Annotated in this window: 226 protein-coding genes, 1 tRNA gene and 2 pseudogenes (1 of these 229 running past the window's edge); 79 read left to right on the forward strand and 150 right to left on the reverse strand. The window is 62.7% G+C overall.

Annotated elements, in window-relative coordinates:
* The 4 genes from O4H62_RS01110 to O4H62_RS01125 form a co-directional block, all read right to left on the reverse strand.
* A protein-coding gene (locus tag O4H62_RS01110) for an SRPBCC family protein (RefSeq protein WP_269385307.1) crosses the window boundary here: on the reverse strand, positions 1 to 432 show its 5' portion. It extends 33 nt beyond the left edge of the window; only the first 432 of its 465 coding nucleotides appear in the window; its start codon is at positions 430 to 432; the stop codon falls past the left edge of the window.
* A 2-nt stretch (positions 433 to 434) separates the two neighbouring features.
* On the reverse strand, positions 435 to 749 hold the full coding sequence (locus O4H62_RS01115) for an ArsR/SmtB family transcription factor (RefSeq protein WP_269385309.1): 315 nt from the start codon (positions 747 to 749) through the stop codon (positions 435 to 437).
* Positions 750 to 914: 165 nt separating this feature from the next.
* Positions 915 to 2,003 (reverse strand): CaiB/BaiF CoA transferase family protein, encoded by a 1,089-nt coding sequence (locus tag O4H62_RS01120; protein ID WP_269385310.1) that lies wholly within the window; start codon positions 2,001 to 2,003, stop codon positions 915 to 917.
* A 268-nt stretch (positions 2,004 to 2,271) separates the two neighbouring features.
* Positions 2,272 to 3,207, reverse strand: a complete 936-nt coding sequence (locus O4H62_RS01125) for a hypothetical protein (protein ID WP_269385311.1) — start codon at positions 3,205 to 3,207, stop codon at positions 2,272 to 2,274.
* A 241-nt stretch (positions 3,208 to 3,448) separates the two neighbouring features.
* Here O4H62_RS01125 and O4H62_RS01130 point away from each other — a divergent pair, with 241 nt between their 5' ends.
* Positions 3,449 to 4,933 (forward strand): carboxypeptidase M32, encoded by a 1,485-nt coding sequence (locus O4H62_RS01130; protein WP_269385312.1) that lies wholly within the window; start codon positions 3,449 to 3,451, stop codon positions 4,931 to 4,933.
* A 31-nt stretch (positions 4,934 to 4,964) separates the two neighbouring features.
* Here the strand turns inward: O4H62_RS01130 and O4H62_RS01135 are convergent, their stop codons facing one another.
* Positions 4,965 to 5,873 carry a DMT family transporter gene (locus tag O4H62_RS01135; protein WP_269385313.1) on the reverse strand — a complete coding sequence of 303 codons (909 nt, stop codon included), beginning with the start codon at positions 5,871 to 5,873 and terminating at the stop codon, positions 4,965 to 4,967.
* Positions 5,874 to 6,040: 167 nt separating this feature from the next.
* The gene (locus O4H62_RS01140; RefSeq protein WP_269385314.1) at positions 6,041 to 6,481 is read right to left on the reverse strand and encodes a MarR family winged helix-turn-helix transcriptional regulator; all 441 of its coding nucleotides are present in this window, start codon (positions 6,479 to 6,481) and stop codon (positions 6,041 to 6,043) included.
* Between the two features lie 224 nt (positions 6,482 to 6,705).
* On the opposite strand from O4H62_RS01140, the gene O4H62_RS01145 reads away from it, so the two are divergent.
* The 4 genes from O4H62_RS01145 to tmpT all read left to right on the forward strand — a co-directional run bounded on the left by O4H62_RS01145 (position 6,706) and on the right by tmpT (position 8,946).
* Positions 6,706 to 7,143 carry a YqaA family protein gene (locus tag O4H62_RS01145; RefSeq protein ID WP_269385315.1) on the forward strand — a complete coding sequence of 146 codons (438 nt, stop codon included), beginning with the start codon at positions 6,706 to 6,708 and terminating at the stop codon, positions 7,141 to 7,143.
* Positions 7,144 to 7,216: 73 nt separating this feature from the next.
* A complete protein-coding gene (locus O4H62_RS01150) occupies positions 7,217 to 7,585 on the forward strand; it encodes a CidA/LrgA family protein (RefSeq protein WP_269385316.1) in 369 nt (122 codons plus the stop codon).
* Positions 7,578 to 8,294, forward strand: coding sequence for an LrgB family protein (locus O4H62_RS01155; RefSeq protein ID WP_269385317.1), 717 nt, complete (start codon positions 7,578 to 7,580; stop codon positions 8,292 to 8,294). Before O4H62_RS01150 ends, O4H62_RS01155 begins: the two co-directional genes overlap by 8 nt.
* Before the next feature lie 10 nt (positions 8,295 to 8,304).
* Entirely contained in the window at positions 8,305 to 8,946 is a 642-nt protein-coding gene (gene tmpT / locus O4H62_RS01160; RefSeq protein ID WP_269385318.1) for a thiopurine S-methyltransferase, read from the forward strand.
* 47 nt (positions 8,947 to 8,993) lie between these two features.
* Here tmpT and O4H62_RS01165 read toward each other — a convergent pair whose 3' ends face one another.
* Positions 8,994 to 9,407 carry a hypothetical protein gene (locus tag O4H62_RS01165; protein WP_269385319.1) on the reverse strand — a complete coding sequence of 138 codons (414 nt, stop codon included), beginning with the start codon at positions 9,405 to 9,407 and terminating at the stop codon, positions 8,994 to 8,996.
* Between the two features lie 141 nt (positions 9,408 to 9,548).
* Between O4H62_RS01165 and O4H62_RS01170 the strand changes: the two genes are divergently transcribed.
* Positions 9,549 to 9,803, forward strand: a complete 255-nt coding sequence (locus tag O4H62_RS01170) for a hypothetical protein (RefSeq protein WP_269385320.1) — start codon at positions 9,549 to 9,551, stop codon at positions 9,801 to 9,803.
* A 15-nt stretch (positions 9,804 to 9,818) separates the two neighbouring features.
* Here O4H62_RS01170 and O4H62_RS01175 read toward each other — a convergent pair whose 3' ends face one another.
* The 7 genes from O4H62_RS01175 to O4H62_RS01205 form a co-directional block, all read right to left on the reverse strand.
* On the reverse strand, positions 9,819 to 10,052 hold the full coding sequence (locus O4H62_RS01175) for a formate dehydrogenase subunit delta (protein ID WP_269385321.1): 234 nt from the start codon (positions 10,050 to 10,052) through the stop codon (positions 9,819 to 9,821).
* The gene (gene fdhD / locus O4H62_RS01180; RefSeq protein WP_269385322.1) at positions 10,042 to 10,872 is read right to left on the reverse strand and encodes a formate dehydrogenase accessory sulfurtransferase FdhD; all 831 of its coding nucleotides are present in this window, start codon (positions 10,870 to 10,872) and stop codon (positions 10,042 to 10,044) included. The genes O4H62_RS01175 and fdhD overlap by 11 nt, the downstream gene beginning before the upstream one ends.
* A gap of 30 nt (positions 10,873 to 10,902) precedes the next feature.
* A complete protein-coding gene (fdhF, locus tag O4H62_RS01185; RefSeq protein ID WP_269385323.1) occupies positions 10,903 to 13,788 on the reverse strand; it encodes a formate dehydrogenase subunit alpha in 2,886 nt (961 codons plus the stop codon).
* Between the two features lie 6 nt (positions 13,789 to 13,794).
* Positions 13,795 to 15,351, reverse strand: a complete 1,557-nt coding sequence (locus O4H62_RS01190; protein ID WP_269385324.1) for a formate dehydrogenase beta subunit — start codon at positions 15,349 to 15,351, stop codon at positions 13,795 to 13,797.
* Positions 15,348 to 15,827, reverse strand: a complete 480-nt coding sequence (locus O4H62_RS01195; RefSeq protein WP_269385325.1) for a formate dehydrogenase subunit gamma — start codon at positions 15,825 to 15,827, stop codon at positions 15,348 to 15,350. The genes O4H62_RS01190 and O4H62_RS01195 overlap by 4 nt, the downstream gene beginning before the upstream one ends.
* 96 nt (positions 15,828 to 15,923) lie before the next feature.
* Entirely contained in the window at positions 15,924 to 16,817 is an 894-nt protein-coding gene (locus O4H62_RS01200) for a LysR family transcriptional regulator (protein WP_269385326.1), read from the reverse strand.
* Positions 16,818 to 16,932: 115 nt separating this feature from the next.
* Positions 16,933 to 17,301: a winged helix-turn-helix transcriptional regulator gene (locus tag O4H62_RS01205; RefSeq protein ID WP_269385327.1), complete on the reverse strand. Its 369-nt coding sequence runs from the start codon at positions 17,299 to 17,301 to the stop codon at positions 16,933 to 16,935.
* 143 nt (positions 17,302 to 17,444) lie between these two features.
* On the opposite strand from O4H62_RS01205, the gene O4H62_RS01210 reads away from it, so the two are divergent.
* A complete protein-coding gene (locus O4H62_RS01210) occupies positions 17,445 to 18,152 on the forward strand; it encodes an MBL fold metallo-hydrolase (protein ID WP_269385328.1) in 708 nt (235 codons plus the stop codon).
* Positions 18,153 to 18,161: 9 nt separating this feature from the next.
* Here O4H62_RS01210 and O4H62_RS01215 read toward each other — a convergent pair whose 3' ends face one another.
* The 5 genes from O4H62_RS01215 to cysG are packed head-to-tail and all read right to left on the reverse strand — an operon-like array spanning position 18,162 to position 22,490.
* Complete coding sequence (locus O4H62_RS01215; protein ID WP_269385329.1) at positions 18,162 to 18,497, reverse strand: 2Fe-2S iron-sulfur cluster-binding protein; 336 nt, start codon at positions 18,495 to 18,497, stop codon at positions 18,162 to 18,164.
* A 17-nt stretch (positions 18,498 to 18,514) separates the two neighbouring features.
* Positions 18,515 to 19,009 carry a DUF934 domain-containing protein gene (locus O4H62_RS01220; RefSeq protein WP_269385330.1) on the reverse strand — a complete coding sequence of 165 codons (495 nt, stop codon included), beginning with the start codon at positions 19,007 to 19,009 and terminating at the stop codon, positions 18,515 to 18,517.
* A 20-nt stretch (positions 19,010 to 19,029) separates the two neighbouring features.
* The gene (locus O4H62_RS01225) at positions 19,030 to 20,700 is read right to left on the reverse strand and encodes a nitrite/sulfite reductase (protein ID WP_269385331.1); all 1,671 of its coding nucleotides are present in this window, start codon (positions 20,698 to 20,700) and stop codon (positions 19,030 to 19,032) included.
* Positions 20,701 to 20,710: 10 nt separating this feature from the next.
* Positions 20,711 to 21,019, reverse strand: a complete 309-nt coding sequence (locus O4H62_RS01230) for a DUF2849 domain-containing protein (RefSeq protein WP_269386259.1) — start codon at positions 21,017 to 21,019, stop codon at positions 20,711 to 20,713.
* A gap of 25 nt (positions 21,020 to 21,044) precedes the next feature.
* Positions 21,045 to 22,490 (reverse strand): siroheme synthase CysG, encoded by a 1,446-nt coding sequence (cysG, locus tag O4H62_RS01235; protein ID WP_269385332.1) that lies wholly within the window; start codon positions 22,488 to 22,490, stop codon positions 21,045 to 21,047.
* Positions 22,491 to 22,669: 179 nt separating this feature from the next.
* On the opposite strand from cysG, the gene O4H62_RS01240 reads away from it, so the two are divergent.
* The 3 genes from O4H62_RS01240 to mazG all read left to right on the forward strand — a co-directional run bounded on the left by O4H62_RS01240 (position 22,670) and on the right by mazG (position 24,750).
* A complete protein-coding gene (locus O4H62_RS01240; RefSeq protein WP_269385333.1) occupies positions 22,670 to 23,272 on the forward strand; it encodes a nucleoside deaminase in 603 nt (200 codons plus the stop codon).
* Positions 23,273 to 23,368: 96 nt separating this feature from the next.
* Positions 23,369 to 23,779 (forward strand): GFA family protein, encoded by a 411-nt coding sequence (locus O4H62_RS01245; protein ID WP_269385334.1) that lies wholly within the window; start codon positions 23,369 to 23,371, stop codon positions 23,777 to 23,779.
* A gap of 149 nt (positions 23,780 to 23,928) precedes the next feature.
* Complete coding sequence (gene mazG, locus O4H62_RS01250) at positions 23,929 to 24,750, forward strand: nucleoside triphosphate pyrophosphohydrolase (protein ID WP_269385335.1); 822 nt, start codon at positions 23,929 to 23,931, stop codon at positions 24,748 to 24,750.
* A 34-nt stretch (positions 24,751 to 24,784) separates the two neighbouring features.
* Here mazG and hflX read toward each other — a convergent pair whose 3' ends face one another.
* From hflX to dusB, 9 genes are all read right to left on the reverse strand, one after another.
* Complete coding sequence (hflX, locus tag O4H62_RS01255) at positions 24,785 to 26,203, reverse strand: GTPase HflX (RefSeq protein ID WP_269385336.1); 1,419 nt, start codon at positions 26,201 to 26,203, stop codon at positions 24,785 to 24,787.
* The gene (gene hfq, locus O4H62_RS01260; protein WP_269385337.1) at positions 26,178 to 26,426 is read right to left on the reverse strand and encodes an RNA chaperone Hfq; all 249 of its coding nucleotides are present in this window, start codon (positions 26,424 to 26,426) and stop codon (positions 26,178 to 26,180) included. Before hfq ends, hflX begins: the two co-directional genes overlap by 26 nt.
* A gap of 382 nt (positions 26,427 to 26,808) precedes the next feature.
* The gene (locus O4H62_RS01265; protein WP_269385338.1) at positions 26,809 to 28,278 is read right to left on the reverse strand and encodes a potassium transporter TrkG; all 1,470 of its coding nucleotides are present in this window, start codon (positions 28,276 to 28,278) and stop codon (positions 26,809 to 26,811) included.
* A gap of 4 nt (positions 28,279 to 28,282) precedes the next feature.
* On the reverse strand, positions 28,283 to 29,659 hold the full coding sequence (gene trkA / locus O4H62_RS01270; protein WP_269385339.1) for a Trk system potassium transporter TrkA: 1,377 nt from the start codon (positions 29,657 to 29,659) through the stop codon (positions 28,283 to 28,285).
* A gap of 55 nt (positions 29,660 to 29,714) precedes the next feature.
* Positions 29,715 to 31,079, reverse strand: coding sequence for a sigma-54-dependent transcriptional regulator (locus O4H62_RS01275; protein WP_269385340.1), 1,365 nt, complete (start codon positions 31,077 to 31,079; stop codon positions 29,715 to 29,717).
* The gene (locus tag O4H62_RS01280; RefSeq protein ID WP_269386260.1) at positions 31,069 to 33,324 is read right to left on the reverse strand and encodes a sensor histidine kinase NtrY-like; all 2,256 of its coding nucleotides are present in this window, start codon (positions 33,322 to 33,324) and stop codon (positions 31,069 to 31,071) included. Before O4H62_RS01280 ends, O4H62_RS01275 begins: the two co-directional genes overlap by 11 nt.
* A gap of 225 nt (positions 33,325 to 33,549) precedes the next feature.
* The gene (gene ntrC / locus O4H62_RS01285) at positions 33,550 to 35,001 is read right to left on the reverse strand and encodes a nitrogen regulation protein NR(I) (protein WP_269385341.1); all 1,452 of its coding nucleotides are present in this window, start codon (positions 34,999 to 35,001) and stop codon (positions 33,550 to 33,552) included.
* Positions 35,002 to 35,005: 4 nt separating this feature from the next.
* Positions 35,006 to 36,115: a two-component system sensor histidine kinase NtrB gene (locus O4H62_RS01290; RefSeq protein WP_269386261.1), complete on the reverse strand. Its 1,110-nt coding sequence runs from the start codon at positions 36,113 to 36,115 to the stop codon at positions 35,006 to 35,008.
* Between the two features lie 50 nt (positions 36,116 to 36,165).
* A complete protein-coding gene (gene dusB, locus O4H62_RS01295; protein ID WP_269385342.1) occupies positions 36,166 to 37,179 on the reverse strand; it encodes a tRNA dihydrouridine synthase DusB in 1,014 nt (337 codons plus the stop codon).
* A 206-nt stretch (positions 37,180 to 37,385) separates the two neighbouring features.
* Here dusB and ispF point away from each other — a divergent pair.
* Both ispF and O4H62_RS01305 read left to right on the forward strand, forming a co-directional pair.
* Positions 37,386 to 37,880: pseudogene (gene ispF / locus O4H62_RS01300) on the forward strand (2-C-methyl-D-erythritol 2,4-cyclodiphosphate synthase); the annotation flags it as partial.
* 38 nt (positions 37,881 to 37,918) lie between these two features.
* Positions 37,919 to 38,446 (forward strand): CinA family protein, encoded by a 528-nt coding sequence (locus O4H62_RS01305; RefSeq protein ID WP_269386262.1) that lies wholly within the window; start codon positions 37,919 to 37,921, stop codon positions 38,444 to 38,446.
* On the opposite strand, the gene O4H62_RS01310 is transcribed toward O4H62_RS01305, so the two are convergent.
* The 14 genes from O4H62_RS01310 to eno all read right to left on the reverse strand — a co-directional run bounded on the left by O4H62_RS01310 (position 38,422) and on the right by eno (position 49,877).
* The gene (locus tag O4H62_RS01310) at positions 38,422 to 38,883 is read right to left on the reverse strand and encodes a type II toxin-antitoxin system RatA family toxin (protein WP_269385343.1); all 462 of its coding nucleotides are present in this window, start codon (positions 38,881 to 38,883) and stop codon (positions 38,422 to 38,424) included. The two genes, O4H62_RS01305 and O4H62_RS01310, sit on opposite strands and share 25 nt — an antisense overlap.
* Before the next feature lie 9 nt (positions 38,884 to 38,892).
* Positions 38,893 to 39,261 (reverse strand): hypothetical protein, encoded by a 369-nt coding sequence (locus O4H62_RS01315; RefSeq protein ID WP_269385344.1) that lies wholly within the window; start codon positions 39,259 to 39,261, stop codon positions 38,893 to 38,895.
* A gap of 269 nt (positions 39,262 to 39,530) precedes the next feature.
* A complete protein-coding gene (lipA, locus tag O4H62_RS01320) occupies positions 39,531 to 40,502 on the reverse strand; it encodes a lipoyl synthase (RefSeq protein WP_269385345.1) in 972 nt (323 codons plus the stop codon).
* Between the two features lie 28 nt (positions 40,503 to 40,530).
* Complete coding sequence (locus tag O4H62_RS01325) at positions 40,531 to 40,806, reverse strand: GlsB/YeaQ/YmgE family stress response membrane protein (RefSeq protein WP_269386263.1); 276 nt, start codon at positions 40,804 to 40,806, stop codon at positions 40,531 to 40,533.
* A 2-nt stretch (positions 40,807 to 40,808) separates the two neighbouring features.
* Entirely contained in the window at positions 40,809 to 41,024 is a 216-nt protein-coding gene (locus O4H62_RS01330; RefSeq protein WP_269385346.1) for a hypothetical protein, read from the reverse strand.
* A gap of 32 nt (positions 41,025 to 41,056) precedes the next feature.
* On the reverse strand, positions 41,057 to 42,502 hold the full coding sequence (gene lpdA / locus O4H62_RS01335; protein WP_269385347.1) for a dihydrolipoyl dehydrogenase: 1,446 nt from the start codon (positions 42,500 to 42,502) through the stop codon (positions 41,057 to 41,059).
* 75 nt (positions 42,503 to 42,577) lie between these two features.
* On the reverse strand, positions 42,578 to 42,814 hold the full coding sequence (locus tag O4H62_RS01340) for a YdcH family protein (protein ID WP_269385348.1): 237 nt from the start codon (positions 42,812 to 42,814) through the stop codon (positions 42,578 to 42,580).
* An 87-nt stretch (positions 42,815 to 42,901) separates the two neighbouring features.
* A complete protein-coding gene (locus O4H62_RS01345) occupies positions 42,902 to 43,540 on the reverse strand; it encodes an SGNH/GDSL hydrolase family protein (RefSeq protein ID WP_269385349.1) in 639 nt (212 codons plus the stop codon).
* A 7-nt stretch (positions 43,541 to 43,547) separates the two neighbouring features.
* On the reverse strand, positions 43,548 to 44,102 hold the full coding sequence (locus O4H62_RS01350; protein ID WP_269385350.1) for an HdeD family acid-resistance protein: 555 nt from the start codon (positions 44,100 to 44,102) through the stop codon (positions 43,548 to 43,550).
* A gap of 45 nt (positions 44,103 to 44,147) precedes the next feature.
* Positions 44,148 to 45,512 (reverse strand): pyruvate dehydrogenase complex dihydrolipoamide acetyltransferase, encoded by a 1,365-nt coding sequence (locus O4H62_RS01355; RefSeq protein ID WP_269385351.1) that lies wholly within the window; start codon positions 45,510 to 45,512, stop codon positions 44,148 to 44,150.
* Between the two features lie 15 nt (positions 45,513 to 45,527).
* A complete protein-coding gene (locus tag O4H62_RS01360) occupies positions 45,528 to 46,928 on the reverse strand; it encodes a pyruvate dehydrogenase complex E1 component subunit beta (RefSeq protein ID WP_269385352.1) in 1,401 nt (466 codons plus the stop codon).
* A 14-nt stretch (positions 46,929 to 46,942) separates the two neighbouring features.
* On the reverse strand, positions 46,943 to 47,980 hold the full coding sequence (gene pdhA / locus O4H62_RS01365) for a pyruvate dehydrogenase (acetyl-transferring) E1 component subunit alpha (RefSeq protein ID WP_269385353.1): 1,038 nt from the start codon (positions 47,978 to 47,980) through the stop codon (positions 46,943 to 46,945).
* 147 nt (positions 47,981 to 48,127) lie between these two features.
* On the reverse strand, positions 48,128 to 48,436 hold the full coding sequence (locus O4H62_RS01370) for an FtsB family cell division protein (protein WP_269385354.1): 309 nt from the start codon (positions 48,434 to 48,436) through the stop codon (positions 48,128 to 48,130).
* 166 nt (positions 48,437 to 48,602) lie between these two features.
* On the reverse strand, positions 48,603 to 49,877 hold the full coding sequence (eno, locus tag O4H62_RS01375; protein WP_269385355.1) for a phosphopyruvate hydratase: 1,275 nt from the start codon (positions 49,875 to 49,877) through the stop codon (positions 48,603 to 48,605).
* Between the two features lie 996 nt (positions 49,878 to 50,873).
* Here eno and O4H62_RS01380 point away from each other — a divergent pair.
* Positions 50,874 to 52,856, forward strand: a complete 1,983-nt coding sequence (locus O4H62_RS01380) for a methyl-accepting chemotaxis protein (RefSeq protein WP_269385356.1) — start codon at positions 50,874 to 50,876, stop codon at positions 52,854 to 52,856.
* Positions 52,857 to 52,947: 91 nt separating this feature from the next.
* On the opposite strand, the gene kdsA is transcribed toward O4H62_RS01380, so the two are convergent.
* Together kdsA and O4H62_RS01390 are read right to left on the reverse strand one after the other, a co-directional pair.
* Positions 52,948 to 53,784 carry a 3-deoxy-8-phosphooctulonate synthase gene (kdsA, locus tag O4H62_RS01385; RefSeq protein ID WP_269385357.1) on the reverse strand — a complete coding sequence of 279 codons (837 nt, stop codon included), beginning with the start codon at positions 53,782 to 53,784 and terminating at the stop codon, positions 52,948 to 52,950.
* On the reverse strand, positions 53,781 to 54,674 hold the full coding sequence (locus O4H62_RS01390) for a VOC family protein (RefSeq protein ID WP_269385358.1): 894 nt from the start codon (positions 54,672 to 54,674) through the stop codon (positions 53,781 to 53,783). The genes kdsA and O4H62_RS01390 overlap by 4 nt, the downstream gene beginning before the upstream one ends.
* Positions 54,675 to 54,885: 211 nt before the next feature.
* Here O4H62_RS01390 and O4H62_RS01395 point away from each other — a divergent pair, with 211 nt between their 5' ends.
* Entirely contained in the window at positions 54,886 to 55,716 is an 831-nt protein-coding gene (locus O4H62_RS01395; protein ID WP_269385359.1) for a D-alanyl-D-alanine carboxypeptidase family protein, read from the forward strand.
* 91 nt (positions 55,717 to 55,807) lie between these two features.
* Here the strand turns inward: O4H62_RS01395 and O4H62_RS01400 are convergent, their stop codons facing one another.
* Positions 55,808 to 56,230 (reverse strand): hypothetical protein, encoded by a 423-nt coding sequence (locus tag O4H62_RS01400; RefSeq protein ID WP_269385360.1) that lies wholly within the window; start codon positions 56,228 to 56,230, stop codon positions 55,808 to 55,810.
* Between the two features lie 987 nt (positions 56,231 to 57,217).
* Complete coding sequence (locus tag O4H62_RS01405; RefSeq protein ID WP_269385361.1) at positions 57,218 to 58,660, reverse strand: mechanosensitive ion channel domain-containing protein; 1,443 nt, start codon at positions 58,658 to 58,660, stop codon at positions 57,218 to 57,220.
* 374 nt (positions 58,661 to 59,034) lie between these two features.
* Between O4H62_RS01405 and O4H62_RS01410 the strand changes: the two genes are divergently transcribed.
* Entirely contained in the window at positions 59,035 to 59,694 is a 660-nt protein-coding gene (locus O4H62_RS01410; protein WP_269385362.1) for a hypothetical protein, read from the forward strand.
* 161 nt (positions 59,695 to 59,855) lie between these two features.
* A complete protein-coding gene (locus O4H62_RS01415; protein ID WP_269385363.1) occupies positions 59,856 to 60,233 on the forward strand; it encodes a hypothetical protein in 378 nt (125 codons plus the stop codon).
* Between the two features lie 104 nt (positions 60,234 to 60,337).
* Here O4H62_RS01415 and O4H62_RS01420 read toward each other — a convergent pair whose 3' ends face one another.
* From O4H62_RS01420 to O4H62_RS01440, 5 genes are all read right to left on the reverse strand, one after another.
* Positions 60,338 to 61,975: a CTP synthase gene (locus tag O4H62_RS01420; protein WP_269385364.1), complete on the reverse strand. Its 1,638-nt coding sequence runs from the start codon at positions 61,973 to 61,975 to the stop codon at positions 60,338 to 60,340.
* Between the two features lie 154 nt (positions 61,976 to 62,129).
* Positions 62,130 to 62,519, reverse strand: a complete 390-nt coding sequence (gene secG, locus O4H62_RS01425) for a preprotein translocase subunit SecG (RefSeq protein WP_269385365.1) — start codon at positions 62,517 to 62,519, stop codon at positions 62,130 to 62,132.
* A 130-nt stretch (positions 62,520 to 62,649) separates the two neighbouring features.
* A complete protein-coding gene (tpiA, locus tag O4H62_RS01430; RefSeq protein WP_269385366.1) occupies positions 62,650 to 63,420 on the reverse strand; it encodes a triose-phosphate isomerase in 771 nt (256 codons plus the stop codon).
* Positions 63,421 to 63,522: 102 nt separating this feature from the next.
* The gene (locus O4H62_RS01435; protein ID WP_269385367.1) at positions 63,523 to 63,984 is read right to left on the reverse strand and encodes a hypothetical protein; all 462 of its coding nucleotides are present in this window, start codon (positions 63,982 to 63,984) and stop codon (positions 63,523 to 63,525) included.
* Positions 63,985 to 64,147: 163 nt separating this feature from the next.
* Entirely contained in the window at positions 64,148 to 65,203 is a 1,056-nt protein-coding gene (locus O4H62_RS01440) for a GGDEF domain-containing protein (protein WP_269385368.1), read from the reverse strand.
* Between the two features lie 344 nt (positions 65,204 to 65,547).
* Between O4H62_RS01440 and O4H62_RS01445 the strand changes: the two genes are divergently transcribed.
* From O4H62_RS01445 to O4H62_RS01465, 5 genes are read left to right on the forward strand one after another with little or no spacing between them, the layout of a single operon-like run.
* Positions 65,548 to 67,437, forward strand: coding sequence for a peptidylprolyl isomerase (locus O4H62_RS01445; protein WP_269385369.1), 1,890 nt, complete (start codon positions 65,548 to 65,550; stop codon positions 67,435 to 67,437).
* Positions 67,438 to 67,464: 27 nt separating this feature from the next.
* Positions 67,465 to 68,499: an anthranilate phosphoribosyltransferase gene (gene trpD / locus O4H62_RS01450; protein ID WP_269385370.1), complete on the forward strand. Its 1,035-nt coding sequence runs from the start codon at positions 67,465 to 67,467 to the stop codon at positions 68,497 to 68,499.
* Between the two features lie 4 nt (positions 68,500 to 68,503).
* Positions 68,504 to 69,319 (forward strand): indole-3-glycerol phosphate synthase TrpC, encoded by an 816-nt coding sequence (gene trpC, locus O4H62_RS01455; RefSeq protein ID WP_269385371.1) that lies wholly within the window; start codon positions 68,504 to 68,506, stop codon positions 69,317 to 69,319.
* Positions 69,320 to 69,814, forward strand: a complete 495-nt coding sequence (gene moaC / locus O4H62_RS01460; RefSeq protein ID WP_269385372.1) for a cyclic pyranopterin monophosphate synthase MoaC — start codon at positions 69,320 to 69,322, stop codon at positions 69,812 to 69,814.
* A gap of 13 nt (positions 69,815 to 69,827) precedes the next feature.
* Entirely contained in the window at positions 69,828 to 71,039 is a 1,212-nt protein-coding gene (locus O4H62_RS01465) for a molybdopterin molybdotransferase MoeA (protein WP_269385373.1), read from the forward strand.
* A 30-nt stretch (positions 71,040 to 71,069) separates the two neighbouring features.
* On the opposite strand, the gene O4H62_RS01470 is transcribed toward O4H62_RS01465, so the two are convergent.
* The 17 genes from O4H62_RS01470 to O4H62_RS01550 all read right to left on the reverse strand — a co-directional run bounded on the left by O4H62_RS01470 (position 71,070) and on the right by O4H62_RS01550 (position 90,293).
* Complete coding sequence (locus tag O4H62_RS01470; RefSeq protein ID WP_269385374.1) at positions 71,070 to 72,254, reverse strand: NADH:flavin oxidoreductase/NADH oxidase; 1,185 nt, start codon at positions 72,252 to 72,254, stop codon at positions 71,070 to 71,072.
* Positions 72,255 to 72,376: 122 nt separating this feature from the next.
* On the reverse strand, positions 72,377 to 74,017 hold the full coding sequence (locus tag O4H62_RS01475) for a flavin-containing monooxygenase (protein WP_269385375.1): 1,641 nt from the start codon (positions 74,015 to 74,017) through the stop codon (positions 72,377 to 72,379).
* Positions 74,018 to 74,126: 109 nt separating this feature from the next.
* Positions 74,127 to 75,059: a branched-chain amino acid ABC transporter permease gene (locus O4H62_RS01480; protein ID WP_269385376.1), complete on the reverse strand. Its 933-nt coding sequence runs from the start codon at positions 75,057 to 75,059 to the stop codon at positions 74,127 to 74,129.
* Complete coding sequence (locus O4H62_RS01485; RefSeq protein ID WP_269385377.1) at positions 75,059 to 75,940, reverse strand: branched-chain amino acid ABC transporter permease; 882 nt, start codon at positions 75,938 to 75,940, stop codon at positions 75,059 to 75,061. The genes O4H62_RS01480 and O4H62_RS01485 overlap by 1 nt, the downstream gene beginning before the upstream one ends.
* Before the next feature lie 6 nt (positions 75,941 to 75,946).
* Entirely contained in the window at positions 75,947 to 76,666 is a 720-nt protein-coding gene (locus O4H62_RS01490) for an ABC transporter ATP-binding protein (protein WP_269385378.1), read from the reverse strand.
* The gene (locus O4H62_RS01495; RefSeq protein WP_269385379.1) at positions 76,656 to 77,456 is read right to left on the reverse strand and encodes an ABC transporter ATP-binding protein; all 801 of its coding nucleotides are present in this window, start codon (positions 77,454 to 77,456) and stop codon (positions 76,656 to 76,658) included. The genes O4H62_RS01490 and O4H62_RS01495 overlap by 11 nt, the downstream gene beginning before the upstream one ends.
* A gap of 27 nt (positions 77,457 to 77,483) precedes the next feature.
* On the reverse strand, positions 77,484 to 78,647 hold the full coding sequence (locus tag O4H62_RS01500; RefSeq protein ID WP_269385380.1) for an acyl-CoA dehydrogenase family protein: 1,164 nt from the start codon (positions 78,645 to 78,647) through the stop codon (positions 77,484 to 77,486).
* Positions 78,647 to 79,426: an enoyl-CoA hydratase/isomerase family protein gene (locus O4H62_RS01505; protein WP_269385381.1), complete on the reverse strand. Its 780-nt coding sequence runs from the start codon at positions 79,424 to 79,426 to the stop codon at positions 78,647 to 78,649. Before O4H62_RS01505 ends, O4H62_RS01500 begins: the two co-directional genes overlap by 1 nt.
* Before the next feature lie 11 nt (positions 79,427 to 79,437).
* Positions 79,438 to 80,562 (reverse strand): acyl-CoA dehydrogenase family protein, encoded by a 1,125-nt coding sequence (locus tag O4H62_RS01510; protein WP_269385382.1) that lies wholly within the window; start codon positions 80,560 to 80,562, stop codon positions 79,438 to 79,440.
* 42 nt (positions 80,563 to 80,604) lie between these two features.
* Positions 80,605 to 82,233 carry a long-chain fatty acid--CoA ligase gene (locus tag O4H62_RS01515; RefSeq protein WP_269385383.1) on the reverse strand — a complete coding sequence of 543 codons (1,629 nt, stop codon included), beginning with the start codon at positions 82,231 to 82,233 and terminating at the stop codon, positions 80,605 to 80,607.
* A 164-nt stretch (positions 82,234 to 82,397) separates the two neighbouring features.
* Positions 82,398 to 83,978 (reverse strand): SDR family oxidoreductase, encoded by a 1,581-nt coding sequence (locus O4H62_RS01520; RefSeq protein WP_269385384.1) that lies wholly within the window; start codon positions 83,976 to 83,978, stop codon positions 82,398 to 82,400.
* Positions 83,979 to 84,010: 32 nt separating this feature from the next.
* Positions 84,011 to 84,517 carry a flavin reductase family protein gene (locus tag O4H62_RS01525; RefSeq protein ID WP_269385385.1) on the reverse strand — a complete coding sequence of 169 codons (507 nt, stop codon included), beginning with the start codon at positions 84,515 to 84,517 and terminating at the stop codon, positions 84,011 to 84,013.
* A gap of 104 nt (positions 84,518 to 84,621) precedes the next feature.
* Positions 84,622 to 85,164, reverse strand: coding sequence for a nuclear transport factor 2 family protein (locus O4H62_RS01530; RefSeq protein ID WP_331284440.1), 543 nt, complete (start codon positions 85,162 to 85,164; stop codon positions 84,622 to 84,624).
* Positions 85,151 to 87,265 (reverse strand): acetate--CoA ligase family protein, encoded by a 2,115-nt coding sequence (locus tag O4H62_RS01535; RefSeq protein ID WP_269385386.1) that lies wholly within the window; start codon positions 87,263 to 87,265, stop codon positions 85,151 to 85,153. Before O4H62_RS01535 ends, O4H62_RS01530 begins: the two co-directional genes overlap by 14 nt.
* The gene (locus O4H62_RS01540; protein ID WP_269385387.1) at positions 87,262 to 88,170 is read right to left on the reverse strand and encodes an SMP-30/gluconolactonase/LRE family protein; all 909 of its coding nucleotides are present in this window, start codon (positions 88,168 to 88,170) and stop codon (positions 87,262 to 87,264) included. The genes O4H62_RS01535 and O4H62_RS01540 overlap by 4 nt, the downstream gene beginning before the upstream one ends.
* Positions 88,171 to 88,243: 73 nt before the next feature.
* Complete coding sequence (locus tag O4H62_RS01545) at positions 88,244 to 89,470, reverse strand: ABC transporter substrate-binding protein (RefSeq protein ID WP_269385388.1); 1,227 nt, start codon at positions 89,468 to 89,470, stop codon at positions 88,244 to 88,246.
* A 64-nt stretch (positions 89,471 to 89,534) separates the two neighbouring features.
* Entirely contained in the window at positions 89,535 to 90,293 is a 759-nt protein-coding gene (locus O4H62_RS01550) for an SDR family NAD(P)-dependent oxidoreductase (protein ID WP_269385389.1), read from the reverse strand.
* A gap of 203 nt (positions 90,294 to 90,496) precedes the next feature.
* Here O4H62_RS01550 and O4H62_RS01555 point away from each other — a divergent pair, with 203 nt between their 5' ends.
* Entirely contained in the window at positions 90,497 to 91,276 is a 780-nt protein-coding gene (locus O4H62_RS01555) for an IclR family transcriptional regulator (protein WP_269385390.1), read from the forward strand.
* A 19-nt stretch (positions 91,277 to 91,295) separates the two neighbouring features.
* Here the strand turns inward: O4H62_RS01555 and O4H62_RS01560 are convergent, their stop codons facing one another.
* Positions 91,296 to 91,478 carry a hypothetical protein gene (locus tag O4H62_RS01560; protein ID WP_269385391.1) on the reverse strand — a complete coding sequence of 61 codons (183 nt, stop codon included), beginning with the start codon at positions 91,476 to 91,478 and terminating at the stop codon, positions 91,296 to 91,298.
* 135 nt (positions 91,479 to 91,613) lie between these two features.
* Here O4H62_RS01560 and O4H62_RS01565 point away from each other — a divergent pair, with 135 nt between their 5' ends.
* The 8 genes from O4H62_RS01565 to lexA all read left to right on the forward strand — a co-directional run bounded on the left by O4H62_RS01565 (position 91,614) and on the right by lexA (position 113,574).
* Complete coding sequence (locus O4H62_RS01565) at positions 91,614 to 93,269, forward strand: hypothetical protein (RefSeq protein WP_269385392.1); 1,656 nt, start codon at positions 91,614 to 91,616, stop codon at positions 93,267 to 93,269.
* A complete protein-coding gene (locus tag O4H62_RS01570; protein ID WP_269385393.1) occupies positions 93,270 to 94,370 on the forward strand; it encodes a phosphatase PAP2 family protein in 1,101 nt (366 codons plus the stop codon). It abuts the gene before it with no gap.
* Positions 94,371 to 94,382: 12 nt separating this feature from the next.
* Complete coding sequence (locus tag O4H62_RS01575) at positions 94,383 to 96,695, forward strand: hypothetical protein (protein WP_269385394.1); 2,313 nt, start codon at positions 94,383 to 94,385, stop codon at positions 96,693 to 96,695.
* Between the two features lie 219 nt (positions 96,696 to 96,914).
* The gene (locus O4H62_RS01580) at positions 96,915 to 98,084 is read left to right on the forward strand and encodes a hypothetical protein (RefSeq protein WP_269385395.1); all 1,170 of its coding nucleotides are present in this window, start codon (positions 96,915 to 96,917) and stop codon (positions 98,082 to 98,084) included.
* Positions 98,081 to 105,391: a hypothetical protein gene (locus O4H62_RS01585; RefSeq protein WP_269385396.1), complete on the forward strand. Its 7,311-nt coding sequence runs from the start codon at positions 98,081 to 98,083 to the stop codon at positions 105,389 to 105,391. The genes O4H62_RS01580 and O4H62_RS01585 overlap by 4 nt, the downstream gene beginning before the upstream one ends.
* Before the next feature lie 9 nt (positions 105,392 to 105,400).
* Positions 105,401 to 111,811, forward strand: a complete 6,411-nt coding sequence (locus O4H62_RS01590; protein WP_269385397.1) for a hypothetical protein — start codon at positions 105,401 to 105,403, stop codon at positions 111,809 to 111,811.
* A 40-nt stretch (positions 111,812 to 111,851) separates the two neighbouring features.
* The gene (locus O4H62_RS01595; protein WP_269385398.1) at positions 111,852 to 112,427 is read left to right on the forward strand and encodes an amidase domain-containing protein; all 576 of its coding nucleotides are present in this window, start codon (positions 111,852 to 111,854) and stop codon (positions 112,425 to 112,427) included.
* A gap of 430 nt (positions 112,428 to 112,857) precedes the next feature.
* Entirely contained in the window at positions 112,858 to 113,574 is a 717-nt protein-coding gene (gene lexA, locus O4H62_RS01600) for a transcriptional repressor LexA (protein WP_269385399.1), read from the forward strand.
* Positions 113,575 to 113,691: 117 nt separating this feature from the next.
* Here the strand turns inward: lexA and O4H62_RS01605 are convergent, their stop codons facing one another.
* Both O4H62_RS01605 and O4H62_RS01610 read right to left on the reverse strand, forming a co-directional pair.
* The gene (locus O4H62_RS01605; protein WP_269385400.1) at positions 113,692 to 116,043 is read right to left on the reverse strand and encodes a ComEC/Rec2 family competence protein; all 2,352 of its coding nucleotides are present in this window, start codon (positions 116,041 to 116,043) and stop codon (positions 113,692 to 113,694) included.
* On the reverse strand, positions 116,019 to 116,144 hold the full coding sequence (locus O4H62_RS01610) for a hypothetical protein (RefSeq protein WP_269385401.1): 126 nt from the start codon (positions 116,142 to 116,144) through the stop codon (positions 116,019 to 116,021). The genes O4H62_RS01605 and O4H62_RS01610 overlap by 25 nt, the downstream gene beginning before the upstream one ends.
* A 317-nt stretch (positions 116,145 to 116,461) precedes the next feature.
* Between O4H62_RS01610 and gltA the strand changes: the two genes are divergently transcribed.
* Positions 116,462 to 117,751, forward strand: coding sequence for a citrate synthase (gene gltA / locus O4H62_RS01615; RefSeq protein WP_269385402.1), 1,290 nt, complete (start codon positions 116,462 to 116,464; stop codon positions 117,749 to 117,751).
* Between the two features lie 154 nt (positions 117,752 to 117,905).
* Here the strand turns inward: gltA and lpxB are convergent, their stop codons facing one another.
* The 19 genes from lpxB to O4H62_RS01710 all read right to left on the reverse strand — a co-directional run bounded on the left by lpxB (position 117,906) and on the right by O4H62_RS01710 (position 138,213).
* Positions 117,906 to 119,066, reverse strand: a complete 1,161-nt coding sequence (gene lpxB, locus O4H62_RS01620) for a lipid-A-disaccharide synthase (RefSeq protein WP_269385403.1) — start codon at positions 119,064 to 119,066, stop codon at positions 117,906 to 117,908.
* Complete coding sequence (locus O4H62_RS01625) at positions 119,054 to 119,947, reverse strand: LpxI family protein (RefSeq protein ID WP_269385404.1); 894 nt, start codon at positions 119,945 to 119,947, stop codon at positions 119,054 to 119,056. The genes lpxB and O4H62_RS01625 overlap by 13 nt, the downstream gene beginning before the upstream one ends.
* 5 nt (positions 119,948 to 119,952) lie before the next feature.
* Entirely contained in the window at positions 119,953 to 120,783 is an 831-nt protein-coding gene (gene lpxA, locus O4H62_RS01630) for an acyl-ACP--UDP-N-acetylglucosamine O-acyltransferase (RefSeq protein ID WP_269385405.1), read from the reverse strand.
* The gene (gene fabZ, locus O4H62_RS01635) at positions 120,783 to 121,253 is read right to left on the reverse strand and encodes a 3-hydroxyacyl-ACP dehydratase FabZ (RefSeq protein ID WP_269385406.1); all 471 of its coding nucleotides are present in this window, start codon (positions 121,251 to 121,253) and stop codon (positions 120,783 to 120,785) included. Before fabZ ends, lpxA begins: the two co-directional genes overlap by 1 nt.
* Positions 121,250 to 122,314 (reverse strand): UDP-3-O-(3-hydroxymyristoyl)glucosamine N-acyltransferase, encoded by a 1,065-nt coding sequence (gene lpxD / locus O4H62_RS01640; RefSeq protein WP_269385407.1) that lies wholly within the window; start codon positions 122,312 to 122,314, stop codon positions 121,250 to 121,252. The genes fabZ and lpxD overlap by 4 nt, the downstream gene beginning before the upstream one ends.
* 50 nt (positions 122,315 to 122,364) lie before the next feature.
* Complete coding sequence (gene bamA, locus O4H62_RS01645; protein ID WP_269385408.1) at positions 122,365 to 124,716, reverse strand: outer membrane protein assembly factor BamA; 2,352 nt, start codon at positions 124,714 to 124,716, stop codon at positions 122,365 to 122,367.
* A gap of 204 nt (positions 124,717 to 124,920) precedes the next feature.
* Positions 124,921 to 126,054, reverse strand: coding sequence for an RIP metalloprotease RseP (gene rseP, locus O4H62_RS01650; protein ID WP_269385409.1), 1,134 nt, complete (start codon positions 126,052 to 126,054; stop codon positions 124,921 to 124,923).
* Positions 126,055 to 126,147: 93 nt separating this feature from the next.
* The gene (locus O4H62_RS01655) at positions 126,148 to 126,984 is read right to left on the reverse strand and encodes a phosphatidate cytidylyltransferase (protein ID WP_269385410.1); all 837 of its coding nucleotides are present in this window, start codon (positions 126,982 to 126,984) and stop codon (positions 126,148 to 126,150) included.
* On the reverse strand, positions 126,984 to 127,727 hold the full coding sequence (locus tag O4H62_RS01660) for an isoprenyl transferase (protein ID WP_269385411.1): 744 nt from the start codon (positions 127,725 to 127,727) through the stop codon (positions 126,984 to 126,986). Before O4H62_RS01660 ends, O4H62_RS01655 begins: the two co-directional genes overlap by 1 nt.
* 38 nt (positions 127,728 to 127,765) lie before the next feature.
* Positions 127,766 to 128,326 (reverse strand): ribosome recycling factor, encoded by a 561-nt coding sequence (gene frr / locus O4H62_RS01665; protein WP_269385412.1) that lies wholly within the window; start codon positions 128,324 to 128,326, stop codon positions 127,766 to 127,768.
* 65 nt (positions 128,327 to 128,391) lie between these two features.
* A complete protein-coding gene (gene pyrH, locus O4H62_RS01670) occupies positions 128,392 to 129,114 on the reverse strand; it encodes a UMP kinase (RefSeq protein ID WP_269385413.1) in 723 nt (240 codons plus the stop codon).
* Positions 129,115 to 129,220: 106 nt separating this feature from the next.
* The gene (gene tsf / locus O4H62_RS01675; protein ID WP_269385414.1) at positions 129,221 to 130,144 is read right to left on the reverse strand and encodes a translation elongation factor Ts; all 924 of its coding nucleotides are present in this window, start codon (positions 130,142 to 130,144) and stop codon (positions 129,221 to 129,223) included.
* A gap of 150 nt (positions 130,145 to 130,294) precedes the next feature.
* Positions 130,295 to 131,077, reverse strand: coding sequence for a 30S ribosomal protein S2 (gene rpsB / locus O4H62_RS01680; protein ID WP_269385415.1), 783 nt, complete (start codon positions 131,075 to 131,077; stop codon positions 130,295 to 130,297).
* A 274-nt stretch (positions 131,078 to 131,351) separates the two neighbouring features.
* The gene (locus tag O4H62_RS01685; protein ID WP_269385416.1) at positions 131,352 to 131,570 is read right to left on the reverse strand and encodes a hypothetical protein; all 219 of its coding nucleotides are present in this window, start codon (positions 131,568 to 131,570) and stop codon (positions 131,352 to 131,354) included.
* Positions 131,571 to 131,573: 3 nt separating this feature from the next.
* Positions 131,574 to 133,439, reverse strand: a complete 1,866-nt coding sequence (gene feoB, locus O4H62_RS01690; RefSeq protein WP_269385417.1) for a ferrous iron transport protein B — start codon at positions 133,437 to 133,439, stop codon at positions 131,574 to 131,576.
* Positions 133,440 to 133,444: 5 nt separating this feature from the next.
* On the reverse strand, positions 133,445 to 133,702 hold the full coding sequence (locus O4H62_RS01695) for a FeoA family protein (protein WP_269386265.1): 258 nt from the start codon (positions 133,700 to 133,702) through the stop codon (positions 133,445 to 133,447).
* A gap of 281 nt (positions 133,703 to 133,983) precedes the next feature.
* Positions 133,984 to 135,288, reverse strand: coding sequence for an Hsp70 family protein (locus tag O4H62_RS01700; protein ID WP_269385418.1), 1,305 nt, complete (start codon positions 135,286 to 135,288; stop codon positions 133,984 to 133,986).
* A 121-nt stretch (positions 135,289 to 135,409) separates the two neighbouring features.
* Entirely contained in the window at positions 135,410 to 137,113 is a 1,704-nt protein-coding gene (locus O4H62_RS01705; protein ID WP_269385419.1) for a hypothetical protein, read from the reverse strand.
* A 278-nt stretch (positions 137,114 to 137,391) separates the two neighbouring features.
* Positions 137,392 to 138,213, reverse strand: a complete 822-nt coding sequence (locus O4H62_RS01710) for a cell envelope integrity EipB family protein (RefSeq protein WP_269385420.1) — start codon at positions 138,211 to 138,213, stop codon at positions 137,392 to 137,394.
* A 125-nt stretch (positions 138,214 to 138,338) separates the two neighbouring features.
* On the opposite strand from O4H62_RS01710, the gene O4H62_RS01715 reads away from it, so the two are divergent.
* The 5 genes from O4H62_RS01715 (at position 138,339) to O4H62_RS01735 (ending at position 142,006) form a co-directional block, all read left to right on the forward strand.
* The gene (locus O4H62_RS01715; protein WP_269385421.1) at positions 138,339 to 138,806 is read left to right on the forward strand and encodes a RidA family protein; all 468 of its coding nucleotides are present in this window, start codon (positions 138,339 to 138,341) and stop codon (positions 138,804 to 138,806) included.
* A gap of 7 nt (positions 138,807 to 138,813) precedes the next feature.
* A complete protein-coding gene (locus tag O4H62_RS01720; protein WP_269385422.1) occupies positions 138,814 to 139,551 on the forward strand; it encodes a glycerophosphodiester phosphodiesterase in 738 nt (245 codons plus the stop codon).
* Between the two features lie 78 nt (positions 139,552 to 139,629).
* The gene (locus O4H62_RS01725) at positions 139,630 to 140,892 is read left to right on the forward strand and encodes a GNAT family N-acetyltransferase (protein WP_269385423.1); all 1,263 of its coding nucleotides are present in this window, start codon (positions 139,630 to 139,632) and stop codon (positions 140,890 to 140,892) included.
* Between the two features lie 72 nt (positions 140,893 to 140,964).
* Positions 140,965 to 141,393 carry an HIT family protein gene (locus O4H62_RS01730; protein ID WP_269385424.1) on the forward strand — a complete coding sequence of 143 codons (429 nt, stop codon included), beginning with the start codon at positions 140,965 to 140,967 and terminating at the stop codon, positions 141,391 to 141,393.
* Positions 141,394 to 141,514: 121 nt separating this feature from the next.
* Entirely contained in the window at positions 141,515 to 142,006 is a 492-nt protein-coding gene (locus O4H62_RS01735) for a hypothetical protein (RefSeq protein ID WP_269385425.1), read from the forward strand.
* A gap of 35 nt (positions 142,007 to 142,041) precedes the next feature.
* Here the strand turns inward: O4H62_RS01735 and O4H62_RS01740 are convergent, their stop codons facing one another.
* From O4H62_RS01740 to O4H62_RS01760, 5 genes are all read right to left on the reverse strand, one after another.
* Positions 142,042 to 142,392: an AzlD domain-containing protein gene (locus O4H62_RS01740; RefSeq protein ID WP_430538382.1), complete on the reverse strand. Its 351-nt coding sequence runs from the start codon at positions 142,390 to 142,392 to the stop codon at positions 142,042 to 142,044.
* A complete protein-coding gene (locus tag O4H62_RS01745) occupies positions 142,392 to 143,120 on the reverse strand; it encodes an AzlC family ABC transporter permease (RefSeq protein ID WP_269385427.1) in 729 nt (242 codons plus the stop codon). Before O4H62_RS01745 ends, O4H62_RS01740 begins: the two co-directional genes overlap by 1 nt.
* A 139-nt stretch (positions 143,121 to 143,259) precedes the next feature.
* On the reverse strand, positions 143,260 to 145,803 hold the full coding sequence (gene clpA, locus O4H62_RS01750; RefSeq protein WP_269385428.1) for an ATP-dependent Clp protease ATP-binding subunit ClpA: 2,544 nt from the start codon (positions 145,801 to 145,803) through the stop codon (positions 143,260 to 143,262).
* Positions 145,804 to 145,813: 10 nt separating this feature from the next.
* Positions 145,814 to 146,161: an ATP-dependent Clp protease adapter ClpS gene (gene clpS / locus O4H62_RS01755; RefSeq protein WP_269386266.1), complete on the reverse strand. Its 348-nt coding sequence runs from the start codon at positions 146,159 to 146,161 to the stop codon at positions 145,814 to 145,816.
* A 232-nt stretch (positions 146,162 to 146,393) separates the two neighbouring features.
* Positions 146,394 to 146,723, reverse strand: a complete 330-nt coding sequence (locus O4H62_RS01760; RefSeq protein ID WP_269385429.1) for a phasin family protein — start codon at positions 146,721 to 146,723, stop codon at positions 146,394 to 146,396.
* Positions 146,724 to 147,070: 347 nt separating this feature from the next.
* Between O4H62_RS01760 and O4H62_RS01765 the strand changes: the two genes are divergently transcribed.
* Entirely contained in the window at positions 147,071 to 148,411 is a 1,341-nt protein-coding gene (locus O4H62_RS01765) for a D-alanyl-D-alanine carboxypeptidase (RefSeq protein ID WP_269386267.1), read from the forward strand.
* An 81-nt stretch (positions 148,412 to 148,492) separates the two neighbouring features.
* Here O4H62_RS01765 and O4H62_RS01770 read toward each other — a convergent pair whose 3' ends face one another.
* On the reverse strand, positions 148,493 to 148,609 hold the full coding sequence (locus O4H62_RS01770) for a hypothetical protein (RefSeq protein WP_244577966.1): 117 nt from the start codon (positions 148,607 to 148,609) through the stop codon (positions 148,493 to 148,495).
* Here O4H62_RS01770 and O4H62_RS01775 point away from each other — a divergent pair.
* Positions 148,565 to 148,768: a hypothetical protein gene (locus tag O4H62_RS01775; protein ID WP_269386268.1), complete on the forward strand. Its 204-nt coding sequence runs from the start codon at positions 148,565 to 148,567 to the stop codon at positions 148,766 to 148,768. The genes O4H62_RS01770 and O4H62_RS01775 overlap by 45 nt on opposite strands.
* Before the next feature lie 416 nt (positions 148,769 to 149,184).
* On the opposite strand, the gene O4H62_RS01780 is transcribed toward O4H62_RS01775, so the two are convergent.
* From O4H62_RS01780 to O4H62_RS01790, 3 genes are all read right to left on the reverse strand, one after another.
* Positions 149,185 to 149,979 (reverse strand): VWA domain-containing protein, encoded by a 795-nt coding sequence (locus O4H62_RS01780; protein WP_269385430.1) that lies wholly within the window; start codon positions 149,977 to 149,979, stop codon positions 149,185 to 149,187.
* Between the two features lie 91 nt (positions 149,980 to 150,070).
* Positions 150,071 to 150,508, reverse strand: coding sequence for a DUF1489 family protein (locus O4H62_RS01785; protein ID WP_269385431.1), 438 nt, complete (start codon positions 150,506 to 150,508; stop codon positions 150,071 to 150,073).
* A 122-nt stretch (positions 150,509 to 150,630) separates the two neighbouring features.
* Positions 150,631 to 152,031: an L-serine ammonia-lyase gene (locus tag O4H62_RS01790; RefSeq protein WP_269385432.1), complete on the reverse strand. Its 1,401-nt coding sequence runs from the start codon at positions 152,029 to 152,031 to the stop codon at positions 150,631 to 150,633.
* Between the two features lie 660 nt (positions 152,032 to 152,691).
* Here O4H62_RS01790 and O4H62_RS01795 point away from each other — a divergent pair.
* The 6 genes from O4H62_RS01795 to O4H62_RS01820 all read left to right on the forward strand — a co-directional run bounded on the left by O4H62_RS01795 (position 152,692) and on the right by O4H62_RS01820 (position 157,948).
* Positions 152,692 to 154,341 (forward strand): TIR domain-containing protein, encoded by a 1,650-nt coding sequence (locus O4H62_RS01795; RefSeq protein ID WP_269385433.1) that lies wholly within the window; start codon positions 152,692 to 152,694, stop codon positions 154,339 to 154,341.
* Positions 154,342 to 154,413: 72 nt separating this feature from the next.
* A complete protein-coding gene (locus O4H62_RS01800) occupies positions 154,414 to 155,109 on the forward strand; it encodes a DUF599 domain-containing protein (protein ID WP_269385434.1) in 696 nt (231 codons plus the stop codon).
* Positions 155,106 to 155,405: a DUF3253 domain-containing protein gene (locus O4H62_RS01805; RefSeq protein WP_269385435.1), complete on the forward strand. Its 300-nt coding sequence runs from the start codon at positions 155,106 to 155,108 to the stop codon at positions 155,403 to 155,405. The genes O4H62_RS01800 and O4H62_RS01805 overlap by 4 nt, the downstream gene beginning before the upstream one ends.
* Positions 155,406 to 155,413: 8 nt before the next feature.
* Positions 155,414 to 156,319: a DMT family transporter gene (locus O4H62_RS01810; protein WP_269385436.1), complete on the forward strand. Its 906-nt coding sequence runs from the start codon at positions 155,414 to 155,416 to the stop codon at positions 156,317 to 156,319.
* A gap of 88 nt (positions 156,320 to 156,407) precedes the next feature.
* Complete coding sequence (locus O4H62_RS01815; RefSeq protein ID WP_430538357.1) at positions 156,408 to 157,418, forward strand: DUF1624 domain-containing protein; 1,011 nt, start codon at positions 156,408 to 156,410, stop codon at positions 157,416 to 157,418.
* 65 nt (positions 157,419 to 157,483) lie between these two features.
* Positions 157,484 to 157,948 (forward strand): methyltransferase family protein, encoded by a 465-nt coding sequence (locus tag O4H62_RS01820; RefSeq protein WP_269385438.1) that lies wholly within the window; start codon positions 157,484 to 157,486, stop codon positions 157,946 to 157,948.
* 37 nt (positions 157,949 to 157,985) lie between these two features.
* On the opposite strand, the gene O4H62_RS01825 is transcribed toward O4H62_RS01820, so the two are convergent.
* Both O4H62_RS01825 and mgtE read right to left on the reverse strand, forming a co-directional pair.
* A complete protein-coding gene (locus O4H62_RS01825; protein ID WP_269385439.1) occupies positions 157,986 to 158,372 on the reverse strand; it encodes a MerR family transcriptional regulator in 387 nt (128 codons plus the stop codon).
* Between the two features lie 86 nt (positions 158,373 to 158,458).
* Positions 158,459 to 159,832 (reverse strand): magnesium transporter, encoded by a 1,374-nt coding sequence (gene mgtE, locus O4H62_RS01830; protein WP_269386269.1) that lies wholly within the window; start codon positions 159,830 to 159,832, stop codon positions 158,459 to 158,461.
* 566 nt (positions 159,833 to 160,398) lie between these two features.
* On the opposite strand from mgtE, the gene O4H62_RS01835 reads away from it, so the two are divergent.
* A complete protein-coding gene (locus O4H62_RS01835; protein WP_269385440.1) occupies positions 160,399 to 160,686 on the forward strand; it encodes a hypothetical protein in 288 nt (95 codons plus the stop codon).
* 63 nt (positions 160,687 to 160,749) lie between these two features.
* Here the strand turns inward: O4H62_RS01835 and O4H62_RS01840 are convergent, their stop codons facing one another.
* Entirely contained in the window at positions 160,750 to 162,027 is a 1,278-nt protein-coding gene (locus O4H62_RS01840; RefSeq protein ID WP_269385441.1) for a glycerate kinase type-2 family protein, read from the reverse strand.
* Between the two features lie 506 nt (positions 162,028 to 162,533).
* On the opposite strand from O4H62_RS01840, the gene O4H62_RS01845 reads away from it, so the two are divergent.
* The gene (locus tag O4H62_RS01845) at positions 162,534 to 163,589 is read left to right on the forward strand and encodes a sugar phosphate isomerase/epimerase family protein (protein WP_269385442.1); all 1,056 of its coding nucleotides are present in this window, start codon (positions 162,534 to 162,536) and stop codon (positions 163,587 to 163,589) included.
* 14 nt (positions 163,590 to 163,603) lie between these two features.
* A complete protein-coding gene (locus tag O4H62_RS01850; RefSeq protein WP_269385443.1) occupies positions 163,604 to 164,791 on the forward strand; it encodes a Gfo/Idh/MocA family protein in 1,188 nt (395 codons plus the stop codon).
* 22 nt (positions 164,792 to 164,813) lie between these two features.
* On the opposite strand, the gene O4H62_RS01855 is transcribed toward O4H62_RS01850, so the two are convergent.
* On the reverse strand, positions 164,814 to 165,695 hold the full coding sequence (locus tag O4H62_RS01855) for a helix-turn-helix transcriptional regulator (RefSeq protein WP_269385444.1): 882 nt from the start codon (positions 165,693 to 165,695) through the stop codon (positions 164,814 to 164,816).
* Positions 165,696 to 165,890: 195 nt separating this feature from the next.
* Here O4H62_RS01855 and O4H62_RS01860 point away from each other — a divergent pair, with 195 nt between their 5' ends.
* The 6 genes and pseudogenes from O4H62_RS01860 to O4H62_RS01885 all read left to right on the forward strand — a co-directional run bounded on the left by O4H62_RS01860 (position 165,891) and on the right by O4H62_RS01885 (position 171,854).
* The gene (locus O4H62_RS01860; protein ID WP_269385445.1) at positions 165,891 to 167,105 is read left to right on the forward strand and encodes an amino acid ABC transporter substrate-binding protein; all 1,215 of its coding nucleotides are present in this window, start codon (positions 165,891 to 165,893) and stop codon (positions 167,103 to 167,105) included.
* Between the two features lie 76 nt (positions 167,106 to 167,181).
* The gene (locus tag O4H62_RS01865) at positions 167,182 to 168,048 is read left to right on the forward strand and encodes a branched-chain amino acid ABC transporter permease (RefSeq protein ID WP_269385446.1); all 867 of its coding nucleotides are present in this window, start codon (positions 167,182 to 167,184) and stop codon (positions 168,046 to 168,048) included.
* Positions 168,045 to 168,959: a branched-chain amino acid ABC transporter permease gene (locus O4H62_RS01870; protein ID WP_269385447.1), complete on the forward strand. Its 915-nt coding sequence runs from the start codon at positions 168,045 to 168,047 to the stop codon at positions 168,957 to 168,959. Before O4H62_RS01865 ends, O4H62_RS01870 begins: the two co-directional genes overlap by 4 nt.
* Complete coding sequence (locus O4H62_RS01875) at positions 168,956 to 169,684, forward strand: ABC transporter ATP-binding protein (protein ID WP_269385448.1); 729 nt, start codon at positions 168,956 to 168,958, stop codon at positions 169,682 to 169,684. Before O4H62_RS01870 ends, O4H62_RS01875 begins: the two co-directional genes overlap by 4 nt.
* Positions 169,677 to 170,150 (forward strand): annotated as a pseudogene (locus tag O4H62_RS01880) (ABC transporter ATP-binding protein); the annotation flags it as partial. The gene O4H62_RS01875 and the pseudogene O4H62_RS01880, both read left to right, overlap by 8 nt.
* Positions 170,151 to 170,405: 255 nt before the next feature.
* Positions 170,406 to 171,854, forward strand: coding sequence for an aldehyde dehydrogenase (locus O4H62_RS01885; protein WP_269386270.1), 1,449 nt, complete (start codon positions 170,406 to 170,408; stop codon positions 171,852 to 171,854).
* Positions 171,855 to 171,912: 58 nt separating this feature from the next.
* On the opposite strand, the gene O4H62_RS01890 is transcribed toward O4H62_RS01885, so the two are convergent.
* Complete coding sequence (locus tag O4H62_RS01890; RefSeq protein ID WP_269385449.1) at positions 171,913 to 172,512, reverse strand: sigma-70 family RNA polymerase sigma factor; 600 nt, start codon at positions 172,510 to 172,512, stop codon at positions 171,913 to 171,915.
* Complete coding sequence (locus O4H62_RS01895) at positions 172,499 to 172,696, reverse strand: NepR family anti-sigma factor (protein ID WP_269385450.1); 198 nt, start codon at positions 172,694 to 172,696, stop codon at positions 172,499 to 172,501. The genes O4H62_RS01890 and O4H62_RS01895 overlap by 14 nt, the downstream gene beginning before the upstream one ends.
* A 141-nt stretch (positions 172,697 to 172,837) precedes the next feature.
* Between O4H62_RS01895 and O4H62_RS01900 the strand changes: the two genes are divergently transcribed.
* The 4 genes from O4H62_RS01900 to O4H62_RS01915 all read left to right on the forward strand — a co-directional run bounded on the left by O4H62_RS01900 (position 172,838) and on the right by O4H62_RS01915 (position 175,560).
* Entirely contained in the window at positions 172,838 to 173,650 is an 813-nt protein-coding gene (locus O4H62_RS01900) for a response regulator (protein WP_269385451.1), read from the forward strand.
* A 45-nt stretch (positions 173,651 to 173,695) separates the two neighbouring features.
* A complete protein-coding gene (locus tag O4H62_RS01905) occupies positions 173,696 to 173,860 on the forward strand; it encodes a DUF1328 domain-containing protein (RefSeq protein WP_269385452.1) in 165 nt (54 codons plus the stop codon).
* Positions 173,861 to 173,962: 102 nt separating this feature from the next.
* Complete coding sequence (locus tag O4H62_RS01910) at positions 173,963 to 174,979, forward strand: sensor histidine kinase (protein ID WP_269385453.1); 1,017 nt, start codon at positions 173,963 to 173,965, stop codon at positions 174,977 to 174,979.
* 230 nt (positions 174,980 to 175,209) lie between these two features.
* Entirely contained in the window at positions 175,210 to 175,560 is a 351-nt protein-coding gene (locus tag O4H62_RS01915; RefSeq protein WP_269385454.1) for a hypothetical protein, read from the forward strand.
* A gap of 17 nt (positions 175,561 to 175,577) precedes the next feature.
* On the opposite strand, the gene O4H62_RS01920 is transcribed toward O4H62_RS01915, so the two are convergent.
* On the reverse strand, positions 175,578 to 176,828 hold the full coding sequence (locus tag O4H62_RS01920; protein ID WP_269385455.1) for a DUF2254 domain-containing protein: 1,251 nt from the start codon (positions 176,826 to 176,828) through the stop codon (positions 175,578 to 175,580).
* A 302-nt stretch (positions 176,829 to 177,130) separates the two neighbouring features.
* Here O4H62_RS01920 and O4H62_RS01925 point away from each other — a divergent pair, with 302 nt between their 5' ends.
* The 9 genes from O4H62_RS01925 to O4H62_RS01965 all read left to right on the forward strand — a co-directional run bounded on the left by O4H62_RS01925 (position 177,131) and on the right by O4H62_RS01965 (position 184,047).
* Complete coding sequence (locus O4H62_RS01925) at positions 177,131 to 177,328, forward strand: CsbD family protein (RefSeq protein ID WP_269385456.1); 198 nt, start codon at positions 177,131 to 177,133, stop codon at positions 177,326 to 177,328.
* A gap of 63 nt (positions 177,329 to 177,391) precedes the next feature.
* Positions 177,392 to 178,192, forward strand: coding sequence for a Crp/Fnr family transcriptional regulator (locus O4H62_RS01930; protein WP_269385457.1), 801 nt, complete (start codon positions 177,392 to 177,394; stop codon positions 178,190 to 178,192).
* A gap of 189 nt (positions 178,193 to 178,381) precedes the next feature.
* On the forward strand, positions 178,382 to 180,031 hold the full coding sequence (locus O4H62_RS01935) for a CHASE domain-containing protein (protein ID WP_269385458.1): 1,650 nt from the start codon (positions 178,382 to 178,384) through the stop codon (positions 180,029 to 180,031).
* A 150-nt stretch (positions 180,032 to 180,181) separates the two neighbouring features.
* Complete coding sequence (locus tag O4H62_RS01940; protein ID WP_269385459.1) at positions 180,182 to 181,297, forward strand: AI-2E family transporter; 1,116 nt, start codon at positions 180,182 to 180,184, stop codon at positions 181,295 to 181,297.
* Positions 181,298 to 181,419: 122 nt separating this feature from the next.
* Complete coding sequence (locus O4H62_RS01945) at positions 181,420 to 182,364, forward strand: PRC-barrel domain-containing protein (protein WP_269385460.1); 945 nt, start codon at positions 181,420 to 181,422, stop codon at positions 182,362 to 182,364.
* A 127-nt stretch (positions 182,365 to 182,491) separates the two neighbouring features.
* Positions 182,492 to 182,821: a DUF883 family protein gene (locus tag O4H62_RS01950; protein ID WP_269385461.1), complete on the forward strand. Its 330-nt coding sequence runs from the start codon at positions 182,492 to 182,494 to the stop codon at positions 182,819 to 182,821.
* 4 nt (positions 182,822 to 182,825) lie between these two features.
* Positions 182,826 to 183,239, forward strand: a complete 414-nt coding sequence (locus tag O4H62_RS01955; protein WP_269385462.1) for a hypothetical protein — start codon at positions 182,826 to 182,828, stop codon at positions 183,237 to 183,239.
* Between the two features lie 44 nt (positions 183,240 to 183,283).
* The gene (locus O4H62_RS01960) at positions 183,284 to 183,490 is read left to right on the forward strand and encodes a hypothetical protein (RefSeq protein ID WP_269385463.1); all 207 of its coding nucleotides are present in this window, start codon (positions 183,284 to 183,286) and stop codon (positions 183,488 to 183,490) included.
* Between the two features lie 41 nt (positions 183,491 to 183,531).
* Positions 183,532 to 184,047, forward strand: a complete 516-nt coding sequence (locus O4H62_RS01965) for a Dps family protein (RefSeq protein WP_269385464.1) — start codon at positions 183,532 to 183,534, stop codon at positions 184,045 to 184,047.
* Between the two features lie 574 nt (positions 184,048 to 184,621).
* On the opposite strand, the gene O4H62_RS01970 is transcribed toward O4H62_RS01965, so the two are convergent.
* Both O4H62_RS01970 and O4H62_RS01975 read right to left on the reverse strand, forming a co-directional pair.
* A complete protein-coding gene (locus tag O4H62_RS01970; RefSeq protein ID WP_269385465.1) occupies positions 184,622 to 186,451 on the reverse strand; it encodes a SidA/IucD/PvdA family monooxygenase in 1,830 nt (609 codons plus the stop codon).
* Positions 186,452 to 186,824: 373 nt separating this feature from the next.
* The gene (locus tag O4H62_RS01975; protein WP_269385466.1) at positions 186,825 to 187,535 is read right to left on the reverse strand and encodes an ArsR/SmtB family transcription factor; all 711 of its coding nucleotides are present in this window, start codon (positions 187,533 to 187,535) and stop codon (positions 186,825 to 186,827) included.
* Positions 187,536 to 187,703: 168 nt separating this feature from the next.
* On the opposite strand from O4H62_RS01975, the gene O4H62_RS01980 reads away from it, so the two are divergent.
* From O4H62_RS01980 to O4H62_RS02000, 5 genes are all read left to right on the forward strand, one after another.
* Complete coding sequence (locus O4H62_RS01980; RefSeq protein ID WP_269385467.1) at positions 187,704 to 188,099, forward strand: RidA family protein; 396 nt, start codon at positions 187,704 to 187,706, stop codon at positions 188,097 to 188,099.
* 75 nt (positions 188,100 to 188,174) lie between these two features.
* Positions 188,175 to 188,960: a LysE family translocator gene (locus tag O4H62_RS01985; RefSeq protein WP_269385468.1), complete on the forward strand. Its 786-nt coding sequence runs from the start codon at positions 188,175 to 188,177 to the stop codon at positions 188,958 to 188,960.
* Positions 188,917 to 189,339, forward strand: coding sequence for a cupin domain-containing protein (locus O4H62_RS01990; RefSeq protein WP_269385469.1), 423 nt, complete (start codon positions 188,917 to 188,919; stop codon positions 189,337 to 189,339). The genes O4H62_RS01985 and O4H62_RS01990 overlap by 44 nt, the downstream gene beginning before the upstream one ends.
* Positions 189,340 to 189,382: 43 nt before the next feature.
* Positions 189,383 to 189,733: a hypothetical protein gene (locus O4H62_RS01995; protein ID WP_269385470.1), complete on the forward strand. Its 351-nt coding sequence runs from the start codon at positions 189,383 to 189,385 to the stop codon at positions 189,731 to 189,733.
* Between the two features lie 53 nt (positions 189,734 to 189,786).
* Positions 189,787 to 190,047: a hypothetical protein gene (locus O4H62_RS02000; RefSeq protein WP_269385471.1), complete on the forward strand. Its 261-nt coding sequence runs from the start codon at positions 189,787 to 189,789 to the stop codon at positions 190,045 to 190,047.
* Between the two features lie 389 nt (positions 190,048 to 190,436).
* Here the strand turns inward: O4H62_RS02000 and O4H62_RS02005 are convergent.
* Positions 190,437 to 190,521, reverse strand: a tRNA-Leu gene (locus O4H62_RS02005).
* A gap of 447 nt (positions 190,522 to 190,968) precedes the next feature.
* On the opposite strand from O4H62_RS02005, the gene lipB reads away from it, so the two are divergent.
* From lipB to fghA, 4 genes are all read left to right on the forward strand, one after another.
* Complete coding sequence (gene lipB, locus O4H62_RS02010) at positions 190,969 to 191,712, forward strand: lipoyl(octanoyl) transferase LipB (protein WP_269385472.1); 744 nt, start codon at positions 190,969 to 190,971, stop codon at positions 191,710 to 191,712.
* 306 nt (positions 191,713 to 192,018) lie between these two features.
* Positions 192,019 to 192,402: a helix-turn-helix domain-containing protein gene (locus tag O4H62_RS02015; RefSeq protein ID WP_269385473.1), complete on the forward strand. Its 384-nt coding sequence runs from the start codon at positions 192,019 to 192,021 to the stop codon at positions 192,400 to 192,402.
* A gap of 83 nt (positions 192,403 to 192,485) precedes the next feature.
* A complete protein-coding gene (locus O4H62_RS02020; RefSeq protein ID WP_269385474.1) occupies positions 192,486 to 193,595 on the forward strand; it encodes an S-(hydroxymethyl)glutathione dehydrogenase/class III alcohol dehydrogenase in 1,110 nt (369 codons plus the stop codon).
* A gap of 151 nt (positions 193,596 to 193,746) precedes the next feature.
* A complete protein-coding gene (fghA, locus tag O4H62_RS02025; protein WP_269386271.1) occupies positions 193,747 to 194,580 on the forward strand; it encodes an S-formylglutathione hydrolase in 834 nt (277 codons plus the stop codon).
* Positions 194,581 to 194,654: 74 nt separating this feature from the next.
* Here fghA and O4H62_RS02030 read toward each other — a convergent pair whose 3' ends face one another.
* The 7 genes from O4H62_RS02030 to O4H62_RS02060 all read right to left on the reverse strand — a co-directional run bounded on the left by O4H62_RS02030 (position 194,655) and on the right by O4H62_RS02060 (position 199,724).
* The gene (locus O4H62_RS02030) at positions 194,655 to 195,422 is read right to left on the reverse strand and encodes a hypothetical protein (protein WP_269385475.1); all 768 of its coding nucleotides are present in this window, start codon (positions 195,420 to 195,422) and stop codon (positions 194,655 to 194,657) included.
* A 241-nt stretch (positions 195,423 to 195,663) separates the two neighbouring features.
* Positions 195,664 to 196,107 (reverse strand): DUF1330 domain-containing protein, encoded by a 444-nt coding sequence (locus O4H62_RS02035; protein WP_269385476.1) that lies wholly within the window; start codon positions 196,105 to 196,107, stop codon positions 195,664 to 195,666.
* 136 nt (positions 196,108 to 196,243) lie between these two features.
* Positions 196,244 to 197,038, reverse strand: a complete 795-nt coding sequence (locus tag O4H62_RS02040; protein WP_269385477.1) for an ATP12 family chaperone protein — start codon at positions 197,036 to 197,038, stop codon at positions 196,244 to 196,246.
* Between the two features lie 15 nt (positions 197,039 to 197,053).
* Complete coding sequence (locus O4H62_RS02045; protein ID WP_269385478.1) at positions 197,054 to 197,701, reverse strand: HAD-IA family hydrolase; 648 nt, start codon at positions 197,699 to 197,701, stop codon at positions 197,054 to 197,056.
* A complete protein-coding gene (locus O4H62_RS02050; protein ID WP_269385479.1) occupies positions 197,698 to 198,687 on the reverse strand; it encodes an RluA family pseudouridine synthase in 990 nt (329 codons plus the stop codon). The genes O4H62_RS02045 and O4H62_RS02050 overlap by 4 nt, the downstream gene beginning before the upstream one ends.
* A 25-nt stretch (positions 198,688 to 198,712) precedes the next feature.
* Complete coding sequence (gene crcB, locus O4H62_RS02055; protein WP_269385480.1) at positions 198,713 to 199,087, reverse strand: fluoride efflux transporter CrcB; 375 nt, start codon at positions 199,085 to 199,087, stop codon at positions 198,713 to 198,715.
* Positions 199,088 to 199,175: 88 nt separating this feature from the next.
* Positions 199,176 to 199,724, reverse strand: a complete 549-nt coding sequence (locus O4H62_RS02060; protein ID WP_269385481.1) for a flavodoxin domain-containing protein — start codon at positions 199,722 to 199,724, stop codon at positions 199,176 to 199,178.
* A 57-nt stretch (positions 199,725 to 199,781) separates the two neighbouring features.
* Between O4H62_RS02060 and O4H62_RS02065 the strand changes: the two genes are divergently transcribed.
* Together O4H62_RS02065 and O4H62_RS02070 are read left to right on the forward strand one after the other, a co-directional pair.
* The gene (locus O4H62_RS02065) at positions 199,782 to 200,171 is read left to right on the forward strand and encodes a type II toxin-antitoxin system HicA family toxin (RefSeq protein ID WP_269385482.1); all 390 of its coding nucleotides are present in this window, start codon (positions 199,782 to 199,784) and stop codon (positions 200,169 to 200,171) included.
* Positions 200,168 to 200,533: a type II toxin-antitoxin system HicB family antitoxin gene (locus O4H62_RS02070; protein ID WP_269385483.1), complete on the forward strand. Its 366-nt coding sequence runs from the start codon at positions 200,168 to 200,170 to the stop codon at positions 200,531 to 200,533. Before O4H62_RS02065 ends, O4H62_RS02070 begins: the two co-directional genes overlap by 4 nt.
* Positions 200,534 to 200,581: 48 nt before the next feature.
* Here the strand turns inward: O4H62_RS02070 and O4H62_RS02075 are convergent, their stop codons facing one another.
* From O4H62_RS02075 to O4H62_RS02085, 3 genes are read right to left on the reverse strand one after another with little or no spacing between them, the layout of a single operon-like run.
* Positions 200,582 to 201,616 (reverse strand): 2-dehydropantoate 2-reductase, encoded by a 1,035-nt coding sequence (locus O4H62_RS02075; protein ID WP_269385484.1) that lies wholly within the window; start codon positions 201,614 to 201,616, stop codon positions 200,582 to 200,584.
* Positions 201,617 to 201,622: 6 nt separating this feature from the next.
* Entirely contained in the window at positions 201,623 to 202,936 is a 1,314-nt protein-coding gene (locus O4H62_RS02080; protein ID WP_269385485.1) for a replication-associated recombination protein A, read from the reverse strand.
* Positions 202,937 to 202,940: 4 nt separating this feature from the next.
* Positions 202,941 to 204,476: a DegQ family serine endoprotease gene (locus O4H62_RS02085; protein ID WP_269385486.1), complete on the reverse strand. Its 1,536-nt coding sequence runs from the start codon at positions 204,474 to 204,476 to the stop codon at positions 202,941 to 202,943.
* Between the two features lie 288 nt (positions 204,477 to 204,764).
* On the opposite strand from O4H62_RS02085, the gene msrP reads away from it, so the two are divergent.
* Positions 204,765 to 205,712 carry a protein-methionine-sulfoxide reductase catalytic subunit MsrP gene (gene msrP / locus O4H62_RS02090; protein ID WP_269386272.1) on the forward strand — a complete coding sequence of 316 codons (948 nt, stop codon included), beginning with the start codon at positions 204,765 to 204,767 and terminating at the stop codon, positions 205,710 to 205,712.
* Positions 205,712 to 206,374: a protein-methionine-sulfoxide reductase heme-binding subunit MsrQ gene (gene msrQ / locus O4H62_RS02095; protein WP_269386273.1), complete on the forward strand. Its 663-nt coding sequence runs from the start codon at positions 205,712 to 205,714 to the stop codon at positions 206,372 to 206,374. Before msrP ends, msrQ begins: the two co-directional genes overlap by 1 nt.
* Positions 206,375 to 206,479: 105 nt before the next feature.
* Here the strand turns inward: msrQ and rplQ are convergent, their stop codons facing one another.
* The 31 genes from rplQ to rpsL form a co-directional block, all read right to left on the reverse strand.
* Positions 206,480 to 206,908, reverse strand: coding sequence for a 50S ribosomal protein L17 (gene rplQ, locus O4H62_RS02100; RefSeq protein ID WP_269385487.1), 429 nt, complete (start codon positions 206,906 to 206,908; stop codon positions 206,480 to 206,482).
* 45 nt (positions 206,909 to 206,953) lie between these two features.
* On the reverse strand, positions 206,954 to 207,964 hold the full coding sequence (locus tag O4H62_RS02105; RefSeq protein ID WP_269385488.1) for a DNA-directed RNA polymerase subunit alpha: 1,011 nt from the start codon (positions 207,962 to 207,964) through the stop codon (positions 206,954 to 206,956).
* Between the two features lie 104 nt (positions 207,965 to 208,068).
* A complete protein-coding gene (gene rpsK / locus O4H62_RS02110; RefSeq protein WP_269385489.1) occupies positions 208,069 to 208,458 on the reverse strand; it encodes a 30S ribosomal protein S11 in 390 nt (129 codons plus the stop codon).
* 141 nt (positions 208,459 to 208,599) lie between these two features.
* Positions 208,600 to 208,968 (reverse strand): 30S ribosomal protein S13, encoded by a 369-nt coding sequence (rpsM, locus tag O4H62_RS02115; protein ID WP_269385490.1) that lies wholly within the window; start codon positions 208,966 to 208,968, stop codon positions 208,600 to 208,602.
* Positions 208,969 to 209,315: 347 nt separating this feature from the next.
* Positions 209,316 to 209,900, reverse strand: a complete 585-nt coding sequence (locus O4H62_RS02120) for an adenylate kinase (RefSeq protein WP_269385491.1) — start codon at positions 209,898 to 209,900, stop codon at positions 209,316 to 209,318.
* Positions 209,897 to 211,237: a preprotein translocase subunit SecY gene (gene secY, locus O4H62_RS02125; protein ID WP_269385492.1), complete on the reverse strand. Its 1,341-nt coding sequence runs from the start codon at positions 211,235 to 211,237 to the stop codon at positions 209,897 to 209,899. The genes O4H62_RS02120 and secY overlap by 4 nt, the downstream gene beginning before the upstream one ends.
* A 199-nt stretch (positions 211,238 to 211,436) precedes the next feature.
* Positions 211,437 to 211,919, reverse strand: coding sequence for a 50S ribosomal protein L15 (gene rplO / locus O4H62_RS02130; protein WP_269385493.1), 483 nt, complete (start codon positions 211,917 to 211,919; stop codon positions 211,437 to 211,439).
* A 16-nt stretch (positions 211,920 to 211,935) separates the two neighbouring features.
* Positions 211,936 to 212,136: a 50S ribosomal protein L30 gene (gene rpmD / locus O4H62_RS02135; protein ID WP_269385494.1), complete on the reverse strand. Its 201-nt coding sequence runs from the start codon at positions 212,134 to 212,136 to the stop codon at positions 211,936 to 211,938.
* A gap of 38 nt (positions 212,137 to 212,174) precedes the next feature.
* Positions 212,175 to 212,735 carry a 30S ribosomal protein S5 gene (gene rpsE / locus O4H62_RS02140; protein WP_152009041.1) on the reverse strand — a complete coding sequence of 187 codons (561 nt, stop codon included), beginning with the start codon at positions 212,733 to 212,735 and terminating at the stop codon, positions 212,175 to 212,177.
* A gap of 45 nt (positions 212,736 to 212,780) precedes the next feature.
* Entirely contained in the window at positions 212,781 to 213,143 is a 363-nt protein-coding gene (gene rplR, locus O4H62_RS02145) for a 50S ribosomal protein L18 (protein ID WP_269385495.1), read from the reverse strand.
* A 12-nt stretch (positions 213,144 to 213,155) separates the two neighbouring features.
* Positions 213,156 to 213,689, reverse strand: coding sequence for a 50S ribosomal protein L6 (rplF, locus tag O4H62_RS02150; RefSeq protein WP_269385496.1), 534 nt, complete (start codon positions 213,687 to 213,689; stop codon positions 213,156 to 213,158).
* 38 nt (positions 213,690 to 213,727) lie between these two features.
* Positions 213,728 to 214,126: a 30S ribosomal protein S8 gene (gene rpsH / locus O4H62_RS02155; RefSeq protein WP_152009044.1), complete on the reverse strand. Its 399-nt coding sequence runs from the start codon at positions 214,124 to 214,126 to the stop codon at positions 213,728 to 213,730.
* Between the two features lie 12 nt (positions 214,127 to 214,138).
* The gene (gene rpsN / locus O4H62_RS02160) at positions 214,139 to 214,444 is read right to left on the reverse strand and encodes a 30S ribosomal protein S14 (protein WP_269385497.1); all 306 of its coding nucleotides are present in this window, start codon (positions 214,442 to 214,444) and stop codon (positions 214,139 to 214,141) included.
* A 33-nt stretch (positions 214,445 to 214,477) separates the two neighbouring features.
* Positions 214,478 to 215,032, reverse strand: a complete 555-nt coding sequence (gene rplE, locus O4H62_RS02165; protein ID WP_269385498.1) for a 50S ribosomal protein L5 — start codon at positions 215,030 to 215,032, stop codon at positions 214,478 to 214,480.
* Positions 215,025 to 215,336 carry a 50S ribosomal protein L24 gene (rplX, locus tag O4H62_RS02170; RefSeq protein WP_269385499.1) on the reverse strand — a complete coding sequence of 104 codons (312 nt, stop codon included), beginning with the start codon at positions 215,334 to 215,336 and terminating at the stop codon, positions 215,025 to 215,027. The genes rplE and rplX overlap by 8 nt, the downstream gene beginning before the upstream one ends.
* A gap of 11 nt (positions 215,337 to 215,347) precedes the next feature.
* Entirely contained in the window at positions 215,348 to 215,716 is a 369-nt protein-coding gene (gene rplN, locus O4H62_RS02175; protein ID WP_035528307.1) for a 50S ribosomal protein L14, read from the reverse strand.
* Positions 215,717 to 215,952: 236 nt separating this feature from the next.
* Positions 215,953 to 216,192: a 30S ribosomal protein S17 gene (gene rpsQ, locus O4H62_RS02180; RefSeq protein WP_097109096.1), complete on the reverse strand. Its 240-nt coding sequence runs from the start codon at positions 216,190 to 216,192 to the stop codon at positions 215,953 to 215,955.
* 12 nt (positions 216,193 to 216,204) lie between these two features.
* On the reverse strand, positions 216,205 to 216,405 hold the full coding sequence (gene rpmC, locus O4H62_RS02185; RefSeq protein WP_152009049.1) for a 50S ribosomal protein L29: 201 nt from the start codon (positions 216,403 to 216,405) through the stop codon (positions 216,205 to 216,207).
* 11 nt (positions 216,406 to 216,416) lie between these two features.
* Positions 216,417 to 216,830 (reverse strand): 50S ribosomal protein L16, encoded by a 414-nt coding sequence (rplP, locus tag O4H62_RS02190; RefSeq protein ID WP_097109094.1) that lies wholly within the window; start codon positions 216,828 to 216,830, stop codon positions 216,417 to 216,419.
* A gap of 35 nt (positions 216,831 to 216,865) precedes the next feature.
* On the reverse strand, positions 216,866 to 217,570 hold the full coding sequence (rpsC, locus tag O4H62_RS02195; RefSeq protein WP_097109093.1) for a 30S ribosomal protein S3: 705 nt from the start codon (positions 217,568 to 217,570) through the stop codon (positions 216,866 to 216,868).
* Positions 217,570 to 217,959: a 50S ribosomal protein L22 gene (gene rplV, locus O4H62_RS02200; protein ID WP_269385500.1), complete on the reverse strand. Its 390-nt coding sequence runs from the start codon at positions 217,957 to 217,959 to the stop codon at positions 217,570 to 217,572. The genes rpsC and rplV overlap by 1 nt, the downstream gene beginning before the upstream one ends.
* A gap of 2 nt (positions 217,960 to 217,961) precedes the next feature.
* A complete protein-coding gene (gene rpsS / locus O4H62_RS02205; protein WP_035528290.1) occupies positions 217,962 to 218,240 on the reverse strand; it encodes a 30S ribosomal protein S19 in 279 nt (92 codons plus the stop codon).
* Between the two features lie 15 nt (positions 218,241 to 218,255).
* Positions 218,256 to 219,092: a 50S ribosomal protein L2 gene (gene rplB, locus O4H62_RS02210; protein ID WP_269385501.1), complete on the reverse strand. Its 837-nt coding sequence runs from the start codon at positions 219,090 to 219,092 to the stop codon at positions 218,256 to 218,258.
* A gap of 39 nt (positions 219,093 to 219,131) precedes the next feature.
* Positions 219,132 to 219,425, reverse strand: coding sequence for a 50S ribosomal protein L23 (locus O4H62_RS02215; RefSeq protein ID WP_035528284.1), 294 nt, complete (start codon positions 219,423 to 219,425; stop codon positions 219,132 to 219,134).
* Positions 219,422 to 220,042, reverse strand: coding sequence for a 50S ribosomal protein L4 (rplD, locus tag O4H62_RS02220; protein ID WP_269385502.1), 621 nt, complete (start codon positions 220,040 to 220,042; stop codon positions 219,422 to 219,424). Before rplD ends, O4H62_RS02215 begins: the two co-directional genes overlap by 4 nt.
* Positions 220,042 to 220,746: a 50S ribosomal protein L3 gene (gene rplC, locus O4H62_RS02225; protein WP_269385503.1), complete on the reverse strand. Its 705-nt coding sequence runs from the start codon at positions 220,744 to 220,746 to the stop codon at positions 220,042 to 220,044. The genes rplD and rplC overlap by 1 nt, the downstream gene beginning before the upstream one ends.
* Positions 220,747 to 220,824: 78 nt before the next feature.
* Entirely contained in the window at positions 220,825 to 221,133 is a 309-nt protein-coding gene (gene rpsJ / locus O4H62_RS02230) for a 30S ribosomal protein S10 (protein ID WP_003547547.1), read from the reverse strand.
* 71 nt (positions 221,134 to 221,204) lie between these two features.
* Positions 221,205 to 222,380, reverse strand: coding sequence for an elongation factor Tu (tuf, locus tag O4H62_RS02235; protein ID WP_269385504.1), 1,176 nt, complete (start codon positions 222,378 to 222,380; stop codon positions 221,205 to 221,207).
* Positions 222,381 to 222,480: 100 nt separating this feature from the next.
* Positions 222,481 to 224,571, reverse strand: a complete 2,091-nt coding sequence (fusA, locus tag O4H62_RS02240; protein WP_269385505.1) for an elongation factor G — start codon at positions 224,569 to 224,571, stop codon at positions 222,481 to 222,483.
* 30 nt (positions 224,572 to 224,601) lie between these two features.
* On the reverse strand, positions 224,602 to 225,072 hold the full coding sequence (gene rpsG, locus O4H62_RS02245; protein ID WP_269385506.1) for a 30S ribosomal protein S7: 471 nt from the start codon (positions 225,070 to 225,072) through the stop codon (positions 224,602 to 224,604).
* Positions 225,073 to 225,140: 68 nt separating this feature from the next.
* Positions 225,141 to 225,512 (reverse strand): 30S ribosomal protein S12, encoded by a 372-nt coding sequence (rpsL, locus tag O4H62_RS02250; RefSeq protein ID WP_007197105.1) that lies wholly within the window; start codon positions 225,510 to 225,512, stop codon positions 225,141 to 225,143.
* Positions 225,513 to 225,933: the final 421 nt, after the last annotated feature.

Genomic DNA, 225,933 nt, shown 5'->3' on the forward strand with positions numbered 1-225,933 from the left:
GCCGCTGCCCGTTTCAAGGTAGGATTTCAGGCTCGACAGTACTGCCGGCCAGCCCTTGGTGACGCCGGTGGCCATTCCGCTGCCGGCTTCGAGTTCCTCGTGGGTGACAGTCAGCCGAACCATGTTGTCGTATTCGACGATCTCGAAGGTGACGCGGCTGTAGCTGTCCGGATCGGAAGCCTGCGAGGCATTGGCCCAGGTGATGACAAGACGGGTGGGCGGGGTGCTTTCGACCACCTTGCCGACAAGTTCGACCGTTCGCTCGTCATTGGCGCGGACATGTTCCCAACTTGAACCGGGTTTCCAGTCGGAGACATTCTCATGTCCCCAGTAACGCCTGGAGATATCGGGCCTGGTAATGGCTTCGAACACCTTTTCCGGGGTCGAAAGTATGTAGGTGGCGTAGATAAAACTGATCTTCTCTTTGGACATCGTCATTCTCCTTCGAGTTCCTTCTTGAGATCGTGCAGTAGGCTGAGCCGCTGACGTTCGAACTTTCTCACCCACCGTTCGTAGACCTCGTGAAGCGGCACCGGGTTGATGAAGTGCAGCTTCTCGCGACCACGCCTGACCGTCGTCACCAGGTTGGCGGCTTCCAGCAGGCCGATGTGCTGCGTGGCCGATTGGCGTGTCATGTCCAGATGGTCGCAAAGCTCGCCCAAGGTCTGCCCGTTCTTCTCGCACAGAAGATCGAGCAAGGTTCTGCGGGTCGGGTCGCCCAGCGCCTTGAAGACCTTGTCAGCGTCCATCGGTTTACCTGTCATTGCCTGCCAATATGCAGGCATTTACCTGCATGTCAAGCAAGCACTCGCTTGAACGGCGCGGAGGCCCGGACGGACCGCGGCTGTTCCGGCGCGGGGGATCGCCCGACCACGTTCGATTGGGTTTGACGATCAGCCAGAGATGAGGGAGCTTTAAGTCGTTTTCAGCCAGTCCAGAATCGATTGCGAGTGCTGCCCGCGCACCGGGATGTCGTGCGGTCGCGATGGCGGTTCGGTCGAAAACCGCGGTGCGGCGGCGGCCTGCAACACACTGTCGATGGTCTGCCAGACACCGCGCGCCGCCATATGCGGTTCGGACATGGATTCCTGGGGATCAAGGGCAGGGGCCACGCAGGCATCCGACCCCATAAACACCTTGTCCCAGTGCGCCCGCGGATGCCTGGCGAAGATACCGGCCATCAGCGCCGTCTGCCTGGGCCATTGAGCGGCATCAAATTGCGGCTTGAAATCAGCATCTTCCGCAAGACCGAGACGGGCGAGAAATTCGGCATAGAACTTGGGTTCCAGGCATTGCACCGAGATATAGCCGCCATCAGCGCAGGCGTAGCAGCGGCTCCAGTGCGGCCCATCCAGAAGGCTCCGGCCGCGCGCCATCGACAGGCCGCCGGTCTGCGCGAGCGCCATCAAGAGGTTCATCATGTGTGCGGACCCGTCGACGATTGCTGCGTCGACCACCGTGCCGCCGCGACCGGCACGTGCCGCCATGACGCCAGCCAGGATACCGGTGACCAGATAGAGCGCGCCGCCGCCGATATCGCCGACCAGAGTCGGCGGCGTGAACGGCGGTTCACCGTGGTTGCTGGCATACCAGGCAGCGCCGGACAACGAGACGTAATTGAGATCGTGGCCGGCCGTCTGCGCCCGCGGCCCGGTCTGGCCCCAGCCGGTCATGCGGCCATAGACGAGATCCGGATTGACCTTGGAGAGATCGTCTGGCCCGAGCCCGAGCCGTTCCATCACGCCGGGCCGAAAGCCCTCGATCAGCGCCTCGGACCGGCCGACAAGCGATTTCAAGACAGCTATGTCATCGGCCGACTTGAGATCGAGTTCGATCGAGCGCTTGCCACGGTCGATCAGCGATCGTTCCGGCATGCCGGGCGCCGGTCGGCCGTTCTTGCGGTGAACCACGATGACATCAGCGCCAAGATCCGCCAGCATCATCGCCGCGAACGGCGCCGGTCCCAGGCCTTCGATTTCAATGATCCGCAAACCTTCAAGCATGCCGTCCTCGCAAACTCCGCGCCGCAATCCCTGTGGCCTCCAACCCGAAACGACTAGATCAGATTCTGCGAGCGGTTGCACTTTCAAGACGCGTTCATGGTTCGGATTCGTTGATCCCGAGTTTCAAGGAAACTGCAACAAACGCCGGCAGAGGTTTGATTCTCCTGATCTAACCAAGCCCGGCCATTCCATGGGCTCCACGGCCAATAGTTCCATAATCCATCTTATGCGATCTTTGTATGCGGGCAATCCGGGCGATGTGCGCGGGTCAGAAAAACAGCGTCCTCGACGCGGTCTGTTCATTGGGCACCTGATCGACAAAGGCCTGCCATGCCTTCTGGTAGGCCGGCAGATAATTCAGCTCATGGCCTTCGCCGAGTTGCTCGAGCTCCAGATAAGCCTGGATCAGCATGTCGACGAAATCGAAACCCGAAGACAGGTCCTCGGGCTTGGCGCCCGTCTGCTGGGCGGCGTTCTCGTAAAGATACTGGGCGGCGGCACGCTGCTCCATCCAGTCGGATGACGTGGTCTTTTCTTCCTGGCTGACCCGGTCAAGCCAGAGCGCACCCGCCTTCCCCACTGCCATGAGGTCCGACGGATCGATGTCCTCCATGTCGGCATAGGTTCCGGCAAGCCGCGTAGGACCGTGATACATGCCCATGGCTAGCGACTGCTGCTGGGTCAAGATCGACTTCGCAATTTCCTTTTCTGCGCTCGAAAAGAAACCGGACTCATCTGTCCGGATGGCGCTCAGCGCGCGCCGGTCAAGATCGCCGAACGCCGAATACCAATCGACAGCCTCGTTGGATTTCGGACGGAACGGCCGGCCGCTTTCAGCCATTGATGCGATTCTTGTATCCACGGCCTTGCGGGCTGCCTCGACGATTTCGGACTTGGTTTTTCCGGCAGAGAACGGCTCTGCCGATGGGTCGGTGACTGCGATGGCGAGATTGGTGGAGGAATAGCCGGGGCGCACGGGCATGTAGATCTCGTAGCCATTGGCTGCCGCCACGATGAATGTGGCCGCGGTCGGCGTTATCTTGCCGTAAGGATCATAGGTTCCGGTAGCCTCGAGACCGCCGACCGGACCCAGATCCTGATAGGATTGTATGGCATAAGCATGAATGGTCGGCGCGGAATCCTTGACGGATCCCGTTCGGCTGACTGTTCGAATATTCGAATGGCTGACGCCTTCGATATTCATGCTTGTCTCCTAACAAATGATTCTGACAATCGCCGCACAGCCTTGCTCGAACCTGTCGACTCCACGGAATTATACATTTTGTATCCAACAGATAGATGGCAGGAACGGAGTTTTACCGCTGCCATGGCGTCGGCCGAATTGGCCGCGGCCCGGGCCGGGTGATGCGGCCTTGCGCTTTGCCCTTGCGGGTTTGGGGAGCTTGGCCTATCCCATGCGGGTTCGCCAAAACCGGAGTGATCTCATGTCCTACGCCAAGCTCGATGCCCATTGCCGCGCTCTGGGCGCGCTGGAGCATGCGCTCGCCATTCTCGGCACCGACGAAGCGACCAACATGGCGCCGGGCGGTGGCGAGAGCCGCGCCGAAGCCATGGCAACGCTGTCGGGCATGTATCATCGCCAGGCGACCGACGCCCAGGTGCGCGACTGGATCGAGGCTGCGAAATCCGAAGCTCTTGAACCGGAACAGAAAATCGCACTCAATGAACTCGAGCGCAGCTACATCAACATGACCTGCCTGCCCTCGGACTTCGTCGAGCGGAAAATGCGCACCGGCATGCGGTCGGAGCAATTGTGGCGCGCTGCCCGGCCAAACGGCGACTGGCAGGCGTTCCAGCCGGCGCTTGAAGGCGTGGTGTCGATGATGCGCGAGGAAGCCGCGATGCGCGCCGAGGTACTGGGGCTCGCGCCCTATGACGCGCTGATGGAGCAGTTCGATCCGGGCAACCGCACCGCCCAGATCACGCCGGTCTTCACTGAGCTGAAAACCTTTCTGGTCGATTTCCTGCCCGCAGCCCTCGCCGCACAGGAAGAGCGGCTGGCGAAACGGCCGCTCAAGGCGCTCTCCGGCGACTACCCGGTGGAGCGGCAGAAGGCGCTCGGCATCGAGATGATGAAGGCCGTCGGCTTCGACATGAACCATGGCAGTCTGTCGGTCTCCGACCATCCGTTCTGCGGCGGCGTGCCGAGCGACGTGCGGATGACGACGCGCTACCGCACCGACGAATTCCTGCCGGCGCTGATGGGAATCCTGCACGAGACCGGGCACGGGCTTTACGAGCAGAACCTGCCCAAGGACTGGGCTCACTGGCCGTCAGGCAAGGCGCGCGGCATGTCGATCCACGAAAGCCAGAGCCTGTTCGTCGAAAAGCAAATCGGCCGCAACCCCGCCTTCTGGCGCTTCGCCCTGCCGCTCGTCGACACCCATCTTCAGGAGAACTGGACGATGGAAGACCTGCTGCCGCATGTGCACCTGATCAAGCGCGGCAAGATCCGGGTCGATGCCGACGAGGTCACCTACCCGCTGCATGTGATCCTGCGCTACGAGCTCGAACAGGACCTGCTTGCCGGCCGGCTTGAGGTCAAGGACCTCCCGGAAGCCTGGGACGCCGGGATGCAGGACTCGCTCGGCATCTCGACGCTCAACGATCCGAAGAACGGGCCGATGCAGGACGTGCACTGGCCGTCAGGCTCGTTCGGCTATTTCCCGTCCTACACGCTCGGCGCGCTGATGGCGGCGCAGCAATGGGCGGCAATCCTCAGGATCAATCCCGATGTCGACAGCCAAATCGCGACGGGCGATTTCAGCCAGGTCAATGAATGGCGGCGCGACAATATCTGGTCAAAGGCATCGACGGCCTCAACGCCCGACATCCTGCGACAGGCAACCGGCGAGGCGCTCAACCCGGCCTATTTCATCGCGCATCTGGAAGCCCGTTACGGGGTGTAAAGCTGAAGGGCCGATACCGAAGCCCTCCCCTTCATGGGGTGGCTTCGATTGAGGCGGCGGCCCGTGCAAGTGCGGCTTCCTGGCGACGGCGGCTGCGTTCGCGCATGATCGTGTAAAGCCCGGTGGCGATGATGATCGCGGCGCCGGCCAGCGTGTAGACGTCGGGGAATTCCGAGAACACCAGGATGCCGACGATGGTCGAGAACACCAGCCGCACATAGCGGAACGGCGTCACAACCGAAATCTCGCCGATGCGGGTGGCTTCGGTCAGCGCCCAGTAGGCGAGAACCCCGACGGACAATGCGCCGCCCAGATACATGGTCTCGGTGGCGCCCGGCATCACCGCCTCGCCGGTGACCGCCATCAGCACGGCGCCCGACACGCCGACCGCGAAGAAGCCCCAGGCCGACAATTGCAACGAGGAAATGGTCTTCGGCACCTTGCGGCTGGCGAGATCGCGGATGCCGAGGCCAAGCACACCGGCGACGGCCCACAGCACTTCGGGCTCGAAGCCTTCAAGGCCCGGGCGAATGACCAGCAGCACGCCGCCAAAACCAACCAGAATGGCGGTCCAGCGGCGCCATCCGACCTTTTCGCCGAGCACCAGCGCCGCCCCCATGGTCACCAGCAGCGGCGTTGCCTGCAGGATCGTGGTGGCGGTCGCCAGCGGGATCAGGCTCAGCGCCATCACAAAGCACAGGCCGCCCAGCATCTCGCAAAGGTTTCGCAGCGCCACGGCGGGATGAAAGAAGCCTTTTGAAATCACGCTGGTGCCGTTCAGACGGGCATAGGTCGCGAAGATCAGGGCGCCGACAAGGCCGAGCACCAGCAGGATTTCACCCACGGGAAGCTGGCCGGCCGCGAGCTTGATGAACATGTCCTCGGCGGCAAACCCCGCCATCCCCAACACCATCAGCATGATGCCGCGCATATTGTCCATGTCGGCTGATCCCGGATGGCTTGAGTGAAAGATCGTGCGGCGAAGCGCCTGTTGGCCTGCCTATCCGGTTTATCGCGGACGGGAAACCCCTTGTTCTTGCAGTCCACCCATGCGCACGGTTTTCAGCCGGCTGCGACCGTCCGCGTCTCAGGCGCAAGCCCACCAGGTCAGCTGGACCGGATAGTCCGCAAATTCGCGATGACGCGCGCCAGCATGCTGAAGAACAGTTCTCGCTCTGCGACGGGAAGCCCTTCTGCAACCAGTTCATTGGCTTTTGCGGCAGCGTTCGTCGCCGGCGCCTGCAGCCGGTGCGCAGCCTGCGTCAGCCAGATCTGTTGCGAGCGCCCGTCATCGGGATTGGGTTTTCTCTCGATCAGGCCGTCGCGCTCCATGCGGACAAGCGTGTTGGCCATGGTCGCCTGCTCGACGCCGACCCGTTCGGCCAGCAGGCGTTGGGTCAATCCATCCTCGAGCCACAGTTCGCTCAAGGCGAGATACTGCGCACGCGACAGCCCCAGCGGATGCAGCGCGCCCTGAAGGGCCGCCGCATAAAGCCGGGCAATCTCGCTGGCCAGAATGCCCGCCGACCGATTCCTGTCGAATTCCATGGCCCCTGCTAGCACAATATAGCATGCTATGCAATATTACATAGCATGCTATATTAGTTACACATTGCGCCCCGCCTGCGCAAACCACTGAAATCATTTCCCATTCTCCAGTTTCGCCGAAATCAGCCCCGATCCCGAAGAGCCGGCACTGGCCGGGAGGCCGCGGTTTCTATAGGCAGGATCTGGATGACAGTTGGACCCGCTTGCCAAAGGCCCGCTTCCGCATGACCGATCTCGCCGCCTATGGCAGCCTTTTTCTTGCCGCCCTGCTGGCCGCGACGCTTGTTCCGGCGCAGTCGGAAAGCGTGCTCACCGGGCTGATGCTGGCCGGCGGCCAGCCGGTGGCGGCGCTGGTGGCGGTCGCCAGCCTTGGCAACATCCTCGGTTCGGTGATCAACTGGCTGATCGGTCGCGGCGTCGAGCGGTTTCGCGACCGCAGGTGGTTTCCGGCCAGCGCCCGCCAGCTTGAGCGTGCCCAGGCGCAGTATCAACGCTTCGGCTACTGGTCTCTGCTTCTCGCCTGGGTACCAATCATCGGCGATCCGCTGACGCTGGTGGCGGGCATCATGCGCGAGCCGCTGTGGCGGTTCCTCCTCCTGGTCTCGATCGGCAAGATCGGCCGCTACGCCGTGCTGGCGGCCGGGGTTGGCGCGCTCGCATAAAACGGTTGGGGCGCGGCCTGGGAATCTGGCAGTATCCGTGTTCGAGCCCCCCTCGCCCCACAGGTGTCCGCCCATGTTGTCAGCCCTGACGCTCATCCTGACCTGCCAGTTGATCGGCGAACTCGTCACCCGTTTCTTCGGCCTGCCGCTTCCCGGTCCCGTGGCCGGTATGGCGCTGTTGTTTGCGTTGCTGGTCCTCCGAGGCTCGGTGCCCGAGACGGTTGGCGCCGTGGGTGACGCGCTGCTCAAAAACCTCTCGCTGCTGTTCGTGCCCGCCGGCGTCGGGGTGATGGCGCATCTGGGGCTCATCGGGCAGGATCTGCTGCCGATCACCGTGGCGCTGATCGGTTCGACCGTGGCAACAATCGCGGTCACCGCGCTGCTGATGAGCCGGCTGGCGCGCGGCAGCCTGAGCGCGGAGGCTGTGAAAGCCGATGAGTGATTTTGCCGAAGTCTGGGTCTATCTCAGTGCCAGCCCGCTTTTGTTCCTGACGCTGACGCTGGCCGCCTTTCAGGCCGGTAGCTGGATCTACCAGCGCTCCGGGTACAAGCCGTTTCTCAATCCGGTGATGACGGCGGTGATCCTGCTGGTCGCCATTCTGACACTGACTGAGACCCCCTACCCGGCCTATTTCGAAGGCGCGCAGTTCGTGCACTTCCTGCTCGGACCGGCAACGGTGGCGCTGGCGATCCCGCTCTACAGGCAATTCGAGAGGGTGCGGCGCTCTGCCCTGGCGCTGGTCGTAAGCCTCATCTCGGGCTCGCTGACGGCGATCGGCACAGCCGTTGGCCTCGGCTGGCTGCTCGGCGCCAGCCGCGAGACGTTGCTGTCGCTGGCACCGAAATCGGTGACAGCGCCCGTCGCCATGGGGATTACCGAGCAACTGGGCGGCTTGCCGTCACTGACCGCGGTGCTGGTGATCCTGACCGGCATCCTCGGCGCGGTGATCGGGCCGATGGTGCTCAATCTGTTGCGGATCAGGGACTGGCGCGCCCGCGGGCTGGCGCTCGGCACGGCCAGCCACGGGATCGGCACGGCGCGAGCGCTGCAAGTCAACGAACTGGCCGGCGCCTTCTCGGGCCTCGCCATGGGGCTCAACGCGCTTGCGACGGCGATCCTGCTGCCGGTATTGTGGCGGCTGTTTTTCTGAGAGGACACACATGGAACACAGCTTCTGGCATGACCGCTGGGAAAGCGGCCGCATCGGCTTTCACCAGGAGGAGCCGAACAATCTGCTGGTGGCGCATTTTCACGCGCTCGGACTGACGGAGCGGTCACGGATCTTCCTTCCGTTGTGCGGAAAGACGCGCGACATCGCCTGGCTGCTGTCACAGGGCTACCGGGTGGCCGGCGCGGAACTCAGCGAGACGGCGATCATGCAGTTGTTTGAAGAGCTTGAGGTGGAGCCGGCAATCTCGGATCTCGGGGAACTCAAGCGCTACAGCGCCCCTGACATCGACATCTTCGTCGGCGACGTCTTTGCGCTTACCAGAGCCATGCTCGGCCCCGTCGATGGCGTCTACGACCGGGCAGCCTTCGTTGCACTGCCTGAACATATGCGAGCGGCATACGCGCCTCACATTGGTGAAATCACCGGCAGGTCGCCACAGTTGCTCATTACGTTCGAATACGACACTTCAATGCTCGTTGGGCCACCCTTTTCCATTCAAAGCGACGAGCTGGAACAGCGGTACGGCGCCAGCTACGAGCTTTCGACAGTGGCGATGGATGGCGTGGCGGGAGGATTCAAGGGCCTCGAAGCACTCGAACGGGTCTGGTTGCTCAAGCCGTTAACACCGTGAATATCGCTTATAAAATCAATCCGTTGGGCCGGTTTGCGCTCCGCTAATCACCACAGCCTGGCCCTTGGCTCTGGCCAGAACCGCCACAAGGCCAGCGTCATGATGGTGCAGGCGATGGCCACCACGAGCCAGCCGGTCAGGCCTTCGGAGCTTCGGGCGCTGTCCGGATTGAGCGGCGCGAGGTATTTCTGTGCGATGACAGCCGCGAACGCGCTTATCAAGCCCGCCACCAGCATCGGCATGAAGGCAACCAGCCCGCCCAGTCCCACCGTGCCTGGGGTGGTGTCCCAGAGTCTGGTCAGCCCCTCCGTCATCAGGGCGGACATGACCGGAAGCAGCAAGACCAGCATCGCCGCGCTGTTGAACGTGAACGCCAGGCCAGCAAATTTCAGGAGCACGATCGGGACCACGCCGACAGCGTAGCCGATCGCCACAATCACCAACTGAAAGAACAACTCCATGTGACCACCCGCCTGCTTGTTTGGTCGTGAGCCCATTGCTGATAGGAACAAATATCACGGGCGCTGGACGCACGGTCGAACGAAATCGCAGCGGTATCCATTTTCGGGACAAGAATCTTGATTTGCAGGCACTTATACCCATTGGAACAGGCGCTTCTGTCCGCCGGGATCAAGGAAACATACCGCGGCCAGCCATGGTCCAGGAATTGCCGCGAATGGGTCTATTTCGACGCGGACCTCGACACCGCCGCGCTTTTGCGACGGTTTCAGCTTCCGGACTGCGTCGAGGTCTCGGAGAACACGGATCCGAGATCCGGTATCGAGCATGGGCTCTTCTGCACCCTGTGCAACGATGCTGTGATGGGCAACCCCGGCAGCAAGACAGCTTTCAGGTGACAGGCGGCGAAGGGTTCAGCCCGCCGCCGGCGCCTTCTCCGGCCGCCGGATCTCGCCGAGTGCTGCCACCACCATCGGCTTGAAACCCTCGGTGCTCTCGTCGGTGATCTCGAACAACTTAGCACGCATGCGCGGATCCCAGAACTTGTTGATGTGATCGGCAACGCCCTCGATCTGCTCGCTCTCCGGCTGCGAGGCGAAGAAGGTGGCGATCTGGTTGGCCTGGTAGCGCAGTTTGTCAGGCGACATCGCTTTCAACTCCTTGTCTGATCCGGTCTGGCCGGGTGAAGATTTCAAAATCCGCGCCACGGGCAATGCCGACAAGCGTCAGGCCCGAGGCTTCGGCTGTCCTGACCGCAAGCGCGGTCGGAGCGGAGACCGCGATCAGCAGTCCGGTGCCGGCGATCACCGCCTTCTGCACCATGTCGACCGAAACGCGGCTGCTGATCACGAGCGCGCCGTCGGACACGCTTGCGCCGGACCGCGCGATGGCGCCGATCAGCTTGTCGAGCGCGTTGTGGCGGCCGACATCCTCGCGCACGCAAACCATGCCCTTGCCGGGATGATAGAAGCCTGCCGCGTGCACGGCGCCGGTTTCGGCGCGAAGCTTCTGGTGCATCGACAGCGACCGGACGGCCTCGCGGATATCGTCGCCGCGAAAGGCGACTTCCACCGCCTTGCGGTCCGGCAGGGATCTCAGCGCTTCCTCGATGGATTCAATGCCGCAGAGGCCGCAGCCGACGGGGCCGGCCATCTTGCGGCGGCGGGCGGAAAACGCTGCCTGCAGCCCTTCGGCAAGCTGCATCTGGATGTCAAAGCCCTGATCCGCCTCGACGATGTCCATCGACACGATATCCCCGGGCGCGCGGATGATGGCTTCCGACAGCGCAAAGCCGATGCCGAAATCCTCAAGATCATCCGGCGTCGCCATCATCACCGCCTGCGTGGTGCCGCCAAAGGAGAGCGCCACGGGCACCTCCTCGGGCAAGGCCCGGGATCCCGGAGTGACAACTCCTGCCCTGACCGCGATGCGGGTGGCGATGCTGGTGCTGGAGCCGGGCTTGACCATGGCGATTCCTCCGACGGCGCTGGGGCCAGCCTACTCGGCTGGCTCAAGCGCCTCCTCGGTGACGATCCGGCGGGACTGCAAGGCTTGCGCCTCGTAATCCTGCTGCCATGGCGTCGGCCCGTTGGAGGGCGACACCTGCACCGCGGTCACCTTGTATTCCGGGCAATTGGTGGCCCAGTCGGTGAAATCGGTGGTGATCACGTTGGCCTGGGTGCCCGGATGGTGGAACGTGGTGTAGACCACGCCCGGCGCCACCCGCTCGGTGATGGTGGCGCGCAGGGCGGTTTCGCCCGAGCGGCTCGACAGCTTGACCAGATCGCCCTCGCGGATGCCGCGCTGTTCGGCGTCGTGCGGATGGATCTCCAGACGGTCCTCGGCATGCCAGGCGACATTGTCGGTGCGCCGGGTCTGGGCGCCGACATTGTACTGGCTGAGGATCCGGCCCGTGGTCAGCAGCAGCGGGAAGCGCGGGCCGGACCGCTCGTCGGTGGCCACATATTCGGTGCGGATGAACTTGCCCTTGCCGCGGACGAAGCCGTCGAGATGCATGACCGGCGTACCGTCGGGCTTGGCCTCGTTGCAGGGCCACTGCACCGAGCCCCGCTCTTCCAGCAGCTGGTAGTTCACGTTCTGGAAGCTTGGCGTGGTGGCGGCAATTTCATCCATGATTTCAGAGGGATGATTGTAGTGCCAGCCGAGACCCATGGCCTGCGCCAGTTTCAAGGTCACTTCCCAGTCGGCAAGCCCGTTCTTCGGCGTCATCACCTTGCGCACACGGTTGATGCGGCGCTCGGCATTGGTGAAGGTGCCGTCCTTCTCGAGGAAGGTCGACCCGGGCAGGAAGACATGGGCGTAGTTGGCGGTCTCGTTCAGGAACAGGTCGTGGACGACAACGCATTCCATCGCCTCCAGCCCCGCCTTGACGTGCTTGGTGTCGGGATCGGACTGCAGGATGTCCTCGCCCTGGATGTAGATACCGCGGAAGGTGCCGTCGACGGCCGCATCGAGCATGTTGGGGATCCGCAAGCCCGGTTCGGGGTTGAGCTCCACGCCCCACAGCTTCTCGAACACGTCACGCACCTCGGTACCGGAAATATGCCGGTAGCCGGGCAGTTCGTGCGGGAACGAGCCCATGTCGCAGGCGCCCTGGACGTTGTTCTGGCCTCTGAGCGGGTTCACGCCGACGCCGGGACGGCCGATATTGCCGGTGGCCATGGCCAGGTTGGCGATCGCCATCACCGTGGTCGAGCCCTGGCTGTGCTCGGTGACGCCGAGGCCGTAATAGATCGCGCCGTTGCCGCCACGGGCGTAAAGCCGGGCCGCGCCACGCAGTTCTTCCGCCGGCACGCCGGTGTAGACTTCGGTGGCTTCGGGCGAATGGGCTGGCTCGGCGACGAACGAAGCCCAGTCCTCGAATTCCGACCAGTCGCAGCGCTCGCGGATGAAGGCCTCGTCGAACAGGCCTTCGGTGACGATCACATGGGCAAGTGCTGTCAGCACGGCGACATTGGTGCCGGGCTTCAAAGGCAGGTGATGGCTTGCCTCGATGTGGGCCGAGCGCACCAGGTCGATGCGGCGCGGATCGATGACGATCAGCTTGGCGCCCTGCCTAAGCCGCTTCTTCAGCCGTGAGGCAAAGACCGGATGGCCGTCGGTGGGGTTGGCGCCAATCAGGATGACGACGTCGGTGTGCTCGACGGAATCGAAATCCTGGGTGCCGGCCGAGGTGCCGAAGGCCTTGCCCAGACCGTAGCCGGTCGGCGAATGGCAGACGCGGGCGCAGGTGTCGACATTGTTGTTGCCGAAGCCGGCACGCACCAGCTTCTGCACCAGGAAGGTTTCCTCATTGGTGCAGCGTGACGAGGTGATGCCGCCAATGGCGCCCTTGCCATACTGGAACTGCAGCCGGCGGAATTCCTTGGCGACATGGGCGAAGGCCTCTTCCCAGGTGACTTCGCGCCACGGATCGGTGATCTTCTCGCGCACCATCGGGTTCAAGATGCGGTCCTGGTGGGTGGCGTAGCCCCAGGCGAAGCGGCCCTTGACGCAGGAATGGCCACGATTGGCCTTGCCGTCCTTCCACGGCACCATGCGCACGACTTCCTCGCCGCGCATTTCCGCCTTGAAGGAGCAGCCGACGCCGCAATAGGCGCAGGTGGTGACCACCGAATGCTCCGGCTGGCCGATCTCGATCACGGATTTTTCCTGCAGCGTCGCCGTCGGGCAGGCCTGCACGCAGGCGCCGCAGGAGACGCATTCCGAACTCATGAAGCTCTCGTGCATGCCGGGCGAGACGCGGCTTTCAAAGCCCCTTCCCTCGATCGTCAGCGCGAATGTGCCCTGCACCTCCTCGCAGGCCCGCACGCAGCGCGAGCAGACAATGCACTTGGCCGGATCATAGGTGAAATAGGGGTTGGACTCGTCCTTCGCCATGTAGCGCGGATTGGCTTCGCCGTTCTGCCGCGCCTTGACGTGGTTTTCGCCGTCATAGCCGTAACGCACGTCGCGCAGGCCCACGGCGCCAGCCATGTCCTGCAGTTCGCAATCGCCATTGGCAGCACAGGTCAGGCAGTCGAGCGGATGGTCGGAGATGTAAAGCTCCATCACGCCGCGGCGGATGTCCTTCAGCCGCCCGGTCTGGGTGTGAACCACCATGCCCTCTGCCACCGGCGTGGTGCAGGAAGCCGGGGTGCCGTTGCGGCCCTCGATCTCGACCAGGCAGAGCCGGCAGGAACCGAAGGCGTCGACCATGTCGGTGGCGCAGAGTTTTGGCACCTGGATCCCCGCCTCCATTGAGGCGCGCATCACCGAGGTGCCTTCGGGCACTTCGATCGTGTTGCCGTCGATGACGAGCCGGACAGTCTTTTCAGCCTTCGAGGCCGGGGTGCCGTAGTCAATTTCCTGGATCAGCGTCATTGTCATTCACTCCGCAGCCTGGGACATCGGTGCCGGACGGAAATCCTCCGGAAAATGCGTGAGCGCGCTCATCACCGGGTACGGCGTGAAGCCGCCGAGCGCGCAGAGCGAGCCGAATTTCATTGTGTTGCACAGATCTGTCATCAATGTGACCTGGTTCTCCGGCTCGACGCCGGCGCGGATCTTGTCGGCAACCTCGACGCCGCGCGTCGATCCGATCCGGCACGGCGTGCACTTGCCGCAGCTTTCCACCGCGCAGAACTCGAAGGCGAAACGGGCCTGCTTGAGCATGTCGGCGGTGTCGTCGAACACGACGATGCCCGCGTGCCCGATCAGCCCGTCCTTTGCGGCGAACGCCTCGTAATCGAACGGCGTGTCGAACAGTTCGCGCGGGAAATAGGCGCCGAGCGGTCCGCCCACCTGCACCGCCTTGACCGGGCGGCCGGTGGCGGTACCGCCGGCAATCTCGTCCACCAGTTCACCCAGCGTCATGCCGAAGGCGGCCTCAAACAGGCCACCATGCTTCACATTGCCGGCGATCTGCACCGGAATGGTGCCGCGCGACCGGCCCATGCCGAAATCGCGATAGAAATCAGCGCCCTTGTCCATGATCACCGGCACCGAAGCCAGCGAAATGACGTTGTTGATCACCGTCGGGCGACCAAGAAAGCCCTTGTGCGCGGGCAACGGCGGCTTGGCGCGGACGACGCCGCGGCGGCCTTCGAGGCTTTCGAGCAGCGCAGTTTCCTCGCCGCAGACATAGGCGCCCGCACCGACGCGGATTTCCATGTCGAAGGCATGATCCGAGCCGAGCACGGAGTTGCCGAGAATTCCGGCCGCCCTTGCAATCTCCACCGCGCGGTTCATCACACGGATCGCATGCGGATATTCCGAGCGCAGGTAGACATAGCCTTTGGTGGCCCGCGTGGCGATGCCTGCGATCACCATGCCCTCGATCAGCACGAAGGGGTCGCCCTCCATGATCATGCGGTCGGCAAATGTGCCGGAGTCGCCCTCGTCGGCGTTGCAGACGATGTATTTCTGTTCGCCTTCGGCCTCCAGCACCGTCTTCCACTTTATGCCGGTCGGAAAACCGGCGCCGCCGCGGCCGCGCAGGCCGGACTCCGTCACCTGGGCAACGATCGCCTCGGGCACCATGGCCACCGCATTGCTCAAACCGGTCAATCCGCCATGATCCCGGTAATCCTCGAGCGACAGCGGATCGGTGATGCCGCAGCGCGCGAATGTAAGCCGTGTCTGACGCTTGAGAAACGGCAGCTCCTGCGGTGCGCCGAGAAACAACGGGTGATCGCCGCCCTCGAGCAGGCCCGCTTCAATGAGGCTGTCGACATCGGAAGCCTTGACCGGGCCGTAGGCCACCCTGCCCTTGCCGGTCTCGACCTCGACCATCGGCTCGAGCCAGTAGAGGCCGCGTGAGCCGTTGCGGACGATCTCGGCGTCGAGGTCGCGCGCCTTGAGCGCTTCCGCCATCCGCATCGCCAGCCTGTCGGCACCCAGCGCCACGGCGCCGGAATCGCCGGGAATGTAGATCTTCACGCTCATGCCTGCACCGCCTTCGCCAGATGATCGACCATTTCGGCATCCAGCCGTCCGATCACTTCGCCATCGACCATCGCCGCCGGCGCGCAGGCGCACAGCCCGAGGCAATAGACAGGTTCAATCGTCACCTTCCCGTTCGCGCCGGTCTCATGCCAGTCAAGGCCCAGCAGTCCGAGAAGCCGTTCGGCCAGCTCGTCGCCGCCCATCGACTGGCAGGCTTCCGCCCGGCAGAGCTTGATGACATGGCGGCCGGCCGGCGCCTCGCGGTAGTCGTGATAGAAGCTGACAACGCCGTGAACCTCGGCCCGGGACAGGTTAAGGCCGCTGGCAATCACCGGCAGCGACGCCTGCGGCACGTAGCCGAACTCGCGCTGTATATCATGCAGAATGGGAAGCAACGGTCCCTCGAGCGGCTTCAGCCGTCCGACAATGGCCTCCGTTCGCAAGGCAATTTCGGTGTCTGCACTGCGTGATTCCATCCCAAAACCCTCCGACGGCATGACAGTGGCAGCAATAGGCCAATAACAAGTGCTTGAATCAAGGGAGCATATCCGTTGTGCGATAGAAAACTTCTATCAAACGGACAGGGTTTTCGCGAACACCCTGGCTTCATGCAGCAACGCGGAGACGATCGGCGTATGCGGTTCACGCGGCGCGGCGATCATGCCGACGATGTGGTGCGCGTCGGGCTCGACGATCGGGATTGACCGGATATCGCCGCCAAACCCCAGTGTTTCAGCCAGATTGACCGGCATGATCGAGGCCCATTTGCCGGTGCGAATGTGGGAGAACAGCACAATCATCGAGTTCGATTCCAGCGTCGGCTTGGCGGTCGCGCCGGCCTCGGCCAGGTGCTGGTTGATGATCCGCCGGTTCTGCATGTCGGGCGTCAGCAGGCAGAGTGGTAGCGTGGCGACCTCGGCCCAGGTCACCGACTCGCGGTCGGCATATTTCTGGTCTTCGGAAGTGATCAGCTGATAGCGCTCAGCATAGAGCGGTACGGTAGCGACGCGGCCCGTCGGTTCGTTCTCGAGGTAGCTGATGCCGACATCGATCTCGAAATTCTCGAGCTGGGAGAGAACCTGGTAACTGGTGCACGAAGTCACCGACAGCGTGACGGCGGGATGTTTCTGGGTGAAGGCCAGCGTCAGGTCGGTGACCATGTAGGTGGCCGTCGGGATGACGGCGATGCGGGCATGTCCGGACAGGCCCTTGCGGGCGGCCTTCATCTCCTCGCGCATGGTGCGGGTATCGCCGACGATGCGCCGGGCCCATTCGAGCACGCGCTGGCCCTCCGGAGTGAGCCCCTGGAACCGCGAGCCGCGCTGAACCAGGATGACGCCAAGCTGCTCTTCAAGCTGCTTGAGCGAGGCCGACAGCGTCGGCTGCGTCACACCGCAAACCTCTGCGGCGCGGCCGAAATGGCGCTCCCTGGCCAGCACGATGAAGAATTCGAGTTTGTCGATCATGACCCGCAAACTCGCATGAGGCCCCGAACGGCGCAAGAAGCGCAAACGACGGGACGATGCCCGGTTTGCGCCTCCGGGAGTGGCTCTGTCGCCCTGCCCGATCAGATCCGGACAATCAGGCTTCGCTCCATCGCCTTGTCTGCCCGGTCGTGCCGCCGTCCACCGCCCAGTCGTAAAGGCGGCCAAGAATGTCTCCAAGATCTCGGCCGCGCGGCGAAAGTCCGTATCGCACCCGGCCGAGCGCGTCGCCTTCCTCCGTCCTGAGCACGATGTGCCCCTCGATCAGCGCCTTGAGTTCATCGGTCAGCACCTTGCGGCTGACATGCGGCAGGGCCCGGCAGAGTTCGAGAAAATGCATGTCGCCACGAACGAGACAATGAAGGATCATGGTTGTGTGCTTGCCACCCAAGAGACGCAAGGTATCGGAGAGCGGACAATCATCCCCGCCAATGCCGCGCCAGGGTCTCGTTTCAGCCAGCTTCATGACCTTCCCCTTTTTATGCCCAAGACACAGGGCTATTCGCCCGCATGCGCGCCAACGGGTAACAAAATTGTGCCCAATTGCAAACCAATGGCGAGCCGGATTGAACAGAGCGGAGAGTTTCAAACCCGCACAAAAGGTCCGTCATGCAAACCACGATCAAGACCATTCCGATCCTGCCCTTTGGCATGCTCAACGCATTTCTGGTGACAGGGGCCGGTGGCCCGATTCTCGTCGACAGCGGTCTGCCGGGGTCGGCCCCTGCGATCGGCCCGGTTGTCAAGGCGGCAGGGCTTGAGTGGAACGACATCAAGCTGATCGTTCTCACCCACGGCCATATCGATCATGCTGGCGCAGCTGCGCAGCTCCGCGCGCTCACCGGTGCGCCGGTTCTCTATCATGCCGCGGAAACGGGTTACTGCATGGGAGAGAAGCCGGTCCTGCGACCGACACGGCTTTTCGGACGCCTGTTTCGCATGACCGGGGCGATCGAACGCCCCTTCCCGCCGGTGTCGGCCGACATCCCGATGGATGGCAATATTTTTGATCTCAAAACACTCGGGCTTGAAGGAACAGTCCTGCACACGCCGGGGCACACACCCGGTTCGGTTTCTCTGCTGCTGCCCTCGGGTGACGTGCTTGCCGGAGATCTTGCGGCCTCCGGCATCCTGCTCGGCGGCATAGCCTTGCGCGGCAGACCCGAGCGGCCGCCATTCGAGGAAGATCCGCGCCTTGCGGCGCGATCGCTCGAAGAACTTCTCTCAAAGGGCACGACGCGCTTCCATCTCGGCCATGGCGGGCCGCTCGGAGCGCAGGCCATCGCGCGCCATGCCAACCGTCTCAAGCAACTTTAAGACCGGATATCAGGCTGCCGCCCGGTCGCTGTCCTCGGTGCCGGGCGCCAGCGTCACCTCGAGCCCGTCGAGTTCGGGGGTCATCAGCAGCTGGCAGGAGAGCCGCGAATTGTCGCGCACGTCGAAGGCCTGGTCGAGCATGTCCTCTTCCTCGGCCTCGATCGGATGCAGCTGATCCGTCCAGTCGGGCGCGACATGTACGTGGCAGGTGGCGCAGGCGCAGGCGCCGCCGCATTCGGCCTTGATGTTCAAACCCCAGTCGCGAATGATTTCCATCACCCGGAAGCCTTCAAGCGCTTCAAGCGTGTGGCGGGTCCCGCTCTGGTCGGTAACGTGGATCTGCATGCTGAAGTCTCCCCGGATCAGCCGTTCAGGATGGCGGTGCGACGCCAGCTGTAGCCGGTCGTGGTGTCGGTCCTGTCGACGGAAGGCTGGTAATGCAGGTCGATGCCCGGCAGTCGCCTTTCGACCAGCCGCTCGATGGTCGGGGCATGGTGGACCTCGAAGCTGTCGAAACCGGTCCGGAGCATCAGCGGCACCTGGTCGAGCAGCACCGTGCCGACCGCGCGCAACTCGCCCTTGTAGCCGAGCCGCTCTCTCAGCAGCATGGCCTGGGAAAAGCCGCGCCCGTCGCTGAAGGCCGGGAAGGTCAGCGCGACGATTGCCACCCGCTCGAGGATCGGCGCCAGCGCGCGGACATCGTCCGCAGGCTGCAGCACCACGCCGAACGGCGCATTGTCCTGCGCGTGGTCCAGCGCTTCGGCAAGCGGCAGAAGCTTGGGGGAATCTGCCCCTTCCCCGCCTGAGATCCAGGGATCGTTCTCGACGATCCCGTTCTGTGTCCAAATCACACTCATGTCTGTTCTCCGCGCCTCTGTCAGGCGGCTTCGGCTTCGCTGCTGTAGAGCGCGGCCTTGAATGGATCGGCGCCGATGCGGCGGTAGCACTCGATGAAGCTCTCATCAGTGTCGGTGCGATTGGCGAGATAGGTGTCGACGATGGTTTCGATCGCATCGGTGATCTCGCCGGGCTCGAAACCGCGGCCGGTGATCTGGCCGATCGAGGCGTACTCGTCACCCGAGCCGCCGAGCGAGATCTGGTAGAGCTCCGCGCCCTTCTTCTCGACGCCCAGGATTCCGATGTGGCCGACGTGGTGATGGCCGCAGGCATTGATGCAGCCCGAGATCTTGATCTTCAGCTCGCCGATCTCGGCCTGCCGTTTCGGATCGCCGAAGCGGTTGGAAATCTCCTGCGCCACGGGGATCGAGCGGGCATTGGCCAGCGCGCAGTAATCCAGCCCCGGGCAGGCGATGATGTCGGTGATCAGGCCGGCATTGGCCGTCGCCAGGCCATCAGTCAGCAATGCCCGGTAGAGCGGCTCGAGATCGGAGAGCGCCACATGCGGCAACACCAGGTTCTGCTCGTGGGTGACGCGGATCTCGTCATGGGCGAACTCTTGGGCCAGCCGCGCCACCGCATCCATCTGGTCGGCCGAGGCATCGCCGGGAATGCCGCCGATCGGTTTCAGCGAGATCGTCACCATGGCATAATCGGGGTGCCGGTGCGGCGCGACATTGCGGCCGACCCATTCGGCGAAACCGGGATCGGATTTCTTCCAGGCGGCCAGTTCGCCCCAACCCTCGGCGCGGGGGGTGAGCGCGGGCGGCGCGAAATAGGTATTGATGGCCGCGATGTCGGCGTCAGGCAGCTTCAGCTCGCCATCCTTGAGATGGGCCCATTCGGCCTCGATCTCGGCGCTCAGCTGCTCGACGCCGGTTTCATGCACCAGGATCTTGATCCGCGCCTTGTACTTGTTGTCGCGGCGGCCGTGCAGATTGTAGACCCGCATGATCGCGGTCGTATAGCTCAGCAGATCGGCTTCGGGCAGGAAGTCCCGGATCTTCTTGGCGAGGATGGGCGTGCGCCCCTGCCCGCCGCCGATCCAGACGGCAAAGCCGAGCCGGCCCTCTTCGTCCTTTTTCAGCTGCAGGCCGATATCGTGCACCTGGATGGCCGCGCGGTCGCGCTCCGAGCCGGTCACCGCGATCTTGAACTTGCGCGGCAGGAACGAGAATTCCGGATGCACCGAGGACCATTGCCTGAGGATCTCGGCATAGGGCCTGGGATCGGCAACTTCGTCGGCGGCTGCACCGGCGAAATGGTCGGCAGTCACGTTGCGGATGCAGTTTCCGGACGTCTGGATCGCGTGCATCTCGACCTCGGCCAGCTCCTTCAGGATCGCCGGGATATCGGACAGCGCGGGCCAGTTGTACTGGATGTTCTGGCGCGTGGTGAAATGGCCATAGCCGCGGTCATAGGTCCGGGCGATGTGGGCGAGCTTGCGCATCTGCCGCCCGTTGAGCGTGCCATACGGAATGGCGACGCGCAGCATGTAGGCGTGCAGCTGCAGATAGACCCCGTTCATCAGCCGCAAGGGCTTGAACGCATCCTCGGAGATCTCACCGGAAAGCCGGCGGGCCACCTGGTCGCTGAACTGGTTGACGCGCGCTTCCACGAAAGCGTGGTCGAATTCATCGTAACGGTACATGGCTGGGTCCTTAGGCGGCTTGCGAGACCCGCGCGGCGGCGGCCGGCGCGTAGTCGATTGTCGGTCCATCGGCGCGGATGCGCTCGCGCAGCCGGTAGGGCCGCGGACCGCCTTCGGTCTCTTCGATCTCGATCACGTTGACATCGACGACGCGGTTGTCGGCGAGCGCCTGGTGACCGGCCGCTTCGATGGCCGCGACGGCGTCCTCATGACGCGCCAGGAAGGCATCCCTGAGCGATGTCGTCCATTCGCCGTTTGCTCCGAGCCAGACGGAGATGCCGTCTGTCAGGCGGTTTGCGGTGAGAACCTTGGTCTTCATCTGGGTGGTTTTCATCGGGGCCTCCTCAGGCGGCTTGGGTTCGAATAGCGGGCGCAGCGCTCGGCTGGCCGGCGGCAATGGGGGTGGACTGCTCGAAGCTGGCGCCGGCGACGGCGTCGCCAATGACGACCATGACCGGTCCGGCAAGCTCGCTGCGATGTTCGAGCGCCGGCAGGTCGGCGAGCGTGCTGTGAAACAGCCGCCTGTCGCCGCGCGAGGCATTCTCGACGATGGCGACCGTCATGTCGGCGGGCAGGCCTGCCTCGATCAGCCGAGAGGCGACGCTCGCAGCCACGGTGCGGCCCATATAGACGCAGAGCGTGGCGCCGGAGACGGCAAGCCGCGCCCAGTCGGGCAGTGCCGCGCCGGTCAGGTCATGGCCGGTGGTGAAGACCAGCGACGAGGCGACGCCGCGCAGGGTCAGCGGCAGCTCGAAATCGGCGGCGGCAGCAAGGGCGGATGTGATGCCCGGGACGATCTCGAACGAGACGCCGGCATCGCGAAGCGCGGCCATTTCCTCGCCGGCGCGGCCGAATACCAGCGGATCTCCGGACTTCAGCCGCACCACGCGCTTGCCTTCGCGGCCGAGCCTGACCAGCAGCTCGTTGATTTCATTCTGGCTCTTGGAATGGCAGCCCTTGCGCTTGCCGACCGATATCCGCTCGGCGTCGCGGCGGCCGAGCGCCACCACGGTTTCGGGTACCAGCGCGTCGTAGACGATCGCGTCGGCTTCCATCATGGCGCGCTGGGCGCGCAACGTCAGCAGATCCTCGGCGCCGGGACCTGCGCCCACCAGCCAGACATGACCGGGCACAGGCTCGCGGCCGCGCAGCATGCGCGTGGCGGCGCGGCGGGCCAGCGACAGATCGCCATTGTCGACATGGGTTGCGACGTCTGCCTCGAAGAAGCGGCGCCAGAACCTGCGGCGCGCCACACCGCGTGGCAATAGCCGGTCGACCGCCACGCGGTAGTCCTGGGCAAGCCGGGCCAGCACACCGAGCGAGGGCGACAGCATCTGGTCGATGCGGGCACGGATCATCTGCGCCAGCACCGGGCCAGCGCCTTCTGTGCCGATGGCGATTGCCACCGGTGCGCGGTTGACCAGCGCAGGGGTGAGGAAATCGCAGAATTCCGGCTGGTCGACCGCGTTGGCGGGGATTTTTCGCGAACGCGCATCGGCCACGATCATCCGGTCCATCGCAGCATCGCCCGTGGCGGCAAACACCAGTGTCGCATCGTCGATCTGGTGGGGTGCATAAGCTGCGATCACCGGTTCGATACCGAGGCGGGTCAGGCTGTCCTTGAGTTCGGCTTCCGGCGCATCGGCATAGACAGCGATCGCCGCCGACGTGTTGGCCACAAGGCGCGCCTTGGCTGCCGCCTCCGCGCCATTGCCGAAGATCGCCACCGTCTTGCCGTCCACCCGCATAAAGGCGGGGAATGTGGTCAGTTGCGCCGGTTGGGTCGTCATTTCCATCAAACTCCTGAGTTGACGCCATTTTCAGGAATTCATGGAAGCAATTGAAGGAACAAAGATTTGCCGTTTGGCGCGAACTGATATTCTTTTACCCCGGAAATCCGGTTATTGAGAAAGCGTAACCGCGACGCTTCAAAGCTCATGCGGTCGAATGAGACAAACTGGAACCCCAAATGGAGATCAAGGAAAACGCGGACCTGGTGCGCAGGCTGCTCGACGTGATGGAACACGACATTCTGCCGCTGACCGAAACGGGCGTGGCGAAGGGCAACAAGGTTTTTGGCGGCGCGCTCCTGCGCAAGCCGGACCTGTCGCTGGTGATGGCTCAGACCAACAACGAGACCGAGAACCCGCTGTGGCACGGCGAGGTTCACCTTCTCAAGTGCTTCTACGAACAGCCTGTATCGAAATCCGAATCCACGAAGGACATGATCTTCCTGTCGACGCATGAGCCGTGCACCATGTGCATGTCGGCGATCGCCTGGGCGGGGTTTGACAATTTCTTCTATTTCTTCAGCCACCAGGATTCGCGCGACAGCTTTTCCATTCCGCATGATCTGAAGATGCTCAAGGAAGTCTTCGGCCTCGAGCCCGGCGGCTACAACCACGACAACGCGTTCTGGCGCGGCCGCGGCATCTTCGACATCATCGCCACACTGCCCGACGACGAGGCGCAGCCGCTCCTCGACCAGGCGAACCGCATCCGCGACCGCTATGCGGCGCTATCCGAGGCCTACCAGGCATCGAAGGACGACAACGCCATACCGCTGAACTGATCCTTTCACACTCGGCGTCAGGAACCGGACCGGCCATTGGGGGCCGGTCTTTCATCATTGCCAAGCCAAGCCATTTTCAACCCGGGACCAACCACCATGACAGGACACATTTCCGGCTCGTGCCTTTGCGGCGCCGTCCGCTTTCGGATTGCGGGCAAGCTCGAGAGCTTTTTCCTCTGCCATTGCCAGCGGTGCCGAAAGGACACCGGATCCGCGCATGCGGCAAACCTGTTTTCGACGACCGCATCACTGGAATGGCTGTCCGGGCATGACCTGGTCAGGACCTTCGAGCTCCCGGGCACCCGGCACCGGAAGAGTTTTTGCACGGAATGCGGCTCCGCCCTTCCCGGTGTCGATACCGATAGTGGGCTGCTGGTCGTTCCCGCCGGAAGCCTTGACGATCCGATTGCCTTTCGCCCCAACGCGCATATCTGCGGCGACAGCCGGGCCGAGTGGGACCATGATCTTGAAGACATCCCGGTGCTTGCCGGACTGCCGGGCTCCTGACCCCACGGATTGAAACAGGTGACCATGGAACCGCCAGGCTGCGCCATGCCCGCATGGAGCGACACAGGCACCCTGACTGAACTGTGGACAACATCGGCGCTTGCGGCGGAACTCTCGCGGGCGTGATCCCGCTCGGCTAAGCTTCGGCCATGAAACCATCACGCGACATTTCCGGCCTTATCGAGATCATGGCGGCGCTGAGGCAGCCCGAAACCGGGTGTCCCTGGGACATCAAGCAGGATTTCAACTCGATCAAGCCCTACACGATCGAGGAGGCCTACGAGGTTGCCGACGCGATCGAGCGCGAGGATTACGAGGATCTCTGCGACGAGCTTGGCGATCTGCTCTTGCAGGTGGTCTTCCATGCCCGCATGGCCGAAGAGCAGGAGCTTTTCTCTTTCGGGGACGTGGTCGAGGCGATCACCCGGAAAATGATCCGGCGTCACCCGCATGTGTTCGAGCGCTCGGACGCTGACACGCCGGACAAGGTCAAGGCGCAATGGGCCGAGATCAAGGCCGCAGAAAAGGCCGAACGGCAGGCACGCCGGACTGCCAGGGGATTGCCCGAGACCGAGACCCCGGGACAACTGACAGGAGTGCCGCGCGCCCTGCCCGCGCTGATGGAAGCGCTGAAACTGCAGGAGGCGGCTTCACGCGTCGGTTTCGACTGGGGTGCGGCCGGGCCGGTGCTCGACAAGATCGAGGAGGAAATCGCCGAACTTCGCGCCGAGATCGCCAGCGGGCGCAGCGAAAAGGCGGCGGACGAACTCGGCGACGTGATCTTTGCGGTGGCCAATCTTGCCCGGCACCTGAAGAGCGATCCGGAACACGCGCTCAGGACCACCAACACCAAGTTCCGGACCCGCTTTGCCTATGTCGAGGCGGAACTCGCCAAACAGGGCAAGACACCCGGCGAGGCGACGCTTAACGAGATGGAAGCGCTGTGGCAGGCGGCGAAGTTACAAATGTGACCAGGGTCCGCGCGGCATTGTCCCGGTACGGGTTCTAGAAATCGTCGGCAGGCTTCGGCCCCAGACCCAATTGCCGGTCGAGGTCATTGCTGTCGGAGGCGGTGAACTCGGCGGTGATCTCGACCGAGCCGTCCTCGTGGTCCTGGCGTTCCTTGACCCTGCCGTGCTGGTAGATCCAGGACATGACCGGTAGCTGACTCGCTGAGAGCCGCACCGTCCGCATGGTCAACTCGCCCGATATCCGCGCCTCGATCTCCGACAGAAGCGCGTCGACGCCCTCGCCGTTCAGGGCCGAGACGACGATCGCCGCGCCTGACTGGGCACGCGCCCGCAGAGCTTCGGCGGCGTCAGGCTCCAGCAGGTCGACCTTGTTCCAGACTTCCAGCATCCGCTTTGGCCCGCTTTCACCCACGCCGAGGCTTTTCAGGATCGCTTCGACATCATCCGCCTGCGACGCGCGGTCGGGATCGGACATGTCGCGCACATGCAGGATCAGGTCGGCCTCGACCACCTCCTCGAGCGTCGCCCGGAAGGCGGCCACCAGGTGGGTCGGCAGATTGGAAATGAAACCCACGGTGTCGGACAGGATGACGGTTGCGCCATGCGGCAGCTTCATCCGCCTGAGCGTCGGGTCAAGCGTGGCGAACAGCATGTCCTCGGCCAGCACCTCGGCGCCGGTCAGCCGGTTGAACAGCGTCGACTTGCCGGCGTTGGTGTAGCCGACGAGCGCCACGATCGGATGCGGCACCTTCTTGCGCTTGGCGCGGTGCAATTGGCGGGTGCGGCGAACCTGCTCGAGTTCGCGTTCGAGCTTGATGATGCGCTCCTGCAGCAGACGCCGGTCGGCCTCGATCTGGGTTTCGCCCGGACCGCCCATGAAGCCACCACCGCCGCGCTGGCGTTCAAGGTGGGTCCAGCTTCGAACCAGGCGGCCCTTCTGATAATTGAGATGGGCGAGTTCGACCTGCAGCACACCTTCCCTGGTGGAAGCGCGGCGACCGAAGATTTCGAGGATCAGGCCGGTGCGGTCGATCACCTTGACCTTCCACTCGGTCTCCATGTTGCGCTGCTGAACCGGGGTCAGCGGATGATCGACAATGACCAGCTGCGAGCCGGTCTCCTCGATCAGCGCCAGGATCTCGAGCATCTTGCCCTTGCCGAACAGGGTCGAGGGCCTCGGATCGGAGATGGGCACGATCAGCGCCTCGGCAACCTCGAGGTCGATGGCGCCGGCAAGGCCGATCGCCTCTTCCTTACGATTGCTGTCAGGGCGCTTGACCACGTTGCCGCCGTCGGGGCCGCTGCCGGGTGCAGCATTGCGCGTACGCAAGGCCGGAACGAGCACGATTGCGCGGGTGACGCCGGACTTGGAGTCCGCGTCGGAAAAATTGCCGGAACTATCTACGGTTTCGATTTTAGTTGTCCTGTCAGGCGCCGTTTGCGCCGTCCTCATTTTCAAACATCTGCACAGGCTGGCTTGGCATGATGGTCGAAATCGCATGCTTGTAGACAAGCTGCGAGTGACCGTCGCGTCTCAACAGGACACAGAAATTGTCAAAAGACGTGACCACACCGGTCAGCTTCACCCCGTTGATCAGGAAGATCGTCAAGGAAATTTTCTGCTTCCGAACCGTGTTGAGAAAAAGATCCTGCAGGTTTTGTGAACGCTCCGCCATTGCGCCTTTTCATCCGTCTTTTTCTTGCCCGCGAACCGCAGGTCATTACCGCACTAGTCCGGACTTGCTGAATATCGCTCTTTTCACACAAGAAAAAAGCCGCACCGAAGCCATGAAGGCTTACGTTACGTCAAGTCCCGAACATTCCCACTCCCTCTGACAGGCAGATATGGTCGTCTTGCCGCTGACAGAAACTCGCTCGTCCGAACGTCAAGCAGAAGACCATTGTTGCGGGGTTTTGTAAACACTTGTTTTTGCGGGCGCAGTTCACCACGGAATTTACGATGTCACGCGATGATGGAGTTTTTTTGGCAACTCGCGCATTTAGGCGACTGCCGCAGCCTCCTGCGGTTCGACCACGCGCGTGAGTGGCGAACGGATTCTAGCGGCTCATCCAGTACCGGACATTCAGCACGGCAAAGACGATCATCACTTCCAGCCGTCCCAGCGTCATGATCACGATCGCGGTGATCTTGGCGCTGTCGGGCATCGCCGGGAACTGCGGCCAGACCTGGTTTGCGGGCGCGGTGACATAGGAGGGCGGAATCAGTGCCTCATACACCGGTCCGGCGTTGGAGAAGAACGCGATGGCCATGGTCAGGCCGCCTTCGAATTCAGTTGCCTCGAAAGTCAGCGCCATTGCCGCAAACGCGACAATCAGCAGCGACAGCGAAAAGTAGGTCCAGATCGCCCTCATGCTGGTCTCATCGATGATCTGCCGGCCGAAATGCAGGTTCGTCACGCTGCTCGGATAGATCAGCTGATTGAGTTCGCGGGCGGAATGAACCGCCATCGCGGCGATCCGGTAGATCTTGAAGCCGCCGGTTGTCGAATAGACGCCTCCCCCGACAAGTACGATCATCAACACGATGATATCGGGCCACAGGGCAATCACGCCGGGACGGCTCTCGATACCGCTGGTGGCGACCAGCGATGTCGAGGCAAGCAGGCTCTCGATGAAGATCGGAACCAGCGGCGCCCCACCCGAGATGGCAGACAGGCGGGCCGCATACAGCAGCGCGACCACGATGATGACGACGGCGATCACCACCACCTCGGGATTGCCTGTGAAGAACTGTTTCGGCGCGCGCAGCAGCCGCCGACGCCAGAAGACGCTGATCGTGCCCAGCGCCAGGCCGAAGGTCAGCACCAGCTGCGCCAGCGGGCCGGCATGGTTTTCGAGCGCCCCCTCAAAGGGCAGAAACCCGCCCGTGGCAATCACGACCATCGACAACATTGCCGAATAGGGGCCGCTGACGCCGGCCAGCATCAGGCCGACAAAGATGATGAAGGTGATGAGGACATACTGCCCAAGCACGATACGGAAATCAGCCAGATCGATGGTCATGTTGGCGGCATTGCCGGTGATGATCCGCCGGTCTCCGGCCGGAAGTCCGCCAAATCCGCCCGGAGCCAGCACGTGGATGATCGACAGCAGCGTCAGGAAGCCGCCATACCACTCGATCGAGGCGCGCCAGAACAGGATCGCCTGCGGCGCGGTCTCGCGCGACAGCAGCGTGGCCCCGGAGGTGGTCAGCGCGGAAACCGCCTCGAACCAGGCATCAATCCAGCTCAGCCCGGCGAGCGTCTTGAATGAGACCGCGGCAATCACCGGGACCAGCACCCACATGGCGACCAGCGCCACATAGCCCGAAGCCCGGCCCAGCGGCCGCTTGAAGCCGGAAATCGAGCCCAGCACCATCAATGCGGCGAAAACGCCGAGCGCGCCGACCAGCAGCATCGACAGCGCCAGATCGCGCATGCCGTCGGCGATGGCGAACAGCACGGCCGGAACGATGAGCGCAAAAAGTCCCGCAACCGCGACTGCCAGAACGTGCAGGACACCAAGCATGGGCTCAGAAGAACTCGAGGCTTACGCGGAACATCTGCTCGACATGGCGCACCGATTCGACGGCTGCAAACATCACCACCCGGTCCTTGGCCTTGATCTTGACCGACCCGTCGGGACGCAGCACCTGCTTGTCACGGTAGATGGCGCCGATGCGCACACCGTCGGGCAGGTCCAGGCTGCGCAGCGGCTTGCCGACAAGCGGCGAGGTTTCGAGCGCCTCGGCCTCGATCACCTCGGCGGCGCCCTTCTGCACCGAGTAGACGGCGCGGATTCGGCCGCGGCGGACATGCTGCAGGATCTTGGAGATGGTGACGGCGCGCGGATTGATGTGGGCGTCGATCCCCAGCGTCTTGGTGAAGGTCTGGTAGGACGGGTTGTTGATCAGCGCCAGGTTGGCCTTGCAGCCAAGCCGCTTGGCCATCACCGACGACAGGATGTTGACCTGGTCGTCGTTGGTCAGCGCCACCATCAGGTCGGCGTTCTGGATGTCGGCTTCCACCAGGATGTTCTGATCGAGCGACGATCCGTTGAGAACCACGGTGCGCGACAGCGAATCGGCGATCGAGACGGCGCGGCCGCGGTCGGCCTCGATGATCTTGACCTTGGTCTTGGGCTGCCGTTCCTCGATGGCGGCTGCGACGTAGTAGCCGATATTGCCGCCGCCGGCGATGACGATGCGCCCGGCCTCCTGCTCCTCGTGGCCGAACAGGCCAAGCGTGCGACGGACATGGTCCTTGTCACACACGACATAGGCCAAATCGCCGGTCTCGAGCTGGTCGGAGGAATGCGGCACGAACAGCTTCTCGTTGCGCCAGACGCCAACAACGGTGGCGAGAAGGTCCGGGAACAGCTCGCTCAACTGCACCAGCGGCGTGTTGACCACCGGGCAATCCTCGAGACATTCGATGGCAACCATGGCCACCTTGTCATCGGCAAAGCGGACCGCATCGGTGGCGCCCGGCAGGGCGATGCGGCGCAACACCATCTGGCCGACCTCGACTTCCGGCGAGATGATCACGTCGATGGGCATGTGGTCGCGGGAAAACAGATCGGCCCAGTGCGATTTCAGATAGGATTGTGCCCGGATACGGGCGATCTTGGTGGGCACGTTGAACAGCGAGTGCGCCACCTGGCAGGCCACCATGTTGATCTCGTCATAAAGCGTGACGGCGATGATCATGTCCGCCTGGTCGGCGCCGGCCTGGGCAAGCACGTCGGGATGGGCGCCGTGGCCGACATAGCTTCTGACATCCAGCGTGTCGCGAATGGCCTGGACCAGCGTCGCCGAAGTGTCGATCACCGAGACATCATTGTCCTCGGCCGCCAGCCGTTCGGCGATGCCGTAACCGACCCGTCCAGCACCGCAAATGATCACTTTCATTGCCGACCCCTATTAGCGTCATTGACATGATGCGGTGTGAGCCGCTTCGCGCCGCTTATACGCCAAGCGATTTCAATTTGCGATGCAGGGCGGACCGTTCCATCCCCACAAATTCGGCGGTCCGGGAAATGTTGCCACCGAACCGGTTGATCTGGGCAATCAGATAGTCCCGCTCGAACAGCTCGCGCGCCTCGCGCAAGGGAAGCGTCATGATGTGGTTGGAGCCCGCGGCCGAGGTCTTGGGCAGCATGTCGGAGACGTCATCAGGCAGCATGTCGGCGCTGATGACGGTGTCGGGGCCATCGGAGCGGGCCAGAATCATCAGCCGTTCCATATAGTTGCGCAACTGGCGGATGTTGCCGGGCCAGGTATGGGCCTGGATCACAGCCAGCGCATCATCACCAATGCGGCGGTTTCTGATGCCCGCCTGTTCGGAAATCTGACGCATGAAGGTGTCGACCAGGAAGGGAATGTCTTCGCGCCGTTCGCTGAGCGAGGGCACCCGCACGGGCACCACGGCGAGACGGTGATAGAGATCCTCCCGGAAATCGCCTGCGGCAATAAGCTCCTCGAGGTTGCGGGCGGTCGAGGACAGGATGCGCACATCCACCTTGACCCTCTTGGTGCCGCCGACCCGCTCGAACTGCTGGTCGACCAGCACCCGCAGGATCTTGCTCTGGGTACCGCGCGGCATGTCGGCCACTTCGTCGAGATAGAGAATGCCGCCATGGGCTTCCTCCAGCGCTCCGACCTTGCGCTCGTGGCTTGCCGCACTTTCGGTGCCAAACAGCGCCACTTCCATGCGCTCGGGCGTGATCGCTGCGGCATTGAGAACCACGAACGGACCGCCTGCCCGTGAGGACTTCCGGTGGATCAGCCGCGCCACCAGTTCCTTGCCGGACCCGGAGGGTCCGAGGATCATCACCCGGCTGTTGGTGGGGGCGATCTTGTCGATCGACTGCTTGAGCTGGGAGACGGCGACCGATGTCCCGATCAGCTCCACCGGATCGCCGGACCGCTTCTTGAGCTCGGTGACTTCGCGCTTGAGATTGGATGTCTCAAGCGCCCGTTCGGCAGCCAGCAGCAGGCGGTCGGCCTTGAACGGCTTCTCAATGAAATCATAGGCGCCGCGCTGGATTGCCGATACCGCGGTTTCGATATTGCCGTGACCGGAAATCATCACCACCGGCAGATCGGGATAGCGCGCCTTGATCTCGTCAAGCAGCGCCAGGCCGTCCAGCCGGCTGCCCTGCAGCCAGATATCGAGGAAAATCAGACGCGGAACACGGTCGGAAATCGCAGCCAGCGCGGAATCGCTGTCTGCCGCCGTTCGTGTTTCATGCCCCTCGTCATCGAGAATGCCGGATACGATATCGCGTATGTCGGCTTCGTCATCTACGACCAGAATGTCAGACGCCATCTGCCGGTTCCCTTTCGTTTTCTTCTTCTTCGCTGCTGGTCTGGGCTTCCACCGGAAGGCGGACCGTAATCATCGCCCCCCTGCCCTCGTCGACGTCGGCGGGTGCGTCCCGCAACTGGATCGTGCCGCCGTGATCGTCGATGATTTTCTTGACGATGGCGAGGCCGAGGCCCGTGCCCTTCTCGCGCATGGTCATGTAGGGCTCGAGCAGCCTGTGGCGGTTCTCCCCGGGCAGGCCGCGGCCATTGTCGATGATGTCGACGATATATTCCCGCTCGTCGGGGGAGCGATGCGCCCGCAGGACGATGAGCTTGCCGGAACGTTCCTGGTCGGGGGGGACGGCATCGATCGCCTCGGTGGCGTTCTTGATCAGGTTGCCAAAGGCCTGCCCGAGCATCCGCGGGTCGAACTCTCCTTCCAGCGGAACCTCCGGCAACTCGTTCCTGAACTCGATATCGGAACGGCCGACCTCGCGCAGGAACGCCGCATCCTTGATGATGTCGCGCAAATCGGTGCGTATCTTGGACGGTTTTGGCATGCGGGCAAAGGACGAAAACTCGTCGACCATGCGGCCGATATCCTCGACCTGGCGGACGATGGTATTGGTGCACTGGTCGAAGACGGCGCGGTCGTCTTCGGGGATCTGCTTGCCGTAGCGGCGGCGGATGCGCTCGGCGGAGAGCTGGATCGGCGTCAGCGGGTTCTTGATTTCATGGGCGATGCGCCGGGCCACATCGGCCCAGGCGGTGGAGCGCTGGGCAATCAACAGATCGGTGATGTCATCGAGCGTGACAACGAAGGACTCGAGCCCATCATGGCTTTCCTCCCGGGTCACCTTGACATTGAGCGTGCGCTCCTTGCCACTGCGGTAAAGCGTGACCTGGGCCATCGCCGAGGCACGCGGCCGCATCGAGGCTTCCGCCATCACGGTCTCGAACTCCGGCGCCAGCCGGGTAAAATGATGGCCGATGACTTCGGCTTCGCCGCCGCCCAGAATCTCGCAGGCCGAGCGGTTGGCGATGGTGACCTCGCCATTGTGATCGACGCCGACGACGCCGGCGGATACCCCCGACAGCACGGCTTCGGTGAAGCGCCGCCGGTCGTCGATCTGGTCCTTTGCCGACAGGATCTCGTCACGTTGGGTGCGGATCTGAACGATCATGTTGTTGAAGGTCTGCGCCAGCGAACCGACATCGCCATCTGAGGCGTGCACCGGCACCACCACGTCGAGATTGCCGCTGGCGACATCGTCGGACGCGCCGATCAACACCCGAATCGGGCGAACCAGCCGGTCGGCAACCGCAATAGCTGTCCAGATCGCCGACAACAGCACGATCAGGGCAAAGCCGAGATAGAGAATGCCGAAGGCCAGCTGCAGCGACGCGCGGCCCTGCTCCAGCGTCTGGTATTCCTGGGTCGCCTCCTCCATCAGCCGCATCGAGCGCATGACTTCGGGATCGACCACGCGAACAGTGTAGAGCAGCGTGCCGCTGATCTGCTGCAGCGGAATCAGCGCGCCCACCAGATTGGTGACGCCGGGCGGAATCAGCGTCGGCTGGCCCTTGACCGCGTCGCTGAGCGCCTGTTCCGGCACCGCCGGCAATGGCCGCTCGGTCTCGATGTCGGCCTGGACGATGACGCTGCCGTCCTCGCGGATCAGAAACGCGCCCAGCAGTCCGCGGCCGGTCGCCTGGCGGGTCATGAATTGGGTAAAGCCGACCCGGTCAAGCGAATAGAGCGAACGGACGTTGTCCAGATCATTGGCCATCGATACCGTCTGCCCCTGCAGAAACCGCGCATTTTCAAGAACATAGGCCTGCGCAACCGACAAAGACGAATTGACGATCGACTTGGTCCGGATCGAGAACCAGCGATCCAGCCCGACATCGAGCGTGACCGAGGCGACGATGGCCACCAAAATGGCCGGCAGGATGGCCACGATCGAGAACAGCCCGACGATGCGAATATGGAGTTTTGCCGCCGCCTTGCCGCGCCGCCGGGCCTTGAGCAGCGTGCGGATTTCGAGAAACACCAGCATCACCAGTCCGATGACGAAGATCAGATTGATCACCACCGCTCCCAGCACGACCTGATCGACCGGCTCGATGGGCGTCAGCCCGAGAAGGATCGCAAACGAGACCAGAGCGCTGAGGAATGCCGAGACGACCAGCGCAATGCCGGGCAGCGTGAACAGGTTGCGACGACCGGCTGAGTGACCGTGGACCGCCATATCCCCGGGCTCCATGGGGTCGAGCTCAGGCGCGCCGAATTTCCGGCTTTCTTCTGTCAGGCCGGCATGGGCCGGTCCGGACGCCGTGTCGATTGCCATTTCCTGTCTGCCACTCCAGTTGCGTTCGGACCGTACCGTTGCGAACAAGCAACAGAATGTGGCGAAAATGCAACTTCCGGATAGGCCCTGTCAAGCAGTGCCGGTGCCGGCCGGCTTTGTCTGGCCGGGGTCAGACCTGGGTCAAACCGGGCGCGGCGAGCGATAGACGGTCACGCCCAGTTCCCGGATCTTCTTGCGCAGGGTGTTTCGGTTGAGGCCGAGCAGATCGGCAGCCTTGATCTGGTTGCCGCGGGTGGCGGTCAGCGCCGCGAGAATCAGCGGATACTCGACCTCCTCCAGCACACGCTGGTAAAGGCCGGAGGGCGGAAGATCCTCGCCGAAGCCGGCGAAGTAGCGGCGCATGTTCTCTTCCACCGACTGGGCGATGGTGACCGGCCCCATCGAGGTCGAGCCTTGCGGCGACGGTGGCTCGGGCGATTCGATCCTGAGTTCGTTGTCGATGATCTCGCGGGTGATGACATCCTGCGGATAGAGCGCCATCACCCGGCGGACGACGTTTTCCAGCTCGCGCACGTTGCCCGGCCACGGGTAGGCCTTGAGCAGATCCAGTGCCTCGCCGTCGAACCGCTTGGCATCGAGCCCCTCGCCCACCGCCTGGCGGACGAAGTGACGGACCAGGTCCGGCACGTCCTCGGCACGATCGCGGAGCGCAGGCAGACGCAGCGGCACGACGTTGAGCCGGTAAAAAAGATCCTCGCGGAAAAGACCCTGATTGATGAGGATCTTGAGGTCCTTGTTGGTGGCGGCAACAATCCGCACATCGGTCTTGATCGGGGTGCGGCCGCCGACGGTGGTGTACTCGCCCTGCTGCAGCACGCGCAGCAGCCGGGTCTGGGCATCCATCGGCATGTCGCCGATCTCATCGAGGAACAGCGTTCCGCCCTCCGCCTGCTCGAAACGGCCGGTGGACTTGTTCTGGGCGCCGGTAAAGGCGCCCTTCTCGTGTCCGAACAGTTCTGATTCGATCAGGTCGCGCGGAATCGCGGCCATGTTGATGGCGACGAAGGGGCCATTGCGGCGCTTGCCGTAGTCGTGCAGCGCGCGCGCCACCAGTTCCTTGCCGGTGCCCGATTCACCGGTGATCATCAGCGTCAGGTCGGTCTGCATCAGCCGGGCCAGAACCCGGTAGATTTCCTGCATGGCGGCGGAGCGGCCGACCAGCGGCATGCCCTCGGTGGTTTCCTCGGGCTGGGCTGAAAGCTTGCGCGGTTCCGATAGCGCCCGGCCGATGGTGCCGATCATCTCGGTCAGGTCGAACGGTTTGGGAAGGTAATCATAGGCGCCGCCTTCTGACGCCTTGATCGCCGTCATGAAGGTGTTCTGCGCGCTCATCACCAGCACGGGCAGGTCCGGCCGGGCGCGGCGAATCCGCGGCAGCATGTCGAAGGCGTTCTCGTCGGGCATGATCACATCGGTGATGACGAGATCGCCATCACCGGCAGAGACCCAGCGCCAGAGCGTCGCGGCATTGGAGGTAATGCGCACATCGTAGCCGGCCCGGGTCAAGGCCTGGTTAAGGACCGTACGGATCGCCGCGTCATCATCGGCAACAAGAATAGTGGCTTTGCCCATCGGTTCAGTCCTTTTGTCCAGGAGCCCTGCCCTTGGGGGAGGCAATCGGCTTTATTGGCCGGCCGTCGGGCGAAACCGGCATCAGAATGCGGAAGGTAGTCTTGCGGCTCTGGCTGTCACACTCGACGATACCGCCATGGCCGCCGACTATTTTTGCGACCAGCGCCAGACCGAGGCCGGATCCGTTGGTCTTGGTGGTGATGAACGGATCGAACAGGTGCGAGACAAGATCGGCGGGCACGCCGGGGCCGTTGTCCTGCACGCAGAATTCGAGCGGCAGCGACACCTTTTCTCGGGTTCCGGCGACCGACAGCCGGATGCCGGGGCGGTAGGCCGTGGTCAGCACGATCTCGCCATCCGGATCGTCACCGATGGATTCGGCGGCGTTCTTGACCAGGTTGAGGAAGACCTGGACCAGCTGATCGCGATTGGCATAGACCGACGGCAGCGAGGGGTCGTAGAGCTCGACAAACCTGATCTTGCGGGCAAAGCCCGCCTTTGCGACGGCCTTGACGTGGTCGAGCACGGAATGGATGTTGACCGGCACCCGATCGACCGGACGCTCGTCAGAGAATATCTCCATGCGATCGACCAGCGAGACGATACGATCGGTTTCGTCGCGGATCAGCCGGGCAAGCGCGCGGTCCTCGTCGCCGACCGACATTTCGAGAAGCTGTGCCGCGCCGCGAATGCCCGACAGCGGGTTCTTGATTTCATGCGCCAGCATCGACGCCAGTCCGGTGACCGAGCGCGCAGCGGCACGATGGGTGAGCTGGCGGTCGATCTTGTCGGCCATCGAGCGTTCCTGGAAGACCACCACGACATTGCCGGGAAGCCCCGCCACCGGGGCGACGTAGAGATCGACGAGCTTGTCGCTGCCAAGCCGCGGCGAACTGAGATCGACCCGGTATTCGTTGACGGCGGCGCGGCGTTCGCGCACCTGCTCGATGAGTTCGAGCAGCGGGCTGCCGAAGGGAATGAAGGCATCGAGCTTGTGCCGGCCGAGATGGGCGGCACTGGCGGCAAAGAAGGATTCGGCTTCCCAGTTGGCAAAACAGACCACGCCGTCGGCGTCGACCATGATGACCGGGTGCTGGATGGCGTTGAGCACCATGCTGGCGGTGTCGGCATCGACGGCCGCGACCTGATCGGCAAGCTTCTCACTCACGCGGCACTCTCCATAATCGAGGGCGAAACGGCTGATTCGAGCGCATCGGTAAACAGCGCCAGGACCTCATCGGCGTTTGTCGAGGTCATCAGTCTCGCCTTCTGTGGCCCCGGCGTCTGCGGGGCGAGCGTTTCAAGGTACCAGCCGACATGCTTGCGGGCGTGGCGGATGCCGACATCGTCGCCGTAATGGGCGATCATCATCCGGTAGTGTTCCAGCGCCACGGCATTGCAGGCCGCCCGGTCAGCGGGAATGTCCGGGGAGCCGGCCAGTTCGCCGCAAATCCAGGGCTGACCTTGCGCCGCGCGGCCGATCATCACCGCATCCGCACCGGAGCGCCGCAGGCACTCGGCGATATCGGCGCGGGAAGTGACGTCGCCATTGGCGATCAGGGGGACCGTGATGGCATCGCGAACGCGGGCGATGGCATCCCAGTCGGCCGATCCCTTGTAGAACTGCATGCGGGTGCGGCCGTGAATGGTGATCATCTGCACGCCCGCGGCTTCGGCGCGGGCGGCAATATCCGGCGCGTTGAGCGTGTCGTGGTCCCAGCCCAGCCGCATCTTTAGCGTCACCGGGACCGAGACCGCCTTGACGGTTGCCTCGATGAGAGAAAGCGCATGGTCGGGATCGCGCATCAGCGCGGAACCGGAATAGCCGCCGGTCACCTTCTTGGCGGGGCAGCCCATGTTGATGTCGATCATGGCGGCGCCGGCATCCTCGGCGATGCGCGCCGCCTCACCCATCCAGCGGGCTTCGCGGCCGGCGAGCTGCACTACGTGCGGATCGATGCCGTCGCCGCGCAGGCGCGCATGCGATTCGGGATGGTCGATCACCAGTTCGCGGCTTGCCACCATCTCGGTGAAGACCAGCCCTGCCCCGTGCCGCCAGGCCAATTGCCGGAACGGCAGGTCGGAGATACCCGACAGCGGCGCCAGAAACACCCGGTTTCGCGCGGTCACCGGGCCAATCCGAAGCGGCTCATCCAATGGTGGGTCGAATTTATGCATGCGATTAGGGCAACTCTCCTTGTTGCCGCTTTTTTAGACAAATATGCCGGAGTTGCCAAGGCGAATTCACTCGCCAGTCGAGAAAAATGCAAAAGATCTTTTTTCCGGTTAACGCAAGCCCTAAACACGTCGTGAGCAAGCATGCCAACCCGCAAGCCCCGCCTCCGGAGGAGACACCCATGGCCGACCAGACATCCGCACTTGATCGATTGCCCGATGTGCGCACCGGCAACGGCTATGACGTGCACCGGCTGGTACCGGGCAGTTTCGTAACCCTGTGCGGCGTGGAAATCCCGCATGATCAGCGTCTTGACGGACATTCCGATGCGGATGTCGGCCTGCATGCGCTGACCGACGCGCTGCTGGCGACCTGCGCCGCCGGCGACATCGGCGACCATTTCCCGCCATCCGAACCGCAGTGGCGCGGCGCGGCGTCGGAGATCTTCCTTGCCCACGCGGCAGGCATCGTGCGCAAGGCCGGCGGCGTGATCATGAATGCCGATGTCTCGCTGATCGCGGAAGCGCCGAAGATCGGACCGCACCGGCTCGAAATGCGCCAGTCGCTTGCCCGTATTCTCGGCATCTCCGTCGACCGCTGCTCGGTGAAGGCGACGACCAACGAGATGATCGGGTTCATCGGCCGCCGCGAGGGCATCGCGGCGATCGCCACGGCGACCGTGGTGTTCGGAGAGCCGAAATGAGCGGCGAACCACAAAGCGAGGCGGCGATGCTTGAGGCGATGCACGCGGAGTGCCGGCGGCTAGCGCAGCAGATCGTCGATACGTTTCCGGCCCTGGGCGCGATGGTGGCGACGGCCGAATCCTGCACCGGCGGGCTGATCGCCGGCGCGATCACCGATATTGCCGGGTCTTCGACGGTGTTCGACCGGGGGTTCGTCACCTACTCGAACCAGGCCAAGCAGGACATGCTGGGCGTCCGGGAAACCACGCTTGCATCCTTCGGCGCGGTCTCGGCCCAGGTGGCGACGGAAATGGTGCTCGGCGCGCGGCGGCGCTCACGCGCGGACTTCGCTGTTTCGGTCACCGGTGTCGCCGGTCCCGGCGGCGGCTCGCCGCACAAGCCTGTCGGCCTGGTGTGGATGGGTCTGTCCGGCCCGGGCGACCTGACCAGCGCAGTCGAATTGCGCTGGGATCCTGCCTGGAGCCGCGACATGATCCGCGCGGCCACGGTGCGGGCCGCTCTTGAAGCGCTTATCGGCAGAGCGGCACTTGGTTCAGGCTCTCAGGAAACGCCGGGCTCGCCGTAGATTTCCCGGGCCCGCTTTTCAAACGCCTCGGCGAACATGCGGAAGGCGCGGTCGAACATCGACCCCATCAGCGCGCCGAGCACCCTGCTCTTGAATTCGTAATCAATGAAGAAGCGAACCTCGCAGCCGCCATTCCCGTGCGGCTCGAAGCGCCATTCATTGTTGAGATACTTGAACGGGCCGTCGAGATATTTGACATCGATGGCAAGCTCATCCGGCTTCAGCAGCACCTGGCTGGTGAAGGTCTCGCGGATCGCCTTGTAGCCCACGGTCATGTCAGCGATCAGCAGGGACTTGTCGTCGCCCTCCTTGCGCGAGCGGACACTGAGCGCCTCGCACAGCGGCAGGAATTCCGGGTAACATTCGACATCGGCGACCAGATCGAACATCTGGCGAGGGGAATGGGGAACCTTGCGAGTGGTCTGGTAAGTTGGCATGGAATGGAGCTAATCAACCGAAACGGTCATGGCAAGTAGTCGGGCGTTGTCTGACCGGGATTTCAACACGCAAACCGGAACATTCTGCCCAAATGCCGCAAGATTTCGTTCGATCTCCGGGCTTTCCGTCTTCTCGAAATTCCAGATGTAAGCAACGAAGTCGCGGCCCAGCCTTTCAGGGCAGCCATCTGCCATGTCAGGACGGGACCGGCCGCGAAATCGCAACCAGCGCGAGACCACGCCATAGAGCGACATCAGGCGCGGCGGACGCAGCCAGAGCACCAGATGGGTGCGCGGAAGGCGCAACGGCAGGGTGCCCGGACTTGTGCCATCAAGGATCCAGCGGTCCCGGGCCACGATATCCTGCAATTTTGCCATCGCATCCATCCGGGGCCGCAACTGCCACCCCGGCAACCAGAAAACTTCCCGGTCCATGGAAACATGAGGCAGGCTGAGACGCCCGGCCAGCTTTCGTGCAAGCGTGCTCTTGCCGCTTCCGGCACAGCCGATGACAAGCACCCGATCTGCCGTTTGCAAGCGTTCAGCCGCCTCGTCAACCGTGATTGAAATCGTCACGCCGCGTACCCGTACTAAGGCTCCCGCCAACGGGTCCGATGGCGGGAATGAAAACAACCGGCTCTGAATGTCTATTCGGCCGCGGACAGTGCTCTGGCGTCCCGGTTCGCCTTCAACCGCGCGAAATCATCGCCGGCGTGGTGCGAGGAGCGGGTCAGCGGGCTCGAGGAGACCATCAGGAAGCCCTTGGTGTAGGCGATTTTTTCGTAGCTCTTGAACTCGTCGGGCGTGACGTAGCTCATGACCTCGTGGTGCTTGCGGGTCGGCTGCAGGTACTGGCCGATGGTCATGAAGTCGACATCGGCTGAGCGCAGATCGTCCATCAGCTGCAGCACCTCGTTGCGCTCCTCGCCAAGGCCCACCATGATGCCCGACTTGGTGAACATCGTCGGATCGAGTTCCTTGACCCGCTGCAGCAGACGGAGCGAATGGAAATAACGCGCGCCGGGGCGGACGGTGAGATAATTGCCCGGCACGGTTTCGAGATTATGGTTGAAGACGTCCGGTTTGGCGGCCACGACGCGCTCAAGTGCGCCGGGCTTGCGCAGGAAATCCGGCGTCAGGATCTCGATGGTGGTTTCGGGTGACGCGGCGCGGATGGCCCAGATCACCTTTTCGAAATGCTCGGCGCCGCCGTCGTCGAGATCGTCGCGGTCGACCGAGGTGATGACCACGTGCTGCAAGCCCATCTGTCTGACGGCATTGGCGACGTTGTCGGGCTCGTTCGGATCGAGCGGGTTGGGCTTGCCGGTAATCACGTTGCAGAAGGCGCAGGCGCGGGTGCAGATCTCGCCCATGATCATGAAGGTGGCGTGCTTCTTGTCCCAGCATTCGCCGATATTCGGGCAGCCGGCCTCCTCGCAGACGGTGACGAGGTTGTTGTCCTTCACGATCGAGCGGGTTTCCTGGTAGCCCTTCGAGGTCGGCGCCTTGACGCGGATCCATTCGGGCTTGCGCTTGACCTCGGTGTCGGGCCGGTTCTGCTTTTCCGGATGCCGCACGCGCTTTGCGACCGGGGTTGTGGCGTCGAGAATGGTGACCATGATGCGGTCCTTTGCAAGCGTTGGTGGTTCAGCCGCGCTTCGTGCGTCCGAAGACCCAGAGGATCAGGAGCGCGCCGATGATGGCGACTACCAGATTTCCGGCAAATCCGTAGTAATTGATGTTGAGCACACCGGCGAGCGCGCTGCCGACGAACGAGCCACCGATGCCGACGAGCATGTTGGTGAACAGCCCGTGGTCGCGGTTCATGGCGCGTTCGGCGACATAGCCGGCAATCAGGCCGACCAGCAGCAGACCGAAGAACCCGAGCCCCGGCATGGCCAGAAACCCCATCTGATGTTCCATCATCATCGTCTGTCTCCTTTTGCCGCGGCGTGCAGCGCCCGCATGATCAACCAGAATGTAAGACCGAGCAGCAGCCCCATCAATGCCAGGACGACGGATACCGCCGCGATTCCCGCCAGTCCTTCAAGGTGGAGCGTCCCGAACTCGACCGCGCCGCGGCCGCGAAGGGCGGCAAGACCCGCCAGAGCACCCAGACCTGCTCCGCCAACGGCTGGCATCACAACGATCCGAGGCAACCGGCGAAAGCCGGTCACGCGTTCAATGCCCGCCCATAGGCGTCGAGTACGCTTTCCTTCAGCGTCTCCGAGATCGTCGGATGCGGGAAGATGGTGTGCATCAGCTCTTCCTCGGTGGTCTCCAAGTTCATCGCCACCACAAAGCCCTGGATCAGCTCGGTGACTTCGGCGCCGACAAGATGCGCGCCCAAAAGCTCGCCGGTCTTCTTGTCGAAGATGGTCTTGACCATGCCCTGGTCCTCGCCCAGCGCAATCGCCTTGCCGTTGGCGACGAAGGGGAAACGGCCGACGCGGATGTCGCGGCCCTGTTCCTTGGCCTTCGCCTCGGTCAGGCCGACTGAAGCCACCTGCGGATTGCAATAGGTGCAGCCGGGGATCTTGAGCTTGTCCATCGGGTGAACGTTCGGCAGGCCGGCGATCTTCTCGACGCAGATGACGGCTTCGTGCTCGGCCTTGTGGGCCAGCATCGGCGGACCGGCGACATCGCCGATGGCGTAGATGCCGGGCACGTTGGTCTTGCCGTAGCCGTCGATGACGATGCAGCCGCGATCGGTCTTCACACCAAGCGTTTCCAGACCGATGTTCTCGATGTTGCCCTGCACGCCAACGGCCGAAATCATCCGGTCGGCGGTGATCTTCTCGACCTTGCCGTCTTTGAGCTCGACATGCGCGGTGATCGAATCAGCGCCCTTCTCGACCTTGGTGACCTTGGCCTCGAGCAGGATCTTCATGCCCTGCTTGTCGAACTGCTTCTTGGCGAAGGCGGAGATTTCCGCGTCCTCGACCGGCATCACGGTCTTCATCACCTCGACCACGGTCACGTCGACACCCATGGTGCGGTAGAAGGAGGCGAACTCGATGCCGATGGCGCCGGAGCCCATGACCAGCAGCGATTTCGGCATCTTCTCGGGCTTCATCGCCTCGAAATAGGTCCAGATCAGCTTGCCGTCGGGCTCGATGCCCGGAAGCGCGCGGGGACGGGCGCCGGTGGCGACGATGATGTGCTTGGCGGTGTAGGTGCCCTCGCCCAGCGTGTTCTTCGGGATCGGGCCCTGCGGCTCGACGATCTTCTTGGTGGTCTTGGCAACGACGATCTCGCCCGGCTTGGTGAGTTTCGCCTCGCCCCAGATGACGTCGACCTTGTTCTTCTTCATCAGGAAGCCGACGCCGCCATTCATCCGCTCGGCAATGCCGCGCGAGCGCTTGACGATGGCTTCGATATCGGGCGTTACGCTGCCTTCGAGCTTGAGGCCGTAATTCTTGGCGTGTTCGGACAGATGCAGCACCTCCGCCGAGCGCAGCAGCGCCTTGGTCGGGATGCAGCCCCAGTTCGAGCAGATGCCGGCCAGGTGCTCGCGTTCGACCACGGCGGTCTTCAGGCCGAGCTGGGCGGCGCGGATGGCCGCTATATAGCCGCCGGGGCCGGAACCGATGATGATCACGTCGTAAGTGTTTGACACGCCTCGTCTCCTCTTAGTCAGGGCGGACGGATCAACGCCCGCCCTGCCAGCTGTCCGGGGCGCGTCGGGGCTTCGTCAGCCCGCCAGCATCCCGTAGATTTCGTCCTTGAGCTTCAGGCGCTCCTTGCGCATCGATTCCATGTTGAAATCGTCCGTCGGCTCAATGTTCGTTTCGGCGCGGTGAATGGCCCGGTTGATGTCGTGATACGCATCGAAGAGTTTGGCGAAATGGGCGTCGCCCTGTTTCAACTCATGCATTTTCGCGACGTGTTCGGGAAATTCCTCCGCCAGTTCGTGGGGCGTATTCGACATCAATCATCTCCTCGTTGGTTGGGTGATGACTGCACTCTATCCGCCCGAAGCCATTGTTCTCCTTGACCTTGGTCAATTGCTCCAAATTCAGTGTCCCAGCAGCAGCCGCGCCACCGGCGACAGTCCGCGGCCGATGGCGCGGGTGTTCCTGGCGTCGAGATGCACCCCGTCGATTGCCGAGCATTCGGCCACGGAACCTGCATCGAAGAAACCCGCTCCCATCTCGTCCGCCAGATCGGCATAGAACGAGGCGAGCATTGCCGACTGCTCTACACCGCCCTCGAACATCGCTCCGAAATCCGGGTCGGCGGTTTCCACCAGCGGCGGCGGCGCCACGACGAGTGTCTGCGGCACATCCTGCTCAACCGGCCAGGCGTGCAGCCGGATCAGCTGCAAGAGCCTCCGGATCCCCTTGGACGCCGCATGCGCCGTGCCCGCGACCGCCGGCTTCATGTCGTTGGAGCCGAGCATTATGATCACAAGATCGAGCGGCGCATGGGCGTGCAGCGCTGTCGGCAGCGTGCGCGTGGCGTTGCGGTCGCAATCGCCGGTGTAATCGTCAAACGCCGTGGTGCGGCCATTCAGCCCGTCGGCGACGACGTGGACGCCCTCACCCAGGCTTGCCGCCAGTGCCGATGGCCAGCGGTCTTCGAGCGCGTGCCGCGACCGGGTTTCCGGGTCGTAGCCCCAGGTCAGACTGTCGCCGTAGCAGAGGACGGTTTTCATATGCCGCTCACCGCATTTCACCCAGCTTGCGCAGGCCCAGAGCCACGAACAGGAACAGCACACCGTTCGACACCAGTTCGATGCCGAGCAGCAGGCCGAGGATGGTGGTCGCAGTTGCCGGCAGTCCGGCAAGGATCATAACCCCGAGCACCACCGAAACCAAGCCGGAGGCCAGCACCCAGATCCAGCCGTCGAGCGGCCTGAGCGCGAGCGCAAACATGGTCTTGGCGACACCGGTCGCCAGGAACAGCACCGCGACCAGGAGCGTCAGCGGAATGGCGCCGGCCAACGGGTCGGCGACCAGCACGATGCCGACCAGCAGTGAAAGCACGCCGATGCCGAGCGACCAGAGGAAGCCGGTCCAGTCGCGGACGCGAAACGCGTGGAAGACCTGGATGATGCCCTGGATCAGGAACACCCAGCCTGCCAGCGTCACGGCAAAGATGGTGGCGCCGAACGGATTGGTGAGCGCGAGGAAACCGCCCACGATGCAGATGGCGGCGAGGACCGCCATCCAGGTCCAGGTCTTGCCGAAGTTCTCGTTCACACCATTGTCAGCCATTTGCCGCGTCCCTTAGCGTTGATCGTCACTTCTCCCGGAGCAGTCTCAGACCAGCATTCCCATCGGGTTCTCGATGTAGCCCTTGAAGGCTGCGAGCAATTCCGCCCCCAGCGCACCGTCGACGGCACGGTGGTCGGTCGACAAGGTGACGCTCATCACCGTGGCGATCGCAAGCGCTCCGTCCTTGACGACGGCACGCTGTTCGCCCGCTCCGACGGCGAGGATGGTCGCATGCGGCGGGTTGATGACGGCGGCAAAATCCTTGACGCCCATCATGCCCATGTTGGAGACCGACGAGGTTCCGCCCTGGTATTCCTCGGGCTTGAGCTTGCGGTCCTTGGCGCGCTTGCCGAGGTCCTTCATCTCGTTGGAAATCGCCGACAGCGTCTTGAGCTCGGCCGAGCGGATGATCGGGGTGATCAGGCCGCCGGGAATGGAGACGGCGACGCCGACATCGGAATGCTTGTGCATCACCATGTTCTCGTCGGTCCAGGACACGTTGGCATCGGGCACGTCGCGCAATGCGAGCGCCAGCGCCTTGATCACCATGTCGTTGACCGAGAGCTTGTAGGCGGGCTTGTCGTCCTTGAGCGGCGCCGCCTTGTTGAGCTCGGAGCGCAGCTTGAGCAGCGCATCGAGTTCGCAATCCACCGTGACGTAGAAATGCGGGATCGTCTGCTTGGATTCCTGCAGGCGGCGGGCGATGGTCTTGCGCATGCCGTCGTGCTTGACCAGCTCATAGGAGCCTTCGGCGAAGTTCTTCAGGACCGCGTCATCGGACATGCCCTTTGGTGCTGCGGCAGGAGCAGCGGACGCAGCAGCCTGCGGCGCGGCTTCGGCGGCCGGCGCCTTGCCGGTGCCCGAGGCGATCGCGGCTTCGACGTCCTTCTTGACGACACGGCCATGGGGGCCGGAGCCGGAAATCGCCGAGACGTCGACGCCGGCTTCCTTGGCGATGCGTCGGGCCAGCGGCGAGGAGAAGGTGCGCTCGCCCGAAGCCGCGACCGGCGCCGGAGGGGCTGCGGGTGCTGCCGGATTCTGATCACGTATCGGCTTGTTGTCCGGTGTCGGCGCCGCGTCAGCCTTGGCGGCTTCGGCCTTCGGGGCTTCTGCGGCAGCAGGCGCCGGAGCGTCTCCACCGCCCTTGGCCGCATCGTCAACGCTTTCGCCGTCGGCGGCAAGGATGGCGATCAGGGCATTGACCTTGACGCCTTCGGTGCCGGCGGGAACCACGATCCTGGCGACGGTGCCTTCATCGACGGCTTCGACTTCCATCGTCGCCTTGTCGGTCTCGATCTCGGCGATCACGTCGCCGGGGCCAACCTTGTCACCTTCCTTGACCAGCCATTTGGCGAGGTTGCCCTCCTCCATGGTCGGCGACAGGGCGGGCATTGTGATGTTGATAGGCATCTGACAGTCCTCCCGTTAAGCGGTGTAGGTGACGGCTTTGACCGCATCGACGATCTCCGCGACGTTCGGCAGCGCCAGTTTCTCGAGGTTTGCTGCGTAGGGCATCGGAACATCCTTGCCCGCGATCGTGATGATCGGCGCGTCGAGATAATCGAACGCCTGTTGCTGCACGCGCGTGGCGATCTCGGTGCCGACGGAGGACTGCGGATAGCCTTCCTCGACGGTGACCAGGCGGCCGGTCTTCTTGACGCTTTCGATCACGGTCGGCAGATCCATCGGGCGGATGGTGCGCAGATCGATCAACTCGACATCGATACCCATGCCGGAGAGTTCCTCGACCGCCTTGACGGCGTAGCTCATGCCGATACCGAAGGAGACGATGGTGACGTCCTTGCCCTGCTTGTGGATCCGGGCCTTGCCGATCGGCAGCACGAAATCATCCATCTTCGGCACATCGAAGGAGTGGCCGTAAAGGATCTCGTTTTCGAGAAAGATCACCGGGTTCGGGTCGCGTATCGCGGCCTTGAGCAGGCCCTTGGCGTCGGCCGCCGTATAGGGCATCACCACCTTGAGGCCGGGTATGTGGCTGTACCAGGCGGCATAGCACTGCGAGTGCTGGGCGCCGACGCGGGCAGCCGCGCCATTGGCGCCGCGGAAGACGATCGGCGCGCCCATCTGGCCGCCCGACATGTAAAGCGTCTTGGCGGCGGAGTTGATGATCTGATCGATCGCCTGCATGGCGAAGTTGAAGGTCATGAACTCGACGATGGGGCGAAGGCCGGCCATCGACGCACCAACGCCGATGCCCGTAAACCCGTGCTCGGTGATCGGGGTGTCGACGACGCGGCGCGGGCCGAATTCCTGCAGCAGGCCCTGGCTGATCTTGTAGGCGCCCTGGTATTCGGCAACCTCCTCGCCCATGAGGAAGACGTCCTCGTTGGCGCGCATTTCCTCGGCCATGGCGTCGCGCAGCGCTTCGCGCACGGTGGTCGGCACCATTTCGGTGCCCGCCGGGATCGCCGGGTCGGCGGCCGCGGTGTTTTCAACCGGAGCCTTGGGAGCGGCCGGCACCGAGGCCGGGGCTTCGGATTTGGCTTCTTCCTTCGGGGCGGTCGCAGCCGGCTCGGGCGCCGGCTCGGCCTTCTTCGTCGAGCCGATGTCGGAGGCGCTTTCGCCCTCTTCCAAGAGCACGGCGATGACGGCGTTGACCTTGACGTTCTCAGTGCCGGCAGGGACGACGATCTTGCCGATCTTGCCCTCGTCGACAGCTTCGACTTCCATCGTCGCCTTGTCGGTTTCGATTTCGGCGATCACGTCGCCGGCGGCGACGGAGTCACCCTCGTTCTTGAGCCATTTCGACAGCGTGCCCTCTTCCATGGTCGGGGACAGCGCAGGCATCAGGATATCAATCGGCATGGTGGTCCCTCCCCTTACAGCAGAATGTCGGTGTAGAGCTCGGATGCATCCGGCTCCGGATTGTTCTGGGCGAAGTCGGCCGAGTCCGCCACGATATCCCGCACCTTCTTGTCGATGGCCTTGAGATCGTCCTCCGTGGCGTGCTTGAGCTCGAGCATGCGCGCCTTGACCTGTTCGATCGGGTCGTGCTCGGAGCGCATCTTCTGGACTTCGTCCTTGGAGCGGTATTTCGCAGGATCGGACATCGAGTGGCCGCGGTAGCGGTAGGTCAGCATCTCGAGGATGATCGGGCCCTTGCCGGAGCGGCAATAGGCGACAGCCTCGACGGCGGCGGCGTGAACCGCGCGCACGTCCATGCCGTCGACCTGGTGGCCCGGGATGCCGAAGGAGTTGCCGCGCAGCGAGAAGTTCGACTGGGCCGACGAGCGCGCCGTCGACGTGCCCATGGCGTAACGGTTGTTCTCGACGATATAGATGACCGGCAGCTTCCAGAGTGCGGCCATGTTGAAGCTCTCGTAGACCTGGCCCTGATTGGCGGCACCGTCGCCGAAATAGGCGACCGAGACGCTGTCATTGCCGCGGTACTTGTTGGCAAAGGCGAGACCCGTACCGAGCGAAACCTGGGCGCCGACGATGCCGTGCCCGCCGTAGAAATCCTTCTCCTTGGAGAACATGTGCATCGAGCCGCCCTTGCCGCGGGAGTAGCCTCCCTGGCGGCCTGTCAGCTCGGCCATGACGCCGCGCGCTTCCATACCCTTGGCCAGCATGTGGCCGTGATCGCGATAGCCGGTGATGACCTGGTCGCCATCCTTCAAAGCCATCTGCATGCCGACAACGACGGCTTCCTGGCCGATATAGAGGTGACAGAAGCCGCCGATGAAGCCCATGCCGTAAAGCTGGCCGGCCTTTTCCTCAAAGCGGCGGATGAGAAGCATCTCGCGATAGGCCTCGAGTTCGGTCGCCTTGTCGAATTCGGTGATTCCGCCGCTCAGCCCGCTCTTTTCAGCGGGTTTCTTGCGGGATGCGGCTGTGGTGCTTTTGCGTGGCGCCATGTCATCCTCCCAGTGGTCATGTTGAGTTGACCATAGGGAAATTGCGGTCCATCAGCAAGCGCATAAACGCATAGCTGATATTCCTGTCACGGCATTGTTTTTATTGACATTTCTTAATGTTAACCGGAGTCCAGTTAACTGTCTAAATCAGTTGAAATAGACGACCTCGTCCTCGCGGGCGACATTCAACAGCGCCCGCGCCCGCTCGTCCAGCATGTCGGCCTCAACCGCACCGTCGCTCAACAGCATGACCTTGCGTTCGAGATGTTGCCTGCGTTCGGTCAAGGTTGCAAGGCGTTCGGACAATTCGACACGGCGGATCTCAAGCGCCTCGGCCGAATTGAGACCATAGGCACCTGACCAGGAATGAAACCCAAAATAGGTAAAACAGGCAGCCGAGAGTACCGGAACGACCCAACGGCCCCAGACTCGCTGCTTTCTAAACTGTGTCCGCATTCGAAAAACGCCTTACCCCTGCGAGTGGGCGAGAATGACAGCCCAAGCTTAATTTAGCGTTAGCCGGTCGCGCGAATTGCTGCACTGCATGCAAAAGCCCGCATTTTCATGCGGGCTTCCGACGTGTCCTGGCGCCCGCCTGTGCGGGCATCATGGCGGCAATACGTTATCCGCGCAGCACCGAGGCGCCGGCATAGGCGGCTTCGACGCCCAGCTCTTCCTCGATGCGGATGAGCTGGTTGTACTTGGCGAGCCGGTCGGAGCGCGACAGCGAGCCGGTCTTGATCTGTCCGCAATTGGTGGCGACCGCCAGATCGGCAATGGTCGAGTCCTCGGTCTCGCCCGAACGGTGGCTCATTACCGCGGTGTAGCGCGCCTTGTGGGCGGTCTCGACCGCGTCCAGCGTCTCCGACAGCGTGCCGATCTGGTTGACCTTGACCAGGATCGAATTGGCCACCCCCATCTTGATGCCGTCGCGCAGCCGCGCCGAGTTGGTGACGAACAGGTCGTCACCGACCAGCTGGCACTTGTCGCCGATCTTGTCGGTCAGCGCCTTCCAGCCGTCCCAGTCATCCTCGCCCATGCCGTCCTCGATCGAGATGATCGGGTACTTTGCCTGCAGTTCGGCGAGATAGTCGGCCATGGCCTCAGGCTCGAGCGAGCGCCCCTCGCCTTCCAGCTCGTACTTGCCGTTCTTGAAGAACTCGGTGGCGGCACAATCGAGCGCAAGATGAATGTCCTCGCCCGGACGGTAGCCGGCCTTTTCGATCGACTTCATGATGAAATCGAGCGCATCGGGCGCGCTCTTGAGATCGGGCGCAAAACCGCCTTCATCGCCGACATTGGTGTTGTGGCCGCCGGCGGCGAGTTCCTTCTTGAGGGTGTGGAAGACTTCCGAGCCCATGCGCACTGCGTCGCGCAGCGTGTCGGCGCCGACCGGCATGATCATGAATTCCTGAAAGTCGATCGGGTTGTCGGCGTGCGCCCCGCCATTGATGATGTTCATCATCGGAACGGGAAGCAGGCGCGCATTGGCGCCGCCGACATAGCGGTAGAGCGGCAGGCCGCTCGATTGCGCGGCGGCGCGGGCGGCAGCGAGCGAGACGCCGAGAATGGCATTGGCGCCGAGCTTGCTCTTGTTCGCAGTGCCGTCGAGCGAGATCATCGCCTTGTCGAGCGCGATCTGGCCCTCGGCATCCATGCCGCAGATAGCGTCGCGCAGCGCGCCATTGACGGCGGCAACGGCCTTTTCGACGCCCTTGCCGAGGTAACGGCCGCCGCCATCGCGCAGCTCAACGGCTTCGTGCGCCCCGGTGGACGCGCCGGACGGCACCATCGCGCGCCCCATGGAGCCGTCCTCGAGATGCACATCCACTTCCACGGTGGGATTTCCGCGGCTGTCGAGAACTTCCCGTCCGACAATATCGATAATGGCGGTCATGGTGATTTTCCTTCTTGAGAGGCTGGGCCTGGGATTCAAGTGCCGCCGGGCGGCGTTGCGCCGTCTTACCGCACTGCGCTGAAAAATCAATTGCGGGCGCAGCCTGGAAGCTGACGATGGCATCGGAATACGCACTGTCGCAACGCAGCGCCGGTCGACCGAGGCAGTCTATCTCGAGGACCTCGCCGGGCGCCTCAAGACCAACGCCGCAGCGCGAGCCGCACCATTTGTGAAGGGACCGGTTGCCGTCCATTTCCACTGGCCAACGAGGCACAGCAGCTGGCGCTGACGGCAGGGCTGAACCACGTCCCAATTCACATCTCGATGATACGACGGAAGCCGCCGCCGGGGACAAGCCGGTGGCCTGTGTGCATGGCGCTTCGACCAGGCTGGCCGAAGCCGCCGCATTTGATTGAAAGCATTTCATGCATAAAGCATACTTCATTAACTAAGGAAAGTTTATCAATTGGCATCCGCAACGGAAGACGTGCTATTTCAAGCGTGTAATGCCCTGGAGCGAGGCCCCCAATCCGCCAGCTTCCCGCAGACCAATGATCGCGTTGTGAATTTTTCACGAACACCGACCAGGCCAAATTTCGCAGCCCTTTGAAAAGCTTCCGTTAATTTATCAGTAACCGCTCATACTCTAGGGTGGCGATGTCGACAGGGCTTAAGGGCATCATGCCCGCCGCATGATACGGCGGGCTGATGGAATGATTCCGCACCCATAACCCCAATCCGGAATCCGGTTTTCAAGGAAACTGCATGCCATCCGCCCGCATACCCATCACAGCACAGGCCGACTGCCAGGCCGGCGCGATTACCCGCCGCCTGCAGCGCGCCCCCAACATTGCGCGGTCGCGCATCAACGCCGGCCGGCGTGACCATCGATCAGCAAGAGCGGACCGACAGGTCCACCGGGCGGCATTGGTTGCCGCGCAGCAAATCCACCTGTTTTACATTCTGCAGTCATAACGAGCATATCGGAGCCCTGAAGTGCGTATTACCGACCTAAAACTCGGCCGTGCCTTGCCTTTCGCAATAGCGGCGCTGATCGCGACCAATCTCGCGGCCATCGGTTATGCCGATTACATGATCATCGATCTCGCCAAGAGCAGCCACGAACTGGCCAGCGACACCAAGACAAGCGACAAGCTGATCACCGAACTGGCGGTGCTGACCAAGGGCATCGAACTCGACATCGTGTCGACCCAAGAAGCGCTGACCGATGTTTCGGCCACGCGGGGCATGGACGGTCTGGATGACGGGTTCGCCCTGGCCGAAGAGGCCGCGCAAGAGCTGAGCACAAAGGCACAGCGGGTTGTCGAGATCGGAGACAGCCTCAACAATCCGGCCTTGCGCACGGCCATTAAGTCGCTGAAAGAGCAGTATGCGGTCTTCCTTGCTGCCGGCATCGAGATGGCCCAGGCCTATGTCGCCGGCGGTCCGGCGGAGGGCAACAAGCTGATGGGATCGTTCGACCAGGTGGCGGACAATCTGCAGAAGGAAATCGAAAAGTCTTCGACCGCCGTCGAAGCGGCACAGGCCCAGATCGAAGCCGAAACCGCCAGCCGGATTGAAACCATGAATGCCGATGCCGACAAGTCGGTGGTTGCCGGAACTGTTTTCGCTGCGTTGGCACTGGCTCTGGGACTTGCCCTGATGGTCTATGTGTCGCGCAAGGTCATCCGTCCGCTCACCGACATGAAGGACTACATGGGCAAGCTGGCGGCCGGCGACTATTCCGATGAGGTGCCGCATGCCGAGCGCAAGGACGAGATCGGCGAGATGGCGCAATCGGTGGCCTATTTCCGCGAAGCCGCGATGGAACGGAAGTCGGCGCGAGCCCGCTCCGAAGCCGAGCAGGCCGAGATCAAGCGGCTCGAGCATGAAGCAGCCGAACGCCAGGCGGCCGAAGATACCGAGCGCGTCCGGGTCATCGAAGCGCTGACCACAGGGCTCGAGAACCTGTCTTCGGGCAACCTCGCCTATCGTATCGATGCGAATTTCGCGCCGGCCTACGAGAAGCTGCGCACGGAGTTCAACGCCGCGGTCGGATCGCTCAGCGAAACAATCGACGATATTTCTTCGACCACCGAAGCCGTGCGGCTCGCCTCCTCCGAAATCGGGGCTGCTTCGGACGACCTGTCCAAGCGCACCGAGCAGCAGGCGGCTTCGCTGGAAGAAACCGCGGCGGCGCTTGATGAAATCACCTCGACGGTGAAGAGCTCGTCGCAGCGCGCCGAGGAAGCCAGCCAGATGGTCGGTGCCGCCAAGACCGGTGCGGAGAAATCCGGAGCCGTGGTCAAGAACGCGATTTCGGCCATGGAGCGCATCGAGGAGTCGTCGAAGCAGATCAGCCAGATCATCTCAGTGATCGACGACATCGCCTTCCAGACCAACCTGCTGGCGCTCAATGCCGGGGTGGAAGCGGCGCGCGCAGGCGAAGCAGGCAAGGGATTCGCAGTGGTCGCCCAGGAAGTGCGCGAACTGGCCGGACGCTCGGCCAATGCGGCGAAAGAGATCAAGACGCTGATCGACACCTCCTCGACCCAGGTCGGCACCGGCGTGACGCTGGTCAACCAGACCGGCACGGCGCTCGGCGAGATCGAAAGCCAGGTCGGCAAGATCAACGAGCTGATCCAGTCGATCGTCACCGGCGCGCGCGAGCAGTCGACGGCACTGGCCGAGATCAACGCGGCGATCAACCAGATGGACCAGACCACGCAGCAGAACGCGGCGATGGTGGAAGAAACCAATGCGGCAACCCAGGGCCTGTCCAGCGAAGCGGTCAAGCTCGAGGGGCTGATGAGGCGTTTCACCACCGGCGGCCAGCCACGCCGGGCACCCGCCGTGGCCACGCCAGCTTCCAGACCGGCGCAGTATCCGGCAAGGGCGCTCGGCGCCAAGATCGCCTCGGCCTTCGGACGCGGCGGCGCGGCAACCGCCCGGAAGGAAGAGAGCTGGAGCGAGTTCTGAAACCATCGCCGATGATGACACGCAAAAGGCCGCCGGGGACAAACCCGGCGGCCTTTTTGTGTTCAGCCTTGCGTCAAAGCGTGATGGCCGATCAGCGCTTGGCGACCGCGTCAAACGCCATCAGGGTTTCGAGCAGCCTCGGCAGCTCCTTGAGCGGGATCATGTTGGGGCCGTCGGAGGAGGTGGAATTGTCCGGATCCTCATGCGTCTCGATGAACACACCGGCAATGCCGACGGCGACGGCCGCACGGGCCAGCGTCTCGACGAAACGGCGCTCGCCACCCGAGGTGGTCCCCTGCCCGCCGGGCTGCTGCACCGAATGGGTGGCGTCAAAGATCACCGGTGCGCCCATGTCGGCCATGATCGGCAGGGCGCGCATGTCGCTGACCAGCGTGTTGTAGCCGAAGGAGGCGCCGCGTTCGGTGAGCAGCACGTTGGCATTGCCCGAGCCGGTGATCTTGCCGAGCACGTTCTTCATGTCCCAGGGGGCGAGGAACTGGCCCTTCTTGACATTGATGACCTTGCCGGTCCTGGCGGCGGCGACCAGCAGGTCGGTCTGACGGCACAGGAAAGCCGGGATCTGCAGCACATCGACATGCGGGGCGACGATGGCGCATTGCTCCTCGCTGTGGATATCGGTGAGCACCGGAAGCCCCAGTTTCTCGCGCAACTCGTCAAAAACCGGCATCGCCGCATCGAGGCCGGCGCCGCGGGTGCTCGACAGCGAGGTGCGATTGGCCTTGTCGTAGCTCGATTTGTAGACGAGCCCGATGCCGAGCCCTTCGCACAGCTCCTTCAGCGCGCCCGCCATCTGGAAGGCATGATCGCGGGATTCGAACTGGCAGGGACCGGCGATCAGGGTCAGCGGCCTGGCATTGTCGAAGATTGCGTTGCCGACCGCGACGGTCGCATTGGGCTTATGGATCATCGGATTTCCTCGAAGCAGTAGCAGACGCCCTGGCCCGGAGCCGGGTCGACGATCAGCCGGCCGGCCACCTGGCGGGCGGTGACGTTGTTTTTCAGGAACAGCGCCGCGAGCGCCTGCAGATCCCTGACCCGGTAGACCACGGCGCGGCCGAGAAGACCGCGTTCGCGCGACGGATCGACGATGCCCAGATGGGTTTCGAGCCCGGCCTTGTTGAAGACGGTGACCGTGGCGCCGTCGAGCTCGACCGACATGCCGAAGGAGTTGGCGTCAACCTCGCGGTTGCAGGCAAGCTCCTGGATGAAATACTGGAAATCAGTCGGGTTGGGTTCAGACAGGATGATTTCGGCAATACCTTCCACACCGTTTGGATGCGCCGTCAGCGCGGACCGGTCGGCGGAGGGGACATTGATGCGCTCGACGGCGAAGCCGAAGAAATCCGGCGAGCGCAGATCGCCCGCGAATGACAGCTCGAAGCTTGCGGTCTGCTGCGAACCGTCGGGAAAGGTCATTGGCCGGGAAAAGGTGAGCATCTGGCCGCCGGACATGCCGAGCTCGACAAAACGGGCGTGATCGGCCTTGGCGTCCTTCGAGCCGACAACCATCGCACTGAAGCCATTTTCACCGCTGCGGAAGCGGTAGGCCTGGTCGCGGGCGACGAAGACATTGCCTTTGCGTGCAGCTTCCTCACACTCCTCGCGCGAGGCTATCGCCAGCGGCTCGAGATAGGTGCCGTCGGCGAAGAACACGCAGGCATTCTCTGTGCCGAAGGGATGGCGCGCATCGGCGGCGACGGTGAAGCCGAGGGCGGAATGGCGGGCCCGCGCGGTGTCGAGATCCTCGACCGGAAGCACGAGATGATCGAGGGGACGTGGGGTGCGCGGTGATGGCATCGGTGAGTTTACTCCGTTCGGCCCTCCCTTATCAGCAAGCCCGGACGGGGCGCAACCGCGCCCGGGCGCGGCGGGCCCCGCGACAAGTGGTTGCACCGGGAAAACGGTCTCACCCTTGCAGGAATCGCGCCCAGACGGTAATTGGTTAACGGGCTGAAAACGGGAGCTGGTTTTGACCGGGCTGATTACGGGCGCATGGCGCCGATGCCGCTTGTCTTTGAGTTTGATCGTGGTGATGGCCGTGGTTTCGGCCTGCGCCTCGACGGGCGGTTCCATCGAGGACAGCGTCGCGCCGATTGCGCCGACGACCGAGAAATACGCGGCCATCGTGGTCGACGCCAAGAGCGGCAAGATGCTCTACGGTGCCAATTCCAACGAGTTGCGCTATCCCGCCTCGCTGACCAAAATGATGACGCTGTACCTCCTGTTCGAGGCCATGGACCAGGGCCGCGTGGGCCGTACTGACCTCATTCCGATCTCGCACAACGCAGCTGCACGTCCGCCCTCCAAGCTCGGGCTGAAGGCGGGACAGTCGATCCCGGTCGACACCGCGATCCGGGTGCTGGTGGTCAAATCAGCCAATGATGTGGCAACCGCGGTGGCAGAATTCCTCGGCGGCGGCTCGGAAGCCCGCTTCGCCGAGATGATGACTACGAAAGCCCGCTCGCTCGGCATGAGCCGCACGACCTTCAGGAACGCTTCGGGCCTGCCCGATCCGAACCAGGTGACGACGGCAACCGACATGGCGCGGCTGTCGATCGCGCTGAGGCGCCAGTTCCCGCATTACTACGGCTATTTCGGCCAGACAGAGGTGACCGTCGCCGGCCGCACCATCAAGGGCCACAACAAGGCGATGGAGATGATCCCCGGTGCCGACGGGCTGAAGACCGGATACACCCGCGCGTCGGGCTTCAACCTCGCAACTTCCGTCAATCGCGGCGGCAAGTCGGTGGTCGGCGTGGTGATGGGCGAGAACACCGCCGAAATCCGCAATGCGCGGATGGCGCAGCTGATGTCGGCCTATGTGAAGAAAGCCCAGTAGCCCGTTCCTGCCTGGTTGGCACAGCGTCAAAATCGTCATGAATTCATATGAACGGTACCGTTCATAGTTCACGGGGCAGCAACGGGATGCGTCACGGCCCTACGCAGGAAATCCCGATCGGCGGCTCGTCCTCTATCTGCACGAAGCCGATCTGCACGGGCGCGGTGTCGTGATCGGCGCGCAGCAGCCGGATCGCCGCCACCCGCCGTGTCGCCTGATCGTCAACGAGATCGATACGAAAGACTTCGCCATCGTCATAAGCCTGGGCGATGGCGACCGGCTCGCCGGGCATGCCAGGTACCGTGGTGAAGTCGCGGCCGCCGACGGACAGCGAGACGGAATACACGTTCGGCACCGGGCCTGCGCCAAGAACAATGTCGATGCTCGAATCAAACTTCATGTCGGAGCAGGAAATCGAAACGGTGGCCCGGGCGGGGCCGGCAACCATCGATGCAAGAGCCAATGCGAGCGCAGCAGTGGCAACGGGTCTTACGGGATGGGCGCGAACAGGCATCGTCTGATCCTCCAGGGGCGTGCGTTTCCGGTCCGGCGCGGCTACACATCGCGGAACACGATGCGGTCAGGGCGGGAACGTCACACGACAAGAGTGTCTCAGATTTACGGTTTCGCGGCAAGGGCGCATGAGGCAGCGCGCCCGCGCGGCAGACCGCCGGGATATGAGGGCAGGTAAAGTCTCCGGAGGGCCGCGCGCAGGCTGTGCCGTTCAGAAGATGGAATAGGTTGGGTGGCGCAAACCGCGCGCGGGCCCGAGTCTCGCCGGATGGTGTCCGCATCCGACAGGCGGTGACGTACCGCTTCCCGCCACCCGGACATGGGCGGTTGAAATCGGCTTGCGGCATTCTCCGACACGGGCTTGGCCTTGCGTTGACGATCCGGGAGCGCCAGGGCGAAGCTTGAACGCCACGCCCTTCCCCGTATCCGCAAGACGGCCCGCCACAGGCCCGTTTCCACCCCCACCCTGGCTGCCGGCCGGCGCTGGCCGGCACAAGGGGTGAGGATTTCTCCGGTGGCTGGTCAGGCGCCCGCCCGGGAGGGACGAGAAACCTGCCAGCTGAGCAATGCCGGTGCTCCGCCTCCTCCATCGTCCTGCCGCACGTTACGGCAAGCGCCCGGAGGCCTTCCTCCCGCCTGGACCGACACGTTGGCGATCCATCCGGCGGCGAGAGTGCGAAAAGTGTGGCACGAGGTTCCAGGGGTGTGGAAGAAATCGCAGGCCGGGCCGGACAAGGCATTGAAAGCATTGGACGCGCGGCATCCGGCCGTGCACGGACCCGCCCGGATCATGCAAAGCATGGTTCGGCGCCGTCGCCAGCACTGGACGCAGCCGCGCGCTTCTGCCAAAAGCGGCCCGGGACGCGACTGCCGTTATCTATAGAACGGGGTCGGGCTGTAGATTGACGTCACGCAGCTGCCGCGAGGACACGCCGGCCGTCCTGTAAATCCCCATATTGCCGCCAGACTGCCGGACCGTCGTCGCGCCTCAGGCAGGCGGGCGGGCTCCGAGTTCGTCTTCGCCGTTGCTCGAGAGCAGGTCCTTGCCCGGCTCCTGCTGGCGTTCGTCATCGACCTTTTTCAGCACGGCCTCGTCGACGGCGGTGTCGGTGACCTGGTCGGCGGCAGGCGTTTCGGTTGCCTCGGGTTCCGCCGCCGGAACGGGTTTGACCGTTGCAGACGGTTTTTGGCCGGTAGCGGGTCTGGTTCCGGACTTCTGCTTCGGCTGCTCGGCGGCGGGAACCGGGACGCCGTTATCGAAGCGCAGACGGTAGATTGGCTCGGGCAGCGCGAAGCCGGCGGTCTCCAGCGCAGTCTTGACGGTGCGGATCGCCTCGGAGCGGGCCTTGACGAAATCGGTCTCCGCCTGGTTGATCCAGCCGGAAACGCCGATGAGGACATTGGAATCGCCAACCTGCTCGATCCAGGCGCCAGGCTCCGGATTTTTCAGAACAAAATCAAGACCATCAAGGGTCTGGTGGCAGATTCCCAGCGCCTCGTGCAGCTGGCTGTCGGCGTCGATGCCCAGTTCGAAGGAGAAACGGCGCTCGGGGTTGCGGGTGTAGTTGACGATGGTGGCCTTGAACACCGTGGAATTGGGGATGCGGATGTGGTTGCCGTCCACGTCCATCAGGATGGTGGCGCGCGAGGTGAGCCGGATAACAAAGCCCTGCATCCCCTCGAGCGCGATGAAATCGCGAGGCTGGAACGGCTGGCGGACCGACAGCAGGATCGAGGCGATGTAGTTTTCAACCGTGTCCTTGACGGCAAAACCGATGGCCAGACCGATGATACCGACGGCGCCCAGAATGGTGCCTAGCACGGCCGTGGCGCCGAGAATGTCGAGCGCCACCACGGCGCCGAGCATCAGGAACCCCAGCCAGACGGTCTGGCGCACGAGATCGGCAATGAAGGCGTTGGGGGTGAGCCAGTTCCAGGGCTGGTTGCGCGTGGTGATGAACCAACCGAGCAGTCCGATGAGCACCCAGACAAGGCCGGCGACAAGCACCAGCGGCAGATAATCGAGGCTTTGCTGCAGCCGGGTCTCGAAGCGGCCGATGACCGGCTTGAGCCGTTCGGTTACCGCGGTCTGCTCGGTCAACCGGTTCTCGATGGCGACAACGCCCGACACACGGCTGACCAGATCCTCGGCCTTCCGGGCGAGAACCGCCTCCTCGACCTGGCCGTTGAGCGTGACCACCCCGGAACTGACCGACACGAAGATCCGGTTCAGTCCCTCGATCTCCCGGAAGATGGTCTGGATGCGGCTGCGGATCTCGGCATCGGAGATGACCCCCTCGCCGATCTCGATGGTCGGACCGGCAGGTGCGACCGTTTCCTGGGCGCGCGCCGCCGCAGCCGACAGGGCGACAATGGCAACAAGCAGCACAAGCCGCACGAGACGGCGCAGGGTTGAACTTATATGCGGCATGAAATCATTCCTGGCCGTTCGGCCGTTGAAATCTTGGTGCGCGACGCCCGAGCATGGCTGGATCTTGTGGCGATCAAACTAACCCGATCCCGCTGAAGCGGCAAATGTTTAGCAACCGGGACAAATCGTACTATCGCGCCATGCATCATCCGGCATAGGATAGCGCAGTTGCGCAGCAAGCCCTGTGAACACGTGCCAGTGGTTATCCGCGGACCATCTGCACTCCCGCTCGCAAAGCCGGTTTTCGATAGTACTGCGCCATGGCCATGAGTACGGTCGGGATTGCAGACCCATGGGGGCGCGGTTCGCGCAAGACCGGGACATCCGATGACAGGATACGGCCTTATGCCCAAGCGTGCCCATTGAGTGCCGGCGTGAACCGCCGATGGATCAGGATCATCCTGCTGGTGGTGTTCTATGCCGGCCTGATCGCCGGCGGGCGCTGGGTCGGGATGGCAATCGAGGATCGCCTGCAGGTCTCGAACCTTGCGGATGGCAGCATGGCCTATCTCGGCGGGGTCGCGGCCATTCTGCTGGCCTACATTGTGCTGACGGCCATTCCATTCGTGCCGGGCACGGAGATCGGCGTGGCACTGTTGATGGTGTTTGGCGCGAAGGTCGCGTTGATCGTCTATCTGTCGACGATTGCGGCGCTGACGCTGTCGTTTTCGCTGGGGCGGCTGGTTCCGGAGCGGAGGCTGGCGGGATGGCTCAGGCGTCACGGCATTGACCGGGTGGCGGTGCTGATCGAGGCCTTCGCCCGGCTCGGGCCCCGCGGCCGCGACCGCTACCTGACGCAACATGCGCCGCGCTGGCTCAAGCCCTGGCTGGTCAATCACCGGATGCTCACGCTGATCGCGCTGGTCAACCTGCCCGGCAACACGTTGCTCGGCGGCGGCGGCGGCATTGCGCTGGTCACGGGCCTGAGCAAGCTGATGTCGTTTCCGCAGTTCCTTCTCGGCGTGGCGCTGGCGGTCGCTCCGGTACCGGCTGCGGTGATCGCGAGCAGCTGGTTTGGCGGCGGGCTGGCATGACCGAGCGAAAGCCGTAGCCATCCCGCAGGAGCCGTACCTGCAATCGGGACAACCTCCGGTTCCTGTCAAATTGCGCCAAATTGTCGCACATTGCGGCGCCGGTTCTTTCACTGCCATTGCAGGCAGCGCCTCAACCGGGCGCAACCAACGGGGGAATACCAATGCGTGGAATCGGATTTTATTTCTTTGTCATAGGCGTGCTCTGCGTCACCATCGGCATGTTCTGGGGCATCCAGATGTCGATATCGGAGGATCACGGCCTGGCGGGCGCGCACGCCCACCTCAACCTGGTCGGCTGGGTTACCATGGGGCTGTTCGGGCTCTATTACACCGTCACGCCGTCGGCGGCAGCCTCGGGTCTGGCGAAGATCCACCTGCTGATTGCGACGGCCGGCGTCATCGTCATGGTTCCGGGCATCGTCATCGCGCTGAAGCAGGGCGGCCACGGCATGGCGGCGGCAGGATCGATCCTGACGGCAGCCTCGATGCTGGTGTTTCTCTTCACCGTGTTCAGACACGGCATCGGCAAGTCCGCCTGATACGAAACGCGCCAGGCTCGATCGAACCTGGCGCGCTTCAACATACCAGAGATAGTGCACTTTCCCGAACGAATGCGGCAGCCGAAGCGACAGTCTCCAAATGGCTAGACCAGCCGTGACTGTTCCAGCGCGGCCTCGATGAAGCTTGCGAACAGCGGGTGCGGTTCGAGCGGGCGCGACTTGAGTTCCGGATGGTACTGTACGCCGATGAACCAGGGATGGACATCCCGGGGGTATTCGATGGTTTCGGGCAGCAGGCCATCGGGCGACACGCCTGAAAACACAAGGCCCGCGGCCTCGAGCTGTTCCTTGTAGGCGATGTTGACCTCGTAGCGGTGACGGTGGCGCTCGGAGACCTCGTTGGAGCCGTAGATGCCGGCTATCAGCGAGCCCGACTTCAAAGGATGCGGATAGGCGCCGAGGCGCATGGTGCCACCAAGATCGCCATTGGCCGCGCGCTTTTCAAGCTGGTTGCCCTTGAGCCACTCGGTCATGATGCCGACGACGTGGGTGCCGGACTTGCGGTCGAATTCCGATGACATCGCATCCTCGATACCGGCCAGATTGCGCGCCGCGTCGAGAACCGCCATCTGCATACCGTAGCAGATGCCGAAATAGGGAACCTTGCGCTCGCGGGCGAAGCGAGCGGCGGAAATCTTGCCTTCCGCGCCGCGTTCGCCGAAGCCGCCGGGCACCAGGATGCCGTGGACCTTCTCGAGCCAGGGCGACGGGTCTTCCTTCTCGAAGATCTCGCTCTCGATCCACTCGAGCTTGACCTTTACCCGGTTGGCGATGCCGCCGTGATAGAGCGCCTCGATCAGCGACTTGTAGGCGTCTTTCAGGCCGGTGTACTTGCCGACGATGGCGATGGTGACTTCGCCCTCGGGATTGTGGATGCGCTCGGAGACCGCTTCCCAGGCCTGCATGCGCGGCGCCGGCGCCGGATCAATGCCGAAGGCTGCCAGAACTTCGGTGTCGAGGCCTTCCTTGTGGTAGGCGATCGGCACATCGTAGATCGACGGCACGTCGAGCGCCTGGATGACGGCGGAGGGCCGCACATTGCAGAACTGCGAGAGCTTGCGGCGTTCCTCGGCCGGAATCTCGCGATCGGCGCGCACCAGCAGGATGTCGGGCGCAATGCCCATGGCCTGCAGTTCCTTGACCGAGTGCTGGGTCGGCTTGGTCTTGAGTTCGCCGGCCGCGGCGATCCACGGCATCAGCGTGAGATGCACATAGACCGCATTGCCGCGCGGCAGGTCGTTGCCGAGCTGGCGGATCGCCTCGATGAACGGCATCGCTTCGATGTCGCCGACGGTGCCGCCGATCTCGCACAGCACGAAATCGTAATCATCGTTGCCCTCGAGCACGAAGTTCTTGATTTCATTGGTGACGTGCGGAATGACCTGGACAGTGGCGCCGAGGTAGTCGCCGCGGCGTTCCTTGTCGATGATGTCCTTGTAGATGCGGCCGGTGGTGATGTTGTCGGTCCTGGTGGCCGAGCGCCCGGTGAAACGCTCGTAGTGACCGAGATCGAGATCGGTCTCGGCGCCATCGTCGGTGACGAACACCTCGCCGTGCTGGGTCGGGCTCATCGTGCCCGGATCAACGTTGAGATAGGGGTCGAGCTTGCGCAGCCGCACCCGATACCCACGGGCCTGCAGCAACGCACCAAGAGCGGCCGAGGCAATGCCTTTTCCAAGCGAGGAGACCACGCCGCCGGTTATGAAAACATATCGCGCCATGGGATTGAACCGATACCTTTAGAGAACTGATTCCGCCACCCCTAAAATCGGATGGCGCATATTAGTGGTGCATAACAGGGCCAAGGCCCGAAAAACCACATGAAAAAACCGGCGGAGGCCTGTCGCCAACCGCCGGTCAATGAATTTCCAGGCCTTACTGACCGGACGGAACGTCCGTGCCGGAATCCGCTGGCGCCGCCGGAATTTCGCCGGCTGCATCGGGTGCGGTTGCGGGTGTTGGCGTGCCGCCGAGCTGGTCGAGAACGCCCGAGCCGGTGCCCTGAGTCTGGCTCGGGATCCGATCGAGAATGTCGGTCGGGCTCTCGCTGTAGCGGGCGAGAATGCCGAGCGCCAGAGAGGTGACGAAGAAGGCCGCGGCAAGAATGCCGGTGGTGCGCGTCAGCGCGTTGGCCGCACCGCGCGCCGACATGAAGCCGGAACCGCCACCAATGCCAAGGCCCCCGCCTTCGGAGCGCTGGATCAGCACGATGCCGACAAGCGCCAGCACGATCATGAGATGAATGACAATCAAAACGGTTTGCATCGGGTTCTTTCCTGCCCCTGAAGGGCGCAATCTCAGTCCGGTTTGGCGGCTCTTTACACGAGGGCAGCCAGCTTTCCAAGTCCCGTCTGGACGGAACCACCGCCGTCAGGCGGTCAAAATCGGTCTCCGCTCAGCCCAGAAGGCTGCGGCAGGCCTTACAGATGGCGAGGAAGTCGGCCGCTTTCAAGCTGGCACCGCCGATCAGGGCGCCGTCAACATGCGGCACGGCCAGCAGCTCGGCGGCATTGTCGGGCTTGACCGAACCGCCATAGAGAAGGCGCATGCGGGCCCCCTCCCCGGCAAAGCGGGCTTCCATCTCGGCGCGGATGAAGGCATGCGCCTCGGTGACGTCGGCGACGGTCGGCGTCAGGCCGGTGCCGATGGCCCAGACCGGCTCATAGGCAATCACGGTGTCGGCGGCAGTGGCGGCATCGGGGACGGAGCCTGCAAGCTGGCTGCCGAGCACATCGAGCGTCTTGCCGGACTTGCGCTCGGCTTCGGTCTCGCCGATGCAGATGACGCGGACGAGACCCGCGGCCTTCGCGGCCTCGGCCTTGGCGCGCACCGTCTCGTCGGTCTCGCCATGCAGCGTGCGGCGTTCGGAATGCCCGACAAGCACGTGGGTCGCCAGGCAATCGGCGATCATCTCGGCCGAGATGTCGCCGGTATAGGCGCCGCTCTGCTTGTCGTGGCAATCCTGCGCGCCGATCGAAAGCGGGGTCTGCTCTGCGACCGCCGTGGCGACATAGAGAAGCGTCGCGGGCGGGCAGATCAGAGCGTCGATCTGGTCGGCGAGATCCGGACCCAGCCCCTCGGAAATCGCCTTGAGCTCGGCAAGGTTTTCGCGCGTGCCGTTCATCTTCCAGTTGCCGGCCACAAGCGGGCGAATGTCAGGTGTCATCAGAATTCTCCGGTCCGATTGTCATGGAGCGGACTTAGCAGACCGGGTCTGATTTGCAAACGGCAGGGTGGTCGGGATGACGGCCGGCAAGACGTCCGGCGGCTACCGGCGGGCAATCGGAAGAATCCGGTTGTACCGGCTTGTTTCCTTCGGCCGCAAGCGCCGGTTTTCGCCCGGCTCGAGACTGGCGATCAACTTGACAAGGCTTTCCGGCAGCGGGCGGCGGAACTGGACGCCGATGATGAAAGAGCCGACGCGGCGGATGCGAGCAGCGCAATGGGTTTCCGTCCAGGGAATATAGATGTGACAGGCCTCGTCGATGACGTCGAACAGGGAATCATCGGGCTTGCGGCCTTCCCGGTTGGCCCAGGGCATCTTGTCATTGGAAAACAGGCAGCCAGTGACCGACAGATTCACGATGACCCCCGTCAGCGCGATGAAGTGCTTGTTGTCCTTGAACACCAGTTCGACGATGCCGGGGCAATGGGCGCCATACCGGACATCGGAACTACGGTAATACACTTCTTCAAACTGGTCAGCCATGTTCCTGGCGCTTGTAGCCATGCCGCTCTATCCCTGCTCTCACCAAGGCGTTTTTTCCCACATTAATCGGCTTTTCCTAAAGGAAAGGTAACTTCGCCGGACGGGCATCGCTTCAATGCGGGAGCTGATATCCGGGCCACGACGGAAGCCCCGACGACCCCTCGCCGCAGCCTCCGGCTGCCGATCAGCGATTGAAACGCAGCATCTTCTTCATCTTGATTGTCCGGTCAAAGGCCCGGATCCGGTTGCGGCCACTGTTCTTCGCCGCGTAGAGAGCCATGTCCGCGTTGCCGTAGAGGTCCTCCGGCCCCGCGGCATCGGAGGCCATGCACAGCCCGAAGGTGATGGTGATGCGGCCGCAATCGAGACCGCCGGAGTGGTCCTTGAGCGAGGTCTTCTCGACGACCAGCCTGATCCGGTCGGCGATCCCGGCGGCGATATCGACGGTGGTGCCACCGAGGACGATCGCAAACTCCTCGCCGCCGGTGCGGGCCACGAAGGCCTCGTCACTGAGCACGCTTTTCATCACGCCGGCAACCACGCTCAGGACACGGTCGCCGACCTGATGGCCATAGGTGTCGTTGAACTTCTTGAAATGATCGATGTCGGCGACCAGCAGCGCGTGATGCGGAATGGCGGACGGGTCCTTGTAGATGCCGGACAGCCGCTCATCGAAGGCGCGCCGGTTGAACAGACCGGTAATGGCGTCGATGGTGGCCAGACGCTTGTATTCTTCGAGTTCGGACCTGACCTGGGCCATTTCGCTGGCGCGCTCGACCATCTGCCGGACAAAAGCCTCGGCTTTCTCCAGAGTGTCGCCGGTCGCTGAGGACAGCACGTCGACAAGCGAATCCACGCCAGCCGCGCCGGACGCGGTTCTTGCGGAAATCCGTGAAGAGGTGTTGTCGAGCAGATCCGAATATTGCCGACGCGCGGCCTGGTCCTGCCGGTACAACCGGATCAGGCCCTTGATTTCCCCTGAGACGCGCTCACGGGTCTCTTCGACGACCGTAATGCCATGGTGATGGGGCAGAAACTTCTTTCCGATTTCATCAAGCTGCGACTGGGTCGGGCGATGGTCGAGCGCCCCGAATTCCCGTATGAAGTCGGCGTCGGTGGTGTTGAGGAACTCGTACACAAGCGCATAGTTGCGTGGCAACGAGGAGATGCCATGCTCCCTCATCTTGGTGATCACCGTCGATGCGGGATCGATGCCTTCGACATTCTGCGATTGAATCACGATGCGTTTTGCCAGTTGAACCAAATATTTCGGATCCACATCTAGCAGTCCATGTGTTGAGATTTCTCTAAGCATATACCTTCCGATGCGCCGGCACTGCGAACAGGTTGCCGCAACTCGCGTCTACATGGCGGCTGAAGGGATGTCCGGCGTTCGACCGGTCAGCATCAGGCACATGGCAGGTGAGCAGCCGACAGGCCTTCACCGGCACGCCTGCGGCTCGCAAATCGTCCGGCGCGCACTTCATTTCGCCTCTGGTTTGGTCTAAAGGGTCGGTTGGAAGGTCTCGGGTGCGATCACCAGGCATGTCCGGGACCGATATTGTTGATGCCGCAGGAGCTTTGATGCTTGATACTTTGCGTAAGGGCGCCCAGAGCTGGGTCGCCAAATTCCTCCTCATCATGCTGGTTGCGTCGTTCGGCGTGTGGGGCATTTCAGGCTCAATCCTGACCGCCGGGAGCAATGCGGTGATCACGGTCGGCGACACGGTGGTGAGCCCGAACGAGTTCCGCCTCGCCTATGACCGGCAGATGGCGGTGGTGGGACGGCAGATCGGACAGCGGCTGACCACCGAGCAGGCCCGCGCCTTCGGCATCGAAAACCAGGTCTATTCGCAGCTGATCGCGGGCGCTCTGCTCGACGAGCAGGCGCGCACGATGAATCTCGGCCTGTCGGACGACCGGCTTGCGGCGCTGATTGCCGAAGACCCGGCGTTTCACGATTTCAACGGCCGTTTCGACCGCAACAATTTCCGCCGGGTGCTGAGCTCGGCGGGCATGAGCGAGGAAGACTATCTCAGGAGCCGCGGCCAGGTTGCGGTCAGAACCCAGATCGTCGAGGCGGTTTCGGACGGTTTTGCCGCACCCGAGGCACTGATCAAGGCGCTGGCCCAATATGACGCGGAAACGCGCGACGTGGATTACCTGCTGCTGACCCCATCCAGCATCGATGCAGTGGAAGCCCCCGGGGATGCCGAGCTTTCGGCCTGGTTCGAGGAGAACAAGGCCCGTTACGCCGCACCCGAATACCGCAAGATCACCTATGTGAAGCTGCAGAACCAGGACATCGCCGATCCGGCGGCGATTGCCGCGGAAACGGCGCGCGCCGACTACGAGGCCCGCAAGGACCGCTACACGACGCCCGAGACGCGGGTGATCGACCAACTGGTGTTCGCCGACCGCGCAGCCGCCGACGCAGCCGCTGCCGAGCTTGCCGGCGGCAAGAGCTTTGACGATCTGATTGTAGAACAGGGCCGCACGGCGAACGATGTGCGGATCGGCAGCTTTGCCAAAGGCAGCGTGCCCGACCAGTCGCTGGCCGATGCCGCGTTTTCAGTCACGCAAGCCGGCGGCACCACGCCGGTGGTCGACGGCCAGTTCGGCCCTGTGATCCTGCGGGTCGCGGAAATCAAGCCCGAATCGTCCCAGAGCTTCGAGGAAGTCGAAGCGGAGATCCGCGAACAGCTGGCGCTGGCGGAAGCCGCCCAGGTGCTGCTTGACGTGCACGACGCCTATGAGGACGCGCGCGCCAGCGGCATGACGCTCGAGGAAGCGGCGGCGCAGCAGAAGCTGACGCCGGTGACGATCGATGCCATCGATCGCAGCGGCCGGACGCCCGAAGAAACGGTCGTCCGCGACATTCCGGAATCGCAGGCGCTGCTGCGCGATGCCTTCGAGGCCGAGATCGGCGTCGAGACGCCGCCGATCAATATCGGCGCGGAAGGCTTTGTCTGGTTCGAGGTCAATGACGTGATCCCTGCCCGCGACCGCACGCTCGACGAGGTGCGGGAGAAGGTTGTGGCTGACTGGACGGCAATGAAGACCGCCGAAGCGCTCGGCGCCAAGGCAACGGAGCTGAAGGAACGCCTGGCCAAGGGCGCAGAGCTTTCGGCGATTGCCGAGGAGCTGTCGGTGGCGATTGAAACCAAGTACGCGCTCGGCCGCAATGGCGCCGATGCGGTGTTCGGCGAGGCTGCCGTGGCTTCCGCCTTCTCTGGTCCGAAGGGCCTGGTCGAGGTGGCCAGCGACGCGTCGGGCGATAACCGGATCCTGATGAAGGTGAACTCGGTCAACGACGCCTCGTCCGTGACGGCGGACTCGGTGTCGATCGAGCAGCGCCGGCAGGTGTCGCAGCAGATCGCCGACGACATCCTCGACCAGATGGTGGCGCGGCTGCAATCCGATTACGGCGTGTCGGTCAACCGTCAGCTGGCAGAACGCGCACTGGCGTTCTGAGGATCAAGACAACGGGGGCCGACCAACATGGCTGATCTGAAATCCTTCATCGCCAAGGTGGCGGACGGTCAACCACTCGACCGGATCGAAGCCCGTTCGGCATTTGGCGTGATGATGTCGGGCGACGCCACGCCGTCGCAGATCGGCGGTTTCCTGATGGCGCTCAGGGTCCGCGGCGAAAGCGTCGACGAGATCTACGGCGCGGTCAGCGTGATGCGCGAGAAGATGCTGCCGGTCAAGGCGCCCACCGACGCGGTCGACATCGTCGGCACCGGCGGCGATGCCTCGGGTACCTACAATGTCTCCACCGCCGCGGCGTTCATCACCGCGGGCGCCGGGGTCAAGGTGGCCAAGCACGGCAACCGGGCGCTGTCATCGAAATCGGGCACGGCGGATGCGCTGTCGGCGCTGGGGATCTCGCTTGAGCTCGACCCGAAAGGCATCTCGGCCTGTATCGAACAGGCCGGCGTCGGCTTCATGTTCGCGCCGGCGCATCATTCGGCGATGCGCCATGTCGGACCAAGCCGGGTGGAACTCGGCACAAGGACGATCTTCAACCTGCTCGGCCCGCTTTCCAATCCGGCCGGCGTCAAGAAGCAGTTGCTCGGAGTGTTCTCGGCGCACTGGCTCGATCCGCTGGCGCAGGTGCTGCGCGATCTCGGCTCGGAGACCGTCTGGGTGGTGCACGGTGAAGGCCTTGACGAGATGACCACAACCGGCGTGACCCAAGTTCATGCGCTGGAAAACGGCCGGATCCGCGCGTTCGAGGTCACCCCGGAAGAGGTTGGCCTGACCCGGGTTCCGCTCAGCGAGCTCAAGGGCGGTGACGGCGTGCAGAACGCGGCTGCACTGAAGCGGGTGCTGGAAGGCGAGAAGAACGCCTATCGCGACATCGCGGTGCTGAACGCCGCCGGTGCGCTGGTGATCGCCGGGAAGGCCGAAGGCCTGCGCGACGGCATCGCCATCGCCGCACAATCGATTGACAGCGGCGCCGCGCTCGACGCGCTCGGCAGGCTGGTGAGCGTGTCGCAGGCGCATGCGCCGGCGCCAAAGGCAGGGTGAGACGATGAGTGATATTCTCAACCGGATCGAGGCCTACAAGCGTGACGAGATCGCAGCCGCCAAGGCCGCCATCCCTTTCGACGAGATCAAGGCGCGTGCCCGCGACGCGGGTGCCCCACGCGATTTCATCGGGGCGATCGAGGCCAAGCACCGCGCCGGCGGCTACGGGCTGATCGCCGAGATCAAGAAGGCCAGCCCGTCGAAGGGGCTGATCCGCGCGGATTTCGACCCGCCGTCGCTGGCGAAGGCCTACGAGGCCGGAGGGGCGGCCTGTCTCTCCGTGCTGACCGATGCGCCGTCGTTTCAAGGCGCGCCGGAGTTTCTCACGGCAGCCCGGGGCGCCTGCGCCCTGCCCGCGCTGCGCAAGGACTTCATGTTCGATGTCTACCAAGTGCACGAGGCGCGCGCCTGGGGCGCCGACGCGATCCTGATCATCATGGCTTCGCTCGACGACGATGACGCCAGGCGGCTCGAGGACGCGGCGCATGCGCTCGGCATGGCGGCGCTGATCGAAGTGCATGACGAGGCGGAGACGGAACGGGCCCTGAAGCTCGACAGCCGGCTGATCGGCGTCAACAACCGCAACCTGCGCACCTTCGAGGTGTCGCTGACCAATTCCGAGCGGCTGGCGCCGCTGGTGCCGGAGGACCGGATCCTGGTCGGCGAGAGCGGCATCGGCTCGCATGCGGATTGCCAGCGGCTTCAAAAGTGCGGCATTTCCACCTTCCTGGTCGGCGAAAGCCTGATGCGCCAGGCCGACGTGACGGCGGCAACCCGCGCGCTGCTCACCGGCGCGCCCGCAAACGCGGCGGCCGAATGAATGGCTGACGAGACCTCCCCGCGCCTGACCCATCTCGCCGAGGACGGCTCGGCCGCCATGGTCGATGTCGGCGACAAAGCCGACACAGTGCGGATCGCCGAGGCTGTCGGTCAGGTAAGGATGAAACCCGAGACGCTTGAGCTGATTCTCGCCGGCAACATGAAGAAGGGCGACGTGATCGGCGCGGCGCGGATCGCCGGGATCATGGCCGCCAAGCAGACCGCCAATCTCATTCCGCTGTGCCATCCGCTGGCGCTGACCAAGGTCAGCGTCGATATCGAACCCGACGAGACGCTGCCCGGGCTCCGGGTGCGTGCGCTTGCCAAGCTCACCGGCAAGACCGGGGTCGAGATGGAGGCGCTGACCGCCGTCTCGGTGACCTGCCTGACCATCTACGACATGGCCAAGGCGGTGGACCGCGGCATGGAGATCGGCGGCATCAGGGTGCTGGCGAAGTCGGGCGGCAAGTCCGGCGACTGGAAACTCGACACCTGAAGGGAAAGACCCCATGGCACTGATGCCGGTTGACGAGGCCTTGGCACGGATTCTGGACGGAGCGGCAGCTTCCGCAGAAACCGAGATGCTGGGACTGGCCGAGAGCGGCGGACGGGTGCTCGCCCGCGACCTGCTGGCCTTGCGCACACAGCCCCCCTTCGCGGCTTCGGCCATGGACGGCTACGCGGTCAGGGCGGCGGAAGCGGTGACCGGCGCGCGTCTCACACTGCAAGGCGAATCCGCTGCTGGCCATGGGTTTGACGGCGCCCTCGCCGCCCATTCGACCATCCGCATCTTCACCGGCGCGCCGGTGCCCGAGGGCGCGGACACGGTGCTGATCCAGGAAAACACCGAGCGGCTCGAGGACGGGCTGGTGCTGGTCACGCAAGCCCCCGAAGCCGGCCGCAACATCAGGCCCGCCGGCGTCGATTTCAGCGAAGGCAGGACCGGGCTCGCAAGAGGCCGTGTGCTCGATGCCGGTGCCATCACGCTCGCCGCGGCGATGAACCATGCCGAACTGCCGGTGATCCGCAAGCCGCGGGTCGCGATCCTCGCCACCGGCGACGAGTTGCGCCTGCCGGGCCAGACACTCGGCCCGGGCCAGATCATCGCCTCGAACACATTCGGCATTGCCGCCCTGGCGCGCAGTGCAGGCGCCGACGTCATCGACCTCGGGATCGCCGCCGACCGGATCGAAGCGCTCGACGAGGCGCTGGATACGGCGCTGGCGCACGAGGTCGACGTGCTGGTGACGATTGGCGGCGCCTCGGTCGGCGACCATGACCTGGTGCAGAAGGCGCTGACCGGCCGCGGAATGGCGCTCGATTTCTGGAAGATCGCGATGCGGCCGGGCAAGCCGCTGATGTCGGGCAATCTGGGCAGATTGCGGGTGCTGGGGCTGCCCGGGAACCCGGCCTCGAGCCTGGTCTGCGCGTATCTGTTCCTGGAGCCGCTGATTGCGCGGCTCGCCGGGAGGCCCGACCCGGACCGCAAGAGAACCGCTCTGCTCGGCAGGGACCTGCCCGAGAACGACATGCGTCAGGACTATCTGCGCAGCGATCTTGAGACCGATGACGAAGGCCGGCTGGTCGCGATCCCGTCGGCGCAGCAGGATTCCTCGCTGATGACGGTTTTCGCCGATGCCCGCTGCCTGATCATCCGGCCGCCCTTCGCGCCGCCGGCCAAGGCCGGAGCGACCTGCGAGGTGCTGGTGCTGCGCGACTGACCATCCGGCTCAGGCCCGGGCAAACCAGGGCTAGGTCGAAGGCCGGTCCCAGCCGGCGCCGGAAGCCGGGCGGTCGACCTGACGTGTTGCCTTGACGGGCGCGGCATCGGGATGGACCAGCGGGAAGCCCAGCCAGTTGTTGGGCCGGGCGCGCAGATATTGCGGGGCGTAGTCGACGTCGACGCCAAGCCTTGCTGCGGCATGCAGGCCCCAGCGCGGATTGTCGAGCATCGCCCGGCCGATGGCCACCAGATCGGCCTTGTTCTCGCGGATGACCTCGTCGGCGAGCTCCGGCGTGGCGATCAGGCCGACGGCCATCGTGACCAGGCTGGTGCGCCGCTTGATCAGGGTTGCGAAGTTCACCTGGTGACCCGGCGTCGCCGGTGGGATCTTCGAGCCGGGCGCCAGATTGCCCGCCGACATGACCACGTAGTCGACCCCAGCCGCCTCGAGCTGCTGCGCAAATGTCAGCGCATCGGCGATGCACTGGCCTTGCGGATGCCAGTCGGTGGAATTGACCCGGACGCCGAGCGCCTTGTGTTTCGGCCAGACCGCCCGTGCCGCGCGCACCACCTCAAGCGGAAACCGCATGCGGTTTTCCGTCGAGCCGCCATAGGCGTCGGTGCGATGGTTGGTGACCGGCGACAGGAACTGGTGCAGCAGATAGCCGTGGGCGGCGTGGATCTCGAGCACATCGAAGCCGGCCCGGTCGGCGCGGAGGGCTGCGTCGGCAAAGGATTGTGTCACCCGGGCGATGTCATCGGCATCCATTTCCTTTGGCGTGTGCCAGGTCTCGTCATAGCCGAAGCTCGAGGGGCCGTAGGTCTGCCAGGCGCCCTCCTCCGGCGGCAGCGATTCGCCCTTGTTGCGATCGCGGATCGAACGGCAGGAACCACGGCGGCCGGCATGGCTGAGCTGGATGCCGATTGCGGCGTCCGATAATTTCTTAGCCTCCGCGACCAGCGACGTGAGCGCCGCCTCGTGCGCATCGGTATAAAGCCCCAGACAGCCGTGGGTGATGCGTCCCGCCGCCTCGGTGGCGGTGGCTTCCATGATGACGAGGCCTGCGCCCGACAGCATCAGCCCGCCGACGTGGATCAGATGCCAGGGCTGCGCCAGCCCCTCGACGGCGCTGTACTGGCACATCGGCGACACGACGATGCGGTTTTCGAGCGAAACGCCGCCCATCCGCAGTGGCTGAAACAGTGCGCTCACAGCGACCCTCCATCAATCCCGATCCGGTTATCTCGATCCGGCAATCCCTATCCTGGCGGCGCAACCGGGCACGCCGAAGCAAGCCGGCCGGCACCTGTCGAGGGCCGGCCGGCTCGTTGTTGTCAGGCTTCGGCATTCTGCCGCGCCGGCTCGAAGGCGAGCTCGGGGTAGCCGCCGGTCTTTGCCGCCGCGCAGGCTTCGGCATATTTGTTGAAGCCGCCGATGAACATGGTGAGCCCCTGTGACTTGCCCTCGACATTGGCGCCGACCCACCAGGTCTTGGCCTTGCGCACCAGCGACATGGCGGCGAGATTGACGACAACGTCCATCCAGCGTGTTTCGCCGGCCTCCGTGGCTTCGACGACGGCCTGGCCGGTCTTTTCCATGTGGGTGATCAGATCGGCAATCCAGTCGACATCGTGCTCGCTGATGGTGATGATGTTGGCAAGTGCTGCCGGTCCATTGGGGCCACAGGTCAGGAACATGTTGGGGAAACCCTCGACCATCAGGCCGAGATAGGACTGGGCGCCGCCCTGCCACTTGTCGTTGATCGAGCGGCCGTCACGGCCTTCGACCCGGAACGCCATCAGTGCGCCGGTGAGCGCGTCATAGCCGGTGGCGAAGATGATCATGTCGAGCTCGACCTCGCCGGCCTCGGTGCGGATGCCGTTCTCGGTGATCTCGACGATCGGGTCCTTGAGGCAGTCCTTGAGGTGCACATTGGGCAGGTTGTAGGTCTCGTAGTACTCGGTATCGAGACAGGGCCGGCGCGCGAAGACCGGGTAGCCGCGCGGCTTGAGCGCTTCGGCGGTTGCCGGATCATCGACGACCTCGTCGATCTTGCCGCGGACGAACTCGGCGACCTGGTCGTTGGCCGCCTGGTTGACCAGAAGATCGGAGAAGGAGCCGAGGAAGGTGTGGCCGCCATTGATCCAGGCCTGCTCCATGGTCAGAAGCCGCTGCTCGGGCGGCAGGCTGAAATAGGGCCTGGAGGTGACGGGCCGCGTGCCGCCGGTCGGGTTGAGCCGCATCGCCGCGCGCATGCCGGGATAGTTGGCCTTCATCTCGGCCTGGTATTCGTCCGAGATCGCGTGGTTGCGCATCGGCAGGCTCCAGCTCGGGGTGCGCTGGTAGACATAGAGTTCGCCCGCCTGGCGCCCGACTTCCTGGACGATCTGGATGCCGGAGGAGCCGGTGCCGATCACGCCCACCCGCTTGCCGGTGAAATCGACCTTCTCGTGCGGCCATTTCTGCGCCCTGAAGATCTGGCCCTTGAACGTGCCGATGCCGTCGATCTCCGGATCCTTGGGAACCGACAAGGGGCCCGTCGCCATGATGCAATACGGAGCCTCGACGATCTCGCCGCTGTTGAGCGTGGCGCGCCACAGCTTCGCCTTGTCATCCCACACCGCGCTCTCGACCCTTGTGTCGAACAGGTAATTGTCGCGCAGCTTGAGCTTGTCGGCGACGAAATTGGCATAGGCGAGGATTTCCGGCTGGGCGGCGAACTGTTCCGACCAGCTCCATTCCTGCTGGATCTCGTCGGAGAAGCCGTAGCTGTAGTCGACGCTCATCAGGTCGCAGCGCGCGCCGGGATAGCGGTTCCAGTACCAGACGCCGCCGACATCGCCGCCGGCCTCGATGCCGAGGACTTTCTTGCCCATTTCGCGGAAGCGGTAGACCGCGTACATGCCGCCGAAGCCGGCGCCGACAACGATGATGTCCACACGTCTGGTGGCCGGGTTTCCTGTCTGGGAGTTCATGTCGATACCTCTGGGATCAAGTTTGAAATGCTGGTCATGAAAAGGAGTGCGGCGGCGGGCGGCACCCGCGCCGCGCCAGTGCGAGAGCCTGAGCGCGGGCCGAAGCACATCACTTGCGGCCTCCGGCCTTGAAGCGGCGGACGAACGCACCGAGTTCGCCGACCACGCCGCGCCGGAAGAACAGGATGACGGCAAGCAGGATCACGCCTTGCGAAATCAGCGCCCATTCGCCGAACTGCGCCAGGTGGTCGTTGAGGCCGATGACGATGCCGGCGCCGACCATCGGACCCGTCAGCGTGCCGAGACCGCCGAGCAAGGTCATGAAGATGACCTCGCCCGAGATGTGCCAGGAGACGTCAGTCAGGGTGGCGAACTGGAACACGGTGGCCTTGAGGCCGCCCGCCAATCCCGCCATACCTGCGGAAAGCGTCATCGCAACAAGCTTGTAGCGGTCGGGCTTGAAGCCGAGCGACTCCACCCTCGGCTCGTTGTCGCGGATCGCCTTGAGCACCTCGCCGAATGGGGAATGGACGACACGGTAGAAGAACGCGATCGACAGGACCGTCACCGCAAGGACAAAGTAGTAGAATGCGAAATTGTCCGACAGGTCGATGACGCCGAAGATCTCGGTGCGCGGAATGCGCTGCATCCCGTCCTCGCCACCGGTGAATTCGGACTGCAAGAGCAGGAAGTAGATGAACTGCGCCATGGCGAACGTGATCATGGCGAACTGGATGCCCGAGCGGCGGACCGCCACCAGACCTACCAGAAATCCCATCACTGCCCCGACAAGCGTACCGCCGATCAGGGCGATCTCCAGCGAAACACCGGTGGTCTTGAGGATATGCCCGGTGATGTAGGCGGCGGTACCGAAGAACATCGCCTGGCCGAAGCTGAGCAGTCCGGCATAGCCCAGGAGCAGATTGAAGGATGAGGCGAAGATGACGAAGACAAGGATCGTCATCAGCGTCACCGAGTAGACGAAGAACGGGGCGATCAGCGCCAGGACGAGGATCGCGGCGAGGCCAAGATAGCGGCTCATCACGCGCCCTCCTTCTTCGAAAACAGCCCCTGCGGGCGCAGGATCAACGCCAGGATCATGATGACGAAGATCACCAGGTTGGCGCCTTCGGGGTAGAACACCTTGGTCAGCCCCTCGAGCACGCCGAGCAGGTAGCCGGTCAGGATGGCGCCCATGATCGAGCCCATGCCGCCAATCACCACGACCGCGAAGATGACGATCATCAGGCTCGACCCCATCGACGGCGACACCTGGTAGATCGGTGCTGCCAGCACCCCGCTGAGACCCGCCAGACCAACGCCGAAGGCATAGGTCAGCGTGATCATCCTGGGCACGTTGATGCCGAAGGATTCGACGATTTCGGGATTTTCGTTGGCGGCCCTGAGGTAAGAGCCGAGCTTGGTGTGCTCGATCAGGTACCAGGTGCCGAGACACATGGCGAAGGAGAACAGCACCACCCAGAGCCGGTACCAGGGCAGGAACATGAAGCCCAGATTGACGCCGCCGGGGATCGGCGATGAATAGGGAAGCCCGGAGGATCCGTATTGCTGGCGGATCAGGCCTTCCACGATCAGCGTCACCGCATAGGTGGCGAGCAGGCCGTAGAGATGGTCGAGATGGTGGATCGGCTTGAGCACCAGCCGCTCCATGACGATGCCGAAAGCGGCCACGATCACCGGTGCGATAAACAGCGCGCCCCAGTAGTTGATGCCGAGCGTGTAGAGCAGCAGCCAGGCGATGAAGGCGCCGAGCATGTACTGCGCGCCGTGGGCGAAGTTGACCACGTGCATCAGCCCGAAGATGATCGCCAGCCCCATGGAGAGCATGGCGTAGAACGAGCCGTTGATCAGACCGATCAGCAGCTGGCCCATGAGGAGTTGGATTGAAATGCCGTCGAACATCGCCGCTTACACTCCCAGATAGGTTTTGACGCGGGCCATGTTGGCCTGGAGCTGATCGGCCGCCAGAACATCGACGACCTGGCCATGCTCGACGACGACGTGCCGGTCGGCGACCATCTGCGCGAATTTCAGGTTCTGCTCGACCAGGAGGATGGTGTAGCCGCGTTCTTTCAGCCGCAGGATCTGCTGGCCGATTTCCTTGACCACCACCGGGGCCAGGCCCTCGCTCGGCTCATCGAGCAGCAGGAAGCGGCTGCCGGTGCGCAGGATCCGGGCAATCGCCAGCATCTGCTGCTCGCCGCCCGAGAGCATGGTGCCCATGCTGTTCTGGCGCGCCCTGAGATTGGGGAACTGCTCGAGAAGCTCGTCGTCGGTAGAGCCGCCGGCGATCAGGACCGGCGGCAGGCCGAGATTTTCACGCACCGTCAGCGAGGCAAAGATGGCGCGTTCCTCGGGGCAATAGGCGATGCCCTGGCGGGCGATCTCGTAGGTCTGCCTGCCAATCAGCTCCGCGCCCTTGAAACGGATCGAGCCCTTGCGCTTGCGCACGATGCCCATGATCGAGCGCAGGGTTGTGGATTTTCCCGCGCCGTTGCGGCCGATCAGCGTGACCAGCTCGCCTTCGGGCACCTCGAAACTCATACCGTGAAGGGCCTGGGATTCGGCGTACCAGGCGTTCAGGTTCTCGACCTGAAGCAGCGGGGCCTTTGCGGTCTCAGAGCTCATCGACGCCTCCCATGTAGGCACTGATCACGTCCGGGTTGCTCGACACTTCGGCATAGGTGCCTTCTGTCAGGACTTCGCCCTGCTTGAGCACGGTGATGCGCTCGCTCAAGGTGGAGACCACGGAGAGATTGTGCTCGATGATGAGAATCGTGCGGTCCTTGCCGACCCGGGCGATCAGTTCGGTGATCGGCTCGATATCCTCGTGCCCCATGCCGGCCGTCGGCTCGTCGAGCAGCATCACCGAGGGATCGAGCGCCAGCGTGGTGGCAATCTCGAGCGCGCGCTTCTTGCCATAGGAAAGATCGGAGGCGGCAAGGCCGGCGCTGTCGGCGAGGCCGACTTCGCCGAGCAGCGCCATGGCACGCTCGTTGAGCTCCGAGACCGCGCGCAGCGAGCGCCAGAAATGGAAGGATTTGCCGTATTTCGACTGCAGCGCCACGCGGACGTTTTCCAGGCAGGTCAGATGCGGGAAGGTGGCGGAGATCTGGAACGACCGAACCAGCCCGAGCTGAGCCACTTCGGATGTCGGAAGCCGCGAGATGTCATGACCCTCGAGCAGGATCTGTCCGGAGGTCGGCTGCAGGGCCTTGGTCAGCATGTTGAAGCAGGTGGTCTTGCCCGCACCGTTGGGCCCGATCAGCGCGTGCACCGATCCGCGTCTGATCTTCAGGTCAACATCCTTGACCGCGAAGAAGCCGCCGAAGGACTTGCTGATGCCCCGCGCTTCAAGGGCATAATCGCCGGCAGCCGGATTTTCGGCCGCGGGATTGCGCTTTTCAGACTGTTGCATGACCCGTCTCTCCTCCCTCGCCGCGCATCAGGATGGCAATCCGAGCACGGCCTTGGCCAGAATCGTCCGCTGGATCTCGTTCGAGCCGCCGAAGATCGCCAGCGCGCGGGAATCGAGATACAGGTTCATTGCATCGACATGACCGTTTCCTGCCGGCAGATCATCGAGAAAGCGGGCCTCCTCGCCCGCAATGTCGAGGGTCTCCTCGGTGATCTTCTGGTAGAGCTCGGAACAGAAGATCTTCAGCACCGACACGTCGGCTCCCAGCGTTCCGTTGTCGCGCAGCTGCCTGGCGAAGCGCTCAAACGCAGAGCCGAGATCGTAAAGATCGAGCCTGAGCCGGGCATAGCGGTCCACGAAGGCGGGATCGGCAAAAGCACCGCGGGCCTCGGCCAGCTGCTCCAGCCGCGACAGCGCCACCTCGGGCCGCGACGGTGCGCCGAGGAAGATCCGCTCGTGGCCGAGCACCGCCTTGGCGAGGTTCCAGCCCTTGTCGACTTCGCCGACGAGGTTTTCCGCCGGAATGCGGACGTTTTCGAAGAACACCTCGCAGAAATCGGCTTCCTGGCGCAGGTTCTCGATCGGACGAACGGTGACGCCCGGCGAGGTCAGGTCGACCAGAAGCACGGTAATGCCCTTCTGCTTGACCTTCTCGTCGCGCGAGGTGCGGGTCAGAAGCAGGATCCAGTTGGCGCAATGGGCGAGCGTGGTCCAGATCTTCTGGCCGTTGACGATGAAACTGTCACCGTCGCGCACCGCTGCGGTGCGCAGGCTGGCAAGGTCGGAGCCGGCACCGGGTTCGGAATAGCCCTGGCACCAGACATCCTCGCCCGAGAGGATGCGCGGCAGGTAATGCGCCTTCTGCGCCTCGGTGCCGAATTCGATCAGCAACGGGCCGACCAGACCGATACCGTGGTCGGGAATGCGCGGGCAGCCGAGCCGGGCCCATTCCTCGACATAGATGATGTGCTTGGCGGCATTGAGCCCCATGCCGCCATACTCCTGCGGCCAGACCGGCGAGAGCCAGCCCTTCTCGGCGAGCGCGTGGTACCACTCCGCCACCTCGTCGAAGACCGGCCGCTGCTTGCGCATGTTGCGCAGATGCATGGGGCAGTTGTCGTCCACCCAGGTGCGGAAGATCTGCCGGAACTCGGCGTCCGAAAGGCTGTTCCAGTCCTGCTGCTTTGCCATCACAACTCGTCCTTGAACACCGGCGCGCGCTTTTCGACGAAGGCGCGCATGGCTTCCTTGCTGTCTTCATGCCGGGTCATTTCCACCGTCAGGTTCTGCTCGAACCGGTAGCCGTCCTTCAGCCCCATGGTCTCCACCGTGTTGATGGCGCGCTTGGCCAGCCGGATCGCGGCCGGGCTCTTCGAGGCGATGTTGCGGGCGATTTCCATCGCCGTGTCCATCAGTTCCTCGGGCTCGACGCAGGCCTCGATCAGACCGCGGCGGTAGAGCTCTTCGGCGGGCACGCGCCAGCCGGTGAGGACCATCCGGCGGGTCAACCCCTGCGGGAAGACGCGCATGGTGTGGCGGACGCCGCCCATCAGGCCGATGTCGATTTCCGGCAGGCCGAAGGAAGCGTTTTTCGAGGCGACGATCATGTCGCTGCAGATCGCAAGCCCCATCCCGGCGCCGAGTGCCACGCCGTTGACCGCGGCAATCACCGGAATGTTCATCTCGATGATGACGAAGCCGACTTCGCGGGCGCGGCGCAGGTGCCGGTTGGTGTCGCCGGGGGCGCCCTGGCCGACCTTGGCGCGCGACTTGATGTCGGCGCCCGCGCAGAAGCACTTGCCTGCGCCGGTGAGAACGACCACCCTCACGCCGGGGGTCTCGTTGAGCTCGTCGAAGACCGAGATCAGTTCCTCGACGAATTCCCGGCTCTGGGCGTTGACCGGCGGCGCATCCATCGTCACGACTGCGATGTGGTCCTTGATGACGGTCTTGATAAGATTGTTTTCCATGTCCGGTTCCTTCAGGCTGCGCGCTCGAGCGCAACGAATTGCAGCCTGAGCTGCGCAGGGTTTCCTAGGGTGGCGTTCAGATTGACGGCGCGCTTCATGTAGAGCCCGATGTCGCATTCATCGGTGAAGCCCATGGCACCGTGCAGATGGATGGCCTTGCGGGTGATGTCGATGGCGGCGTCGCCGGCGCGGGCCTTGGCGGCGAGCACTGCGAGCGCCGCCGGCTTTCCCGGCTCATCGGCCAGGCGTTCGAGCGCGTTGACGATCGCCGCGCAGGAGAATTCGGCCGCGCTCCACATGTCGACCAGCCTGTGCTGGATGGCCTGGAAGCTGGCGATGGGTTTTCCGAACTGAACTCGCTCCTTGGTGTAGTCCACCGTTGCCTCGAGCGCCTTGGAGCCGGCCCCGGCAAGCTCGGCGGCCAGCGTCAGCCGCGCCGCCTGGATGGCTTCGTCCAGCAGGCCGCTGCCGAGAAGGTTGCGCGCCAGGATCTGATCGGCGGCGACATGACAGCCGTCAAACCTGAGTTCAGCCAACGTCGCGCCATCGACGGTCGGGCGTTCCATCACGGTGATGCCTTCGGATCCGGCCGCAACGCTGACAAGCATCCGGTCATCGCCCGACCGGGCGAGGACCAGGAGAACATCCGCCGACACAGCGGCGACCACAAGCCCGGCCGTCCCCGAAAGCGTCACGCCGGTCTCGTTCTCGGTCGCGCTGACCGCGGCGTATCCGCCGTCGGTGGTCTGCCATACCGGCGAGACGACAAGCGAGCCCGAAATCAGGCCTTCGGCCAGCCTTGAACGTTCCTCACCCGGCTCGGCCCCGGCCAGCAGCGCGCCGGAAAACACCGACAGCTGCGCCAGAGGCTCGGTGATCAGCGCCCGGCCCAGAGCTTCGCTGAGGATCGCCTGTTCGCTCAGACCGAGGCCTGCGCCGCCCAGATCTTCTGGCAGCATCAGGCCGAGCCAGCCGGCCTCGGCCATGGCCGACCAGATGTCGCGATCGATATCCTTGCCCGCGCCCCGCCGGGCTCTCAGCGCCCTGGCGCCGTCGAACCGTTGGGCGAAGGCCGCGACGCTGTCGCGCAGCATGGCAAAGGTGCCGTCCGGGTCTTCGAGAATGATTTCGGGCATGGTGCCTCCGTGGGAATGCGACAGTGTCTCGGGCGCCAGCGGTCAGGCCGGCAGGACGTAGTCGGCGAATTGCTGGCGCAGTTTCATCTTCATGAGCTTGCCGGTCGCGGTGTGCGGCAGGTCGTCGACGAAGGCGACATCGTCGGGCAGCCACCATTTGACCACGCGCTCGGCGAGAAACTCGAGGATCTCGGGACCGGTGACCTCCGAGCCGTTCTTGCGCACGACGATCAGCAACGGCCGCTCCTGCCAGCGCGGATGCGGGCGCGAGATGACCGCGGCCTCCTCGATTTCGGGATGCGCCATCGCGGCATTCTCGAGATCGATCGAGCTGATCCATTCGCCGCCCGACTTGATCACGTCCTTGGACCGGTCGGTGATCTGCACGTAGCCGTCGGTATCGAGCCGCGCGACGTCGCCGGTCGAGAACCAGCCGTCGGGGTCGAGCACATCGCCGCCCTCGCCGCGGAAATAGCCGGCGGTGACCCAGGGTCCGCGCACCTGCAGATCGCCGGACTGGCCGCTGCCGGCCGGGATTTCGGAACCGTCCTCGCCGACGACGCGCAATTCGACGCCGCACATGGCGCGGCCCTGCAGCACCTGGATATCAACCTGCTTGTCAACCGGCAGGTCGCGGTGCTTGGGCAACAGGTTGCCGACGGTGGCGACCGGGCTGGTCTCGCTCATGCCCCAGGCCTGGATGACGAAGACGCCGATGCCATGGAACTTCTCGATGATGGTGCGGGGCGCCGCAGCGCCGCCGATGACAACCCGCTTGAGCGACAGGCGCGACGGATCGGCGGCCGGATCGGTTTCGAGATGCTTGAAAAAGCCCATCCAGACCGTCGGTACGCCGAGGCTGAAGGTGCATTTCTCCTCGACGGCAAGCTCGTAGAGGTTCTTGCCATCCAGATGCGGTCCCGGCAGCACCAGCTTGGCGCCGCACAGGGCGGAGGCATAGGGCACGCCCCAGGCGTTGACGTGAAACAGCGGCACGGCGAGAAGCGTGCTGTCGGCGCTGCTCAGTTGCAAGCCGTCCACCTGGCAGACCAGCAGCGAATGAAGATAGGTCGAGCGGTGGCTGTAGAGCACGCCCTTCGGGTTGCCGGTGGTGCCGGAGGTGTAGCACAGCGAGGAGGCGGCGTTTTCATCAAACACCGGCCAGTCGTACTCGCCGTCCTGCTGCACGATCAGGTCTTCATAGGCCTCCGCCCGGGCGGGCATGCCGGCCATGTGGTCCGCATCGGTCATGGCGATGAAGCGCCTGACATGCGGCAGGGCCGGCGTCAGGTCTTCGACCAGACCGGCGAAGGTGATGTCGAAAAACAGCACGCCGCTTTCGGCATGGTTGAGGATATACTCGATCTGCTCGGGAAACAGCCGCGGATTGACCGTGTGCAACACCGCGCCAATGCCCGAGACAGCGAAATAGAGCTCGAGATGACGATGGGTGTTCCAGGCGAGCGTGGCGACCCGGTCGCCGGGCTTGACGCCCATGGCGAGCAGTGTCTGGGCCATCTGCTTGGCGCGATGCGACAAAGTCCGGTAGTTGCTGCGAACAATCGTCTGCTCGCAGGTCTTCGAAACGATTTCCGTATCCGGATGGTAGCGCCGCGCATGTTCAAGCAAGCTTGAAATCATCAGCGGGTGCGCCTGCATAAGGCCCTGCATACCGGTCTCCTCCCAATTCACCGCGGACAAGGCCTCCCAGCCGTCCACATTCAGATTATCGGCACTCAGCACGCGATGAGAAGGAAAACCTTCATCTGAAGGAGAGTTTCACAAATGTGAAGTTCCTTGCAGAACATGGATAGCGCGCCGGATGATCGCCGGCCCTATTGGCCGCCGTCGGACGCCTGCCCGGCATTGCCGAAAGAGGTCCAGCCTCCATCGACATAGAGGATGCCGCCATTGATGTAGGAGGCCGCCGGAGACGCCAGGAACAGCGCGGCCTCGGCGATGTCCTCGGGGTGTCCCATATCGCCGAGCGGTATCCGCTTGCGGATAGCAGCGCTGTCGACCTTACCCGATTGTTCGAGGGCTGCGACGCCCGGGGTGCGGATGTAGCCCGGCGCCAGAGTGGCACTGCGGATGCCCTTCTGGCCGAGTTCGGCGGCGAAACAGCGCGTCAGGATGTCGATGGCCGCTTTCGAGGCGCCATAGGCATGGCGCGGCGCAAACGGCAGGAAGCTGTTGATCGAACCCAGGTTGAGGATCATCCCCGCCCTGCCCTGCATCAGCGCCAGCGCTGCCTTGGCGCACATAAAGGCGCCTGCGAGGTTGACGTCGAGCACGCGGCCGAGATCGCTCGAATCCTGCTCCATCGCCGGCTTGAACACATCGGCGATGGCGGCATTGTTAATCATCACGTCGACATGGCCGAAACGGGCCGCAATTTGCGCGAAGGCATCGGCGACGGATTGCTCCGAGCTGATGTCGGCCTCGATTGCAAGATGCCCGTCGCCCAGCACCTCGATCACTTTGCCCAGCGCCTCGCCGTCTCGGTCGATCAGCGCGACATGGTCGCCATTGGCGGCGAAACGCTCCGCGATCGCCCGTCCGATGCCGTTGGCCGCGCCGGTGACGACGATCACCCTGGGCGCATTGCCGGGTTCGGGCCTTGCGAGTTCGTCCGCCGGGGTTCCGTCGACCGCCGGATGGGCGGTTCCGGGCTGGTTGAACGACATCCAGCCGCCATCGGCCACCACCACGGATCCGGTCACATAGCGCGCGGCGTCGGAGGCGAGGAAGCCCGCGACGGAAGCGATTTCGTCGGAGCGGCCGAGCCGTCCGATGGGGATGCGCTGGCGCACCAGCGAGAGATTGGCCTTTCCTTCCCGCTCGAGTGCTGCGACCATCGGGGTGCGGATGTAGCCCGGCGCGATCGCCGTCACCCGCACCTTGCGCGCCGCCCATTCGCAGGCCAGCGACTTGGTCATCGAGATCAGCGCCGCTTTTGAGGCGGCATAGGCATTGCGGCCGGGATTGCCCAGAACGCCGGCGAGCGAGGCCGTGTTGACGATGGCGCCGCCGGTCGCGGGCATGCGCCGGGCCGCCTCGCGCGCCATCACGAACGGGCCATAAAGATTGGTGCTGATCGCCTTGCGGAACCCGGCCATGTCGGTCTCCAGCGTCGGCTGCATGGTCGGCCCCACGGCGGCGTTGTTCAGGAGCACGTCGACATGGTCGACAACGCCGTCGATCTCTTTGAACAGGGCCATGATGTTGGCTTCGTCGGACAGATCGCATTCGAAGGCGTGATGCTGGTCGCCGAATTCCCTCACCGCCTCGGCGAGGCCGCTTTGCGCCACATCGACGCCGATCAGCAGATCGCCGCGCCCGGCGAACTCGGCCAGCATGGCGCGGCCGACGCCGCCTGCAGCTCCTGTGATGATGACGACGCGGGGATTGCTCATGTGCCTGTCCTCTACCTGTTCAGTCCTTGGGTTCAGTCCTTGGATGCCAAGCGGCGGAAATAGCCGTCGCCATAGAGAAGTCCCTCGCCCTCGTTGGAAATCATCGAGACCACGCGGCCGAGAAACAGGCTGTGGCCGCCGCAGGAAAAAACATCGACAAGGCGGCAATCAAAGGCGCTGACAGCGCCGTCGAGCAACGGCGCGCCGGTGACCGCGGCAAGCCATTTGCCTTCATCAAAGAGCATCTCGCCCGCGGCCCCGGCGTCCGAAAAGCGGCGCGCCATGCGCGCCTGTGTATCGGCGAGGAAACTGACCCCGAAGGCTTCACAGCGGGTGATGATCTGCGCCACCGCCGAATCCTGCTTGATGCTGACCAGCAGCGTCGGCGGCTCCATCGTCGCCGAACAGACGGTCACTGCGGTCACGCCGTCGCGCTCTCCGCCACACGCCGCCGTCACCAGCCCGACCGGCTGGACGATGGCCCGCATGCCGGCAAGGTAGGCCTCTGTCGAAACGGTTTCAGCTATGTTTGTCAGCATGTTATCCAAACCACGTCCCCGGAAATCTATCAATCAATTGTGCCATGTGGCCGTCACGCTCAATTGCGGTGGCCAAGTATCGAAAAGCACCTGGCGAACGCCGGTCAGCCGGCCTTGCCTTTGCCCATGCGGTAGACCGGATCGTGCGGGTAGTTGCCGCCGATCGGCGTTCTCGGCCCGAAGCGCTCCGCCTCGCTGTCCGCCGGCACGGCCTGCGGCTCGACCCAGTCGAAGACCACCGTGCGCTCCAGCACGCGCCACTCGTCCTGCCGCTTCTCGAACACGTCGCAATAGCGGCCGGCGAGCGCGAACTGACACACCACGCCATCGCCGCCGGTGCCGCGCTGCAGGGCCGAGAAATAGCTTTCCACATGAGCCGTCGTCGCCGACTTGAACTCGATGAGGATGTTGGAGATGGCGTGAATGTTACGCGGGCCCTTCGACCAGACCGCCCTCGCCCACTCGACAAAGCCCTCGACCGGGCCGTTGTAGCTGCCGTGATTGTCGATCGCGTCGGGCCAGTAGGCGGACCGGAGCGTCGCCTCGTCGGCGCGATCGATGCCGCGGCAGTAGAGATAAAGACAATCGCGGATGGCTTCACGATCCATCAGCTCGACAATTCTGGCTTCCATGTCAGTGGCGGTCATCGGTGGCCTCCCCCTTGAGAACAATCAGCGCATCAAGCGGCACAACGCCCTTTCCGCGCGGCAGCACCCGGACCGGATTGAGATCGATGCTCTCGATCCGGTCGGCATGCGCCGCGGCGAAGCGGGACAGGTTCGAGAGCATCCGCGCAAGCGCCTCGATATCGGATGGCCGGGCGCCGCGAACTCCTTCGAGCATGGCATGCCCACGGATCTCGCGGATCATCCGCATCGCTTCGGCCTCGTCGAACGGTGCGGCGCGAAAGGTCACGTCCTTGAGCACCTCGACGAAAATGCCGCCGAGACCGAACATCACCACCGGGCCGAGCACCGGATCCTGCATGACGCCGATGATCGTCTCGACGCCCTCGGGCGCCATCGGCGCCACCAGGATGCCGTCGAGCCGTGCCTCCGGCGCGTGTTCGGCGGCCCGGTGCAGGATCTCCGCCGCGGCTTTCCGCGCCGCATCGGCATCGCGCAGATTGACCGCGACACCGCCGACCTCGGTCTTGTGGGCCATGTCCGGCGAGCAGATCTTCAGCACCACCGGAAAACCGATCCGGCTCGCCGCCTCGCCGACATCCTCACCCAGCGGCACGAGGCGCTCTTCCGGGAAGTCGAGCCCTGCGCGGGCCAGGATGGCCTTGGCGTCCGCCTCGCTCAGCGGGCCCTGCGGCAGGTCGAGCCGCGCGCCCGGCGCGACCCGGGCCGCATCCCGGTTGAGGTCGAAGCTCTCTTTGAGCCAGACCAGCGCGCCGAGCGCCCCGGCGAGCGCCGAGCCATCCTCGTAGACCAGGAAGCCGTCATTCTCGTATTCGCGCACGACAGCGTCCGGCGCCGACATTGTCAACCCGCGGATCTTGCCTTCCTGCCCGTCCATCGCGGCCATCAGGGCCTTGCGCAGCGGGTCGGCGAAGTTCTTCGACGACGGCCCGGTACCGAGGATGGCGGTGAAGATGTCGTAGCCGCCCTCGGTGATCATGGCGCGCACATAGCTTGTGAGCATGTCCATGTCGCTGACCACCTGGGCGGTCGCGTCCACCGGGTTGCGCGGAGACGAATAGGGCAGCATCTGCCTGAGCTTCTCCTGCGCCGCCTCGGGCATGGGGGCCACATCGAGACCGGCCGCTTCCGCGTCGTCCGCCAACTGGATGCCAAAGCCGCCCGACATGGTGAAGATGCCGGTGCGGTTGGAGGGAGGATAGATGCCTGACGCGCAGGCATACGCGACATCCAGTTGCTGGGCGGTGGTGCTGGCCCGGTAGACGCCATATTGGCGCAGCACCGCGTCGAAAACCGCATCCGAACCGGCAAGCGATGCAGTGTGCGATGCAGCAGCTTCCGCGCCGACGTCGGAGCGGCCGGTTTTCATGAAGACGATGGCTTTCTCCGCCTTGCGCGCCCGTTCGAGCGCACCGATGAAAGCGTCGCGGTCGCGCACGCCCTCGGCATAGGCCATGATCACATTTGTCTCTGGTTGCCGGACCATCCAGTCGAGCGTCTCGGCAACATCGATGTCGCATTCATTGCCAGTGGTCACCCACTGGCTGATGCCGAGCCCGCGCTTGCGGGCAAGGTGTGCAATGTGCGCGCCGTAAGCGCCGCTCTGCGAAACGATGCCGACCGGGCCGGGCGCAATCAACTGGTTGTCGAGCACCACGGAAAACGTGCCGAAATAGCCGACCGACGGGTTGAAGACGCCGAGGCAGTTCGGTCCGAGCAGGCGCATGCCGCTGCTCTTGGCGATTGCGACCATGTCGCCCTGCAGCCGGGCGCCGTCCTCGCCGGTTTCGGCAAAGCCCGCGGAAAAGACGATCGCCGATTTCACCCCGGCTTCCGCACACTCCTCGACCGCCTGCCGGGTCAGATGCGACGGCACGGCGAGGATCGCGGTGTCGGGAACCGCGGGAAGTGCGGCGATGCTTGCAAATGCCGGCAGTCCCTGCACCGTTTCGCGCTTTGGATTGACCGGCAGCACGGCGCCCTTGAAGCCGGACTCCCTGAGATAGCGCAGCGGCCGGCCGCCGATCCTGGTCGGGTCGTCGGACGCGCCGACAATGGCGACGCTGCGCGGTGCCAGCAGGCTTGAGAATACGTCGCTCATTGGGCCAGGTCCTGCGGTTGTCCGAAACGCGGCTCCGGCAGGCCTTTGACGCCGAGCCCCTCCAGCGCGTAGAGCGCTCCGCCGTGCGGATGGCGGGAAATAGCGCGCCCCGATCCGGAATCCTTGATCGAGGTGAGGTAAAGCGTCGTCATGTCGGGTCCGCCGAAACTCATGCAGGTCGGCATGTCGGTCGGCGCCTCGATCAGGCAGTCGAGCTTGCCTTCGGGCGTGAAGCGGCCGATCTTGCCGGCCTGGACCAGCGCCACCCAGATGCAGCCTTCGCTGTCGACCGTGGCGCCATCGGGGCCGGACTCGAACTCGGCGGTGTCGACATGTATGCGGGGACGGTCGAGCGCGCCCTCCTCCTTGTCATAGGCATAGGCCCGGACTTTGCGATCGAGGCTGTCGGAAAAATACATCGTCGCGCCGTCGGGGCTGAAACAGAGCGAATTGGCGATGCGGATGCCGTTGGCGAGAACGTCGGCCTTGCCGGTGCCATCGACACGGATGAGTTCGCCGCTGGCTTCGGCGTAGACGCCCATCGAGCCGCAGAGGAAGCGGCCCTGGCGGTCGACCTTGCCGTCGTTGAAGCGGATACGGTCGTTCGGCCGGGGCAGCTTGAAGAGCGGTGTGCACTCGCCGCTGGCGATATCGACCAGGTAGATACCGTCGGCCAGACCGGCCACCAGCTTGCCGTCAAGCGCGAGGCCGATGGAGCCGATCATCGAGGGGACCTCGATCTGCCGGAAGGTGCCGGCCAGCGTGTCATGCATCCGGATCAGGCGCGAGACGCCGTCCACCCAGTAGAGCGTCGCGTTCTGCGGGTCCCAGACCGGGCTTTCGCCGAGCATGTCCGGGGTCGGAGAGATGCGCCGAGCGGTTACGTTTCTGGCTACCTTGGTCATGTCGGGCCCTGCAATGCATAGGGTTAGAGGCGCGGCCGGAAAACCAGTCCCGGCCGCGCAGGATCAAGTCCGCCTACTTCTTGAGAAGCGCACAGCTGCTGTCGGCTTCGGACCGCCATGCGTCCTCTGCCGCGATTTCACCGATGATCTCGTAGTAGTCCCAGTCGCCCTTCGATTCCGATGGCGCCTTCACCTTGGATGCCAGCATCGGCTTCATGACAACGCCGTCGGCGCGGATCCTGGCATCCTTGACGATGCCGTCACTGACCGGCAGCTCGCGCATCGATGCCATTACCGAGACGCCATCATCGGCACCGGCTGCAGCCACGCTCTTGAGGTAATGGGTCACAGCGGAATAGGTGACCAGCTGCGCCTCGTTCGGCTTGCGTCCGTTGAAGGCGTCGCTGAAACGCTGCGCCAGGGCGCGGCTCTCGTCATCGCGATCCCAGTAGGCGGCGCTCGAAAACACCATGCCCTGGGTCGCGTCCAGGCCGATGGCGTGGATGTTGTTGATCAGCACGCCGAGCGGAGCGAGGTTCTGGCCGGCGGCAACGATGCCGAACTCGTTGGCCTGCTTGATCAGGTTGCCGAGATCGGCGCCCGCATTGGCGATGCCGATGGCCTTGGCGCCGCTGGCCTGGGCCTGCAGCAGCTGCGACGAGAAGTCGTTGGTGCCGAGCGGATGCAGCGTCGAGCCGACAACCTTGCCGCCGGCTGCTTCGATGAAGCGGGTGGCGTCTTCCTGCCAGGTCTTGCCGAAGGTGTAGTCGACGGTGATGAAGTACCAGCTGTCCATGCCCCGCGCCATCTGCGCGGCAACCGCACCCTTGGCGAGGGTATAGGTGTCGAAGGCCCAGTTGGTGGTCATCGGCGAGCAGGATTCGTTGGTTACCGCAGTGGATGCGCTGCCCGAAACGATATAGGGCTTCTGCTTGTCACGCATGATGTCGTTGACGGCGTGGGCGATCGACGACGCGGAGCAGCCGACGATCGTGTCGACACCTTCCTCGTCCACCCATTTGAGAGCCTGGGCGACACCGATGTCGGGCTTGTTCTGGTCGTCGGCGACGACAACCTCGATCGGGGTTCCGTTGACGGAGCCGCCGAAATCCTCGACGGCCATCTTGACCATCAGGACCTGACCGGGGCCGCAGTTGTCGGCATAGGGGCCGGACTGGTCGGCCATCACGCCGATGCGGACGACATTGTCCGAGATGTCGGCGCTCGCCGGCGATGCAACAAGGGCCGTGGTCAGCATCAGCATGCCGGCAAGGCCAGTGGATTTCCTCAATGTAGTCATGGTTTCCTCCCGTTGAATTTCTGTCCAGATTGCTCAAGCGACGCGTGCGCCGGCTCCCTGCCGGCTACGAGAACGCGTAGGTTATTCCGCCGTCGACAAACAACATGTCGCCCGTGACGTAGGATGACTCTTCGGATGCCAGATAGACGGCGGCGCGCGCGATATCCTCAGGTTCACCCAAACGGCCCAGCGGCACGCGCTGGCGACGACGCTCCCAGGCCTCCTCCGTCACCACCCGCATGGCGCCGTCCGTGCGGGTGGAACCCGGGGCAATCGCGTTGACCCGGATATTGTCGGCGCCGTATTCGGCCGCCGCGCTGCGCGTGGCCGCGGCAACCGCCGCCTTGATGGCGCTGTACATGATGCCGTGCTTCATCGCGAGCACCGCAGAGGGGGACGCGATGTTGACGATCGCTCCGCCGCCCGCGCCGCGCATCTGCTCGAGCACCGCCTGGTAGCCCCAGATGACGCCCTTGAAGCCGACATCGATCATCCTGCCGATGGTCTCTTCGGACTGCTCCTCCAGAGGACCGTAACGGTTCCACATGGCATTGTTGACCAGCACCGTCACCGGCCCGAAAGCCTCCCCCGCAGCCTCGGCGGCGGCAAAGACCTCGTCGCGCTTGGCGGCATTGGCCTTGATCGCGATGGCCTGGCCACCGGCCGCCCTGAGCGCTTCGGCAACCTGCTCGGCCGTATCCTGGCGGATGTCAACGACCCCGACGGAAGCACCCTCGCTGGCATAGGCTTCGCAAATCGCACGGCCGATACCCTGACCGCCGCCGACGACGAGCGCCACGCGTCCCTCAAGCCTGCCGCTCATTGCGAGATGTTCCAATACAGCATCCGATTTCCTCCAGCCGAGCCGGTGTCCTGCGCGAAAGGCAACCTCGGTCGCCTCCTCCTGCCGCGCTTCATCCCGGCGTCTTGTCTGGAAAAGAAACTGGCATGTTTCCGCCAAATCCAGTAGAAATATTCTTATGTGGGGCAGAATTTCACAAATGTGAATTTGAGAGGAAAACTGGCATGGCAAATCCCCAGGTCAAATCAGCAACGCGCGCCATCGAGATCCTGGAATATTTCAAGCTGGCGCAGCAGCCGCGCTCAATGTCGCAGATGGCGAGCGATCTCGGTTACCCGCAATCGAGCACCACCGTGATGCTCAAGACACTGGTCAATCTCGGTTATCTGAATTTCGACCGGAGCACGCGCGACTATTTCCCGACCCCGAAGCTGACGGCGCTCGGAGACTGGATCCCGCGCGTCATGTTCGGCTCCGGGCAGATGATCGATGCGCTGAACGATTTGCACGCGGCAACCGGCGAAGGCGTGTTCCTGGGCACCAAGAACGACATCTACCTGCAATACACCCGCACCAAGGAATCCATTCACGCGCTGCGCTTTCACATCGATGAAGGCTTCATGCGGCCGATCACGCTTTCGGCGGCGGGATGGGTCCTGCTCTCCACGCTGCCGGAAGACAAGATCGACAACATCGTCCGCCGCGCCAACATCGCCACGCAGAACCCGAGCGAGCGCACCGACACCAAGACCATCCTGGCGCGGATCAAGGAGATCCGGGAAAACGGCTATGCCTATGCGGAGAACACGCCGCTCGAAGGCGGTGCCACGCTGGCGCTGCGGCTTCCGGCCGAGCTACAGGGGCAGCCGGTGGCGCTGGCGCTGGGCGGCGTCGCGGACCGGTTCAGGAAAAACTTCGCAGAGTACAAGCGGGCTCTGTTTGCGGCCGCCGAAGCGGTCAAACAGGACAATGATTTCGACCTGCCGGTCCGCATCAGCCTCTGACCAGCGGGCTTTGCCAGGCTCAATGCGTGCCGATATCCTCCACGCCGACGCGATCGGCGAGCTCGACCAACCAACCGATGATTGCGCGCTCGTCCACCCCGAGCGCTTCGGCGTCCCGCAATGCCGCGGCCCGGCTTCTGAAATCCCGCCAATGCAGGATGAAATCCATGAGATCCCGGGTTTCGAAGATATTCCTGTCCATCAACACGACTGCCACACTGTTGTCATTGCGGAAAATCTAGCAACTTTCGGCGGCTGGGCACCGTGAATAAAACGTGAAGCCGCTGGTTTTCCAGCCCTGCCAGAGTTATCCTCGGTTGCAATCGGGGATGGGCTGATGGCTGCTAAACTGTTGGAGATCAACCTCTTTGGAGCCTGTGTCGTTCGCGGCGCGGGCGATGCGGACTTCGAGATAACCGGGGCGAAACACAAGGCGCTGTTCGTGCTGCTGGCGACAGCGCCCTTCGGCCGGCGGACCCGCTCCTACCTGCAGGACACGCTCTGGGCGACCTCGTGCTACGACAACGGGCGCCAGAGCCTGCGCCGCGCCCTGTCGGATCTCCGCCACATCATGGGCGACATGTTCGACCTGCTTCTGACCGTCACCAATTCCGAGCTCACGCTCGACCTCTCCAGGGTGCACTTCATCGGGCGGCCAGGCGGCGGGCAATATCTTGAAGGCCTCGACATTCGCGAGGACGGCTTCAATCGATGGCTTGGCACCATGCGGGCCAATCCCGAACAGCTCTACGGCCTGTTCAGCATGAGATCGCAGCCGCCGGCGCCGGCGCCGGTGCCGTGCGTCTCGATCTTGCCGTTCCAGCTTGTTGCCGGCGATGCGCACCATGTGGTGCTCGGCGACTGGCTGGCCGAAGAGATCTCGCGGACGCTGTCGCGCTCAAGCCTTCTCGCCGTCGTCTCGCATCTGTCGGCGCGGGAGCTCGCGTCGCGGCGGATCGAGCTGTCGAAGGTGCGCGACCTGCTGGGCGTGGACTATTTCATGGCCGGCAGCCTGCGGGTCGAGGGACAGCGCGCCATCCTGGATGCCGACTTTCTCGACGCCGTGTCGGGACGCATTCTGTGGACGCGGCGTTTTTCCGCCCTGATCAGCGAGTTCATGTCCGAATACAGCGAGGCCGTGGACGGGATAACCCGCACCATCGGCCGGGCGGTCGCCTCCGACGTGATCTGCCACATCCGCGGCCGCGCGGCCCGCGAGCTTGCCGACCACCAGCTGCTCGTGGCCGGTGTCGGGCTGATGCATGAGCTGAACCTGCCCAGCTTCGCCCGGTCACGTGAAATGCTGGAGGAAGCCGCTCGCCGGATGCCGCGGGCAGCTGAAGTGCATGCCTGGCTGAGCGAATGGTATGTCATGTGCGTTTTCAACGGCTGGAGCACCGATGTGCCCGGCGACACCGCCCGCGCCGCCGACGCATCCGCCCGGGCGCTGGACATAGACCCGGAAAGCGCCTTCTGCCTCACCATCGACGGGGTGGTTCACAACACGCTCCTGACGCAGATCGATGCGGCGGAAGAGCGCTTCGAAGCGGCGCTGGCGCGCAATCCGAACGAGGCACTGTCATGGTTGCTCAGCAGCGTCGTCTACACATTTCGCGACGAGGGAAGCGAAGCTGTGTCACGGGTCGAGAAGGCGCTGCGGCTGTCTCCGCTGGATCCGATGCTGTATTTCTTTGAATCGCTGGCGGGATCGGCATACCTGGCAGCAGGCGACTACGACAAGGCGCTCGATTTCTCGACCCGGTCGCTCGAGCGCAACGATCGGCACGTTTCCACCCTGCGCGCCCGGATCTGCGCGCTCCACAAGCTCGGCAGGTGCGAGGAAGCCCGGGAAATGGCGGGCGTGCTGATGGCGCGGCTGCCGAACTTCACCGTATCTTCCTACTTGAAGTCCCATCCCTCTGCCGACTTCCAGTTCGGCCAGAGCATTGCCGGAGCGCTGACCGCATCCGGCGTTCCATACGGAGGAAAGTGAATGCCTGTACTCGGTCTCCAGCATGCTGCCCACGCGGCGCATGCAGCCCACGCGGCGCATGCAGCGCACGCCGCCCACGCTGCCCATGCGGCACATGCGGCGCATGCGGCCCATGCTGCCGGGATTACAGCGTCGGCGCTCACTCATTCGGAGGCGTTGCAGACCGCCAGCCAGGCAATTGTCCATCTCGCCAACGGCATCAAGGCAAAGCCCCCCCGCGACCTCGATGCCAACTCCCCGGCCAACATGGACCGCTGGTCGGGCGATGTCCGGGCAAGGCTCTACATGGCCGAGTTCCTGCAGCCCTTCGCGGCGGACTGGATCGAGGCGGAGACAGCAGTCGCGCTCAGCTGGCAAGGATCGACTTTCCTGACCCTGCCCCGTCCGCCGATCGAGAGCTTTGCCAGGCAAACCCAGCTGGTAGTCAACTACATGGATCAGCGCGCGGAGCGCGGCGGCGAAATCATGGCCCAGCTCGATGACTTCAGCAGCTTCTTTGCCCTGCACCTCGCCCTGACGGCGGCACGCAATCCCTACACGATCGAATTGATCGGAACGGTCCAGGCGCTCGCCGGGCAGGCGACGATGATGCCAAAGCACATGCTCGCCTGCCGGCGCCCTGACGAGCTGGATGCGCGCATCAACCCGCTGATCCCGACACCCGGTCACGGGAGCTACCCGAGCGCCCATGCCACCCAGGCGTTTGCCATTGCGACGGTGCTCGAGGCCTTGTTGCGCGGTACCGGCGACTTCTACCCGGATCTCGACGCCCGGATCCGGCTCGTGAAGGCGCAGGCACACCGTATCGCCGCCAACCGGACCGTGGCCGGAGTGCACTACCCGATCGATAGCTGGGCAGGCTTCATGATCGGCAGCCAGATCGGCCGGATCATCATCGGCATGGCTGCCGGCGCAACGACGCTCAAACCCTGGCGTTTCCAGGCCGACGACACGAAGGATTTCCAGTTCGCCGATGTCGAGCAGTTCGAGGAAGACAGTGTCAGCCTGCCTGGCCCCGAAGCCGTGAACGTGACCGAAAAACCCGCTTTCGAGTGGCTCTGGAAAAAGGCAAGGGCCGAGTTTCCCAACTTGAACGCCTGACGGGAGTTGACGATGAACGGCAAGCCGGGACGCCCCGAAGACGCGGACAACTTCGTCGGACCGTATGAAAGCTGGATGCTCCGGCATGGCAAGGATTTCGACCTGCCGGCCCTGCTGCTCGACAAGGAGCCGGCCATTTCGGCCGTCGCCGAGTGGCCGGGCGGCTTCGACGCGGAAGCGCATGGCATGGTCGCAAGGGTCGGCGCCATCGACTATCCGACCGCCATGCCGCTGCTGTGGTCCGGCGGCGGTTCCGGGGAAAACTTCAAGCCGGGCTTCGTGCCGTTTCTTTTCCTTCCGACCGATGAAAAGAGAACCCCGCAAACGCTGCGGAAACAGACCATGGGAAGCCGGCCGACATCACTCGAAACACTCGAGCGCTCGCTGACGGGGAGACGGAAACCCGATGACGGCGGGCCTTATTTCCGTGTCACGTTTCCGCTGTTCCGCGACACGGTCGATGCCACTCTTCAGCCCGGGCGGAGACCGCCGAGAGCTGGCCGCAAGAAAACGTCCAAGGCCCCGCCATCGGTCATCATGGCGGTCATCGACGACGGGATTCCCTTCGCGCACGCCAATTTCCGCGCAGCCGACGGATCCGGGACCCGCGTCGACTACTGCTGGTCCCAGGCCGCGCCTTCCCGCAATGACGGCACGATCCTTTTCGGGCGGGAGTTCACCAAGAAGGCCATAGACAAACTGGTCAAGGACCACGCCGGTGACGAGGATGCGGTCTATCGCGAGACGGGCGTCCTGTCGCAGCCCGGCCGACCGCCGATGAGCCTGTCGCGCATGCATGCGCATGGCGGCCATGTTCTCGACACGGCAGCCGGCCGATGGGACTCCGACACAGATACGAAAGTCCGCATCATCGCGGTGGAACTGCCCTCCTCGGCGGTCTGGGACACATCCGGCTTCGGAACCGACATGTTCGTGCTGAGCGCGATGCATTACATCTTCGACAGGGCGGACCGGATCGCGGCGGAACACGGCGTCGACTCGCTCCCCCTCGTGATCAACTTGAGCTTCGGTGTGACCGGCGGCCCGCATGACGGCAACTTGGCCATCGAAGCGGCGATCCAGGAACTGATCGCCGCGCGCCGCAAGACCGACGCCCCGACGGCACTCGTCATGCCATCCGGCAACGTCTTTCTCGACGGCACCCATGCGGTGCTGACGGAGCGGCATTTCGCAAGCGACAATTCAGCGACACTGACCTGGCTGCTTCCCCCTGCCGACAGGACATCCAGCTTCATGGAGATGTGGCTGCCCGCGGGTGTTGATCCTTCGGGACTTTCCGTCTCGATCTGCGATCCGGACGGCAGGACGATCCTCGTCCGGAATGTGCTGCTGTCCAATGCAGCCAATCGCAACGCACGTCCCGGATACGCAGAAACCGAACCCTTGTCGGAGAACTGCAGGGATTTTGGCCAGTTCAGCATCGACAAATACCGCAATGACCGCTGGCGGATCATGATCGCGCTGGCACCGACCGAATACAACGGCGACCGGACAGCCCGCCAGCCGGCCAAGGCGGGCGAATGGACCGTCCGACTTGCCAAGCGACCCGGCTCCCGGCTGCCGTCCTTTACCGACGCGCATGAGGGCGACGGAAAGGTTGCGGGCGGAATCCAGTGCTTCATTCAACGCGACATCCAGTATGGCAGCGGCAATACGGGCGCCCTGCAGAGCCATTTCGTCGATCCACTCAACATTCCCTACAACAAATGGGGCGCTCCGATGGTCACCGATTCCGTTTCGGACGGTGGAATGGCGGTTGTCCGCCGCTTCGGAAGCCTGAACGGAATGGCGACCGGCAACGCCACGCTGGTTGTGGGCGGCTTCGATGAGCTGACGGGCATGGCTTCGCTCTACAGCTGCGCCGGCGCCCTGCGCTACGACACGGATGGTCGCCCGATACAGGTCGGCAAGCAGGTTACCGTGTCCGCCGTGACCGATCGCTCGCCTGCCCTGCCGGGCGTTGTCGCAGCCGGCACCCGGAGCGGCATCATGTTCCCGATGAACGGAACCTCGGTCGCGGCACCGCTGGTTTCCCGGCAATTGTGCAGGGCATTTGTGAACGGCGCCCACAAGGATGCGTCATTCGAAACCGTGCTGGCTGACCCCGACGATACCTATGCTTCGCTGTTGCTGACGATCAAGGCAGGCGTGAAGAAGACCAAGGAGTGGGGGTTTGCGGGCCCCGATTCCGACGAGAGACTGGGCAAGCTTCTCGTCCGCCTGCCCCGCCGGAACGACCGCGACGACCAGGAGACCATCCTTCAGGCCTACGATCGCAGCGAAGGTCTGATGGCGGTAATCTAGACGGGCGGGACTGCTGCCTCCGAGCGAAGTCGATGGCTTCACAACCGGCACGGAGCCTCGGTTGCCGGCGCTCATCGGCGATTTTGCCTGAACCTTTTGTAAAAACGCAGCAATCCGAGATATCCGCGCGATTTCTCTTTCACGCTTTTTTCACTCACGCGGCAAGGTCGATCGGCAGCACACTCACCTCAAGATGAATTGCATCGCCAGGAGGTGATCATGCAGGGCAGACTTGGGTGGATACCGGCAATCATCGTATCGGTGAGCATCCTGTGCTTCTCCTACGGCCTCTATACGGTCTACATGGCCGGATCGATCCTCGGCGAAACCAGTCGTTCCTTCAGTTCCAACGTCGGCGGGTCTCCGGACTTCCAGGCACGTATCGCGAAAAGCTGTGCAGCCGATCCCCGCGGCGCCGTGTGCCCGCATCTGGAGAACCCGGGGAAGCTGGCGTCGTGCTGGGCGAAGGACGCCGCTGACGCGCCCGGCGAAGCGGCCTGCGCACAGGCCTGGAGCCTGTCGCTGAGCGCCACGGTCGAGGAACGCACCAGGCAGATGCAAGGCCTGCCGGGATGGATCGACGCCCGGGCCGTCAGGTTTGCGAGCGCCTCGGCGCAGGCCCTTCAGGCACCCTATCTGCTGCTGCTTGCCAGCCTCGCCGCTCTCTTCGCGGCCATCGGCTACGGGGTGACCGGCAGCATCTGGGGCATCGCCGTCAACCAGAACCGCCGGCTGTCGCTTTCGCAATCGCAAGCGGTTCTCTGGAGCACGCTGATCATTTCCGGGTACGCGGTCATGGCGCTCTTCAATGTCGGCGCCATGGCATGGAGCAGCTCCGCGCTGGATTCCGGCAAGGAGATCTTTCCCGACATCGACTGGTCGGTCTTCGCGCTGATGGGTCTTGCAGCAGCGGTGCCGATGACCACCTCGGTGATAACCGATGCCCGCCCGCTGGATGCGACCTATGCTCCGAAAGGCATGATCGGCGGGGCGCAAGTCGGCCTGGCCGCACCGGAGCGCAACGAGGCGGCGCAGAAGGCATCGCTCTTCGACCTGTTCCTGGGCGAAGACATCAAGACCAAGGACCGGATCGATCTGACCCGGGTACAGAACCTCCTGTTCTCGGTGCTGCTGTTGATGGCCTATTCCAGCGCGCTTGTCTCGTCGCTTCATCTGCTCGGGCCGGGGGTGCTGCTCGACAGCGCTTCGGGCGGCTTGCGGGTGTTCGAGGCGATGCCTTCACCGGGCGCAAACTTCCTGACGCTCGCGGGCCTTGCCAATGCGGCCTACCTGATCGGCAAGTTCACACCCGGAAAGGCCAACCCGGCCCAGCCGGCCGGTGCGGACGACGCCGCTGGCGCCGACCAGAACATCGGAGCAGGCATATGAGCACCACCCTTCTCTCGTTTCGCATGTTCGGCCGGTTTCACTGGCCGCCGCTCAATCGCGCCATCGGTGAGCCGGCCGGCGACCTGCGCGATGGCTGCGTTGAAATCCACTATCACCAGGCGGCGGAGGGCGAGCCATATTACGCGCTGATGCGATGGCTCGCCGCTCCGGAAAACCACGCTCAACGAACCGACTGGATCAAGCAGACCAGACCGGTCGGTGATCTCGAGGCGATCCGGTCGCTGCCCTACACCGATGACGAGGACCTTGCCGAGATCGTCGAGGGTGGTGATTTCAGCCTGTGGCTGAACAAGCCCCCGGCAGCGCCAGCTCCGAATCCTCATACCAGACCGAGGCTGTCCTTCTTCGGCGGCACGGTCTTCGATCAGTTCGACGACCTGCCCGACTACACCGCAGGCCCCTACCCCAAGCCCACGCTGCGCTGGCCACTGGTGCCGGAAGTCGCCTTCGGCGGCCGCCATTCGGGGATCATTTTCGGGCAGAGACAGAGCGAGACCAGCTTCAACCACAATTTCCGGATTTCGCTCAACCTGCCAAGTCCGTTGGCGCCGGACGGCACGCTGAACGAGGCGGGGGCCGTCCGCTTCTCCGGGGTTTTCAAGCCCGAGGCCGGCGCACGAAACGATTGCGGCGCACTTTCCATCCTCGCCGTGGACGGCGACGACAGTACGCACTCGCTTCCCTCCCAATACAACAGGTTCGGCCGCTTCAACCTTTCGGATGGCGCTTCCGACATGGCCAAGGGCTATGTCAGCACCGGCGCGACGCGCTTCTGGGGTAAAGCCAGGCCGGATCTGGCGACCCTTCTGGAAGCCTGCGGCGCGGTCGTCACAGAGAAGAAATCGACCAGGGAGATCACCGGCGGAGACGAGACTACAAGAAGTCTTCGCTTCGGCGATGACAATGGCGACCTGATCACGATCCGCCGCATTGCCTTCAAGGCCAACGGTTTGCGCCTCAACCTGCCGCGCGAAGGCGTGAGCGACTTTACCTTCCCGGCAGACACGACCCTGAAGGCCGATATCGAACTGGCGTCTGCGGTCTCGGACGAGGCTATCGCCGGGGACATACGAGCGCCAGGCGCGTTTTCCCTGAGAGTACACTGGCTCTGGAAGGAAACCATCTCCGATGCCGCGGGCGCGGGCATGCCACGCACATTCAAGGAAGCATCCTCCGACGACACCTGGTTCGAAAGAGCCCTGCACAATGCGATCGTCTCCATGCACCAGACGCGGCTGGCACTGCAGACGGTCCGTGACGAACAGCCGGCGAGCTTTCTTCCCGAACTGTCGGTCGAAAAAGGCGGCAAGGTTCTTCTGACCCTGGTGCGCAGCGCCAAGGTGCAGAGAAATCCCGAAAGCGGCACAGTGCTGTGGGGCGAAGGCAATGCGTCCACCCGCAACCCGGCCGATGGCACGCAACGGCTTCGTCTTTCGCTGGCGCCGCCGCTGCTGCCCGGAGACAACGCTTCCAGGCCGGTGTTCCGGGCCTATTTCCCGGGGTTTCAGGCACCCTGGCTGCCGGACCCGAAAAACCCCTACGACCACCATCATCTTGAGTTCGGCTTCGACGAGCAGGTTTATGCCGAACCGACAGGCCGCTCCTTTGCCTTCTTCAGGATCTCCGAGCGGGAGGACGCGAGCAAGCACCGGCCAAGATTCTCCGGACGGCTGGGCAGCCTGACCTTGGACCGGGCCGCCGACAGGCCGCTGCTGCGCGAAAACATCGTCAAGCGGAGCGAACCGGAAAATCAGAAGACGGCAACGCTGGCGCCGAACAACTGGCTTCGGCTGCATCCCCGGCAAGCGCTGACAGACAGCAGTGTCCTGACGTCGAACGGGTCGAAGGCGAGCCGGTATGAACTCGATGGACCGATGGCGGTCGCGCTCAAGCTTCAGATCGCCATTGACGCCGTGCGTCCGGTCGCGACGACCGTGCGCTATGGCGACCGGAGCGACCGCATGCCGCCGCTGCTGATCCCGCTTGCCGCGCCGGACAGTTCAAGCGACGGCGACTTCATCCTCGACGTGCAGGAGACGGTGAGCGACGATGCCGATCGGCGGCTCGCTGCGGAGCTCCTCTTCGCGACGGAAACCGGCGGTTCGCAGGATTTCGTGCTGCTCGGGCGGGAGCCGTGGACGGTCAAGCAGTTTTCGATGCGGCGGCTGGGTTCGGAAGCCAATGCCGGCAGCGGCACCATTGCCGACTATGACAGCGACACCCAGCAATGGGCATTCAAGGCGCCGGAGGAACCCTATTCCTACGTACTTCCGCCGATGGTGACCGGCGACAGCGCCGACAAGCCGCGGCGGCTGGAGATCCATGACCGTGGGCCCGATGACCGGCATCCCGGGCCATTTGCTGCTGATGGCAACGGATTGAAACGCTTCGCCGTCGAATCCCGGTTCGGACCGTCGACACGGCTCTGGGTCGACCCGGACGACCTCGACAACAAGCTCATTCCGGCGCCGTGGGCGGACCACGACCTGTTCCGGTCACGGCAGGTCGGCGGCGCCGGAGTGGCCCTCAAGGGGTTTCGCGGGGAGTTTCTCTACGGCATGCCGGTCGGTATTGACGCCACCGGAAATGTCAGCCGGGTGCGCGTGTCGGAGATCGATGCGGTCGTCGGGGAAATGCCCTACCCCGACCTGGATGACACGGTCTTCCAGGGGCCGCTCGACAGGCGCTGGGCCGGACTGTCCGAAGCCTATCGGCAAAGGCCTGAAAGGCTGGAGTTCTGGCAGGCCGACAGCGAGAACCTGCTGGCGTTTGCCTATGCCCGTTTCACCAACGGCGTGGACTTCGCGTTGCGTCACACCGCCCTGCACAGGCATCCGACCAGCGACGAGATCGAACCCACGCAGAATGCCGCTGCGCCGCGGCTTCGCTATCATCCCAGAGGCTTGAGCGGCGGCGCGCTCTGGCCCATCGAATCCGCCAACCTGGCGCGCTACATCGGCGACAATCCGGAATCGGATGGCGGCGCCATCGAGCGGATCGCCCTGTCGCCGATGGGCGGAGATGCCGACCAGGCGGCGAAGTTCCTCAAACGGCAGGTCTCGATCATCTCGGAAACCCGCGCCGGCTTCGTCCAGCGCCAGAAGGTCGAGGTGATTGGCCGCATCGGGGTGTTCTGGCACCGCGCCAAGCACGTGGTCGTCTATGAACGCACGGTCAGCCCGTCCGAACAGTTTCCCGCCGAGGGTGCAACGCGGTCGCGCCGGCCGATCCTGCGCAAGGTCAGCGAATATGTCGAGATTCTGGAGCCGGAACGGGTCTATCCGGACTTTCCCGATGTCGCCGCGCGCAGCGTCGGGCCACTGCAGGCGGTGCGGTTCAATTCACGCATCATCCATGTCGACAGCGCCTGGAGCGAGGACCTGGGCAATTATGGCTGGCGCATCCCGTTGTGGAACCATCACAGCGCGCGACAGAACCCGCGCATCTACCCTCAACCGGATGTCTCTTTCGTCACGCGGGCGGAGGGCACCGCCGAAACCGCCACGACCGCGCAGGAATGCCGCAACCCGGACAACATCTTCTTTGTCGCCGATTTCGAGACCGGGGGCGACCGGACGGACCTGTGGCCGCCGCGCCCGGGCGTCGATTTCTCGCTGCTGCCCGATCCCGGCCTGAAAATCTTCGAGCAGCGCAGCAAAGCGGGAGACGACGAGAAACGCGTCCGCAACGTGACCCGCATCCCGACCGGGTTTGGCCGGTTCACCTGGCGGCTCGCGACCTCGGGCCAGCGCACGCAGATCAACGCCAACCGGGCCAGCAAGCCGATCTTCGTCGACCTGGAAAGCATCACCTTCATGCGGTCGGTGCCAGCCACCAACACCCACGCCAAGCATGCCGCGAAACTGGATAAGGCCTCCCAAGCCTTGGGGGCGCTCGGACACGGAGAAACAGAGCGCCCCCGCCTTCCCTACTGGCACAAGAATGCCGACGCACCCGCAGGTTTCGAAGTCGTGGGTGTAGAACTGACGAAATTGAACGAGGCGGTTGAGAACAAAGAGAGGCTTGAGGAAGCCGACAAGCCGTTGGAAGAGCTCGTAGCGGCGGACAAGGTCATTGTCGAAGCGAAAAAGGCTCTCGAAAAAGCGCTCTCCGATTTTCAAAATTCACCTCCCGCCGACGTCGCAAGCGTTGCCAGAAGGATCAATGCCCTCATCGGGTCCGAGGCCTCCCTGCTTCCCGATCTCGCCGGGCTTCCAAGCGGGAAGTTTTGCAAGAAACTGGAGACCGACATTTCGGGTACCTTGCGGCGCAAGAAGCTGATGTTGCTCGACGGAATCAGGGGCATTCAGGCCGAGACCGAAGCGTGGATCATCGCGACACCGGGACTGACAAGAGAAACTGTCGGAAAGGACGTCGAGACGGCCGTCATCAAGGCGCTCGAACCGTTGCTGTCGGAAGCGAGCGCCGACATCGGCAGGCTCGGCAGCGGGGTGCAGTCCGCGCGTCTCATCGTCGCCGACCTGCACGGCGACATCCAGACAAGCCTTGAAAGGACCTTGCGCAGGATCGACGAACTCAACAAGAGCTATGACAGGGCAAAGCCCTGGTCGGCCAATCGCCTCGACGGCTTCGCACGCAAGCTCGACGACCTCACGAGCGGTATCGGCGACGACATCAACGCCGCCCTCACCGAGGCGCGCCAGAGGCTAGCCGGCGAACTGGAAGGCCTTTCCGCCAAGCTCGCTGCCGCCCTCTCTTGCGAGCTGGGCCGGCTGGTGACAACCCGAGACCTGCTCGATGACGCCATCTGGAACGGCGCGGGACGGGTCCGGGAGATCGCCGGCGAACTCGCGCTCAAGACCGATGCTTTGACGTCCGCCGACGGCCCCCTCGCCAAGGCGCAGGCCAAGATCGACGACCTCATGCAGAAAGGCCCGAATGCAACCCAGAAGGCGATCCTGGAAAAGCTCTCGGCAACGCTGAAGACCATCAGCGGGCTTGCGCAAACCGCCTCGATCAGCCTCGAGAGCCTGGCAGCCAAGGTTGATGGAACTGCGGCCTCGCTTTCCGAAGTGCTGGTCGAAGCGGCGAGTATCATCGCCACGACACTGATCGGCGCAACGAACTACGGCCAGGCACTTATCGACGAACTTGCCAATCTCAATGACGAGTTCTTCGATGATCTTGACGATCTCGCCGCAGAGGTTTCAAGCACACTCGGTTCGGCTCAGGAATGGATGACCGGCGAGATTGCGCGTCTTGCCCGCATGGGCGAACAGGCGGACCGGCTGGTGGCGCGGGTTCGCGGAACGGCACAGCGGGTCATCGCCGATGTCGGCGCGATGGAGACTGAAGCGGCGGCTTTCATCGACCGGGCCGCCGGCGACCTGATTGCAGCGGCGAAGGACGTGCAGGACATGCTGGCGCCGTCCGCGATTGTCTCAACGATCCTCCGGCCTATGGTGATCCATCCGACGCTCGATGCGGTATTCTCCCGGTTTCCGGTCGAGATCATGGACGAAACGACTCGGAATACGGCGCTTGCGGCCGTCCGCAGCCTTGCGCAGGAAGCGGAGAACCGCCTCGACGGTCTTGAGGGGGCTACCCTTCCGGGGACAGAGGCGATTGCAGACCGCTGCGCAGCGCTCGGAAGCTCGCTCGATGACATCTATGGACAATTGGAGGATGTGCAGGAGGCCCTAAAGAAAAAGGCGAAGGCTCTCGTCACCGACCTTTCCGGTCTCAACGACGCCGAGGCCATCATCGCCGCGATAAACAAGACCGACCGCGCGGTTCGGGCGCTGGCCAATGATTTCGGGCAGTCGGTCGATGCGGCGGAGGCCTATTCGCACCGGGTCGTAGATGCGCTCGGGAGTGTTTCAGACGGCGGCGCTTCGGCCTTTCCGAACAATGTCCTCAGGCTTTACTCGGCGGCGACCAGCGCGCCGGAACTCGGGCAATTGCGCGCCAATATCGACCGCATGCGGATGAACTTCGATGCGCTGTCGGACATCATCGCCAACACGCCGGCCAAGGCCTATCTCGACCGCCTGGGCGACGAGCTCAAGGCGATGGGCCTGTCCATCCCGTTCGACCGCATCGGCGAAACGCTGCTGCCGAGCGATCTCAGCAACTTCGATCTCAACCGGCTGATCCCCGACTTCGGCGGCATCAACCTGTCGAAACTGTTTCCGGGGCTCAAGGCGCCCGGCGCGCTTCGCGATGCGATCCGGATTTCCCATGACTTCGATGCAAAGACCAAGCGGGCCTGGGTGCAGATCGACGTCAACGTCAACCTGCCGCAGCGCGCGAAGCTGTTCTCGGCCGGCCCGTTCCGGATGGACTTCGTCGACAGCCGGCTCAACGGGTTCGTGCGGCTGGAAGCCGCCGCCGACACAGAACAGGTCAGCCAGAGCGACCATGCAACGCTGAGCACGAACCTGGAAGCCCTCGTCTCCGGCCAGAAGATGGCGGGCTTTGAAAAACTCGCCATCCACTACACCAAGCAAGACGGCACCGATGTCGATTTCGATCCCGCCAACATCAAGCTCAACGACGTGCTGCAGTTCGTGCAGGACACGCTCGGGACCATCTTTCCCGACAGGGTCGGCATGCTCAACATCATCAAGGATCGCGGCATTCCGATCGGCTTCGAGAACGAGTTCTCGATGCCGGCGATCAGCCTGAATTATGCAACATCCGGCATCAGCAACATCCAGATCTCGAACCGCTTCCGGCTGGTCGCCTATCCGGACTTCCTGATCGCAAACCGCTTCAACCTGTCCAAACAGGAACTGCCGTTCATCTTCTCGTTCTTCATCCTGGGCGGCACCGGATACGTGCAGGTGGACACCGAATACCGCCCGTTCGATGGGCAGCTTATGGTTCTGGTCTCGGCGGGCGCCGGCGCCTCGGCGGCTATCGGATTTGCCTTCGGTCCCGTATCAGGGTCGGTCTTCATCACGCTCAGCGTCGTGCTTTCTTACCGGAAACTCATCGGCAACGACAACAGCAGCAGCCTCTCCGTCGGCCTGTCGCTGGTCGTCGCCGGCAATGTCGACGTCTGCGGGATCGTCAGCGTCTATATCGGCCTGATGCTCGACCTGACCTATCGCGACAACGGCCAGATCGACGCCAACGGCCGGCTGGTGCTGACAATCCGCATCTCGCGTTTCTTCAAGATCAGGGTCCGCACGGAGGTTCAGTACAAGCTTCGCGGCGGTCGATCGGAAACCGTGACCCGGACAACGACGGGCCTGACCGCCTCGGATGATGTCCAGAAGAAGCTCGACAAACTCAAAAAAGCGACCGCAGCACTGCAGTGAGGTTTCGCCATGGAAAACGACCAGCAATTCCTTTGCACCGTCAGCCGCCAACCCGCGGGGTTTGACGCGCAGCAAAACGGCACCTTCTCTGTCTTCACGAGCTTCGAGTGGCAAGGCGCCGAGGAAGGCGGACGCGATGCCTATGAGCGTTTTCTTGCCCGTCAGCGCGGTTTCCAATTCAGGTTCTTCGAAGTGGATCTGGGCGAGGACGTGATTGAGGCGCTCAAGGCCGGAGACCCCCGCACACTTGAGGCGCGTCCTGTCGAGACGACCGAAATCACGGTCGAGGGACAAGGGACCGCCGATCCCGCCTTGGTCATGGGGTGGCTCGACAAGCGCAACGATGGCCAAGGCAACGGTTTCTGGCGGACACCGGGGATGAGTGTTGTCGGCGCCGTCAACGCGACGGACCTCAAGGCAAGTCACGCACTTTCGGGGTTGCGGCAGTCGATGGCGCCCGTCGCCGAGATGGTCGGGCTGCGCCGTCGGGTCCATCCCGAGGCCGTGGCGGCCGACAGTGTCGCAGCCCCGCGCGTCTGGCTGTTGCTTGCCTTTGACGAGGCACCGCCAACCGATGTCATCGAGGTCACCGCATATGCCTATCGGGTAGAGGGCGGTGAAAGGCTCCTGAGCCTCACCTATCCGAACGGGGCGGAAGAGGTTCATTACACCGTCAACCTGTGGACCGGAGCCCCGCCGGCAGCCTTGCCGAGGTCGATCGTCGGGGCCGATGGATTTGTCGCCCTGAAGCAAAGCGGACCGGAAGCGCAGGCGTTGCTGCAGCATTTCGAGGAACGTTGCCACGGGCTGTTCTGGACCCTGCCTAAACTGCAGCAGCCGGAGGTATTCAAAAGGATCGGCAGGTTCGAAACCGAGCCGGCAGCGCCGCCGCACCCCAACCGAGCGGCGTTCGACATCATCGATATCGCGGTCGCCGGCTGCATTTCGGCCCTCGATCCCATCGTGCTGGCACTGCGAATGCCGGGCCTCTCCGATAGCGAGGAACCGCCGGAAGGAAACCTGCTCGAACACCTTGTCGATGCAGTGCTGGTCGCCTGCGCGAAAGCCGCGGAAGGCCTGGAGGACGGCAATCCGCTGCAAGCGCGGCTCGAAGCGCTTGATGGCACCGGGGTTTTGCGGATCCTGCGGGACACCATCGCCAACAATCCGCTGTGTAAGGAAGGAACGCCGAGCGAGATTGTTGCCGAGTTGCGCCGCGTTCTCGATCTGGCAAGCGCACCGGACGTTCTCTCCCGGCTTGTCGGCCTCCACGACAAATCAGATGATGAGAAACTTGCTGCGATTGCCAAACTTTATGAGGCGTTTCCGGCCACCGGCGCCCACCACTCGGGCATCGCTGCGGCGCTTGAGGGGGCGCTGCAGGACCTGGCCCTCTCGCTGAGCACGGAATCCGGCGCCGAAAAGGCAGCGATCCGGCTGATTGCCGGCTCGGGAACCGGTGGCGTCGTGAACGCATTGTTGCCTGAAGGACTGGCGGACGACCAGCGCAAGATCGTCGAGACCGCATTGAACAGGGCCTGGGGCGATTTCACCGCCTTCCTCAACGGGCCTTTCAACGGTTTCGAAGCGATCCGGCGCAGCAACAACCACCTGTTCGCCTGGGCGGCGTCGCTGGGGCCGAACGGAGAGGGTATCGGCGAACAGCAGGCCCTTGCCGATGTCATCCGGGCCAATGGCTTCTTGGCGACACGCTGGGGTCCGCCCGCCGCCGTGCCGGTTCCCGCGGCACGCCCGACGTCTTCCAGCGAAGCCTTCGCGCATCTGGCGGGGTCGCTATGGCACATGCCGAACGGATTGCGATCGTACCTGCGGAAAGCGCTGATCGAAGGCTCGGGAAGAGAGATCGACGAAATCCTGTCGGAAACCGGCTTCCGCCCAGACCTGCAGCCGCGTCCCTTGCCGATCCAGATCGCCAGGACGGCCAACCCGGACGACGCGGCCGCTTTCAACCACAGCTACAGCGGCGTGTGCGCATTGTTGCGCGCGCGGGGCGAACCATGGCGGACCCCGAATGTCTGCGGTCTGGACATCTACGATCCAGGTACGGATTCCTACCGGGATTACACTTCCCTGCCCTATCTCGGCCCGGTGACGCCAACCGCCAACAACGGCATCTCCAAAGCCTTCATCGGCTATGAAGGCAGGCCTTTCACATCCCGCGTTTTCGACGAGACCAAACCGCAAGGCGCCGAAACGGCGGTGGCGGACGCCTTTGCGCCGGTCTACAGGCTCGACAGCTTCGACTTCGATCCGGAGACAGCGCCGGCCTGGGCCGGCTCGCCGCCGTTGGCCTACGGGGTCTCCTACCAGCTGATCGAATTCGCCGTCGCGTCCGACGGGACGCTACCTCTCGCCTTGCAGACATCCGCGAACGAACCATGGCGGATGCAGATAGGTGAGGATTTCCCCGACGGCGTCGTCCCGGGGCTCATGCCGATCGACATCTCCTGCAGCCGGCGAACCGCCATCGGCCGGACGGAATTCCAGGCAGACGAGGAAACCGGCACGGCTGCACGGATCGGCGCCACGTTCGAAAATGTCATGCCGCTGGCAGCGGACTATCCGCGGCTTGCGCTTTCGCAGCACGAGGTGCGGGACCTGTTCCGGCAATCATCAGGCGAAGGCGCATTGCGTCTGGCGCACGTGCAGGATGCGGCGGCGGCAACGAAAACGAACACCAAGGACGGCGAAGGCGGCAATCATGGCGAGCCGATCGGGATATCGATTGCCAATGTAAAGGCTTACGCCGCCAAGACCCTGAAAATCGGCGTCCTTTCCGACCCCAGGACCGGCCCAGAAAGCCCGGCTGGCGGGGCGGGCATTCCGTATGTGGAGGTATCGATCCCGAAAGGCTATCGCTCGCTGCAGATCGAATTCTCCAAGCGCACGGCCGACTCGGCTGAACTGACGGTGAGGTGGGACGGCAACACCGCGGCCAGGATTGAAATACCGGTCGACGAAGCGCGCCTGTACTGGCTCAGATTGGAAATCGACGCGGGAAGCCTGTCCTTCGAGGCACCGGTGCTTTCATCCGGCCAGGCGGCGGAACCACCCAACTTCCCGCAGCCACCACTGCTGCTGCTGGCGCAAGAAGGGCACGGCTTCAGGGACCGTTTCGGCGAGGCCGCAACGATTCAGGTCAGTCATCCCAGGATGGGAATCGAGGATGTGGAACGCTGGCTTGCCAATCCCGACCTGGTCGCCGCCGCCGGGTTAACCAAGACAGGCAGTCTCGATCGCTTCATGGATGCGCTGCGGGCCGCGCGCATTGTCGCCGTCTGCGACGAGAAGATCGCCACGTTGCTCGACCGCCTGCCCGATCTGGCGGTCAGCGGCCTGCTGTTCGAACTGCTGCCGCTCGACAGTCTTGAGCATGACTTCGATGGTTCGAAATCCGTGTTCGTTCCCTCCCCTGACCTACGCGACTTCGACCCGGTGCCACGGGGCGATGATGCTGTCGGCAGCTCGTTGAAAACGCTAAGAAACCTGTCCGAAGCGTACATCACGGCCGTCACCGTTTCGGGAACCGGGTCGGATTTCGGTTTGCAGCGGTCGGGACGCAATGTCCTTGTCTCTGTGCCGGAGGGTGCGGTTGCGCTGCTCCGGGTGCGGCCCGCCATCAACCCGGGACTGATGACCGAGGGGCGGTTTGGCGCAAGCCCCCTGCATGCGGGCCTCGGCCAGCTCGCCGTGGGCAGATGCGAGCACGGCGGAACCGAGCTCCTGCTGTTTGAAGGCAACAGCCTGACGCTTGAAACCATGAGCCCGGCCTTCGAAGCAAACAAGACTGGTCTCATTGCCGAAGCCGAGACGCGCCTGCGTATCATCCCGGGCGTCGCCGAGGCCAATTCAGGCGCCAGCGACAGCCATGCGCGATCCTATGGTCTTTACGCAGACGCCCCGGCGAGCCAGGCTTCGGACAATCTGTGGCGCCTTGTCGGGCGGATCGATGTGGGAACGCAACGCTGGGTCACGACCGGCAAGCCGATCTATTCATGGGTCGATCCGCTCAAGATCGTTCATGCGATCGACCCGGCAAGCGGCGCGGGAACCCGCACGCCGATTGCCGATCTGAGCCTGCGGCCATCCGCCGATCCCGGATTGGCCGCTCACTACGATGACCTGCTTGCCTTCGAGAAAGAGGCGTTCCACCAGCGCGGCGACATTGACGAGCGTGCGCCCCCGGTCCGGCTGGAGCCTCTTCCGGCGCGAACCTTGCTCAAGTCCGTCCAGTGGGACGACCCGACGGCCACCTGGTTCCGCCACCGGTTCACGCTGCGCTCGCGCTACGAGGGAGCCTATGCGGAATCCAGCAAGGCGACGATCAAGGCCTGGCAAGAGGGCGCCGATCCCTGGCTCAAGCGTGCAGTCGTGCTGGCCGACGCGAGCCGGATCGAGCCAACGCGGCCGCAGCAGCGCGCCTTGCTGCCCCTGACCAAAGCGCCCGCCGACAATGCCGACCCGGCGCTTGCGGCACCGCCGATCCTGACCATCCTGCAGGAGCCGCCGCATGCGGTTGGCGGACTTGCCGACAGGATCGTCTGCGGGCTGCAGACCAGCCTTGGCTTCGAGACGTTCAAGCAGCAGGCAAAAGACGGCGGCGACTCCGGCAAGGACAGCGTACGGATCCGCGACGCACGCAAGGAAATCGGCCCGGATCCGCGTCTGAAGCAGTCGCTCTACAAGACAGGTCCGGACAATTCCGATCCGGCCGCGGGCGTGGCCCTGCAGGTGGAAGGGCCGATCGGGCTGACATTCGAGCCGAAATCGGCGGATCCGCGGTATGCGAACACCGCCTTCATGCTGCTTGCAGCGGATTATGGCGATAATCCGCTGGCGCCGCTCGACTTCGAGGAGAGCTTCCTTGGTGTGAAGAGCCTGCGTTACCTTCATCCGGGCTGGACCTTTCATGCCGATGCAAGCGAGCGACCCGACCTTGGCAAACAGACTGCATGGATCGAATTCGAGGGAGCGGGCGAAATACGGATCGGCACGCAGACCGCCATCGCCGTCCGGCACGAGGGCCGGTGCCGGAAAGTGGAAATCGCGCGCAAGCTCCTGCGCAGGCAAGAGGCCATGGACGCCGAACCCATCCTTCTGGCGAGGGTCGATGCATTCGAGACCCTGGCGCTGCTGCATGCGCCGATTGCCCCGGACAGCTATCTGCTCGCAGCCTTCGGCATTCCCGGTGGCGCAAGCGTCAAGGGAAGCGGCAACCAGCCCATCCTGCTCGCAACCATCGAATGGAGCTCCGCCGGGCTGACCGCTAGCGACGCGGCAACCGCGGCCGGCGCAGACCTTCGATTTGGCATCGAGGGCAAACACCGGATTTTTCCCTGCGTCGCATCGCGGCCGACATTCGCCGAATGGACCCGCACGGCGCGGAACTTCGATGTGGCGTCGATCCTTCGCTCGCCCGACGACGGTTCGCCGCCCGACCGGCACAGCGCCACCTTCGCCGACATCATCGCGACCGGCTCTGCGAGCGGCGGCGAGACAGCTCTGCGGTTCCTCGGCGATGACGGCCTGCCGGTCTGGCTCCGCCCTTCCGTCCAGGCCTCACCCTTCGCCCAGCACGTTCACAGGCACATGGCGGCAATCATCACAGAACGCGACCATGCGCTTGGCCGGCCGGCACGCATCTTCCACTCAATCATCAGGGCCGACGGCGCGGAACCGGTGCTGCCATTCGATGCGACCGATCTGCTGGAGCCGCAGATCCATCTGCTGGAATTCGAATCGCCCGCACGTCCGCTTGCATATGGCTTGCCCGCTCCGCTCGACAAGCAATTCGGTTTCTATGATCTCGATCTCAGATCGGTCCTTACCGGGCCGGATGCAACCGGCGAATTTGCCTGGACTGGCATCCTGCTGTCCGGGCGATTTCCCGTCACGACGAGAGGCATTTCGAATATCCGCTTCCGCCTGACCGGCAGCAACGCCGACAACGACGCCTGCGAGTTCGACCTGCCCTTGGCGGAGGGCCCGTACTGCCAGTTCGAAATACTTCTGTCGCGCGAAGCCGTGCCGGCGGCCGGAAGCAGGCTCGTCGTCAGCAAGAGCCTGATCACCGGCCGGGGAACGCGCGAGGATGCGGGAACCGACGAGCGACCGGTTCCGGCGGGCGCATTCCTGTCGCTGCGGATCGCCGGTCTTCAGGCGGATACGCCCGTGACCGAATTCTGGTGCGATCTCTCCCACAAGGCTTGGACCGGCAGTGGCGGGATGGGCGAACCCAATCCCCTGACCTGGCTTTTCAGCGACAGCGACATGATCGCCGACAGGAGAAATGCCCGTGAAGCCACGAGGGCGGCACAGCTGGCCGGCCTGACGGAAGCGCAGGCCAGGATCGTGTCCATCTCCCCCGCCCTACCTTTGAGGCTCGACCGGGAGAATTGATCCGCGGGTTTTCCAGCATTGCCCGAACCAGGAGACAGCAATGGCCAGACTTGAAACCGAGTACCTGAAACAGATGGGGATCGATCCGAGAGACTACAAACAGCCCATGACGGTGATCGTGCCACTCTCGGGGAGGAAGGTGAAGTTCGACAACTGGAAGGCAATTACCTACGCCAAGGACTATTGCAACCGGAAGACTAACGCCTGCGGGGCCTATTATGACAAGCCCGGCAAGACCGATTGCGCGCATTTCATCGCGCATTGTCTGAGTGCCGGAGGCATCGACATCAAGCCGGGTGACGGCAGCACGACCGACTGCCCGACAGGATTGGCAATGCGCAATACCGATCTCGTCGCCGGTTTGAGGGCGCTCACAACGGCTTACAACAACGTTCAAGAACTGGGCATCGCGGATGCAATAATTGGCGACATCGGATTCCTCAACAACCTTATCCGACCATCGCACAGCTTCATGATTTGCGAACCGGTCGATCTCCGCGATCCCCTGAAGCCGGCAAAGGTTTGGTCCCACACCGCCGCCCGTTGTTGCGACGACATGGGAGCGGAAATCCGGCAGTGGTTCGCCACGATGTTCCGCATCACCGACGCTGTTTGATTGGAGCACCGTTTGCAACGAGTATTCGCTGGCCTCGACCTGCAGCAGCCGTGTGACCGACGGCAGAGACATTTACCGCCATTTGCGAATCACCGGCATTGAGGTCACGGCGGCGGCAATAGCCAAGGCTGCGCGGAAGCTGGATCAGCGGGCGACCTGAAGGCTTCTCGTTCCCCACGAGGCCGCCGGAACGGTTTCCCGCAACGTCCGGAACATAACCCTCTGAATTTCAGACCTAAACTCCCGCCCATTGGCATTGTATACGCAACATTTGCAGCCATGCCGGGCGTTCCGTTCCCGTTTCTGGTTCGCGCCTCCAATGTTCTTTCATTGTTTCTTTACCTCTTGCGGAACACATATGGAACATGATACCTGAGTTCTGGTTTTGTTTCATTCCGGCCATCGAGCCGGCTGCCGGGGTCCTTCGCCAATGTTGACGCGCAAACAGCACGAACTTCTCCTCTTCATCAATGAACGGATGAAGGAAAGCGGCATCCCGCCGTCCTTCGACGAGATGAAAGACGCGCTCGACCTGGCGTCCAAATCCGGTATTCACCGACTGATCATGGCGCTCGAGGAGCGCGGCTTCATTCGCCGGCTGCCGAACCGGGCGCGGGCACTCGAGGTGATCAAGCTGCCCGACAGTTACCAGGCCGGCCTGCAGCCGCGGCGAGGGTTTTCGCCGAGCGTGATCGAAGGTAGCCTGGGCAAGCAGCCCGAACCGGTACGGCGCGCGGAGCCCGCGCCCGTCGAACCGTCGCAGGTGGCCGAAGTGCCGATGATGGGCCGCATTGCCGCGGGCGTGCCGATCTCGGCGATCCAGAACATCACCCACAACATCACCGTGCCTGCGGAAATGATCGGGCCCGGTGACCATTACGCGCTCGAGGTCAAGGGCGACTCGATGATCGACGCCGGCATCTTCGATGGCGACACGGTTGTGATCCGCAACATGTCGACGGCCAACCCCGGCGACATCATTGTTGCGCTGGTCGACGACGAGGAAGCGACGCTGAAGCGGTTTCGCCGCAAGGGCGCCTCGATCGCGCTCGAAGCCGCCAACCCGGCCTACGAAACCCGCATCTTCGGGCCCGACCGCGTCAAGGTGCAGGGCAAGCTCGTCGGGCTGATCCGCCGCTACCACTGAAGCCGTGCGTCCTGCTTGACGCACAAGGCGCGCACTCTATCAATCCGGTATGTATTTCTGCGTCTGGCAACTTCACCTGGGCAAAGGATATGCGGGTGGCATGGGAACCGGCCCGGCTCAGCCAGGCAGGTCGAAGCTGCCGGTGCGCCATTCATAATAACGCTGGATCGTCCAGGGGCGGATGACGTCCTGCAAGGTGGCTTCGATCCGGAATACGGGTCTTGCCGCATGGCTGGCCCGACCGTATCGCGGGGTCGCGGCTGATCGGTCCTGTCCGCCGACGGTGATGGCCAGGGCCCCCGAGCGGCGCAGGCTTCTCGACGTGACGAGTGTGGCGCCGGAGCGGCAGGCGTGGAGATAGACCGGAATCGCGACAATCACCAGATCGGCCCGGTCGCAAGCTGCGCCGATCAGCGCCGCGTCATTGATGGCGACAATGGCTGCCCCGGCGTGGATGGCGGCACAGACGCCGCGGCCGGCGCAGTGAAAGCGCGAGGGCAGACCCGCAGCAGAGGCAAGCAACTGATCGAGTATGCCGGCGTCCGGTTCTATCCCCGTGGCCGTAACCTTCTGCAGTTCCGGCGCGGCAACGGGCGGAAGATGCGGGGCGGCGCGCAGGGCCGTCCGCCATTGGCTGAACACGAAATCGTTCGGCCGCGCCGCGTTGCTAGCCAATCCTTCGGGTCCGGCCAGGCCCACCAGATCGCCGCTTTCGCTGACGAGGATATCGGGTGCGGGCGACGCAACCGGCGGCAACGCGCATACGGCGCCGAGCCCGATCAGTGCAAGACCGGCAAGGCGCAACCGGCTTCTCAGGAAGACCAGGATGACGAAGCCCGCCCCGGCAAGCACGGTGGTCATCAAGGGGATTTGCCCGACATTGAGATCGCCGCCAAGAGAGTGAACGTAGTTGGCCGTGGCGATGACGCCCTCCAGCCCCTGCCCCATTACGTAAAGCGGCCAGGCATCCAGCCCGAACGGCATCAGCAACATCGCCAGCAGTCCGGCGGGCATGACGACGAATGTCACCAGCGGCATTGCCATGAGATTGGCAAGCAGCCCGTTGCCGGCAACCCGGTGGAAATGATGGGCGGAGAACAGCCCGGTAGCGAGCCCGGCCACGAGAGAGGTAATCGCCAGGCCAAGCACGGCCTTGGCCGCAACCGCAAGCCAGCGGCGCGGCGCCGATCCGGACAGCCGGACGTCCGGTCCCGCGGATCCGTGGCGGGCGCGCCGGGCGATCGCGGCATAGGCCGAGATCAGCGCGGCGGTGGCGGCAAAGGACATCTGGAAACCGGGGCCGACAACCGCCGATGGCGAGATCAGGATGATGGCAATCGCCGCCAGCGCCACATTGCGCATGGTGAGCGCCGGCCGGTCGGCCAGCACCGCAACCAGCATGATGGCAAGCATCACCCAAGCGCGCTGGGTGGCGACGCTGCCGCCGGAGATCAGCAAATAAGCGGTGGCGGTCATCAGCGCGCCGATCGCCGCGAATTTCTTCACCGGCAAGGCCTCGACCAGGACCGGAAAGGCCGCCAGGCTCTTGCGGATGCCGATGTAGAGGATGCCCGCCGCGAGCGCCATGTGCAGCCCCGAGATCGCAAGGATATGCGCGAGCCCGGTTGCGCGCAGCGCGTCGACCACCGGCTCGCTGATGCCGCGCCGGTCGGACACCGCGAGAGCCGCGGCGATGCCGCCCGGATCTCCCGGCAACACCTCCCGGATCCGGGCCGAGATGCGTTCCCTCGTGCTCCGAAGCCCCAGGCGGGCCGAGCGGACCCAACCGTTCGCGGTCTCCGGCCCGCCGGCCTGGACAGGAGCCCGGTAGAAGAAGCCCTGCGCCCCTATGCCGTCGACAAAGGCGCGGAAGGCAAAATCGTACCCGCCCGGCATGACCGGACCGGAGGGCGAAGACAATCGCGCCCGCCCCGAAATCACCGCCCCGACAGGCACCGGCTTGTGGCGGCTTCGGGCCGCCAGACGAACCCGCGATGGCGGGCGCCGGATTTCCGGCTCAGTGGTGCTGGCCAGCCTGACAAGGTAGCGGACCCTGCCGCCAGGGTCGAATTCCCGCGCCTCGACGGTTCCGGTGATTGTGGTGGTTACGTCTGAATCAAGCAGAATGGTGCCATTGTGCACCTCGAAACCAGAGGCAAGCGCACCTGCGAGCAGCGCAGCCGCGTAGCTGGCGCTACGTCCGGCGGCGATATGGTGCTCACGGGCCAAAACGGCGACAAGCAGCAACACGACCAGTCCAACGGCGAGGACCGCAAGAGGCGGATCGGACGGTGCCATGTAGAAAAGACCGGCGCCGGAGCCCATGGCCACAGGAAGAAACAGGAATGCGAGCCCCTGCTCCATTTCCGCCGCAGCAGCCGTCGAAAACGCCTGCCGCAGTCGGATCAGGCCTGTGCTCCCATCCCGGACCTGCGGCAGCGCGCTCAGGCGCCTTGCGTGCCGCAACACGAGCGCACGTCATGGCTGACATGCGTCCGGGCGAGCGGCTTTTCGGCCTCGAGCGCAACGATTGAATCGGGTTCGAACTGTTTGCGTTTTGCCTGCATCATGCACGCCTCGCCTGCAGTCTGTGAAACTACCACCCAAACGCCCAGTAATGCCACCATAAATTGCAACAACGCCCTCCCGGCCGCAACCAACCATGAGTCGTTGGCGTGGGGCTGCACCGTGGTGTTTGTCACACAATTCCAAAGCGTTAACATTTGCTAAAAGGCGCAAATGCGGGCCTTTGCACATCCACTCCCCGGCGAACAATTAGCCATCCGCATAGCTTGGCACGGTGCTACAAATCAGATAGCTAAACCCCTGACGGTCATCCAAGACGTCGGCCGAGCGCCGAACGCCTGCATTTGTGGAAGGACATGCCATGGCAGACAAGAACGCAAAAATCATTATGGACGGCAAAGAGATCGACCTGCCGGTCAAAACCGGCACCATCGGTCCCGACGTCGTCGACATCGGCACGCTTTACAAGAACACCGGAGCCTTTACCTACGATCCGGGCTTTACCTCCACGGCGTCTTGCGAATCCAAGATCACCTTCATCGATGGCGACGAAGGCATCTTGCTGCATCGCGGCTACCCGATCGACCAGCTGGCCGAGCACGGCGACTTCCTCGAAGTCTGCTACCTGCTGCTCTACGGCGAACTGCCGACCGCCACGCAGAAGGCTGATTTTGATTACCGCGTCACCCGCCACACCATGGTGCACGAGCAGATGAGCCGGTTCTTCACCGGTTTCCGCCGTGACGCGCACCCGATGGCCGTGATGTGCGGCTGCGTCGGCGCGCTGTCGGCGTTCTATCACGATTCAACCGACATCACCGATCCGCATCAGCGGATGGTCGCCTCGATGCGGATGATCGCCAAGATGCCGACGCTTGCGGCGATGGCCTACAAGTACCATATCGGCCAGCCCTTCGTGTATCCGACCAACAACCTCGACTATGCCTCGAACTTCCTGCGCATGTGCTTTGCCGTGCCGTGCGAGGAGTATGAGGTCAATCCGGTGCTGGCGCGGGCCATGGACCGCATCTTCATCCTGCACGCCGATCACGAGCAGAACGCCTCGACATCGACCGTTCGTCTCGCCGGTTCGTCGGGAGCCAATCCGTTTGCCTGCATCGCGGCCGGCATCGCCTGCCTCTGGGGCCCGGCGCATGGCGGCGCCAACGAAGCCGCGCTCAACATGCTGGCCGAGATCGGCACCGTCGACAAGATCCCGGAATATGTGAACCGCGCCAAGGACAAGAACGATCCGTTCCGTCTGATGGGCTTTGGTCACCGGGTCTACAAGAACTACGACCCGCGCGCCAAGATCATGCAGAAGACCACGCACGAAGTGCTGGGCGAACTCGGCATCAAGGACGACCCGATGCTCGAAGTGGCGATGGAACTCGAGCGGATCGCGCTCACCGACAGCTACTTCATCGAGAAGAAGCTGTACCCGAATATCGACTTCTATTCGGGCATCACGCTCAAGGCGCTCGGTTTCCCGACCACCATGTTCACCGTGCTGTTTGCACTGGCGCGCACCGTCGGCTGGATTGCCCAGTGGAGCGAAATGATCGAGGATCCGGGCCAGCGCATCGGCCGCCCCCGCCAGCTCTATGTCGGCGAAGCCGCACGGGACTACGTGCCGGTGTCGAAGCGCTGAGCGCAACGCCGCTCAGGCCTGACAATAAAAAAAGCGCCTTCGGGCGCTTTTTTGATTCCGGGGACACAAAGATGCTTCCGATGCCGCAACAGCGAGTTGCTTCCGTTCGGGCCGGCGGGCAGATCGAGTTTCGTACAGGCCGGCGCGGCAGCTCTCAGCAACCGATGACCGACAACAGTGTCATGGCGGCTTTTTCCGAGGCGGGAACGCCGATCTCCATCCGCGACCGGATCAGGTCGAAATCCGCGAGCATGGCAGCGCGATGCAGCGTATCGGCTGCGAGCTGATCCGCCTGGCGCGCCAGACGTTCCGGGCGCAGCTGGCGATCGTAATATTCCGAAATGACGACATGGCCGGCAATCATGTTCGGCAGCGCTGCCGTCCACGAGACGATCAGGCCCGACAGCAGGCGGGAAATCGGGTCAAGCTTATAACACGAAATATGCGGCACCCCGGCCAGTGCAAGCTCGAGCAGGACGGTCCCGGAGGCGGCAATGGCGACATCGGCCTCGCCGATGGCCTGCCATTTCGCAGTTTCGCCGGTGACGATCCGGCAGTCGACCTCCCAGTCCAGGACCTGATCCCTTATCTGCCGTTCCACATGGGCGCCGGCCGGAAGAACGAAGGTCATCTCCGGATTGAGCGAGGCCAGCAAACCTGCCGCCGCTCCCAGGACCGGTCCGAGGCGCGTGACCTCGCTGCGACGCGACCCCGGCAGGAGCAGACACACGGGCTGCCGTCCGGATGGATTGCCGTTCCTGCGGGCCATCTGGGTCTCGTGCGCGGCGATCAAACCGGGATCATCCATCAGCCGGTGGCCTACATAGGTCAGCGGCGGGCCGCCGAGGCGCCTGACAATCTCCGGTTCGAATGGGAAGACCGAGAGCACGTGATCGACATAGGCAGTCATCGCCGATGCCCGTTCAGGCTTCCAGGCCCATACGGTGGGGCAGACGTAATTGACAATCTTGAGATCGGGCAGCGCCTTGCGAACCTTGCGGGCGACCCGGTGGCTGAAATCCGGACTGTCGATGATCAGCAGGCAATCGGGTCTTGCGGCTATGATCGCATCGGCGGTCTGGCTGATGCGCATGATCAGTTTGGGCAGCCTGGCGATCACCGCAGAAAAGCCGATGAGGGACAATTCGGTATAGTCGAACAGGGACTTCAGTCCCTCGGCAATCAGCCGCTCGCCGCCAACACCGATCAACTCGGGCTGCTGGCCGGTCTGACGCGCTATCTCGTGGACAAGCCCCGCGCCGAGGATGTCGCCCGAAGGTTCGCCGGCGACGACGGCCAGCTTCAACGCTGCCATTGGTCCACCTCGTCTTCCCGCGGCTCGATGCCGGTTACGAACAGGCCCAGCCGGTCTGCCTCTGAAACGACGCGGTCGCGCTCAAGCACCAGAGCACGGCCGGCCTCGATGGCAATGCCCGACAAGCCCGCTGCATGGGCGTTGATCACGGTAGCGGGCCCGATCGACGGAAGATCGGCGCGCTCTTCCTGCCCCGGCTTGCACAGCTTGACCAGCACACCGCCGCCGGCCGCCGACAGCCGGTTGCCGGCGCGCAGATCCGCCACCCGCTCAAGCATTGCATCGGTCCCTTCCAGCCCTTCGATCGCGATGACGCGGCCACGGACGGAAACCGCGCCCTGCCCGATATCGAGCTTGCCAAGCGCCAATGCCGCCTCTGACGCGGCCGCGATATCCTTGAGATCGGCCTTGCCCGGACGCAAGCGCCCGACCGGGCCGGGACGCCCGAGAAGATCGGGCGCCACCTGCTGAGCGGCCAGCACCCGCACGCCCTCGTTCTCCAGCACATTGATGGCGAAGCGCAGAAGCTTGTCGTCGCCCGCAGTGGCGAAGACCCGAAAAGAGGAGGCAAAGCCAATCAGCGACCGCCAGGTGGGGCGGATATCGGAAAGCTCCGGACGCCGGCCGATGCCGCCGGCAAGCACGACCGAACGGATGCCCTCACGGCGCACGGTCGCGGCAAACCCCGACAAGTCGGCGATGCTGATCTCGCAATTGTCGAAGCCGGACCAGTCCTGGTCGGCTTCATTCCTGATCCGGAAGATATAGGGGTCTTGGCCCAGTCTGCGCGCTGCCTCGGCTACCAGCACCGGAAACCGTCCCTTGCCAGCCAGAATCGAGAGACGTCCCTCGATGTCCGGTGCGCCGGGTGCAGCACTCACCGGCTTCAGCCCCGCTGACCCCGGGCCGGCGAGGACAGCGCGCGTTCGCTTTCGGCGTCAATGAAGGCGATGATATCGGCGACGGCCGCATTGTTGTCGGGTTGCTCGCGGACGCGGGCGATGTTCTCGCGGATCGGGGTCGCCGGGTTGAAGATCGCCTTGAAGGCGCGACGGACCGCGTGGATGGCGGCCTTGTCGAAACCCGAGCGCTGCATGCCGATGATGTTGAGCCCCATCAGAATGCCGGGATTGCCATTGAGCATGCCATAGGGAATGACGTCGTTGTTGACCGCCGCCAGTCCGCCGATGAAGGCGTGATGGCCGATGCGGACGAACTGATGCACCGCGGCACCGCCACCCATGATCACCCGGTCGCCGATAGTGACATGGCCGGCCAGCATGACATTGTTGGACAGGATGACATTGTTGCCGACGTGACAATCATGGGCAACGTGCGAATAGGCCAGGAACATGGAATTGTCGCCGACCGTGGTCTTGCCGCCGAAGTCGGGCATGCCCGGATGCATGGTCACGCCTTCGCGGATCGTGCAGGAATGGCCGATGATCAGCTCGGTGTCTTCCCCCTTGTAATGGATGTTCTGCGGAGCACAGCCAAGAACCGCGTTGGGGAAAATCACGGTGCCGTCGCCGATGGTGGTGCAGCCCTGAATGACGACATGGCTCATCAGCTGCACGTTGTCGCCAAGCCTGACCTTGGGGCCGACATGACAGAACGGTCCGATTTCGACATTCATGCCGAACCGGGCGCCGTCCTCGACGATCGCGGAGGGGTGAATGCGGGCCGGGTGGAGGGCGGCAGGCGCAGGCGTTGTCATCAGGACTCGCTTTCTCCGGGAGCCAGCATGGCTCCGATATCCGCCTCGGCGGCTTTGGCGCCGTCAACCAGGGCTTCACAATGGAAGCGCCAGATGTTGCCGCGCTGTTTGATCTTGGTGACATGATACTCCAACCGGTCGCCGGGAACGACCGGCTTGCGGAACTTGGCGTTATCAATGGTCATGAAATAGACGATATTCTTGCCGCCACCGGTTGCCTTGGCGCAGATCGCACCGGCGGTCTGGGCCATGCCCTCGATGATCAGCACGCCGGGCATGATCGGATTGCCGGGAAAATGGCCGGTGAAATGCGGCTCGCTAGCCGTGACATTCTTGATGCCGATGGCCGAGTTGTCACCGTCAATGGATTCGATCCTGTCGACGAGCAGAAACGGATAGCGATGCGGCAACAACTTCATGATTTCACGGATGTCTGCCGATTCCAGTGTTTTCGTCGCGGTTTCGGTCATGTCTCTTCTCCGCTCTTTTTCCTGTCTTGCTTGCCAAAAGCGCGTTCATTGGCCGCCGCCGCATCACGCAGAAACCCGCGCATCGGACGCGCTGGCTGGCCACCCCAGAGCGCACCGGCAGGAACGTCCCCGGCGACGCCGCTGAGCGCCGCCAACTGCGCCCCGTCGCCGATCGTCACATGACCGTTGATGCCGGACGCCCCGCCGATCATGACCCGATCTCCAATGGTGGCACTGCCCGCGATTCCGACCTGGGAGACGATGACACAATGTCTGCCAATGCGGACATTGTGGGCAATCTGCACCAGATTGTCGATCTTGGTGCCCTCGCCGATGACCGTGTCGTCGAGCGCCCCTCGGTCGATTGCGGAGTTCGCGCCGATTTCAACGTGATCCTGGACGATGACCCTGCCGATCTGCGGGATCTTTTCCAGACCCCGCGGGCCCGGAGCATAGCCGAAACCATCCTGGCCGATGCGCACACCGGGATGGATGATGACATTGTTGCCGATCAACGCGTGCTGGACGGTGGCTCCATGGCCGATGTGACAATCCCGGCCTATCCGGGTTCCCGCGCCAATGGCGGCGCCCGCGGCAATGACAGATCCCGCACCGATCTCGGCGCCGGCGCCGATGACAGCGAAGGCTTCGACCACAACATCGTCTTCCAGCACGGCGGACGGATCAACGACGGCCGTTTCCGCAACACCGCTTGCCGCGGTCAGCCGCAGCGGCTTGACGGCCAACGGCACCAGAACAGCCGCGGCACGTGCAAACGACGTCTGCGGCGCGCGCGCGACCAGCGCCGCCACACCGGCAGGGACATTCTCGGCGAGTTTTTCGGTGACGAATACAGCCGCAGCCCGGGACTTGATCAGCTCCGGCAAGGCGCGCCGAGAATTCGCGAAGGTTACTTCGCCTTCGCCGGCACGCGCCAATGGCGCAATTCCGTTCACCATGCGGCCGGCGAACGACGGGTCGGCAAGTTCCGCTCCGCAAAGACCGGAAAGGTCCGAAAGCGACATGCCTTCATGCGGAGGGAAAAAGCGATGATTGTCCATAAAAAGACCGGATGGAATGAGCGGGTGGCGCAGCCGCCACCCGTGACAAGTCAGAAGCGCGTCGAGGCGCCGAAGCCGAATTTCTTGACGTCGTCGTAGGCCTTCTTGACGACCGGTTCAGCGTAGTAGACGCGAAGCGGGCCGAAAGGCGAAGCCCACATGATGCCGGCGCCGATCGAAGCACGCCATTCCATGCCTGACCCGACCAGGGTCTGGGTGCCCATGTCAGCTGCGCTGATGTCGTTGCCGTAAAGCGTTGCGGCATCGGCGAAGACATTGAAACGAAGACCGAAATCACGTGACACCGCCGGCAGCGGCGCCGAAACTTCAACCGAACCGTTAAAGTAGGTCGTACCGCCCGCGGCACCGACATTGCTCGCGCCGTTGAAGACCCGCGGACCGATGCCCCTGGTGTCGAAACCACGGATGGTTTCCTCGCCGAGGAACAGATGGTCAAACACGCGCAGATTGCTGTTGGTCGAGATCACGTTGCCACCGCCGACGGAGACCTGACCGATCATGTCGGCCCCTTCGGACAGCATGTGGAAATAGCTGGCCTTGGCAGTGGTCTTGACGTAGTTCGAATCGAACCCGAGACCGGCATACTCCTGCATGAATTTCGCCGAAATACCCTCGCGTGGCAGGATGTTGTCATCCAGCGTGTTGTAGGTCAGCGTATAGGACAGCGACCCGACATCGTGGCTGCCGTTGGCGATCGTCCGGTTGATCGCGGCCAGTTCCGGAGCCGAGATGACGTTCGAGAGACCGGTGTACTTGGTCTGGGTGAACTTGAACGCAGTCAACAGGTACAGGTTTTCGGTAATCGGCGCGCCGAGACGCAGATTGATGCCCTGGGCCTGCTCAGTGAAATTGATGTAGGTCGCATCCCGTTTCTTGAAGACGTCAAAACCGGCGGCCAGACGGTAACCGAGGAAATAGGGCTCGGTGAACGACAGCGAATATTCGCGCGTTTTGGTGCCGCCGCCCACGGATGCGCGGATGAACTGACCGCGGCCGAGGAAGTTGCGCTCGGTGATATCGACCGATGCGATGAAGCCATCGGTGTTGGAATAACCGCCGCCAATGCCGAATTCACCGGTCGACTGATCCTTCACATCGACAATCAGAACCACACGGTCTGGCTGCGAACCCTGCTGCGTCGAAATATCAACGGAGGAGAAGAATTTCAGATCCTCGAGGCGCTTCTTGGCGCGACGGACCAGAACCTGATTGAAGGCATCGCCTTCCGACAGGTCGAATTCGCGGCGGATCACGTAATCGCGGGTCCGGGTGTTGCCGCGGATCTCGATACGCTCGACATAGGCACGGGTGCCCTCGTCGACCAGGTAGACCACGGAAATGGTGCGGTTGTTGTAGTCACGATCGCCACGCGGGGTGATCTGCGCAAACGGGTAGCCCTGGGTGGCGACACGGTCGGAGATCGACATGATCGTGTCTTCGACATCCTTGGCGCTGTAGACAGAACCGCTGCGGGTCTGGATCAGCCCCTTGAGTGAGTCGGAATCGATGCCAGGCACGGTGCTTTCGATGCTGACATCGCCGAACACGTAACGCTCGCCCTCTTCCACCGTGATGGTGACAACATACTCGTTGCTGGTTTCATCGAGTTCGGCAAATGACGAAATCACCCGGAAGTCGGCGTAACCGCGGTTGTAGTAGAACCGCCGCAGCAGTTCCTCGTCGGCGCGCAGCTTATCCTCGTCATAGACGTCCTTGCGGCTCAGGAACGACAGCAGGCCGGATTTCTTGGTGGTGATGACGTCGGCCAGACGACCGTCGCCAAAAGCCTGGTTGCCGACAAAGTTGATCGAGGAAATCTTGGTCCGGTCGCCTTCATTGACCTCGAAAGCGATATTGACGCGACCGCCGTCGACCGGAACGATGCGGGTGGTCACGGTCGCATCGCTGCGCCCAATCGCCGAATAGGCGTCGCGGATCGCCTGTACGTCTGCCTGAAGGATAAGATCATTGTAGGCGCCGAGCTGACGGCTCTGCACCACGTTCTTCAGAGCGGCGTCCTTGATCTTCTTGTTACCGTTGAACACAACCTGGTTGATGATCTGGTTCTCAGCGACGGTGACGATCAGGGTCGAGCCGGAGACACTGATCTGGACGTCCGAAAACAGGCCCGTCGCAAACAACCGCTTCACCGAGTCGTCGATGTCGCTGTTGCTGAAGCTGGCGCCGGGCGAGATTGTCAGATTGCCGCGCACGGTTGACGCGTCAACGCGGGAATTGCCCCGAACATCGATACGACTGACAACCGCAGCCTCCGCTATCGTAACGCCCGCAAGCGTCACAGCGCCCGCCCCTGTCACAACGATCCCTGCCGTCAGCGCAACTGCTGAGACAGCGTTCAAAAGGTTTGAACCGGCCTTCATTGATCTTATTACCTTTTTACTACTCGGATGCCCCAAACGGCGACACACATCGTGAGTCATGACTGGTGCCCGTTTTACCCGCTTTTGCCATACAAGCAAGGGACGGAGTTAATTTCTATTTACTTCCTTTGCAGACGTGGCGATTTGGCCACGTCTACCCATCATCAAGGTAAACAAACCGTTAGCACAGCCTGCACCCCGATATCAACCGATCAGCATGGATACGTCGTTCCAGGTGGCAAACAGCATGAGCGCCAAAACAACCGTCAGACCAAAGCGGTAGGCCCATTCCTGGGCAACCTCGCCAGGGGGGCGGCCGCGGATAGCCTCGATGGCGTAGAACACCAGATGGCCGCCGTCGAGCATCGGAACCGGCATGAGATTGAGCAGGCCGATGGAGACCGAGAGCACCGCTGCAAGCTGGATCAGCGCTCCGATGCCGAGCGTCGACATGTCCTTGGAATACTTCGCCACCCGGATCGGGCCGCCAAGCTGATCGGCCTTCTCGCGTCCGGTGAGGATATTGCCGATATAATCGACCGTCCGGGTGACGATATACCAGCTTTGGGCAACGCCCTCACCGACCGCTTCCAGCGGTCCGTATTCACGGACCCGGAAATTGCCGGCATCATTGTTGGTGACGACGCCGATACGGCCGACCTCCATCTTGTTGCCGAAGGAATCGGAGATTTCGGTGCGCGCAGGCGTCAGGGTGACATCGACCATGCTGCCCTGGCGGTCGAGGGTGACGGTGATCGGCACTTCCGGGCGCACGCTGACATAGCGCTGCACGTCATCGAAGATCTCGACCTCGACACCGTCGATGGCGACGAACCGGTCGCCCGCCAGGATGCCGGCGGCTTCGGCGGCGCTTCCGGGCTGGACCTGGGCCACCACGGGATCTGCGATGACGCGGCCGTTAACACTGAACATCACCGCGAAAATGGCGATCGCAAGAATGAAGTTGGCCACAGGTCCAGCCGCAACCGTGGCGGCGCGGCGCCACAGGGCGGCTCCGGGGAAGGATCCGATGCGCTCTTCATCGCTGAGCGCCGCCGCGCCGCTGCCGGTGGGCAGGCTGGTGGCGTTCTCGTCGCCTCGGAACTTGACGTAGCCGCCGAGCGGAATCAGCGAGAGCTTCCACCTGGTGCCGTTGCTGTCGGTCCGGCCGATCAGTTCCGGGCCGAAGCCGACGGAGAAGACGTCAGCCTTGATGCCGCACCAGCGACCGACCAGATAGTGTCCCAGTTCATGGAAAAAGACCACGATGGTGAGCACCAGCAGAAACGGCGGCAGGGCGCTGAGGATGTTTCCAGCCGAAGAGGTCAGAAATTCCATGGGATCGGATCCTTTCACGAGGCCGACAGGCATGACACAGACATGCCGGCGTCCATTTGGTTCAGAGCGTCCGAAGCCGCCCGTGCGGACGACTTATAGACCGAGCAACCTTGCCGCAAGCTCGTCGGCAACGCCGGCGTGATCGGCAAGCGGCAGAAGGTTTCCCAGCAGGAATGCCGCAAATGCGGCAAAGACAAGACCGTCGACACGATCCATCACACCGCCATGACCGGGAATGAGCCTGCTTGAGTCCTTGGCGCCGAAGCGCCGCTTGACCCAGGATTCAAACAGATCGCCGATTTCGGACGCGACGGAGAGCAGCAGGGCGATCAACGGGATCATGAGCCCGCCGCCCTGGCGGATGATCAGCGCCACACCGACTCCGGCGCCGACACCGGCGGCTGCACCGAAAAGCGCACCGGACCAGGTCTTGCCGGGCGATATCCGCGGCGCCAGCTTGGGTCCGCCGAGCGCCCGCCCGCAAAAATAGGCCAGAATGTCGGTCGCCCAGACAATGGCGAAAATGAACAGCATGGCAAACAGGCCGAAATGCCCCTCGCCGCGGATTTCGGCAAGCGCCAGCCCGGAAAAACCGGCATAGAAGACCGCTGTCGCCGACCAGAGGCCGCCGCCGCGGGTCACCCCCGCAAGGACCGCGCCGCAGCCACCGATGAAGATCGCCGCCAGGGCCATCGACGGCAGCGATGTCAGGATGAAGACGGCCGTGGCTAGGACGGCCATCCAGCCAATCGCGTTGGCGAGCGGCGCCCTGACCGGCGCGTTGGTGATCGTCGAGAACTCGTAATGCATCAGCACCATGATCAGGACGGCCAGGCTTCTGAACCAGACACCGCCGACGAACGTGGCGGCCAGAACCAGAACGCCGAGGATCACCCCGGAGATGATGCGCAGCCTGAGCTCGCGCGACATCAGGAGCCGACCGCGAGATCGGGTGCGGAGACGGCGCCATAGCGGCGGTCGCGGCGGCCATATTCGGCGAGCGCGTCGAGGAAGGCGGCGCGATCGAAATCCGGCCACAGGCACGGCATGAAGACGAATTCGGTATAGGCGGCCTGCCACAAAAGGAAGTTGGAAAGCCGCTGCTCGCCGCTGGTGCGGATCACCAGGTCGGGATCAGGGATGCCGGCGGTATCGATGCGGGCGGCGATGGCCGCCTCGTCGATGGCGGCCACGTCCATGTCGCCGGCGCGCACCGCCTCGGCAATCCCGCGGACCGCGCGCACCAGTTCGTCGCGGGCGCCGTAGTTGAAGGCGATGACCAGGGTTATGCCGGTGTTGTCGCGGGTCCGGTCCTCGGCCTCATTGAGCAGCGCGCGGATGTCGGGCTGGATGGTCTGGCGGCAACCGATCACCCTGATGCGGACGTTCTCGCGGTGCAGTTCGGCCAGGTCCCTGCGGATGAAGAACCGCAGGAGCCCCATCAGGTCCGAGACTTCCTGCTGCGGCCTGCTCCAGTTCTCGGACGAGAAGGCAAACAGCGTCAGATATCCGATCCCGGCCTCGACGGCGGTGCGCACAGCCTCGCGAACCCGCTCGACACCGGCCCGGTGACCGGCTGTCCGCGGCAGGCCCCGTGCATTGGCCCAGCGGCCATTGCCATCCATGATGATGGCAACGTGCCGAGGACTGGTGATGGGTGTTTCGGATCGCATTGGTGTGGCCATTTCCCGACTTGTAACGCGAGTCGCGCCTAAACCTGCATGATTTCCTTTTCCTTTTCGACCAGCAAGTGATCGATCTCGGCAATCTTTTCGTCGGTCATCTTCTGGACCTGATCAGCTTCGCGGCGGCTGTCGTCCTGGCTGATGTCGCCGTCCTTCTCCGCCTTCTTGAGCGTATCCATGCCGTCGCGGCGCACGTTGCGGATGGCGATACGGGCGTTCTCGGCATAGGTGTGCGACACCTTGACGAGCTGCTTGCGGCGTTCCTCGTTGAGTTCGGGCAGCGGAATCCTGAGGTTCTGGCCGTCGACGATCGGATTGAGTCCGAGATTGGCCTCGCGGATGCCGCGGTCGACGGCGCCGACCATCTGCTTGTCCCAGACCGAGACGCCGAGCATGCGTGGCTCGGGCACGGTGACGTTGGCGACCTGATTGAGCGGCACGCGGGAGCCGTAGGCCTCGACCATCACCGGGTCGAGCACGTTGGCTGACGCACGGCCGGTTCGCAACGATGCAATATCGCTCTTGAAGGCAGCGATCGCGCCTTCCATGCGACGTTTGAGTTCTTTCAAGTCAGCGCCTTCACTCATCGCCAGTCCTTCCTGCAGATAATCAAGTTTTCATCGCGGGGCGCGCTCCTCGCACCCATCCGCGATTAATGATCGCGAACGATGGTTGCCCGGCCTTCGCCGACCATGATCTTGGCAAATGCGCCCTTTTCATGGATCGAAAAGACAACAATCGGAATGGAATTCTCGCGCGCCAGCGCAACGGCCGCGACGTCCATGACGGCAAGCCCCTTGTTGAGCACTTCGGCATGGGTGATGTTGTCAAACCGGGTGGCGTCGGGGTACTTCTTCGGGTCGGCCGAATAGATGCCGTCGACCTGGGTGCCCTTGAGAATGGCTTCGGCGCCCATTTCGGCGGCGCGCAGGGCGGCGGCTGAATCTGTGGTGAAGAACGGGTTGCCGGTGCCGCCGGCGAAGATCACCACCCTGCCCTTTTCCAGATGATGAAGCGCCGCGCGCTGGGAAAAGCTCTGGCAGATTTCCGGCATGGAGATGGCCGAAAGCACCTCGGTATCGATGCCGAGCTTGCGCAGCGAGGTCGCCAGCGCCAGCGCATTGATGACGGTCGCCAGCATGCCCATGTGGTCGCCGGTGACGCGGTCGCCGCCCTTGGAGGCCACCGCGACGCCGCGGAAGATGTTGCCGCCGCCGACAACCACCCCGACCTCGACGCCCATGCCGCGAACCTCGGCGATATCGGCGGCGATCCGGTCGCACACCGCGACATCGATGCCAAATCCCTGCTCGCCCATCAGGGCTTCACCGGAGGCTTTGAGGAGGACGCGTTTGAACAGGGGTGCTGTGGACATGAACTATTCCGGATCTGATGTGTCAGGCCCGGATACACGAAGGGCACCGCGTTGTCACGCGATGCCCTTCGGGTTTTTCCACAATGCGCCGCGAAGGCGGTCGGTGTCAGCCCTTGACGGCGGCAGCCACTTCAGCGGCGAAGTCGCTCTCTTCCTTCTCGATGCCTTCACCGAGCTGGAAGCGTACGAAGCCGGTAACTTCGACGGGAGCGCCTGCGTCAGCCGCAGCAGCCTTGACGGCGTCGCCAACGGTCTGGTCGGGGTTCATGACGAAAGCCTGCGAGAGAAGGGCCACTTCCTCGTAGAACTTGCGCATGCGGCCTTCGACCATCTTTTCGATGATGGCGTCCGGCTTGCCCGATTCGCGCGCCTGCTCGATGAACACGTTGCGCTCGCGGTCGGCGACAGCCGGATCGACGTCGCCGGAGGTCAGCGCCAGCGGGTTGGTGGCGGCGATGTGCATGGCGACCTGGCGGCCGATCGCGGCCAGCGCGTCCTTGTTGCCGGTCGACTTGACGGCGACGATCACGCCGAGCTTGCCAAGACCGTCGGCGACGGCGTTGTGCACGTAGGTGGCGACGATGCCGTCATCGACGGACAGCTTGGCCGAACGGCGGAAGTTCATGTTCTCGCCGATGTGGGCGATCGCATCCTTTACGGTGTCGGTGACCGACTTGCCGGTCGACGGCACGGTGGCGGCGCTGACGGCGTCGGCCGAACCATCGGTGGAAATGGCGACCGAAGCGATCGAACGGGCCAGGTCCTGGAATGCATCGTTGCGGGCAACGAAGTCGGTTTCCGAGTTGACTTCAACCACAACCGCCGAGTTGCCTTCAGAGGCAACCGCGATCAGGCCTTCGGCAGCGGTACGGCCGGACTTCTTGTCGGCCTTGGCGATACCCTTGGCGCGCAGCCAGTCGATTGCCGCTTCCATGTTGCCATCGGTCTCGCCGAGTGCCTTCTTGCAGTCCATCATGCCGGCGCCGGTCTTGTCGCGCAGCTCTTTCACCATTGCAGCGGTAATGCTCATAACAGCCTCTTTATTGTGGGGCGTCCGGTCCGGCCTCAAACGCGGCATCGAATCCCAAATCGCCTGACGGCATATCAACATGCCATTGAAATGTGACAGCCCGGCAAAGCGCTGTGGCTTGGCCGGGCCGGTTTTGTCCGAAACCCGGAATTATGCTTCCGCGGCAGCTTCCGCAGGTGCAGCTTCTTCGAGCGCAGGCTCGACAGGAGCATCCATGGCGCCCAGATCAACGCCCGATGCACCCTGCTGACGGGCGATGCCGTCGATGCAGGCGCGGCTGATCAGGTCGCAGTAGAGCGAAATGGCGCGGCTGGCGTCATCGTTGCCCGGGATCGGGTAATCGACAACGTCGGGATCGCAGTTGGAATCGATGATCGCAACAACCGGAATGCCAAGACGCTTGGCTTCCTGGATGGCGATGCCTTCCTTGTTGGTGTCGATGACGAACATCAGGTCGGGGGTGCCGCCCATGTCGCGGATACCGCCGAGAGCGCGGTTGAGCTTTTCACGTTCGCGCTCGAGGTTGAGGCGTTCCTTCTTGGTGAAGCCCGAGGCTTCGGCCGAGAGGATCTCGTCGAGCTTGCGCAGACGCTGGATCGAGTGCGAAATGGTCTTCCAGTTGGTCAGCATGCCGCCGAGCCAACGGGCGTTGACGTAATACTGGGCCGAACGCGAGGCAGCATCGGCAACGATTTCGGCAGCCTGACGCTTGGTGCCGACGAACAGCACGCGACCGCCCTTGGACACGGTGTCGGAAACCAGCTTCAATGCCTGATTGAGCATCGGAACGGTCTGACCGAGGTCGAGAATGTGAAGATTGTTGCGAGCGCCGAAGATGTACGGCTTCATTTTCGGGTTCCAGCGGTGAGTCTGGTGTCCGAAGTGCACGCCTGCTTCAAGCAGCTGGCGCATGGAAAATTCCGGCAATGCCATGCCTTTTACTCCTGTTTCCGGTTGAACCTCCGCAGGGCGTGAGCGCTATGCGCCACCGGCGGACCGCTCCGGATTTCTCCCGGACCGACCCATGCCCCACGTGTGGAATGAGGCCCGCTTACAGGCAAAGGCTGGGTTTTGCAAGTGCGAAGGGCGCGGAAAGCTGCCGACGATGCCTGACTTCCGGCGGGGTCGGGCTGAATTCCTGCTGCTGCAGGCCGCGGACGGGCATCCGCTAGTCCCGCCTTCAAGGGATTACGCGGCCCCGATGTCGTCAATCTCTGGATGCGATCTTGCCGGGTGAAGCGGCAAGCGCGCATCCGGAACAGCCCGCGCCGCAGAGCGCGGTTTCGGGTTGGGGGGCACACGGGGCTTTCCTGCCCGAGAGCGCGCTTGCGATCAGGGTCTTCTGCCGCACCGGCAGGAACAGCTTCCAGAGGACGAAAGCCGCGGCGCACATGACGATCAGATAGGTGACGATTTCATCGAGCATGGGTCAGCCTCCGAGATAGCTGGCCGTCTGGAAGACGATGAAAGACGCGGCATAGGCCAGCACCAGCATGTAGGCAAACATCAGCACCGGCCACTGCCAGCTGTTGGTTTCCCGCCGGACCACGACAAGGGTCGAGGCGCATTGCGGCGCAAACACGTACCAGGCGAGCAGAGACAGGGCGGTGGCGAGCGACCATTGCCCGGCAATCGCCGTCGCCAGTCCGGCCTCGCCCGAGGTTCCGCCGCCGATCGCGTAGACCGTGGCGAGAGCGCCGACCGCCACCTCGCGTGCAGCCATGCCGGGGATCAGAGCAACCGAAATCTGCCAGTTGAAGCCGATCGGCGCCAGCAGCGGCTGCAGCGCATGGCCGATCATGCCGGCGAAACTGTAGTTGATCGCGGGCTCTGTGGCAGCTTCCGGCGCGCCTGGGACGGTGGACAGGAACCAGATCAGGACCATCATCGACAGGATGATGGTCCCTGCCCTGCGGACGAAGATATAGGCCCGCTGCAGCACGCCCATGGCCAGGCTGCGGAGCATCGGCCGCTTGTAGCTCGGCAACTCCATGATGAACGGCTCGCTCTTGCCCTTCCACACGAGTCTGCGAAACAGGAAGGCGACGACGAAGGCGCTGACGATCCCCGCCAGATAGAGCGAGAACATGACCAGTCCCTGCAGATTGACTATCCCGGCAATTGACTGGCGCGGCACGAAGGCGCCGATGATCAGGGTATAGACGGGAATCCGCGCCGAACAGGTCATCAGCGGCGCGACCATGATGGTCGCCAGACGCTGACGGCGGTTCTCGATGACGCGGGTGGCCATAATTCCGGGAATGGCGCAGGCGAAACTCGACAGCAGCGGAATGAAGGAGCGGCCATGCAGACCGGCACCGCCGACCACGCGGTCCATCAGGAAGGCGGCGCGGGCCATGTAGCCCAGGTCTTCAAGGAGGATGATGAAGAAGAACAGGATGACAATCTGCGGCAGGAACACCAGAACGCCGCCGACCCCGGTGATGATCCCGTCGGTCAGCAGGCTCGACAGCATGGAATCGGGAAGAACCGATTTCACCATGGTGTTGAGCGCGTCGAAGGCGGCGGAGATCATCTCCATCGGAACCGCGGCCCAGGTGAAAACCGCCTGAAAAATCAGGAACAGGACCGCCAGCAGGATGACAATGCCGAAGACCGGGTGCAGTACGATCCTGTCGATCCTGTTGGTCAGATCCTTCGAGACAGCGGGCGCCGCGACAAAGCGGGCAACCATGGAATCGGCCAGGTGATGGGCCTTGCGGATTTCGCCGCTGTCCTGCTCGCTCCAGTTCGACGCCGATGCGCTGGCTGCTTCAGCCACCTTCCGGTCGATTTCGCCAAGCAGTGCCGTGGTTCCATTATGTCCCACGGCCACCGAGTTGACCACGGGAATGCCGAGTTCGCGCGCCAGCCCGCCGCTATCGATGACGATGCCCCTGTGCGCCGCAATGTCGGACATGTTCAGCGTCAGGATCATCGGAATGCCGACGCTCTTGAGTTCGAGCACGAGGCGGAGCATGAGGCGAAGATTGGTGGCATCGGCAACGCAGACGAGAAGATCGGGCCGATCGACCGCATCGAGCGCGCCGAGGATGGCGTCCCGTGTGACGACTTCATCGGGGCTGCGGCCGCGCAGGCTGTAGGTTCCGGGCAGATCGAGGACCGAAATCCTGACGCCGGCAGGCGAAACGAACGCGCCTTCTTTGCGCTCGACGGTCACACCCGGATAATTCGCGACCTTCTGCTGGCTGCCGGTCAGCGCGTTGAACAGCGCCGTCTTGCCGCAATTGGGGTTGCCAATCAACGCGATGCGATAGTCCCTTACCGGTTTCATCAGCATTATCGTGACCGATCGGGGAGCAATCTCGGATTTGGGCTCTCGCTGGCAAGCACGACGGCATCGGCTTCCCGCCGTCCAAGGGCGACACTCATGTTATCGACGCGAACGGCGATCGGATCCTTGCCAATGAAACCCTCATGCAGGATCTCGACATGGGCGCCTTCGACAAAGCCGATTTCCAGCAGGCGTTTTTCCAGCTCAAGATCGAAGTCGCGGCCGGCTTCGCCTGTTACAAGCTTTGAATTGCCCACCGACATGACGATACCCCTGAGGCCGGGGCGGCCGCGCCCGAGCCTGACCAGCGGTCGCGCCTCCTCGCGGCCCGGCAGCGGCTCGGTCTGTTGTGGCGATTGATAGGTCAAGGTTCAACTCTTCCAGCATGTGGGCACCTGACCGTACAATACGCATGCGCCTCACAGTGGAATTGATCTATCGCAAACCAAAAGTGGATTCAAATAGTTTAGTTTATAATGGCTCTAAACTGGCCCCGCCGATCGTTGCAGGATGATCCTGCCGGTCGGCGTCTGAGCTCGGCATTTCAGCCGGAGACCGGCACGGTCCACTGTTCGATATCGTCGCGCTCGCCGATCAACGCCAGGCCGTGGGCGATTGAGATCAGTTCGCCGCCGGTCTCGATGCGGTCTGACGCAAAGCGCTCGGAGAAGATGCGGCGTACGGCGGGGACGAACGAGGTGCCGCCGGTCAGGAACACCTTGTCGACCGCTTCCGGCGCAGTCCCGGTCTTGTCCAGAACCTCATCCAGCGCCGCCTCAATGCGATCGAGATCGGCTGAAATCCAGCTCTCGAAATTCCGGCGCAGAACCTGTTTCTCGCCTGCCCGTCCCAGCGGCTCGAAGCGGAAAACGGCTTCCTCTGCGGAAGACAGCGCCATCTTGGTGGCGGACACCGCCTGGTTGAGCCGGTAGCCCTCGTCATGTTCGATCAGGTCGACGAACAGTTCAAGCTTTTCCGGTTCGACCGCCTGGCGCACCAGCCCCTTCAGATCGGCGTACTCCTTCGTCGTCTTGAAGATCGACAGCTGGTTCCAGCGCGAGAAATTCGCATAGTAGCTGCCAGGCACGTCGAGCCGCTTGCCGAAGCTTGTGAACTGGCTGCCCTTGCCGATTTCGGGCGCGACCAGATGATCGATGATGCGCGCATCGAACTGGTCGCCGGCGACGCCGACACCCGAATGTCCGACCGGAGTGGCACGGATGCGGCCCGCCTGGGTTTCAAAACGGATGAGCGAGAAGTCGCTGGTGCCGCCACCGAAATCGGCCACCAGAACGGTGGCGTCATGCTTGAGGTTCTGCGCGAAATAAAAGGCGGCGGCGACAGGCTCGTAGACATAGTGCAATTCGGGAAAGCCCATGCGGGTGAGCGCCTCGTTGTAGCGCCTCAGGGCGAGGTCCGGATCCGGACGGGCGCCGGCAAAGTGCACCGGACGTCCGGTGACAACGCGCCCGACCGGCGACGGCCAGTTGTCGCCGGCATAGGCCTCGAGCCGCTTGAGGAACACTTCCATGAGGTCTTCGAACTGGAAGCGGCGGCCATGGATCATGGTGCCCTGGAACAGCGGCGAGGCGGCAAAGGTCTTGATCGATTGCAGAAACCGGCACTCGCCGGGATTGTCGATGAAGGCGCGGATGGCCGCCTGCCCCGCCTCGACCTGCAGAGCGGCGGCGCCAAGCTGCGGATCCTTGATGAAGGACAAAGCCGTGCGCATGGTGTCGCTTTCCCCGGCGGCGGAGACGAAGCTTATCGATGCCGTGTCCGACCCCTGGGTTGCCTGGGCGAGAACCGTGTTGGTCGTGCCGAAATCGAGCCCGAGCGCATTCGCCATGGCGATATCCATCCTGTCTTGCGGTTATGTCAGGGCGAATTGCGGAACGCGAGGCCGCCAGCGGAAAGCGCCCTCATGCCACGCGGGTGTGTCACAGTCCACCCGGAACGAGCAAAGCGAGCTACCGGGTCGCGTATCTCGGATGTTCCAGGGCGTCGAAACAATCGGTCAGCGCTATGCGGTTGAAGCCCTCATAAGCGGCGCGATATTTTTGGTGAAGTTTCTTGCGGGCGGCAGTCACCGGGCATGTGGGCAGCAGCACCAGATCGGTCTGCGAGAGAAGATCCGCCTCCTCACCGGTCAACGGCAACACAGCTCTGTAGGGATCTCCCCCTATCGAAATGCCCCGCGCAGGCGTCCGCCCCATCGCGGCGGTCACCGGATTGGCGAAATCGCGCAGGTCGATCACCTCGTAATGATGGCCGAAGTCCGCTTCGCGCTTGCGGATCGCGCCGATCACCTCGTCCATCGTCTTGAGCACGTTGACCTGAAACCGGTGATCGAAATAGAGCCAGTAGGCCGGCAGGATGTTGGCGTCGGCGTATTTCTCGTAGGTCGCGCGTCCGCCCGACAGGATCGGCTGGGCCGCGGCCGCCGCCTCGACCGTCAGGGCCTTGGCGCTGAAGCGCATGTTGGCAGGCAGATGCTCGGTCTCGACTGCCACGTTGTTGATCGTTGTCGCAGCGGCCCGCGCGGCCGAATGCAGCACCTTGGTGGCAGTGGGAAAGGCGATCAGCCCGACAAGAACGAGCAGCGGCGAGAGGCGCATGCGCCGTTCGGGGGGCGTCGCCAGTACCAGGACCACCAGAAGCGGCCATGTCGAGACAAAGGCGGCGCCGCCGAAGTTCTGGGATTCAAACAGCGTGTTGGCGAAGATCAGCACCGCGAGCCACAGCCAGTCCTGATCCAGCCGGCCGGGTTCGGGGTTTCGCGGATGGCCCCGATCGAAGCTTAAAAGAAGGTTTTCGCCGCCGCGCAGGCGTGAGAAAAGCAGATATGCTGCCAGGATCGCGGCCACAAGGATGACATCGAAGCGGGCGCTGACCGTGGTCACCAGATTGGTCAGCAGCACCCCATCATTGGCGTCCAGAAGCCGCAAGGCGGAGTGCAGATAGGCAGAGACGCTGCCGGTCGAGATCTCCAGCACGGCAGCAATGGACAGGCACAGCGCCGCGACGGCAATCGAGACGCCGATCCCGATCCGGCGCGTGAGAAGAGCGAAGGCCAAGACCAGGCCGGCTATCGCAAAACCACTGATCTTGACGAAGGCAAGGCTGAGCAGAAGCACCGACACCAGGCCGACAAGCGCAATGTGCGAGCGAACGAAGAACAGCGCGGCGACCAGCAGATAAAGCAGAACGGAGCTGTGACGGTTGTAATAGGCAAATCCGTCGACGCCGGGAAACACGTTCCAGGAGGTGACATTGAACGGCAGCAGCGAGAACATCAGGTAGGGCAGCAGCAGGCCGAAAACGGCAAACGGGCCGCGCTCGCGCGCCTGCAGGCAGATGACGGCGATCACCGGCAAGGTGACCAGCATCATGCACCATTGAATGACCAGCGCCACATTGCCATGCGGGAAGAGCGACCCCAGCAGATCAAACAGGATGTAGTTGAGCGGCCCGACGGGCGCATGAAATTCGCGATAGATTTCCTGGCCGATCGACAGCCGATGGGCGCCATCGATGTAGATGTAGGTGTCCCAGAAACTCTCGCCGATCGGCAACTCGACAGGCAGGTTGAGTGCTGCGGCCAGGATCAGAGCCGTCCCGGAAAGGATAGCAAATATCCAATATTTTGAATCGCTTAAATACAAATATCTCATGTTATGGTAGAGCTTTCAAATACACTCGTTCCGAAGTTACGGCCTGGCCAATCCTCAATTGGCAATCGCTCCGGCCAGGCGCGGTCCGCTCCGGCATCACGGTGCTCGATCCGGTCGATCAGACGGAGCAACCCCTGGATGCCACAACGGTCCGCGCACCCCAGAAGTGTGGAAAAAATTGGTTTCGTTTGAATTAACCGGGCTTCGCCAGGCAGCTGCCTGGCAACGACAGGCCGCACGGCCGGGGCCACCCATCATCCGCGCGACCGCGAGAGATGTTACTGCTCGACGCAGGGCTCCGGCTCGTACATGTCGAGCTGGGCGAGCTCGCCCTGGAGCACAAAGTCGCCGTAGTCCATGGTGAGATCGCGAGTGACGCCGTTCTCATAGAGCTTGAAGGCAATGGAATAGACCGGCAGGCCGTCGCCTTCCGCGGCTTCCTCGAAATAGGACATCGAGACCGGCCAATAGGCGTCATCGGCAAGCTCGCCTGCCCGCTTGGCCTCCGTGTCGGTTTTCTCGACCGGCTGCTTCTCCCCCAGGATCGTGGTGGTGATCATCGCCTTGTCGCCCTCGTCGGAGCCGTCATAGATGCGCGATTCGTAAAACCGCTCGCCTTCGCGGGCCTTGCCGATCAGCTCGATCATGTGTTCGGTGGGAAACCGTGCGGGCGCGATGTCGAGCGACAGCTTGTCAGGCTGCTCGAGAGCGAGCGCCAGGCCATTTTCCTTCGCTTCCGCCGAGCCGCGGACTTCATGATCGAGCTTCTGGTCGACGAAGGACCGGGTGACGAAGCGGAACGTGCCCTTGCGGATGTCCTCGAAGGTGGTGGTCTGCTGGTCGGTCAGCCGCGAATCCTCGCCGGTGGAGATTTCGGTGACGAAGCGGAAACTGACCGTGTAGCCCTCACAGGCGGAACCGGCAAACTCGTAGACCATGCGGCCGACCATGCCCGAAATGCCGGAGCGCTCGGAGGCATCCTTCAGCGAAAGATCGTAGACCGCGCGGTGGGCCGCGAGCCCGCCCGCGCCTGCAGCCGGTGCGGCTTGCGCCGAAGTGGCGGCGATGACGGCAAGTGATGCAATTGCGAGCATGCGCATCAGGTTTTCTCCTGTCGAATCCTCGGACGATGATATATGACCAGAGGTGGCAAAAGCGAGGCGGAACTTCAATGAGCCGCCAAATCGTTCATGCACCCCTGACAGAGCCGAATTTGGAGCCTTTGATGACTGACACGATCGAATCCCGCCTGAGCGCCCGCAGCATTGTGCTTCCGGAGGCGGCAGCACCGGCCGCCAATTATCTGCCCTATGTCATCACCGGCTCGCTATTGTTCATTTCCGGCCAGTTGCCGATGGAAAACGGCGCCATCGCGGTCAAGGGGCTGCTCGGTCGCGATGTCGAACTGGCCTCCGGACAGAGAGCGGCGGAACTGTGCGCCATCAACATCCTGGCGCAGGCCAAGGCGGCGCTTGGCGGCGATCTTTCGCGCATTGCCCGCGTGGTCAAGCTGAGCGGGTTCGTGGCCTCCGATCCCGCCTTCACCGACCAGCACCTGGTCATCAACGGCGCGTCGAACCTGATCGCGGAAGTGTTGGGAGAAGCCGGCAAGCATGCCCGCGCCGCCGTCGGCATGGCCTGCCTGCCACTCAACGCGGCTGTCGAGATCGACGCCGTGATCGAGATCAGGTGACACCGGCATGACTGAGACAAAACCGGATCTCGGCTGGCTGGTCGCCCGCCCCATCGCCCATCGCGGCTATCACGACATGAACCAGAGCATCTGGGAGAACACACAAAGCGCCTTCCAGCGCGCCATCGACGCGGGCTACGCCATCGAGTGCGATGTCCAGATCGCCACCGACGGCGTACCGGTGGTGTTCCACGACGATGATCTCGAGCGGCTGTGCGGACTGCGCGGCGACGTCCGCGAGCGGACGTCGCGGGAACTGGCGCAACTGCGGGTTGGCGGCACCTCCGACGGCGTGCCCTCGCTTCCGGCGCTGCTGAAACAGGTATCCGGCAAGGTACCGCTGGTCATCGAGCTGAAGGGCCGGCCCGGCGACGACGAGGGTTTTGCCGACGCCGTCGTCGAGTGCCTGGAAGGCTATGACGGCCCGGTGGCACTGATGAGTTTCGATCACTGGCTGCTGCGCGACCTCAGGGCAACCGGCACCAGCTGCCCGATCGGCCTGACCGCCGAGGGCGTCAAGCCCGAGAGCTTCTTCGTCCACGAAGAGGCAATGCAGCTTGGCCTGAACTTCATCTCCTACTGCGTGCATCACCTGCCGAATGCCTTCATCGAGGCGCAACGGGCACAGGGCGTTCCGATCATCACCTGGACGGTGCGCGATGCGCCGGCGCGGGCAAAGACGGCAGCCCACGCCGACCAGATGACATTCGAAGGCTTCGATCCGGACGCGACCGACGACGCCTGACCTTGTTAAACGGGGCAGCGTTCATAAGTTGAAGGGCATGATTGCATCGGGCGGAAGCCCCGCGCCGGACGGAGTAGCATGAGCACTGAAGATACGGACCACACGCTGTCGACGATCGAGGGCATGACGGCGGTGACGGCCGAGGAATGGAGCCGTCTCGGCGGGGCTTCGCGCCGTTCACAAACTGAATCAACGGGCTCGGAAAATGAGTCCGGAATTGCTTATAACCCATTCGTCAGCCACGCTTTTTTGTCGTCGCTCGAGGAGTCCGGGTCGGTTTCGGCGCAGACCGGCTGGCTGCCGCGTCACATCGTGTTGCGTGGGCCCGACGGATCGCTCGAAGGGGCGATGCCGGCCTATATCAAGAGCCATTCGATGGGCGAGTATGTGTTCGATCATGCCTGGGCCGACGCCTTCGAGCGGGCCGGCGGGCGATACTATCCGAAGCTGCAATGTTCAGCGCCTTTCACGCCGGCGACCGGTCCTCGCCTCATGGTCCGTCCGGGCCCGGGAGAGGAGAGCCGCAGGCGGGCGCTGGCCGCGGGCGGACGCTCGCTGTGCACCCAGCTCGGCCTGTCTTCCGTGCACGCCACCTTCGTGCGCGAAGCGGAGATCGCCGCTTTCGAGGCAGAGGGCTATCTGCACCGGACCGACCAGCAGTTCCATTTCCGCAACACCGGCTACGGCAGCTATGATGACTTCCTCGGCACGCTGGCATCGCGCAAGCGCAAGCAGCTCAGGAAGGAACGCAAGACGGCGCTCGAAAACGGCATCACCATCGAGTGGCTGACCGGCGCGGACCTGACCGAAAGCGTCTGGGATACGTTCTATGACTTCTACATCGATACGGGGGGCCGCAAGTGGGGCCGGCCCTACCTGACACGAAAATTCTTCTCGCTGATCGGCGAGCGCATGGCCGAGGACGTGCTTCTGGTGATGGCGCGGCGCGGGGGCCGGTTCATTGCCGGCGCCATCAACTTCATCGGCGACGACTGTCTCTACGGCCGGCACTGGGGCTGCGTCGAGGATCATCCGTTCCTGCATTTCGAGGTCTGCTACCACCAGGCGATCGACTTCGCCATCGCCAAGGGTCTGGCGCGGGTCGAGGCCGGCGCGCAGGGCGAGCACAAGCTGGCGCGCGGTTATCTGCCGGCCACCACCCATTCGGCGCATTATATCGACCACCCCGGACTCCGCCGTGCGGTCGCCGATTACCTCGAGCGAGAACGGCGCGATGTCGCCCATATCGGCGAGGTGCTGAGCGAGCATGGCCCGTTCCGCAAGGGCGGCGGTCAAGTCAGCAGTCAAGGCGGCGGGCAAGGGCATGATGCGGATGAATGAGCGGACCACGCGCTTGACCCGCGTTCCGGGCCGGGTACAAACGAGATCACCTGATCAAACGGAGACCTGCCGATGACCGCGCCCCATTATGACGACAGCAACGTGTTTGCGAAAATCCTGCGCGGCGAACTGCCGGCCGAGCGTCTTTACGAGGACGAGTACACGCTGGCGATCATGGACATCATGCCGCGTGGGCCCGGACACTGCCTGGTCATTCCGAAGGCCCCTGCCCGCAACATTTTCGACGTCGAAGCCGATAGCCTGTCCCAGGTGATGGCGACGACGCAGAAGATGGCGCGCGCGGTGGTCAGGGCGTTTGGCGCAGATGGGGTGACGATCCAGCAGTTCAACGAAAGTGCGGGCGGCCAGGTGGTGTTTCACCTGCACGTGCATGTGATCCCGCGCTTCGAAGGCTTGGCGCTGAAGCCACATACCGGCACGATGGAAGACGCGGGCGTGCTCAAGGCCAATGCGGAGAAGATCCGCGCGGCGCTGGACTGAAGAGACACCCGTCGCCTTCAGCGAACGTACCTCTTTGGGCTCGATCCTTTGAATAGCGACGCCATGTTTTCGCGGCATTTGCGGGGCAAGCCCGTTTCATATTTGAATTGAAGAGGTTTTCATGCAGGCAGCTCTTATCATCATGACGATCCTCGGCTGTGACGACACGGCCACCCAGTGCCACTTCGTCGAGATGATCGACGAACGCTGGGCCACGGTCCAGGCCTGTGATGCGGGATCCGAAGACCGGCTGAAGAACTATTCCAACCTCGATTACCCGGTGGTGGTGGCGGTCTGCCAGACCCCGGGAGACGCCGGCCTGGGCGAGCTGGCCGGCGAGCCGGCGGCTCCTGCCGCCGTCGCCACGGCCGCTCCGGAGATTGCCCAGCCGGCATCGGATACGCCGGTGCCGAAGGTCGACATCCCAGCTGCGTCAGCGACCGACGTTACGGAGAGCGCGCAAACGGCGACTGACCCCGGCTTCGCGGCGTGGGTGTTGCAGCGGTTCGCAGACGCGCTTCCCGAGGCCAAGGACCTCAGGGCGCTGGTCAGCGAGCCGGTTCACGTGGTCACCGACAGCTATTCCTGGGTGGCAAAACGTTTCGAGAAGTAGCTGCGAAGTCTGCCGGCCGATCCGGCCGGGACCGCTCAGCCGAGAAGCAGTTGCCCGCCGATCAGCAGGGCGAGCGCTACCAGGATTCCGATCCAGATCCGTTTACCGAAGATCAGGAAAGCGGCAAAGCCTGCCGATGCCGCGATCAGGCGCAGCGCCACCGGGACATTTTTCAACTCTCCGGTCGGATAGAGAATGAGCTTGGCGATGACGGCGGCGAGCAGCGCGGTGGCGACGGCGCGGACCCATGTCAGCGCCGCCGAATCCTGTTTCAGCCGATTGCCGACCAGCACCCCCAGCCAGCGCCAGATGTCGGTCGCCAGCCAGCCGGCGACGGCGATGAACACGTAAGGCCACCACCAGGCGTCAAGGGCCGCGTAGCTCATCATTTGCCTGGCCTCCGCTTCCAGACACGGTCGACGAGAAAGGCCAGCGTGCCGCCCACGACACCCGCATAGAGAATGTCGAATTCCGGCGCGACCTGGTGAAACACAGGCCCGAGCGCAAGGCCGACGATCATGGCGATGTGTCCTGCCCGGTCGCGGGTCGAGGCCCAGATCGAGGTCAGGAAATAGACCGGGGTGAGGAAGAACAGCGCGCCGGCGACCATGGCCGGCAAATTGGCGACGGTCGAATAGATCACCGCGACCAGAACGATGTTGGCGGTGGTGACGGTTGTGCCGAAACCGGCAAAGAACGCAACACGGTGCTCGCGCGGCACATCGCGGATCCGCTCCATGGTGAAGACGTAGGCCGTGATCGCGATAAAATGCGACAACAGCAGCAGCAACCACGTGGGCGTCTTCTCGGTGCGGATCTCGGGAATCAGCGCGGCAACCATCGGCATCAGCCGGATCGACGACAGCGCCACGGTGATGAAGGCGGCGGGCAGCGAGACGCCGGCAAGAATGGAGCCCACCAGCAGCACCTTGGCCGGCAGCGCCCAGATCATGCCGGTCATGAACACGGTTTCGCCCAGCGGAATGCCCGCCTCGACGGCAAAGCCGCAGAAGCCGACAAAGGCGCTCATCAGGATGATGGCCGGCAATGAGGTAATGCCGCGCGCGCCCTTGAAAAACCAATGGATGCCGCGCTCGGCGGGCGGAGTGTTCATGAGGGTTTTGTGAGAGACTTTATGCAGCACTGCAACCGTTTTTCGCGCATGAGCATGATGCAATTTCTGCACGGCTGTGTGTCTCAACGCAAAACACCCCGGCATGACCGGGGTGTTTTGCGTGGGCGCATGGCGGCGCCTATTTCTTGCGCGGCACCTTGGGGACGGCGCTTGACGGCTTTTTCGGGGTGGGCTTTTCCGCCACCGCCGCCTTTGCCTCGGCCTTGGCCGGCGCTTCAGGTTCCGGCTTTTTGGCTTTCGACGGTCCCTTGCCGGCAGGCGGATTTCGCGTCGTTGTCTTTGCCGTCGCCGCGCCACCCTTCGCCTTGGCCGGCGCGCGCTTCTTGGCGGGCACCTTTTCCTTCTTCGGCTTGACCGGCGCTTCCGCCGGGATTGCCTCGAGGATCAGACCCTTGGCTCCGTTCTTGTCGCCCACGGTCACTTTCACCGTGCCGCCATGCTTGAGCTTGCCGAAGAGAAGCTCGTTGGCGAGCTCCTTCTTGATGTGCTCCTGGATCACCCGGCCCAGAGGCCGCGCGCCCATGCGCTCGTCATAGCCCTTGTCGGCGAGCCAGGCGACGGCGTCTTCTCCGAGATCGAAGGTGACGTTGCGCTCAGCCAGCTGGGCTTCAAGCTGCATGACGAATTTCTGCACCACCATGTGGATGACCTGCGTGGGCAGGCTTCCGAACGGGATGATGGCGTCGAGACGGTTGCGGAACTCCGGCGTGAACAGCCGGTTGATCGCCTCCATGTCGTCGCCTTCGCGCTTGGTGGAGCCAAAACCGATGGCGGCCTTGGCCATGTCGGAGGCACCCGCATTGGTGGTCATGATCAGGATGACATTGCGGAAGTCGATCTTCTTGCCGTTGTGATCGGTGAGCGAGCCATGGTCCATGACCTGCAACAGGATGTTGAACAGGTCCGGATGGGCCTTTTCGATCTCGTCAAGCAGCAGAACGCAGTAAGGATGCTGGTCGACGCCATCGGTGAGCAACCCGCCCTGGTCGAAGCCGACATAGCCCGGAGGCGCACCGATCAGGCGCGAAACCGTGTGCCGCTCCATGTATTCGGACATGTCGAAGCGCAGCAGCTCGACGCCGAGCGAAGACGCCAGTTGCTTGGCGACCTCGGTCTTGCCGACGCCGGTGGGACCGGAGAACAGGTAGGAGCCGATCGGCTTGTCGGGTTCGCGCAAGCCTGCACGCGCCAGACGGATCGCCGCGGTCAACGCATCGATGGCCGTATCCTGACCATAGACGACCGAGCGCAGCTCCTTGTCGAGATTGGCGAGAACGGTCTCGTCGTCCTTCGACACCGTCTTGGCCGGAATCCGGGCCATGGTGGCGATGGTGTTCTCGATCTCGACGTCGGTCAGCACCTTCTTGCGGCTCTTTTCCGGCAGCAGCATCTGGGCAGCACCCGATTCATCGATCACGTCGATCGCCTTGTCGGGCAGCTTGCGGTCGGTGATGTAGCGCGCCGACAATTCGACGGCGGCCTTGATGGCGTCATCGGTGTAGCCGACCTTGTGGTACTCCTCGAAATAGGGCTTTAGGCCCTTGAGGATCTCGATCGCATCGGGAATTGTCGGTTCGGCCACGTCGATCTTCTGGAACCGACGCACCAGCGCCCGGTCCTTCTCGAAGAACTGGCGGTATTCCTTGTAGGTGGTCGAACCGATGCAGCGGATCGCGCCTGACGACAGCGCCGGCTTGAGCAGGTTCGATGCATCCATGGCGCCGCCGGAAGTAGCGCCGGCGCCGATGACGGTGTGGATCTCGTCGATGAACAGCACCGCGCCCGGCAGGTCCTCGAGTTCCTTGACCACCTGCTTGAGGCGTTCCTCGAAATCACCGCGATAGCGGGTGCCGGCCAGCAGTGAGCCCATGTCGAGCGAATAGATCACCGCGTCAGCCAGCACGTCGGGCACGTCGCCCTCGACGATGCGCTTGGCCAGCCCCTCTGCGATGGCCGTCTTGCCGACGCCGGGATCGCCGACATAGAGCGGGTTGTTCTTGGACCTGCGGCAAAGGATCTGGATGGTGCGGTTGACCTCTTCCATGCGGCCGATCAGCGGATCGATCCGGCCGGTCTTGGCCTTTTCATTGAGATTGACGCAATAGGCGGTGAGCGCGTCCTGGCCCTTCTTCTTCGCACCCTCTTCGCCGGCCTGGTCGGATTTCGCCGCATCGGGTTCCGGCTCCTCGACGCCGCGGACCGGACGGCCTTCTTCGGCGCCCGGGCGCTTGGCGATGCCGTGCGAGATGAAGTTGACCGCGTCATAGCGGGTCATTTCCTGTTCCTGCAGGAAGTAGGCGGCATGGCTTTCGCGTTCGGCGAAGATCGCCACCAGCACATTGGCGCCGGTGACTTCTTCCCGGCCAGACGACTGCACATGGATCACCGCGCGCTGGATGACGCGCTGGAAACCCGACGTCGGCTTGGAATCCTCGTCATAGCCTGTGACCAGGTTGCCGAGTTCCTTGTCGACATAATCGCTCACCGTGCGGCGCAACTCGTCGATATCGACATTGCACGCGCCCATGACCGCCGCAGCATCCGGATCCTCGATCAACGCCAGCAACAAATGCTCGAGCGTGGCATATTCGTGATGCCGCTCGTTGGCATAGGTCAGCGCCTGATGGATCGCCTTTTCGAGACTGTTTGAAAAGCTAGGCAATTTCAGGTCCTCATTTCTTTTCCATCACGCATTGCAGCGGATGATGATTTTCGCGTGCAAAATCCATGACCTGGGTTACTTTGGTTTCAGCCACTTCGTAGGTGAACACACCGCATTCGCCGACGCCGTGATTGTGGACGTGCAGCATGATCCGGGTGGCCTGCTCGCGGTCCTTCTGAAAAAAGCGCTCAAGCACATGAATCACAAACTCCATCGGGGTGTAGTCGTCATTCAGAAGCAGCACGCGGTACAGGCTGGGCTTCTTGACCTGCGGCTTGGTGCGGGTGATGACCGATGTGCCTCTTTCGGACTCACCGTTGCCGGTTTTCTTGTCGGCCTGCAGGCGTATCGAATTCATGCTGTCATTCACTCTGGCCAGTTCCTGTCTATTGCGACCGGCGCGCACAAAACCGAAGCACCGGCATTGGCTCTAACTTAATCTTTCCTGCGGGGATTTTAAGCCCCCTTGAGCAACGAAGAAAGAGATTTCCGCGCCAGACCAATTCACGAAAAAACCCGGCCGCACTGTAATGCGACCGGGTTGGCAAGAATTCGCCCTTCCACCGAAGCCGGCGGACGGCAAACTGATATCAGGCGGCGACCTTGGCTGCGGCCTTTTCGAAAGGCTTGTAGGCTTCCTTGGCCATGTCAGCGTAGAGTTCGCTCATCTTGGTGGCCTGGGCAACAAACGTTTCGTAGGCGTTCTTGGCGTAGTCGGTCTGAATTTCGATGGCCTTGTCGAGGCTCTTGGCCGAAACCAGCTTCTCGACGACAGCTGCGCTGTCTTCATAGGACTTCTTGGAATATTCGGTCGCTTCAGCAGCGATCTGCTGGAAACCCTTGGTCATCGACGAAACCGTGGTCAGCATGCTGTCCATGGCTTCCTTGCTCATTTTCGAAGTGCTGTCAAAGTTCATCATGTCGGAATTCCCTGTCGTTGGAGACGTTGATGGCCCCAATTTAGGTGCAACGCACAATATTGTCAAGTTTATTGTGCATTGCACCAAAGTCTCGCATTCGGCGATTTCTCGCTTTGGAACACAGGATCCGCATGGTTCCGATCGACATCGGCACAGATCCCGGAAAGGAATAATTCATCATAAACGGATTGGTAACGACGCAGGGCTAAGATCGGACACAATGGCTGATCAAGGAGGGCGTCAGTCAGAAACCCTTTCACCTGCAAGTTCATGAGTGAGTTATCGTGTACCAGCGTAAATCCAGTTTCATCGACCGGTTTGCCGCCCTTTCCTCCTCCGCATTTCAACTGCTTGCCCTGATCGGCATCGCGTTGGTGCTGGGAAGCGCGCCTGCTGCCGCCAATCCGAAATACGCAGGCATCGTCGTCGACGCCAAGACCGGCAAGACGCTTTATGCCCACGACGCGGACGAACTGCGTTATCCGGCGTCGCTGACCAAGATGATGACGCTGTATCTGGTGTTCGAGGCGCTCGAACGCGGCAGCATCAAGCTCAACACGCGGATCAAGTTTTCGGCCAATGCCGCCAAGGAACCGCCCACCAAGCTCGGCGTCGGCGCAGGCAGGTCGGTCACCGTCGAGCAGGTGATCCTGGGCCTCGTGACCAAGTCGGCCAACGATGCCTCCACGGCGATCGCCGAACATCTGGGCGGTTCGGAATCCAAGTTCGCCGCGATGATGACGGCCAAGGCCCGTTCGCTGGGCATGTCGCGGACCACATTCCGCAATGCCCATGGCCTGCCCAACTCGGGCCAGACGACCACGGCGCGGGACATGGCAACCCTTGGCATTGCGTTGCGCGAGCATTTTCCGCGGCAATACAAGTATTTCGCGACCCGCTCCTTCACCTTCGGCAAGAGCCGTTTCGGCAATCACAACCGGTTGCTCGGCGTCGTGCGCGGCGTCGACGGCATCAAGACCGGCTACACCCGCGCCTCGGGCTTCAACCTGGTCTCGTCAGTGGTTGATCGCGACCGTTCGATTGTCGCCGTCGTGATGGGCGGGCGCACAGGCGCCAGCCGCAACGAGCAGATGAAGGACCTGATCGCCCGCTACCTGCCAAAGGCGTCAACGCGCGGCAGAGGCAATCTTATTGCCCGCGGCGCAGTGGCAAACACCGCGGCGGTGGCTGTCGCATCGCTGGAGCTGCCAAAAGTTGGTCCGGTGCCCCTGCAGCGCCACGAAACAAACCAGCGGCTGGCGATGGCCTATGCGGCGCCGACGCCTGAACCCGTCGTCGGACGCGCGGCGCTGGTCAATTCGCTGATCGCCCAGAAGGTGGCCATTCCGACCCCTGCCCCGGCCGTCGTTCCGCCGATGCCGGTGGAGACTGCCGCAAACGAGGCGGTCGATCCGGTGACCACCGCCTCGACAACCTCGATGAGCGGCTGGGTGATCCAGATCGGAGCCATGCCGGACCGCAATGCGGCGGTCGAACTGCTGGCGCGCGCCCAGGATGCCGGCGGACGCGCCCTGTCCGGCGCAGAGCCCTTCACCATGGCCTATGCTACGAACAACGAACAGCTTTACCGCGCGCGGTTTGGCGGCTTTGACGGGCAGTCCGCCGCCACCCGGGCCTGCAAGACACTCAAGAAGAAAGGCTATGCCTGTTGGGCAACGGCCAACTGACCCTCAGCGCTTGTTCAGCGCTGCGGCCGGATAGCCAGTTCCGGGGACATCCACGTTATTTGTACCGCGTATTCGGGGAATTCAGTCATGTCGACTCAAGAGAACAGCTTTGGCTTCGTTGATCCGGCCAGCAAGAAACGCAGAACCGCCCGCATCGGGATGCATCCGCTTCATGAGGCGGCGATGCGCCTCGCGGATCTCGGCTTCGCTCGCCCCAGGGCCAAGACCAAGGACCTCGTAGGCCTCCTTCTGTGTCATGGCGCCCGAGCCTTGAGAAGCTCCCAATCCCGCGTCGTCATCCATGTCAAGGCCGGCACGCCAGTTGGGCGTTCGGCGGTCAAGATACGCCTCCAGTAGGCCCAGGCTTTCGGGATCGCCTGCCAGCTCGGAATGCAATTGCATGAGATCGGCCTCGTCGATGTTGTCGAGTTCGCTCCCCTCGAAGCTGCCGGCCAGCACCAGGCCGTTCATTTCGCCGGTGTCGAGATCAAGTTCCATTTCCAGTGCCGCCGAGCGGACGTAGGAATGCCCGCCGGGCTGGCGGGTGGCGCGGGCAGCACCGCGGGCACGGGAGTACAATGCTACGGCAAAAGCCAGCAGCGGAATGCCGATGCTGGCGCGGCCGATCAGGGTCAGAACCCCGCCCAGGCCGGCGATTGCGACCGGAAGACCGTAGCGGAGCGCAGCGGCAAGCGCCGATGGCCTGACACTGAGCACGCCTGCCAGAACCGCCAGCAGGACCAGGGCTCCGCCGAAAAACACTGCAATTGCACTCATGAACGCTTGGGTCCTCCGCCCGTTGGTTTTCCTGCTGGTTTTCCTGACGGTTTTCCGGGCCCGAGTTGCTCGAGCAGCAGCCGTGCCGCCGATCCTCCGGATTTTTCCAGCGCCATCCGGCCACCGGTCGCATAGGTGGCGACGGCACGAAGCAGGGCCGCGAGTTCCGCCGCCGCGTTCTGGTCGAACCGGACATAGGCGCCACCGGTGACGCGGGCGATTTCGCGAAAGCCGATCGCCGCAGCCGCATCGTGACCTTCATGGAACATGAAACATGGCACCTTTCTCAGCGCCAGTTCTCCCGCCATCACAGCCAGCTTGTCGATGTCCTCTTCCATGGCATCGCCGATATAGACGAGCGCGCTGACAGGCTTTTGCTTCGCCTCGTCGGCGACATGGCGGAGCACGCGGCCGATTTGGGTCTGGCCCCCGCGGCAATCGATCCGCGTCATCAGGTCGGCCAGTTGCCGCGTGTCGCTGACCCAGCGCGAGGCCCGGCATTCGCCCAGTCCGCGGAAATAGACCAGCTGCACCGAGAGCGCGCCGGTCTTGCCCACGGCATCGAACATTTCGGCCTGCAGCTTGCAGGCGCTGTCCCATGTCGGCTGGCGGCTCATCGTGGCATCCAGCGCGAAGGCCAGGCGGCCGGAACCCGCGGTTACGGGAGCCACCGATTTCGCGGCAGACAGAAAGGCGGCAATCTCGGAGCTGGACGACACGGGTGCATCCCCGGAAAGCGCGGCACCGCGCTTCGACAAGGCTTTGTCAGATCCGGTCTTGTCTTTCGCCATGGTTCCCGCGCATCGGTTGGTCAGCTGCTGCATTCCGCATCAATGTGGCGCTTTATCCCGGCAACACAAGAGTATGGGACGCAGGTTTGGCTCACAGGAGCCCCAGGCCAGCCAGTTCGCGCCTGAGTTCGGGCGGAAGTTCGTCGTCCCCGGAGCCGGACACGCCAAGATCCGGGGGGGCGTCTTTCGGATCGAGATAGCGCCAGCCCTGGAACGGGCGGCGCGGCGCCCACGAGGTTTCGTGCAGAACCGGCTCGAGCACCAGATGACAGCGCGAAATGCCATCCGTGTCGACAAACGGCCGGATGTCGACGAGGCGCTGCCTCGCCTGGATATTGCCCTTGATCACCCAGTAGAGCGAGCCGCCATCGAGCAACTCGGCCATCCGCTTGGGTACCATGCGGGTTGTGTGAAACTGCTCGGGCACCTGCCCCGCCGCCTTCATCATCGCCAGGCGGCGCTGCATCCAGTCGCGCTGGTCCTCGATGCTTTCCGCGCCGACACAGAGTTTGAGAAGGTGAAGAGCCATGCCGCGATACATCGGGTGCAGATGGCCCGGGGTCAAGCCGCGCGCGCGTCAAACCCGGCGCCGTCCACAGGCTCAACGCCCGGCTTGGCTGGTGCGGCTCAGGCTGAAGCGCTCCGGGGAGCTCAGCACTCGACCACATTGACGGCGAGGCCGCCGGTCGAGGTTTCCTTGTAGCGCTCGTTCATGTCGAGGCCGGTCTGGCGCATGGTTTCGATGCAGGCGTCGAGCGGCACGAAATGGGTGCCGTCGCCCTTCATCGCCAGCGAGGCGGCGGTGACCGCCTTGACCGCGCCCAGCGCATTGCGCTCGATGCAGGGCACCTGGACCAGCCCGCCGACCGGATCGCAGGTCATGCCAAGATGGTGTTCAAGCGCGATTTCTGCCGCATTTTCAATTTGTTCCGGGGTGCCGCCCATCACAGCGGCCAGGCCCGCGGCGGACATTGCGGCGGCGGAACCGACCTCGCCCTGGCAACCGACCTCGGCCCCCGAGATCGAGGCATTGTGCTTGATGATGCCGCCGATCGCCGCGGCCGTGAGCAGATAGTCGCGGACGGCCTGCTGGTCGGCGCCGTCGTGAAATTGCAGCACATAGCGGATGGTCGCAGGGATAACGCCGGCTGCCCCGTTGGTCGGCGCGGTGACGACGCGGCCGCCCGAGGCGTTTTCCTCGTTCACCGCCATGGCGTAGACGCTGAGCCAGTCATTGGCGAGCAGCGGATTGCGCCGGTTCTGCCGCCATTCCTCCTGCAGCTTGTCGTGCAGGATGCGCGCCCGGCGCCGGACCTTGAGGCCGCCCGGCATGATGCCCTCGCCCGAAAGACCGCGGTCGATGCAGCCGCTCATGGCGCTCCAGATCCGGTCGAGGCCGGCGTCGAGCTCGTCGACCGACATGTGGGTTTGCTCGTTGGCGCGCTTCATCTGGGCGATGGTCAGACCGGAGCTTGCGGCCATCTCGAGCATCTGTTTGGCATTGCGGAAGGGATAGGGCACCGACTTGTCGACGGCCGCCTTCTTCGCCCCCTTCATGGCTTCAAGCTCGGTGTCGGAGACGACAAAGCCGCCGCCGACCGAATAGTAGATCCGGCGCAGCAGCATCATGCCGTCGCGGTCAAAAGCCGTAAACGTCATGCCGTTGGCATGGCCCGGCAAGGCCTGCTTCTTGTCGAACACCAGGTCCGTCTTCGGGTCGAAATGGTAGGCGGGATGGCCGGGTGGGGTGATCATCCGGCTTTGCTCGACGCCGGCGATGATCGCTTCCATCCGGTCCGGATCGACCTGATCGGGCAATTCGCCGGTCAGGCCGAGCACCACCGCCCTGCCCGTTCCGTGACCGATGCCGGTAAACGCCAGCGAACCGTGAAGACTGACCTTGATGGCGTCGACCTTGGCGCCGGCAGGACGCGGCCAGTCGGGACCGGCGATCTCGTCGAGAAAGCGCACGGCGGCGGACATCGGTCCCATGGTGTGGGAACTCGACGGACCAACGCCGATCTTGAAGACATCAAAGACAGAAAGAAACATGATTTGCGGCAGCTCCGGTGAGACCTCGCACATTACATGCGCGGCGCGGCGCTGACCGTCAATCCACCGACTTCCGATGCCGCTCCGGCGACAGGGCTTTTGCAAGACGCTTTCGGGTGGACAAAGAAAAGCAGCGCCGACCGGGTTGGTCAGGCGCTGCCCTTTTCAGATGACTTATTGTCAGATCCTACGTTTGCTCAGATGCCGCCAAAAAGGTAGGCCAGTGCAAGAATTCCTGAAAAACCGATCACTGCGCGGGCGGTAATGCCCCAGCAGGATTTCTGTACGGTCTCTTCCATGATCACTCCGGTTGTAGAACTGTCTGTCACGCCGCGTCATCCATCCGGACGCGCTCGGCGCAGGAGGGGGTGTTTAACGATCCGGTAATTTTTTCGCAACTGCAAAAAAGGCAAATCTGTGGCCGCATTTTCATATCAGCTCCACCATTCCTGCATGGCTCCATGATAAATCAAGGGTTTATGCCGGAACCCGCAAAATCGGACTGTGGATCCCGCCCACAGTTTGGCCATCGACATGAAGATTTGATTACAGTGCGGAGCCACAACAGAGGCTTTGCGTAGAGCCAAGGCCGTAGCATTCACGTTCTTGGAATCCGCCGCTAAAGGGTGCTACCACTTTTCTGTAATTCGAGGATTTGCTGTGAACGATAGGATTGATGTCTTTGTTAGTTATAAGCGGGAGGAGCGCGCTTTCGCGGATGCGGTGAAGGAAGCGCTAGTTGCCAAGGGCTATGTTGCCGTCTCGGACGTTAACCTCAGGAACGGCGACGATTTCGGCGATGCTATCGATCATATGCTCCGACAAGCGAAGTTGGTTTTGGTGCTTTGGACCGAAGCGGCAATCAAATCTGACTGGGTTCGCAAAGAAGCGCGACTCGCTGACAAGCTAAAGAAGTATCAAGGCGTTTGGTTGGTTGCAGACTGTCAGCCGCACGAACTGCTACCAGTTGACTTTTCCAGCCTTCACCTCTTGGACGCCAGTATGGCTGTAGAACCTGTATCAGTAATAGTAGAGTCAGTTACAGAGCGTATCGGCGTAGCCGCGAATACCGAGATTGTAGCACGCGCAGCATCAAAATCACTTAATGACGATCTTACCGTCTACCAAGCAGTCGAGACATTAGGAATAGTGGAGGCATATGAAGCTTACTTACGCAATTATCCTAATGGCCCCTTCACAGATGCTGCAAAACAAAAAATCCGTGACCTCACCAGCTGGCGTACCAATATCCGCCCCTACCTACCAAGCGTGGCGGGTTTATCGGTAGTCATAGGAGTTGCCGGGCTGCTAATAGGTTACATGCAGGTTCCTCCGGAAGCCCGCAGTATTGGGGTTTTCCAGGGAAACCAGCTTCAGAATATGGACCAACCTGAAGGTAAAATAGCTAGTAGGGAAGCCAACCCACAATTGCAATCAGAGGTCGAGACAGCTCTGGAGTCCGCCACCAAAGAGCGAGACGAAGCCGTGATCTCGGTTCGTAATATGGCCGTTGAGATAGAAGCGCTTAAGTCAAAAATTGAAAGACTTGAATACCTGAACGATACTCTCAGGTCTGACTGGGAGGCATCGATTGTTGATCGAAATAAGGCAATATTAGACAAGTCAGAAACAGAAACTAAGCTGAAAACCGTCTCTGAAGAACGTGATGCCGCGCAAATACTGACACAAAATTTACGCACGAGAGTAAATACGCTTGAGCAAAGTCTGAAAGAGAATTCTTCTCCGCCGCACGCAAACTCGGATATCGGCGAGCTGTCAAATACCGTCTTGACCTCAAGTGCAGGCACCGGAACTGAGTGCCTTGGACAGTCTGGTGAAATGGGCGTGCAAATCGCTGGAAACTGCCATGAGGCTGACAGTCAGGCAATTACCATTTCCGATCCAGCGACCGACGAAGCCGGATCATTGGACTATGTTGAATTGTCCAAACTCAAACAACTGCCAAATTTATCTCAGTTGGTTGTTTCCTCTGATACGATTAAAGACATCAGCCCCCTGATGGAGCTAAAATCTCTGACACTACTTAAACTTCATCTCAATCATGAAGCGAACTTAGAACCCCTATCGAGCCTTGAAAGGCTTCTAGCCCTGGACCTAGAGTCAACACCAGTCTCAGATATCGTCCCACTCTCCTCGATAAAAACATTACGAACTCTGAATCTCAAAGGCACAAATGCCACCAACCTCAGACCACTAAAGGCATTAAGCGAACTCATTCTCTTGGAGCTTCCGAACGGAAAAAAAATCCTCGGTAAGACCGACGTTCAAGCCTTCCTCCGAACGCTCTAGTTTCCTGATCACCTAAGCAAATCGCTGAACTGAGCCTTTGCGTCGGGCCGCGCTTCATGGCAAAACCGGTTCATGACAAATCTGGATTATCTGGCGGTCGTCTGGTTCGCCCTGTCGTGGTTCGTGTTTTCGCTGGCCTCGAACAATCACCTGCCGATCAAGCGGGTCAGCCTGACGACGGCGATGAACCAGCACCGCAAGAACTGGATGCACGTGGCGGCGCGGCGGGACCTCAGGATGATCGATACCGCCATCATGGCGGGGCTGCAGAACGGCACGGCTTTCTTCGCCTCGACCACGATCTTCGCCATCGGCGGCTGCTTCGCGCTGCTTGGCGCGACCGACCGGGTGATGGCGGTGGCCGACGACCTGCCGATTCCGCTGGTTGCCGATCCGGTGGCGTTCGAGCTCAAGGTGTTCGGACTGATCGCGATCTTTGCCTACGCGTTCTTCAAATTCGGCTGGTCCTACCGGCTGTTCAACTACTCCTCGATCCTGTTCGGCGCGATCCCGATGAAGGGCGACCTGCCGGAAGACCAAATCGAACTCGACGCCGCGGCCAACCGCGCCGCGTCGCTGAACGTGCTGGCCGGACGGCATTTCAATGCCGGGCTCAGGGCCATCTTCCTGTCGATCGGCTATCTGGGCTGGTTTGCCGGACCATTGGTGCTGATGGGAACGACCACGCTGGTGATCCTGGTGCTGCTCAGGCGGCAGTTCTTCTCCAATGCCCGCGACGCCATCCTCAAGGACACCATCATTTCGTGACACAGTCCCCATCCTTCAACAGGCAGGCGCTGCGCGCCGCCATCCTTGACCTGCTTGAAAGCCGCGAGGCGGGAAAAAGCATTTCTCCGACAGAGGCCGCCCGCGCGCTTGCCGGTTCGGATGAGCGCCAGTGGAGCCGGTTGATGAAGCCGTTGCGCGCGGTTGCGATCGAGATGGCCACAGCGGGTGAACTTGTCATCCTGCGCAAGGCCAGGCCGGTCGATCCGTCAGACTTCCGGGGTGTCTACCGCCTCGCCCTGCCCGGCGGCACACCAAGCGATGCCCACGACGCATGAGCACGCTCTTGCAACCGATCAGGGCCCCGACGCGGCTGGATCTGACGCTGATGGTGATGACCTCGTTGATCTGGGCCTCGGGGTTTATCGCCATCCGTGTCGCGGTTCCCGAGACCGGTCCGGTGTGGCTCGCGGCGATTCGCGTCGGCATCGGATTCCTGGTGCTGCTGCCCTACGCGATCTGGCGCGGCATGGTGTGGCCGGATGGCCGCGGCCAGTGGGGACTGATCGTCGGCATGGCGCTCCTGAATGTGGTTGTGCCGTTCATTCTCATCGCCTGGGCAGGCAAGACCATCGATGCCGGCGTGCTGGCGCTGCTGATGGGCACCGGCCCTTTCCTGGCGCTGATCGGCAGCCACCTGATGACAGACGACGACCGGCTGACGCCGCGCAAGCTGGTCTCGGTGCTGCTGGGCTTTTCTGGAATTGTCGTACTTGTCGGCCCGAGCATCTTTGCCGGGCTTGCCGGAGGTTCGCTGCCTGGCAAGCTCGCTGCGCTTAGTGCTTCTGTCTGCTACGTGATGGCCGGGCTCCTGATCCGGCGGATCACCATGCCGCCGGTGCGGCTTGCCTGCCTGGCGCTGGCGATCGGCACGGCGGTGCTGATCCCGCTGGCTCTGACGTTGGAAGGCCTGCTGTCGCCGGCGCTGTCGATACCGGCGATCGGATCGCTGATCTATCTTGGCCTGTTTCCCACGGGCATCGCCTATATCGTCCGCTTCACCCTGATCCGCGCCGTGGGCTATTCGCGCTTCTCGCTGTCGATCAACCTGGTTCCGGTGTTCGGGGTGGCCCTGGGGGTGCTCATTCTCGACGAGCCGCTGACGCTCAACCTTATCGCGGCCCTGGCGCTGGTGCTGGCAGGGCTGCTCGTCAGCAACGGCGGCAGAAAAATCCAGCCAGTTTCGCATTGAGCGGGCTCGCGGACTATTCAAGGCTGTGGTCAGATATGGTGACGCGATTCCAATCGAACGGACCGGCATTTGGGCGTGATTGGGCAGGATGGCAGGCGGTTCTGATGGAGAGACGGCTTTGAGCGACACGAGCGGCACCGCGACACTGCCAGGAAGGCCATCGCAACGCATCGAGGTGCTCGATCTGGCGCGGGGATTGGCGCTGTTCGCCATGGCGACCTACCATTTTTCATGGGATCTGGAGCTGTTTGGCTATCTTGACCCCGGCACATCCACGCATGGCCTGCTCAAGGCTTATGCCCGCTCGATCGCCGGCAGCTTCCTGTTCCTGGCGGGCGTCAGCCTGATGCTCGCCCATGGCAATGGCATAAGGCGGGATGCCTTTCTGAAGCGGATCGCCATGGTTGCAGGCGCCGCCGCGCTGATTACCCTGGCAACCGTTTTCGCCACGCCGGACAGCTTCATCCATTTCGGCATCCTGCATGCGATCGCCGCCTCAAGCGTGCTGGGCCTGGCGTTCCTGCGGCTGCCGGCGCCACTCACGGTGCTTGCGGGCGCCGTTTGCATCGCCCTGCCGGGGTTTTACCGGCACGAGGCGTTCAATCCCGTCTGGCTATCATGGATCGGGCTGTTCACGGTGCCGCCGCGGTCCAATGATTTCGTGCCGCTGCTGCCCTGGCTGGGGCCCTTTCTGATCGGCATGGGCGTGACGAAGGCCGCGGTGGCGCAGGGCCTGACCAGGCGCCTTGCGGCGGTGAAGACCGGATCCGGTCCGGCTGCCCGGGCGACACGGTTCTGCGGCCGTCACAGTCTGGCCTTTTATCTGGTGCATCAACCGGTGCTGATCTCGCTGGTCTGGATTGCCTCGCAACTGGTTCCCGCCACGCCTGCGGACCCGTTGCCGGGTTTCCTGGCGGAATGTGAAACCAGTTGCCAAGCGAACAACAGCGCGGCATTCTGCAAGCAGTTTTGCGGCTGCGTCACCGACGAATTGCTTTCTCAGGGACTGTTCCAGCCCTTTATTTCGGGCCAAATCACACAGGAATCAGATGCGCGCATACCCGCCATTGCCGAACAATGCACAGCACGATCGAAATAGGCCTATATTACTGAATACATGAATTTTTTATTACTGACACAATAGTATCAAAGGGATTCCTGTCGATGAATGCCTATCGGGAGAGACCGAACTTCATACCATGGCCGCCCTTGCTGCTTGTCGGGTTTACGCTCGCCGCGATCGTGCTGAACAAGGTTGTGCCGATGGCGCTCGAATTCCCGGGCATAAGGACGGTCGGCGTGCTGATGATCGTTCTGGCGCTCGGCATCGACCTGTGGGCGATGCGGACGCTGCACGAATCCAAGACCACGATCCTGCCCAATCGCGGCTCGACGCATCTGGTTGCCCACGGGCCGTTTGGCTACAGCCGCAATCCGATTTATCTCGCAAACATGATGCTGCTTGTCGGGATGGGTTTCCTGTCACACAACAGCTGGTTCCTGGCTCTCGCTCCAATCGACGGAATCCTGACCTATTTCCTGGCCATCCGGCGGGAAGAAAACCACCTGCTCGCCAAGTTCGGATACCAGTTCGAAGACTATTGCCGCAAAGTCCGGCGCTGGATCTGAAGCATCCGCCGATTGAGAGGCGGCCCCGTCCAGCGGCTCAGGTGTTGACGCCGATCTCGGCGAGCCGGGTCAGGCAGGATTCCTCGATATGGTCGAGTTCGACCAGCGTTTCCTCGATGTCGCGGCGTTTCTGGCGCAAATCCTCGCGTTTCTCCTCGACCTTGCGCATCAACAGCCGCAATTGCCCGGCTTCTCCGGGCGGGTCCTTGTAGACCTGGATGATTTCGCGGATTTCGGCTATGGTGAAGCCGATGCGGCGGCCGCGCAGGATCTCCTGGATCAGCCGCCGGTCGGCTGCCCGGAACAGCCGTGTCCGACCGCGGCGCTCGGGCTGGATCAGCCCCTCGTCCTCGTAAAAACGCAAGGTCCGGGTCGAAATCCCGAATTCACGGGTCAACTCGGTGATGGTGTAATATTTGTCCAAAGCGGATCGATCCTGCGAACTCTGATGACGACTTACTTTTACGTATAAGTCAAAATCCGCAGCATGGCCACCGCAGCCTGTTCAAATCAGGCAAATGACAGCCACCAGCCGGCCAGCCCGAGAAACGCGAAAAAGCCCACGACATCGGTGACGGTGGTGACGAACACCGCCGACGCGATCGCCGGGTCGGCGCCGACCTTCTCCAGGAGCAACGGCAGCAGGATGCCGGCGAGCGCCGCCGCCAGCATGTTGACCACCATCGCCGCGGCGATGATGCCGCCAAGCCCCTGACTCGAGAACCAAAGGCCCGCGACCACGCCGATGATCACGGCAAAGAGGATCCCGTTGATGAAACCAACGGCCGCCTCACGCCGGATGATGCGGCCCGCATTGTAGATATCGAGATCGCGGGTGGCCAAGGCCCGCACCGTCACCGTCATGGTCTGTGTTCCGGCATTGCCGCCCATCGAGGCGACGATCGGCATCAGCACCGCCAGCGCCACCATCTGCTCGATGGTCGCGTCGAACAGGCTGATGACGGCGGAAGCGAGGATGGCGGTGCCGAGATTGATCAGCAGCCAGGTGAAACGGGAGCGCACCGTCGACAGGATGCTGTCGGAGAGTTCCTCGTCGCCCACGCCGCCCAGCCGCTTGATGTCCTCTTCGGCCTCCTCGTGGATGACGTCCACCACGTCATCAATGGTCAGGACACCGACCAGGCGCTCGTTCTCGTCAACCACCGCGGCCGAAAGAAGGTCGTACTGCTCGAACAGCTGCGCGGCCTCCTCCTGGTCCATCTCGGCATTGATGCGATAGCGGGTCTCGTCCATCACCTCCTCGATGCGAACCAGCCGCTTGGTGCGCAGGATCTTGTCGAGCGCGACCGCGCCGACAAGCTTGAAGGTCGGGTCGATGACGAAAATCTGGCTGAAACTCTCGGGAAGGTCTTCCTCGTCGCGCATGTAGTCGATGGTCTGGCCCACCGTCCAGAAGGGCGGCACCGCGACGAACTCGGTCTGCATGCGGCGACCGGCGGTGTCCTCGGGATAATCCAGAGAGCGGCGCAGCCTGACCCGTTCGGTAAACGGCAGGGCGGCGAGAATCTCCTTCTGGTCCTCTTCGTCGAGGTCTTCGAGAATGTAGACCGCATCGTCGGAATCGAGCTCGCCAAGGGCTTCGGCAATCCTGGCATTGGGCAGCGCCTCGATGATGTCGAGACGGATGGCCTCGTCGACCTCGGTGAGCGCGGCGAAATCGAAGTCATCGCCAAGCAGCGACACCAGCGCGTGACGCTGCGGCGCGCTGATCGATTCCAGCAGATCGCCAAGCTCGGATTCATGCAGGCGAACCACATGCTCGCGCAGGAACAGCACATCGCGGTCCGCAATCGCCGCACCGATCGCCGTCAGATAGTCCTGCCGGATCGAACCGTCTTCACCGTAGATCTCGTCATGATCCATCACGTCGGGCGCGGACGGAGACGCAGCAATGTCTTCTTCGCGGTCGGCGGGTTCAGTCATGGCCAAAACTCACAGGCAGGTTCTTGTCGGCCGGAATCGGCCAACGGGTTTCAGGGTGCGGCGGGCAACGGTGCCTTACCACTATCTATCGCATGTGCACATACAATCGAATCAGAACAGGTTCGGACAGGAGTTTCGCTCCATTTCAAGCCCATTGGAAAATACGGATGTTTTTATCTGTGGAAACATTCGTGCACCTGACCTTTGGCGAATTGCTACGGTCGCCGCTGCGTGCAAACGTGAAATCGACCAAACAACGGAGGGAAATTGGCCGCAACATGATACGGTTGTGGAACGAGAAAACGTGTGCGGTTTTCCGGGTGCGAGATTACGAGAAGAAAACCAAACTCCTTACAAGCTTCAAGCATTTGTGAATCTTGTGCCAATCTGGATAAACTGGACACTTCGGTACGAATCATGGATTATTTTATGACGATCTATTTGAATACAGTAGTTTCGCAGCGTGATTCGAGTTTTGCCAACAACTCCTGTCAGGATAATTGCACATGACAGTTTCACACCGCCTCGCGAATCTTAAGAGAGTTCACGACGCCAAGGCCCCAGAGGTCATTCGTCTGGTTGAAAGCGACAGCACCCCTACCCGACAAAAGCAAATAATATACGGATGCCTGAACAATCTGTGCCGCATATCGGCAATCCTCTACGGCGAAATATCGGCGGAGCCTGGGAATTACGAATTGCTTGAAGAGGCTGCGCAAATCGACAACGCGCTGGTGCAGCTGCGCAGCTACGTCGGCAGCCAGATTTCGTTGCGGGTTCATACCGCCGCGTAGCTTCCCTGCCCCAAAGCCCAGCGGTTGGCTCAAGGGCAAGCCCCTACCCCGGTCAAGCAGGCATCATGCCGGCAGTTCTCCGACCAGGATCGCGCGAAAATCATTGACATTTGTACCGGTAGGTCCGGTGACGAACAGCTCCCCGACGGCATCAAAGGCGGTCCAGGCATCATTGGCAGCCAGGCTCGCCAGCGGATCGAGACCCTTTGCCCGCATCTCGCTAGCGGTCTGCGAACCGGCGAAGGCGCCGGCATTGTCTTCCGAGCCATCAATGCCGTCGGTGTCAGCCGCGAGCGCGGCAATGCCCTCGACACCGTCGATCGCGGACGCAAGCGACAACAGGAATTCGGTGTTGCGGCCGCCCTTGCCCTTGCCTTTCAGCGTAACCGTCGTTTCTCCGCCCGAGAGGATGACGACGGGTTTGGCGAACGGACGGTCGCGGCCGGCCACTTCCCGGGCGATCGCCGCATGCACCAGCCCGACATCGCGGGCCTCCCCCTCCACCGCGTCCGACAGGATGGCAGCATCGATCCCGGCGCGCCGGGCCATCTCGGCGGCGGCTTCAAGCGACAATCCGGCCGAAGCAATGATGCGGACCTCATTGCTGGCAAACAGCGGATCTTCCGGGTGCGGCGGCAGGTCCCGGCCGCTGTCGAAATGCGCCAGGATGCTGTCCGGCAAAGCAATGTTGCGCGCGGCGACCATGGCGCGGACTTGAGAGAGGCTGATTGCGTCAGGCACCGTGGGTCCGGACGCCACCTGGCAGGCTTCGTCGCCCGGAACATCGGAGACGACGAGCGAGACCACGCGGGCGGGCCAGGCGGCGGCGGCGAGCCTGCCGCCCTTGATGCGGCTTGCGTGTTTCCTGATGGCGTTCATCACGCCGATCGGCGCGCCAGAGGCAAGCAGCACCCGGTTGAGCTCCTGCTCGTCGGCGAGCGTCAATCCTTCCGGCGGCGCCGGCAGCAGGGCCGAACCACCGCCGCAGATCAAAGCCACAACGAGATCGTCCTTCGACAGACCGGACACCGCATCAAACAGGGCCTGCGTGGCTGCGAGGCCCGCCTGATCGGGCACCGGGTGGCTCGCCTCGAGCACCCGGATGGATTTGCAGGGCGCCGCATAGCCGTAGCGGGTGACGACGGTGCCAGTCAGCGGGCCGTCCCAGAGATCCTCGAACGCGGCGGCGAGCTGGGCCGCGCCCTTGCCGGCGCCGATGACCACGGTGCGGCCCGCGGGCCTTGCCGGCAGCGCACCGAGCAGCGCACGCCGGGGATCGGCGCGCTCGACGGCAGCTTCAAACAGGCCGCTGAGAAAGTCGCGTTTACGGGGATCAATCATTGTTGCTGCCATAGGTAATCACCCTGCCGGTTCGGGCCGGGCAGAGGGAATCGTTGCGGATGCGTGTCTGCGATCTTCACATCCTGTATTTCTGACGGTTTGCCGGGCGAAGTCAAACCCGGGGCAGCGGGCATTGCCGGCATTCGCGGTTTGCGGGCAGGCTTGCCGCGGAAATCTCCGCACACCGCAGCAGACGCCAGACCGGAGGCGTCACCGCGCATCCGGTGCCGGCGGCGGTGGCCGCTCACGGCCTTGCGGCGGTGCTTGCAACCTCGTCCAGCGGCGACAGCCCATTTGGATATCGGTTTTGCCTAATTCCCCCAAGCAGTGTATTGCCGTGGATACAAACGATTTAAGAATTGCGGCGGGATCCACTGACATAAGGACGAGGAGCACCCCGGATCCGGGAGGGACCGGCACGGGAGGCTGGAGGAAAGTCCACTTCGCCAACCCCGACAGTCAGTGGAACCCACGCAGCAGAAAAGTGCATCTGGAGGAGGAAACCAATGAAAACCATCAAGGGACCGGCGTTGTTCCTGGCGCAATTTGCGGGCGACGCGGCGCCGTTCAACTCCTGGGAGTCGATCACCAAGTGGGCGGCGGACTGCGGCTACAAGGGTGTGCAGGTGCCGAGCTGGGACGGGCGCCTGTTCGACCTTGCGAAGGCTGCCTCGTCGAAGGACTATTGCGACGAGTTCAAGGGCGTGGCGCGGGCCAACGGCGTCGAGGTCACCGAGCTGTCGACCCATTTGCAGGGCCAGCTTGTGGCCGTGCATCCGGCCTATGACGAGGCCTTCGACGGCTTTGCGGCGCCCGAAGTGCGCGGCAATCCGAAGGCCCGGCAGCAATGGGCGGTCGAGCAGGTGCGCATGGCGCTGTCGGCGTCGAAACACATGGGCATTGGCGCTATGGCGAGTTTCTCCGGCGCGCTGGCCTGGCCCTATCTCTATCCCTGGCCGCAGCGGCCGGCCGGCCTGGTCGAGACCGCCTTCGACGAGCTGGCCAAACGCTGGCGGCCGATTCTCGATTTCGCCGACGAGTGCGGCGTCGACATCTGCTACGAGATCCATCCGGGCGAAGACCTGCATGACGGCGCCACCTTCGAGATGTTCCTCGAACGCGTGAACAACCATGCCCGCTGCAACATGCTCTACGATCCGTCGCACTACGTGCTGCAGTGCCTCGACTACCTCGACAACATCGACATCTACAAGGACCGGATCCGGATGTTCCACGTCAAGGATGCCGAGTTCAACCCGACCGGCCGGCAGGGCGTCTATTCGGGCTACCAGCCCTGGGTCGACCGGGCCGGACGGTTCCGCTCGCTCGGCGACGGACAGGTCGACTTCGGTGCGATCTTTTCGAAGATGGCAGCCAATGATTTCGACGGCTGGGCCGTGGTCGAATGGGAATGCTGCCTCAAGCATCCCGAGGACGGGGCGCGCGAGGGTGCGCAGTTCGTCTCCGATCACATCATCCGGGTGACCGAGCGCGCCTTCGACGATTTCGCCGACGGCGGCACCGACGAGGCGGCCAACCGCCGCATGCTCGGCATTTCGTAAGCGGAGGAACGAATATGGCTATCGAAGGCACCTCCTCCACCGCTTCCCGCCGCATCAGGCTCGGCATGGTCGGCGGCGGGCGCGACGCGTTCATCGGCGGCGTCCACCGCATCGCCTCGCGCATCGACGACCGCTACGAGCTGGTCGCGGGCGCGTTCTCCTCGACGCCGGAGAAATCGAAGGCGTCGGCCGCCGATCTCGGCGTCGCCCCCGACCGGGCCTATGGCGACTATGTCGAGATGGCGAAGCGCGAGGCGCGGTTGAAATCAGGCATCGAGGCGGTGGCGATCGTCACGCCCAACCACATGCACTATCCGGTGGCGCGCGAGTTCCTGAAGCGCGGCATCCACGTGATCTGCGACAAGCCGCTGACCTCGACGCTTACGGACGCGCGCAAGCTGGCCAAGGCGGCTCAAAGTTCGGGCGCGCTGTTCGTGCTGACGCACAACTACACCGGCTATCCGATGATCCGGCAGGCGCGCGAGATGATCGAAAGCGGCGAACTCGGCGCAATCCGGCTGGTGCAGGTCGAATATGCCCAGGACTGGCTGTCGGAAAACCTCGAAGGAACCGGGCAGAAACAGGCCGGCTGGCGCACCGATCCGGCCCGCTCCGGCCTGGGCGGCTCGACCGGCGACATCGGCACCCATGCCTTCAACCTGGCAAGCTTCGTCTCGGGCCTGGAACTCGATCAGCTCTGCGCCGACCTCGACAGCTTCGTTCAGGGCCGGCAGCTCGACGACAACGGCCACGTGCTGATGCGATTTTCAGGCGGCGCCAAGGGCATGCTCTGGTGCTCCCAGGTGGCGCCCGGCAACGAGAATGCGCTCAAGCTCAGGATCTACGGCGAAAAGGGCGGGATCGAATGGGCGCAGGAGGATCCGAACTATCTCTGGCATTCACCCCTGGGGCAACCGAAACGGCTTCTCACCCGCAACGGTGCGGGCGCCACCGCCGCGGGCCAGCGCGTCAGCCGCATTCCGGGCGGCCACCCGGAAGGCTACCTCGAAGGCTTCGCCACCATCTACAACGAGGCAGCCGAAGCCATCATCGCCCACCGCGACGGCAAGCCTGCCCCTGAAGGTGTGACCTATCCCGGCATCGAAGAGGGTCTGGCGGGCGTGGCTTTCGTAACGGCCTGCGTCGAGTCTTCCCGCCGCGGCGGAACCTGGGTGAAATTCGAAAGCTACAACAGGCGCTGACGCATGGACTGGAGGGGCGGCCTTACGGCCAGGCCGCATAGGTGAGGTCCCCCTGTTCCTTCCTGCCGCGCAGGACATGGCGGTATTTGCCCGGGGTCTGCCCCGATTGCCGGGTGAAGAAGCGGTTGAAATAGGCCGGGTCGGCAAAGCCGAGGCGAAAGGCGATCTGGCTGACCGGCAAGCCGGTGCTGGCCAATAGTTCGCAGGCGTCGCGCATGATCTCGCGGTGCAGATAGGCCTGCGGGGAAATGCCGGTGGCGCGCCTGACGGAAACATTGAGCCGGTCGCGCTTGACCTCCAGAAGCTCGGCATAGCGCTCGACCGTCCAGTGCTGGTGCTTGTGCAGGCCCGCCAGCATGACAAACCGTTCTGCCAGCCCTTGGGGCGAACGCTGCCGGGTGACGATATCGGTGCCGAGCAGCCGCCACAGGTGCAGGAGGATCAGCCCGAGGTAGTGCTCGAGAGCTTCGCGGCTGCCCGGTCCGCCGTCCTGCTTTTCGGCGGCAACGCCCTCCATCAGGCGAACGATTGCCTCGCCCGGGGTGAAGGCCCGGGAAAGCCCCTGCCTGAGAACGACCCCCATCTGGTCGGCCAGCAGGCTTGCCGGCAGGGCGCGGAGCAGCGTTTGCCGCGATGCGAGCATGATCATGCCGCGCGCCCCAGCCTGGGCAGCGAGCTCCAGCGCCTTGCCTGCCGGGCTCCAGATCAGCCGCGGCGCTTCGAATGTCCGGGCTGTCTCGACCGCGGCTCCGGCATCCGAAACACTGAGCTGTCCGGCCCCAATCAGCACCAGGCAGGCCGAGTCCGCGGGCACGCTGTAGGCAACCCGGGTCAAGGGACTGCGGATATGCAGCAGCGACAGGATGGGGCGATCATCGGCAATGGGCTGAGGTGTCGGTTTCATGCGGCCAATGTCTTCGATCTCACCAGATTTGCAAGCAAAAGTGCAACTCTTTGCCGCAAAAGTGCATATTCTTATGACGGGCGCTGATCGATACTAATTTTCAGCCGTTATTGGGAGTTCGGCTGAGATCACTGCAGATTTTGGGCGAAGGCGATTGCAGAATCCCGCTTCTGCCCGCAATTGGGAGGAAAATTCATGACGATTACCCGACGCACCACGTTGCGCGCGCTGGCATCCGGCGTGGCGATGACCATGCTGCTTGGCGCCAATATGGCACATTCCGCCGATGAAACCGTGAAGATCGGCTACGCCGTCGCCAAGACAGGACCAAATGCCACCGGCGCTGGCATCACCACGATCCCGAACTATGAATTGTGGGTCAAGGACGTCAACGCCGCCGGCGGACTGACCATGCCGGACGGATCAAAGCGCATGATCGAAGTCATCGAGTATGACGACCGGTCGTCGAACGAAGACCTCGTCCGCGCCATCGAGCGGCTGGCCACCAAGGACAAGGTCGACCTGATCCTGCCGCCCTGGGGCACCGGCTCGAACCTCGCGATCGCACCGCTGATGGACCGGTTCGGCTATCCGCAGCTCGGCGTCACCGCCGTGACCGACAAGGCGCCGGAGTTCGCCGCCCGCTGGAAGCGCAGCTACTGGATGCTGGGCGGCGGCCATGACTATGCCAACGGCCTTGCCGAAGTGCTCAAGGCCGCCGTGGCAGCCGGCACCATCAACAACAAGATCGCCATGGTCTCGGTGGCCGACGGTTTCGGCATCGACCTGGTCAACGGCGCCCGTCCTTCCTTCGAGGAAGCAGGGCTCGAGGTCGTTTACGACAAGACGTATCCGCTCGGCACCTCGGACTTCGCCGCGCTGATGGCGGAAGCAAAGGACAGCGGCGCCGACAGCTTCGTCGCCTTCTCCTATCCGCCGGACAGCTTCGGCATGACGAAGACCGCCCAGTCGATGGGCTACAATCCGAAGGTCTTCTATGTCGGCGTGGGCGGCGCATTCCCGATCTACGGCAAGATCGCCGACGGCAAGCACGAAGGCGTGATGTCGATCGGCGGCGTCAACGCAGCTTCGCCCGCGATCCAGGACTACTTCGCCCGCCACACCGAAAGCGCCGGCGCACCGCCGGACAGCTGGGCCTCGGCAATTACCTATGCGTCGCTCGAAATGCTGGCGCAATCGGTGGAGCGGGTCGGCCTCGACCACGAGAAGCTGGCCCAGGAACTGTCGACCGGAACATTCAGCACGATCATCGGCGACGTCAAGCTTGAGGACAACCAGCTGCGCGATCTTTGGTGGGTCGGCCAGTGGCAGAACGGCACCTTCGTGGCCGTCAATCCGGCCGACAAGGACGGCGCGGTTGCGCCGGTCGTGCCGAAGCCGAACTGGTAGTTCAGGTCATGCCAAGCAGGGCAGCCGCGAATGGCTGCCCTCGATTGTTCAATTCTGACAGAAGCGGACCACTGCAATGACGACGCTTGTGCTCGGCTTGGTGCTGGGCGGCACCTATGCGCTTTTGGCGCTCGGACTGACGCTGCAATACGGCATCGCCCGGATCATGAACCTCGCCTATGGCGAAGTCACGCTTCTGGCGGCCTTCGGGCTGGTCTTCCTGTTCCAGACCGCAGGCCTGCCGCCGCTCGTGGCGATCATCCTGATCGCGCCTGCCGGATACCTGACCGGATGGCTGCTCTACACATTCATGATGCGGCCGCTGGTCCAGAGGGCCGGCGGCAAGCCGGGCAAGCTGGAGGTGGATTCCATCCTGGCGACGTTCGGTCTGCTGTTCGTGCTGCAGGGCATCATGCTGGTGCTGTTCGGTGCCAACTTCACCTCGATTTCCTATCTCGACCAAGGCATCAACGTGCTCGGCGTCTCGGTGGCGCTCAACCGGCTGATTGCCTTCGGCATCTGTCTTGTCGCGGGGGTCGGCCTGATCGTGCTGCTCCACTGGAGCCGCTGGGGCCTGATCCTGCGCGCCGTGGCGCTGACCCCGGGTTCGGCGCCACTGGTCGGCATCGATGTCAACAAGGTCAGCCGCCAGGGCTTCGCGCTGGGGACGGCGCTGGCTGCGGTCGGCGGCGCCAGCATTGCCATGTACCAGACGTTTTCGGCCAATGACGGGGTGATCTTCACCATGAAGGCGCTGATCATCGTCATCATGGGCGGCGTCGGCAACGTCGCCGGGGCACTCGCGGCAGGCTTCGCGCTGGGTCTGGTGGAAACCTTCGTGGCCACCACCTTCGATCCCGGCCTGACGCTGGCGGCGACCTTCGCGATCTTTCTCGCCGTTCTCATCTGGCGTCCGCAGGGCCTGTTCGGGAGGCGTTCATGATCCGGTTGGCAATCGCTCTTCTCGGCCTCGTTGCCCTCGCCCTCGTTCCGCTGTTCGTGTCCGAATACGAGCTCGGTCTGATGATCGGCATGGCAACCTATGTCGCGCTTGCCTCGGCCTGGGCGCTGTTTTCGGGACAGACGAATTACATCTCGCTTGCGACCGTGGCCTTCTACGGCACCGGGGCCTACACCGTCGCCGTGCTCAACGAGAGCCTGCCCTACCCGGCGGTGCTCCTGTGCGCGGCGCTGATCGGCGCGGGTATGGCGCTCCTGGTCGGGCTGTCGACGCTGAGGCTGTCGGGCATCTATTTCGTCATCTTCACCTTCGGGCTCGCCGAACTGGTCCGGCAGTTGATCACCTGGTACGAGGTTTCGATCACCGGCACGCTGGGACGCTATATCTTCCTCGACCTGACCGCGCGCGACATCTACTGGCAGATGCTGGCGCTTGCAGCCGTCGCCATCGGGCTGACCGCCTGGATCAACCGCACGCGGCTCGGCCTGGCGCTTCGGGCGATCGGCGACGACGAGGTGGTGGCGGCGCATTCGGGCATTCACCTGGCGCGGACCAAGCTGATCGCGTTTACCCTCTCGGCGACGCTGATCACGCTTGTCGGCGCGGTGGCCTCACCCCGCTGGGTCTATGTGGAGCCGCTGATCGTGTTCAACCCGACGGTAAGTTTCCTCACCGTCATCATGGCGCTTCTGGGCGGAGCCAACCGCTTGTGGGGACCGCTGGTCGGAGCCGTCCCGTTGTTCCTGCTGTTCGAATGGCTTTCGGTCAATTTCCCCGACACCTACCCGATCTTCCTCGGGCTGCTGTTCATCGCCGTGGTGTTCGTGCTTCCGAATGGTTTGCTCGCCGGACTTGACGATCTGCGCGCTAGATTTGGGAGGCGCGGCAAATGACCCTTTTACACGTCGACACCGTCTCGCGTTCCTTCGGCGGCCTCAAAGCCGTCGACCAGGTCTCGTTTGAAATGGAGAGCGGAACCATCCTGGGACTGCTGGGGCCGAACGGTTCGGGCAAGACCACGCTGCTCAACCTGATCTCGGGCTTTCTGGCGCCGTCGTCGGGCAGGATCATCTTCAACGGCAGGAACCTCGCCGGCGCCCGGGTCGACAAGATCGCGCGCGCCGGGATCGCCCGCACCTTCCAGCTGGTGCGGATCCTGCCCTCGCTGACGCTGCTCGAAAACGTCATGCTTCCCGCCGTCTTCGGCCACCGCGCCCACTGGGGCAAGGAGGCCGAACGGGTGGCGCGCGAGGCGCTCGAGAAGACCGGGCTTACCGACCGTGCGGGCGCCAGCGCCGGCGATCTCAACTATATCGACCAGAAGCGGCTGGAACTGGCGCGGGCACTAGCGGCCGAACCGGAACTGCTTCTGCTCGACGAGTGGCTCGCGGGCCTCAACCCGACGGAACTGCAGGAAGGCATCCGGCTGATCGAAAGCCTGTCGGGCTCGGGCATCACCATCATCATGGTCGAGCACATCATGGAGGCGGTCAGGGCGCTGTGTCCGCGCTGTGCCGTGATGAATGCCGGCAGGCTGATCGCCGATGGCGAGACCTCGGCGGTTCTGTCCGACAAGGCGGTGATCGCGGCCTACCTGGGAGACGCCGAAGATGCTTGAAATTCGTGACATCAGCATTGTCTACGGAAAGCACGTGGCGATCGACCGGGTTTCGCTCGATGTCGGCAAGGGCGAGATGGTGGCCATTCTCGGCGCCAACGGTGCAGGCAAGTCCTCGCTGCTTGGCGCCATCGGCGGCCGCACGAAGCCCGCGGGCGGCAGTGTGGTCTATGAGGGCCGGGACATCCTGGCCTTGCCGCCGCACGAGGTTGTCGAGCACGGCATTGTCATCGTGCCGGAAGGCCGCGGCATCTTTCCGCAGATGACGGTTGCCGAAAACCTCAGGCTCGGCGCCCTGCCCCGGCGCGCCGAGGCCGATGCCGCGAGAAACCTGGAGCTCGTCCACTCGCTGTTTCCGAAGCTAGCCCAACGCAGCAACCAGCTGGCGGGGACGATGTCGGGCGGCGAGCAGCAGATGGTGGCGATCGGCCGGGCTCTGATGTCCTCGCCAAAGCTGCTGCTGCTTGACGAACCGTCGCTCGGGCTTGCCCCGATCGTCGCGCAGGAGGTTTTTGCAGCGCTTGCAAAGATCCGGCAGACAGGCCTGACCATCGTCATCGTCGAGCAGAACGCCCGGGCGACGCTGGCGCTGGCCGACCGCGCCTACCTTATCGAGACCGGTGTGATCACCGGCTCCGGAACCGCATCCGAATTGCGGAACGATCCCGCAGTGATCCGCGCCTTCCTGGGCGGGGAACAGACACAGAAGAGGCCCAACAGCATGACCAATCTTGATCTCTACATCGGCGGCAAGCACGTCGCCGCATCCAACAACGCCACGTTCGAACGGAAGAACCCGGTCACCGGCGAAACCGTCACGGTCGCTGCAGCGGCTTCGGTCGAGGACGCGACACGCGCCGTCGACGCGGCCGCCGCGGCCTTCCCGGCCTGGTCTGAAACCGGCCCCGCCGCGCGGCGCAAGATGTTGCTCGATGCGGCGACGTCGCTCAACAACCGGGCCGACGACATCGTCCAGGCGATGAAGGATGAAATCGGCGCGACGGAAGCCTGGGCCCGGTTCAACGTGATGCTCGCCTCCAACATGCTGATCGAGGCGGCCTCGCTGACCACGCAGATCAAGGGCGAGATCATCCCGTCGAACCGGCCCGGCTCGATGGCCATGGCCATCCGCCAACCGGCAGGCGTCGTGCTCGCCATGGCGCCGTGGAACGCACCGGTCATCCTCGGCGTCCGCTCGATCGCCACCCCGCTTGCCTGCGGCAACACCGTGGTGATGAAGACGTCCGAACTCTGCCCGCGCACGCACGCGCTGATCATCGAGGCGGTGGCGCAGGGCGGCCTGCCCGATGGCGTGCTCAACGCCATTTCCAACGCACCCGATGACGCGCCGGCGCTGGTCGAGGCGATGATCGCCAACCCGGCCGTCCGCCGGGTCAATTTCACCGGCTCGACGCGCGTCGGCAAGGTGATCGGGGAACTGGCGGGCCGTTATCTCAAGCCGGCTCTGCTGGAACTTGGCGGCAAGGCGCCGATGATCCTGCTCGAGGACGCCGACATTGATGCGGCAGTCGCTGCGGCCGGCTTCGGCGCCTACATGAACCAGGGCCAGATCTGCATGTCGACCGAACGGATCATTTGCGTCGGCTCGGTCGGCGACAAGTTCGTCGAAGCCTTTGCCAAAAAGGTGGAACAGCTGACCGCCGGCGACCCGCGTGAGGGAACATGCCCGCTTGGCTCGCTTGTCAACCTGACAGCGGCGGAGCGGATCAGGGAACTCATCGAGGACGGTGTCGCCAAGGGCGCCAAGCTGATCGCGGGTGGCGGCGAAGGCACCATCCTGAATGCGGCGGCGCTAGACCATGTCACCCCCGACATGCGGCTGTATACGGAAGAAAGTTTCGGCCCGGTGGTCAGCATCATTCGCGCGGGATCTATCGACGAGGCGGTGCGGATCGCCAATGACAGCGAGTTCGGGCTTTCGTCAGCTGTGTTCGGAAAGGACGTGATGCAGGCGATGAATGTCGCAAAGCGGATCGAAAGCGGCATCTGCCACATCAACGGCCCGACCGTCCACGACGAGGCGCAGATGCCGTTCGGCGGGGTCAAGGCATCCGGATATGGCCGTTTCGGCGGAAACTGGGGCATCGCGGAGTTCACCGAACTGCGCTGGATCACCGTTCAGGACGGAACGCCGCACTACCCGATCTGACCAGACACCCGCGCTCACAGTGCTCCAGGCACTGTGAGCGCGGACAATCCTACCGGCATCAGCGGCCCGGGAAGGCCTTGTTGACCAGCGGCCGGGATGTTTCATCCGGGCCGTAATCGCTTTCGCCGTCGACGGCGAGAAGTTGCTGCAGCTTGACGCGCGCCCGGTTGACCCGGCTCTTGATGGTGCCGACCGCAACACCTGCGATCTCGGCTGCTTCCTCGTAGGAAAAACCGGATGCGCCGATCAGGACGATGGCTTCACGCTGGTCGTCGGGAAGAGTGTCGAGCGCGGTCTTGAAATCGGCCATGTCGAGCTTGCCGTACTGTTCGGGATGGGTGGCCAGATTGCCGGCAAAGACACCATCGGGATCGGGCAGTTCACGGCCCTTGCGGCGCATCTGGCTGTAGAATTCGTTGCGGAGAATGGTGAAGAGCCAGGCGCGCATGCTGGTTCCGGGCTGGAAACTTTCCTGCTTACCCCAGGCTTTCATCACGGTTTCCTGCACCAGGTCGTCAGCCTTGTCGTGACGGCGCGCCAGCGAAACCGCGAAAGCCCGCAGGCTCGGAAGGACGGCCAGCATCTCGCGCTTGAAGTTGAACAAGGCCGGAGCCGCCGCGGGACTGATCTCGGGAGTGCCCACGTCATTTCGCCTCATTTGAGCCACCCGAACGTTCCGCTTCGTCCAGCTTTTCCAGCAAGCTGAGCAGATGATCCGGTATCGGCTCCTGCTCGACCGACGTGAAATACTGCTTCAACTGCGAAGCAATCGCATCGTTAGGGCCAAGGCTTGTCCTCCGTCCCCGGCTTGCTGCTGCGCCCTTGTCGTTACGATCTATCATGCCCTTGCCAGCCCTTTCAGAATGAAAACATATGGTAAGAATGCGTGATGCAAAAAAAAGTTCCAACAAGCGGGAACTTTTTTTTGGCCCGTGCGTTTTGTGAGAGTTGCCACGTCAAGTGGACCGCAAAAGGGGTATCTAATGACGACACTGTCCATGCGCATTGCGCCGCATCTTCCTTATCTCCGCCGGTTTTCGCGCGCGGTCACCGGATCTCAGACTTCAGGCGACGCTTACGTCGCCGCAACGCTCGAAGCCCTGATTGCCGATCTGAGCATCTTTCCCCAGACAGGCGACGACCGGGTCTCGCTGTACCGGCTGTTCTCTCAACTCTTTGACAGCCTTTCGGTTCCAATTGCCCAACAGGAAACGCCATTTGGCTGGGAAAGAAGGGCCGCGACCAATCTCGAGGCCGTCACCCCGCAGGCCCGCAAGGCCTTCCTGCTGATCGCTGTCGAAGGTTTCAGGCCGGCGCAGGCGGCGGAAATCCTCGATGTCGACGAAACCAGCTTCAGCAAGCTGCTTGAAACCGCCTCGATGGAGATTTCCAAGCAGGTGGCCACCGACATCATGATCATCGAAGACGAACCGCTGATTGCCATGGACATCGAGGACATGGTGGAATCGCTTGGCCACCGGGTTACCGGCGTGGCTCGGACGCATGGCGAAGCGATCGAGCTCTACAAGCGGACCAAGCCGAAAATGGTTCTGGCCGACATTCAGCTCGCCGATGGCAGTTCCGGGATCGACGCCGTCAACGACATTCTTAAGGACGAGACTTTGCCGGTCATCTTCATCACCGCCTTCCCCGAACGGCTGCTCACCGGTGAAAAACCCGAGCCGGCGTTTCTGGTGACCAAGCCGTTCAACCCGGACATGGTCAAGGCGCTGATCAGCCAGGCGCTGTTTTTCAACGCAGCGGTCGAAAACCTCGAAATGACAGGAACCAATTAGGGAGTACGGCGTTGGTGGTTCATCGAACAATCAAGGAGACTTTCGATGCTGTACTACGCCCTCGTATTTCTCGTCGTCGCCATCATCGCCGGGGTTCTCGGATTTGGCGGGATCGCCGGTGCCTCCGCCGGCATCGCCCAGATCCTCTTCTTCCTGTTCCTGGCCTTCCTGGTGATTTCGCTGGTCCTGAACTTCGTGCGGAAAGTCTGACCCACTCACCAAAGGTCTTTCCCACTCAGCTTAAGGCGCCGGACGATCTCCGGCGCCTTTGCGCATTGATCACAACACAACAGAGCGGATGAAGACACAACCATGAAAATGACCTCGGTTAGCGAATCCGACCGGTTAAGATTCGTGCTGGCGGGTTTGCGCAGCGCCGGCGTTTCCATGATGTACCAGGACGCTGACCTGGTGATCCGGTTTGCCGTAAATCTACCGGCATCATGGCCGCTGGGAGGCACACTGGAAGGCGCAACCGATGAGGCGGTCTTCACGCCGGAGCATGCCAGCAGCATCATCAAGGCAAAGCGCTCGGTGCTCGAGACAGGCAAGGCCACAACGTTCGAAAAATACCGCGATGTCGACGCGAAACGGTACTGGTACCTGCTCAAGATCGAGCCCGATACCAACGCCGATGGCAAGGTCGTCGGGGTGCTGACCACCATCACCGACATTGGCGACATGAAATACCGCGAAACGGTTCTCAAAACGCTGCTTCGCGAACTCAGCCATCGCTCGAAAAACCTGCTGGCCATCATCCAGTCGGTGGCCTCGCAGACAGCGCGCCACAGCCAGGGTCTGGACGACTTTCTGTTTTCGTTTCGCAACCGGGTTCAGTCCATGGCCCAATCCCAGGATCTGGTCACCGCATCCGACTGGCGCGGTGCCGAACTCTTCACGCTGACGGAATCCCAGCTCCACCCCCTGATCGGTGACCTGCCGATCCGTTTCAGAATGGTCGGCAAGGATGCCTATCTGTTCCCGAATGCGGCCCTGCATCTCGGGCTGGCTCTGCATGAACTGACGGTGGACTCGCTAGCCAGCGGCGCCCTAGGGCCGGCCGGCGGTACCGTCGAACTCTCGGCGGAAGAACGGCGCAATGAAGGCAATGCCGCTCAGCTTATCCTGACCTGGAAAGAAACCTACGCGAAGCCACAGCAAGAACCGGAGGCGCCGGCCAAGCCCAGGAACGGATTTTCCGGAACCGTGCTGGGACGCATCGTTCCGCAGGCGCTGTCGGCGGAGGTTCGCCACGAAATCGGCGCCGATCAGATGACCTATCAACTCACCATTCCTGACAGCCAGTACGAACTGGAAACAAGAGGTTAGGCCAGGCGCGGCCCCGGCGCCCTGCCTGCAGCCCAGCCACTTTCCGGATACGCTGAAGCCAGAACAGCTGTCTGACGGATCCGGACATCCCCGCGCCTTCTGCGGTGCCCGTTCGCTTCACGCAACTCTTGCGCCTTGTCTTTCCATCACTTGATTGACCAAAGACACCCTTGCCGGTTTGCGTGGAACCTTCGCAGTGCCCCGGCGTTGTCTTCAAAAGGAGACACGTCATGGAACACATTGCTGCCTTCATGCTGTTGATTGCCTGCAGTGACGACCTGCAGGCCTGCCGGGAATACCCGGCACCTGCGGTTGCCTATGAAACGGTCGAGCAATGCCGGGCGGAACTGACGCCGGCACTCCGCACAATGCCGGCATCGCAGACGAAGTCCTTCGGCAAATGCGTCGAAATCGACCCGGCCCTGTTTTACGAGGATGTCGAAATCGTCTGGGATGTCACCCGCAAGGGCGGCATCGAGGTCAGCATTGACGTAATCAATCCGCATATGGCGATCCAATCCGTCGCGCGCGCCGATATTGCGGCAAACGCCAATCAGGAGGCCGACAGCGAGCTTAACTGAGTTCGCGGTGCCTGCGATCAGTCCTCGATCTCAAACTTGAAGCGCTGCCGCAAGAACTCAAGATCGGACCCTATCGGGTCGCCGGCACGCGCGGTCTCCAGCAGCGCCTTGCCATGAGCGCGGATCAGCGCCTTCGCATCGGAACCGGCGATGGCGTACAGCGAATTGAGAACCACGGCGAGATGTTCGAGCATCAGGATGTTGCCCCTGGCGGACTGGCGCAGCGGATGCAGCGTCATGTTGAACAGATCTTCGAGCGTGAGCCCCGGAATCTTCAGGCGCGCCACCCCCTCGTCATCACACCGCAGTTCCCCGCGCAGGCCTTCCGAAACCGGCTTGACCAGAGCCGCGGCAATACGGTCAGCGCAGGTGACGGCGGTGAAACTGTCGTTGACGCCGGGTGAAAGGGCGCGCAGCGCGATCTCCAGCAGAATTCGAATGGAAAAGCGGATGTCATCGACCGCGCCGCGATAGGGCTGCAGCGCAATCGCTTTAATGACGGCGGCTTGTGCGTCCTCATCACCGTCGTCAAATCCCGCGACAGCCAGGTCCTGGCCCGCCAGAACGAAATCGCCCGGCGCCACCCGGACAGCGATCGACGTGCCGTGATCGCTGGCCAGCTGAAGCAGGCGGGCCTCGTCCAGCATCGTCACATACCCGGACTCCGTGGCGCGCACGACCGCCTTGAGACTGTCCTCGTCGAAGTCATTGGCGCCATTGTCTGTCTCGGCCAGCAACACATTGACCTGCCGCTCCAGCTGCTCGGATATCTTTGCCACTTCCGCATCGATGGTCACGCTGCGCGAGACCGAGTGGACGAACCTGATGACCTGCAGAACCGACAGTGCCGCCAGCGCGAATGCGATAGCGATCGAGAGTTCCGGGTGCAGATCCGGTCCGGTCGCCCTGAGCACCGAGAGCGAATAGAGAAACGTTCCGCCCAGCAGGCCGGCGGTAATCTGGTTGACGCGGTCGCGCGAAAACCGCTGCAGCAGCCGCGGCGCGATGTTGCCGGCGGCAAGCGTGAAGACCACAAGCATGATCGAGTAGACCATACTCAGCGTCGTGATTGCCGCGGTCGCAATGGTCGACAGCAAGGATCTGGCGGTATCGGTCGAAATCGCCAGCCAAAACGGCAGCGGATCTCCGGCGGCGATAAACCGTGCATCAAGCCAGATCAGCGGGATGGCCATCAGCCATATGAAGACAGCGATGCCGCCGGGGACGCCCAGCAGACCGTTAAGCGCCACAAGTGACCGAAACTTCATCCGGCAATCCCCAAAACAGCATTCATCAATGCGCAAGCACGGAAAAGACTCGCCGATGCCGACCCTATGTCATCACGGCACGTTTGTCCCGCCCGGCCCCATGTCACGCGTCCGCGCCTTGTCCGCGGCCGGAGACGCAGTGGCTCTCCGTTTCCATCGGGAGTGACGATAGCTCACCTGCTGCAAATGACTGCAAGAGAGGAAAATCGGGGAACCAAAGCCAGTCGGCGGCGTTGACAGGACAGGCCGGCAGCAACAACCGCCGCGCGGCCAAGAGCTTCGGTTTAACAAGGAGAATTGATATGAATTGGGATATCGTTGAAGGCAAGTGGAACGAATACAAGGGCAAGGCACAGGCCCAGTGGGGCGAGTTGACCAACGACGACCTCGACGTGATCGAAGGTCGCCGCGACGAGCTGGCCGGCAAGATCCAGGCCCGCTACGGCAAGACCCGCGACGATGCCGAGCGTGAAATCGACAACTGGCTCGGCAGCAACTGATCGGCTAAGACTTCAAAGGCCCGGCAATATGGTTGCCGGGCCTTTTTACGTGAAAGGCCGGACATGTCATCCAGGAACCAGAGCGCAATCCCCGCGGATGCAAGCCCACTCGTTCGCAGGCTTGGGCGATCGGTGCTGCTGACTTCGGAAGAGGTCGAGTTTCTCGAGACCATGCAGGTCAACCAGGCTTCCGTTTCCAAGGGCGATGAATTCATTCATGACGGCGAACCGATGCGGGTGACTTTTCTTGTCCGGCACGGATGGGTGATCAGGTACAGGATCACGCCCGCCGGACGGCGCCTCATCATCGGGGTCTCCCTGCCCGGTGACTTTATCGGGCTTCATGTCAATTTCATTCATTCCTCGATTTTTTCCGCCGCGGCGCTGACGAACGCGTCGCTGGCCCTGATCGAGCCGGTCCGGCTTTTGGAGATCCACCGGCGCTTTCCGGTTCTGGCCTCCGGGCTGGACTGGATGTCGATGCGCCATGCCAACATCCTGTCCGAACACAAGGTCTCACTGGGGGCACGCACCGCAGCGCAGAGGATCCTGCATTTCCTGCTCGAATTGTGGGTCAGGCTGGAACAGGTTGGACTGGCAGACGCCAAGGGGTTCGAGCTCGAACTCACCCAGGAGCAGATTGGCGACTGCATGGGGCTGTCCACGGTTCACGTCAACCGGTCGCTCAGCCGCCTCGGCAAGGAAAACCTGCTCAGGATCGACAAGGGCGCCGTGACTTTCCCGCAGCTTTCCAGATCGATCAGTTTCGCCGATTTCGATGAGCGCTTCCTGTTGGAATTCGCGCCCGAAACGGACGGCCTCTTCGTGCGGAAGGGTATTCTCAAAGACGACGCCCGGACTTAACCTGTGTAATAGACGCTGGTCAGGCGAAACACTAAAGAACCGCTTTTAACAGGGCTCGCCCAGTTGCATTTACGATTGATAGAGAACGCCCCGTCCAGAACCTTCTGAACGGTCGGGCTCATGAGTTATTGCAATAGCCGCGCAAACCGCATAGCCGGATATTCAGGCCTTTTCGAAAGATCCACCATCTTGTTCTACCGACTGCAGCCAGTCCTGGTTTTCATCGTTGTCGCCATTGTCGGCATGCTCACGGCGGTCGCCTCCTGGTACACCATTGACCAAGCCAACCGGCTGGCCTTTGTCGGCATCGCCGAAGATGCGGTGCAGCGGGTCGAAGACCGTATCGAAAACCACATGCTACTTCTCAAGTCGGTGGAGGCGCATTTCCAGGCCACAGGCGAGGTGCCGAGTGTCGAGGCGTTCAGGGTGTTTGTCAGCCACCTGCAGAAGACCGAACAGTTCAACGGCGTTCAGGGACTGGGCTTTGCGCGCTACGTGCGAACCGGATCCCAATCGGATCTGGCCATTTCGGCCGAACTTGACAGGAATTACGGCCTGCCGCGCCCGACATGGCCAGAGACCGGTGAAGCTTTCCGCACCCCCATCGTCATGCTGGAACCTGCGACAGACACAAACCGCCGGGCACTGGGCTTTGACATGTATTCGGAGCCGACACGGCGCGCGGCTATTCTTGCGGCTCTGAGCGAACAGCGGTTGCGGGCATCGGGAACGGTGGAGCTTGTGCAGGAAGATTCACAAGACCCGCAGGCCGGGTTCCTGATGTACACGCCATTCACTGCCGCGAACGCCGATCTGCCGCTCGGGTTCGTCTATGCTCCGTTCCGTATTCCCAATCTGTTTCAATCGGCGCTCAATCGACCGCCCATGCTGCCTGTTCACGTCACCGCCTGGGACGGCGAGGCAACCGACGCCAGCCTGATCTACAAGACGGAGGGAAATCCCAGCCGCCGCATGGATGCAGCGCCGGCATCGGTGATGTCGATTGAGGTGGCCGGACGCACCTGGACCGTGGAGATCAGGCCTTCCGAGGACTATCGGCCAGCGGTGGACCAGACACGCACCATCATGCTGGCCATCGCCGGCTTCCTGCTCGCCGCCGCCCTGGCCGCCTCTTCGCACGCCCAGCAGCGCATCATCGAAGTCAGCGAAGCATTGCGGCTGCAATCGGAACGGGCGCTCACCGACCGGGAATTCCTGCTGCAGGAAATGAAGCACCGGATCAAGAACATGATTGCCAGGGTACTGGCCATGTCGCGGCAAACCGCTCGATCGGCCGAGAGTCTGGACGATTTCACGCAGTCCTTCAGTGCCCGGCTGCAGGCAATGGCCGCATCCCAGGACCTGCTCGCCCGCACAGCCTGGAAAAGCGCCGACCTGAAGATGCTGCTGGCACAGGAACTCAGGCAGCTGTTTGGCGACGATCTTGACGAAAGCAGTCTCAAGGGGCCGAGCATCGAACTCAACGAGGTTGCGGCGCAGGCCTTCGGCCTGGCATTTCACGAGCTTGCCACCAACGCTCTTAAATATGGTTCGGCGCTATCGGACGATGGGAAGCTCGATATCTGGTGGCGGATCGAACGGGATCAGGGCAAGCGGGAAGCGCTGGTCTTTTCCTGGCAGGAACGCAGCAGCACGCCGCTGGGCGAACAGAAATCCAATGCACTCGCCCGGAAGGGCGGCTTCGGCACGAAACTGCTTGATGCGACAATACGGGTGGAACTCGGCGGCTCGATTACCATCGTACCCGACGAGTATGGAATAGACGTCACCATCAATGTGCCGCTTGAACGGGTAAAGGCCAGCCATCGGCCGTCCTGACCGGCGGTATACGGGCGGTCCATTAGCCGCGGTACCAGTATACCCGGGCATTGCCCGACCGAACGCCCCTGCCCGGCCGCATCGGAACGCTGTCGGCGGGCGGAACCAAGCGCCGCCTGTCGCATTGTCCCCCTTTAAGGGGAACTCTGCATGAAGCGTCTGTATCGCATGGAGCCGCCGGTGGTGCGGATCGCTGCCAAGTCCGGCATGGATGCCGGCCTGCAGTCGACCGCACGCATTGCCATCATTGTCACCGGTCTGCTCGCGACGCTCGCTGCGCTCGACTATGGCCAAGCCTTCCTGGCACCGGTCTGCCTCGCCGTCGTTACCGGACTGATGGCATCGCCCGTGGCTTCGGCGCTGGAGCGGTTCATCCCCGCCTCGCTTGCCGCCGCGACGGTTGTCGTGCTTTTCCTTGGGCTGATCGGTTCGGCCGTGGCGTTGTTTTCCATGCCGCTGTCGATCTGGACCGAGAGGCTGCCGGAGATCTGGCATGAGATGCAGCGGCACCTCTTGAATTGGCGCACGGTGTTCGACACGCTTGGCGGCGTGCAGGAGCAGATCCGCGCCATCGCCGGCGGCAAGGCGCAGATGACCGTCGACATTGCAGATACCTCAACCGTTCAGGAGATCGCCACGCTGGCGCCGGCGCTGATGGCGCAGATCGTATTGTTCCTGGCGAGCCTCTATTTCTTTCTGGCAACCCGCCATTCGATCCGCACCAGCGTGCTGTCGCTTTGCTTCAGCCGCCGTTCGCGGCTGAGAACCGCGCGAATGTTCCGGGACGCCGAATGGTTCGTCTCCCGCTACCTGCTGTCGATTACGGTGATCAATGCCGGCCTCGGAGCCGCGACCGCTTGCGCCATGTGGCTGCTTGGCGTGCCGCAGCCGTTCCTGTGGGGCATGCTGGCGTTCTGCCTGAACTACGTCGTCTATATCGGCCCTGCGGCGATGGCCTTGATCCTCATTGGCGTTGGCCTGGCGACATGGGACTCCCCGCCGGCCATCTTCCTGCCCATGGCCGCCTATCTGAGCCTGAACATGATCGAGGCGCAGTTTGTCACGCCGCAGGTGATCGGACGGTCGGTCACGCTCAACCCGTTCTTCGTCTTTCTGTCACTGTCGTTCTGGATCTGGATATGGGGGCCGGCCGGCGGCCTGCTCGCCGTGCCGTTCCTGCTGATCAGCTACGCCGTGATCCGGAATGCCTTTCCGATGCAGACCCGCAGCACCCACGCCACTCACACTCCGGACAAAAAAAACTGACGCCAGCGGGAACAATGGAGAGGGGCGAACGTTTGTTTCCTGTACACGCCGCCGAGCCGGCCCAGCGCTCTCACACACGGTCCAGCCCGGCGGGCACCTTTCGATGCAAAGAGGAATTTATCATGTTCAAGATGCTTTTGGCCAGCACGGCCCTCACCGCTCTTGTGACCACGTCGGCTTTCGCACAAAGCGCCACGACAACGACGGACACAGGTGCTGCCACGAAAACCACCGAAACGATCACATCGGCTGATTCCGACGTCGCCGTGAGCAACCCGACGCTTGCGAGCGACCTCATCGGTTCCGCAGTCTACGAGTCGTCCGCTGAAGACGCCAAGTCGATCGGCGATATCAATGACCTCGTTGTCAGCCCTGAAGGCGAAATCTCAACCGTCGTCATCGGTGTCGGCGGTTTCCTGGGCATCGGCCAGAAGGATGTCGAAGTCGACTACGGCACCATTGAATGGGCCGACCGTGATGGCCAGCGCTGGCTGATTGCCAACATGACGCGCGAACAGCTCGAAGCGGCTCCGGCGTTTGATCGCGAAGCGGTCTATACTGAAGCCCAGTCCGAACCCGCCGCTGTTGATACCACCATGAACAACATGGCAACAGGCACGGGCCAGACCGGCGAGGACGCGACCATGGAACGGGTCGAGAATGGCACCAGCGCCGTCGAAACCGCCGAGCAGAAGACCGAGCCAACCATGGGCATCGACCGCTCGGCCATGACCCCGGTGATGACCGATGAGCTCAGCGCCGAAAACCTGATGGGCCGCACGGTCTACAGCGCCAATGACGAAAACATCGGCGAAGTCGGCGACGTGCTGCTGACCAGCGACAACACCGTCGAAGGCTTCGTCCTCGATGTTGGCGGCTTCCTCGGCATGGGCGAAAAGCAGGTCGCGATCTCACCTGAAAACCTGGAGATCATGGCAAATGCCGATGGTGAACTGACCATTTTCACTCCATTCACCAAGGAGCAGCTCGAAGCCCAGAAGGAATATTCCAAGGAAGACTGGGACGCCCAGCGCGACAGCATCATCCTGGTTGTTCCGGCTGGCTAACCGGCCCGACAGCAACGCCAGACCGAGAAGGCCGCCGGAATATTCCGGCGGCCTTTTTCTTTGCGCACGGGGAACTTTGCCGGCACCGGCGCGTTGATCAGGTGAACTCATAAAAGGAGAATTCTCAATGGCTGCTACCAGCAAATCCACACGCTCGAACTCCAATCCGGCGGTTGACGATATCGCAGAGCGCGCCGCCCGTATCCGCGAGGATCTCGCCGCTCTCGGCGAAGCGCTTGCCGGCGCGGGCGCGGTTCAATCGGGCGTGGCCCGCGAAGCGGCCGAGAACAAGATCGACGAATTGCTCAAGACCGGCGAGAAGATCGTTGGAGACCTGTCGAGCCAGTACTCCCGCGCGGAGAAGCAAGTCAGCACGACGGTGCGTGACAACCCGCTGCAATCGCTCGGCGTCGCAGTGGCCGCAGGTTTCCTCGCCGCATTCCTGATGCGCCGTTAAGCCGATGCAAGCGGCCTTCCCACTCACCTCGATCGTCTCCGCAATTGCCGGCGCAAAAGCCCGGCAGTTGCGCCGTGACGCCCTTCTGCTGGGCTTCATAGGCCTGATGACGCTGATGGCCACAACAGCACTCTTCGGCGCGTTCGCGCTGTTCATCTCAGAGAGCCACGGCCTGATCGCCGGATTGCTGGCGGCTGCTGGACTGGCGGTTCTCCTGACCGCACTCGCCCTGGTCATCCGCTCGCTGCTTCGTCTCAGAGCCCGGCGCCGGATGAGTGCGGCAATGGCCAGCAACGTTTCGGCATTGGCCGTTTCGACGGCCTCGAGCGCCATTGCCCGCAACAAGACAACGGCAATCCTCGCCGGCCTGGTGATCGGTGCAGTCGCCGGATCCCTGGCGCGCGCCGACCGCAACTGAAACGGCGAAGGCCTGGCAGACCGATTTGCAAAAGGAACATGAACATGAACGAACCCATCGATCCGATCAAAGTCCGGCAGGCACGGCAGGGCAAGCCGGTGCTCGTCATCCTCGGCATCAGCCTGGTCCTCGCCCTCATCGCCGGATGGGTGCTCTGGGGCGTCATGGCAGACGACACCGGCTCAACTTTCATCGAGTCGAGCGCGCTGCCGGTGCATGAGTCGATGTCCGGCTTGTCCGCAACCGCCTAGTCCCACCCACAACCATCCGACCCAGCAGAAAGGAGCCGACCATGGCCAAGACCGCCATTACAAGTCTCGCACCCGAGGCCTCGAACGACCGGATCAACACCGGGCTGAAGGCCGATTACCGCACATCCATGGCGAAGGATCTCTCCGAGATCCTGGCCGCGACCTACCGTTTGACGATCAAGAGCCACATCTACCACTGGAACGTGGTCGGCCCGATCTTCAAGCCGATCCACGAACTGACCGAAGAGCACTATAATGCACTGTTTGGCGCAACCGACATCATCGCAGAACGGATCCGCGCGCTCGGTCACCTGGCGCCTGTCAATCTCGACATGGCAAAGTCCTTCGCGCCGACCAAATCCGACGTCGACCAGGGGTCAGCGCATGACATGGTCGCAGACCTGATCAGGGAGCATGAACAGGCCGTGCGCGACATGCGCAAGGCCGCGGCGACCGCAGGCGACAACGACGATGTCGTCACCGAAGACATGCTGACCGCCCGCCTCACCTTCCACGAGAAGGCGCTTTGGATGCTACGCGCCGTCATCGCCGAATAATCCTCGCAAAACAGCACTGACTTGAGGGACAGACGGCCGCCTACCAGGCCTCTGTCCCTTTTCGTGTCGAAGGTATGCAAGCACGAAAATATCTCGCCGAAGCAATTGTTTGATGGCGCAGGTGATCAGACGAACCTAGAAACTGCGTGGATCTTTTCTATCCTCGAAGAACTAAAAAAGCGGGGAAGCCGCCCATAGCTTCGCCGGAAGTTACCCACAAGCTCAGTAAGTTGGATGCAGCGGCGCGAGAGATTGTGAAGCCCTTGTCACCCGGGCCCGGCCAAATACGGGGCTGGGCCAGTCGGAGCAAGATCAAGCTGCTTGGCGCAATCGTGGCAGGCAATGAAGCCACATAGCGGGAGGTCCTCGCTGATGTCTTTTCGGGCGGGAACCCTGGATCGCCGTTGATCCGCTTTTTAACGCGATTGCAGGTTTCGGGATCGATCAGCCTTTCATGATGCTCCATCCCGCTCAGGGGTTGGAGCCTCCGACAAAATCGGCGCGGGACGGTCCGTGCAAAATGAGGCTCCGCCTCGCCGCCATCAACACCTATTGCTGCGCATTCTGGCTCAAATCATGGCACCGATACCTGGTGTCTGGCCGCTCCAGCGTTGCAGCCGCCCATTGGCCTTTGTTGGCTGATGCAAGCGCAAAGACTCTCCGCAATAGCCCATGAACGAAAGGCCAGAAGGCTGAATGAACCGGCGTCTCCGAAACCATGCGTGGTTTCGCACAGGCCGTTCAGAACAATTGGCGGCAAGGAAGGCGCAGTCTCGTCCCGCGCCACAATGCGATAGTCCCTCGATATCCAAAGCGCTCCGCTTTCACGGACGCGCGCGAGCGGCGCAATGTTCTTCAGAAGGTGCGGAAAAAGCTCCTGATCTGCTCCATCTCCGAAATTTCTGAACCCAGTCGCAAGGATCACTGCGTCGACCACGACATCAGAGCGGGTGCCGAGAAGCGGGTTTTCAAGTTCAATCTTCACTTGGCCGCCCGTCGCGCACCGGTGCACGCGCTTGGTCTGGCTATGCGGATGAAGGGATATACGGCTGCGGCCGGCCAATCGTTGTTCATAAAGCTGCGTGTAGAGCTGACTGATGACGTCGTGATCGGCGGCGCTGTAATTGCTACGCCAGAGATCCTGTGTCAGCTCCTGCTGCTGCCGTTCGCCAAGCTTGTAGAAATAGTCAACGAAATCCGGAAAATAAGCGTGCTCGGTAAATGGACTGGTATCTTTCAGGCGGAAACCGAATCCGCGCTGGATATTGTGTATCTCTACGTCCGGCATCCGCCTGGATAAGTCGAGAATGATCTCGACCGCGCTCTGACTGCCGCCAACAACGGCAACAGAATTGATTCCCGCATCATCACCCCATCCCCGCACGGTTTCGAGATAGCGTGTGAAATGGACAATGCGCTTTCCCATATGCGGCTGGAAGGCGTCAGGGACGCGCGGCGTTCGCCCGGTCCCAAGCACCAGGGACCGCGCGCGCAAGATATCTCCCGCTTCCGTGTGTATTTCAACCAGAGGAATGGATGGATCACGCGGGTCGCGCCCAATCACGATGTCGCGCACCGATTGCCCATATCTAACCCGTTCCTCGAAATGCCCGGCTACCCATTGGACATAGTCCGCATAGTCCCTCCGGAGGGCATAGGGAATCCCCAGGTTGAGAAAGTCGAAAAGCCGATTTTTCATCTTGAGAAAATTGACAAACCCGAAATGGCTTTGGGGATTTCGCGGCGTCACCAGGTCGCGGAGAAAATGATGCTGAATATCCGCTCCGGTTTCATACTTGGCCCCCCGGACAACAATACCCTCACTCGTCTCCCCCACGGACCGTAACAGGTTGGATTTGCCGGACGCTTGCGCCGCGGCCGAGCGGTCGGTCTTCGGATCGGCGTTGCCGGACACATGATAGGGGTCGTGCGTGAGTATGTGATGGTAGTGACGGACGACATTGGCTGCGAATCCGGCGTTCTTCTCAGCAATGATTTCCAGCCCATCCATCATCGACCAAACGGCGGGAATGGTCTCATCGCCAACCCGGCAAGGCAGATAAGCAAGTTTCTGGAACATCATGTCCAGGATGGACAACTTGTCATGCCAGCATTGCTTTGAGACTGGCGCGCTATGAAGACGTGAAACCACCGCTCCAAGGGCAACGTCGTAACGTCCGGTCACCCCGATTTGCTCAGGATGGCTTAGCAGATCGTAGATATCTGCGCGCAGCCGAGTTGATTTTGCAAGTTCAGCATCATCGCGACATCGGGAGATTTTTTGGCCATGGATGAATATCTGACGATCTTTTGCGATGCTATCGAGATATTGAGCACCCGTCCGCAAGGCGACACAGGGTTCCACATCTTTGATCGTCGCGCCTGTGGTCGATACCAATGCCATCCCGATCCCTCCTCAGTGAATATTCCGAGTTCCCCGGAAGCTTCAACACAAGGATGCCGCGCCGGAGGAAAGACCGCTGGCCATATCCGGTCGTCACAGCACCCTATGATTGCTTATTTATATAAAGCAACAATAAATTGTATTTCTGAAGACGGTGATTACGGTTGTCACATACGCGGGAGCACGCATCACCCGCCATTAGGCCGGACATGAGATCCGACTGGGCAAGCAAGTCCATTGCAAAACGGGAAAGCAGTATAGGCTGCGCACATACGGTGTCTTTTGTGCATCCGATCGGATACGCGGCGCTTTGACAGCTTGAATGAATACAGCAACGTTGAAGTTCAGACCGATAGGTTTGAACGCGACTTTCTCAGGTTGCGTTGACGATCGCCGAAAGATCGATTTCAAAGAGCCGAGGAATTTCCCTGTGACCCGAAGCGGTCAGATCAACTGCCCGTGTGCCTTTGATTCGCGCCAACCAGTCATTGTCCAGACAGTGATGCCAAATGCCGCTTCCCAGCCGTCCTGCAATATGAAATTGCCGCTCGCTCCAATCGAGGCAAGGCCGGCAGAAGCATCTGCTGCCGCTTGTCTGAAGCGAAAGTGCGATTCCTGAAGCCTGCAGGAATGCTTCGCCGCGTTCGGTCAGTTCGCCGCCGTCGTCAGACAACGCAAGCAGCTTGCGCTCAATCATGGACTGGGTGATCGCCACGCCGAGCCGACCCGCAAGGTGGTCGTAACAGGTTCGCGCGAAGCGGAGCTGCCGGTCATGGGCGCTTTGCGGACAAAACCGCGGAGGCAGCTCTATCGCGGCAACTACCATCAGGCTCTCCAGCATGCGAGCCACCAAAGGGGACGCAATCCTGTAGTAGGAGAACCGCCCCAGCTTGTCGAAACGGACAAGCCTGGCGCCCTCAAGCTTGCCAAGATGGTCGCTGGCAGTGGATTTGGAGACCCCCGCGATCGAAGCGAGTTCTGTCGCGGTCAGCGCTTGTCCGCCCATCAGTGCGGCGAGCATTGCGGCGCGCGCACGGTCGCCTACGAGAGCCCCGAGTTCAACCATGTTTGTGGCAGCTTCCATGGCATGATCATGCCTGCGATCTCAGATTCCCGCAACCCGGGGTTGGTTCGACCCAGACCGAACCATCTTGCCGTGACATGTCCGGATGGCGGCACGATAATTAATGAACAACCAAGGGGAACCTGCGCTCACAAGCGGCGCTCTCGAAAATGCGTGGAGGAATTGGCGATGCAGAAGGAAATCATAAGGGTTGAACCAATCGCCACATTCGCGGAGAGACGGGGGGTCAAGGTGCCCGCCGCTGTCCGGCATGACGGGTTGGTGTTCGTGTCCAATCTCCCCCCTTACGATTTTGAAACCGGCGCGATACTTGAAGCCCCGCTTGCGCGGCAGGTGGAAGTCGTAATCAAGCAGATGCGGCTATGTCTGGAGGCGGCAGGATCGTCCATGGACGATATCCTGCGTTGCGGCCTCTATATTGACGATCCCGCACATTTCCAGACCGTTGAGACAATCTACAATCAACACTTTCCCGACAACCCGCCGGCGAGGACATTGCTTTTTGGCAGCCAGTGGCACGGACCGTTCCACGTCGAGATCGATTGCATCGCCTCCGTTTCGTAGATTAGGCGAAGCCTCCCGCGCGGTGCGCGTATTCATCCTCCACTTTCTTCTGCAACAAGGCGAAGGATCATCGTCATGGACAGCCATCTGACGTCAATACTCATTGTTTTCGGCACGTTTGGTCTGGCCATTCTGAGCCCTGGACCCAACATGATTGTCGTGATTGACACAGCGATGCGCCACGGCCGAAAAGCCGCGACCAAGGTCGCGTTCGGCGTCGGATCCGGTTCGTTCATCTGGGGCGCGCTGGCCCTCGCAGGCGTCACATCATTAATTGCAACGAACGCCGGGTTGCTCGGCACAGTGCGCGCCGCTGGGGCAATTTATCTCTTCTGGCTCGCCATCCGGGCGCTAAAGGCCGTATTCGGCAGTACCGCGGGCGCCGCTCGGGACGGAGCGATGTCCCGGTCGTCGTCAAACCATCTGGCGCGGGGCCTCCTCATCCAGATGACCAATCCGAAAGCGGCGGTTACATGGATTGCGGTCCTGTCGATCGCCGTTGGCCCGCAAACGCCATATTGGATCGGATTGACCATAGTTATTGGCGTAGGCGTCATGTCTTTCGCTGCCTACTTTTTCTACGCCGTAGCGTTTTCAACCCCGGCAACGGTGATCGGCTATCAGCGCTTTGTCCGTCCGGTCAATCTCGTACTGGCCATGTTTTTCTCCTATGCCGGTTACGCATTGGCCGCCAGCAGCAATTTCATTCCCGATGCAAACAGGGCGGGCCTGGCTGCGTCCGGTTCCGGCGAGATCGCCGCTCGAAGAAGCGCTAGTATCGTATCCAGTTCAGTCCAACTCGATAAGGAGACCGGCAGTGCAGCACCAAGCAGGAAACACGCAATTTGGAAAATGCAGTGAAGGCGGCAAAACGCTGGAAAGCAACGTGCGCCGTCACCAGAATGCGAAATTTACCGATGAATATAATTGCAAACTCCACCGGCTTTTCCCTTGGCCAAACCGGGTTGAGACAAAGCGCCCTCTGACCGAGTACGGCGCAACTTGGGTGGTTCTCGAACCGGGCCGGAAAATACCTGAACACGACCACGATGAGGAAGAGTGCTTTGTCGTCGTATCGGGCGAAGCGACTCTGACTTTGGGGAGCGAGAAAACCACGCTGGGTCATGGCGACGTCGCCTACATACCGCGTCACGCGCCCCATTCCCTGTCCAACAACTCCCCCAGCGTCGATTTTGTGTTCGTCGACATATATTGGGATATGGGCGGCAAATCGGCTTGAACAGCGCATCTCGAGCCCTTCGCAACCGCACAAGGCGGTTCTGGTGCTCGATAGCAACAACGTTGAGATGGCAGCCCAGGAAGCAGACATGCTGGCGCGGATGGGGCGAAAAGCTGCCATCATCGACGTTATGGGCGTACTGCGCGACGGCTGCCCGCACAAGCTCTCACTGAACCCGTTCAACGCGGCAGCCACCGTCAGCCGATACCAGCCGGAAGATCAGATCTACGCAATCGACAACATCACGAATTCGCTGAGCCCAAAACCGTCTAAGCCGGACGAGCGCAACCGCAACTTCCGGGAGTGGCCGCGCAACATCATAGAGTTCCCGCTTCTCGTATTGCTGAAACGATCCACCACTCTGGCGATACCGGACGGTGCTTGGCGTTGCTGAACGATCCACGCAAGCCGCGGAAGTCTGTGTCAATTGCTTCAGAGTAAGGTGACATGGCGCTGAAGCCGCTCGCCACCAAAAGTCTGGAGAGGTCCGAGCACGAGCATTGGCCACAGCATCTCGAGGCAACGCAGCGCTGTCATCGATTATTCGCGGCCGGCGCACGCCTGCATAATGCCGGTGCTGTCGCGATGACGATGCATGCCGATCTCATCCAGGACTGCACAATCATAGCCCATGGTTCTGAGCGCGAGGATGTACCAGCTTGCTGGCGCGCCAGCGTCCTTGTGCTCACGGTTCTGAATGGCGGATAACAGCCGTCAGATGCGGCAGCCGGAAGCGGGGAAGGACATTGCTTTCTGGTGAGGGAGCATAAGAAGGGCCGGAGGGATGGGAGAGCGCGAACTGCCCTTGATCAAGGAAAGCTCCGGAAACCTGTTCCGCAAGGCCTGCTAGGCCGCAGGCATCGCCAAAATCGCCCTATGGAATCCGCGAGCTGGCGGCGATCCGAATCGCGGAGGCAGGCGCAACAATCGCGGAATTTGAGCCTGTCTTCGGCTGGACCGGCGGCACTTCACGCAAAATCCGTTGACCGGACACGGCCGGCAAGGCAGGGAATGGAACGTTTGAGGATCACCAAGGCCCCGCACCTTGCAGCAACTCGTCCCTCACCATCAAAAAAATCAGATGATCAGGAGAGTAATGGTGCGGTCGAGAAGACTCGAACTTCCACGGGTTGCCCCACAGCGACCTCAACGCTGCGCGTCTACCAATTCCGCCACGACCGCACGTGGTAGAGCCGAAACCTGTCCGGCGCGCTGCATGTAGCAAATGGGCATGCGCTGCACAAGCGCATTCGTCACAAAAATCACATGCCGCGACAGCGTATGGAAAATCAGTGTTTTCAAGGGGAAAAGATGCCCTGCGCCGGACAATGACTGCGATTTTCCCAAATGCCTCGCAGCTAAGGCGCACGATGGTCGCGAAACTGCCAAGATGAAGAGTGCCGGCTTCGGCGCCATCGGCCCGGGACTGCGAGAAAATCCGACCGGCTGATTCCCGTGCGGACTTTCCTTTCACAGGTCAGCGGGCCGCAAGATCCAGAACAACAGTCGCTGAAAGCCGCGCGGGCTGCTGCTGCCGGGCAAGGCAACAATCCGCCGGACAGCGACACGGCAACACTGCGGACGATCAAGGCTGTTTCCTTTGAGCCAGAACGGATCTAGACAGGAGCCATGAATTCTCGTGACACACTTGAGACCCGGCTTTTCCCGCAAGGCCCGAATCCACCGGTCAGATGGCGCATATCGGAGGGACTGACCCCCTACCCGGACGCCGTGGCCTTCATGGAAGCGGAGGCCGGGCGCATTGCGGCGGGCGAGGCAGATGAACTGGTCTGGCTTGTCGAGCATCCGCCGCTCTACACCGCCGGCACCAGCGCCAAACCCGAAGACCTGGTGGCGCCTGACCGGTTCGAAGTGCATGCCACCGGCCGTGGCGGCGAGTATACCTATCACGGGCCGGGCCAGCGGGTGGCCTATGTCATGCTAGATCTCAAGCGGCGGCGGCCCGATGTGCGCGCCTTCGTCTCGGCGCTCGAGGCCGTCATCATCGGTACGCTCGAAAGCATGAACGTCACCGGCGAGCGGCGCGAGGACCGGGTCGGGGTCTGGGTGCGCCGGCCCGACAAGCCGCGGCTCGCCGACGGCTCGATGGCGGAGGACAAGATCGCGGCCATCGGCATCCGCCTGCGCAAATGGGTCAGTTTCCACGGCCTGGCCATCAACGTCGATCCGGAACTCGAGCATTTCTCCGGCATCGTGCCCTGCGGCGTGCGGGCGCACGGGGTGACCAGCCTGGTCGACCTGGGACTGCCAATCCCCATGCACGAGGCCGACATAAGACTGCGCGATGCGTTCGAGGCGGTTTTCGGGCCGACCCGGGATGACCGGCCGGACCATCCGGCCGGCAGCGCATGAATTAATGCGCGACGGCACACTGGACGGCGTGCAGCCAATGGCCGATACTGGCGGCGCCGGACCGGAAACCCCTACCCCGATCCGATCGATCCGGCATTCACTTCGCAGTGACACTTGATCCAGGGGCACCGCGGACGTGACGTCCGGTGGAGGATCACCCCATCGCCGATGCAACTCGTGCGACCGACGGTTCACAGGAACGACATGGTCGATGCATAGGCTTCACATTGTGGACGCGACCTGCCGCGCGCGTGGTGTTTCGCGCATTCCGGCCAACCGGTCCGAAGTTTCAAAGGGAATACATTGATGGATGACATGACAGCGGACACCTATGATGATGGCGATACGCTGGGTGGCAGAATTACGCGAGCCCGCGATCTTGCCGGTCTGACGCTGGAGGATGCGGCTTCGCGGATCGGCGTGACCGACGAGACGCTGGCGGAATGGGAATCAGACCGCTCCGAACCGCGCGCCAACAAGATCATGACGCTTGCAGGCGTTCTGGGCGTGTCCCCAGCCTGGCTGATCAGCGGCGCCGGAGAAGCCCCGCAAGCGCCCGGGATTTCCATAGCAGTCAACGAAATGTCCGGTGAAATCAACCGGCTGCGGGAACTCGCCCTGCAGATCACCGCTTGTGTCGAAGCGCTGGAAAGCCGGCTTGTGACCTTGACGCGGGCCGCAAACGAATAGATGCCTGAAAATCAGGGTTGAGCCGACCCCGCCGCTCTGGCAGGGTCGGCTCAATTGTCAAAACATGATCCGGGAGAGTCGGAATGGACGTTCGCGCCGCAGTCGCCATTGAAGCGGGAAAACCGCTGGAAATCACCACCGTTCAACTCGATGGCCCGCGCGCTGGCGAGGTGCTGGTGGAGATCAAGGCCACGGGTGTGTGCCATACCGACGAGTTCACGCTGTCAGGCGCCGATCCGGAAGGCATCTTCCCGGCCATTCTTGGCCATGAAGGCGCCGGCGTGGTGGTCGATGTCGGTCCGGGCGTCACGTCGCTGAAGAAGGGCGACCATGTGATTCCGCTCTATACGCCCGAATGCCGCGAGTGCGAATACTGCCTCAATCCTAAAACCAACCTGTGCCAGTCGATCCGCACGACGCAAGGCGCCGGCCTGATGCCCGACGGCACCTCGCGCTTCTCGCTCGATGGCAAGCCGGTCTTCCATTACATGGGCACCTCGACTTTCGCCAACTACACCGTTCTGCCGGAAATCGCGCTGGCCAAGATCCATCCCGACGCGCCGTTCGACAAGGTCTGCTACATCGGCTGCGGCGTGACCACCGGCATCGGCGCGGTGATCAACACGGCAAAGGTGGAAATCGGCTCCAAGGCCATCGTCTTCGGCCTGGGCGGTATCGGCCTCAACGTGATCCAAGGCTTGAGACTCGCGGGCGCCGACATGATCGTGGGCGTCGACCTCAACCCCGGCAAGGTCGAGATGGCAACGCGCTTCGGCATGACCCATTTCGTCAATCCGAAAGAGGTCGAGGGCGATCTGGTTCCCTACCTCGTCAACCTGACCAAGGGCGGCGCGGACTACACGTTCGACGCCACCGGCAATGTCGGCGTGATGCGGACCGCGCTGGAATGCGCCCACAAGGGCTGGGGCGAATCGATCATCATCGGCGTGGCCCCGGCGGGCGCGGAGATCTCGACACGCCCGTTCCAGCTGGTCACAGGCCGGTCCTGGCGCGGCACCGCCTTCGGTGGCGCACGCGGGCGCACCGATGTGCCGAAGATCGTCGAGTGGTACATGGAAGGCAAGATCGAGATTGATCCGATGATCACTCACACCATGGGCCTGGAAGGCATCAACGAGGCCTTCGACCTGATGCATCGGGGCGAAAGCATCCGCAGCGTCGTGGTCTACTGACGGTTTTCCGCGAGCGCGTTTGATACCGCGAACGAGAATGCGGCAATGATCCGACCAGGTTCATGCCGCACTCACGCGAACCTTTTCAGGCGCTGTGCGTTTGAGCCAAAACACTCCGACGACAACCACCCCCGAACCGGACGACGAAGCCATGAAGATCATCTCGGAATCAAAAGCCCATGGCGGACGCCAGGGCGTTTACTCGATGGACTCGGACGCCTGCGGCTGCGAGATGACCTTCGCCGTGTTCCGGCCGATCCAGGCCAAGGAGCAGCTGTGCCCTGTGCTCTGGTTCCTGTCCGGCCTGACCTGTACCCACGCCAATGTCATGGACAAGGGCGAATACCGGCGGATGGCGGCGGAGCTCGGGATCATCATCGTCTGCCCCGACACCAGCCCGCGCGGCGACCACGTGCCCGACGAGCCGGACAACTGGCAGTTCGGCAAGGGTGCCGGATTTTACCTCGATGCGACGCAATCGCCCTGGTCGAAGCATTTCCGCATGGAAACCCATATCCTGAGCGAACTGCCGGAGCTGATCGCCGGCCATTTCGCCGCCGACATGAGCCGCCAGGGGATCATGGGTCACTCGATGGGCGGCCACGGCGCGCTGACCTTCGCGCTCAAGCATCCGGACCGGTTCAAGAGCTGCTCGGCCTTCGCACCGATCGTCCAGCCGTCCACCGCCGACTGGTCCCGCCCGGCGCTGGAGAAATATCTCGGCGCGGACGAGGCCGCATGGCGCCAGTACGACGCGACGCAGCTGATCGAAGACGGCGCGCGGTTTCCCGAGTTCCTGGTGGACCAGGGAACTGCCGACGGGTTTCTCGACACCGGCCTGCGTCCCTGGCTGCTCGAAGAGGCGTGCAAGAGCACCGGCATCGGGCTTACTCTGCGCATGCAGGAGGGCTACGACCACTCCTACAATTTCATCTCGACCTTCATGGACGACCACCTCGCCTGGCATGCCGAACGGCTGGCGTGATCTGCAAGAGCGCCAACGTGATAAGCCGGAGCCAATGGCCACGGCTGCGCGTTCCGCTGCCAAATTGAGCAGGATCAGCGGCTGTCGGGATCGCTGCAGTCATTCTCCAGCGTGATGATGCAGGGCTCATCGGAGGACCCGGCCTCGCTTGCCTGGCTGACGGTAGGAAGCTCCGGGGCCTCAACGTCGGCGCTTTGCTGCACCCTGAGCGGGGTAGACGCTACTGCCGGCACGACCGGATCGGATGGTCTCTGCGGCGGCTTCGCATCAAGCAGCGGCCTGGAAAAATCCATCACCGGATCCTTGTCGGATTCAACGATCAGATTGACCGTGGTCGGCGTTACGGTTCCGTTCAGCAGCGGATCGGCAGAACGCAAGGCCTCGTCATCGACGTCGAAGCGGCCGGGATTGCTGCTCGGCCGCACCACGTCCCGCTTGAGACCGCTGACCGGGTACGGTGTGTAGCCCGACAGGCCGAGAAGCCTGCGGATATCGTCGGTCAATCTGGCAACCAGCATCATGTCGGCATTCTGCTCCCCGTTGAAATCGGAGACTGTCGTGTTCAGGGACTGCCTTCGCAGCAACTGGCCGCTTGCGGAATCGAGCAAGGACAGGTCCAGGCTCACCGTCTCGGACGTGCCGCCGAACAGATTGACCGGGGAGCGCTCGCGCCGGCGGTCCTGCACCACGATCCTGAGCGACGATGTCTGGCCGACATCGGCGGTGGCGCGGCCGACGCTCGCCTCCAGCCGGTCCTGCAGATGACCGGCAAAACCGAGATTGTCGACATTCTCCGCCATCACCCGCACTTCGGTCACCGTGTAGGGAGTGGTCGGCTCCATCTGCCTGGGTCGTCCCGCACAGGCAGAAAGACCTGCCGCAAGCACGACGAGCAGAACCGCACGCAAGAAACGCGCAGGATTTTGGTTGTCTTGCCGCATGCCAATACTCCGGGAGACGTCGATTCACTTCCCGAAATATTGCACTTTATGGTTAGCGCACGGTTAAGAGGCCTGATTTCAGCTAAATTAGATGGGTCGGAACAACAACGCCTGCATCGGCTGCGGCCCTCCGGAAACGTCCTCAGTCGCCCACAGAACCGAACTGGGCTCCGGGTGTGCGCGGCTCCATCCGGATCAGCCGCGAATCAGCGACCGCGGCCTGACGGTGGCGGACAGCCTGTCGGTACTCGGGATCGCGCAGCATGGCAACGAAGGCATCCTTGTCCGGATACTCGGCGATGAAGGCAATGTCCCATGCCTCGCTCTCAGGCCCGATCAGCATGAGTTCGGGTTTTCCGATCCAGACCTGCCGCCCGCCAAGACGCTTGAACACCGGGCCGCTCTCGCGGGCATAATTCGAATAGGCCTCGGCGCCGGTGGCGACGGTGCCGTCGTCATAGGCGGCCCTATCCCGCAATCTCACCAGGTTCAGCATGTGGACCGGCCCGGGCCGGTCCATCTCGCGAAAGCGGGCAAACGCCTCCTTGGTGGGATCGACATAGCCCTCTGAGGTATCATCGGTCATGGAGCGGCTCCTTGCTGTCATCTCTGATGTGTCTCAGCCGCAAGAGAGCAAAGCTTACTGCGCTTGTCCACAGAGCCGTTCATGGCCGGTCAATCGGTTTACGAGCCGCCGGGCGCGCTCCTCCCGCCCGGCAGCGTCAGCCCCGGCAGGCGGACAGGATCAGGCACGCAGCCTCGAAATCGATGAGCCGCTTGGCGCGGCGCTCGGCGGCCTCATGGTCCTCGCCCCACTGGGCGATGTTGTAATCCTCGTCGACATGGGCGGCCTCCCAGATCCCGGATGGCTCGCCCTGCCCTTCGGCCAGCGCCAGGGCCAGGATCAGCGAGCCGGTGAGCGAGGTGACGGTGTGCAGCGCGGTCAGTTGCAGCGGCGTCGCATAGCGGCGAAGCAGCACGGCGATGGCGCGGATTGCCTCCGGCGGCTGTTCGACGTGAACCACGCCTTCCGACAGCACCAGACGGGCGCCCATGGCGGCTGCCCAGTCGAGATAGGGATCCCAGAGTTCGCTTTCGCGCGCCACCAGGCCCTCGGGCGCGCCGGCGCGATAGCAGATCAGATCGGACCCGGCAAAGCGCAGGATTTCCTCGAACACCTCGTCCTGCGCCGCCGAAACGCCATCGAGCGCCGTGTTGACCATCCGGGTGAGCGGCATCGTCGCCGGATCGATGACGTCGTGCTGCGCGTTCCATTCGGCAGCGATCGCTTCGGCCAGATCCAGGTGCGGAACGCTCAGCGGCTTGCGCGACGGGGTCCGCACCGGCTTGCCATCCAGCGCCACGGCAAAACCACCCTCATCGCCGGGGGCCGCAACCGCCTGCTTGTAGAAGCGCTTGGGCAACTGCTTGCGCAAGCCGATCTGCACTTCGCGGACCGGGTCGGACAGCTTGTCGCCCTTCTCGCCCAGATCAAGATCGCTGAGTATGTCGCGCATGAGAACGTCTCCTCGTCAGATGAGCGTGGCAATTTCGTCGGCGTGATCGACCACGTGGTGAGCGCCTGCGGCCCTGAGCGCGTCCACCGGGCCGTAGCCCCAGGACACACCTACCGCCCTGGCGCCGGCGCTGACCGCCATCTGCATGTCATAGACCGCATCGCCGATCACCGTCGTCCGCTCCGGATCGATGCCCGTTTCCGCGCAGCATTCCAGCACCATCGCCGGGTGCGGCTTGGACGGGCAATCGTCGGCGGTGCGGGTGGTGAAGAACAGCTTGGTGATGCCATGGTGGGCAAGGATCGCATCCAGCCCGCGGCGCGATTTGCCGGTGACCACGCCGAGGATCACATCGTCGCGTGCTGCAAGCGCCGAAATCAGCGGCAGCAGGCCGTCATAGGCCGGTTCAAGCACGCCGCCATTTTGACGGTGCAGCATGAAATGCTCCTTGTAGCGGGCGGTCATGGCGGCGATCTCGGGATCCACCGGGCGGGCGAGCATCTGCGCAATCGCGATATCCAGCGTCAGGCCGATGATCGACTTGGTGTGCGCCATTTCCGGCCGGGCCACGCCGAAATCGTCGAAGGTGCGCTCCATGCAGGTGTGGATCACCGCGGCGCTGTCGACAATCGTGCCGTCGCAATCGAAAAGCGCCAGTTTCATTCCTCGGGCTCCCCACCGGTTGCCTCGTCGAAGCCGAGCAGGTTCCAGCTCTGCACCATGTGCGGCGGCAAGGGCGCCGTGACCGAGAGACGGCCGCCGTCGGGATGGGGAATGGAGATGTGGCGCGCCAGAAGGTGCAGCCGGTTCTGCAGGCCGCTGGGCAGTTCCCAGTTCTTGTCGAACTCGAAATATTTCGGATCGCCGATGATCGGGTGGCCGATGTGTTGCGCGTGCACGCGCAGCTGGTGGGTGCGGCCGGTATAGGGTTCGAATTCCAGCCAGGCGAGATTCTGCGCCGCCTGGTCGATGACCCGGTAGTAGGAAACCGCATGATCGGCGCCCTGCTCGCCGTGCCTGGCCACACGCATCCGGTCGCCGTCCTCGGTGGCTTCCTTGATCAGCCAGGTCGAGATCTTGCCTTCCTTGGCGCGCGGCACGCCCTTGACCAGCGCCCAGTAGGTCTTCTTGGTCGTGCGCTCGCGGAACGCCGCGGTCAGCGCCTGCGCCGCGCCGCGGGTGCGCGCCACCACCAGAACGCCGGCGGTATCGCGGTCGAGCCGGTGCACGAGCCGGGGCTTCTCGCCCTTCTTGTTGCGCCAGGCCTCCAGCATTTCGTCGACATTGCGGGTGACGCCGGAGCCGCCCTGCACGGCGAGGCCTGCAGGCTTGTTGAACACCAGCACCTTTGCATCTTCATGCAACAGCATCTGGCTCAGCACCTCGTGGTCATTGCTGCCGCGCATGGTCTTGGCTGTCAGCGGACCGGTGGCCTTCTCGTCGACGTCCAGAGGCGGAACGCGCACGGTTTGTCCAGCCTGCACCCGCGCATCAGACTTGACCCGGCCGCCATCGACGCGGATCTGCCCCGAGCGAAGCAGCTTTTGCAGCGGCCCGAAACCGAGCCCCGGAAAATGCACCTTGAACCAGCGATCGAGCCGCATGCCCGATTCATCCGGGTCAACCTGTATGAGCTGTACGCCCGCCATATCGATTATCTCTTTGTTCCGGGATTCAGAGCTGGCGCGCCAGCCAAAGCCCGCCAAACAACGCCAGAATGGAAACTGTGACGCTGGCAATCACATAGGCAACCGCCGCCGTCAACGCGCCGCGCTCGTAAAGCGTCACTGCATCGAGCGAAAACGCCGAAAATGTGGTGAATCCACCCAGAAATCCGGTTGCCAGCAACAGCCGCAGGTCGGCGTCGCCCGACGAGCGGCGGGCCAGCCAGGCAATCAGCAGACCCATCGCCAGCGAGCCGGCGATGTTGACCAGCATCGTCCCCCAGGGAAAGCCGGGGCCAGCCGCGCGGGTCACCAGCATCCCGGAGAGATGGCGTGACACGGCGCCCAGGCCGCCACCAACAAAAACAAGCGCAATTGCATTCATCCCTGGTGCTTAGCGGAAAACCGCACCGCGATAAAGCAATTCCACGCTCCGAGGGCAGACTTATCCGGGCCCGCCGGTCAGCTGGCAATCAGGCCTTGGCTGCCAGCGCGACGTCGTCGGCGAACTCCTGCACGAAGGCGTCAAGCGCCGCCCAGTCGGTGAATTCGTGATCCTGGCTGGTATCCACCGGCCCGCCTTCCTTCTCGGCGATCTGGCGCATCAGCGCGCGCTTGAAGAAATCATATTCGAGATATTTGAGCGCACCGGCAGCATGATGCACCTTCGGGATATGAAATCCGGTCTTCCTTTCCAGCTTGGCCGGATATTCCTCCGCCTCCGCGCGGTCCTCGGTACTGCCGCTGCGAATGCCAAGCGAGACCGACACAAGCGCCGTCGGCACCTCGGAAAGAGCCGCCTTCCAGTCGATGATGAACTGCGCCACGGATGTAGGATAGCGCCCGATGTGAATGGGCGCGCAGATCAGCACGCCGTCAAAGCGACCGGGAACGGCGAAGCCGGGCTCACGGACATCGCCAAGCACCACGCTCTGACCGGCCTCCTCAAGCCTGGAAGCGGCGCGTTCGGCAATCTTGCGGGTATGCCCCTCGATGGTGGCGTAAAGAACCAGAACCGTCATGGGTATGTCCTCCTTGTTCGGTGGAGGCCAGAATGCAGCGCTTCGGCGCGGCGGGCATTGACGCAGGTCAATGGCGCGTTAGCGCACGGGCCATTACCGCTCCGCCACGGCCTCCCGGGCCAGCGCCAGAAACAACCGCACTGCTTGCAGATTACGCTTGCAATGCTTCACGCAACCTTCCATGCTGATAGCATGAACAGCAAGCACAAACGGACCCTCCAGGCGGTTTTCAGCCTGCCGGTCTCGGGCAACATCGCCTGGAATGACGTCGAAGCCTTGCTGATCGCGGCAGGTGCGGAGGTGATTGAAGGCAGAGGATCCAGGGTTCGGTTTGCCAAGGATCAGATCGTTGCCACTTTTCACCGCCCTCACCCGGAAAAGGAAGCCAAGCGTTACCAGATCAGGGATGCCCGGGCATTTCTTGAACAGATAGGAGTCAAACCGTGAATATGATGAACTACAAGGGGTTCCAAGCCCGCATAGAATACGATGAAAGCGATGAAATCCTGGTTGGCCGGATTGCCGGGATTCAGGACGTCATCGGATTTCACGGCGACAGCGTCGCAGCACTCAAGGCCGCCTTCCATGAAGCAGTGGATGACTATATCGAGACCTGCGCCAAGCTCGGCAAAACTCCACAAAAGCCCCACTCAGGCAAAGTGATGTTCCGGATCGATCCCGAGATTCACAGGAAAGCCGCCATTGCCGCCGAACTCTCAGGCAAGAGCCTCAATCAATGGGCGGAAGAAGCCTTGTCCAGGGCCGTTGAGGAGAAGGACAACCATGCCGAGGCTCGGTTGGGTGCCTGAACAAACCAGCTGACATACCAATCACCTTCCGGCACTTGAAGTATCTATCTAGACTACTGCCTTCCGGGCCAGGGCCAGAAGCTCATTGCCCGGCATTTCGGGTGAGGCCTTGGCGGCAAAGGCCTCGGCAACCAGGCGGCAGATCAGCTCGTTGACGGGCGCCGAGCGGCCGTGCGCCTCGGCAAGAGAACAGACGGCGCCGTTGAGGAAGCGGGTTTCGGGCTCCCTGCCCGCCTTCAGATCATCCCAGGAGGAGGACCGGGCGGTTTCGTCCATCCTGAGCTGCTGGCGGGCAACAATGCGGAACAACCAGGTCGGCAGGCGCAGCACTTTCGGGATCAGCCGCGGGCTGGTGCGGGTTGCGCCAATGACGCGGATACCGGTGGCATCGAGAGCTGCCAGCAGTTCCTCCATCGCCATGGCCAGCACCTTGCGGTAGCCCGGATCCTCGAACTGCCGGCGCAGCGGCAGGCCGCTGATCACGTTGAGGCCGTTGTTGAGGTTGAGCAGAAGCTTGCCCCATTGCATGGCGTCGAGATTGTCATGGGTCTGCAGTTTCAGACGCGATCCTGCCGCAAGGGCTGCCAGCCTGGCCGAGGCGTCGGAGGGGCCAACCAGGACCGGGCCTTCCATGGAGCAATGCACGGCGTTGGGAGAGAGCCGGACAACGTTGAACGGGACCGTGCCGGCCACGACCTGATTGTGCGGAAGCAGCCTCTTCAGCATCTCGACATTGCCTACACCGTTCTGCAGGCTGATGACCGTTGCGTCCGCTTCCAGAGCCCTCGCGAGGTCGAGTGCCGCTGCTTCGGTGTCCCCTGACTTGGTGCAGAACAGCACCACGTCGCAATTGCCCAGGCTGTCGACACCGCCGACCTCGTAGCGCTCGGGTTTCAGGGCCGCCTTGAAACCATCGTAGCGCGACAGCGACAGGCCGCGCGCGACAGAGTCGCGGGTCCGTCCCCGGGCAGCAAACACCACCTGTGCGCCGGCTTCGGCAAGCATGCCGCCGACATAGAGCCCGATGGCCCCGGCCCCCATGACGCCGATCCTTGGTCTGCCTTCAGCCGTCGCACTGCCCATTATGCCCTATCCCTTGCCTGACCGCTCTTTCCGGAGCCTGCTCCAAAAATCGAGACGCTTGCGGATGTCGCGCTCGAAGCCCCTCTCCGGCGGATCGTAGAATGTCTTGCGGCCCATGCTTTCGGGAAAATAGTCCTGGCCGGAGAAAGCGTCGGGCTGGTCGTGATCATAGAGATAGCCCTCGCTGTAGCCTTCGGCCTTCATCAGCTTGGTCGGCGCGTTGAGAATGTGCCGCGGCGGCAGCAGCGACCCGCCTTCCTTCGCAGCCCGCATGGCGGATTTGTAGGCGGTGTAGACGGCGTTGGATTTGGGCGCGGTGGCAAGATAGACGCAGGCCTGCGCCAGCGCCAGTTCCCCCTCCGGCGAACCCAGGAAGTCATAGGCGTCCTTGGCCGCATTGGCGACGACCAGCGCCTGGGGATCGGCGAGACCGATATCTTCGGAGGCCATGCGCACCAGCCTGCGGCCGAGGAACAGAGGATCTTCGCCGGCGTCGAACATGCGGCAGAGGTAGTAGAGCGCCGCATCGGGATCGGAGCCGCGCACCGCCTTGTGCAGCGCCGAGATCAGGTTGTAATGGCCATCCTGGCCTTTGTCGTAGACGGGCGCCCGGCGCTGGACCACCTTGACCAGCGCCTGCGTGTCGAACATCTCGCCCTCGCGGGCGGCGCGCCAGACCTCTTCGGCCAGCGTCAGCACCGCCCGGCCGTCGCCATCGGCCATGCCGAGCAGGCTCAGCCGCGCCTCTGGCTCGAGCGGCAGCGGTTTTCCGGTTTCGGCTTCCGCGCGCTCGAGCAGCTGCTCGAGGCTCTCCTGATCGTGCGGCTTGAAGGTGAGCACCCGGGCGCGCGACAGAAGTGCTGCGTTGAGTTCGAACGAGGGGTTTTCCGTGGTCGCGCCGACCAGCACGATGGTGCCATCCTCCATCACCGGCAGGAAACTGTCCTGCTGGGCGCGGTTGAACCGGTGGATCTCGTCGACGAACAGCAGCGTCTGGCGGCCACCCATGCGACGGGCGCGCGCCGTCTCGAACACCTTCTTGAGATCGGCGACGCCGGAAAAGATCGCCGAGATCTGGTCGAAGGCCAGTTCGGTCTCGCCGGCCAGCAGGCGCGCGACCGTGGTCTTGCCGGTGCCAGGCGGTCCCCAGAAGATCATCGAGCCGAGGCTGCCCGAGGCGATCATCCGGGTGATGACGCCATCCGGGCCTGTCAGATGCGGCTGGCCCGTGACTTCGGCAAGGCTTGCCGGCCGCAACCGGTCGGCAAGCGGCCGATGCCCGCTTGGAGCCGCGCCGGGAGTGGCGAAGAGATCGCTCATTGCCTCACCGTATGATCTGACGGATGCGCTGGCCGCCGCGCACGATCTCGAAGCGCCAGAAGCTGGCGCCTTCGGAAATCACCTGTTCGAGGATGTCGACATTGGCGATGTCGACGCCATTGACGACGGCGATCAGGTCGCCCGGGAGAAATCCGTAGCGCCCGGCGATCGAGTTGCCGGGAACATCGGTCACGACAACACCGCGCGACGACGGGGGCAGCCGCAGCTTGGCGCCGATACGCGGCGTGATGTTGGAAACAACCGCCCCGGAGAACGGATTCTGGCCCGCAAGCGTCCGGCGGTCGCGCGGATCGTCGGCGGGCGGGGCCTGAAGCGTGATCTGCACCGTCTTCCGGCCGTTGCGGCTTAGAACATCCAGATCGACGGTGGCGCTGACGCCGGTGGTGGCAAGGCGGTAACCCAGCGCATCGGGATGCTCGATCGGACGGCCGTTGAAGCCCAGCACAATATCACCGGTGCGAAGCCCTGCCTTGCCGGCGGGACCGTCCTCGGTCACATCGGCGACCAGTGCGCCGGTGGCCCGGTCGAGGCCCAGCGCTTCGGCGATGTCGGCGGTGACCGGATCAAAGGAAGCGCCGATATAGGGCGGCTCGAACACCTCGCCGCCCATTTCGGCGGTTTGGGCGACCGCGCGAACCAGATTGACGGGGATGGCGAAGCCGATACCGTTGGAGCCGCCGGAGCGGGAGAAAATGGCCGAGTTGATGCCGATCAGCCGACCCGTCATGTCAATCAGCGCGCCACCGGAATTGCCCGGGTTGATGGCAGCATCGGTCTGGATGAAGGAGCCGAAATCCGACACGCCGACACTGTTGCGGGCAAGCGCCGAGACGATGCCGCTGGTGACCGTCTGGCCAACGCCGAACGGATTGCCGATGGCCAGCACGATGTCTCCCACCTCGGTGGTGTCGGTATCGCCGAACTCGACAATCGGGAACGGTCCCTTCCCCTCGATTTTCAGGATCGCAAGATCGAACCGCTCGTCCTTGAGCAGCACCCGGCTTTGAAACTCCCGGCCGTCGGCCAGCGCCACCCGCACATCATCGGCGCCCTCAATGACGTGGTTGTTGGTGACAACGATGCCGTCGGCCTGAACGATCACACCGGATCCGAGCGAGGACTGCTTCTCGGTGCGGTTGGGCATGCGCTGACCGAAGAACTGTTCGAAGAACGGATCTCCTGCAAAGGGAGACAGGCTGCGCTGAACGAGGCGGTCGGCATAGACATTGACCACGGCCGGCGCCGTTGCCTTCACCAGCGGCGAGAAGGACTGCATCATGTCGGGCCGGGACCGTGGCACCTCGCGCCGCGGTTCGGCAACCGGCGCCTGCGCGGTTTCGGGAGCGCTCTTGTCTTCCGCCTCGCCTATGACGCCGCGGAAAATCTTCCCGATGCTGTCGGTCAGCGAGTCTTCCACCTTGGTCTGCGCCGTCGCCGGAACCAATACGGGCAATGTCAGGACGCAAATGGCCAAAAGAAAAAACGGAACGACGCGCAAGCGCGAGCGATTTGGAATCATGACGGCAATCCTCAGTGATTTGGGCCACTATGGCCCGACTGGGACACCAAAGTCATCATCAGTTTGACAGCTTCATGGCAGCAGGACTTCTGATCGTGAGCTTGTCGACACAAACCCGGATACAGGTTCAATCTGTGCGCATTCACCTGTCGTGATCACCTCGTCTACACGAAAACGTGGTCACGCGGGTGCTTTGCCCCGCCGGACTTTCGTATATCCTCGGTGTTGGAAGTCATGCGCACCTTGCGCCGTTCGTTTGCTCAGCTCGCCACCAGGAACTTGATCGCCATGCGCCCCTATCGTCCCCTTGCCATCCCCGCTTCCGAGATCACGCCGGAGGCCAGCTATTTCCAGCGGCGCGATATCCTGCGCATGGCAGCGGCCGGCGGGCTTGCGCTTGCGGCGCCATCTCTCGCCTTCGGTACCGAAATGCTCGAGGCCAAGCCGGGCGGCTATGACCCCGGGGAAGAACTGACGCCGGAAGCGGATGTCACCAGCTTCAACAATTTCTACGAATTCGGCACCGGCAAGGCCGACCCGGCGAAGAATTCCGGACAGTTCAACCCGCGCCCCTGGACCATCCAGGTCGACGGCATGGTGGGCAAGCCGGCGGAATTCGATCTCGACGCGCTGATGGCGCTCGGGCTCGAGGAACGCATTTACCGGATGCGCTGTGTCGAAGCCTGGTCGATGGTGATCCCCTGGATCGGCTTCCCGCTTGCAAGCCTTCTCGACAAGGTCGAGCCGCTGGGCAGCGCCAAATATGTGGCCTTCGAGACCGTGGTGCGGCCCGAGGAGATGCCCGAGCAGCGCGGCGTCTTCCAGCCCCTGCCCTGGCCCTATGTCGAAGGCCTGCGGCTCGACGAGGCGCGTCATCCGCTGACCATCCTGTCGATGGGGCTCTACGGCAAGACGCTGCCCAACCAGAACGGCGCCCCGGTGCGGCTGGTCACGCCGTGGAAATACGGTTTCAAGGGCATCAAGTCGATCGTCCGCATCACCTTGACCGAAGAGCAGCCGCCTTCGACCTGGAACAAGCTGGCACCGAACGAGTACGGCTTCTACGCCAACGTCAATCCGGAGGTCGATCATCCGCGCTGGAGCCAGGCGACCGAGAACCGCGTCGGCGGCGGCGGCTTTTTCGGCTCCAACGACCGGCCGACGCTGATGTTCAACGGCTATGGCAACGAGGTTGCCAGTCTCTATGACGGCATGGACCTGACGGTGAATTTCTGATCATGCAGTTGCCTACCCTGCCAAAGCGATATCACGCGGCATCGATCTGGGCGCTCTATGCGCTCGGTCTGCTGCCCGCGGCCTGGACATTCTATCTCGGAGCAACCGGCCAGCTGGTTGGCAATCCGGTGAAGATCTTCGAGCATCTGCTGGGCGAATGGGCGCTGAGGTTCCTGATCCTGACGCTCACGATCTCGCCGATCAGGGATCTGTTCGGGGTCAACTGGGTGCGTTACCGCCGGGCGCTGGGCCTGTTGGCCTTCTGGTATGTGGCGATGCATTTCCTCGCCTACATTGTCCTCGACAAGCGGCTGGCATTCGACGTGATCGTCGAGGACATCTTCAAGCGCTGGTTCATCACCATCGGCATGGCCGCCTTCGTTCTGCTGATTCCGCTGGCGCTGACGTCGAACCGCTGGTCGATCCGCAAGCTCGGAGCAGGCTGGGTCCGGCTGCACCGGCTGATCTATCCGATCGCCGCGGTGGGCGCGCTGCATTACTGCCTGTCGGTCAAGGTGATCGGGCCTGAACAGCTTATCTATGCCGGGATTATCGCGGTGCTGATCGGCTGGCGCCTGGTGCGCCCGCGCTTCATGGCCATGAAGCGCGGCCGGCGTCCGCAGTACGGCAAACTGGCCGCAGAGATCCCGCGCACCGACTAATCCGGCCCTTCTAAGGGCTCGTTCCGCACCGATCTCCACTTTGCTCACGAAAAAGGCCGGGCGCTTGACGCACCCGGCCTTCCATTTTCAAACCCGTTGAAGCGCTTACGCGGCTTCGTCTTCGGCAGAAGCTTCGAGGGCCACGCGAGCGCGGTCCTTGGCGCCCTTGGCGTCGATATCGCGATCAACGAATTCGACAACGGCCATCGGCGCGTTGTCGCCGGTGCGGAAACCGGCCTTCATGATGCGGATGTAGCCGCCGTTGCGGGTGGCGTAGCGGGTTGCGATGGCATCGAACAGCTTGCGAACGGCCTCGTTGTCGCGGATCTGCGAGATCGCCTGACGGCGGGCATGCAGATCGCCGCGCTTGCCGAGCGTGACGAGCTTTTCGACGATCGGACGGATTTCCTTGGCCTTCGGCAAGGTGGTCACGATCTGCTCATGTTCGATGAGCGAAGCCGCCATGTTGGCGAACATCGCCTTGCGGTGGCTCGAGGTACGGTTCAGCTTGCGGCCTGAATTTCCGTGGCGCATGGCCTGTCTCCTTCACATGCAGGCACACGCCTGCCGTTTGACGGTTTAATATTGGTCTTCGTAACGCTTGGCGAGATCTTCGATGTTTTCCGGCGGCCAGGACGGAACTTCCATCCCGAGATGCAGGCCCATGGAAGCCAGGACTTCCTTGATCTCGTTGAGTGACTTGCGGCCAAAGTTCGGAGTCCGGAGCATTTCGGCTTCGGTCTTCTGGATAAGGTCGCCGATATAGACGATGTTGTCGTTCTTCAGGCAGTTTGCCGAACGCACCGACAGTTCCAGCTCGTCGACCTTCTTGAGAAGCGACGGGTTGAAAGCCAGTTCGGCGACGGTTTCCTCGTGAACTTCCTTCTGCGGCTCGTCGAAGTTGACGAAGACGCCGAGCTGGTCCTGAAGAATACGGGCTGCGTAGGCAACGGCATCCTCGCCGCTGACCGAACCATCGGTTTCGATGTTCAGCGTCAGCTTGTCGTAATCAAGAACCTGGCCTTCACGGGTGTTTTCCACCTTGTAGGAGCACTTCTTGACCGGCGAATAGAGGCTGTCGACCGGGATAAGGCCGATCGGCGCATCTTCAGCGCGGTTACGGTCAGCAGGCACGTAGCCCTTGCCGTTGTTGACGGTGAATTCCATGCGGATCTCGGCACCCTCGTCGAGCGTGCAAAGAACATGCTCGGGGTTGAGGATCTCGATGTCGCCAACGGTCTGGATGTCGCCGGCCTTGACGACGCCAGGGCCCTGCTTGCGGACGACCATGCGCTTGGCTTCGTCGCCTTCCATGCGGATGGCGATTTCCTTGATGTTGAGGATGATGTCGGTGACATCTTCCCGAACGCCCGGGATCGAAGAGAATTCATGCAGCACGCCGTCGATCTGCACCGCGGTGACGGCAGCGCCGCGCAGCGAGGACAAAAGCACGCGGCGCAGGGCATTGCCCAGGGTCAGGCCAAAGCCGCGTTCCAGCGGTTCGGCAACCACGGTGGCCTTGGTCCGGCCCGAGGTGGTGAACTCGACCTTGCTCGGCTTGATCAGTTCCTGCCAGTTTTTCTGAATCATATCTTGTACCTTCCTGTTGCCGCACCATCCAATCGTGCGGCCAAGTGAGAAGAGGATGAAACGGGCGCAAGCTGAGCCTGGCCCGTTAAAACTCGCAAAATCGGTTAGACGCGGCGCTTCTTGCGCGGGCGGCAGCCATTGTGCGGGATCGGCGTCACATCACGGATCGAGGTGATGACCAGACCGGCAGCCTGCAGCGCGCGGAGTGCCGATTCACGGCCCGAACCGGGACCGCAGACTTCCACTTCCAGCGACTTCATGCCGTGTTCCTGCGCCTTCTTGGCGGCGTCTTCAGCTGCCATCTGGGCGGCGAAAGGCGTCGACTTGCGCGATCCCTTGAACCCCTTCGAACCGGCGGACGACCACGAGATGGCATTGCCCTGCGCATCGGTGATGGTGATCATCGTGTTGTTGAAGGTCGAGTTGACGTGGGCTACGCCCGACGAGATATTCTTGCGTTCGCGCCGTTTAATACGCGCAGCTTCCTTGGCCATGGTTTTTCCTTTCGAGATATCAGCACCGCCGTAGCACCAGCGGCTCCACCGGGATGCACCTGCGCATCGACCCCAAACCGAAAGCGGTGGTTGAACGAACCACCGCCCTGATTTCCGGACCGCCGCTCAGGCGAAACCCAATTACTTCTTCTTGCCTGCGATCGCCTTTGCCGGACCCTTGCGGGTGCGGGCATTGGTGTGGGTCCTCTGACCGCGCACCGGCAGGCCGCGACGATGGCGCAGACCGCGGTAGCAGCCCAGATCCATCAGACGCTTGATGTTCATCGAATTCTCGCGGCGCAGATCGCCCTCGACCTGATAATCGCGGTCGATGGTTTCGCGGATCTGCAGCACTTCTGCGTCAGAAAGCTGGTTGACGCGGCGATCCAGCGGAATGCCGACCTTTTCGACGATTTCCTGGGCAAACTTGTTGCCGATGCCGTGGATGTAGGTCAGCGCGATGACGACGCGCTTGTTCGTCGGAATGTTAACGCCTGCTATGCGGGCCATTTGCTTCTCCATGTGGGCCGGGACAGATCTGATCTGGCCGGCGGGTTATCGTTGACCCGCGTCCGGTGGAGGCCGGCCCTTGCGGGGTAATCCATATCCGAAACCGCCTGCCCCGATGGGTCATCGACGGTTCCGGTCACTTTGCAACCCGACACAGTAAAAGCGACCAGAGCCGTATCCTCAAGCCTTCGAGGAGACGCACCGGTCGCATGAATGTCGCGAGTTGCGCGGGTCTTAGCGGAACAGAGAGGCTTTCGTCAACCTCTCCGCAATCTTATTTTGCTTGCGCCGCCACCATGAGGGGCGATGCCGGAACCCGGCGCCGCCCTTCAGGAATGTCATTTGCCTCAGAGCGAAGCCAGAACAGCCTCAATCTCCTCGGTGACGGCATCAATCGAAAGCATGCCATCAACGGTGCGCAGCGTGCCCTTGGCGTAATAGTAGCCCGTCAGCGGCGCGGTCTTCTTGTAGTACTCGGTCAAGCGGTCCTGGAAGACTTCCGGATTGTCATCCTTGCGCACCGGCTGTCCGGCTGCGGCGGCTTCTTCCGCCCGCTTGACGATACGGCCGACCAGGGCCTTGTCGTCGACCAGCAGCTCGATCACCGAATCAAGCTTGGTTCCCTTGGCGCTCAGCATGGCCTCGACGGCGTCCGCCTGGACCAGGGTCCGCGGGTAACCATCAAGAATGAAACCGCGCGCGCAGTCGGGCTGATCAATCCGCTCGGAAATGATCGTGTTGACGATGTCGTCGGAGACAAGCTCGCCTGCATCCATGACCGCCTTGGCGCGCTTGCCAATTTCGGTGCCCGCAGCAACTGCTGCGCGCAGCATGTCGCCGGTGGACAGTTGCGGAATGCCGTGCTTCTCGACCAGGCGCTGCGCCTGGGTCCCCTTGCCCGCACCTGGCGGTCCCAAAAGAATTAGTCTCATCGTCCCTTCTTGCCTCCCCGAAGTTTGGACTTCTTGATCAACCCTTCATACTGCTGGGCGATCAAATGTCCCTGAATCTGCGCAACCGTGTCGAGCGTCACCGAGACGACGATCAAAAGCGACGTACCACCCAAATAGAACGGAACGCCAGTCTGCGCGATTAGAAATTCGGGTAAGAGACAAACAAAAATCAGGTACATGGCGCCAATCACGGTGATTCGCGTCAGCACGAAGTCGATGTATTCCGCAGTCCGTTCGCCGGGACGAATGCCCGGGATGAAGCCGCCATGGCGCTTGAGATTGTCAGCAGTGTCCTTCGGATTGAACACGATCGCGGTGTAGAAGAAGGCAAAGAAGCCGATCATCAGCGCGTAGAGCGCCATGTAGGCCGGCTGGCCGTGGCCAAGCGACGCCAGCAGGGTCGACGCCCAGCCGGGAAGATCGCCTGTGTTGGCAAAGCCTGCAATGGTCGCCGGCAGAAGCAGCAGCGACGAAGCGAAGATCGGCGGAATGACGCCCGCGGTGTTGAGCTTGAGCGGCAGGTGCGACGTATCGCCCTGGAACATCCGCGAGCCGACCTGGCGCTTGGGATACTGGATCAGCAATTGCCGCTGGGCGCGCTCGATGAAGACGATGAAGGCGATGACGCCGATGGCGACGACGATCACCGCAATGATCAGGCCGGTCGACAGCGCGCCGGTGCGCCCCAGTTCCAGGGTGCCCGCAACAGCGGAAGGCAGTGCTGCGACGATGCCGGCAAAAATGATCAGCGAAATGCCGTTACCGATGCCGCGCGCGGTGATCTGCTCGCCCAGCCACATCAGGAACATGGTGCCGCCGACAAGCGTGATGACGGTGGCAATCCGGAAGAACCAGCCCGGATCAGTGACGATGCCATTGCCCGATTCGAGGCCCACGGCAATGCCGTAAGCCTGAACGGTCCCCAGAAGGACGGTGCCGTAACGGGTGTACTGATTGATAATCTTGCGGCCCTGCTCGCCCTCTTTCTTGAGTTGCTCGAGCGTGGGGACGACGGAGGTCATCAGCTGGATGATGATCGACGCAGAAATGTAGGGCATGATGCCGAGGGCGAAAATCGCCATGCGCGCGACCGCGCCGCCGGAGAACATGTTGAACAGGCCGAGAATGCCGCCGGACTGCCCCTGGAAGGCCTGCGCGAACGCTTCCGGGTTGATGCCGGGCAGCGGAATGTAGGTTCCGAGGCGGTACACCAGAAGTGCGCCAAGCGTGAACCAGATCCGCTTCTTGAGATCTTCCGCCTTGGCGAAAGCTCCGAAATTCAGATTGGAAGCGAGTTGTTCGGCTGCAGATGCCATTGCGTTCTCCGCGCGGCCCATCCGGCGCCTGATGAACCCGATCATCTCCGGAGGGTCTGAGTTGGTTTCACCGGACGTTGCGGCCTGGACGGGTTACCCGTGCCTGGCGCCTGCCCCAGTCGCCGCAGCTTGCCGCGACGGCTGATCCCATATGGGATGAAAACCGCCCGATGTGAAGCACCGGGCGGTCAAAAACTTGTTATTCTTCGGTTGCTGCCGGAGCCGGAGCGAGAAGCTTGATCGAGCCGCCGGCCTTTTCGACCTTCTCGATTGCGGTGCGCGATGCGCCTGCAACTTCCAGCGTCAGCTTGGCCTTCACATCGCCATCGGCGAGAATGCGAACGCCATCCTTGAGGCGACGGATCACACCAGCCGCCTTGAGAGCGGCGGCATCGACCGTGGCCTTGCCGTCCAACTTGCCCGCATCGACTGCAGCCTGGATACGGCCAACCGAAACGACGTTGAAGTCGGTCGAGAAGATGTTGGTGAAGCCGCGCTTCGGCAGACGACGGTAGATTGGCATCTGACCGCCTTCAAAACCGTTGATGGCAACGCCGGAACGGGACTTCTGTCCCTTGACGCCACGACCGCCGGTCTTGCCGGAACCAGAACCGATACCGCGGCCTACCCGCTTGCGGTTCTTGGTTGCACCTTCGTTGTCGGTAATCTCATTGAGTTTCATGACAGTTCACTCCCACTCACTTCTCGTCGACAACGCGAACGAGGTGGCTGACCGAGCGGATCATGCCACGAACGGACGGGGTGTCCTCGAGGGTCCGGACGCGGTGCATCTTGTTGAGGCCCAGGCCGATCAGCGTCTGGCGCTGAACGTTGGGACGGCGAATCGGGCTGCCGATCTGTTCGACGGTGACCGTCTTGCCCTTTTTATTGTCAGCCATGGTCTTGGCTCCCTAATACGATAAAGGCGGACGCCCGATTACTCTTCGGCGCCGGCGGTGACACCGCGGCGTTCCTGGAGCGTGGAGTACTTCATGCCGCGCTGCGAAGCGATGTCCTTGGGGTGCATCTGGTTCTTCAGCGCGTCAAAGGTTGCACGGACCATGTTGTACGGGTTGGAAGACCCGGTCGACTTGGCCACGACATCCTGCATGCCGAGCGTTTCGAAAACCGCACGCATCGGACCGCCGGCGATGATGCCGGTACCGGGCTTGGCAGCGCGCAGAAGCACCTTGCCGGCGCCGTGACGGCCATGCACGTCGTGGTGCAGTGTCCGGCCGGAGCGCAGCGGCACGAAGATCAGATCGCGCTTGGCCGATTCAGTGGCCTTGCGGATTGCTTCCGGCACTTCACGTGCCTTGCCGTGACCGAAGCCAACGCGGCCCTTCTGGTCTCCAACAACCACCAGGGCTGCAAAACCGAAGCGCCGGCCGCCCTTGACGACCTTGGCAACGCGGTTGATGTGTACGAGCTTGTCGACGAATTCGCTGTCGCGCTCTTCGTCTCTACCGCGGTTATCGCGGCGACCTTCCTTGGCCATTGTCCTGTTCCTTATTCTTTTCCGGAATCAATCGGCTGGTTTGACTTAGAAGCTAAGACCGCCTTCGCGGGCAGCTTCGGCGAGGGCCTTGATACGGCCGTGATAGATGAATGCACCACGGTCGAAAACCACTTCCGTCACGCCGGCCTTGACCGCGCGTTCGGCAACGAGCTTTCCAACCGCTGCCGCAGCGGCAATATCCGCACCCGTCTTGAGGTCGGCACGAAGGCCGGCATCGAGAGTTGATGCTGCAGCAAGCGTGCGGCCCGCCGCATCGTCGATAACCTGAACATAGATGTTCTTCGACGAGCGATGTACCGACAGGCGTGGCCGGCCGTTGGCGACCGCTTTGATCTGGCGACGTACCCGAGCGGAACGACGCGTAAGGGATTCTTTCCTGCTAGCCATTTCGCGTCTTCCTTACTTCTTCTTGCCTTCTTTGCGGACAATCCGCTCTTCAGCATATTTAACGCCCTTGCCCTTGTAGGGTTCAGGACCCCGGTAGGCGCGGATTTCAGCGGCGACCTGGCCAAGCACCTGCTTGTCGATGCCGGTGATGACGATTTCCGTCGGCTTCGGGCAAGCGATGTTGACGCCCTTGGGCGGCTGGTAGACGACGTCATGGCTGAAGCCAAGAGCCAGCTGCAGGTTCTGACCCTGCATGGCCGCGCGATAACCCACGCCGTTGATTTCGAGCTTGCGCTCGTAGCCGTCCTTCACCCCGGTCAGGATGTTGGACACCATGGTGCGCGACATGCCCCATTTGGAGCGGGCGTCCTTGGAATTATCCACGGGCGTGACCACGATCGCGTTGTCTTCAAGCTTGAGCGACACTTCATCGTTGGCGACGAAGGACAACTCACCCTTGGGACCCTTTGCGACCACTTTCTGGCCGTCGATCGTCGCGGTGACGCCGGCGGGGACTGGGACGGGCTTTTTACCGATACGAGACATTGTTCAACCTGTCTGTTCGAGTTGGAGGTCCTGCACGATCAGAAGATCGAGCAGAGAACCTCACCACCAACATTGTGCTCGCGCGCAACATGATCGGCCAAAACGCCCTTCGGAGTCGAAAGGATCGTGATGCCGAGACCGTTGGCGACCTGCGGAATGGACTTGACGGAGACGTACACGCGACGGCCCGGCTTGGAGACGCGGGCGATCTCGCGGATCACAGGCGCGCCTTCATGGTACTTGAGCTCGATGCTCAATTCGGACTTGCCATTGTCGTACGCGACTTCGGTATATCCGCGGATATAGCCTTCGGCCTGCAGCACGTCGAGCACGCGGGCGCGCAGCTTGGATGCAGGCGTGGACACGGACGACTTGCGGCGTGCAACGCCGTTACGGATGCGGGTGAGCATATCACCCAGAGGATCAGTCATTGCCATATTGCGTGCTCCTTACCAGCTCGACTTGACCAGGCCCGGCACCTTGGCCAGCGACCCGAGTTCACGCAATGCGATACGCGACATGCCCAGCTTGCGGTAGAACGCACGCGGACGGCCGGTAACTTCGCAACGATTGCGAACGCGAATCTTGGCCCCGTTGCGCGGCATTTCGGCCAGCTTCAGGGTTGCACGGAAGCGTTCCTCGATCGGAAGCTCCTGATTTTGTGTGATCGCCTTGAGTGCGGCGCGCTTTGAGGCGTCGCGTGCGACCAGCTTGCGGCGGCGCTTGTTCTTTTCGATTGCGCTGACTTTCGCCATGATCAGATATCCTTTTTACGAATGCCGTTACGATTACTGGCGGAAGGGGAAGTTGAACTCTTTCAAAAGAGCCCGTGCTTCGTCGTCCGTCGGTGCCGTCGTACAAACGATGATGTCCATGCCCCAGATCTGATCAACCTTGTCGTAGTTGACCTCCGGAAACACGATGTGCTCCTTGATGCCCATGGCGAAGTTGCCACGGCCGTCAAAGCTCTTCGGGTTCAGGCCGCGAAAGTCACGAACGCGCGGAAGCGCGATGGTGATAAGACGGTCCATGAATTCAAACATGCGGTTGCCGCGCAGCGTCACCTTGGCGCCGATCGGCATCTGCTCACGAAGCTTGAAGCCTGCGATCGAGTTGCGGGCGCGGGTGATGACCGGCTTCTGGCCGGCGATCGCTGCAAGATCCTCGGCCGCGATAGCGGGCTTCTTGGAGTCTGCAGTCGCTTCGCCAACACCCATGTTGATGACGATCTTGTCGAGGCGCGGGATCTGCATCTCGTTTGCGTAGGAGAACTGCTCCTGCATCGCCTTGCGAATGCGCTCGACATAATCCTTCTTGAGCCGTGGCTCGTACTTGTCAGCCATCGATGACCACTCCCGAACGCTTTGCTACGCGCACCTTCTTCTCGCCTTCAATGCGGAACCCGACGCGGGTCGGCTTGCCGTCCTTCGGGTCGGCAATCGCCAGATTGGAGAGGTGAAGCGAAGCTTCCTTGTTGATAATGCCGGCTTCCTGGGTCTGGGTCTGGCGCTGGTGGCGCTTGACCATGTTCAGACCACGGACAACCGCACGGTCTTCCTTCGGCATCACAGCAAGAACTTCGCCAGTACGGCCCTTGTCCTTGCCGGTCAGAACGACGACCTTGTCGCCTTTGCGGATCTTTTGCATCGGTTCGTTCCTTACAGCACTTCGGGAGCCAGGGAGATGATCTTCATGTGGCTCTTGGCGCGCAATTCGCGCGGAACCGGTCCGAAGATACGGGTGCCGATCGGCTCTTTCTTGTTGTCGATCAACACAGCCGCGTTCCGGTCGAACCGGATGACGCTGCCGTCGGCGCGACGAATGTCCTTGGCTGTCCGTACGACAACCGCCTTCATCACATCACCCTTCTTGACGCGGCCGCGCGGAATGGCCTCCTTGATCGAGACGACAATGATGTCGCCGATCGAAGCATATTTCCGCTTGGAACCGCCCAGAACCTTGATGCACATGACACGACGCGCGCCGGAATTATCCGCGACGTCGAGATTTGTCTGCATCTGAATCATATCAGGCCGCCTTCTTGTTGTTACCGGCACGGTTGGGCGAGAAGGCCCCCTATGCCAGCTTAGGAATCAATTCTTTTTTTGCGCGGGAAGGATATTGCCAAGGTGGTTTCCCCGAGGGGACCTTCCATGCGCTGAAAGCAGAAGAACGCCCGTTACCGGGGCGTTCTGCGCCAATGGCCTGCTTCATACAGGATTCTCGGCGGGGCGCAAGTGCCCTCGCCTCAAAACCTATTCATTCAAGCCTGGACTGCCTCGACGACGGTCCAGCGCTTGTCCTTGGAAATGGGCGCGCATTCCTGAATGGAAACCTCATCGCCCACCTTGTACTGATTGTTTTCGTCGTGCGCCTTGTAGTTCTTGGTGCGACGCACAATTTTCCGCATGACCGGATGCGCGAAACGGCGTTCCACCCGGACCACTACGGTCTTCTCGTTCTTGTCACTGACAACAGTGCCCTGCAGAATGCGTTTTGGCATTTTCTTCGGTCCTTAGGCCTTGGATTCGGCCGCCTTCTGGCGGGCAATAGTCTTGATCCGAGCGATATCGCGGCGAACTTGCTGCACGCGCGATGTCTTTTCGAGCTGGCCGGTAGCGCCCTGGAAACGCAGATTGAACTGCTCTTTCTTCAGCTTGGCAAGCTCATCATTGAGTTGGTCGACGCTCAAGGCGCGAACATCAGCGGCTTTCATGATCCGTCTCCTTACTCTGCGATGCGCTGTACGAAGCGGGTCTTGACCGAAAGCTTGGCCGCGCCGAGACGCAGGGCTTCACGGGCGAGTTCCTCGCTGACACCGTCGATTTCGAACATGATCCGGCCGGGCTTGACCTTTGCAGCCCAGTAATCGACCGAACCCTTGCCCTTACCCATGCGGACTTCCGTCGGCTTGGAGGTCACGGGCACGTCCGGGAAGATGCGGATCCACACCCGGCCGGCACGCTTCATGTGACGCGTGATGGCACGGCGGGCTGCCTCGATCTGACGCGCGTTGACGCGATCGGGCTCTTGTGCCTTCAAGCCGTAGGAACCGAAATTCAAGTCCGAGCCGCCCTTGGCGACACCCTTGATGCGGCCCTTGAACTGCTTGCGGTACTTTGTACGCTTTGGCTGCAACATTGTTTAATTCTCCGAATTATCTGCCTGGCGCAAAATCAGGCGTTTTCGCGCCGGCGATTGCCGCCAGAAGCGTCGCCTTCAGTGGCGCGACGTTCAGACGCCATGGGATCATGCTCAAGAATTTCACCCTTGAAGATCCAGACCTTCACTCCGCAAATGCCGTAGGCGGTCTTTGCCTCGGCCGTGCCGTAATCGATATCGGCGCGCAGCGTGTGAAGCGGAACCCGGCCTTCGCGGTACCATTCGGTACGTGCGATTTCCGCGCCGCCGAGACGGCCGCCGCAGGTGATCTTGATGCCTTCGGCGCCGAGACGCATGGCCGACTGGACCGAACGCTTCATGGCGCGGCGGAACGCGATGCGGCGCTCGAGCTGCTGGGCGATCGACTGGGCGACCAGGGTCGCGTCAACTTCGGGCTTGCGCACTTCAACAATGTTGAGGTGGGTTTCCGAGTTGGTCATCTCCGACAGCTTGCGGCGCAGCTTTTCGATGTCCGCACCCTTCTTGCCGATGATCAGGCCAGGACGGGCTGCATGAATGGTCACGCGGCACTTTTTGTGCGGGCGCTCGATGACAACCTTGGAAATGCCGGCCTGCTTGAGTTCGGCCAGAAGATACTTGCGGATCTTCAGGTCTTCGTGAAGCAGCTTGCCGTATTCGGCATTGTCGGCGAACCAACGGCTGTCCCAAGTGCGGTTAATGCCGAGGCGGAAACCGATCGGATTGATTTTCTGACCCATTAGGCGGCCTCCCCTTTGGCTTCCACTTCACGCACCACGATGGTCAGGTGAGCGAACGGCTTCTCGATGCGCGAAGAGCGACCGCGACCGCGAGCATGAAAGCGCTTCATGACGATGGACTTGCCGACATAAGCCTCGGCAACGACCAGCGAATCGACGTCGAGATCATGGTTGTTCTCGGCGTTTGCGATTGCGGATTCAAGCGTCTTCTTGACGGTCGAGGCGATGCGCTTGCGCGAAAACTCAAGCTCGGCCAGCGCCTTGTCAACCTTCTTGCCGCGGATGAGGGCAGCGACCAGGTTGAGCTTCTGCGGGCTGATACGAATGGTGCGGGCGACTGCCTGCGCTTCGTTGGTCTTGAGCCGGCGTTCGGTTTTTGCCTTGCCCATGGTTACTTCCTCTTCGCTTTCTTGTCGGCGCCGTGGCCATAATAGGTCCGCGTCGGGGAATATTCGCCAAACTTCTGGCCGACCATGTCTTCGGACACGTTGACCGGAATGTGCTTGCTTCCGTTGTAGACGCCGAACGTCAGGCCGACGAATTGCGGCATGATGGTGGAGCGGCGGCTCCAGGTTTTGATCACTTCATTGCGGCCGCCTTCGCGAACCTTCTCAGCCTTCTTGAGAAGATAGCCGTCAACAAACGGACCTTTCCAAACTGAACGAGCCATTGGAGACTTCCTCTCTTACTTCTTGCGCTGATGACGCGAGCGCATGATGAACTTGTCGGTCGACTTGTTCGAGCGCGTGCGCTTGCCCTTGGTCGGCTTGCCCCAGGGGCTGACCGGATGACGACCGCCGGATGTACGGCCTTCGCCGCCGCCGTGCGGGTGATCGACGGGGTTCATCGCAACACCGCGGACATGCGGGCGCTTGCCCTTCCAGCGGGAGCGGCCAGCCTTGCCGTCGTTGATGTTGAGGTGATCCGGGTTGGAAACCGCACCGACCGTGGCAAGGCATGCACCCTGCACCAGGCGCTGTTCACCCGAATTGAGACGAAGGATCGCCATGCCCTGGTCACGACCGACCAGCTGGGCGTATCCACCGGCCGAGCGGGCAATCTGGCCGCCCTTTGCAGGCTTCATCTCGATGTTGTGGATGATCGTGCCGACCGGCATGAACTGAAGCGGCATGCAATTGCCCGGCTTCACGTCCACGGCCTTGTCCGACGAAATCACCTTGTCGCCTGCAGCCAGACGCTGAGGAGCGAGAATGTAGGACTTCTCGCCATCTGCATAGGTGATCAGCGCGATGAATGCGGTCCGGTTCGGATCGTATTCCATACGCTCGACGGTGGCTTCCACGTCGAACTTGCGACGCTTGAAGTCGACCATGCGGTAGGTGCGCTTGTGACCGCCACCGATCGACTGCGCGGTAACGCGACCGTAGTTGTTGCGGCCGCCCTTGGAGTGAAGCCCCTGGGTCAGCGACTTGACCGGCTTTCCGCGATGAAGACCCGAACGATCAACGATGACCAGCTGGCGCTGGCTCGGGGTCGTCGGATTGTAACTTTTCAGTGCCATTTTCCTGTTCCCTTTTGGGGGCTTGTTTCCGCCCGGCCCTTACAGACCAGTGGAGACGTCGATCGACTGACCTTCGGCAAGCGTCACATACGCTTTTTTCACATCGGTCTGGCGACCGGCGATGCCACGGAAGCGCTTGGTCTTACCCTTGCGCAGCAGCGTGTTGACAGCCGTTACCTTGACACCGAACAGCGCTTCGACAGCGGCCTTGATTTCAGGCTTGGAAGCACGTCGGGCGACATTGAAGACAACCTGGTTCTGTTCAGACACCATGGTCGATTTTTCGGTGATCGCCGGAGAGACGATCACATCATAATGGCGAAGATCCGTCATTTGAAGCGCTCCTCCAGAGCAGCGACAGCGTCCTTGGACAAGACCAGCTTGCCGCGGCGCAGGATGTCGTAGACATTGATACCCTGGACCGGCAGCACATCCACGTTCGGGATGTTCTTGGCCGCAAGGCGGAAATTCTGGTCAAGCTCGGCGCCGCCGATGAACAGGGCGTTGGTCAGACCCAGCTTCGAGAGCGAACCGGACAGTGCCTTGGTCTTGGCCTCGGCAGCAGTCAGGCTGTCGACGACGATGATGTCGGACGCCTTGGCCTTGACCGAAAGCGCATGACGCAGGGCCAGGGCGCGAACCTTCTTGGGAAGGTCATGGGCGTGGCTGCGAACAACCGGGCCATGAGCCCGACCACCGCCACGGAACTGCGGCGCACTTGCCGCATGGTGACGGGCGCGACCGGTGCCCTTCTGCTTGAACATCTTGGCGCCGGTGCGGGCCACTTCGGAGCGGCCGAGGGTCTTGTGACCGCCCTGCTGCTTCTTGGCGAGCTGCCAGCGCACGATGCGCTGGATCAGGTCCTGGCGCGGGTCGAGACCGAAGATCGCGTCGGAAAGAGAGATCTTTCCTGCGTCCTTGCCCTCGAGTGTGGTGACGGTGAGATCCATTATTCGGCTCCCTCATTCGATACGTTGGCTGCAGCGCGGAGCGCGGCAGGAAGAGGCGCATCAGCCGGGATGCCGGACTTGACGGCGTCGCGAACGACGATCCAGGTTCCCTTGGAGCCCGGTACCGCGCCCTTGATCAGGATCAGGCCGCGATCGACATCGGTCGAAACAATCTCGAGGTTCTGGGTGGTGACGCGTGTCTGGCCCATGTGACCAGCCATCTTCTTGCCCTTCCAGACCTTGCCCGGATCCTGGTTGGAACCGGTGGAGCCGTGCGAACGGTGAGACACCGAAACGCCGTGGGTGGCGCGAAGACCGCCAAAGCCGTGGCGCTTCATGGCGCCGGCGAAACCCTTACCCTGGGTGATGCCGGAGACATCGACCAGCTGGCCGGCAACAAAGTGCCCGGCAGTGATCTCGGCACCGACGTCGATCAAGTTGTCCGAGCTCACGCGGAACTCGACCAGCTTGGCCTTGGGCTCAACATTGGCAATGGCAAAATTGCCGCGCATTGCCTTGGACGTATTCTTCACCTTGGCCACGCCGGCTCCGAGCTGAACGGCGGTATAGCCATTCTTCTCTTCCGTACGCTGGGCCACCACCTGGCAGTTTTCCAACCGCAGGACGGTTACGGGGACATGCTCGCCGGCGTCATTGTAGACCCGCGTCATTCCCAACTTTTGTGCAATCACACCTGAACGCATCGGTTCATTCCTCTTGAGATGAGCCTGTCGGGGCCCTGCCCCTTCATGCCTCGTTCCCTGTCCTTAAGGCCCAGGGCCTTAAAGCTTGATTTCCACATCGACGCCCGCGGCGAGATCCAGCTTCATGAGCGCATCTACGGTCTGCGGTGTCGGGTCAACAATATCGAGAAGACGCTTATGAGTGCGCATTTCGAACTGCTCGCGGCTCTTCTTGTCGATGTGCGGCGACCTGTTGACAGTGAATTTTTCGATCCGTGTCGGCAGCGGCACCGGGCCACGGACGCTTGCGCCGGTCCGCTTTGCCGTCGACACGATTTCACGCGTGGAGGCGTCAAGGATCCGGTGGTCAAACGCCTTGAGGCGGATGCGGATGTTCTGGCCGTTCATTCGACTTGTCCTTGCTTGTGTGAGAACCGCATGGCCCGGAAGCTCCGGACCATGCGCCCTGACCCAGTTTGTTACTCGATGATCGAAGCGACGATGCCGGCGCCGACGGTACGGCCGCCTTCGCGGATGGCGAAGCGCAGCTTTTCTTCCATCGCGATCGGCACGATGAGGGCCACTTCAGCCGAGATGTTGTCGCCCGGCATCACCATTTCGGTGCCTTCCGGCAGCGTCACGATGCCCGTCACGTCGGTCGTGCGGAAATAGAACTGCGGACGGTAGTTGGTGAAGAACGGCGTGTGACGGCCACCCTCTTCCTTGGTCAGGATGTAGGCTTCCGCGGTGAACTTGGTGTGCGGCTTGACCGAACCGGGCTTGCACAGAATCTGGCCACGCTCGACGTCCTCACGGCCAATGCCGCGAAGCAGTGCGCCGATGTTGTCGCCGGCCTGGCCCTGATCGAGCAGCTTGCGGAACATTTCAACGCCGGTGCAGACCGTCTTCTGGGTGTCGCGGATACCGACGATTTCGATTTCCTCGCCAACCTTGACAACGCCACGCTCGACGCGGCCGGTCACAACGGTGCCGCGGCCCGAGATCGAGAACACGTCTTCGATCGGCATCAGGAACGGCTGGTCGATCGGACGCTCGGGCGTCGGGATGTAGCTGTCGACAGCTGCCATCAGCGCGCGGATCGCGTCTTCACCCTGGGCCTTGTCGCCATCGTTGAGAGCAACGAGGGCCGAACCCTTGATGATCGGAATATCGTCGCCCGGGAAGTCGTAGGACGACAGCAGTTCGCGCACTTCCATCTCGACGAGCTCGAGCAGTTCCTCGTCGTCGACCTGGTCGACCTTGTTGAGGAAGACGACCAGCGAGGGAACGCCAACCTGGCGGGCCAGCAGGATGTGCTCGCGGGTCTGCGGCATCGGGCCGTCGGCAGCCGAGACGACCAGGATCGCGCCGTCCATCTGGGCAGCGCCGGTGATCATGTTCTTCACATAGTCGGCGTGGCCGGGGCAGTCGACGTGGGCATAGTGACGGGCTTCGGTCTCATACTCGACGTGGGCCGTCGAGATGGTGATGCCGCGTGCCTTTTCTTCCGGCGCCGCATCGATCTGGTCGTAGGCCTTGAATTCACCGAAAAACTTGGTGATCGCAGCCGTCAGCGATGTCTTGCCGTGGTCAACGTGACCAATCGTGCCGATGTTAACGTGCGGCTTATTGCGCTCGAACTTACCCTTTGCCATCTTCGGCTCTCCATTCTCATTCAGCCCGTTTCGGGCAATTTACAGTTTCGGTCTCCGGTCCGGACCGCGTCTCAAGACGCTGGCCCGGCAGTCCGGCAAATTATGCGTATTTCGCCTGGATCTCCTGGGAGACGTTCGACGGCACTGCGGCGTAATGATCAAAAGTCATCGAGTACTGCGCACGGCCCTGGGACATGGAGCGCAGCGTATCAACGTATTTGAACATGTTGGCCAGCGGAACGTGGGCATCGATGACCACGGCAATTCCGCGCATTTCCTGGCCCTGGATCTGGCCGCGGCGTGAGTTCAGGTCACCGATCACGTCACCGACATAATCTTCCGGCGTTACCACCTCGACCTTCATGATCGGCTCAAGCAGCTGCGGACCCATGAACTTCGAGTTTTCGCGGAAGCAGGCGCGACCGGCGATTTCGAAGGCGAGAACGCTCGAGTCCACATCGTGGTAAGCGCCATCGATCAGGGTTGCCTTGACACCCAGCATCGGGAAGCCGGCAAGCGGACCGGAATTCATCACGCTGTCGATGCCCTTCTGGACGCCCGGGATGTATTCCTTCGGCACCGAACCGCCGACGATCTTCGATTCGAACACGAAATCCTCGGTCTCTTCGTTCGGCTCGAAACGGATCTTGACGCGGGCAAACTGACCCGAACCACCCGACTGCTTCTTGTGAGTGTAATCGGCTTCGTAGGCCTTGGTGATCGACTCCCGGTAGGCAACCTGCGGGGCGCCGACATTGGCCTCGACCTTGAACTCGCGACGCATGCGGTCAACCAGGATGTCGAGGTGCAACTCGCCCATGCCCGCGATGATCGTCTGGCCGGACTCCTCGTCAGTCTTGACGCGGAACGAAGGATCCTCGGCTGCCAGACGGTTGAGCGCGAGGCCCATCTTTTCCTGGTCGCCCTTGGTCTTCGGCTCGATTGCGATCTGGATCACCGGCTCGGGGAATTCCATACGCTCAAGAATGACCGGCTTGAGCGGATCGCAAAGCGTGTCGCCCGTGGTGGTTTCCTTGAGGCCTGCGAGAGCCACGATGTCGCCTGCAAAGGCTTCTTCGATGTCTTCACGGGAATTCGAGTGCATCTGCAGCATGCGGCCGACGCGCTCGCGCTTTTCCTTCACCGTGTTCATCACCGACGAGCCCTTTTCGAGCTTGCCCGAGTAGATGCGGGCGAAGGTGAGCGAACCGACGAACGGGTCGTTCATGACCTTGAAGGCCAGCATCGAAAGCGGAGCTTCGTCAGAGGCGACACGCGTGGTTTCCTGCTCGGTCTTGACGTCGATGCCTTCGATGGCAGGAACGTCGGCCGGGCTTGGCAGGTATTCGATCACGGCGTCGAGCAGCGGCTGGACACCCTTGTTCTTGAAGGCGGAACCGCAGAACATCGGGAAGAACTGAACCGCGATGGTACCCTTGCGGACCAGCGCGCGGATCTCGTCATTGCCGGGCATCTCGCCTTCGAGATAACGTTCCATCGCGGCTTCGTCGGCCTCGACAACGGTCTCGATGAGCAGATCGCGGTATTCAGCGGCCTTTTCCTTGAGATCGTCCGGGATCTCGACGACATCCCACTGCGCGCCGAGCGACTCGTCGCGCCAGACAATGGCGTTCATTTCGACCAGGTCGACGACGCCCTTGAACTCGGTCTCGGCACCGATCGGCAGCTGCATGACGACAGGAGTGGCACCAAGACGGGACTTGATCATCGATACGGAACGATAGAAGTCCGCGCCGGTCTTGTCCATCTTGTTGCAGAAGATCATCCGCGGGACGTTGTACTTGTCGGCCTGACGCCAGACAGTCTCGGTCTGCGGTTCGACGCCGGCGTTGGCGTCGAGAAGCGCGATCGCGCCGTCGAGAACACGCAGCGAACGCTCGACCTCGATGGTGAAGTCGACGTGGCCTGGAGTGTCGATGATGTTGAAACGGCACATCTTGCCGGTGCGGCCCTTCCAGAAGGTGGTGGTCGCAGCCGAGGTGATCGTGATGCCACGCTCCTGCTCCTGCTCCATCCAGTCCATCGTGGCTGCGCCGTCGTGGACTTCGCCGATCTTGTGCGACTTGCCGGTGTAGTAAAGAACACGCTCAGTGGTCGTGGTCTTGCCGGCGTCGATATGCGCCATGATGCCGAAGTTGCGGTAGTCTTCGATTGCGTATTCGCGGGCCATCTTGAATGCCTTTCGATCTCGGTTCGCTGATTACCAGCGGTAATGCGAAAATGCACGGTTGGCGTCGGCCATCTTGTGGGTGTCTTCCCGCTTCTTGACCGCGCTGCCACGGTTGTTGGCAGCATCCATGAGCTCGCCCGAAAGGCGCTCGATCATGGTGGTCTCGTTGCGCTTGCGCGCTGCGGCAATCAGCCAACGGATGGCAAGAGCCTGACGACGCTCGGGGCGCACATCGACCGGAACCTGGTAGGTTGCACCACCGACACGGCGGGAGCGAACTTCCACATGCGGCGCGACATTGTCGAGAGCCTGGTGGAACTGGGCAACCGGCTCCGACTTGGAACGGGCTTCGACCTGGTCAAGCGCACCATAGACGATCTGCTCGGCAACTGATTTCTTGCCGTGCATCATGATGGCGTTCATGAACTTGGTGATGACCAGATCGCCGAACTTCGGATCCGGGTTGATCTCACGCTTTTCTGCACTGTGACGTCGTGACATGCTTTTCGTCTTTCAACTGATGGGTCGAAACGGCCGGTCGCATCCAGTGACGCGGCCAGCCGACACAATTACTTCGGACGCTTGGCGCCGTACTTTGAACGGCGCTGCTTGCGGTTCTTGACGCCCTGCGTATCGAGAACGCCGCGGATGACGTGGTAACGCACACCGGGAAGGTCCTTCACGCGGCCGCCGCGGATCATGACCACGGAGTGCTCCTGAAGGTTATGGCCCTCACCGGGGATGTAGCCGATCACTTCATAGCCGTTGGTCAAACGGATCTTTGCAACCTTACGAAGCGCCGAGTTCGGCTTCTTCGGGGTCGTGGTGTACACGCGGGTGCAAACGCCGCGCTTCTGCGGATTCTGCTCCAGCGCGGGAACCTTGTTGCGCTTTACCGGCGCCTGGCGCGGCTTGCGGATCAGCTGGTTTACAGTTGGCATGTAACCATCCCTTTAGAATTCATGTTTCGCCCTCTCGGACACCTTGCCCACGAACCGAATGCGCAAAACAAGGGCCGGATCCGGTTTTGCCGGAGGGCCCCAAAAAGCAGAGGACACAGTCGTCAGTGTCATGCGTGCAGCATTGTCAGTTCACAGTGCAGTCAGAAACCTTGTTTGAGGCAAGTTCCAGGACGTGTCGTCCCGAAGAAAAGCGCCTCACATGGGCTTCGATGGCCGGTTACTACTGATTTCCCCACATGCCGTCAAGGCCATGGGTGAAATAATCGTCTCTGGCCGGGTCAAGCCGCACGCGGCTCGAGCCGGGAGACATTTTATTGCGCTGGACGGACACTTTGGGGCATTTAGTTGCCCTGCCCTGTTCTCCGGCCCCGGTCCCGAGTGTCCGAACGGCGCGGCGGAG

This window comes from Parahoeflea alexandrii (genome assembly GCF_027214025.1).
GTDB lineage: Bacteria > Pseudomonadota > Alphaproteobacteria > Rhizobiales > Rhizobiaceae > Hoeflea > Hoeflea alexandrii_A.

Bases quoted from the DNA above. Each gene is read 5' to 3' on its own strand.
- O4H62_RS01115 (WP_269385309.1), bottom strand. From the start codon at position 749: ATGGACGCTGACAAGGTCTTCAAGGCGCTGGGCGACCCGACCCGCAGA.
- O4H62_RS01120 (WP_269385310.1), bottom strand. From the start codon at position 2,003: ATGCTTGAAGGTTTGCGGATCATTGAAATCGAAGGCCTGGGACCGGCG.
- O4H62_RS01125 (WP_269385311.1), bottom strand. From the start codon at position 3,207: ATGAATATCGAAGGCGTCAGCCATTCGAATATTCGAACAGTCAGCCGA.
- O4H62_RS01130 (WP_269385312.1), top strand. From the start codon at position 3,449: ATGTCCTACGCCAAGCTCGATGCCCATTGCCGCGCTCTGGGCGCGCTG.
- O4H62_RS01135 (WP_269385313.1), bottom strand. From the start codon at position 5,873: ATGGACAATATGCGCGGCATCATGCTGATGGTGTTGGGGATGGCGGGG.
- O4H62_RS01140 (WP_269385314.1), bottom strand. From the start codon at position 6,481: ATGGAATTCGACAGGAATCGGTCGGCGGGCATTCTGGCCAGCGAGATT.
- O4H62_RS01145 (WP_269385315.1), top strand. From the start codon at position 6,706: ATGACCGATCTCGCCGCCTATGGCAGCCTTTTTCTTGCCGCCCTGCTG.
- O4H62_RS01150 (WP_269385316.1), top strand. From the start codon at position 7,217: ATGTTGTCAGCCCTGACGCTCATCCTGACCTGCCAGTTGATCGGCGAA.
- O4H62_RS01155 (WP_269385317.1), top strand. From the start codon at position 7,578: ATGAGTGATTTTGCCGAAGTCTGGGTCTATCTCAGTGCCAGCCCGCTT.
- tmpT (WP_269385318.1), top strand. From the start codon at position 8,305: ATGGAACACAGCTTCTGGCATGACCGCTGGGAAAGCGGCCGCATCGGC.
- O4H62_RS01165 (WP_269385319.1), bottom strand. From the start codon at position 9,407: ATGGAGTTGTTCTTTCAGTTGGTGATTGTGGCGATCGGCTACGCTGTC.
- O4H62_RS01175 (WP_269385321.1), bottom strand. From the start codon at position 10,052: ATGTCGCCTGACAAACTGCGCTACCAGGCCAACCAGATCGCCACCTTC.
- fdhD (WP_269385322.1), bottom strand. From the start codon at position 10,872: ATGGTCAAGCCCGGCTCCAGCACCAGCATCGCCACCCGCATCGCGGTC.
- fdhF (WP_269385323.1), bottom strand. From the start codon at position 13,788: ATGACGCTGATCCAGGAAATTGACTACGGCACCCCGGCCTCGAAGGCT.
- O4H62_RS01190 (WP_269385324.1), bottom strand. From the start codon at position 15,351: ATGAGCGTGAAGATCTACATTCCCGGCGATTCCGGCGCCGTGGCGCTG.
- O4H62_RS01195 (WP_269385325.1), bottom strand. From the start codon at position 15,827: ATGGAATCACGCAGTGCAGACACCGAAATTGCCTTGCGAACGGAGGCC.
- O4H62_RS01200 (WP_269385326.1), bottom strand. From the start codon at position 16,817: ATGATCGACAAACTCGAATTCTTCATCGTGCTGGCCAGGGAGCGCCAT.
- O4H62_RS01205 (WP_269385327.1), bottom strand. From the start codon at position 17,301: ATGAAGCTGGCTGAAACGAGACCCTGGCGCGGCATTGGCGGGGATGAT.
- O4H62_RS01210 (WP_269385328.1), top strand. From the start codon at position 17,445: ATGCAAACCACGATCAAGACCATTCCGATCCTGCCCTTTGGCATGCTC.
- O4H62_RS01215 (WP_269385329.1), bottom strand. From the start codon at position 18,497: ATGCAGATCCACGTTACCGACCAGAGCGGGACCCGCCACACGCTTGAA.
- O4H62_RS01220 (WP_269385330.1), bottom strand. From the start codon at position 19,009: ATGAGTGTGATTTGGACACAGAACGGGATCGTCGAGAACGATCCCTGG.
- O4H62_RS01225 (WP_269385331.1), bottom strand. From the start codon at position 20,700: ATGTACCGTTACGATGAATTCGACCACGCTTTCGTGGAAGCGCGCGTC.
- O4H62_RS01230 (WP_269386259.1), bottom strand. From the start codon at position 21,019: ATGAAGACCAAGGTTCTCACCGCAAACCGCCTGACAGACGGCATCTCC.
- cysG (WP_269385332.1), bottom strand. From the start codon at position 22,490: ATGACGACCCAACCGGCGCAACTGACCACATTCCCCGCCTTTATGCGG.
- O4H62_RS01240 (WP_269385333.1), top strand. From the start codon at position 22,670: ATGGAGATCAAGGAAAACGCGGACCTGGTGCGCAGGCTGCTCGACGTG.
- O4H62_RS01245 (WP_269385334.1), top strand. From the start codon at position 23,369: ATGACAGGACACATTTCCGGCTCGTGCCTTTGCGGCGCCGTCCGCTTT.
- mazG (WP_269385335.1), top strand. From the start codon at position 23,929: ATGAAACCATCACGCGACATTTCCGGCCTTATCGAGATCATGGCGGCG.
- hflX (WP_269385336.1), bottom strand. From the start codon at position 26,203: ATGAGGACGGCGCAAACGGCGCCTGACAGGACAACTAAAATCGAAACC.
- hfq (WP_269385337.1), bottom strand. From the start codon at position 26,426: ATGGCGGAGCGTTCACAAAACCTGCAGGATCTTTTTCTCAACACGGTT.
- O4H62_RS01265 (WP_269385338.1), bottom strand. From the start codon at position 28,278: ATGCTTGGTGTCCTGCACGTTCTGGCAGTCGCGGTTGCGGGACTTTTT.
- trkA (WP_269385339.1), bottom strand. From the start codon at position 29,659: ATGAAAGTGATCATTTGCGGTGCTGGACGGGTCGGTTACGGCATCGCC.
- O4H62_RS01275 (WP_269385340.1), bottom strand. From the start codon at position 31,079: ATGGCGTCTGACATTCTGGTCGTAGATGACGAAGCCGACATACGCGAT.
- O4H62_RS01280 (WP_269386260.1), bottom strand. From the start codon at position 33,324: ATGGAGCCCGGGGATATGGCGGTCCACGGTCACTCAGCCGGTCGTCGC.
- ntrC (WP_269385341.1), bottom strand. From the start codon at position 35,001: ATGGGCAAAGCCACTATTCTTGTTGCCGATGATGACGCGGCGATCCGT.
- O4H62_RS01290 (WP_269386261.1), bottom strand. From the start codon at position 36,115: ATGGTGCTCAACGCCATCCAGCACCCGGTCATCATGGTCGACGCCGAC.
- dusB (WP_269385342.1), bottom strand. From the start codon at position 37,179: ATGCATAAATTCGACCCACCATTGGATGAGCCGCTTCGGATTGGCCCG.
- O4H62_RS01305 (WP_269386262.1), top strand. From the start codon at position 37,919: ATGCACGCGGAGTGCCGGCGGCTAGCGCAGCAGATCGTCGATACGTTT.
- O4H62_RS01310 (WP_269385343.1), bottom strand. From the start codon at position 38,883: ATGCCAACTTACCAGACCACTCGCAAGGTTCCCCATTCCCCTCGCCAG.
- O4H62_RS01315 (WP_269385344.1), bottom strand. From the start codon at position 39,261: ATGGCAAAATTGCAGGATATCGTGGCCCGGGACCGCTGGATCCTTGAT.
- lipA (WP_269385345.1), bottom strand. From the start codon at position 40,502: ATGGTCACCATTCTCGACGCCACAACCCCGGTCGCAAAGCGCGTGCGG.
- O4H62_RS01325 (WP_269386263.1), bottom strand. From the start codon at position 40,806: ATGGAACATCAGATGGGGTTTCTGGCCATGCCGGGGCTCGGGTTCTTC.
- O4H62_RS01330 (WP_269385346.1), bottom strand. From the start codon at position 41,024: ATGCCAGCCGTTGGCGGAGCAGGTCTGGGTGCTCTGGCGGGTCTTGCC.
- O4H62_RS01340 (WP_269385348.1), bottom strand. From the start codon at position 42,814: ATGTCGAATACGCCCCACGAACTGGCGGAGGAATTTCCCGAACACGTC.
- O4H62_RS01345 (WP_269385349.1), bottom strand. From the start codon at position 43,540: ATGAAAACCGTCCTCTGCTACGGCGACAGTCTGACCTGGGGCTACGAC.
- O4H62_RS01350 (WP_269385350.1), bottom strand. From the start codon at position 44,102: ATGGCTGACAATGGTGTGAACGAGAACTTCGGCAAGACCTGGACCTGG.
- O4H62_RS01355 (WP_269385351.1), bottom strand. From the start codon at position 45,512: ATGCCTATCAACATCACAATGCCCGCCCTGTCGCCGACCATGGAGGAG.
- O4H62_RS01360 (WP_269385352.1), bottom strand. From the start codon at position 46,928: ATGCCGATTGATATCCTGATGCCTGCGCTGTCCCCGACCATGGAAGAG.
- pdhA (WP_269385353.1), bottom strand. From the start codon at position 47,980: ATGGCGCCACGCAAAAGCACCACAGCCGCATCCCGCAAGAAACCCGCT.
- O4H62_RS01370 (WP_269385354.1), bottom strand. From the start codon at position 48,436: ATGCGGACACAGTTTAGAAAGCAGCGAGTCTGGGGCCGTTGGGTCGTT.
- eno (WP_269385355.1), bottom strand. From the start codon at position 49,877: ATGACCGCCATTATCGATATTGTCGGACGGGAAGTTCTCGACAGCCGC.
- kdsA (WP_269385357.1), bottom strand. From the start codon at position 53,784: ATGATCCATAAGCCCAATGCGACCGTCGCGGTCGGCAACGCAATCTTC.
- O4H62_RS01390 (WP_269385358.1), bottom strand. From the start codon at position 54,674: ATGCCATCACCGCGCACCCCACGTCCCCTCGATCATCTCGTGCTTCCG.
- O4H62_RS01400 (WP_269385360.1), bottom strand. From the start codon at position 56,230: ATGCCTGTTCGCGCCCATCCCGTAAGACCCGTTGCCACTGCTGCGCTC.
- O4H62_RS01405 (WP_269385361.1), bottom strand. From the start codon at position 58,660: ATGCCGCATATAAGTTCAACCCTGCGCCGTCTCGTGCGGCTTGTGCTG.
- O4H62_RS01415 (WP_269385363.1), top strand. From the start codon at position 59,856: ATGCGTGGAATCGGATTTTATTTCTTTGTCATAGGCGTGCTCTGCGTC.
- O4H62_RS01420 (WP_269385364.1), bottom strand. From the start codon at position 61,975: ATGGCGCGATATGTTTTCATAACCGGCGGCGTGGTCTCCTCGCTTGGA.
- secG (WP_269385365.1), bottom strand. From the start codon at position 62,519: ATGCAAACCGTTTTGATTGTCATTCATCTCATGATCGTGCTGGCGCTT.
- tpiA (WP_269385366.1), bottom strand. From the start codon at position 63,420: ATGACACCTGACATTCGCCCGCTTGTGGCCGGCAACTGGAAGATGAAC.
- O4H62_RS01435 (WP_269385367.1), bottom strand. From the start codon at position 63,984: ATGGCTACAAGCGCCAGGAACATGGCTGACCAGTTTGAAGAAGTGTAT.
- O4H62_RS01445 (WP_269385369.1), top strand. From the start codon at position 65,548: ATGCTTGATACTTTGCGTAAGGGCGCCCAGAGCTGGGTCGCCAAATTC.
- trpD (WP_269385370.1), top strand. From the start codon at position 67,465: ATGGCTGATCTGAAATCCTTCATCGCCAAGGTGGCGGACGGTCAACCA.
- trpC (WP_269385371.1), top strand. From the start codon at position 68,504: ATGAGTGATATTCTCAACCGGATCGAGGCCTACAAGCGTGACGAGATC.
- moaC (WP_269385372.1), top strand. From the start codon at position 69,320: ATGGCTGACGAGACCTCCCCGCGCCTGACCCATCTCGCCGAGGACGGC.
- O4H62_RS01465 (WP_269385373.1), top strand. From the start codon at position 69,828: ATGGCACTGATGCCGGTTGACGAGGCCTTGGCACGGATTCTGGACGGA.
- O4H62_RS01475 (WP_269385375.1), bottom strand. From the start codon at position 74,017: ATGAACTCCCAGACAGGAAACCCGGCCACCAGACGTGTGGACATCATC.
- O4H62_RS01480 (WP_269385376.1), bottom strand. From the start codon at position 75,059: ATGAGCCGCTATCTTGGCCTCGCCGCGATCCTCGTCCTGGCGCTGATC.
- O4H62_RS01485 (WP_269385377.1), bottom strand. From the start codon at position 75,940: ATGTTCGACGGCATTTCAATCCAACTCCTCATGGGCCAGCTGCTGATC.
- O4H62_RS01490 (WP_269385378.1), bottom strand. From the start codon at position 76,666: ATGAGCTCTGAGACCGCAAAGGCCCCGCTGCTTCAGGTCGAGAACCTG.
- O4H62_RS01495 (WP_269385379.1), bottom strand. From the start codon at position 77,456: ATGCAACAGTCTGAAAAGCGCAATCCCGCGGCCGAAAATCCGGCTGCC.
- O4H62_RS01500 (WP_269385380.1), bottom strand. From the start codon at position 78,647: ATGGCAAAGCAGCAGGACTGGAACAGCCTTTCGGACGCCGAGTTCCGG.
- O4H62_RS01505 (WP_269385381.1), bottom strand. From the start codon at position 79,426: ATGGAAAACAATCTTATCAAGACCGTCATCAAGGACCACATCGCAGTC.
- O4H62_RS01510 (WP_269385382.1), bottom strand. From the start codon at position 80,562: ATGCCCGAAATCATTCTCGAAGACCCGGACGGCACCTTTGCCATGCTG.
- O4H62_RS01515 (WP_269385383.1), bottom strand. From the start codon at position 82,233: ATGCAGGGCCTTATGCAGGCGCACCCGCTGATGATTTCAAGCTTGCTT.
- O4H62_RS01520 (WP_269385384.1), bottom strand. From the start codon at position 83,978: ATGAGCAATCCCCGCGTCGTCATCATCACAGGAGCTGCAGGCGGCGTC.
- O4H62_RS01525 (WP_269385385.1), bottom strand. From the start codon at position 84,517: ATGCTGACAAACATAGCTGAAACCGTTTCGACAGAGGCCTACCTTGCC.
- O4H62_RS01530 (WP_331284440.1), bottom strand. From the start codon at position 85,164: ATGACCGCCACTGACATGGAAGCCAGAATTGTCGAGCTGATGGATCGT.
- O4H62_RS01535 (WP_269385386.1), bottom strand. From the start codon at position 87,265: ATGAGCGACGTATTCTCAAGCCTGCTGGCACCGCGCAGCGTCGCCATT.
- O4H62_RS01540 (WP_269385387.1), bottom strand. From the start codon at position 88,170: ATGACCAAGGTAGCCAGAAACGTAACCGCTCGGCGCATCTCTCCGACC.
- O4H62_RS01545 (WP_269385388.1), bottom strand. From the start codon at position 89,470: ATGACTACATTGAGGAAATCCACTGGCCTTGCCGGCATGCTGATGCTG.
- O4H62_RS01550 (WP_269385389.1), bottom strand. From the start codon at position 90,293: ATGAGCGGCAGGCTTGAGGGACGCGTGGCGCTCGTCGTCGGCGGCGGT.
- O4H62_RS01555 (WP_269385390.1), top strand. From the start codon at position 90,497: ATGGCAAATCCCCAGGTCAAATCAGCAACGCGCGCCATCGAGATCCTG.
- O4H62_RS01560 (WP_269385391.1), bottom strand. From the start codon at position 91,478: ATGGACAGGAATATCTTCGAAACCCGGGATCTCATGGATTTCATCCTG.
- O4H62_RS01565 (WP_269385392.1), top strand. From the start codon at position 91,614: ATGGCTGCTAAACTGTTGGAGATCAACCTCTTTGGAGCCTGTGTCGTT.
- O4H62_RS01570 (WP_269385393.1), top strand. From the start codon at position 93,270: ATGCCTGTACTCGGTCTCCAGCATGCTGCCCACGCGGCGCATGCAGCC.
- O4H62_RS01575 (WP_269385394.1), top strand. From the start codon at position 94,383: ATGAACGGCAAGCCGGGACGCCCCGAAGACGCGGACAACTTCGTCGGA.
- O4H62_RS01580 (WP_269385395.1), top strand. From the start codon at position 96,915: ATGCAGGGCAGACTTGGGTGGATACCGGCAATCATCGTATCGGTGAGC.
- O4H62_RS01585 (WP_269385396.1), top strand. From the start codon at position 98,081: ATGAGCACCACCCTTCTCTCGTTTCGCATGTTCGGCCGGTTTCACTGG.
- O4H62_RS01590 (WP_269385397.1), top strand. From the start codon at position 105,401: ATGGAAAACGACCAGCAATTCCTTTGCACCGTCAGCCGCCAACCCGCG.
- O4H62_RS01595 (WP_269385398.1), top strand. From the start codon at position 111,852: ATGGCCAGACTTGAAACCGAGTACCTGAAACAGATGGGGATCGATCCG.
- lexA (WP_269385399.1), top strand. From the start codon at position 112,858: ATGTTGACGCGCAAACAGCACGAACTTCTCCTCTTCATCAATGAACGG.
- O4H62_RS01610 (WP_269385401.1), bottom strand. From the start codon at position 116,144: ATGATGCAGGCAAAACGCAAACAGTTCGAACCCGATTCAATCGTTGCG.
- gltA (WP_269385402.1), top strand. From the start codon at position 116,462: ATGGCAGACAAGAACGCAAAAATCATTATGGACGGCAAAGAGATCGAC.
- lpxB (WP_269385403.1), bottom strand. From the start codon at position 119,066: ATGGCAGCGTTGAAGCTGGCCGTCGTCGCCGGCGAACCTTCGGGCGAC.
- lpxA (WP_269385405.1), bottom strand. From the start codon at position 120,783: ATGACAACGCCTGCGCCTGCCGCCCTCCACCCGGCCCGCATTCACCCC.
- fabZ (WP_269385406.1), bottom strand. From the start codon at position 121,253: ATGACCGAAACCGCGACGAAAACACTGGAATCGGCAGACATCCGTGAA.
- lpxD (WP_269385407.1), bottom strand. From the start codon at position 122,314: ATGGACAATCATCGCTTTTTCCCTCCGCATGAAGGCATGTCGCTTTCG.
- bamA (WP_269385408.1), bottom strand. From the start codon at position 124,716: ATGAAGGCCGGTTCAAACCTTTTGAACGCTGTCTCAGCAGTTGCGCTG.
- rseP (WP_269385409.1), bottom strand. From the start codon at position 126,054: ATGGAATTTCTGACCTCTTCGGCTGGAAACATCCTCAGCGCCCTGCCG.
- O4H62_RS01655 (WP_269385410.1), bottom strand. From the start codon at position 126,984: ATGTCGCGCGAGCTCAGGCTGCGCATCATCTCCGGGGTGATCCTCGGC.
- O4H62_RS01660 (WP_269385411.1), bottom strand. From the start codon at position 127,727: ATGCGATCCGAAACACCCATCACCAGTCCTCGGCACGTTGCCATCATC.
- frr (WP_269385412.1), bottom strand. From the start codon at position 128,326: ATGAGTGAAGGCGCTGACTTGAAAGAACTCAAACGTCGCATGGAAGGC.
- pyrH (WP_269385413.1), bottom strand. From the start codon at position 129,114: ATGTCCACAGCACCCCTGTTCAAACGCGTCCTCCTCAAAGCCTCCGGT.
- tsf (WP_269385414.1), bottom strand. From the start codon at position 130,144: ATGAGCATTACCGCTGCAATGGTGAAAGAGCTGCGCGACAAGACCGGC.
- rpsB (WP_269385415.1), bottom strand. From the start codon at position 131,077: ATGGCATTGCCGGAATTTTCCATGCGCCAGCTGCTTGAAGCAGGCGTG.
- O4H62_RS01685 (WP_269385416.1), bottom strand. From the start codon at position 131,570: ATGCTCGATGAAATCGTCACCTATCTGATCGTCATGTGCGCCGCGGCT.
- feoB (WP_269385417.1), bottom strand. From the start codon at position 133,439: ATGAAACCGGTAAGGGACTATCGCATCGCGTTGATTGGCAACCCCAAT.
- O4H62_RS01695 (WP_269386265.1), bottom strand. From the start codon at position 133,702: ATGTCGGTGGGCAATTCAAAGCTTGTAACAGGCGAAGCCGGCCGCGAC.
- O4H62_RS01700 (WP_269385418.1), bottom strand. From the start codon at position 135,288: ATGGCGAATGCGCTCGGGCTCGATTTCGGCACGACCAACACGGTTCTC.
- O4H62_RS01705 (WP_269385419.1), bottom strand. From the start codon at position 137,113: ATGAGATATTTGTATTTAAGCGATTCAAAATATTGGATATTTGCTATC.
- O4H62_RS01710 (WP_269385420.1), bottom strand. From the start codon at position 138,213: ATGCGCATGCTCGCAATTGCATCACTTGCCGTCATCGCCGCCACTTCG.
- O4H62_RS01715 (WP_269385421.1), top strand. From the start codon at position 138,339: ATGACTGACACGATCGAATCCCGCCTGAGCGCCCGCAGCATTGTGCTT.
- O4H62_RS01720 (WP_269385422.1), top strand. From the start codon at position 138,814: ATGACTGAGACAAAACCGGATCTCGGCTGGCTGGTCGCCCGCCCCATC.
- O4H62_RS01725 (WP_269385423.1), top strand. From the start codon at position 139,630: ATGAGCACTGAAGATACGGACCACACGCTGTCGACGATCGAGGGCATG.
- O4H62_RS01730 (WP_269385424.1), top strand. From the start codon at position 140,965: ATGACCGCGCCCCATTATGACGACAGCAACGTGTTTGCGAAAATCCTG.
- O4H62_RS01735 (WP_269385425.1), top strand. From the start codon at position 141,515: ATGCAGGCAGCTCTTATCATCATGACGATCCTCGGCTGTGACGACACG.
- O4H62_RS01740 (WP_430538382.1), bottom strand. From the start codon at position 142,392: ATGAGCTACGCGGCCCTTGACGCCTGGTGGTGGCCTTACGTGTTCATC.
- O4H62_RS01745 (WP_269385427.1), bottom strand. From the start codon at position 143,120: ATGAACACTCCGCCCGCCGAGCGCGGCATCCATTGGTTTTTCAAGGGC.
- clpS (WP_269386266.1), bottom strand. From the start codon at position 146,161: ATGAATTCGATACGCCTGCAGGCCGACAAGAAAACCGGCAACGGTGAG.
- O4H62_RS01760 (WP_269385429.1), bottom strand. From the start codon at position 146,723: ATGATGAACTTTGACAGCACTTCGAAAATGAGCAAGGAAGCCATGGAC.
- O4H62_RS01780 (WP_269385430.1), bottom strand. From the start codon at position 149,979: ATGGCGAAAGACAAGACCGGATCTGACAAAGCCTTGTCGAAGCGCGGT.
- O4H62_RS01785 (WP_269385431.1), bottom strand. From the start codon at position 150,508: ATGGCTCTTCACCTTCTCAAACTCTGTGTCGGCGCGGAAAGCATCGAG.
- O4H62_RS01790 (WP_269385432.1), bottom strand. From the start codon at position 152,031: ATGTTTCTTTCTGTCTTTGATGTCTTCAAGATCGGCGTTGGTCCGTCG.
- O4H62_RS01800 (WP_269385434.1), top strand. From the start codon at position 154,414: ATGACAAATCTGGATTATCTGGCGGTCGTCTGGTTCGCCCTGTCGTGG.
- O4H62_RS01815 (WP_430538357.1), top strand. From the start codon at position 156,408: ATGGCAGGCGGTTCTGATGGAGAGACGGCTTTGAGCGACACGAGCGGC.
- O4H62_RS01820 (WP_269385438.1), top strand. From the start codon at position 157,484: ATGAATGCCTATCGGGAGAGACCGAACTTCATACCATGGCCGCCCTTG.
- mgtE (WP_269386269.1), bottom strand. From the start codon at position 159,832: ATGGATCATGACGAGATCTACGGTGAAGACGGTTCGATCCGGCAGGAC.
- O4H62_RS01835 (WP_269385440.1), top strand. From the start codon at position 160,399: ATGACAGTTTCACACCGCCTCGCGAATCTTAAGAGAGTTCACGACGCC.
- O4H62_RS01840 (WP_269385441.1), bottom strand. From the start codon at position 162,027: ATGATTGATCCCCGTAAACGCGACTTTCTCAGCGGCCTGTTTGAAGCT.
- O4H62_RS01845 (WP_269385442.1), top strand. From the start codon at position 162,534: ATGAAAACCATCAAGGGACCGGCGTTGTTCCTGGCGCAATTTGCGGGC.
- O4H62_RS01850 (WP_269385443.1), top strand. From the start codon at position 163,604: ATGGCTATCGAAGGCACCTCCTCCACCGCTTCCCGCCGCATCAGGCTC.
- O4H62_RS01855 (WP_269385444.1), bottom strand. From the start codon at position 165,695: ATGAAACCGACACCTCAGCCCATTGCCGATGATCGCCCCATCCTGTCG.
- O4H62_RS01860 (WP_269385445.1), top strand. From the start codon at position 165,891: ATGACGATTACCCGACGCACCACGTTGCGCGCGCTGGCATCCGGCGTG.
- O4H62_RS01865 (WP_269385446.1), top strand. From the start codon at position 167,182: ATGACGACGCTTGTGCTCGGCTTGGTGCTGGGCGGCACCTATGCGCTT.
- O4H62_RS01870 (WP_269385447.1), top strand. From the start codon at position 168,045: ATGATCCGGTTGGCAATCGCTCTTCTCGGCCTCGTTGCCCTCGCCCTC.
- O4H62_RS01875 (WP_269385448.1), top strand. From the start codon at position 168,956: ATGACCCTTTTACACGTCGACACCGTCTCGCGTTCCTTCGGCGGCCTC.
- O4H62_RS01885 (WP_269386270.1), top strand. From the start codon at position 170,406: ATGACCAATCTTGATCTCTACATCGGCGGCAAGCACGTCGCCGCATCC.
- O4H62_RS01890 (WP_269385449.1), bottom strand. From the start codon at position 172,512: ATGAGGCGAAATGACGTGGGCACTCCCGAGATCAGTCCCGCGGCGGCT.
- O4H62_RS01895 (WP_269385450.1), bottom strand. From the start codon at position 172,696: ATGATAGATCGTAACGACAAGGGCGCAGCAGCAAGCCGGGGACGGAGG.
- O4H62_RS01900 (WP_269385451.1), top strand. From the start codon at position 172,838: ATGACGACACTGTCCATGCGCATTGCGCCGCATCTTCCTTATCTCCGC.
- O4H62_RS01905 (WP_269385452.1), top strand. From the start codon at position 173,696: ATGCTGTACTACGCCCTCGTATTTCTCGTCGTCGCCATCATCGCCGGG.
- O4H62_RS01910 (WP_269385453.1), top strand. From the start codon at position 173,963: ATGAAAATGACCTCGGTTAGCGAATCCGACCGGTTAAGATTCGTGCTG.
- O4H62_RS01915 (WP_269385454.1), top strand. From the start codon at position 175,210: ATGGAACACATTGCTGCCTTCATGCTGTTGATTGCCTGCAGTGACGAC.
- O4H62_RS01920 (WP_269385455.1), bottom strand. From the start codon at position 176,828: ATGAAGTTTCGGTCACTTGTGGCGCTTAACGGTCTGCTGGGCGTCCCC.
- O4H62_RS01925 (WP_269385456.1), top strand. From the start codon at position 177,131: ATGAATTGGGATATCGTTGAAGGCAAGTGGAACGAATACAAGGGCAAG.
- O4H62_RS01930 (WP_269385457.1), top strand. From the start codon at position 177,392: ATGTCATCCAGGAACCAGAGCGCAATCCCCGCGGATGCAAGCCCACTC.
- O4H62_RS01940 (WP_269385459.1), top strand. From the start codon at position 180,182: ATGAAGCGTCTGTATCGCATGGAGCCGCCGGTGGTGCGGATCGCTGCC.
- O4H62_RS01945 (WP_269385460.1), top strand. From the start codon at position 181,420: ATGTTCAAGATGCTTTTGGCCAGCACGGCCCTCACCGCTCTTGTGACC.
- O4H62_RS01950 (WP_269385461.1), top strand. From the start codon at position 182,492: ATGGCTGCTACCAGCAAATCCACACGCTCGAACTCCAATCCGGCGGTT.
- O4H62_RS01955 (WP_269385462.1), top strand. From the start codon at position 182,826: ATGCAAGCGGCCTTCCCACTCACCTCGATCGTCTCCGCAATTGCCGGC.
- O4H62_RS01960 (WP_269385463.1), top strand. From the start codon at position 183,284: ATGAACGAACCCATCGATCCGATCAAAGTCCGGCAGGCACGGCAGGGC.
- O4H62_RS01965 (WP_269385464.1), top strand. From the start codon at position 183,532: ATGGCCAAGACCGCCATTACAAGTCTCGCACCCGAGGCCTCGAACGAC.
- O4H62_RS01970 (WP_269385465.1), bottom strand. From the start codon at position 186,451: ATGGCATTGGTATCGACCACAGGCGCGACGATCAAAGATGTGGAACCC.
- O4H62_RS01975 (WP_269385466.1), bottom strand. From the start codon at position 187,535: ATGGAAGCTGCCACAAACATGGTTGAACTCGGGGCTCTCGTAGGCGAC.
- O4H62_RS01980 (WP_269385467.1), top strand. From the start codon at position 187,704: ATGCAGAAGGAAATCATAAGGGTTGAACCAATCGCCACATTCGCGGAG.
- O4H62_RS01985 (WP_269385468.1), top strand. From the start codon at position 188,175: ATGGACAGCCATCTGACGTCAATACTCATTGTTTTCGGCACGTTTGGT.
- O4H62_RS02000 (WP_269385471.1), top strand. From the start codon at position 189,787: ATGGCGCTGAAGCCGCTCGCCACCAAAAGTCTGGAGAGGTCCGAGCAC.
- lipB (WP_269385472.1), top strand. From the start codon at position 190,969: ATGAATTCTCGTGACACACTTGAGACCCGGCTTTTCCCGCAAGGCCCG.
- O4H62_RS02015 (WP_269385473.1), top strand. From the start codon at position 192,019: ATGGATGACATGACAGCGGACACCTATGATGATGGCGATACGCTGGGT.
- O4H62_RS02020 (WP_269385474.1), top strand. From the start codon at position 192,486: ATGGACGTTCGCGCCGCAGTCGCCATTGAAGCGGGAAAACCGCTGGAA.
- fghA (WP_269386271.1), top strand. From the start codon at position 193,747: ATGAAGATCATCTCGGAATCAAAAGCCCATGGCGGACGCCAGGGCGTT.
- O4H62_RS02030 (WP_269385475.1), bottom strand. From the start codon at position 195,422: ATGGAGCCGACCACTCCCTACACGGTGACCGAAGTGCGGGTGATGGCG.
- O4H62_RS02035 (WP_269385476.1), bottom strand. From the start codon at position 196,107: ATGACCGATGATACCTCAGAGGGCTATGTCGATCCCACCAAGGAGGCG.
- O4H62_RS02040 (WP_269385477.1), bottom strand. From the start codon at position 197,038: ATGCGCGACATACTCAGCGATCTTGATCTGGGCGAGAAGGGCGACAAG.
- O4H62_RS02045 (WP_269385478.1), bottom strand. From the start codon at position 197,701: ATGAAACTGGCGCTTTTCGATTGCGACGGCACGATTGTCGACAGCGCC.
- O4H62_RS02050 (WP_269385479.1), bottom strand. From the start codon at position 198,687: ATGGCGGGCGTACAGCTCATACAGGTTGACCCGGATGAATCGGGCATG.
- crcB (WP_269385480.1), bottom strand. From the start codon at position 199,087: ATGAATGCAATTGCGCTTGTTTTTGTTGGTGGCGGCCTGGGCGCCGTG.
- O4H62_RS02060 (WP_269385481.1), bottom strand. From the start codon at position 199,724: ATGACGGTTCTGGTTCTTTACGCCACCATCGAGGGGCATACCCGCAAG.
- O4H62_RS02075 (WP_269385484.1), bottom strand. From the start codon at position 201,616: ATGGGCAGTGCGACGGCTGAAGGCAGACCAAGGATCGGCGTCATGGGG.
- O4H62_RS02080 (WP_269385485.1), bottom strand. From the start codon at position 202,936: ATGAGCGATCTCTTCGCCACTCCCGGCGCGGCTCCAAGCGGGCATCGG.
- O4H62_RS02085 (WP_269385486.1), bottom strand. From the start codon at position 204,476: ATGATTCCAAATCGCTCGCGCTTGCGCGTCGTTCCGTTTTTTCTTTTG.
- msrP (WP_269386272.1), top strand. From the start codon at position 204,765: ATGCGCCCCTATCGTCCCCTTGCCATCCCCGCTTCCGAGATCACGCCG.
- rplQ (WP_269385487.1), bottom strand. From the start codon at position 206,908: ATGCGCCACGGAAATTCAGGCCGCAAGCTGAACCGTACCTCGAGCCAC.
- O4H62_RS02105 (WP_269385488.1), bottom strand. From the start codon at position 207,964: ATGATTCAGAAAAACTGGCAGGAACTGATCAAGCCGAGCAAGGTCGAG.
- rpsK (WP_269385489.1), bottom strand. From the start codon at position 208,458: ATGGCCAAGGAAGCTGCGCGTATTAAACGGCGCGAACGCAAGAATATC.
- rpsM (WP_269385490.1), bottom strand. From the start codon at position 208,968: ATGGCCCGCATAGCAGGCGTTAACATTCCGACGAACAAGCGCGTCGTC.
- O4H62_RS02120 (WP_269385491.1), bottom strand. From the start codon at position 209,900: ATGAGACTAATTCTTTTGGGACCGCCAGGTGCGGGCAAGGGGACCCAG.
- secY (WP_269385492.1), bottom strand. From the start codon at position 211,237: ATGGCATCTGCAGCCGAACAACTCGCTTCCAATCTGAATTTCGGAGCT.
- rplO (WP_269385493.1), bottom strand. From the start codon at position 211,919: ATGAAACTCAATGAGATTACCGACAACGAAGGTGCAACCAAGAACCGC.
- rpmD (WP_269385494.1), bottom strand. From the start codon at position 212,136: ATGGCTGACAATAAAAAGGGCAAGACGGTCACCGTCGAACAGATCGGC.
- rpsE (WP_152009041.1), bottom strand. From the start codon at position 212,735: ATGGCCAAGGAAGGTCGCCGCGATAACCGCGGTAGAGACGAAGAGCGC.
- rplR (WP_269385495.1), bottom strand. From the start codon at position 213,143: ATGGCTAGCAGGAAAGAATCCCTTACGCGTCGTTCCGCTCGGGTACGT.
- rplF (WP_269385496.1), bottom strand. From the start codon at position 213,689: ATGTCTCGTATCGGTAAAAAGCCCGTCCCAGTCCCCGCCGGCGTCACC.
- rpsH (WP_152009044.1), bottom strand. From the start codon at position 214,126: ATGGCAATGACTGATCCTCTGGGTGATATGCTCACCCGCATCCGTAAC.
- rpsN (WP_269385497.1), bottom strand. From the start codon at position 214,444: ATGGCGAAAGTCAGCGCAATCGAAAAGAACAAGCGCCGCCGCAAGCTG.
- rplE (WP_269385498.1), bottom strand. From the start codon at position 215,032: ATGGCTGACAAGTACGAGCCACGGCTCAAGAAGGATTATGTCGAGCGC.
- rplX (WP_269385499.1), bottom strand. From the start codon at position 215,336: ATGCAAAAGATCCGCAAAGGCGACAAGGTCGTCGTTCTGACCGGCAAG.
- rplN (WP_035528307.1), bottom strand. From the start codon at position 215,716: ATGATTCAGATGCAGACAAATCTCGACGTCGCGGATAATTCCGGCGCG.
- rpsQ (WP_097109096.1), bottom strand. From the start codon at position 216,192: ATGCCAAAACGCATTCTGCAGGGCACTGTTGTCAGTGACAAGAACGAG.
- rpmC (WP_152009049.1), bottom strand. From the start codon at position 216,405: ATGAAAGCCGCTGATGTTCGCGCCTTGAGCGTCGACCAACTCAATGAT.
- rplP (WP_097109094.1), bottom strand. From the start codon at position 216,830: ATGTTGCAGCCAAAGCGTACAAAGTACCGCAAGCAGTTCAAGGGCCGC.
- rpsC (WP_097109093.1), bottom strand. From the start codon at position 217,570: ATGGGTCAGAAAATCAATCCGATCGGTTTCCGCCTCGGCATTAACCGC.
- rplV (WP_269385500.1), bottom strand. From the start codon at position 217,959: ATGGGCAAGGCAAAAACCGAACGCCGGCTCAAGACCAACGAAGCGCAG.
- rpsS (WP_035528290.1), bottom strand. From the start codon at position 218,240: ATGGCTCGTTCAGTTTGGAAAGGTCCGTTTGTTGACGGCTATCTTCTC.
- rplB (WP_269385501.1), bottom strand. From the start codon at position 219,092: ATGGCACTGAAAAGTTACAATCCGACGACCCCGAGCCAGCGCCAGCTG.
- O4H62_RS02215 (WP_035528284.1), bottom strand. From the start codon at position 219,425: ATGACGGATCTTCGCCATTATGATGTGATCGTCTCTCCGGCGATCACC.
- rplD (WP_269385502.1), bottom strand. From the start codon at position 220,042: ATGGATCTCACCGTCACCACACTCGAGGGCAAGGACGCAGGAAAGATC.
- rplC (WP_269385503.1), bottom strand. From the start codon at position 220,746: ATGCGTTCAGGTGTGATTGCACAAAAGTTGGGAATGACGCGGGTCTAC.
- rpsJ (WP_003547547.1), bottom strand. From the start codon at position 221,133: ATGAACGGCCAGAACATCCGCATCCGCCTCAAGGCGTTTGACCACCGG.
- tuf (WP_269385504.1), bottom strand. From the start codon at position 222,380: ATGGCAAAGGGTAAGTTCGAGCGCAATAAGCCGCACGTTAACATCGGC.
- fusA (WP_269385505.1), bottom strand. From the start codon at position 224,571: ATGGCCCGCGAATACGCAATCGAAGACTACCGCAACTTCGGCATCATG.
- rpsG (WP_269385506.1), bottom strand. From the start codon at position 225,072: ATGTCACGACGTCACAGTGCAGAAAAGCGTGAGATCAACCCGGATCCG.
- rpsL (WP_007197105.1), bottom strand. From the start codon at position 225,512: ATGCCAACTGTAAACCAGCTGATCCGCAAGCCGCGCCAGGCGCCGGTA.